The sequence below is a fragment of the Nisaea acidiphila genome, assembly GCF_024662015.1.
In the GTDB taxonomy this organism is placed as follows: Bacteria; Pseudomonadota; Alphaproteobacteria; order Thalassobaculales; family Thalassobaculaceae; genus Nisaea; species Nisaea acidiphila.
On record NZ_CP102480.1, the window covers coordinates 1,591,191 to 1,817,517 of the forward strand.

At 63.1% G+C, this 226,327-nt stretch carries 211 protein-coding genes and 1 tRNA gene (2 of these 212 only partly in view); 101 read left to right on the forward strand and 111 right to left on the reverse strand.

Annotation, left to right across the window (positions count from 1 at the left end; translation table 11 throughout):
• The 6 genes from NUH88_RS07305 to NUH88_RS07330 all read left to right on the forward strand — a co-directional run.
• Positions 1–1,035, forward strand: the 3' portion of a protein-coding gene (locus tag NUH88_RS07305; RefSeq protein ID WP_257771027.1) for an ABC transporter ATP-binding protein. Its footprint begins 54 nt before the window's first position; only the last 1,035 of its 1,089 coding nucleotides appear in the window; the start codon falls outside the window, past its left edge; its stop codon occupies positions 1,033–1,035.
• A 109-nt stretch (positions 1,036–1,144) separates the two neighbouring features.
• Positions 1,145–2,215 (forward strand): polyamine ABC transporter substrate-binding protein, encoded by a 1,071-nt coding sequence (locus tag NUH88_RS07310; RefSeq protein ID WP_257771029.1) that lies wholly within the window; start codon positions 1,145–1,147, stop codon positions 2,213–2,215.
• A gap of 102 nt (positions 2,216–2,317) precedes the next feature.
• A complete protein-coding gene (locus NUH88_RS07315) occupies positions 2,318–3,577 on the forward strand; it encodes an ABC transporter permease (protein ID WP_257771031.1) in 1,260 nt (419 codons plus the stop codon).
• Positions 3,578–3,588: 11 nt separating this feature from the next.
• A complete protein-coding gene (locus NUH88_RS07320) occupies positions 3,589–4,443 on the forward strand; it encodes an ABC transporter permease (protein ID WP_257771033.1) in 855 nt (284 codons plus the stop codon).
• A gap of 76 nt (positions 4,444–4,519) precedes the next feature.
• Entirely contained in the window at positions 4,520–5,059 is a 540-nt protein-coding gene (locus NUH88_RS07325; RefSeq protein ID WP_257771035.1) for a hypothetical protein, read from the forward strand.
• 158 nt (positions 5,060–5,217) lie between these two features.
• Complete coding sequence (locus NUH88_RS07330) at positions 5,218–5,586, forward strand: hypothetical protein (RefSeq protein WP_257771036.1); 369 nt, start codon at positions 5,218–5,220, stop codon at positions 5,584–5,586.
• Between the two features lie 10 nt (positions 5,587–5,596).
• On the opposite strand, the gene NUH88_RS07335 is transcribed toward NUH88_RS07330, so the two are convergent.
• The 5 genes from NUH88_RS07335 to pdxH form a co-directional block, all read right to left on the reverse strand.
• Entirely contained in the window at positions 5,597–6,430 is an 834-nt protein-coding gene (locus NUH88_RS07335; protein ID WP_257771037.1) for a VOC family protein, read from the reverse strand.
• A 43-nt stretch (positions 6,431–6,473) separates the two neighbouring features.
• Entirely contained in the window at positions 6,474–7,214 is a 741-nt protein-coding gene (locus tag NUH88_RS07340) for an SDR family NAD(P)-dependent oxidoreductase (protein WP_257771038.1), read from the reverse strand.
• Positions 7,215–7,294: 80 nt separating this feature from the next.
• Positions 7,295–7,648, reverse strand: a complete 354-nt coding sequence (locus NUH88_RS07345; protein ID WP_257772161.1) for a hypothetical protein — start codon at positions 7,646–7,648, stop codon at positions 7,295–7,297.
• 45 nt (positions 7,649–7,693) lie between these two features.
• On the reverse strand, positions 7,694–8,563 hold the full coding sequence (locus NUH88_RS07350; protein WP_257771039.1) for a universal stress protein: 870 nt from the start codon (positions 8,561–8,563) through the stop codon (positions 7,694–7,696).
• A gap of 107 nt (positions 8,564–8,670) precedes the next feature.
• Positions 8,671–9,267 (reverse strand): pyridoxamine 5'-phosphate oxidase, encoded by a 597-nt coding sequence (gene pdxH / locus NUH88_RS07355; RefSeq protein ID WP_257771040.1) that lies wholly within the window; start codon positions 9,265–9,267, stop codon positions 8,671–8,673.
• A 266-nt stretch (positions 9,268–9,533) separates the two neighbouring features.
• On the opposite strand from pdxH, the gene NUH88_RS07360 reads away from it, so the two are divergent.
• Complete coding sequence (locus NUH88_RS07360; protein ID WP_257771041.1) at positions 9,534–10,007, forward strand: RT0821/Lpp0805 family surface protein; 474 nt, start codon at positions 9,534–9,536, stop codon at positions 10,005–10,007.
• 83 nt (positions 10,008–10,090) lie between these two features.
• Entirely contained in the window at positions 10,091–11,038 is a 948-nt protein-coding gene (locus NUH88_RS07365) for a DnaJ C-terminal domain-containing protein (RefSeq protein WP_257771042.1), read from the forward strand.
• On the opposite strand, the gene NUH88_RS07370 is transcribed toward NUH88_RS07365, so the two are convergent.
• The gene (locus tag NUH88_RS07370) at positions 11,035–11,304 is read right to left on the reverse strand and encodes a hypothetical protein (protein WP_257771043.1); all 270 of its coding nucleotides are present in this window, start codon (positions 11,302–11,304) and stop codon (positions 11,035–11,037) included. The genes NUH88_RS07365 and NUH88_RS07370 overlap by 4 nt on opposite strands.
• A gap of 18 nt (positions 11,305–11,322) precedes the next feature.
• Positions 11,323–12,660 (reverse strand): YihY family inner membrane protein, encoded by a 1,338-nt coding sequence (locus NUH88_RS07375; protein WP_257771045.1) that lies wholly within the window; start codon positions 12,658–12,660, stop codon positions 11,323–11,325.
• Positions 12,661–12,831: 171 nt separating this feature from the next.
• Here NUH88_RS07375 and fabI point away from each other — a divergent pair, with 171 nt between their 5' ends.
• The 4 genes from fabI (at position 12,832) to NUH88_RS07395 (ending at position 17,121) form a co-directional block, all read left to right on the forward strand.
• A complete protein-coding gene (gene fabI, locus NUH88_RS07380; protein ID WP_257771046.1) occupies positions 12,832–13,644 on the forward strand; it encodes an enoyl-ACP reductase FabI in 813 nt (270 codons plus the stop codon).
• An 18-nt stretch (positions 13,645–13,662) separates the two neighbouring features.
• Positions 13,663–14,748: a chorismate synthase gene (aroC, locus tag NUH88_RS07385; RefSeq protein WP_257771047.1), complete on the forward strand. Its 1,086-nt coding sequence runs from the start codon at positions 13,663–13,665 to the stop codon at positions 14,746–14,748.
• A 113-nt stretch (positions 14,749–14,861) separates the two neighbouring features.
• On the forward strand, positions 14,862–16,628 hold the full coding sequence (sppA, locus tag NUH88_RS07390) for a signal peptide peptidase SppA (RefSeq protein WP_257771048.1): 1,767 nt from the start codon (positions 14,862–14,864) through the stop codon (positions 16,626–16,628).
• Positions 16,629–16,638: 10 nt separating this feature from the next.
• On the forward strand, positions 16,639–17,121 hold the full coding sequence (locus tag NUH88_RS07395; RefSeq protein WP_257771049.1) for a hypothetical protein: 483 nt from the start codon (positions 16,639–16,641) through the stop codon (positions 17,119–17,121).
• A gap of 22 nt (positions 17,122–17,143) precedes the next feature.
• Here the strand turns inward: NUH88_RS07395 and NUH88_RS07400 are convergent, their stop codons facing one another.
• Positions 17,144–18,769, reverse strand: a complete 1,626-nt coding sequence (locus tag NUH88_RS07400; RefSeq protein ID WP_257771050.1) for an acyl-CoA synthetase — start codon at positions 18,767–18,769, stop codon at positions 17,144–17,146.
• A gap of 217 nt (positions 18,770–18,986) precedes the next feature.
• Here NUH88_RS07400 and NUH88_RS07405 point away from each other — a divergent pair, with 217 nt between their 5' ends.
• Together NUH88_RS07405 and NUH88_RS07410 are read left to right on the forward strand one after the other, a co-directional pair.
• Positions 18,987–19,277, forward strand: a complete 291-nt coding sequence (locus NUH88_RS07405) for a cupin domain-containing protein (protein ID WP_257771051.1) — start codon at positions 18,987–18,989, stop codon at positions 19,275–19,277.
• Between the two features lies 1 nt (position 19,278).
• The gene (locus NUH88_RS07410; RefSeq protein ID WP_257771052.1) at positions 19,279–20,454 is read left to right on the forward strand and encodes an amidohydrolase; all 1,176 of its coding nucleotides are present in this window, start codon (positions 19,279–19,281) and stop codon (positions 20,452–20,454) included.
• A 148-nt stretch (positions 20,455–20,602) separates the two neighbouring features.
• On the opposite strand, the gene NUH88_RS07415 is transcribed toward NUH88_RS07410, so the two are convergent.
• The 5 genes from NUH88_RS07415 to NUH88_RS07435 all read right to left on the reverse strand — a co-directional run bounded on the left by NUH88_RS07415 (position 20,603) and on the right by NUH88_RS07435 (position 25,143).
• Positions 20,603–21,370, reverse strand: coding sequence for an isocitrate lyase/PEP mutase family protein (locus NUH88_RS07415; protein ID WP_257771053.1), 768 nt, complete (start codon positions 21,368–21,370; stop codon positions 20,603–20,605).
• Complete coding sequence (locus NUH88_RS07420) at positions 21,324–22,439, reverse strand: bifunctional transcriptional activator/DNA repair enzyme AdaA (RefSeq protein WP_257771054.1); 1,116 nt, start codon at positions 22,437–22,439, stop codon at positions 21,324–21,326. The genes NUH88_RS07415 and NUH88_RS07420 overlap by 47 nt, the downstream gene beginning before the upstream one ends.
• A 179-nt stretch (positions 22,440–22,618) precedes the next feature.
• Positions 22,619–23,425, reverse strand: a complete 807-nt coding sequence (locus NUH88_RS07425) for a PhzF family phenazine biosynthesis protein (RefSeq protein WP_257771055.1) — start codon at positions 23,423–23,425, stop codon at positions 22,619–22,621.
• Positions 23,426–23,452: 27 nt separating this feature from the next.
• Positions 23,453–24,157 carry an alanyl-tRNA editing protein gene (locus tag NUH88_RS07430; RefSeq protein ID WP_257771056.1) on the reverse strand — a complete coding sequence of 235 codons (705 nt, stop codon included), beginning with the start codon at positions 24,155–24,157 and terminating at the stop codon, positions 23,453–23,455.
• On the reverse strand, positions 24,154–25,143 hold the full coding sequence (locus NUH88_RS07435; RefSeq protein ID WP_257771058.1) for a threonine dehydratase: 990 nt from the start codon (positions 25,141–25,143) through the stop codon (positions 24,154–24,156). The genes NUH88_RS07430 and NUH88_RS07435 overlap by 4 nt, the downstream gene beginning before the upstream one ends.
• Positions 25,144–25,338: 195 nt before the next feature.
• Here NUH88_RS07435 and ehuR point away from each other — a divergent pair, with 195 nt between their 5' ends.
• The 3 genes from ehuR (at position 25,339) to NUH88_RS07450 (ending at position 29,536) form a co-directional block, all read left to right on the forward strand.
• Positions 25,339–26,739: a MocR-like ectoine utilization transcription factor EhuR gene (gene ehuR, locus NUH88_RS07440; protein ID WP_257771059.1), complete on the forward strand. Its 1,401-nt coding sequence runs from the start codon at positions 25,339–25,341 to the stop codon at positions 26,737–26,739.
• Positions 26,740–26,786: 47 nt separating this feature from the next.
• On the forward strand, positions 26,787–27,368 hold the full coding sequence (locus NUH88_RS07445) for a GNAT family N-acetyltransferase (protein WP_257771060.1): 582 nt from the start codon (positions 26,787–26,789) through the stop codon (positions 27,366–27,368).
• A gap of 170 nt (positions 27,369–27,538) precedes the next feature.
• Positions 27,539–29,536, forward strand: coding sequence for a pentapeptide repeat-containing protein (locus NUH88_RS07450; protein ID WP_257771062.1), 1,998 nt, complete (start codon positions 27,539–27,541; stop codon positions 29,534–29,536).
• A 40-nt stretch (positions 29,537–29,576) separates the two neighbouring features.
• Here the strand turns inward: NUH88_RS07450 and NUH88_RS07455 are convergent, their stop codons facing one another.
• Positions 29,577–30,788: a M20/M25/M40 family metallo-hydrolase gene (locus NUH88_RS07455; RefSeq protein WP_257771064.1), complete on the reverse strand. Its 1,212-nt coding sequence runs from the start codon at positions 30,786–30,788 to the stop codon at positions 29,577–29,579.
• Between the two features lie 251 nt (positions 30,789–31,039).
• Here NUH88_RS07455 and NUH88_RS07460 point away from each other — a divergent pair, with 251 nt between their 5' ends.
• Positions 31,040–32,098 carry an ABC transporter substrate-binding protein gene (locus tag NUH88_RS07460; RefSeq protein WP_257771066.1) on the forward strand — a complete coding sequence of 353 codons (1,059 nt, stop codon included), beginning with the start codon at positions 31,040–31,042 and terminating at the stop codon, positions 32,096–32,098.
• Between the two features lie 35 nt (positions 32,099–32,133).
• Entirely contained in the window at positions 32,134–34,026 is a 1,893-nt protein-coding gene (locus NUH88_RS07465; RefSeq protein WP_257771068.1) for an ATP-binding protein, read from the forward strand.
• A 46-nt stretch (positions 34,027–34,072) separates the two neighbouring features.
• Here the strand turns inward: NUH88_RS07465 and NUH88_RS07470 are convergent, their stop codons facing one another.
• Positions 34,073–34,657 carry a YitT family protein gene (locus NUH88_RS07470; protein WP_257771070.1) on the reverse strand — a complete coding sequence of 195 codons (585 nt, stop codon included), beginning with the start codon at positions 34,655–34,657 and terminating at the stop codon, positions 34,073–34,075.
• A 194-nt stretch (positions 34,658–34,851) separates the two neighbouring features.
• Between NUH88_RS07470 and NUH88_RS07475 the strand changes: the two genes are divergently transcribed.
• Positions 34,852–36,405, forward strand: coding sequence for an adenosine deaminase family protein (locus NUH88_RS07475; protein ID WP_257771072.1), 1,554 nt, complete (start codon positions 34,852–34,854; stop codon positions 36,403–36,405).
• 27 nt (positions 36,406–36,432) lie between these two features.
• Here the strand turns inward: NUH88_RS07475 and lepB are convergent, their stop codons facing one another.
• Positions 36,433–37,140 (reverse strand): signal peptidase I, encoded by a 708-nt coding sequence (gene lepB / locus NUH88_RS07480; protein WP_257771074.1) that lies wholly within the window; start codon positions 37,138–37,140, stop codon positions 36,433–36,435.
• A 104-nt stretch (positions 37,141–37,244) separates the two neighbouring features.
• Between lepB and NUH88_RS07485 the strand changes: the two genes are divergently transcribed.
• Together NUH88_RS07485 and NUH88_RS07490 are read left to right on the forward strand one after the other, a co-directional pair.
• Complete coding sequence (locus NUH88_RS07485) at positions 37,245–38,837, forward strand: acyl-CoA synthetase (RefSeq protein ID WP_257771076.1); 1,593 nt, start codon at positions 37,245–37,247, stop codon at positions 38,835–38,837.
• Positions 38,837–39,682, forward strand: coding sequence for a PPC domain-containing DNA-binding protein (locus tag NUH88_RS07490; RefSeq protein ID WP_257771078.1), 846 nt, complete (start codon positions 38,837–38,839; stop codon positions 39,680–39,682). The genes NUH88_RS07485 and NUH88_RS07490 overlap by 1 nt, the downstream gene beginning before the upstream one ends.
• Positions 39,683–39,693: 11 nt before the next feature.
• On the opposite strand, the gene NUH88_RS07495 is transcribed toward NUH88_RS07490, so the two are convergent.
• Entirely contained in the window at positions 39,694–41,292 is a 1,599-nt protein-coding gene (locus NUH88_RS07495) for an MBL fold metallo-hydrolase RNA specificity domain-containing protein (protein WP_257771079.1), read from the reverse strand.
• Positions 41,293–41,672: 380 nt separating this feature from the next.
• On the opposite strand from NUH88_RS07495, the gene NUH88_RS07500 reads away from it, so the two are divergent.
• Positions 41,673–42,656 (forward strand): sulfurtransferase, encoded by a 984-nt coding sequence (locus NUH88_RS07500; protein ID WP_257771081.1) that lies wholly within the window; start codon positions 41,673–41,675, stop codon positions 42,654–42,656.
• Here the strand turns inward: NUH88_RS07500 and NUH88_RS07505 are convergent.
• From NUH88_RS07505 to NUH88_RS07570, 14 genes are all read right to left on the reverse strand, one after another.
• The gene (locus tag NUH88_RS07505) at positions 42,646–44,214 is read right to left on the reverse strand and encodes a fused MFS/spermidine synthase (RefSeq protein WP_257771083.1); all 1,569 of its coding nucleotides are present in this window, start codon (positions 44,212–44,214) and stop codon (positions 42,646–42,648) included. The genes NUH88_RS07500 and NUH88_RS07505 overlap by 11 nt on opposite strands.
• The gene (locus NUH88_RS07510) at positions 44,211–45,290 is read right to left on the reverse strand and encodes a YeeE/YedE family protein (RefSeq protein ID WP_257771085.1); all 1,080 of its coding nucleotides are present in this window, start codon (positions 45,288–45,290) and stop codon (positions 44,211–44,213) included. The genes NUH88_RS07505 and NUH88_RS07510 overlap by 4 nt, the downstream gene beginning before the upstream one ends.
• A gap of 32 nt (positions 45,291–45,322) precedes the next feature.
• Complete coding sequence (locus tag NUH88_RS07515; RefSeq protein WP_257771087.1) at positions 45,323–45,787, reverse strand: DsrE family protein; 465 nt, start codon at positions 45,785–45,787, stop codon at positions 45,323–45,325.
• Positions 45,788–45,984: 197 nt separating this feature from the next.
• Positions 45,985–47,256, reverse strand: a complete 1,272-nt coding sequence (locus NUH88_RS07520) for an NAD(P)/FAD-dependent oxidoreductase (RefSeq protein WP_257771088.1) — start codon at positions 47,254–47,256, stop codon at positions 45,985–45,987.
• 27 nt (positions 47,257–47,283) lie between these two features.
• Positions 47,284–48,009, reverse strand: coding sequence for a c-type cytochrome (locus tag NUH88_RS07525; protein ID WP_257771090.1), 726 nt, complete (start codon positions 48,007–48,009; stop codon positions 47,284–47,286).
• A gap of 15 nt (positions 48,010–48,024) precedes the next feature.
• Positions 48,025–49,080 (reverse strand): c-type cytochrome, encoded by a 1,056-nt coding sequence (locus NUH88_RS07530; protein ID WP_257771091.1) that lies wholly within the window; start codon positions 49,078–49,080, stop codon positions 48,025–48,027.
• Complete coding sequence (gene soxC, locus NUH88_RS07535; RefSeq protein WP_257771092.1) at positions 49,064–50,320, reverse strand: sulfite dehydrogenase; 1,257 nt, start codon at positions 50,318–50,320, stop codon at positions 49,064–49,066. Before soxC ends, NUH88_RS07530 begins: the two co-directional genes overlap by 17 nt.
• Positions 50,321–50,336: 16 nt before the next feature.
• Positions 50,337–52,028: a thiosulfohydrolase SoxB gene (gene soxB / locus NUH88_RS07540; RefSeq protein WP_257771093.1), complete on the reverse strand. Its 1,692-nt coding sequence runs from the start codon at positions 52,026–52,028 to the stop codon at positions 50,337–50,339.
• Positions 52,029–52,171: 143 nt separating this feature from the next.
• Positions 52,172–53,014, reverse strand: coding sequence for a sulfur oxidation c-type cytochrome SoxA (soxA, locus tag NUH88_RS07545; protein ID WP_257771094.1), 843 nt, complete (start codon positions 53,012–53,014; stop codon positions 52,172–52,174).
• A gap of 27 nt (positions 53,015–53,041) precedes the next feature.
• Positions 53,042–53,371 carry a thiosulfate oxidation carrier complex protein SoxZ gene (gene soxZ / locus NUH88_RS07550; RefSeq protein ID WP_257771095.1) on the reverse strand — a complete coding sequence of 110 codons (330 nt, stop codon included), beginning with the start codon at positions 53,369–53,371 and terminating at the stop codon, positions 53,042–53,044.
• Between the two features lie 20 nt (positions 53,372–53,391).
• Positions 53,392–53,814: a thiosulfate oxidation carrier protein SoxY gene (gene soxY / locus NUH88_RS07555; protein ID WP_257771097.1), complete on the reverse strand. Its 423-nt coding sequence runs from the start codon at positions 53,812–53,814 to the stop codon at positions 53,392–53,394.
• A gap of 59 nt (positions 53,815–53,873) precedes the next feature.
• The gene (gene soxX, locus NUH88_RS07560) at positions 53,874–54,332 is read right to left on the reverse strand and encodes a sulfur oxidation c-type cytochrome SoxX (RefSeq protein ID WP_257771099.1); all 459 of its coding nucleotides are present in this window, start codon (positions 54,330–54,332) and stop codon (positions 53,874–53,876) included.
• A 165-nt stretch (positions 54,333–54,497) separates the two neighbouring features.
• A complete protein-coding gene (locus NUH88_RS07565) occupies positions 54,498–55,064 on the reverse strand; it encodes a thioredoxin family protein (RefSeq protein ID WP_257771101.1) in 567 nt (188 codons plus the stop codon).
• 11 nt (positions 55,065–55,075) lie between these two features.
• Positions 55,076–55,810, reverse strand: coding sequence for a cytochrome c biogenesis CcdA family protein (locus NUH88_RS07570; protein ID WP_257771103.1), 735 nt, complete (start codon positions 55,808–55,810; stop codon positions 55,076–55,078).
• A gap of 117 nt (positions 55,811–55,927) precedes the next feature.
• Between NUH88_RS07570 and NUH88_RS07575 the strand changes: the two genes are divergently transcribed.
• From NUH88_RS07575 to NUH88_RS07595, 5 genes are all read left to right on the forward strand, one after another.
• Positions 55,928–56,311 (forward strand): thioredoxin domain-containing protein, encoded by a 384-nt coding sequence (locus NUH88_RS07575; protein WP_257771105.1) that lies wholly within the window; start codon positions 55,928–55,930, stop codon positions 56,309–56,311.
• A gap of 17 nt (positions 56,312–56,328) precedes the next feature.
• On the forward strand, positions 56,329–56,844 hold the full coding sequence (locus NUH88_RS07580; RefSeq protein ID WP_257771107.1) for a GlcG/HbpS family heme-binding protein: 516 nt from the start codon (positions 56,329–56,331) through the stop codon (positions 56,842–56,844).
• Between the two features lie 23 nt (positions 56,845–56,867).
• Positions 56,868–57,227 carry an ArsR/SmtB family transcription factor gene (locus tag NUH88_RS07585; RefSeq protein ID WP_257771109.1) on the forward strand — a complete coding sequence of 120 codons (360 nt, stop codon included), beginning with the start codon at positions 56,868–56,870 and terminating at the stop codon, positions 57,225–57,227.
• 74 nt (positions 57,228–57,301) lie between these two features.
• Complete coding sequence (locus NUH88_RS07590) at positions 57,302–58,405, forward strand: YeeE/YedE family protein (protein WP_257771110.1); 1,104 nt, start codon at positions 57,302–57,304, stop codon at positions 58,403–58,405.
• A 358-nt stretch (positions 58,406–58,763) separates the two neighbouring features.
• Entirely contained in the window at positions 58,764–60,635 is a 1,872-nt protein-coding gene (locus tag NUH88_RS07595) for an ABC transporter ATP-binding protein (protein WP_257771111.1), read from the forward strand.
• A gap of 128 nt (positions 60,636–60,763) precedes the next feature.
• On the opposite strand, the gene NUH88_RS07600 is transcribed toward NUH88_RS07595, so the two are convergent.
• Both NUH88_RS07600 and aceA read right to left on the reverse strand, forming a co-directional pair.
• On the reverse strand, positions 60,764–60,961 hold the full coding sequence (locus tag NUH88_RS07600) for a DUF4170 domain-containing protein (protein ID WP_257771113.1): 198 nt from the start codon (positions 60,959–60,961) through the stop codon (positions 60,764–60,766).
• A 120-nt stretch (positions 60,962–61,081) separates the two neighbouring features.
• Entirely contained in the window at positions 61,082–62,386 is a 1,305-nt protein-coding gene (aceA, locus tag NUH88_RS07605) for an isocitrate lyase (protein WP_257771115.1), read from the reverse strand.
• Between the two features lie 263 nt (positions 62,387–62,649).
• On the opposite strand from aceA, the gene NUH88_RS07610 reads away from it, so the two are divergent.
• The 3 genes from NUH88_RS07610 (at position 62,650) to NUH88_RS07620 (ending at position 67,535) form a co-directional block, all read left to right on the forward strand.
• Positions 62,650–64,086 carry a helix-turn-helix domain-containing protein gene (locus NUH88_RS07610; RefSeq protein WP_257771117.1) on the forward strand — a complete coding sequence of 479 codons (1,437 nt, stop codon included), beginning with the start codon at positions 62,650–62,652 and terminating at the stop codon, positions 64,084–64,086.
• Between the two features lie 149 nt (positions 64,087–64,235).
• Positions 64,236–65,345, forward strand: coding sequence for a substrate-binding domain-containing protein (locus NUH88_RS07615; RefSeq protein WP_257771118.1), 1,110 nt, complete (start codon positions 64,236–64,238; stop codon positions 65,343–65,345).
• 9 nt (positions 65,346–65,354) lie between these two features.
• Positions 65,355–67,535 carry a PAS domain-containing sensor histidine kinase gene (locus NUH88_RS07620; RefSeq protein ID WP_257771120.1) on the forward strand — a complete coding sequence of 727 codons (2,181 nt, stop codon included), beginning with the start codon at positions 65,355–65,357 and terminating at the stop codon, positions 67,533–67,535.
• Between the two features lie 75 nt (positions 67,536–67,610).
• On the opposite strand, the gene rpoD is transcribed toward NUH88_RS07620, so the two are convergent.
• The 3 genes from rpoD to NUH88_RS07635 all read right to left on the reverse strand — a co-directional run bounded on the left by rpoD (position 67,611) and on the right by NUH88_RS07635 (position 72,062).
• The gene (gene rpoD, locus NUH88_RS07625; protein WP_257771122.1) at positions 67,611–69,605 is read right to left on the reverse strand and encodes an RNA polymerase sigma factor RpoD; all 1,995 of its coding nucleotides are present in this window, start codon (positions 69,603–69,605) and stop codon (positions 67,611–67,613) included.
• Positions 69,606–69,665: 60 nt separating this feature from the next.
• Entirely contained in the window at positions 69,666–71,519 is a 1,854-nt protein-coding gene (gene dnaG / locus NUH88_RS07630; protein ID WP_257771123.1) for a DNA primase, read from the reverse strand.
• 87 nt (positions 71,520–71,606) lie between these two features.
• Complete coding sequence (locus NUH88_RS07635; RefSeq protein WP_257771124.1) at positions 71,607–72,062, reverse strand: GatB/YqeY domain-containing protein; 456 nt, start codon at positions 72,060–72,062, stop codon at positions 71,607–71,609.
• 296 nt (positions 72,063–72,358) lie between these two features.
• Here NUH88_RS07635 and carA point away from each other — a divergent pair, with 296 nt between their 5' ends.
• The 7 genes from carA to NUH88_RS07670 all read left to right on the forward strand — a co-directional run bounded on the left by carA (position 72,359) and on the right by NUH88_RS07670 (position 80,760).
• Positions 72,359–73,576, forward strand: coding sequence for a glutamine-hydrolyzing carbamoyl-phosphate synthase small subunit (gene carA, locus NUH88_RS07640; protein ID WP_372743550.1), 1,218 nt, complete (start codon positions 72,359–72,361; stop codon positions 73,574–73,576).
• Positions 73,577–73,584: 8 nt separating this feature from the next.
• Positions 73,585–76,842: a carbamoyl-phosphate synthase large subunit gene (gene carB, locus NUH88_RS07645; protein ID WP_257771126.1), complete on the forward strand. Its 3,258-nt coding sequence runs from the start codon at positions 73,585–73,587 to the stop codon at positions 76,840–76,842.
• A 96-nt stretch (positions 76,843–76,938) separates the two neighbouring features.
• A complete protein-coding gene (gene greA / locus NUH88_RS07650; RefSeq protein ID WP_257771128.1) occupies positions 76,939–77,412 on the forward strand; it encodes a transcription elongation factor GreA in 474 nt (157 codons plus the stop codon).
• Between the two features lie 115 nt (positions 77,413–77,527).
• Entirely contained in the window at positions 77,528–78,178 is a 651-nt protein-coding gene (locus NUH88_RS07655) for a LysE family translocator (protein ID WP_257771129.1), read from the forward strand.
• 269 nt (positions 78,179–78,447) lie between these two features.
• Positions 78,448–79,656 carry an O-succinylhomoserine sulfhydrylase gene (gene metZ, locus NUH88_RS07660; protein ID WP_257771131.1) on the forward strand — a complete coding sequence of 403 codons (1,209 nt, stop codon included), beginning with the start codon at positions 78,448–78,450 and terminating at the stop codon, positions 79,654–79,656.
• A gap of 100 nt (positions 79,657–79,756) precedes the next feature.
• Entirely contained in the window at positions 79,757–80,281 is a 525-nt protein-coding gene (locus NUH88_RS07665) for a PAS domain-containing protein (protein ID WP_257771132.1), read from the forward strand.
• On the forward strand, positions 80,281–80,760 hold the full coding sequence (locus tag NUH88_RS07670; RefSeq protein WP_257771133.1) for a GNAT family N-acetyltransferase: 480 nt from the start codon (positions 80,281–80,283) through the stop codon (positions 80,758–80,760). Before NUH88_RS07665 ends, NUH88_RS07670 begins: the two co-directional genes overlap by 1 nt.
• Here the strand turns inward: NUH88_RS07670 and NUH88_RS07675 are convergent.
• Positions 80,757–81,725, reverse strand: coding sequence for a mitochondrial fission ELM1 family protein (locus NUH88_RS07675; RefSeq protein ID WP_257771135.1), 969 nt, complete (start codon positions 81,723–81,725; stop codon positions 80,757–80,759). The genes NUH88_RS07670 and NUH88_RS07675 overlap by 4 nt on opposite strands.
• Positions 81,726–81,883: 158 nt before the next feature.
• Between NUH88_RS07675 and NUH88_RS07680 the strand changes: the two genes are divergently transcribed.
• The 8 genes from NUH88_RS07680 to NUH88_RS07715 all read left to right on the forward strand — a co-directional run bounded on the left by NUH88_RS07680 (position 81,884) and on the right by NUH88_RS07715 (position 88,576).
• Entirely contained in the window at positions 81,884–82,393 is a 510-nt protein-coding gene (locus tag NUH88_RS07680; RefSeq protein WP_257771137.1) for an Lrp/AsnC family transcriptional regulator, read from the forward strand.
• Positions 82,394–82,445: 52 nt separating this feature from the next.
• Positions 82,446–82,889 (forward strand): D-aminoacyl-tRNA deacylase, encoded by a 444-nt coding sequence (gene dtd, locus NUH88_RS07685; RefSeq protein WP_257771139.1) that lies wholly within the window; start codon positions 82,446–82,448, stop codon positions 82,887–82,889.
• Positions 82,886–83,563, forward strand: a complete 678-nt coding sequence (locus NUH88_RS07690; RefSeq protein WP_257771141.1) for a hypothetical protein — start codon at positions 82,886–82,888, stop codon at positions 83,561–83,563. The genes dtd and NUH88_RS07690 overlap by 4 nt, the downstream gene beginning before the upstream one ends.
• Before the next feature lie 93 nt (positions 83,564–83,656).
• Entirely contained in the window at positions 83,657–84,955 is a 1,299-nt protein-coding gene (locus NUH88_RS07695; protein WP_257771143.1) for a Re/Si-specific NAD(P)(+) transhydrogenase subunit alpha, read from the forward strand.
• A gap of 3 nt (positions 84,956–84,958) precedes the next feature.
• Complete coding sequence (locus NUH88_RS07700) at positions 84,959–85,375, forward strand: NAD(P) transhydrogenase subunit alpha part 2 (RefSeq protein WP_257771145.1); 417 nt, start codon at positions 84,959–84,961, stop codon at positions 85,373–85,375.
• Positions 85,376–85,392: 17 nt separating this feature from the next.
• On the forward strand, positions 85,393–86,790 hold the full coding sequence (locus NUH88_RS07705) for an NAD(P)(+) transhydrogenase (Re/Si-specific) subunit beta (protein ID WP_257771147.1): 1,398 nt from the start codon (positions 85,393–85,395) through the stop codon (positions 86,788–86,790).
• A gap of 130 nt (positions 86,791–86,920) precedes the next feature.
• Positions 86,921–87,760 (forward strand): hypothetical protein, encoded by an 840-nt coding sequence (locus NUH88_RS07710; RefSeq protein WP_257771149.1) that lies wholly within the window; start codon positions 86,921–86,923, stop codon positions 87,758–87,760.
• Between the two features lie 150 nt (positions 87,761–87,910).
• On the forward strand, positions 87,911–88,576 hold the full coding sequence (locus tag NUH88_RS07715) for a hypothetical protein (RefSeq protein WP_257771151.1): 666 nt from the start codon (positions 87,911–87,913) through the stop codon (positions 88,574–88,576).
• A gap of 27 nt (positions 88,577–88,603) precedes the next feature.
• On the opposite strand, the gene NUH88_RS07720 is transcribed toward NUH88_RS07715, so the two are convergent.
• The 5 genes from NUH88_RS07720 to NUH88_RS07740 form a co-directional block, all read right to left on the reverse strand.
• Complete coding sequence (locus tag NUH88_RS07720) at positions 88,604–88,741, reverse strand: hypothetical protein (protein WP_257771153.1); 138 nt, start codon at positions 88,739–88,741, stop codon at positions 88,604–88,606.
• Positions 88,734–90,005 carry an aspartate aminotransferase family protein gene (locus tag NUH88_RS07725; RefSeq protein WP_257771154.1) on the reverse strand — a complete coding sequence of 424 codons (1,272 nt, stop codon included), beginning with the start codon at positions 90,003–90,005 and terminating at the stop codon, positions 88,734–88,736. Before NUH88_RS07725 ends, NUH88_RS07720 begins: the two co-directional genes overlap by 8 nt.
• Before the next feature lie 84 nt (positions 90,006–90,089).
• Entirely contained in the window at positions 90,090–90,668 is a 579-nt protein-coding gene (locus tag NUH88_RS07730; RefSeq protein ID WP_257771156.1) for a c-type cytochrome, read from the reverse strand.
• Complete coding sequence (locus NUH88_RS07735; protein WP_257771157.1) at positions 90,665–91,921, reverse strand: PQQ-dependent sugar dehydrogenase; 1,257 nt, start codon at positions 91,919–91,921, stop codon at positions 90,665–90,667. The genes NUH88_RS07730 and NUH88_RS07735 overlap by 4 nt, the downstream gene beginning before the upstream one ends.
• A 179-nt stretch (positions 91,922–92,100) precedes the next feature.
• Complete coding sequence (locus tag NUH88_RS07740) at positions 92,101–93,339, reverse strand: MFS transporter (RefSeq protein WP_257771158.1); 1,239 nt, start codon at positions 93,337–93,339, stop codon at positions 92,101–92,103.
• 193 nt (positions 93,340–93,532) lie between these two features.
• On the opposite strand from NUH88_RS07740, the gene NUH88_RS07745 reads away from it, so the two are divergent.
• The 4 genes from NUH88_RS07745 (at position 93,533) to NUH88_RS07760 (ending at position 96,820) form a co-directional block, all read left to right on the forward strand.
• Positions 93,533–94,804: a flavin-containing monooxygenase gene (locus NUH88_RS07745; RefSeq protein ID WP_257771160.1), complete on the forward strand. Its 1,272-nt coding sequence runs from the start codon at positions 93,533–93,535 to the stop codon at positions 94,802–94,804.
• A gap of 44 nt (positions 94,805–94,848) precedes the next feature.
• Complete coding sequence (locus tag NUH88_RS07750; RefSeq protein ID WP_257771162.1) at positions 94,849–95,268, forward strand: RidA family protein; 420 nt, start codon at positions 94,849–94,851, stop codon at positions 95,266–95,268.
• Positions 95,269–95,281: 13 nt separating this feature from the next.
• Complete coding sequence (locus tag NUH88_RS07755; RefSeq protein ID WP_257771164.1) at positions 95,282–95,956, forward strand: DUF1028 domain-containing protein; 675 nt, start codon at positions 95,282–95,284, stop codon at positions 95,954–95,956.
• A gap of 78 nt (positions 95,957–96,034) precedes the next feature.
• Positions 96,035–96,820: a hypothetical protein gene (locus tag NUH88_RS07760; protein ID WP_257771166.1), complete on the forward strand. Its 786-nt coding sequence runs from the start codon at positions 96,035–96,037 to the stop codon at positions 96,818–96,820.
• 6 nt (positions 96,821–96,826) lie between these two features.
• Here the strand turns inward: NUH88_RS07760 and NUH88_RS07765 are convergent, their stop codons facing one another.
• Both NUH88_RS07765 and NUH88_RS07770 read right to left on the reverse strand, forming a co-directional pair.
• The gene (locus tag NUH88_RS07765) at positions 96,827–98,428 is read right to left on the reverse strand and encodes a Rieske (2Fe-2S) protein (RefSeq protein WP_257771168.1); all 1,602 of its coding nucleotides are present in this window, start codon (positions 98,426–98,428) and stop codon (positions 96,827–96,829) included.
• A gap of 104 nt (positions 98,429–98,532) precedes the next feature.
• Entirely contained in the window at positions 98,533–98,859 is a 327-nt protein-coding gene (locus NUH88_RS07770; protein WP_257771170.1) for a hypothetical protein, read from the reverse strand.
• Between the two features lie 241 nt (positions 98,860–99,100).
• Here NUH88_RS07770 and NUH88_RS07775 point away from each other — a divergent pair, with 241 nt between their 5' ends.
• From NUH88_RS07775 to NUH88_RS07790, 4 genes are all read left to right on the forward strand, one after another.
• On the forward strand, positions 99,101–100,567 hold the full coding sequence (locus NUH88_RS07775; RefSeq protein ID WP_257771172.1) for an efflux transporter outer membrane subunit: 1,467 nt from the start codon (positions 99,101–99,103) through the stop codon (positions 100,565–100,567).
• Positions 100,568–100,585: 18 nt separating this feature from the next.
• Positions 100,586–101,815 carry an efflux RND transporter periplasmic adaptor subunit gene (locus NUH88_RS07780; protein WP_257771174.1) on the forward strand — a complete coding sequence of 410 codons (1,230 nt, stop codon included), beginning with the start codon at positions 100,586–100,588 and terminating at the stop codon, positions 101,813–101,815.
• 2 nt (positions 101,816–101,817) lie between these two features.
• The gene (locus NUH88_RS07785) at positions 101,818–103,773 is read left to right on the forward strand and encodes a MacB family efflux pump subunit (RefSeq protein WP_257771175.1); all 1,956 of its coding nucleotides are present in this window, start codon (positions 101,818–101,820) and stop codon (positions 103,771–103,773) included.
• A gap of 162 nt (positions 103,774–103,935) precedes the next feature.
• Positions 103,936–104,025: transfer RNA gene (locus NUH88_RS07790), tRNA-Ser, on the forward strand.
• A gap of 72 nt (positions 104,026–104,097) precedes the next feature.
• On the opposite strand, the gene NUH88_RS07795 is transcribed toward NUH88_RS07790, so the two are convergent.
• Positions 104,098–104,955, reverse strand: a complete 858-nt coding sequence (locus NUH88_RS07795; RefSeq protein ID WP_257771177.1) for a hypothetical protein — start codon at positions 104,953–104,955, stop codon at positions 104,098–104,100.
• A gap of 217 nt (positions 104,956–105,172) precedes the next feature.
• On the opposite strand from NUH88_RS07795, the gene NUH88_RS07800 reads away from it, so the two are divergent.
• On the forward strand, positions 105,173–106,885 hold the full coding sequence (locus NUH88_RS07800) for a S8 family serine peptidase (RefSeq protein WP_257771179.1): 1,713 nt from the start codon (positions 105,173–105,175) through the stop codon (positions 106,883–106,885).
• Between the two features lie 9 nt (positions 106,886–106,894).
• Here NUH88_RS07800 and NUH88_RS07805 read toward each other — a convergent pair whose 3' ends face one another.
• Entirely contained in the window at positions 106,895–108,607 is a 1,713-nt protein-coding gene (locus NUH88_RS07805; protein WP_257771181.1) for an N-acyl-D-amino-acid deacylase family protein, read from the reverse strand.
• A gap of 110 nt (positions 108,608–108,717) precedes the next feature.
• Positions 108,718–109,446 (reverse strand): putative quinol monooxygenase, encoded by a 729-nt coding sequence (locus tag NUH88_RS07810; RefSeq protein WP_257771183.1) that lies wholly within the window; start codon positions 109,444–109,446, stop codon positions 108,718–108,720.
• 162 nt (positions 109,447–109,608) lie between these two features.
• On the opposite strand from NUH88_RS07810, the gene NUH88_RS07815 reads away from it, so the two are divergent.
• From NUH88_RS07815 to NUH88_RS07825, 3 genes are all read left to right on the forward strand, one after another.
• Positions 109,609–110,475 carry a LysR family transcriptional regulator gene (locus NUH88_RS07815; protein WP_257771185.1) on the forward strand — a complete coding sequence of 289 codons (867 nt, stop codon included), beginning with the start codon at positions 109,609–109,611 and terminating at the stop codon, positions 110,473–110,475.
• A gap of 99 nt (positions 110,476–110,574) precedes the next feature.
• The gene (locus tag NUH88_RS07820) at positions 110,575–111,543 is read left to right on the forward strand and encodes a 3-hydroxyacyl-CoA dehydrogenase family protein (RefSeq protein WP_257771187.1); all 969 of its coding nucleotides are present in this window, start codon (positions 110,575–110,577) and stop codon (positions 111,541–111,543) included.
• A 5-nt stretch (positions 111,544–111,548) separates the two neighbouring features.
• On the forward strand, positions 111,549–113,147 hold the full coding sequence (locus tag NUH88_RS07825) for a GMC family oxidoreductase (protein ID WP_257771188.1): 1,599 nt from the start codon (positions 111,549–111,551) through the stop codon (positions 113,145–113,147).
• Positions 113,148–113,182: 35 nt separating this feature from the next.
• Here the strand turns inward: NUH88_RS07825 and NUH88_RS07830 are convergent, their stop codons facing one another.
• Entirely contained in the window at positions 113,183–113,719 is a 537-nt protein-coding gene (locus NUH88_RS07830; protein WP_257771190.1) for a hypothetical protein, read from the reverse strand.
• A gap of 348 nt (positions 113,720–114,067) precedes the next feature.
• Between NUH88_RS07830 and NUH88_RS07835 the strand changes: the two genes are divergently transcribed.
• Positions 114,068–114,409: a GMC oxidoreductase gene (locus tag NUH88_RS07835; protein WP_372743563.1), complete on the forward strand. Its 342-nt coding sequence runs from the start codon at positions 114,068–114,070 to the stop codon at positions 114,407–114,409.
• Positions 114,410–114,729: 320 nt separating this feature from the next.
• On the opposite strand, the gene NUH88_RS07840 is transcribed toward NUH88_RS07835, so the two are convergent.
• The 4 genes from NUH88_RS07840 to glxR form a co-directional block, all read right to left on the reverse strand.
• The gene (locus NUH88_RS07840) at positions 114,730–115,290 is read right to left on the reverse strand and encodes a hypothetical protein (protein WP_257771192.1); all 561 of its coding nucleotides are present in this window, start codon (positions 115,288–115,290) and stop codon (positions 114,730–114,732) included.
• A gap of 215 nt (positions 115,291–115,505) precedes the next feature.
• Positions 115,506–116,429: a hypothetical protein gene (locus tag NUH88_RS07845; RefSeq protein ID WP_257771194.1), complete on the reverse strand. Its 924-nt coding sequence runs from the start codon at positions 116,427–116,429 to the stop codon at positions 115,506–115,508.
• Positions 116,430–116,597: 168 nt separating this feature from the next.
• Positions 116,598–117,092, reverse strand: a complete 495-nt coding sequence (locus NUH88_RS07850) for a CinA family protein (RefSeq protein ID WP_257771196.1) — start codon at positions 117,090–117,092, stop codon at positions 116,598–116,600.
• Positions 117,093–117,106: 14 nt separating this feature from the next.
• Positions 117,107–117,988: a 2-hydroxy-3-oxopropionate reductase gene (glxR, locus tag NUH88_RS07855; RefSeq protein ID WP_257771197.1), complete on the reverse strand. Its 882-nt coding sequence runs from the start codon at positions 117,986–117,988 to the stop codon at positions 117,107–117,109.
• Between the two features lie 309 nt (positions 117,989–118,297).
• Here glxR and NUH88_RS07860 point away from each other — a divergent pair, with 309 nt between their 5' ends.
• From NUH88_RS07860 to NUH88_RS07875, 4 genes are read left to right on the forward strand one after another with little or no spacing between them, the layout of a single operon-like run.
• Positions 118,298–120,433 (forward strand): TonB-dependent siderophore receptor, encoded by a 2,136-nt coding sequence (locus NUH88_RS07860; RefSeq protein ID WP_257771199.1) that lies wholly within the window; start codon positions 118,298–118,300, stop codon positions 120,431–120,433.
• Between the two features lie 9 nt (positions 120,434–120,442).
• Positions 120,443–121,588, forward strand: a complete 1,146-nt coding sequence (locus NUH88_RS07865) for a TroA family protein (RefSeq protein WP_257771201.1) — start codon at positions 120,443–120,445, stop codon at positions 121,586–121,588.
• Positions 121,588–122,655: a FecCD family ABC transporter permease gene (locus tag NUH88_RS07870; protein WP_257771203.1), complete on the forward strand. Its 1,068-nt coding sequence runs from the start codon at positions 121,588–121,590 to the stop codon at positions 122,653–122,655. Before NUH88_RS07865 ends, NUH88_RS07870 begins: the two co-directional genes overlap by 1 nt.
• Positions 122,655–123,464 carry an ABC transporter ATP-binding protein gene (locus tag NUH88_RS07875; RefSeq protein ID WP_257771205.1) on the forward strand — a complete coding sequence of 270 codons (810 nt, stop codon included), beginning with the start codon at positions 122,655–122,657 and terminating at the stop codon, positions 123,462–123,464. The genes NUH88_RS07870 and NUH88_RS07875 overlap by 1 nt, the downstream gene beginning before the upstream one ends.
• Before the next feature lie 9 nt (positions 123,465–123,473).
• Here NUH88_RS07875 and NUH88_RS07880 read toward each other — a convergent pair whose 3' ends face one another.
• On the reverse strand, positions 123,474–124,484 hold the full coding sequence (locus NUH88_RS07880; RefSeq protein WP_257771207.1) for an LLM class flavin-dependent oxidoreductase: 1,011 nt from the start codon (positions 124,482–124,484) through the stop codon (positions 123,474–123,476).
• Positions 124,485–124,704: 220 nt separating this feature from the next.
• Here NUH88_RS07880 and NUH88_RS07885 point away from each other — a divergent pair, with 220 nt between their 5' ends.
• The gene (locus NUH88_RS07885; RefSeq protein ID WP_257771209.1) at positions 124,705–125,823 is read left to right on the forward strand and encodes an HlyD family secretion protein; all 1,119 of its coding nucleotides are present in this window, start codon (positions 124,705–124,707) and stop codon (positions 125,821–125,823) included.
• Here NUH88_RS07885 and NUH88_RS07890 read toward each other — a convergent pair.
• Positions 125,820–126,053, reverse strand: a complete 234-nt coding sequence (locus tag NUH88_RS07890) for a hypothetical protein (RefSeq protein ID WP_257771210.1) — start codon at positions 126,051–126,053, stop codon at positions 125,820–125,822. The two genes, NUH88_RS07885 and NUH88_RS07890, sit on opposite strands and share 4 nt — an antisense overlap.
• A 59-nt stretch (positions 126,054–126,112) precedes the next feature.
• A complete protein-coding gene (locus tag NUH88_RS07895; RefSeq protein ID WP_257771212.1) occupies positions 126,113–127,630 on the reverse strand; it encodes a DHA2 family efflux MFS transporter permease subunit in 1,518 nt (505 codons plus the stop codon).
• 379 nt (positions 127,631–128,009) lie between these two features.
• Between NUH88_RS07895 and NUH88_RS07900 the strand changes: the two genes are divergently transcribed.
• Complete coding sequence (locus NUH88_RS07900) at positions 128,010–128,471, forward strand: response regulator (RefSeq protein ID WP_257771213.1); 462 nt, start codon at positions 128,010–128,012, stop codon at positions 128,469–128,471.
• Positions 128,472–128,532: 61 nt separating this feature from the next.
• Here NUH88_RS07900 and NUH88_RS07905 read toward each other — a convergent pair whose 3' ends face one another.
• The 11 genes from NUH88_RS07905 to NUH88_RS07955 form a co-directional block, all read right to left on the reverse strand.
• Positions 128,533–129,387, reverse strand: a complete 855-nt coding sequence (locus tag NUH88_RS07905) for a D-amino-acid transaminase (protein WP_257771214.1) — start codon at positions 129,385–129,387, stop codon at positions 128,533–128,535.
• A gap of 150 nt (positions 129,388–129,537) precedes the next feature.
• Positions 129,538–129,894: a hypothetical protein gene (locus tag NUH88_RS07910; RefSeq protein WP_257771215.1), complete on the reverse strand. Its 357-nt coding sequence runs from the start codon at positions 129,892–129,894 to the stop codon at positions 129,538–129,540.
• 42 nt (positions 129,895–129,936) lie between these two features.
• On the reverse strand, positions 129,937–130,461 hold the full coding sequence (locus NUH88_RS07915) for a c-type cytochrome (protein WP_257771216.1): 525 nt from the start codon (positions 130,459–130,461) through the stop codon (positions 129,937–129,939).
• 109 nt (positions 130,462–130,570) lie between these two features.
• A complete protein-coding gene (locus NUH88_RS07920; protein ID WP_257771217.1) occupies positions 130,571–132,694 on the reverse strand; it encodes a methyl-accepting chemotaxis protein in 2,124 nt (707 codons plus the stop codon).
• A gap of 144 nt (positions 132,695–132,838) precedes the next feature.
• The gene (locus NUH88_RS07925; protein WP_257771218.1) at positions 132,839–133,204 is read right to left on the reverse strand and encodes a cupin domain-containing protein; all 366 of its coding nucleotides are present in this window, start codon (positions 133,202–133,204) and stop codon (positions 132,839–132,841) included.
• 90 nt (positions 133,205–133,294) lie between these two features.
• Positions 133,295–133,858: a histidine phosphatase family protein gene (locus tag NUH88_RS07930; protein WP_257771220.1), complete on the reverse strand. Its 564-nt coding sequence runs from the start codon at positions 133,856–133,858 to the stop codon at positions 133,295–133,297.
• Positions 133,859–134,006: 148 nt separating this feature from the next.
• Positions 134,007–134,792 (reverse strand): ABC transporter ATP-binding protein, encoded by a 786-nt coding sequence (locus NUH88_RS07935; protein WP_257771222.1) that lies wholly within the window; start codon positions 134,790–134,792, stop codon positions 134,007–134,009.
• Positions 134,789–135,544, reverse strand: a complete 756-nt coding sequence (locus tag NUH88_RS07940) for an ABC transporter ATP-binding protein (protein ID WP_257771224.1) — start codon at positions 135,542–135,544, stop codon at positions 134,789–134,791. The genes NUH88_RS07935 and NUH88_RS07940 overlap by 4 nt, the downstream gene beginning before the upstream one ends.
• 11 nt (positions 135,545–135,555) lie before the next feature.
• Positions 135,556–136,764 (reverse strand): branched-chain amino acid ABC transporter permease, encoded by a 1,209-nt coding sequence (locus tag NUH88_RS07945; protein ID WP_257771226.1) that lies wholly within the window; start codon positions 136,762–136,764, stop codon positions 135,556–135,558.
• A gap of 3 nt (positions 136,765–136,767) precedes the next feature.
• Complete coding sequence (locus tag NUH88_RS07950; protein ID WP_257771228.1) at positions 136,768–137,799, reverse strand: branched-chain amino acid ABC transporter permease; 1,032 nt, start codon at positions 137,797–137,799, stop codon at positions 136,768–136,770.
• 104 nt (positions 137,800–137,903) lie between these two features.
• Positions 137,904–139,253, reverse strand: coding sequence for a substrate-binding protein (locus NUH88_RS07955; protein ID WP_257771230.1), 1,350 nt, complete (start codon positions 139,251–139,253; stop codon positions 137,904–137,906).
• 224 nt (positions 139,254–139,477) lie between these two features.
• Here NUH88_RS07955 and NUH88_RS07960 point away from each other — a divergent pair, with 224 nt between their 5' ends.
• The 5 genes from NUH88_RS07960 to NUH88_RS07980 all read left to right on the forward strand — a co-directional run bounded on the left by NUH88_RS07960 (position 139,478) and on the right by NUH88_RS07980 (position 147,253).
• Positions 139,478–140,989, forward strand: a complete 1,512-nt coding sequence (locus NUH88_RS07960; protein ID WP_257771232.1) for a helix-turn-helix domain-containing protein — start codon at positions 139,478–139,480, stop codon at positions 140,987–140,989.
• A gap of 103 nt (positions 140,990–141,092) precedes the next feature.
• On the forward strand, positions 141,093–141,464 hold the full coding sequence (locus tag NUH88_RS07965) for a response regulator transcription factor (protein WP_257771234.1): 372 nt from the start codon (positions 141,093–141,095) through the stop codon (positions 141,462–141,464).
• Between the two features lie 4 nt (positions 141,465–141,468).
• The gene (locus NUH88_RS07970; RefSeq protein WP_257771236.1) at positions 141,469–141,732 is read left to right on the forward strand and encodes a hypothetical protein; all 264 of its coding nucleotides are present in this window, start codon (positions 141,469–141,471) and stop codon (positions 141,730–141,732) included.
• Positions 141,732–144,455 carry a sensor histidine kinase gene (locus NUH88_RS07975; protein WP_257771238.1) on the forward strand — a complete coding sequence of 908 codons (2,724 nt, stop codon included), beginning with the start codon at positions 141,732–141,734 and terminating at the stop codon, positions 144,453–144,455. Before NUH88_RS07970 ends, NUH88_RS07975 begins: the two co-directional genes overlap by 1 nt.
• A 527-nt stretch (positions 144,456–144,982) precedes the next feature.
• Positions 144,983–147,253 (forward strand): ATP-binding protein, encoded by a 2,271-nt coding sequence (locus NUH88_RS07980; protein ID WP_257771240.1) that lies wholly within the window; start codon positions 144,983–144,985, stop codon positions 147,251–147,253.
• On the opposite strand, the gene NUH88_RS07985 is transcribed toward NUH88_RS07980, so the two are convergent.
• The 7 genes from NUH88_RS07985 to NUH88_RS08015 all read right to left on the reverse strand — a co-directional run bounded on the left by NUH88_RS07985 (position 147,231) and on the right by NUH88_RS08015 (position 153,091).
• Positions 147,231–147,884, reverse strand: coding sequence for a DUF2238 domain-containing protein (locus NUH88_RS07985; protein WP_257771242.1), 654 nt, complete (start codon positions 147,882–147,884; stop codon positions 147,231–147,233). The genes NUH88_RS07980 and NUH88_RS07985 overlap by 23 nt on opposite strands.
• Positions 147,848–149,359, reverse strand: a complete 1,512-nt coding sequence (glpK, locus tag NUH88_RS07990; protein WP_257771244.1) for a glycerol kinase GlpK — start codon at positions 149,357–149,359, stop codon at positions 147,848–147,850. The genes NUH88_RS07985 and glpK overlap by 37 nt, the downstream gene beginning before the upstream one ends.
• Positions 149,360–149,498: 139 nt before the next feature.
• Positions 149,499–150,032 carry an inorganic diphosphatase gene (ppa, locus tag NUH88_RS07995; RefSeq protein WP_257771246.1) on the reverse strand — a complete coding sequence of 178 codons (534 nt, stop codon included), beginning with the start codon at positions 150,030–150,032 and terminating at the stop codon, positions 149,499–149,501.
• 175 nt (positions 150,033–150,207) lie between these two features.
• Positions 150,208–150,405, reverse strand: a complete 198-nt coding sequence (locus NUH88_RS08000; protein ID WP_257771248.1) for a hypothetical protein — start codon at positions 150,403–150,405, stop codon at positions 150,208–150,210.
• 55 nt (positions 150,406–150,460) lie between these two features.
• Positions 150,461–151,315, reverse strand: coding sequence for a metallophosphoesterase family protein (locus NUH88_RS08005; RefSeq protein ID WP_257771250.1), 855 nt, complete (start codon positions 151,313–151,315; stop codon positions 150,461–150,463).
• Complete coding sequence (locus tag NUH88_RS08010) at positions 151,312–152,565, reverse strand: MFS transporter (RefSeq protein WP_257771251.1); 1,254 nt, start codon at positions 152,563–152,565, stop codon at positions 151,312–151,314. The genes NUH88_RS08005 and NUH88_RS08010 overlap by 4 nt, the downstream gene beginning before the upstream one ends.
• A 46-nt stretch (positions 152,566–152,611) precedes the next feature.
• Positions 152,612–153,091, reverse strand: a complete 480-nt coding sequence (locus NUH88_RS08015; protein ID WP_257771252.1) for a hypothetical protein — start codon at positions 153,089–153,091, stop codon at positions 152,612–152,614.
• A gap of 207 nt (positions 153,092–153,298) precedes the next feature.
• On the opposite strand from NUH88_RS08015, the gene NUH88_RS08020 reads away from it, so the two are divergent.
• Together NUH88_RS08020 and NUH88_RS08025 are read left to right on the forward strand one after the other, a co-directional pair.
• Complete coding sequence (locus NUH88_RS08020) at positions 153,299–154,501, forward strand: pyridoxal phosphate-dependent aminotransferase (RefSeq protein ID WP_257771253.1); 1,203 nt, start codon at positions 153,299–153,301, stop codon at positions 154,499–154,501.
• Positions 154,502–154,682: 181 nt separating this feature from the next.
• Complete coding sequence (locus NUH88_RS08025; RefSeq protein ID WP_257771254.1) at positions 154,683–154,967, forward strand: GIY-YIG nuclease family protein; 285 nt, start codon at positions 154,683–154,685, stop codon at positions 154,965–154,967.
• 114 nt (positions 154,968–155,081) lie between these two features.
• Here NUH88_RS08025 and pcaD read toward each other — a convergent pair whose 3' ends face one another.
• Entirely contained in the window at positions 155,082–155,867 is a 786-nt protein-coding gene (gene pcaD, locus NUH88_RS08030; protein ID WP_257771255.1) for a 3-oxoadipate enol-lactonase, read from the reverse strand.
• Positions 155,868–156,086: 219 nt separating this feature from the next.
• On the opposite strand from pcaD, the gene NUH88_RS08035 reads away from it, so the two are divergent.
• The 5 genes from NUH88_RS08035 to NUH88_RS08055 all read left to right on the forward strand — a co-directional run bounded on the left by NUH88_RS08035 (position 156,087) and on the right by NUH88_RS08055 (position 161,421).
• Positions 156,087–157,490, forward strand: a complete 1,404-nt coding sequence (locus tag NUH88_RS08035; protein ID WP_257771256.1) for a sensor histidine kinase — start codon at positions 156,087–156,089, stop codon at positions 157,488–157,490.
• Between the two features lie 68 nt (positions 157,491–157,558).
• Entirely contained in the window at positions 157,559–158,557 is a 999-nt protein-coding gene (locus NUH88_RS08040) for a lipid A deacylase LpxR family protein (RefSeq protein WP_372743553.1), read from the forward strand.
• 91 nt (positions 158,558–158,648) lie between these two features.
• A complete protein-coding gene (gene lepA / locus NUH88_RS08045) occupies positions 158,649–160,451 on the forward strand; it encodes a translation elongation factor 4 (RefSeq protein ID WP_257771258.1) in 1,803 nt (600 codons plus the stop codon).
• A 110-nt stretch (positions 160,452–160,561) separates the two neighbouring features.
• Entirely contained in the window at positions 160,562–160,930 is a 369-nt protein-coding gene (locus NUH88_RS08050) for an ArsR/SmtB family transcription factor (RefSeq protein WP_257771260.1), read from the forward strand.
• The gene (locus NUH88_RS08055; protein ID WP_257771262.1) at positions 160,927–161,421 is read left to right on the forward strand and encodes an SRPBCC family protein; all 495 of its coding nucleotides are present in this window, start codon (positions 160,927–160,929) and stop codon (positions 161,419–161,421) included. Before NUH88_RS08050 ends, NUH88_RS08055 begins: the two co-directional genes overlap by 4 nt.
• Before the next feature lie 22 nt (positions 161,422–161,443).
• Here NUH88_RS08055 and NUH88_RS08060 read toward each other — a convergent pair whose 3' ends face one another.
• From NUH88_RS08060 to NUH88_RS08075, 4 genes are all read right to left on the reverse strand, one after another.
• On the reverse strand, positions 161,444–162,175 hold the full coding sequence (locus NUH88_RS08060) for a response regulator (RefSeq protein ID WP_257771263.1): 732 nt from the start codon (positions 162,173–162,175) through the stop codon (positions 161,444–161,446).
• Between the two features lie 213 nt (positions 162,176–162,388).
• Positions 162,389–163,129, reverse strand: a complete 741-nt coding sequence (locus NUH88_RS08065; protein WP_257771264.1) for a hypothetical protein — start codon at positions 163,127–163,129, stop codon at positions 162,389–162,391.
• A 14-nt stretch (positions 163,130–163,143) separates the two neighbouring features.
• Complete coding sequence (locus NUH88_RS08070; protein WP_257771265.1) at positions 163,144–164,019, reverse strand: beta-keto acid cleavage family enzyme; 876 nt, start codon at positions 164,017–164,019, stop codon at positions 163,144–163,146.
• Positions 164,016–164,465, reverse strand: a complete 450-nt coding sequence (locus NUH88_RS08075; RefSeq protein ID WP_257771266.1) for a cyclic nucleotide-binding domain-containing protein — start codon at positions 164,463–164,465, stop codon at positions 164,016–164,018. Before NUH88_RS08075 ends, NUH88_RS08070 begins: the two co-directional genes overlap by 4 nt.
• A gap of 87 nt (positions 164,466–164,552) precedes the next feature.
• Between NUH88_RS08075 and NUH88_RS08080 the strand changes: the two genes are divergently transcribed.
• Complete coding sequence (locus NUH88_RS08080; RefSeq protein ID WP_257771267.1) at positions 164,553–166,850, forward strand: heavy metal translocating P-type ATPase; 2,298 nt, start codon at positions 164,553–164,555, stop codon at positions 166,848–166,850.
• Here NUH88_RS08080 and NUH88_RS08085 read toward each other — a convergent pair.
• Entirely contained in the window at positions 166,847–167,923 is a 1,077-nt protein-coding gene (locus tag NUH88_RS08085; protein ID WP_257771268.1) for an EAL domain-containing protein, read from the reverse strand. The two genes, NUH88_RS08080 and NUH88_RS08085, sit on opposite strands and share 4 nt — an antisense overlap.
• Before the next feature lie 335 nt (positions 167,924–168,258).
• Here NUH88_RS08085 and NUH88_RS08090 point away from each other — a divergent pair, with 335 nt between their 5' ends.
• On the forward strand, positions 168,259–169,842 hold the full coding sequence (locus tag NUH88_RS08090; RefSeq protein ID WP_257771269.1) for a SulP family inorganic anion transporter: 1,584 nt from the start codon (positions 168,259–168,261) through the stop codon (positions 169,840–169,842).
• A 20-nt stretch (positions 169,843–169,862) separates the two neighbouring features.
• Here the strand turns inward: NUH88_RS08090 and NUH88_RS08095 are convergent, their stop codons facing one another.
• Positions 169,863–171,257 (reverse strand): amidase, encoded by a 1,395-nt coding sequence (locus NUH88_RS08095; RefSeq protein ID WP_257771270.1) that lies wholly within the window; start codon positions 171,255–171,257, stop codon positions 169,863–169,865.
• 206 nt (positions 171,258–171,463) lie between these two features.
• On the opposite strand from NUH88_RS08095, the gene NUH88_RS08100 reads away from it, so the two are divergent.
• From NUH88_RS08100 to NUH88_RS08115, 4 genes are read left to right on the forward strand one after another with little or no spacing between them, the layout of a single operon-like run.
• Entirely contained in the window at positions 171,464–171,868 is a 405-nt protein-coding gene (locus NUH88_RS08100) for a tellurite resistance TerB family protein (RefSeq protein WP_257771271.1), read from the forward strand.
• A 16-nt stretch (positions 171,869–171,884) separates the two neighbouring features.
• Complete coding sequence (locus NUH88_RS08105) at positions 171,885–172,793, forward strand: NAD(P)-dependent oxidoreductase (protein ID WP_257771272.1); 909 nt, start codon at positions 171,885–171,887, stop codon at positions 172,791–172,793.
• On the forward strand, positions 172,790–173,419 hold the full coding sequence (locus NUH88_RS08110; protein WP_257771273.1) for an HAD family hydrolase: 630 nt from the start codon (positions 172,790–172,792) through the stop codon (positions 173,417–173,419). The genes NUH88_RS08105 and NUH88_RS08110 overlap by 4 nt, the downstream gene beginning before the upstream one ends.
• 54 nt (positions 173,420–173,473) lie before the next feature.
• Positions 173,474–174,220, forward strand: a complete 747-nt coding sequence (locus NUH88_RS08115) for a sulfite exporter TauE/SafE family protein (RefSeq protein ID WP_257771274.1) — start codon at positions 173,474–173,476, stop codon at positions 174,218–174,220.
• Positions 174,221–174,282: 62 nt separating this feature from the next.
• On the opposite strand, the gene groL is transcribed toward NUH88_RS08115, so the two are convergent.
• Both groL and groES read right to left on the reverse strand, forming a co-directional pair.
• Complete coding sequence (groL, locus tag NUH88_RS08120; protein WP_257771276.1) at positions 174,283–175,932, reverse strand: chaperonin GroEL; 1,650 nt, start codon at positions 175,930–175,932, stop codon at positions 174,283–174,285.
• 17 nt (positions 175,933–175,949) lie between these two features.
• Entirely contained in the window at positions 175,950–176,240 is a 291-nt protein-coding gene (gene groES, locus NUH88_RS08125; RefSeq protein ID WP_257771278.1) for a co-chaperone GroES, read from the reverse strand.
• 381 nt (positions 176,241–176,621) lie between these two features.
• Here groES and NUH88_RS08130 point away from each other — a divergent pair, with 381 nt between their 5' ends.
• Positions 176,622–176,885, forward strand: a complete 264-nt coding sequence (locus NUH88_RS08130; RefSeq protein WP_257771280.1) for an usg protein — start codon at positions 176,622–176,624, stop codon at positions 176,883–176,885.
• A gap of 91 nt (positions 176,886–176,976) precedes the next feature.
• Complete coding sequence (locus NUH88_RS08135; protein WP_257771282.1) at positions 176,977–178,047, forward strand: COX15/CtaA family protein; 1,071 nt, start codon at positions 176,977–176,979, stop codon at positions 178,045–178,047.
• Between the two features lie 163 nt (positions 178,048–178,210).
• Here the strand turns inward: NUH88_RS08135 and NUH88_RS08140 are convergent, their stop codons facing one another.
• Positions 178,211–180,637 (reverse strand): tetratricopeptide repeat protein, encoded by a 2,427-nt coding sequence (locus tag NUH88_RS08140; RefSeq protein WP_257771284.1) that lies wholly within the window; start codon positions 180,635–180,637, stop codon positions 178,211–178,213.
• A gap of 158 nt (positions 180,638–180,795) precedes the next feature.
• Positions 180,796–183,186, reverse strand: coding sequence for a tetratricopeptide repeat protein (locus tag NUH88_RS08145; protein ID WP_257771286.1), 2,391 nt, complete (start codon positions 183,184–183,186; stop codon positions 180,796–180,798).
• A gap of 286 nt (positions 183,187–183,472) precedes the next feature.
• Between NUH88_RS08145 and NUH88_RS08150 the strand changes: the two genes are divergently transcribed.
• A complete protein-coding gene (locus NUH88_RS08150; RefSeq protein WP_257771288.1) occupies positions 183,473–184,753 on the forward strand; it encodes an ArgE/DapE family deacylase in 1,281 nt (426 codons plus the stop codon).
• On the opposite strand, the gene NUH88_RS08155 is transcribed toward NUH88_RS08150, so the two are convergent.
• From NUH88_RS08155 to NUH88_RS08165, 3 genes are all read right to left on the reverse strand, one after another.
• Positions 184,750–187,107, reverse strand: coding sequence for a tetratricopeptide repeat protein (locus tag NUH88_RS08155; protein ID WP_257771289.1), 2,358 nt, complete (start codon positions 187,105–187,107; stop codon positions 184,750–184,752). The genes NUH88_RS08150 and NUH88_RS08155 overlap by 4 nt on opposite strands.
• Positions 187,108–187,254: 147 nt before the next feature.
• Entirely contained in the window at positions 187,255–187,548 is a 294-nt protein-coding gene (gene rpmB, locus NUH88_RS08160; protein WP_257771291.1) for a 50S ribosomal protein L28, read from the reverse strand.
• 163 nt (positions 187,549–187,711) lie between these two features.
• On the reverse strand, positions 187,712–188,224 hold the full coding sequence (locus NUH88_RS08165) for an Lrp/AsnC family transcriptional regulator (protein WP_257771293.1): 513 nt from the start codon (positions 188,222–188,224) through the stop codon (positions 187,712–187,714).
• Between the two features lie 203 nt (positions 188,225–188,427).
• On the opposite strand from NUH88_RS08165, the gene NUH88_RS08170 reads away from it, so the two are divergent.
• Complete coding sequence (locus NUH88_RS08170) at positions 188,428–188,823, forward strand: ribbon-helix-helix domain-containing protein (RefSeq protein WP_257771294.1); 396 nt, start codon at positions 188,428–188,430, stop codon at positions 188,821–188,823.
• A 9-nt stretch (positions 188,824–188,832) separates the two neighbouring features.
• Here the strand turns inward: NUH88_RS08170 and NUH88_RS08175 are convergent, their stop codons facing one another.
• The 4 genes from NUH88_RS08175 to NUH88_RS08190 are packed head-to-tail and all read right to left on the reverse strand — an operon-like array spanning position 188,833 to position 192,417.
• Positions 188,833–189,690: a TIGR01459 family HAD-type hydrolase gene (locus tag NUH88_RS08175; protein WP_257771295.1), complete on the reverse strand. Its 858-nt coding sequence runs from the start codon at positions 189,688–189,690 to the stop codon at positions 188,833–188,835.
• Positions 189,691–189,746: 56 nt separating this feature from the next.
• On the reverse strand, positions 189,747–190,955 hold the full coding sequence (locus NUH88_RS08180; protein ID WP_257771297.1) for an EAL domain-containing protein: 1,209 nt from the start codon (positions 190,953–190,955) through the stop codon (positions 189,747–189,749).
• 21 nt (positions 190,956–190,976) lie between these two features.
• Positions 190,977–192,044, reverse strand: coding sequence for a quinone-dependent dihydroorotate dehydrogenase (locus NUH88_RS08185; RefSeq protein ID WP_257771299.1), 1,068 nt, complete (start codon positions 192,042–192,044; stop codon positions 190,977–190,979).
• Positions 192,045–192,051: 7 nt separating this feature from the next.
• A complete protein-coding gene (locus NUH88_RS08190; protein WP_257771300.1) occupies positions 192,052–192,417 on the reverse strand; it encodes a DUF952 domain-containing protein in 366 nt (121 codons plus the stop codon).
• Positions 192,418–192,581: 164 nt separating this feature from the next.
• On the opposite strand from NUH88_RS08190, the gene NUH88_RS08195 reads away from it, so the two are divergent.
• Positions 192,582–193,427, forward strand: a complete 846-nt coding sequence (locus NUH88_RS08195) for a branched-chain amino acid aminotransferase (RefSeq protein WP_257771302.1) — start codon at positions 192,582–192,584, stop codon at positions 193,425–193,427.
• 35 nt (positions 193,428–193,462) lie between these two features.
• Here NUH88_RS08195 and NUH88_RS08200 read toward each other — a convergent pair whose 3' ends face one another.
• The 6 genes from NUH88_RS08200 to NUH88_RS08225 form a co-directional block, all read right to left on the reverse strand.
• The gene (locus NUH88_RS08200) at positions 193,463–193,903 is read right to left on the reverse strand and encodes a dihydroneopterin aldolase (protein ID WP_257771303.1); all 441 of its coding nucleotides are present in this window, start codon (positions 193,901–193,903) and stop codon (positions 193,463–193,465) included.
• A 127-nt stretch (positions 193,904–194,030) separates the two neighbouring features.
• Complete coding sequence (locus tag NUH88_RS08205; RefSeq protein ID WP_257771304.1) at positions 194,031–194,354, reverse strand: NIPSNAP family protein; 324 nt, start codon at positions 194,352–194,354, stop codon at positions 194,031–194,033.
• Between the two features lie 121 nt (positions 194,355–194,475).
• Positions 194,476–196,008 carry a bifunctional metallophosphatase/5'-nucleotidase gene (locus NUH88_RS08210; RefSeq protein ID WP_257771305.1) on the reverse strand — a complete coding sequence of 511 codons (1,533 nt, stop codon included), beginning with the start codon at positions 196,006–196,008 and terminating at the stop codon, positions 194,476–194,478.
• A gap of 87 nt (positions 196,009–196,095) precedes the next feature.
• Positions 196,096–197,967 carry a cobaltochelatase subunit CobT gene (cobT, locus tag NUH88_RS08215; protein ID WP_257771307.1) on the reverse strand — a complete coding sequence of 624 codons (1,872 nt, stop codon included), beginning with the start codon at positions 197,965–197,967 and terminating at the stop codon, positions 196,096–196,098.
• 24 nt (positions 197,968–197,991) lie between these two features.
• Positions 197,992–198,993 carry a cobaltochelatase subunit CobS gene (gene cobS, locus NUH88_RS08220; protein ID WP_257771309.1) on the reverse strand — a complete coding sequence of 334 codons (1,002 nt, stop codon included), beginning with the start codon at positions 198,991–198,993 and terminating at the stop codon, positions 197,992–197,994.
• Between the two features lie 70 nt (positions 198,994–199,063).
• Positions 199,064–199,642, reverse strand: coding sequence for a J domain-containing protein (locus tag NUH88_RS08225; RefSeq protein WP_257771310.1), 579 nt, complete (start codon positions 199,640–199,642; stop codon positions 199,064–199,066).
• A gap of 114 nt (positions 199,643–199,756) precedes the next feature.
• On the opposite strand from NUH88_RS08225, the gene NUH88_RS08230 reads away from it, so the two are divergent.
• Both NUH88_RS08230 and NUH88_RS08235 read left to right on the forward strand, forming a co-directional pair.
• A complete protein-coding gene (locus tag NUH88_RS08230; protein WP_257771312.1) occupies positions 199,757–200,023 on the forward strand; it encodes a BolA family protein in 267 nt (88 codons plus the stop codon).
• 144 nt (positions 200,024–200,167) lie between these two features.
• Positions 200,168–200,500 (forward strand): ribbon-helix-helix domain-containing protein, encoded by a 333-nt coding sequence (locus NUH88_RS08235; protein ID WP_257771314.1) that lies wholly within the window; start codon positions 200,168–200,170, stop codon positions 200,498–200,500.
• On the opposite strand, the gene NUH88_RS08240 is transcribed toward NUH88_RS08235, so the two are convergent.
• The 5 genes from NUH88_RS08240 to NUH88_RS08260 form a co-directional block, all read right to left on the reverse strand.
• On the reverse strand, positions 200,482–201,048 hold the full coding sequence (locus tag NUH88_RS08240) for a DUF2889 domain-containing protein (protein WP_257771315.1): 567 nt from the start codon (positions 201,046–201,048) through the stop codon (positions 200,482–200,484). The genes NUH88_RS08235 and NUH88_RS08240 overlap by 19 nt on opposite strands.
• Before the next feature lie 76 nt (positions 201,049–201,124).
• Positions 201,125–201,574, reverse strand: coding sequence for a CBS domain-containing protein (locus tag NUH88_RS08245; protein ID WP_257771316.1), 450 nt, complete (start codon positions 201,572–201,574; stop codon positions 201,125–201,127).
• 47 nt (positions 201,575–201,621) lie between these two features.
• A complete protein-coding gene (locus NUH88_RS08250; protein ID WP_257771318.1) occupies positions 201,622–202,956 on the reverse strand; it encodes an HlyC/CorC family transporter in 1,335 nt (444 codons plus the stop codon).
• Positions 202,957–202,978: 22 nt separating this feature from the next.
• On the reverse strand, positions 202,979–204,109 hold the full coding sequence (aroB, locus tag NUH88_RS08255; RefSeq protein ID WP_257771319.1) for a 3-dehydroquinate synthase: 1,131 nt from the start codon (positions 204,107–204,109) through the stop codon (positions 202,979–202,981).
• Positions 204,110–204,149: 40 nt separating this feature from the next.
• On the reverse strand, positions 204,150–204,731 hold the full coding sequence (locus NUH88_RS08260) for a shikimate kinase (protein WP_257771320.1): 582 nt from the start codon (positions 204,729–204,731) through the stop codon (positions 204,150–204,152).
• A 237-nt stretch (positions 204,732–204,968) separates the two neighbouring features.
• On the opposite strand from NUH88_RS08260, the gene NUH88_RS08265 reads away from it, so the two are divergent.
• The 7 genes from NUH88_RS08265 to NUH88_RS08295 all read left to right on the forward strand — a co-directional run bounded on the left by NUH88_RS08265 (position 204,969) and on the right by NUH88_RS08295 (position 213,919).
• Positions 204,969–205,106 (forward strand): hypothetical protein, encoded by a 138-nt coding sequence (locus tag NUH88_RS08265; protein ID WP_257771321.1) that lies wholly within the window; start codon positions 204,969–204,971, stop codon positions 205,104–205,106.
• Complete coding sequence (locus NUH88_RS08270; protein ID WP_257771323.1) at positions 205,087–206,991, forward strand: hypothetical protein; 1,905 nt, start codon at positions 205,087–205,089, stop codon at positions 206,989–206,991. Before NUH88_RS08265 ends, NUH88_RS08270 begins: the two co-directional genes overlap by 20 nt.
• A gap of 3 nt (positions 206,992–206,994) precedes the next feature.
• Positions 206,995–207,915, forward strand: a complete 921-nt coding sequence (gene xerD, locus NUH88_RS08275; protein WP_257771324.1) for a site-specific tyrosine recombinase XerD — start codon at positions 206,995–206,997, stop codon at positions 207,913–207,915.
• Positions 207,916–207,997: 82 nt separating this feature from the next.
• Positions 207,998–208,954 (forward strand): acetyl-CoA carboxylase carboxyltransferase subunit alpha, encoded by a 957-nt coding sequence (locus NUH88_RS08280; RefSeq protein ID WP_257771325.1) that lies wholly within the window; start codon positions 207,998–208,000, stop codon positions 208,952–208,954.
• Positions 208,955–209,068: 114 nt separating this feature from the next.
• A complete protein-coding gene (locus tag NUH88_RS08285) occupies positions 209,069–210,055 on the forward strand; it encodes an HlyD family secretion protein (protein WP_257771327.1) in 987 nt (328 codons plus the stop codon).
• Entirely contained in the window at positions 210,024–212,792 is a 2,769-nt protein-coding gene (rbbA, locus tag NUH88_RS08290; protein WP_444329692.1) for a ribosome-associated ATPase/putative transporter RbbA, read from the forward strand. Before NUH88_RS08285 ends, rbbA begins: the two co-directional genes overlap by 32 nt.
• A gap of 5 nt (positions 212,793–212,797) precedes the next feature.
• On the forward strand, positions 212,798–213,919 hold the full coding sequence (locus tag NUH88_RS08295; protein WP_257771331.1) for an ABC transporter permease: 1,122 nt from the start codon (positions 212,798–212,800) through the stop codon (positions 213,917–213,919).
• A gap of 12 nt (positions 213,920–213,931) precedes the next feature.
• Here NUH88_RS08295 and NUH88_RS08300 read toward each other — a convergent pair whose 3' ends face one another.
• The 3 genes from NUH88_RS08300 to NUH88_RS08310 are packed head-to-tail and all read right to left on the reverse strand — an operon-like array spanning position 213,932 to position 215,967.
• The gene (locus NUH88_RS08300; protein ID WP_257771332.1) at positions 213,932–214,792 is read right to left on the reverse strand and encodes a carbon-nitrogen hydrolase family protein; all 861 of its coding nucleotides are present in this window, start codon (positions 214,790–214,792) and stop codon (positions 213,932–213,934) included.
• A gap of 31 nt (positions 214,793–214,823) precedes the next feature.
• Entirely contained in the window at positions 214,824–215,147 is a 324-nt protein-coding gene (grxC, locus tag NUH88_RS08305) for a glutaredoxin 3 (protein WP_308220092.1), read from the reverse strand.
• Positions 215,148–215,172: 25 nt separating this feature from the next.
• Positions 215,173–215,967 carry a ComFC family protein gene (locus NUH88_RS08310; protein WP_257771333.1) on the reverse strand — a complete coding sequence of 265 codons (795 nt, stop codon included), beginning with the start codon at positions 215,965–215,967 and terminating at the stop codon, positions 215,173–215,175.
• A gap of 61 nt (positions 215,968–216,028) precedes the next feature.
• Between NUH88_RS08310 and NUH88_RS08315 the strand changes: the two genes are divergently transcribed.
• Positions 216,029–216,973 carry a methyltransferase domain-containing protein gene (locus NUH88_RS08315; RefSeq protein ID WP_257771335.1) on the forward strand — a complete coding sequence of 315 codons (945 nt, stop codon included), beginning with the start codon at positions 216,029–216,031 and terminating at the stop codon, positions 216,971–216,973.
• Here the strand turns inward: NUH88_RS08315 and NUH88_RS08320 are convergent.
• Together NUH88_RS08320 and NUH88_RS08325 are read right to left on the reverse strand one after the other, a co-directional pair.
• Positions 216,970–217,620, reverse strand: coding sequence for a carbonic anhydrase (locus NUH88_RS08320; protein WP_257772167.1), 651 nt, complete (start codon positions 217,618–217,620; stop codon positions 216,970–216,972). The two genes, NUH88_RS08315 and NUH88_RS08320, sit on opposite strands and share 4 nt — an antisense overlap.
• 77 nt (positions 217,621–217,697) lie before the next feature.
• A complete protein-coding gene (locus NUH88_RS08325) occupies positions 217,698–218,531 on the reverse strand; it encodes a sugar phosphate isomerase/epimerase family protein (protein ID WP_257771337.1) in 834 nt (277 codons plus the stop codon).
• 281 nt (positions 218,532–218,812) lie between these two features.
• Between NUH88_RS08325 and NUH88_RS08330 the strand changes: the two genes are divergently transcribed.
• Positions 218,813–219,082, forward strand: coding sequence for a hypothetical protein (locus tag NUH88_RS08330; RefSeq protein ID WP_257771339.1), 270 nt, complete (start codon positions 218,813–218,815; stop codon positions 219,080–219,082).
• Positions 219,083–219,150: 68 nt separating this feature from the next.
• Here NUH88_RS08330 and NUH88_RS08335 read toward each other — a convergent pair whose 3' ends face one another.
• The 4 genes from NUH88_RS08335 to NUH88_RS08350 all read right to left on the reverse strand — a co-directional run bounded on the left by NUH88_RS08335 (position 219,151) and on the right by NUH88_RS08350 (position 224,782).
• Positions 219,151–220,734, reverse strand: a complete 1,584-nt coding sequence (locus NUH88_RS08335) for a DUF3369 domain-containing protein (RefSeq protein WP_257771340.1) — start codon at positions 220,732–220,734, stop codon at positions 219,151–219,153.
• Positions 220,724–223,192 (reverse strand): PAS domain-containing sensor histidine kinase, encoded by a 2,469-nt coding sequence (locus tag NUH88_RS08340; RefSeq protein WP_257771341.1) that lies wholly within the window; start codon positions 223,190–223,192, stop codon positions 220,724–220,726. Before NUH88_RS08340 ends, NUH88_RS08335 begins: the two co-directional genes overlap by 11 nt.
• A 432-nt stretch (positions 223,193–223,624) precedes the next feature.
• Positions 223,625–224,194 carry a YceI family protein gene (locus tag NUH88_RS08345; protein WP_257771343.1) on the reverse strand — a complete coding sequence of 190 codons (570 nt, stop codon included), beginning with the start codon at positions 224,192–224,194 and terminating at the stop codon, positions 223,625–223,627.
• 30 nt (positions 224,195–224,224) lie between these two features.
• Positions 224,225–224,782 (reverse strand): cytochrome b, encoded by a 558-nt coding sequence (locus NUH88_RS08350; protein WP_257771344.1) that lies wholly within the window; start codon positions 224,780–224,782, stop codon positions 224,225–224,227.
• A gap of 218 nt (positions 224,783–225,000) precedes the next feature.
• Here NUH88_RS08350 and NUH88_RS08355 point away from each other — a divergent pair, with 218 nt between their 5' ends.
• Positions 225,001–225,756, forward strand: coding sequence for an SDR family NAD(P)-dependent oxidoreductase (locus NUH88_RS08355; RefSeq protein ID WP_257771346.1), 756 nt, complete (start codon positions 225,001–225,003; stop codon positions 225,754–225,756).
• Positions 225,757–225,787: 31 nt separating this feature from the next.
• On the forward strand, positions 225,788–226,327 hold the 5' portion of the coding sequence (locus tag NUH88_RS08360) for a M20 family metallopeptidase (RefSeq protein WP_257771348.1). It continues 624 nt past the right edge of the window; the window shows 540 of its 1,164 coding nt (coding positions 1–540); the start codon lies at positions 225,788–225,790; the stop codon falls past the right edge of the window.

Here is a 226,327-nt window from a genome sequence, read left to right on the forward strand (position 1 = left end):
GACGGTGAAATCCTCGTCGTCAAAAATCTCAACCTCGACATCGCGAACGGCGAATTCCTGACCATGTTGGGACCGTCCGGTTCGGGCAAGACGACCTGTCTGATGATGCTGGCCGGCTTCGAAACGCCGACCCAGGGACAGATCATGCTCGGCGGAACGGAGCTCAACAACGTGCCGCCGCACAAGCGCGGCATCGGCATGGTGTTCCAGAATTACGCGCTGTTCCCGCATATGAGCGTCGCGGAAAACCTCGCCTTCCCGCTTGAGGTCCGCAAGATGTCGAAAGCGGATACGGAGGCTAAAGTCCGCCGCGCGCTCGACATGGTCGAGCTTGGCGCTTTCGGCGACCGGCGTCCCGGCCAGCTCTCCGGCGGACAGCAGCAGCGCGTCGCCCTCGCCCGCGCGCTGGTGTTCGAGCCCGATCTGGTGCTGATGGACGAGCCGCTCGGCGCGCTCGACAAGAATCTGCGCGAGCAGATGCAGTACGAGATCAAGCACATCCACGACAATCTCGGCATGGCGGTCGTCTATGTGACGCACGATCAGTCGGAAGCGCTGACCATGTCGGACCGGATCGCGGTCTTCAACGACGGCAAGGTGCAGCAGCTCGCCAAGCCGGCGGATCTTTACGAGCGGCCGGAGAACGCGTTCGTCGCCCAGTTTATCGGCGAGAACAACCGGCTGCGCGGCAAGGTAAAATCCAAGAACGGCTCCGGCTGCACGGTCGAGGTCGCCGGCAATGTCGTTCAGGCGCTCACGGTCAATCCCGAAGGCGTCGGCGGGTCCTCGACCCTGTCGATCCGGCCGGAACGGGTGCAGCTCGCGCCGGAACCCGGTTCGCTGCCGAACATCTTCGACGCGGAAGTGCTCGAGCTGATTTATCTCGGCGATCATATCCGCTGCCGGATGTCCTGTTGCGGCGATAGCGAGTTCATCGTGAAAGTGCCGAACACGCATGCGCACGCGACAATCTCTCAGGGAGACAAGGTCAGCGTCGGATGGGAAATCGACGATTGCCGGGCTCTGGACGCCTGATGCGTCCAGCCTAAGGTTTAGGGAAGCCGGCCTCCCCATCCGGTTTCCCGATTGCGGCACCGCCGCGAACGATTCCAGGGGTAAATCCAAAACAGGGAGTTCTTCGCAAATGAAGATAGTGAAACCCTCCAGTCTTCTGATCGCCGGCCTTGCCGCTATCGGACTGACCACCGCGGCCCACGCCGCCGACACCATCACCGTCGTCTCCTGGGGCGGCGCCTACACGAACAGCCAGGTCAAAGCCTATCATGAGCCGTGGATGGCCAAGACCGGCAACAAGATCAACTCGGAAGACTATAACGGCGGTCTCGCCGAAGTCCGTGCGCAGGTGGAAGCCGGCAACGTGACCTGGGATCTGATCGACGTCGAACTGGCGGACGCGGTCCGTGGCTGCGACGAAGGCATTCTCGAAACGTTGCCGCTGGAAGAGCTGCCGGCCGGTGCCGACGGTACTCCGGCGAAGGACGACTTCATCGCCGGCACCCTGCATGAGTGCGCCGTTGGCGAAATCGTCTGGTCGACCGTCTATGCGTACGACAAGACCAAGGTGGCTGCCGCGCCGACCTCGCTCGGCGACTTCTTCGACCTTGCGAAGATCCCGGGCAAGCGCGGCCTGCGCAAGACCCCGAAGGTGAACCTTGAGTGGGCCCTGATGGCCGACGGCGTTCCGGCCGACAAGGTCTACGAAGTGCTGGCGACCCCGGAAGGCGTCGATCGTGCCTTCGCCAAGCTCGACACCATCAAAGGCGATGTCGTCTGGTGGGAAGCCGGCGCGCAGCCGCCGCAGCTCCTGGCCGACGGCGAAGTGGTCATGACCAGCGCCTATAACGGCCGCCTGTTCAACGCGATCGTGAACGAGAAGAAGCCGTTCGACATCGTCTGGGACGGCCAGGTCTGGGACATCGACCTCTGGGTCATGCCGAAAGGCACCAAGAACAAGGCGGCGGCCTGGGATTTCGTGAAATTCTCCACGGACACCCAGCGCCTCGCGGACCAGGCCAAGTACATCTCCTACGGCCCGGTGCGTAAATCCTCCTTCGCCAAGGTCCTGCCGGAAATGCAGCCGCACATGCCGACGGCTCCGGCCAACTTCAAGAACCCGCTGCAGAACGACTTCGGGTTCTGGGCCGACTACGGCGACGAGCTGAACGAGCGTTTCAACGCTTGGCTCGCCGGCTAATCGACTCTTGAGGCTCGGGGGCGGATCTGTCCGCCCCCGGCCGATCTTCAAGCCCGGACCGTCCCGCCCGAGCTTGAAGATCGGTGAAAGAGGATCGGATCTATGGCGGCAGTTACGGAAAATGATGGCGTAATGCGCGCGGCGGACGGAACGCCGCTGAAGCAGGCGCTGGCTCGCGCGACACGCATGAACAAAATGCGGGCTTTCCTGCTGACCACTCCGCTGCTGGCCTTTATCCTGGTCTCCTTCATCCTGCCGATCGGCCTAATGCTGTTCCGCAGCATCAGTGCGCCCGAGGTCGCGGAAGCCTTTCCGAAAACCTTGGAAGTTCTTAAGCAATGGGATGGTGAAGGAGTCCCCGGCGAGGACATCTACGCTACGCTCGCCGCCGAAATGTCGGATCGCGACAACCGCTTCAATCTCGGCAAGGCCGGAACCCGGTTGAACTATATGGAGAGCGGATTCCGCTCCCTTATGAACAAGACCACCCGTCGCATCAAACGCGCCGAGGCGCCTTTCAAGGACGCCTTCATCAAGATCGACAAGCGTTGGGGCGAGGCCGACACCTGGAAGACAATCCGGCAAGCCGGCTCTCCCTACACGATCCGCGCCTATCTGAATGCCATCGACCTGACCCAGGAGCCGAGCGGCGATATCGTAGCGCAGCCCGAGGTCAAACAGATCTACGTGACACTGTTCGAACGCACCATCTGGGTGTCGATCGGAGTGACAGTGGCCTGTATCGCGCTGGCCTATCCGATTTCGTACCTGCTCGCGACGCTCCCGGCGGGAACGGCGAACCTGTTGATGATTTTCGTCCTGCTGCCGTTCTGGACATCGCTTCTCGTGCGCACGACCTCGTGGATCGTGCTGCTTCAGACCAACGGGGTGATCAACGACATACTCGTCTGGATCGGGATCGTCGGCGACGATAACCGGATCCAGATGATCTACAATATGACCGGCACCTTCATCGCCATGACGCACATCCTGCTGCCTTTCATGGTGTTGCCGCTCTATTCCGTGATGAAGACCATCCCGAAGGATCACATGCGCGCCGCCCGGTCGCTCGGCGCCAATCCGGCGATCGCCTTCATGCGGATCTACATGCCGCAAACCGTGCCGGGTGTCGGCGCTGGCTCGATCCTCGTCTTCATTCTCGCCATCGGCTACTACATCACGCCCGCCCTCGTCGGCGGCCAGGATGGTCAGCTGATTTCGAATATCATCGAATATCACATGAAGAAGTCGCTGAACTGGAGCCTTGCGGCGGCGCTCGGCGGCATCCTACTGGCAGGCGTGCTCGCGCTTTACTGGCTCTACAACCGCATTGTCGGCATCAGCAACATGAAGCTCGGCTAAGGAGAAGCACCATGTCAGCCCTTCCCTCCTATGCCGGCCCGCTCGAGCGTTTCTGGTATTACGCCTTCCGCTTCCTCTGCGGCGCGATCTTCGTGTTCCTGATCTCTCCGATCATCGTGATGATCCCGCTTTCCTTCAATGCGGAACCCTACTTCACATTTACGCCGGAAATGCTGGCGCTGAAGTCGGAAGCCTTCTCGCTGCGCTGGTACCAGGACATCCTGGACAACGAGCAATGGCTGCATTCGATGAAGAACAGCTTCATCGTCGGCATCGCGGCGACCCTGCTCGCGACCTCGCTCGGCACCGTCGCCGCGCTCGGCCTCTCACGTGCGGAAATGCCGTACCGGACGCTCATCATGGGCATCCTGCTGTCGCCGATGATCGTTCCGCTGATCATCACCGCGGCAGGCCTGTTCTTCTTCTACTCCTATCTCGGCCTCGCTCAGACCTATACCGGCCTGATCCTCGCCCATACCGCGCTCGGCACGCCGTTCGTCGTGATTACCGTGACGGCGACCCTCTCGGGATTCGACCGCAACCTGATCCGCGCGTCGTCCAGCCTCGGCTCCTCGCCGCAGCGCACCTTCTTCAAAGTCATCCTGCCGCTGATCTCGCCGGGCGTGATCTCGGGCGGCCTCTTCGCCTTTGTCACCTCCTTCGACGAAGTCGTGGTCGCGCTCTTCCTCGCCGGCTTCGAGCAGCGCACGGTGCCTCGCCAGATGTGGGCCGGTATCCGTGAGCAGATCAGCCCGACGATCCTCGCGGTAGCCACGATCCTGGTCTGCATCTCGGTCCTGCTGCTTGCGACCATGGAGATCCTGCGCCGGCGTTCGGAACGGCTGCGCGGCCTCAGCCCGAGTTAAATTTTCGCGTACCCCTTTACATCTGCGGCATTTGACCGCATTTTAAGAACGGTTCGCAAAATCTGCGGGGCAGGATATGTATCGCGATAATTCCCTCATCCCGAAGGAAGCCATCCGGATGGCGGCGCTCGGCGCTCTGTCCGGCGGTCCGCGCGCTTATGCGGAAATTGCGAGCGAGGTCCGGCAGTTCGCCGCCCGCATCGTCGGTCCGTCTCTCGATCTCCTGGGCAGCTCGATCGAACTGCTGAAGTTCGAGGGCCTGATCGCACCGGTTTCCGGCGAAGGCTTCGAGGACAATGCCCAGCTCCAGCTCACCGAAGAGGGCTGGACGGCTCTTCGAGATTACCTGTCGGCTGCGGTCCGTCCCGGCGTCAACGACCTCAACAAACTGGTCGTCGCCCTGAAACTGCGCTTCCTGCATCTCCTTGAGAAAGAAGAGCAGCTTGAACAGATCGAGGCACTCAAGGGCCTTTACGAGGGCGAACTCGCGCGCCTCAGCGACCTTCTCTCACACGAGGAATGGCAGCAAGGTCAGCTCCGCGCCTGGATCGAGATGGAAATCCGCCAGGTAGAAGACCGGATCTCCTGGTGCGACAGCCAGAAAACGTCGCTCTGACGATCTGATATCCGCGCAGTATCCAGCCGACGCGCAGTGGTTCGCCGGGCATCTAGTTCCCGCTCAATTATATTGTATTTTAGATATTTTTGATTTACATTGACTCCAATACGGCGCCAATGTTCTCGTCAGCTCTGCCCCCAGAAAGGAGGTGTACGATGATGATGGCCCTTTTCCGGCCCCGGTCCCGGGCGACTCCGCCGGCGAACGATCTCGCGGCACAACCCACGATCCGCCCGCGCGGCGATTCCTATGTCCGCATCGACGGGCGCGACTATCCCGTCAGATGCTGGTCGCCCTCGGGTTTCACTCTCGCTCCCTATAGCGGCGCCCTGATACGGCGGCAAAAGGCACGCGTTACCCTGATACTGAGCGAGTTCGGCGACCGGTCGGAGCCGCTGGAGGTTTCCGGCGAAATCTTCGTCGATGTAGCGGAGAACGGGATTCTCTCCGCGCGCTGGACCGGGCTGCCGAAATACAAGGTGGCCGCCCTCGCGGAATACTTCGCGGGGAAACTGTCGGCCTGAACCGCCGCGCTCAGGCTGTCGTCCAGGTGATAAAGGCACCGTGTGCGCTGCTGGACGGCACATTTGCCTGCGTCTCTCCAGCGTGCAACTCCAGGCCGGCCATGACCGTGCTTCCGTCCTCCGGCATCCGGAAGGTCCGGTCGTGCGCGGCGATTGCGTCCGGTTGAAGGATCCGCGTTTCCTGCCGCGGGCCGCAGGCCACAGCGAACCCGCCATTCAGCGACCTCACCTCGCCGCCGAACATCCGCCCGATGAATTCGGCATCCCTTTCGGGCGTCCGGGAGCTGAAATAAACCGCCGAGATCGACTCTGCGCCATTGTCATGCTCCTGGAAGTCCGGCTTCCAGAAATACTCCTGCGCCCGGTTCTCACAGACAAAGAACGCGACCCGCGGCATATCCGGACTGGTGACGAAAGCGAGCGTGAAAGCCACCGTCACTTCCGTACCGTCCGGGAGCTTCGACTTGCGCTCGAAATCGAACGGCGCGTAGGTCTGCAGACCGGCGGCTGAAAACCGTTCGATATCCGCGCGCCCGTCATCGCCGGCGAAGACCAGCATGGTCATGCCCTCGCCGAAGCGCCGCATCTCCTTGTTGTGCGCCCCGAAGCCGAAAAACGGCGGCGCGGCGGCGAAATCGTGCGGCTGCAGGAGATCCGGACGGTCGACTTCGAGCAGCTCGATGAAGTTCCGTCCCCGGAACTGGGCAAGCCGGTTCCGCGTTCCCATCCGGTCCTCGTGATAGGCCGTCGGCGTCAGGCGAAATCCGAGCCTCTCGAAGGCCGTTCCCGCCTTGTCGAGGTCCGAGACAAGATGCACCACATGGTCAATCGGGCGTCCACTCATCGCGTTCTCCTGGATGGTCTGATTGCAGAGCGGTCAATACCGCTCAGAACATGTGTTGACCACCGGTCACGAAGATTTCCGTGCCGGTGACATAGGCCGAGTCGTCCGAACAGAGGTAGTGGATCGTCGAGGCGACGTCCCTCGGCGTGCCCAGACGGTTCAGCGGGATGCGCGGGATCAGCATCTCGTATTCCGGTGACAGCATCGCGGTTTCGATCTCTCCCGGCGCGACCGCATTCACGCGCACGCCGAGTTCGGCGAACTCGTTCGCCATTTCCCGGGTGAGAGACGAGAGCGCGGCCTTCGAGGTGCTGTAGGCGGAGCCGGCGAAGGGATGGATGAAATGGCCGGCGATCGACGTGATGTTCACGATCGCGCCGTTGCCCCGGTGCAGAGCCGCCGCGAAACCGCGCGCGAGCCGGAGCGGAGCGAAGAAATTCAGCTCGAAGACCCGGCGCCATTCGTCCAGATCCCCGTTCAGACAGCCGAGCCGTTCCTTGAACGGCGTCTTCGGCGACCAGCCGGCATTGTTCACCAAAGCATGGAGCGGGCGATCCCCCAGCAGCTCGTTCGCCTCCACGATGAAATGGTCGAGGCTGTCCGAATCCGTCAGATCGGCGGTGATGTGATGGCTCCAGTTCGGGTCGCGCCGGCATTCGGCCGGCGGCGCGTCCCTGGAACAGGTGATGATTTCCCAGTCGCGTTCGCTGAAGAACCCGACCGTGGCGTGGCCGATGCCCCGGCTGGCGCCGGTCAGCAGCATGGTTTTTTTCGCTGTGCTCATGGCGCCGGAGTGTAAGCAATTGCGGCGGCCCGAAAAAGGGCCGCCGCAACACTGTCGTCAGAATGTCTTCGAGCTGTCGGCTACTTCACGGAAACGACCTGGAAGGTCCGCTGGACGCCGTCATGTTCCGTAATGGAGACGTACTCCCCTTCGACGAAATGATGCCGGTCGAACTTGAAGATCGGCTCGTCATCCTCTTCGCCTTCCTCATAGCTGAAGACCCAGCGGCGGCCACGGGTATGGATCAGATGACCCTCCTCGTCCGGCTCGCCCTGCCAGAAACGGTGCACGGTGCAATCCGTCTTCACCTTCTGCCAGGCATCCAGATCGAGGCTGCCGTCGCCGGTCAGCGGGGCCTTGAATTCATAGCCGTGATTGATACTGCCTTCCGGAAAATCCGGGTTCCGTGCCAGTTCGAGGCGAATGGTACGCACGCTCAAGGGGCTTGCTCCTTCTTATTTGGAATGCGGTGAACTGGATCAGTGCGCCATCAGAACCGGAATCCGCGTCTCCGTCAAAACATCGTCGGTGACACCGCCGAAAATCGACTCGCGGAAACGGCTGTGGCTGTAGGCGCCGAGGACCAGGAGCTGTGCGCCGGCCTCCCGCGCTTCCGCCTGCAGGCGGCCGGAAATGCTGCCGCTGGACGCATCGAAGGTCTTCGCTTCCGCCTTCACCCCATGCCAGAGCAGGGAATCGACGAAAACGGAGAGTTTCTCTTCGGTCAACTCGCTGTCGATGCCGGACATGACGAGCACCTTGTCCGCGGTCTCGAGCAGCGGCATGGCATGGGCGATGGCTGCCGCGGCTTCCTTTGACGCGTTCCAGCCGACCGCGATGGTCTTGACCGCCGGGAATTCGACATCGTGCGGGACGACCATCGTCGCCTTCCCGCTTTGCAGCATCGCCGCCTCGGCGATCGCCATCGCGTCGCTGCCCTCGCGCTCGGTCGGCGCGATCACACAGATCACGTCGACCATGCGGGAACGCTGCGCCACCATCGTCGTCGGCTCGCCGACAAGGGTCTCGAAAGAGACCGTCACGCCGTCGGAAGCCGTCGGCTTTTCGACCATGACCAGCTTGTTGTCCTCGCGCCATTTGTCGAATGCCGCGAGCGAGGCCGCACGGGCTTCGTTCGCGAAACTCTCCGCCTGGTCGACGAGGGTTTCGATCATGGACGCGCTCATGCCCATACCGACCTGCGGCACCAGGACATCGCGCGGGTCGCGGTGGATATGGGCAACGAAGACATGCGCACCGTGCGGCGTCGCGACGGCAAGGGCCGCATTCAGGATGGCCGCGTCGGCTTCGTTGCCGAGGACTGGCGCGAGGACGGTCTTAAGGGACATGAGAGCACCTCAGGGTAAGAGCCTTGGATGAATTAACCCTAGTCGCCGCGCGGCCTGCGCTACATTGACCTAAATCAAGAAATCGGCCGCCGGAGAATTTTCCCGCCTTACGGAAACAGTCTGTCGACCTTCCACGGTTCGCCCTCGACCGCACGGGTGAAACGGAAGCGGTCATGCAGGCGGAATTCGCCATCCTGCCAGAACTCGATCGCGAGCGGCGTCAGTCTCCAACCGGACCAGTAGGGCGGGCGCGGCACGTTCTCGCCCGGATACTCCTTGTCCGCTTTCTCCACTGCCGCCATCAGGCTGTCCCGGTCGGCCAAAGGCCGGGATTGCTGCGAAGCCCAGGCACCGACACGACTGCCGCGCGGACGGGAGTTGAAATAGGCATCCGCCTCCCCGTCGCCGACCCGGACCACAGGTCCGGACACCCGCACCTGACGGCGTACCGACTTCCAATGGAAGCAAAGCGCGGCAAAAGGATTGATCGTCAGCTCGCGTCCCTTCTGGCTCTCGAAGTTCGAGTAGAAAACGAAACCGTGCTCGTCGAAATCCTTGAGCAGGAGAATCCGCGCGGAGGGACGGCCGTCGGCATCCGCCGTCGCGACGGTCATCGCATTCGGATCGTTCGTCTCGCTTTCGGACGCCTCCCGGTACCAGCGGTCGAAAAGCGCGAAAGGGTTGTCTGTATCGGGTTCGAACATTTTCGTTCCTCTAGGCGGGGCGTGGCGTTTCACACAGGTTGTGAATATGGAGGCCTTTTTATTGCCGTAAAGATCGCCACATTGAAGCCGGAATACGCGTATCACTAGCGAGCACCGGCGCGGCCTGTCCAGCGTTGTAACGTCGCACCGCTCGCGTCCGCGTGCATCGCATGAAGGCCGAAGCTAAAATTTCGGTTGTGCGCGACGGATTCCAGATATCCGGCCGTTACAGTTTCGGGCCATAGCTGTCGCCAGGGAGCAGACCAATGAAAAAACACGCCGCAATCGCCGTTGCCGCCGCGATCACTCTCGGCGCCTGCCAGACCACCGAACTCGGACCGAAACAGACGGCGGGCGGCCTTCTGGGAGCGGTCGGCGGTGCCGTCGTCGGCTCCAATATCGGTGGCGGCAAAGGGACCGTCGCGGCCGTGGCAGCCGGCACCCTGCTCGGCGCCTGGCTCGGCAGCGAGATCGGCCGGTCGCTCGACAACGCGGACAGGGCGGCGATGGCGCAGAGCACCCAGCGCTCGCTCGAAAAGAATCCGGTCGGCGTCTCCACCAGCTGGAACAATCCGGACAGCGGGAATTCCGGTACCGTCACTCCGACCCGGACCTACCAGGCCTCCTCCGGCCAGTATTGCCGCGAATACACTCAGACGGTGAATGTCGGCGGCCAGACCGAGGAAGCCTATGGCACTGCCTGCCGCCAGCCGGACGGCAGCTGGAAAATCCAGAACTAGGCACCGCGCCCCAGCTCTGCGATGATCGGACCGGACGGAAATTTGCCGCCGGTCCGATTGTTTTTTCCATATAATCCCGAGCCATGAGCGATCCATACAAGATACTGGGCGTGAAGTCCGACGCCTCGCAGGACGAGATCAAGAAGGCGTACCGGACTCTCGCGAAAAAGCTGCACCCGGACCTCAATCCCGGCGACAAGAAGGTCGAGCAGGAATTCAAGGACGTGACAGCGGCCTATGATCTCCTCTCGGACGAGAAGAAGCGCGCCAAGTATGATCGCGGCGGCATGGCCGGCGCTGCCGGCGCGGGTCCGTCGGCGAAGAGCGCGAGCGGTTTCTGGAAGGCCTGGACCTCGGCCCGCAAGAAGCAGGGCAGCGGCTTCGGCTTCTCCGACATCTTCGACGATGACGATGCCGACATGTTCGACGACATCCTGCGCAAGCACGATCAGGGCGGCGGCGGTTCCGGACGCGGCGGCGGCGCCTACACGGTCGGCCCGGACGTCAATTACAAGCTGAAAGTCGGTTTCGTCGAAGCGGCGGCAGGCGCGACCAAACGCGTCACGCTCTCGGACGGCAAGACGCTCGACCTGAAGATCCCGCCAGCGACCGAGACCGGCAAGACCCTGCGCCTGAAGGGCCAGGGCCGCAAGGGCTCCAACAACGGGCCCGCCGGCGATGCCTTCGTCGAAATCACAGTCGAACCGCACGACTATTTCCAGCGCGACGGCCAGAATATCCGGGTCGATATCCCGGTGACGCTGTACGAGGCGGTCCTCGGTGGCACGATTACCGTTCCGACGGTCCATGGCAACGTCTCGCTGAAGATCCCGCCGAAATCCAACACCGGTGCCACCTTGCGCCTGAAAGGCAAGGGCATGCCGGCGGTGGGCGGAAAGGCGGCGGGCGACCAGCTCGTCACGCTGAAGATCGTGCTGCCGGAAGGCGAGGATCCCGAGCTGATTAAGCTGATGCAGAAATGGTCAGACGAGAAAGGCTACAATCCGCGCCACAAAATGCGGTTCAGCTAGGCTTCCCCCGCGTTTCGGTATCGGAGGATTGCCAAACCGACGTGTACGGCGATGATGGCCTCTAATACCCAAGAACCGACCTGGTTCTCGTAGATGAGACAACCTATCGGTAGCCATTGGAATGCGATCCCGATCAGTACTGCTTCAATAAGCAGAAACCGAGGCTTGTTGCGGCGCCATGCCACGTAATGTGGCAACACGACTTTGAGAACGATCAGGCCCCCTAAAGCAATCAAACCACCGATGGCGCCGGTTTCGATTTCCACTTGAATCTTCCGGTCCCGCTATTCACCGACCGCTCGGATATCGGATGATCGCATGCTAATTTCGCCGCTGGATTTCAACGTCTCCAGAACTTCGGAAATTCTCTGCGATAGGGCATCCTGTTCCGCGTCCGCCAGACGACGCAACAAGTGGACATGGGGATCGGAAGTGTCCACCTCACCGTCGATCCGGGGCAACTCGGACGCGCAGCCGAGGCCGAGATAGAGTTCATAGACGCTCGCGCTCGAGGGATCGCGCGCAACCAGGAGCCGGTCGTCCTCCGTTCTGGCGACGAAGCCGGCGCCCTGGAGCCGGTCCAGCACCTGCGAGATGGCCTCTGCCGGCGCGACATCTTCCAGCACTATTTCGCGCACCGGTCCGCTTTCCCGGGCCGCGCGCCAGAGCACACCGAGAATCGACAGTGCGACCGAGAGGACCCGCGCGCTTCCGAGTTCCTGCTGGGTCTCCAGATTGCGCGAACGCCACCAGTCCGGGAAGGAGGCGGCGAAGACCGCGCCGAGCAGGATCACCGTCCAAGAGGCATAGACCCAGATCAGGAAGATCGGGATCGCCGCCATCGCGCCATAGATGTTCTGATAGGTCGGGAAGGCCGAGAGATACCAGCCGAAGCCCTGTTTCAGCCCTTCAAAGGCTGCGCCGGACAATACCCCGCCGATCAGCGCGTTCCGCCAGCTGACGGAACGGTTCGGCACCACCATGAACAGCAGCATGAAACTGATGCTCTGGAGCACGATGGCGATCACGTGGTCCCGGGCGCCGCCGCCGAGATCGAGCGAACCCGCATCGAGTCCCGCTTCGGTCCAGGTTTGCCGCAATGTGGCAAAGGCATCGCTGGTGGAGGAGATCGTCAGCCCCGCCAGGATAGGGCCGAGGGTCAGGACGGCCCAGAAGGTCAGAACCCGAATCAGAAAAGGACGCTGCCGTTCCACGCGCCAGATCTGGTTGAAGGTCGATTCGATTGTCGCGAGCAGCAGGATGGCGGAAATCGCGAGGCCGATGGTTCCGGCCGCCCCCAGGTCCGAAGCGTTGCGCATGAAACTGTCGAGATGGGTGCGCACCGGGCCGGCGAGTTCCGGAACGAGATTCTCGAAAATCAGTTCCTCGATCGCCATCCGCGCCGTCTCGAAGGCCGGGAAGGCGCTGAAAATGGCGAACGCGATCGCAAGCAAAGGCACCAGAGCGAGCAGTGTGGTATAGGTCAGCGCCGCCGCCGACTGCATGCCGCCGCCGCGATAGAAGCGCAGCAGCGCGAAACCGATATACTCCGCGACATCGCGCACCACAGCCGCGGCGGCGAGGGTTTTCCAGCGTTCGAGACGGTTGCTCTGGCTACTCATGGCCGGAAGATTAGCATGAAAGCGATTCGGCGGTGTCGCGGGATGCCGAAAGCCCCAGATTCAAGCGCTTTCGCCCCCTCCGGTGCCGGTTTGCCGAACGCCGGCTTTAGTGTAGGATCGCGCGAATCACGCGTTAACACATTCCTGGCAACCTGCGTCGAGAGGCATCGAATGAGTCATCCAAGCCCGATCATGAGCGGCAAAAAGGGGCTTGTCATGGGGGTCGCGAACGACCGCTCCATCGCTTGGGGGATCGCCAAAGCGGTCGCGGCGCAGGGTGCGGATCTCGCCTTCACCTTCCAGGGCGAAGCGCTGCAGAAGCGGGTTGCCCCGCTGGCGGCCGAAGTCGGTTCCGACATGGTGCTGCCCTGCGACGTGACGGACGATGCCGACGTTGCCCGTACCTTCCAGACGATCCGGGAAAAGTGGGGCAGGCTGGACTTCCTGGTCCATGCCATCGCCTATTCGGACAAGGAAGAGCTGAAAGGCAAATACGTCAATACGACTCGCGACAACTTCCTGAAGACGCTGGATATTTCCTGCTACTCCTTCACCCGGATCGCGCGCGAGGCGGCCGACCTGATGACCGACGGCGGCTCGCTCCTGACCCTGAGCTACTACGGCGCCGAGCGGGTCATGCCGCACTATAATGTCATGGGCGTCGCCAAGGCCGCGCTGGAAGCGAGCATCCGCTATCTCGCCGCCGATCTCGGAAGCGACAATATCCGCGTCAACGGCCTCTCGGCCGGCCCGATGAAGACGCTCGCCGCCTCCGGTATCGGCGATTTCCGCTACATCCTGAAATGGAACCAGTACAACTCGCCGCTCCGGCGTAACGTGACGCTGGAAGATGTCGGCGGCGCCGGCATGTACCTGCTGAGCGACCTTTCGAGCGGAGTTTCCGGCGAAGTCCACCATGTCGATTGCGGCTACAACATCGTCGGCATGAAAGCGGTCGACGCGCCCGACATTTCCACGGTCTGAGCCGGAAAGCGGACTTAAATGGCCAGCAATTCCTTCGGTGAAGCCTTTCGCTTCACCACCTGGGGCGAAAGTCACGGCCCCGCCATCGGCTGCGTCGTCGATGGCGTGCCGCCGCGCCTGCCGATCAGCGAGCCGGACATCCAGTTCTTTCTCGACCGGCGCAAGCCCGGACAGTCCCGCTTTACCACACAGCGCCAGGAGCCGGACCGGGTGAAGATCCTGTCCGGCGTCTTCGAAGGCCAGACCACCGGCACGCCGATCGGTCTCGTCATCGAGAATACCGACCAGCGCTCGAAGGATTACGGCGACATCATGAGCCGGTTCCGGCCGGGCCATGCGGATTACACCTACGAGGCGAAGTATGGCATCCGCGACTATCGCGGCGGCGGCCGCTCCTCCGCGCGCGAGACCGCGATGCGGGTCGCCGCCGGTGCGGTCGCACGCAAGGTCCTCGCCGCCCGGCTCGGCAACGCCTTCCATATCCGCGGTGCCCTTGTGCAGGTCGGCCCGCACAAGGTGAACCGCGATAACTGGGACTGGGACGAGGTCGAACGGAACCCGTTCTGGAGCCCCGACAAGGACGCCGCCGAGACCTGGACCGGCTTCCTCGACGACGTGCGCAAATCCGGCTCCTCGGCTGGCGCGGTCGTGGAGATCGTCGCGGAAGGCGTGCCGGCGGGACTCGGCGAGCCGGTCTACGGCAAGCTCGACAGCGATCTCGCGGCCGCGATGATGACCATCAACGCGGTCAAGGGAGTCGAGATCGGCGACGGCTTCGCGGCGGCGGAAATCCCCGGCCACGAGGCGGCGGACGAGATGCGGATGGAGGGCGACCGGCCGGTCTTCCTTTCCAACCACGCGGGCGGCGTGCTCGGCGGGATTTCCTCCGGTCAGCCGGTCGTGGTGCGCTTCGCCGTAAAGCCGACCAGCTCGATCCTGACGCCGCGCCGTTCCGTCGACAAGGACGGCAACGAGGTCGATGTCGTGACCAAGGGGCGGCACGATCCCTGCGTCGGCATCCGCGCGGTTCCGGTCGGCGAAGCGATGATGGCCTGCGTGCTGGCGGACCACCTGATGCGCCATGCGGCCCAGTGCGGATCATGAGCCGCGGGAGCTGACCCGGCATTTCTGAACGACGGCGCCACAGAGCTGCCATCGTTTTCCTTTAGATCGCTCCCCATATAATTCAGGGGAAGCAAGTGGGGAACTTGGCCGCCATGATGAAATTTCTGAAAGGCGTCCTGATCACGTTCGGGATTCTGTTCATCGCGCTGATCGTCGGCGGGGTCGTCGGCCTGCGGTTCGCCGCGCAGCAATGGCAGGAAGAACCCTTGCCGGACCGGTTCACGCTGACACTCTCGCTGAAGTCCGACATGAGCGAGACCGGCGAAACAATCCCCTTCGCGGCCTATTTCGGCAGTGCAGCACCGTCGCTGCTCGATATCGTGAACCTGCTGCGGACCGCGGGCGAGGACGAGCGGGTGCAGGGCCTGTTCCTCGATCTCTCGGAGGCGCGCGTCAGTCCGGCGGCAGCGCAGGAACTGCGCGCCGCGCTCTCGCGTTTCCGGGCAAGCGGCCGCTTCGTTCATGCCTATGCGGACAGCATCGAGGGTAATGGCGGGATCGCGCTCTATCATCTCGCGACCGGCGCCGACACGATCAGCCTGCAACCGTCCGGCCTGCTGGACATTCGCGGGATCGAACTGACGACGCCCTATTTCGGCCAGACGCTCCGGGACCTCGGGATCAACGCGGATTTTCGCGCCCGGCACGAGTACAAAGGCGCCATGTCCCCGCTCACGGACAGCTCGATGCCTTATCCGGTACGGGAAAACTACCGCCGCCTGGTCGACTCGCTCTATGCCGGGATTGCGGCGGATATCGCCACCGCCCGGCGGCTTTCCCCCTCCTCCGTCAATGCCCTGATCGACAGCGCGCCGCTGACGGCGGACGAGGCCAGAAGCAACGGCCTGATCGACGTTGCGCGCTACCGGGACGACGCCCTGGACGGGGCCCGTACCAAGGCCGCTGTCGGCTCTATCGTCTCGGCCTCCCGCTACCTGCGCGACGATCTCGATCTCTACGAGGACGAGGAGGCTGCAAGAATTGCGGTGATCGCGGTCGAGGGCCCGATCGTCCGTGGCCGCTCCGCGCCGTTCTCCCGCAATCGGCAGGCCGCCGCGCGCACCGTCACCGACACGATCGAAGATGCAGCCAAGGACGAGGCGGTCAAGGCGATCATCCTCAGGGTAAACAGCCCCGGCGGCAGCTACACCGCCTCCGACACGATCCTGCACGCACTCTCCAAGGCACGCGCCGGCGGATTACCGGTGATTGTCTCGATGAGCGGAACCGCCGCGTCCGGCGGATACTTCGTCGCACTCGACGCGGACCATGTCGTCGCCCATCCGACCACCATCACGGGCTCGATCGGCGTGGTTTCCGGAAAGCTCGACTTCTCGGGACTGCTGAACGAGTACGGGGTTCGCACGGACGGCGTCAGCGCCGGCCAGAATGCCGGGATGTTCAGTCCGACCCGTCCCTTCAGCGACAGCGAAAGCGCGCGCCTCGACGAGGTTCTGGACGCCATCTACGAGGATTTCACCGGCAAGGTCGCCAAAGCCCGGCGCCTCGGCCCGGCGGAGATCGACGCGGCGGCGCGGGGCCGCGTCTGGAGCGGTCAGGATGCCAAGCGCATCGGCCTGGTGGACGTGCTCGGCGGCTATGCCGAGGCCGAAGGGCTCGCCCGCGACGCCGCCGGCATAGCCCCGGACGTCCGGACCGAGCTGGTGGCCTATCCAACCGAACGCGACAGCCTGTCCGACGTGCTGCGCACCATCGAGGAGAGCGGGGTGAGCGAAACGGCAAGCCGTCTTGAGGCTCTCTTAACGATCTTGCGTTATAGTGACGTCCTAATGTCCATGCTGGGCGATACCGGCGGAGACCACGTCAGGGCGGAAGCGCCCCCGGTAACGGTCCGCTGAGGAGTTTCCGATGTCCCGTCTCTTGCCGATCCTTGCTCTCAGCCTGCTCATGGCCGCAGGTCATGCGTCCGACCTGCACGCACAGAGCGCGGGCGACAAGGCCAACGCGAAGGCCGAGGCCGAACGTGCGCAAAAAGACAAGGCCCAGCGCAAGAAAGACAAGGAATTCAACCGGGACATCAATTATCGCCATGTTGTCGGTCCCGACGTGCTTCCGCTCGGCCCCTTCACCGTCTCGCTCTATGTCGACGGCAAGCTGACCGAGCATCGGGTCAAGGTTGCTCTTCAGGCCGTGGATACGGCCAAGAAGACCCAGCTCGAGAATGCCAAGACCCAGCTCCTCGGCATCGTCTATCCGCTTTGCCTGCGGCTATTCGAAAAGGGCCGTCCATCGGCGAGCGATCTGCTGCTCTTCAAATCCGATGTGCAGAAGCAGGTCTCGACCCGGTTCAAGGACAGTCTGAAGGGCGTCTATATCGAGTCCGTGCTCTAGTCCCTTCAGGCCGAAGCGGCGCCTAGAGCGCCTTCGCCTGATCGCGCAGAACGAATTTCTGGATCTTGCCCGTCGAGGTCTTTGGCAGCTCGCCGAAAACGATCGTCTTCGGCGCCTTGTAGTGGGCGAGATTCTCGCGGCAGAAGGCGATCAAGTCGGCTTCCGTGACCGAGGCACCGTTTTTAAGGGTAACGAAGGCGCAGGGCGTCTCGCCCCATTTCTCGTCCGGCCGTGCGACCACCGCCGCGTCCAGCACCGCCGGGTGCCGGTAAAGCACACCCTCGACTTCGATGGTCGAGATGTTCTCACCGCCCGAAATGATGATGTCCTTCGAACGGTCCTTCAGCTCGACATAACCGTCCTCGTGCCACACACCGAGGTCTCCGGTATGGAACCAGCCGCCGCGGAAGGCGTCGTCGGTCGCCTTCGGGTTCTTCAGGTAGCCCTTCATCACGATATTGCCGCGCATGAAGACCTCGCCCATCGTCTCGCCGTCCTGCGGCACCGGCTCGAGGCTCTCCGCATCCGCCACCATCAGGCCTTCCTGGACCGGATAGCGCACGCCCTGGCGCGACTTGAGCCGCGCCTGCTCCTCGATCGGCAGGCCGTTCCACTCCTCGTGCCATTCGCAGACCACGGCGGGGCCGTAGACCTCGGTCAGGCCATAGACATGGGTCACCTTGATGCCCATCGCCTCCATGCCCTCGATCACCGAGGCGGGCGGCGCGGAGGCGGCGGTCATCATCTCGACCTGATGCTCCCAGCTCCGCTTCTCGCCCTCGGGCGCGTTCAGCAGCATCGACATGACGATCGGCGCGCCGCAGAGATGGGTCACACCATGATCCGCGATGGCGTCGTTGATGTCCTTCGCCACCACCCGGCGGAGGCACACATGGGTTCCGGCAAGCATGGTGATCGTCCAGGGGAAGCACCAGCCGTTGCAATGGAACATCGGCAGGGTCCAGAGATAGATCGGATGATGCGCCATGCCCCAGACCAGCGCGTTTCCGAGCGCGTTCAGGTAGGCGCCACGATGGTGATAGACCACGCCCTTCGGGTTGCCCGTGGTCCCGGAGGTGTAATTGAGCGCAATCGCATCCCACTCGTCCTGCGGCGGGATCGCCTGGAAGTCCGGATCGCCGGTCGCAAGGAAATCCTCGTACTCCATCTCGCCTAGACGATCTCCTCCGGGAGCGGCCGGATCTGCGATGTCGATGACGAGGATCTCGCGCTTCACCTCTTTCAGCGCCTCTCGGATCACGGGGGCGAATTCGGTGTCGGTAATGAGGACGTCCGCCTGGCCATGATCCAGGATGAAGCCGATGGTCGGGGCATCGAGGCGGATATTCATTGCATTCAGAACGCCGCCTGTCATCGGTACGGCGAGGCTGGCCTCGAAGGCGGCGGTGATGTTCGGTGCCATCACGGCGACGGTATTTCCCTTGCCGATCCCGCGTTTAGAGAGTGCGGATGCGAAGCGGTGGCAGCGCTCCCGCGTTTCCGCCCAGGTGAAGCGGCGGGCACCATCGATCACGGATGCGCGTGTCGGGAACACCGCGGCTGTCCGGGCCAGGAAGGAAATCGGCGACATGGGCACGTAATTCGCCGCGTTCCGGTCCAGATTCTCCTCGAACGGATTTCCGCTCATTCCCTGCTTCCTCTCGATTTTTTTTGCCGACGGAGCGGCTGCGTTCCGAGGAGGCTAGCGCCCCGGCGGCACGGCTGCAATGCGTCCGCGCGGGGAATTGAACGATTGCGGCAGGGCCGCCGGGGCGGCATGCTCGGGCTCTCCCCCGCCGTGACCTGAGCCGGGCCGATGCCCGACCGCTCTTCGGTCCGTTACACACCCGAACCGGATAATCGCCATGACCGCAAAGCGACCCGCCGCCACTCCGACTCAGCTTCTCGACGACGAGAAGGTTCGTATCACTCGCTGGGACTTCGCGCCGGGCGCCGAAACGGGTCATCATGTCCACGGCATGGACTATGTCGTCGTCCCGATGACCGACCTCACCCTGCTGCTGGAAGAGCCGGAAGGATCGCGAACGGTCACGACGCCGGCCGGCGCCGCCTATCGCCGGGATGCCGGGGTGGAGCACAATGTTATCAACGGAGGCGATGCGCCGATGTCCTTCATCGAGATCGAATATAAGTGAGATGACGCCCGATACCCGGAACTACGATCATTTCCTGACGCCTGACGAGGAAGAAGCCCTCGTTGCCTTCCGCCACGATCTCCATCGCCATCCGGAGCTTTCGGGCGAGGAGGAGCAGACCGCGGCGCGCGTCGTCGAGTTCGTCGGGGCACGCGGCCCGGACAGGATCCTGACCGGCCTCGGCGGGCACGGCGTCGCCGCGATTTTCGAGGGAACCGAGCCCGGTCCGACCCTGCTCGTGCGCTCCGAACTCGACGCCCTGCCGATCCAGGAACTCTCCGGCCTCGACTACATCTCCGAGGTGCCCGGCAAGGCCCATCTCTGCGGCCATGACGGGCATACAGCGACCGTCGCGGCACTCGCCTACGGCCTGGAGCGGCAGAGGCCGGCAAAGGGCCGCGTCGTCCTGATGTTCCAGCCGGCGGAGGAGACCGGGGCAGGTTCGGCGGCGGTGATCGCCGATCCGCGCTACGGGGAGATCCGCCCGGACATGGCGATCTCGCTGCATAACATGCCGGGCGCCCCGATCGGCCACGCGACGCTCGCTCCCGGCATCGTCTGCTGCGCCTCGCGCGGCATGGAGGTGTGCCTCACCGGCAAGACCGCCCATGCCTCCCAGCCGGAGACGGGCATCTCGCCGATGGCCGCCCTCTCCGCCCTGATGCCGGCGCTGACGGCGCTCGGCGGCGGCAACGTCAAGGGCGAGCGCTTCTCCATGGTGACGGTGACCCATGCCTCTATGGGCGAGCCCGCCTACGGCGTCGCCCCCGGCGCAGGCCGGCTGATGGCGACGCTGCGCACGAAGTCGGACGGCGAGATGGCGGCTTTGATCGCCGCGGCCGAGGAACTGGTGGAGCGGGCCGCGAAGGGCGCGGGCCTGGGGTTCGAGATTTCCTACGATGACATCTTCGATGCCTCGGAGAACCATCCGGACGCGGTCCACCTGCTTGAAGAGGCACTGGACGCACGCGGCGTCACCCACGATGCGGGCGAACTCCCGTTCAGGGGCTCGGAGGATTTCGGGCGTTTCGGGCAAGGCTCGAAAGGCGCGATGTTCTTCCTCGGCGCAGGCGCGGGCCGCCCGCATGTCCATAACCCGGACTATGTCTTCCCGGACGAGTTGATCGGCATCGGCTCCGGCGTCTTCATGCACGCGATCCGGAGCTATCTCGGGTAGGGCGGACTTTCGATCGATTACTCCCAAGTTCGTCATCCCCATGCAAATGGGGACCCAGGGAAGACGGGCGGTGCTTTACGTTCCCTGGGTCCCCGCGTTCGCGGGAATGACGAAGTTGGAGAAAGTCTCGCTGACGACACAAAAAGCGTCAGGCGCCGTAGACCTCGCCCGCGCGCTCGGTCACCCAGGCCATCATCTCGCGCCAGGGGCCGGGACCATAGCTGATGCGCGAAACGCCGAGGGAAGCCAGTTCCTTCGGCTCGGGCACACCCGGCATCATCAGGATGTTGAGCGGCAGCTCGACGGCCTCGACGGCCTGGCGGATCAGATCCGGCGTCTTCAGGCCCGGCATGAAAATGCCGCTCGCGCCCGCCTCGGCATAGGCCCGCGCCCGCGCGATCGCTTCCGCCATCAGGGCCGGGTGATTCTCCGGCTCCCGATCCTTGAGAAAGAGGTCCGTGCGGGCATTGATGAAAAACGGCAGACCCGCGTCCTCGGCGGCGGACCGCGCGGAACTGATCCGCGCCGCCTGCTCGGCGACCGGATAAAGTCCGCTTCCGCCGATTTTCTGGTCCTCGAAGTTCACCCCGACGGCGCCGGCGGCGATCATCCGCGCGATGTTCTTGCCCACACCTGTGGGGCCGGTCGCATAAGCGCCTTCGAAATCGACGCTGAGCGGCAATTCTGTCGTTGCCGCGATCCGCTTCACGATCACCTCCAGCAGATCGAGCGGAAGCGCCTCGCCGTCACCGTAGCCCTGTGCGCCGGCGACGGACCAGCTTCCCGTCGCCAGTGCCTTCGCGCCTGAGTCCGCGACCGCTTTGGCGCTGCCTGCATCCCAGATATTGAAAAGGATGACGGGATCGCCCTTACGATGCAGCTCCGAGAAGGTCCGGGCCTTGGTTTCCTGGGACATGGCGTTTCTCTTTTCCCTTGGTTGCATAGCTTTGTTCGAGATCGATCAGCTTGCGCTTGCGCCAGAGTCCGCCGCCATAGCCGGTGAGCGAGCCGTCCGCGCCGATCACCCGGTGGCAGGGAATGGCGATCGCGATCTGGTTCGCCCCGTTGGCGCGGGCAACGGCGCGGGTCGCGCTCGGTCGCCCGATGGCCTTCGCGAGATCGCCATAGCTCCGCGTCTCGCCCGCCGGGATGCGCTGCAATTCGAGCCAGACTTCCCGGGTGAAGGGCGAGCCGTGATAGGCGAGCGGCGTCTCGAAACGCGCGCCCTCTCCGGCGAAGAAACCCGCAAGTTCCGCCGCGATCTGCTCGGTCGGCGGCAGCCGTCCGATTCCGATCCCGCCGGGGGCCGCCTCCCGAAGTTTCTTCAGCTCTCTTGGCAGCGCCTTGCGGTCGACGAATTCGAGCAGGTGCAGATGGGTCCGATCGCTGACCGCGACAAGCGCGCCGATCGGACTGTCGATCCAGTCCGCTTTCAACAGCTCGCCGCCGGTAAAACTCCGCGGCGACTGGCCGAGCAGGCGGGCGAAGGCGGCGCGGAAGCCGCTCGGAGAGTCGAAGCCGGCATCGAGTTGCGCGTCGATCACCCGCCCGCCGCCGGAAAGGGTGACGAAGCCGTCGCGCAGGCGGCTGAGCCGCGCCATCTCGAGGAAGGTCATGCCGAACTGGCGCTTGAAGCCGCGCCGCACCGTGGACGGGTCGAGCCCGAGGGCGACGATGTCCGCCTCGGTCCAGCGCCGCTCAGGTTCCGCCTCGAAGGCTGCCATCAGTTTCGTCACCCCCGGATCGCCCTCGGCGGCTTTCGCCAGCGGGCGGCAGCGCTTGCAGGGCCGGAAACCGGCCTCGATGCATTCGCCGACCGTCTCGAAGAAGCGGCAATTTTCCGATTTCGGGTTCCGCGCCGGGCAGGTCAGCCGGCAAAAAATCCCGGTCGAGGTGACGGCGACATAGGCCCGCCCCTCGAAGGCCGGGTCCCGGCGCTCGAGGGCGGCATAAAGCGTGTCGTGGTCGTATGTGTCGTACAGCATGACCAACGCCTACCAGATCGCCCGAAACCCGTACGCCGATTTTCGGGCGTTTATGTGTTTTACCCCCTCCCAACGGTCGTCATTCCCGCGAAAGCGGGGACCCAGAGAGCATAGGGCAGTGCCCGTCATCCCTGGGTCCCCATTTACATGGGGATGACAACCTTTGTTAGTTCGGCACACTAAATCTCGATATGGCCCGAAAGATACCGCGCGGCCCTGCCGGCCATCTCCACCCGGTCGCCCTTCAGGCTGCATTTCAACTCGCCGCCGCGGGCCGAGATCTGCCGACCGAGCAGCTCCTTCTTGCCGAGCCGCTCCGCCCAGTAAGGGATCAGCAGGCAATGGTTGGAGCCGGTGACCGGATCCTCCTCGATGCCGTGGTTCGGGGCGAAATAACGGGAGACGAAATCGACCTGCCAACCGGGCGCCGTTACCATGACGGAGACTGTCGGCAGCTTCTTCAGCAGGCCGAAATCGGGGCGGAGCGCGCGCACCTGGTCCTCGTTCTCGAGCACCGCCATCAGTCGGTCGCGCTCGGGTTCCTGCGGCGCGTCAAACAGCGAGACCGGAGTCGTACCGAGCGCCTCGTAGAGGCCCTCAGGGGTCTTGCGCGGCGCCGGCGGATAGCTCGGGAAATTCATCACGCAATAGTCGCCGTCGCGCCGCACGCGCAACACACCGCTCCGGGTTCGGAAACTGACCTCATCCCGCTCCGGCATCAGATCGTCGAAGATCAGCGCCGAACTGGCGAGAGTCGCATGACCGCAAAGATCGACCTCAACCGTCGGAGTGAACCATCGTAGATGAAAATCGGCCTCGCCGGTCTCGTCGGAGACGAAGAACGCGGTTTCCGCCAGATTGTTCTCGGCCGCGATCGATTGCATGGTGAGATCGTTCAGCCATGTATCGAGCGGACAGACCGCCGCCGGATTTCCGGCGAAGACTTTGTCCGTGAAAGCGTCGATCTGGTAAATCGGAACCCGCATTGTCCTTCTTCCTCTGGTTACGGATGTTCACTCAACCAGCGTGATGTTGATCCGCCGGTTCTGCTTGCCCTTGTTTTCGATCTTGCCGACCTGGACGGTGCCGATCTCGGCCGTGGAGCGGACATGCGTGCCGCCGCAGGGCTGGAAGTCGACATCCTCGCCGATGCGGATCATCCGCACCTTGCCGCTGCCCATCGGCGGCTTCACGGACATGGTGCGGACGAGATCCGGATTGGCCTGAAGCTCGTCGTCGGTGATCCAGGAGATCGAGATCGGATGATCGCCCGCGATCACCTCGTTGAGCTGCGCCGTGAGTGCATCTTTTTCCGGCCGCTCGCCCGGAATGTTGAAGTCGAGCCGGCCCTTCAGCGCGCCGATCTGGCCTCCGGTGACGCCGCCATCGACGACGGAGCAGAGAATATGCAAAGCCGTGTGGGTCCGCATGTGCTTGTAGCGGCGGTCCCAGTCGAGGGTGACCTCGACCGCCTCGCCGGCCGGCGGCAGCACGGCGCCCTCCTCCAGCACATGCAGGATGCCGCCCTCGCCTTTCACCGTGTCGACGATCGCGACCTCGCCGGCGGCGGTCTTCATGGTGCCGCTGTCGCCGGGCTGGCCGCCACCGGTCGGATAAAAGACCGTGCGGTCGAGCACCACGCCCTCGGGTCCGGCGGATACCACCTTGGCGGTGCAGGATTTGAGGTAGGAATCTTCGCGGAAGAGTTCTTCGGTCACTGTGCGGCCTCCCTGAGCTTGTCGGCTTCCATCAGGACCTCTTGATAGACTTCCCGGTCGACATTGCCACCCGTCAAGACGACACCGATCTTTTTCCCTTTGTTCGCCGCTGCCTCTTTCAGGCAGCCCGCGAGGGGGACGGCGCCCGCGCCCTCCGCGATATTGTGGGTATCGGTGAAATAGTGCCGCATGGCCGCCCTGATCTCCGCCTCGGAGACAGTGACGATGCGCTCCGCGCCCTTGCAGATCAGTTCGACGGCCGCCGGAACCGGCACCCGGCACGCCACGCCGTCGGCAAAGGTATCGGCGCTGTTGGTCGAGACCGGCTTCTTCTGCTCGAAGGAAAGCGCATAGGCGGCGGCATTCTCGGACACAACGCCGATCACCTCGGTCTTGAGGCCGAGCGCGTCGCGCGCCGAGATCACCCCGGAAATGCCGGAACCGAGCCCGATGGGGACATAGACCCGCTCGAGGTCCGGGCAGGCGGTAAGCAGTTCCAGCCCGTAGCTCGCCACCCCGCGGATCAGGTCCTCGTGGTAGCTCGGCAGCAGGTGAAGCCCTTCTTTCTCCGAGAGCGCGACCGCGTGCTCGAAAGCGTCCTGGAAGTCGCTGCCGTGCTCGATCAGTTCGGCGCCGAGCGCGCGCATCGCAGCGTTCTTCTCCACCGAATTGCCGTGCGGCACGACGATGACCGGACGCAGCCCGGCGCGCGAGGCGGCGAAGGCGACGCTCTGGCCATGATTTCCGCGGGTCGCCGTGATCACACCGGGGCAGTCCGGCATCCGGCGCTTGAGGCCGTCGATATAGACCAGGCCGCCGCGCACCTTGAAGGCGCCGAGCGGCGTGTGGTTCTCGTGCTTGACCCGGATCTCGGCGCCGGCGCGCGCCGAGAGCAGCGGCCAGTGATGCTGCGGCGTCGGCGGAACGACGCTGTGAACCAGATCTGCGGCGTCTTCGAGCTGCTGGCGCGTAAAGGAGATGGCCACGGGTCTTTCCTTTCGAGGTCACTTCCGGGAACGGCATCATGGCAAAGCCTTCCGCCGCATTCCATCCGTGACACGATCACATTGTCATCATTCAGAGAGGCAAAAATCGATACAATCTAACAATTGAACCCCTGCTTCCAGGGAGTAATATCGATTCAATCGTCGTTCAATCGGAACATTGTCACAGAGACAAAGATGCACCGCCCCGCGCTCGAATGGCTTCCCGATCTCTCGGGAATCCCCGGACCGAAATATCTCGCCATCGCCCGCGCGATGGCGGAAGACATCGCGACCGGCCGGCTTGCGCCGGGCACGCAGCTTCCGACCCACCGGGAACTGGCCTACCAGCTCGGCGTCACCGTCGGCACCGTCTCGCGTGCCTATGCCGAGGCCACGCGGCGCGGCCTGATCGACGGCGAGGTCGGGCGCGGCACCTTCGTGCGCCGCCGGATCGGCCGCGACATGGGCGAAATTCCGATCGGCGCGAACCGGGGCGGCATCGATTTCGGCCTGAACTATCCTCCGCTGGGCGCTTCCGAGCGCGAAGCCTTCTCCGCCGCCATGCACGAGATCGCAGACGGGCACGATCTGTTGAATCTGCTTTCCTACGCCCCCCACGGCGGCGCCCCGCGTCACCGCCGGGCGGCGGCCGACTGGATGACGAGCCTTGGCGTGAAGACCGACGCGGAGCGGACGATTGTCACCACGGGCGGGCAAAACGGCATGCTCGCCGCCTTCTCCGCCCTGGTCCAGGCGGGCGATACAATCCTGGTCGAGAAACTGACATATCCCGGCATTGTCCCCCTGGCCGAGATGCTCGGCCTGAAGATACAGGCGGTCGAGCTTGACGAGGAAGGGGTCAATCCGGATGCGCTTGAAGAAGCCTGCCGCAGCTTCGCGCCGCGCGCGATGTATTTCATGCCGACCCTGCAGAACCCGACCAACACGGTGATGAGCATGAAGCGGCGCGAGGAGGTCGCACAGATCGCCGCCCGCTACAACCTGATCCTGGTGGAGGACGATCTTTACCGTTTTCTCGTGGAGGATGCGCCGGAGCCGCTCTCCAACCTGCTTCCGGAGCAGTCGATCTTCATCACCTCGGCGGCAAAGCAGCTCGCACCCGGTCTCCGTATCGGCTGTGTCAGCGCGCCGCGCGCCATGGTGCCGCGGCTCGAGCGTGCGATGCGCGCCTCCACATGGATGGCGGCGCCGGCGATGGCCGAGATCTTCGCCCTCTGGGTTTCCCGAGGCGTCGCACAGAAACTCGCCCACGAGAAGGCGGCGGAAATGCGGAAACGCCAGCAGGCGGCCGCCGAGATCCTCGACGGTTTCGAGTTTGCCCAGCACCCGACCAGCATGCATCTCTGGCTCACGGTCCCCGCACCCTGGACCGACCGGGACGCGGTCGCGGTGCTGGGCGAGCAGGGCGTGTCCGTCTCCTCCGGGCAGGTCTTCGCCACCGCCCCCGGCGCCGGCCGCAACCGGCTGCGTCTCTCGCTCGGCAACCCGAAGGATCTGAAGACCGTGCGCCACGGCCTCACCCTCGTCGCCGACACCCTCGCCGGCGCGCCGCAGCAGGCCGCCTCCATCGTCTGACCCACCGCGGCCTCCGTCCGGACGCCGCACCTCAAGGAACGCGTAGAATGAAAGTCGAACCCGTCACCCTCGCCGGCAAGCATGTCCGCCTGGAGCCCCTCAGCGAGTCCCATATCCCGGCGCTGCAGAAGGCCGCCGAGGATCCGGCGATCTGGAAATGGACCTGGCCTGGCACCGATCCGGACGCGGTCGCGGCCTATGTCCGGCTCGCGCTGGAGAACCAGGAAAAGGGCATCGACTGTCCTTTCGCGACAGTGGACATCGCCAGCGGCGAGGTCGCGGGCTCGACCCGCTACATGACCATCGACACCAAGAACAAGCGGGTCGAGATCGGCAGCACCTGGATCAACCCGCGCTTCCAGCGCACGCCGCTCAACACCGAAGCCAAATACCTGATGCTGCAACACGCCTTCGAGACGCTCGGCTGCATCCGGGTCGAGTTCAAGACCCACCACAGGAACGAGCAGTCCCAGAACGCCCTGAAGCGCATCGGCGGGATCTACGAGGGCACGCTCCGCCAGCACATGATCCACACCGACGGAACCCTGCGCGACTCGGTCTATTTCTCCATCCTCGACAAGGAATGGGAAGGGGTGAAGGAGATGCTGGAGGGGAAGCTGAACCGGTAAACGAAGCCACTGCTTCGCAACCGTTTCGAAATTCGAAAACTTGCATCGAAAACACAACTAGAGGGAGAAATTATTTAATGCGATAATTTAGGCGGTTACTTTTGTCGGTGAAATTGCTCTAGCCCGCATAATTGGGCCAAAAGCGAATAAACGCCGGCCGGATGAGCGAAATGTGGACAGAAGATCAGCTGCGAGAAGCCTGCTCGGACTCTGCGCACGCATGCCGAACTAGTCTTTATACACTAATCGCTGTCTGTCTTTACGTTGCCATTACTGCAGCCTCAATCAGTGACGTCGAATTTCTGACCGGCACGACTATCCAACTGCCAATTCTTGGCGTTTCTGTTCCACTCGTACCGGCGATGTATTTCGCGCCAATCGTCATACTCGTTGTCCATGCCTATACACTTTCGCATTTCATAGAATTTCTTCGACGGCTGCGACTATTTCATGAAAGCCTAGCCAGTCTGGCTAGAGCAGACCAATTAGGCATGGCCATCTCGCCGTTCCTCCCAGGTCAAGCTGCTCTGCGACATTGCAGATCAGGATTGCTGCTGACGGCAGCACATTTCGGATCACTTCTGACCATCTTCTTATTGCCGCTGGCCACGATGGCATTTCATCAAATGCTTCATGTCCGCTATCAGAGCGACCCGCTGACCACCACCCATGCAACAATCACAACCCTCGACTTATTCATTGCCTTACTTACAGCTCACAAATCGTACGAGTTATCCGAAAAAAATCACCTTATAAATAAAACCTGCCTGTTGAGTTTCTATTTATTTATTGCTCTACCCACTATTTATTTTTCTTGGGTTGACATGACCCCGCCGGGAGGATCCATGGAGAAAACCTTCCTCGCAAGCACGGTTCTTTATGTCACAAATAATTTCTCATCACATGAAAAAGAAAAAAAACTATGTCAGACACATTACAACGGCAGTCGCGCGACAAAAGAGGACAAAGAGGAGCTCGATGAAGCTAAAGATAATAATCAATTCGACCCCGGCACTCACTCTGGTTTACGATGCCGCACGATATTGCTCTCGAGAGAAAATATAATCGACCAAATCTACCGGCGATCTCTGATAATTTCGCGCACCGACATCACACCGGATTTAGGCTCGGAAGAGTCAATCGTTACAGCACACGATCTGATCGGTCGACGCATCAACCGAAGCGGCGCGAATCTTCGACTTTTAACATTGGTCCAAGTGGACATGCCTCGTGCCTTTCTCAAAGGCGCGGATCTTCGCTATGCCTATCTCGACAAATCGAACCTCGACGGCTCCGTTATCCGCGACGGAAATTTTACAGATGCAGTTTTGCAGAAGATATCGCTCCGAAACGCAAATCTGAGCGGTGGCGAGTTCAAGAACGCGAACTTAAGGAAAAGCATCCTGACCGGCGCCGAGTTAACAAAAGCCGATTTGACCGACTCTACGATGGCGAAAGCAGATCTTAGGGGCGCGAATCTCACGAAAGCGATTCTTAAAAACACGAATTTCGACCGGGCAAATCTAGATTTCGCACTGCTCGACAAGGCAAAACTCGACGAAACCCGCTTAACTCACACAAGTTTACGTGGGGCCGAATTTACCAGCGTATTGATCAAACCGAGATATAGCGCCCGAACCAATATCCGGTTGTGCGAAACCGACTATTCGGGCGCCCGGCTGAACGCCCGCACACTCGAACGTTTACGCGAAACCCCGCCAGGGTCGACAAAATGCGCGTCATCGACTCTTCCGGACCGCGGAAGCGTCACTGAAACAGAGCGAAAATACACAAGCCTCATGTTTCCACTCATCTTCAAAGAAGCGTGCGATATTCCCGGTTTGCCTGAAGCGATATTCCGGCGCTACACAATGGATAAATACGATCTCGTCCAGTTGGATATGGCGAGATGGTTCAAATACGGAAAATGCCCACGGAATACTCGCGGCGCAGGCAAGACCATGTCCGATCTCATGCCAGATGATTTGATCCTGGAGATCGATTGGGCTGCACGGCGCAACTCAATCGATTACATTGACTTCACGCGCTATGCTTCGGATCCACACAAGAAGGCGCCGCCAACACGGCAAAATATCCCTCTACATTTCACTGAAAAAATCGAAGACCGGCCCCCAAGCGTATTAGAAGGCTTGCCCGAACAATTCTAACTCCACGGCCGCGACTGTCGTATCCCGAATCGTAACGGGATCACGCCTCGACAAATCCCGCTGTCGCCACAAGCGCCAGCAGCCCCGCGCAATGGCCGCGCAGGCTGAGTTCGGGCTCGACATCCACCCACTCCTCGAGCGTGTGCGCCCGTCCCCCAGCCCCGCCATGGCCAAACTTGACGGCGGGCACGCCGAGCGACATCGGGATGTTGGCGTCGGTCGATGAGGCGGAAAATTCCGGCTCGAAACCGTAGGCCTTGATCGCCGCCACGCTCGCTTCGACGATTGTGGTGTTGTGCGGCGTGGTACCGGCGGGGCGGTTGCCGATCCGGGTGAGTTCGCAGGTGATCTCGCCGTTCGACGTATCCCCCCGCGCGTTCTCGCCCTTCACGGCCTCCTCGATCAGCGCTTTGACCTCGCCATCGACCCGGTCCAGCACCTCGGCGGATTCAGAACGCAGGTCGATCTCGGTCCAGACCTCCTCCGGGATCGCGTTGACCGACGTGCCGCCCTGGAAGGTGCTGGCACAGTAGGAACTGCGCGGATCGCCGGGCACCTCGATCTTCGACATACCGACGAGGAAGGCGCCGAGCGCATAGGCCGGGTTCACCGTGCCGAAGGCGCCGAGGCTGTGCCCGCCCGGCCCCTTGAAGGCAACCTTGTAGCGGTAGGAGCCGACGCCCGCAGTCACCAAATCCTGGGTCTCGATACCGTCGAAGGTGAAGAAGGAGGCGATGCGCTCGCGGTAGGGGTTTTCGGTGAAGAGATAGCGGATGCCGCGCAGGTCGCCCTTGCCTTCCTCGCCCACGTCGCCGACGAAGAGGATGTCCTGCTCGGTCTCGATCCCGGCGGCATCCAGCGCACGGATGAAGGCGAGCAGGGTGGCGAGACCGCGCGTGTCGTCGCCAACGCCGGGGGCGAAGAGCTTGGTGCCCTCGCGCCGAACCTTCACATCGGTGCCTTCCGGGAACACCGTGTCGAGATGGGACGACGCGACAACGATCGGGCCGTTGCCGCGCCCGCGCCGCAGCCCTGTGACGTTGCCGATCCCGTCGCGCTCCACCTCCTCAAGGCCGAGCGCACGAAACATCTCCTCGTAGGCCGCCGCCCGCTTCTCCTCCTTGAAGGGCGGAGCCGGGATCTCGGTCAGGGCGATCAGCTCCTCGACGAAGCGGTCATGGCCGGCGCGCAGCGCCTCGGCGGCCTTCTCGAAACGCGGGTGTGACCGGATAAGGCCGGTGTCGTTGGTCATGATCTGCTCGAACAAATGAAGGCGGAAAAGATGAGATAAACAGCCTAGCGGAGCCGAACCGCCCGTTGGAAGGCCTTTCCTATCATAAATCCCAAAACCTGACCGATTCGAGCGAGCCGTCACCCGCAACAGCCGCCAAATCGCGGCGCTCAGCGGCGGCACCGGGCCAGCCTTTGCAACTTTGGCGATTTGCGGTCAAACTTTGCGCGGTACAAGAGAGTTGGACTCTCATACGTATCGGGAGCGTCAGAATGCGTTCAGGTCGGGGCCGGTCGGTTTTTCGCACTGCCGTGCGGCTGGTGCTTTGCCTCTTCCTATGGGGGGCATTCTCCCTCTCCGCCGGGGCGTCGACAAAATCACCCGCGAAACACATCGTTATCCTCTCCACCCTGTCTTCGCCCTTGCTCGACACCTCTATCGTCTGGTTCCGCAAGGAGATGGCCGAGCGCGGCTATGTCGACGGAGACAATGTCAGCTATGAGTTCCTGAATGCCGAAGGCGATATCGTTCAGGCGGTTTCCCTCCTCTCCTCGGCAATCGCGAAACGCCGTCCCGATCTGATCCTGACCGTTGCAACCCTGGCAACCCGAGCCGGGAGAGAACTGCTCGCCGCGACCCGCATCCCGCAGCTCTTCATGATCGTGACCGACCCCGTCGACGAGGGTCTCACGCAAGCGATGGGCACACCGAGCGGGTCCAATGTGACCGGCCAGAGCCATGTGGTCCCGGCAGAATCGCAGCTCGCCGTTGTGTCCGAGGTCCTTCGGACCGCCAAGCGAGAGGCACCGTTCCGCATCGCAATCCTGCGCTCGGATTATCCCTCGGCATTGAGCGTGTCCGCCCAATTGCGCGCGGCGGCGCCGAACTACCCGGCGATAGAACTGGTCGAACTCGGTTTCCCCTATCGTCCGGGTGACTCCGGTAGCCTCGAAATGAAGGCTTCCGCGCTACGACTGATCGAGCAGCATCGTAAGAGCCTCGACGGACTTTGGCTGGTCGCCGGCCCCAATCAGGCCAATCGCGCCTTTGTAGCAGCCGTGCAGGAAACCGGAGTTCCGATCGTCAATAGCGGGAACATCGGCAATGCCCGCAGAGGCGCCATGGTAGCGCTTCAGTCCACGGCCGAGTTCATCGGCAAGGATGCCGCGGAGACGGCCGTTACGATCCTGGCCGGGACCGATCCGGGAGAAATTCCCATTACCCGTCCCCGCCAATTCGTTGCCGGCGTCAACGTGACGACCGCGGGACGTCTCGGAGCGGTCATTCCCTCCGCCATTCTCGAGTTGGCTCAGGGCAATGTATTTCACTGAGAAAGCCATATGATTTGAGCCTATATGCGAAATTCTTGGCAGCCATCGTCCCCATCGTTCTCCTCGGAACGGGGGCGCTTGGATACTGGTCCTTCACCTATTCACGCGACGTGCTCTACGAGACCGAGCAACGGGCGCTCAGCCTCAGGATCGAGGACGCGCACGACCAGTTCCTGGCCCGCCGCTACCGCCTCCTGGAGACGACCGGGCTTAAGGCGCTGAAGTCCTATGTCGATCAATACAAGTCGGAGGCGCTGGACGACTTCGCGCTGCTGAGCGAGAGCACGGGCCGCCGGATCCTGATCTTCAATAGGGACGGCAGGGAATTGCTCTGCGCCGGCTGCAAGGACACCCTGGAACAAGAGGGATGGCGCGAGCTTGCGATGGGCGTCTCGGACGGGTTGACCGGCACGCACGAGGCCGCTCTTGACGATTTTGCGGTATTCGGGGCCAGACGGTTCGAGACGCCGGAATGGAACTGGGTGGTCTTGCTGACCTACCCCGAAGCCGCGATCTCTAAGGAGGTGGAGAATATCCGGCTCGCCACGATCGTCGTCTCCCTCGCCTCGATCCTCGCCATCGGCGGAATGGTCGCCTGGGTCTCGAGGACCCTGCTCGTCGGCCCGATCGTGAAACTCAAACTCGCCGCCGACGCCATCGCACAGCAGGAGCAGGTCTCGAACATCGACGTGCGGTCGGACGACGAATTGGGACAGCTCGCCCGCGACATGGAAACCATGTCCAAATCGATTCATGATTATGTCGAGAGCGCAAACGCCGCGAACCGGGCAAAGTCCGCGTTTCTCGCCACGATGAGCCACGAGATCCGCACGCCGCTGAACGGCGTGCTCGGCATCGCGCAGCTTCTCGAGGATACCGATCTCGACGCGGACCAGCGCAAGAAGGTCTCCAACATCATCGCGTCCGGCAAGACCCTGCTCGCGATCATCAACGACGTTCTGGATATGAGCCGGATCGAATCCGGCGCGATGGAATTGGAAGACACGGTCTTCAGCCTGAAAGACCTGCTGTCGTCGATCATGACCCCGTTCCGCGCCGCCGCGGATCAGAAAGGGGTGGCGATCCGCGGCGAGTACCGGATCGAGGAGCCCGACTATATCAGAGGCGACCCCGTACGCCTGCGGCAGGTCCTGTGGAACCTCCTCAGCAATGCCGTGAAGTTCACCGATGCCGGCAGCGTCGTCCTGAAGGTGTGGGAGGTCACCGGCGACGAAGCCGGTTCCAAGGGCACTCCGGAAGGAACCCGCGGGATACACTTCGCCGTCACCGATACCGGCACGGGTGTCGCACCGGAACGCCAAGCGTCGATTTTCGAGGCCTTCACGCAGGAGGACAGCTCGATCACGCGGAAGTTCGGCGGCACCGGTCTCGGGCTCTCGATCGTCAAACAGATCGTCGAGTTGATGGGTGGACGCATCGGCATTGAGAGCGCGCTCGGCGAAGGTACGACGATGGAAGTCTTCATCCCGTTCGCCATTGCCTCGGAAGGCGCGATCAAGAACGTGCAGTCGGAAACCGCCGGACGAAGCCTCGATAATGCCCTGCCTGCATACCGGGTCCTGGTGGCGGAGGACAACGCCATCAACGCGATGGTCGTCACCGCCGTGCTGGAGAAGCTCGGGCAGAAGGTCGACCAGGTCGAGAACGGCCTGCAGGCGGTCTCGGCAGTCCGCGACGGCGAATACGACGTCGTCTTCATGGATATCCACATGCCCGAAATGGACGGTATCGAGGCGACGCGGGAAATCCGCACTGGCAACAAGAATAGCGGGATTCCGATCATCGGCCTCACGGCGGAAGCCTTCGTCGAACGACATGCCGAATTCAAGGCCGCCGGGATGGACGAGGTCATGACCAAACCGTTCACGGAAGATCAGCTCTATAACGTCCTCAGCCGGCATTGCTGATGCCTCGGGCCTTCAGCCCGCAATATCATTCTCGATCATTCTCGGCTCAGCGCTGCCCGATCCGGAAATTCCAGGCGATCAGCGCATTGAGGATCGCCGCGCCGACGAAGGAATAGAGGATCTGCTCCGGTGCGAGCACGAAGCAGGCAGCGAGAAACACCGCCGCGTCGAAACACATCTGGAACCAGCCGGCCTTGAAGCCGGTCCTTTCCTCCACCACCAGCGCCAGCACGCCGAGCCCGCCGGCCGATGCGTTATGCCGGAACAGCGCGATCAGCCCGACGCCGGCGCAGGCTCCGGCGAGCGCGGCGCCGAACAGCGGATGCACGCGCTCGATCACGATGAAGTCCGAGAGCAACGGCGTACCGAGCGAGATGCAGGCCACCACGAACAGCGTCCGCAGGGTGAAGGCAATCCCGCGCCGCGCGAGGGACAGCACGAGGAACGGCAGGCTGACCGCGAAGAAGACCGTGCCGAAGCCGAAAGGCAGAAGATAGGAAAGCAGGATCGAGAGTCCCGCCGTCTGCCCCGTCACCAGCCCGGCCTGCTCCAGGAATATGACGCTCAGCGACATCATGAAGGCGCCGAACAGGATGCCCTGCGCATCGTAGAAGGAGATCGGTGACTTCATCGGATTCCGGATGGTGTCGGAGGTGTGGCGAGGGGTTCGTCGGGAACCGGGCGACTGGTTAGCCGAACCGCCGGAGGAAGACCAGCGAATTGCGGCTCCCGGACAATACACGGTCTCCATCCCCCGTCGTAATATGCTGCACGGCGTCCAGCCAGCGTGTACCCTGACGAAAACAGCGAATAAGGGAGCCGGCAATGCGCGTCGCACTCATCGTGGGGGTCCTCGCCCTCAGCCTCGGGGCCTGCGCCGGCCTGCCGGACGGCAGCCCTGAAGCCCGCACCGCCGCGCATTTCGAGGCGATCCGGGGCGACCGCACCCTCACCCGCGCCTTCCTGCAGGCGATGCCGAAGGGCGCGGACCTGCACACCCATCTCTCCGGCGCGGTCTATGCCGAGGCCTATATCGACTGGGCCGCCGACCCGGATATCGATCTTTGCTTCGACCCTGCCAAGCGCGCCATCGTCGCCTGCGCTGCTCATGTGCCGCCGGTGGCGAAACCGGACTGCCGCGAGGCGGTGCAGGTCCGGATGAGCGATGCCGCCGCGAGCGACGCCTGCCGTGCCGCCATCACCGACAACCTCTCGATGCGGAATTTCCGGCCCAACCCGCTCTGGGAAGAACGCTCGGGCCACGACCAGTTTTTCGCCACCTTCGCCCGCTTCGGCGCGATCTCCGGCGAGCGCAAGGCGGAAAGTCTCGCCTGGCTCGCCCGCAACGCGGCGCTGCAGAATATCGTCTATGTCGAGCCGATGATGACGCTCGGCTGGGTCAATCCGGCCGCGCTCGGCGTTACGCAGAAGCTGAAGGGCGGCAGCGACGCCGAACTCGCCGCCTTCGAGAAGGCGCTGCTCGATAACGGCTTCGGCAAGCTGGTCGATGCCGGCGCGAAGGTGCTGAACGACGCGATGGCCGGCGCCCGCGCCGAGATGGGCTGCGGCGGCACCGCGCCCGAGCCCGGCTGCGCCGTCACCCTGCGCCAGCTCGGCCAGAGCATCCGCACCCAGCCGCCGGAACACGCCTTCGCCCAGATCATGCTGCATTACATGATCGCCGACCGGGAGAAGCTCAGCGTCGGGGTCAATTTCGTCGCGCCGGAGGATTATCACGTCGCGCTCCGGGACTATTCCCTGCACATGGCGATCTTCGGATACTTCAAGCGGAAGTACGAGCGGGTCGGCCTTTCGCTCCATGCGGGCGAGCTCTGGCTCGGCGTCACCGAGCTTGAGGACATGACCTTCCATATCCGCGAGGCGGTGGAGATCGCCGGCGTCAACCGCATCGGCCACGGTGTCGCCATCGGCTTCGAGCACGGCAGCGAGGACCTGATCGCCCGCATGGCCAAGGACGGCATCGCGGTCGAGATCAACCTTTCCAGCAACGAGCAGATCCTCGGCGTGAAGGGCAAGGACCACCCCTTCCCGACCTATCTCCGCGCCGGCGTGCCGGTGATGCTCTCCACCGACGACGAGGGCGTCGAACGGATCGACCTCTCGAGCCAGTACCAGCTCGCGAGCGAGCGCTACGGGCTGAACTATGCGGAGCTAAAACAGCTCTCCCGGCAGAGCCTGGAGCAGAGTTTCCTCACCGGAGCGTCGCTCTGGTACGCCTTCAACATCGCCCAGCCGGTCGGCCCCTGCTCAAGCGGCTTCGACACGGCGGACTGCAAGGCGTTCATCGCCCGCAGCGACAAGGCGCGGGCGCAGGTGGAGCTGGAGAAGCGGTTCGCGGCGTTCGAGGGGCGGTGGTGAAACCGACTGGCTGCGGCCGCCTCTGCTCTATTCGATGGCCGCGCCAAGCCTCGACAGATCAGTCGATAGATAGATGAACTCGGCGATGCCGATGATGTTGTCGAGAGGGACCAATCCAAGTTCCGCATGACGACTGTCTTTTGCCCGGTCCCGATTGTCCGCCAAAAGGAAAATGTGTCCGCTCGGAACCGTGATTTCATCGAAATTGGCTCCCGCCCCACCGTCTTTCGAGACAAGGATGAGATGGGAGTGACCGCCCGGCAGAGTTTCCCGCATCAAGCGCCGTGCGTCGTCCTTCGCATCCACTTGCGATAGCGCGACCGGACTGCCGTTCACGTGAAGCACGCCATCGACGATCTCGATCCTGTCAAACGGTAGTCCTACAAGCCGCCGGACCCAGTCTTGCTCCGGATTGAGGGGATGACGGACGACCAGCACCGAACCGCGACGTGGGAAAGTACCGGAGAAATTTTCCAATCGGGCCATCATATGCTCGCCCGGATTGAAGTTGGGCTCCATCGCGGGCGTGAAGGCGTGATAGTTCTTACCCCCGGAGATCACCCAAGCCATGCTCGATATGCCTGTTTTGGCAACATGGAAGACGAACAAGGCAATCAATGCCATCGCGAGGATACCCGCTGCGATCGCGCCCCACTTTATCGAACTCTTCAAAAACCCCGAATCTCTTGCCATCAAAAGATCTTCCCCAAACAGCCCCTTGCCCGATCCCTGCATAAGAATCACCTGCACAGCAACCGCTGGTTCGCGATAAGGTCTGGCAAAACAAATCTTGTGTCCTTTGAAGGACACACAATGACAAGAAGACCGGGATGGAAACCATGAGCGGAACACCCGTCACCCCCTTCAGCACGCGCACCATGAACCTCGCGCATCTGGTCGAGCAGCAGGCGCGGCGGTTGCCGGACGCGCCCGCCTTCGTCTGGGGCGAGACCGTCTGGACCTGGCGGGAGTTCGACCGTCGGGTGAAGGCGATGGCGGCCGTGCTCGCGCACGAGGGCGGGGTCGGCAAGGGGGACCGCGTTCTCGTGCAGTCGCAGAACTGCAACCAGCTCTTCGAGAGCATGTTCGCCTGCTTCCGGCTCGGCGCCGTCTGGGTGCCGGCGAATTTCCGCGGCATGCCGGACGATCTCGCCTGGATGGCGGAACTTTCCGGCGCCAGGGCGATGATCTGCAATGCCGCCTTCCCGGAGCATGCCGCCGTCGGAGGTCCGGAGCTGGAAACGCGCTTTGCCATCGGCGCGGCGCAATTCGGACCGGATATCGACGACCTCATGGAGAAATATGCCGACACGGTACCGCCCCTGGCATCCGTCGACCGGGACGATCCGGCCTGGCTCTTCTTCACTTCCGGCACGTCCGGACGGCCGAAGGCCTCGGTCCTGACCCACGGCCAGCTCGGCTTCGTCATCAACAACCATCTTTGCGATCTCGTCCCCGGTGTGACCGAGACGGACGCCTCCCTCGTGGTCGCGCCTCTGTCCCATGGGGCGGGGATGCACCAGTTGATGATGGCGGCGCGCGGGGCGCCGACGATCCTGCCCGCCGCGCCGCGCTTCGACACTGGCGAGATCTGGTCGCTTATCGAGCGCTGGCGGGTCAGCAACATGTTCACGGTGCCGACGATCCTCAAAATGCTGGTCGAAGCGCCGGAAGCGATGACGGCGGACCATTCGAGCCTGCGCTACGTGATCTATGCGGGCGCGCCGATGTACCGCTCCGACCAGATCAAGGCGCTCGAGGTGCTGGGGCCGGTGCTGGTGCAGTATTTCGGCCTCGGCGAGGTGACGGGCGCGATCACCTACCTGCCGCCGCGGGACCATTCCGCCGGCGACGACATGCGCGTCGGCACCTGCGGCTTTCCGCGCACCGGCATGCAGGTGGAGATCCAGGGTGAGGACGGCGCGGCGCTCGCGCCAGGCGAGACCGGGGAGATCTGTGTCACCGGCGGCGCGGTCTTCGCCGGCTACTGGCGGAACTCGGAGGCGAACGCCAAGAGCTTCCGCGACGGCTGGTTCCGCACCGGCGATATCGGCCACATGGACGCGGACGGCTACGTCTACATCACCGGCCGGGCCTCGGACATGTACATCTCCGGCGGCTCCAACATCTATCCGCGCGAGATCGAGGAGAAGATCCTGCTGCACCCGGCGGTGACCGAGACCGCGGTCTTCGGCATGCCGGACCCGAAATGGGGCGAGATCGGCGTCGCGGTCTGCGTGCTGGAGGAAGGGCACAGCCTCGACGCTGTCGCGCTCGACGCGTATCTCCGCGAGAAGATCGCCTCCTACAAGCTGCCGCGGCAGTATTTCTTCTGGGACAGCCTGCCGAAAACCGGCTACGGCAAGCTCTCGAAACGGGTGATCCGGGCGGAGCTGGAAGAACGGCTCGCCGCCGGCGGGAGCGCCGCCTGATGCGCACCGTCACCCATCCGGGCCCGGTCGCCGAGGAGCGGCAGGAGATCCTGCCCGCGGAAGGCCGCCCCGTCGCGCTTACGCTCAAAGCAGGGCTTCCCTTCGAGGACGCGGTCGGCGAGGCGATGGCGGCGGAAGGGCTCGACGGCGCCTGGCTCGAGATCGAGGAAGCGATCGTCTCCTGCCTCGATTACGTGATCCCGGCGCTCTCTCCCGACGCGGACCATGTCGCCTGGTATTCCAATATCCACTCCTTCGGCGGCCCCGGACGGATCGAGCGGCTCGGCATGATGGTCGGACGCGAGAATGGCGCCTCCTTCCTGCACGGTCACGGGCTCTGGGCGCCAACCGGCGGCGAGATCGCGATGGGCCATATCCTGGCGCCGCGGACCATGCTCGCCGCGCCGACCGTCGCCCGCGGCATCGGCCTGACGGGCGCCCGCTTCGAGCGCCGCCCGGACCCGGAGACCAACTTCACACTCTTCCGCCCATCCGGCAACGCGCGCAATGCGGAGGACAGCGAGTACGCCCTCGTCCGCCTCGCTCCGAACCAGGATTTCACGGGCGCGCTCGACACCGCCTGCGCCGGGCTCGGCTGGGACGGCGCGCGGGTGCACGGCCTAGGGAGCCTGATAGGCGCGACATTCGAAGGCGGCAGCGTGCTCGGCAGCCTACCGACGGAGTTCCTGATCCTCGACGCCGAAGCGCGCGCGGAGGGTCAGAGCGGTCCCGGCCCCGAGATCGCCATCGTCGGCACCGAGGGCGGAGACATCCGCGAAGGCGCCCTGAAACGGGGCGAGAACGCGGTCCTGATCACGGCGGAACTGCTGCTGGAGCGCCGCTGAGGCGCTGTGTATCAGCGCCTCTCCGATCCCTCCAGCGCCCGCATCACCCGGCGCATGATCTTCTTCCGCGACCTCTCGTCCGCCGCGGCCTCCAGCTCGGCCCTGAGACGCAGCGAGAACTCCGCCAGCTCGTTGTGCCAGTCCGGCTCGCGCACCGCTTCCGGCGAGAGCCGCCGGGCCGCCTGCTTCTTCCGGAAGACCGCTCGGCCGCCGGAAAGGTCCACCACGTCATCGAGCTTCGGGATCAGGATGCGTTCCGGCTCCACCCCCTTCGCCTCCAGCGCATCGCGCATCGCCGTGAGCGCGTCTTCCTCGCCATGGGTCAGGAAGATTCCGGATTTCACCGGCAGCCGCTCTGTCAGCCAATCGACCAGTTCCTCGCCGTCGGCATGGCCGGAATAAACGTCGATCTGCCGGATCTCCGCCTTCACGCGGAGCTCCTCGCCAAAGATCGTTACCGCTTCGGCGCCGCCCGCGAGGATGGCGCCCAGAGTTCCCGGCGCCTGGTAGCCGACCAGCAGCACCGTCGCATCGGAGCGCCAGAGATTCTGCTTCAGGTGATGGCGGATGCGCCCCGCCTCGCACATGCCGCTGCCGGCGAGGATGATCGCGCCGCCATGGACGCGGGCGATCCGCTTGCTTTCGTCCACCGATTCCGTGAAACGGATATTGGCGCGCCGGAAACCGTCGCCGTTGGCGGGCATGTCCTCCAGCAATTCGGCATTCTTCTCGAACACTTCCGTCGCCCGGATCGCCAGCGGACTATCGAGGAAGACCGGAATCGCGGGGATCGTCCCCCGGTCGAACAATGTCCCGAGATCGAGCAGCAGTTCCTGCGTCCGTTCGACGGCAAAGACCGGGATCAGCAGGTTACCGCCCCGCGCCAGTGCCGCGTTCACCTCCTCGGCGAGCACCGCCCGGCGGCGCTCGGGACCAACATGCTCGCGCTGCCGCCCGCCATAGGTCGCCTCGCAGCAGATCCAGTCCCAGTTCTCCGGCGCATCCGGATCGGGGTGGAGCAATTTGCGGTCCGGCCCGATATCGCCGGAGAACAGAAGGCGGGACATCCTGCCGCCGCGCTCCCCCGTCGCGACCTCGATCTCGATCGAGGCCGAGCCGAGGATATGCCCCGCATTCCAGAATCGCGCACGCACGCCGTCCCCGACCTCGCGCCAGCTGTCATACTCGACGGCGGAGAAACGCTCCATCGCGGCCTGCGCGTCTTCCTTGCCGTAGATCGGCGTCACCGCCGGCCGGCCACGCTGGGCGTTCCGCCGGTTCAGCCGTTCCACCTCCATCTCCTGGATCGAGCCGCTGTCGGCCAGCATGTAGGTCAGAAGATCGATACTGCCCCGCGTGGCGAAGATCGGTCCGGAAAAGCCTTGTTTCACCAGCTTGGGGACGAGGCCCGAATGATCGATATGGGCGTGTGTCAACAGGACGAAGTCGATCTTCGCCGGGTCGAACGGGAAGGCGCCGTAATTCAGCTCCTTCAGGGTCTTGGAGCCCTGGAACATGCCGCAATCGATCAGGAACTGGCATCGCTCCGTCCTGATCCAGTAGCAGGACCCGGTCACGGTTCCGGCCGCGCCGCAGAAGGTCAGGATCATTCGAACTCGCTCCATGGATCATACCGAGAGAGGAACAATTTATCTGTCGACGCGCTTTCCGGTCGCATTATTTCCGCGCGCCAAGTGTCGCAACCCTTCGGCTCCGCGAACGCCCGGCTTCCCGCGCAACATGCCGGATGCTGGCACATCCGGTACCGGCATCCCCGCCCTGCCCGGCAACTATCCATAAATCACACGGCAAAACCTTTTCCCTGCGGATCGAATCTCAGACCGCTTCGTTCCCACAGATAAAAATACAAGAACAAAACCCTCTTTCTTCCGCGTCATACTAGGAATCAAGGAACGATCTTTCTATTTTCCGAGCGAATGGCCCGGCTGTTGTTCCCAATGCCGCCGCCTCAGGTCGATTGGACAGACAGATGAAGAAACTGATCGCTTCCCTCTTCGTAGTGCTCGTCATGACCGGCGCCGTACGCGCCGAGACCGTGACGCCGCTTGTCGATGCAGACTGGGCCGCCCAGCATGTCGGCACCCCAGGCGTCGTTTTCCTCGATGTGCGCGGCAAGCTCTCCGGCGCGAGCAAGGCGGACTACGTGAAAGCGCATATTCCTGGCGCAATCTGGACCAACTATCTGAAAGACGGCTGGCGGACCCAGGACGGCAACGGCACGATCGCCCAACTCTCCACCGTCGAGACCCTGGAAACCACGATCGGCGACCTCGGCATCGAGAACGAAGATCATGTCGTCATCGTCGCCGCCGGCAACAGCGCGCTCGACATGGGCACCGCGACACGGATCTACTGGACCTTCAAGATCGCCGGTCATGACGCCGTTTCGATCCTCGACGGCGGCATGCGCGCCTACACCGCGAAGATCGACGAGAAGACCAAGCAGCCGGTGAACCCGCTGGAGAGCGGAGAGATCAAGCTTGAGCCGACGATCTACACCGTCGAGCTGCGCGAAGAGATGCTGGTCGCCAAGGCCGACATGGCCGCCGCCGCGACCGCCGGCGAGGTCATCGTCGACAACCGCCCGCAGGACCAGTTCCTCGGCATCAACAAGCACGGCAAAGCGAAGCGCGCCGGCACCATTCCCGGCGCCCTGAACCTGCCGGAAAACTGGCTGACGGAAAACGGCGGCAGCTTCCGCGACCGCGACACAATCGCCAAGCTCTACAAGCTGGCCGGCGTTCCGGCGGAGGGCGCGCAGATCAGCTTCTGCAATACCGGCCACTGGGCCAGCCTCGGCTGGTTCGTCTCCCGGGAGATCCTCGGCAACACCGAGGCGAAGATGTATGACGGCTCGATGGTCGAGTGGTCCGCCGACCCGGACCTTCCGGTCGAGTCCGAACTCGACAAACAAATCGGCGCCTCGAAGAAGACGGCTCAGGTCACTCAGTAGAGACGCTCGAAAACAGCACGGGCGAGAGCAACCGGTCGACCGGCGCGTAATCGTCGGTCAGCACCACCGGAGACGGCGCTCCCGCATCCATCAGATCGGCAAGACGGATCCGCTGCCAGGTGCGGCGGATCCCGAAAATCGAGCGGATCGCGCTCACCGGCGCGGCTGAAGATGCCGCGACCACTTCGTAGGTGATGCGCCCGTCAGGACTGAACCCGGTGCTCTCTCCTGCTTCCCGCCAGACCGAGACATCCTCGAAATCCAGCGCCAGCGTATGGGTCAGCGCCGCGAGGAACTGCGGATTGCGCGCGCCGTCCACCACGTTCACGACATAGAACCCGTCCGGTTTCAGCCGCACCGCGACTTCTCTGTGAAACTCGCGGCTGACCAGATGGGTCGGCACCGAGATATCGTGAAAAGCGTCGCCGAAGATCACGTCGAACTGCGGAACGGGCCGCAAGGACTGGAGCAACCCGCGGGCGTCGCGGTGGTGAATCTCCAGCCCTTCGGCGGAGGGATCCAGCCAGAGATGACGCTCGGCTGCTTGCGTCACTGCCGGATCGATCTCCGCGACAAGGAGACGCGCGCCCGGTACGGTCGCCGCCCAGGAGCGCGGCAGGGAATAACCGCCTCCGCCGATAAAGAAAGCCGAGAAGCTCGCGCCGGGCACGTCGAGCGGAAAGCGGCGCCGGGCATATTCGTCGACGAAATGGATATAGGGGCTGTAGAGCAGGCTGGGATCCGCCCGGTCGTTGATGCTGTGCACCAGATTGTCCAGCACCATGAGCTTGCTCGGACGCCCGCTATAGGGCGCGAAATCGTCGATCACGATGCAGAAATAGTCGCTCTCCACCGTACAGCGCGAGGTGAAGGCTTCACGGGCGAGCCCGGTGCCGACGAGCGGCAGCCCGGCGACCAGAAGCGCCGCGACCGCTGCAAGCGCAGCCTTACGCCCCGCGAGCAGCGCGCAGGCGAGCGCGAGAACGGCATAGAGCGCAGTGACCGCGATCAGCGTCCCGCTCGACCCGATCCAGGAAATGAACAGATACCCGGCGCTCAGCGTGCCGCCGATGCTGCCCACCGTGCCGATCGCATACATCCGCCCGAGCACGGCGCCGGTATTGTCCGGTTCCTCGTCAACCGCGAGCTTGGTCACGATCGGCGCGACCATGCCGACAAAGAGGCTCGGCAGCAGGAACAGGGCTGTCGTGAGCAGCACCACGATCGTCACCTGCCCAAGCCCCGAGGCGAGCAGACTGACGGCGAGGTCGTTCAGGAAGACAAGCGCGAGCAGGCTGCCGAGTCCGGCGAGCGCCAGCGCCCCGGCGAGGCGACGGAGACCGCTCTGCCTGTCGACATCCGGTCCCGCCATCCGGCCGCCGATCCAGTGCCCGACCGAAAGCCCTGCGAGCACCACCGCGATGATCGCCGTCCAGGTATAGAGCGACATCCCGACATAGGGCGCGATCAGCCGCCCGGCGACGATCTCGACCACCAGCCCGCCCGCCGAACCCAGGAACAGCACGGCGGCGAGAAAGAGCCGGATCGCGAAACTCACGAGGCCACCCGCCCGTTGCCGTAGACCGGGACACGCCGGTCCAATACCCACTGGCAGGCGCCGGAACCGAGCCACATGGCCAGGAGAGCGAGCCAAGCGGTGAGCGAAAGCACCGAGCCGCCGGTGACGCCCGCGCCGACCGCGCAGCCACCCGCGAGCATCCCGCCGAAGCCCATGAGCAGGGCCCCAACAACATAGCGCACCATGCCGGTGGACTGGTCGAAGACCTGGACATGGAATTCCTTCCGCACCACCGAGGAGGCGAAGGAGCCGAGCGCGACCCCCGGGACCAGCCCGACCCCGAACTCGAGCGGGATCGCCGGCTCGGTGATCAGCGCCATCAGGGTGTCGGCGGACGGCCCCGTGAAGGTGACGCTGAGGACCGAGACCGGCTCGAACGACACCCGCGCGAGGGCGGACGTCAGCAGCCAGCCGAGCGCGATCGAGCCTCCGAGCGCGACCGAGATCACGGTTCGAGACCAGCCGATGGATGTACGCACCGAAAGGATAACCGCGAGCACCAGCAATCCGGCGCCGACGACAGCACCCGACATGGCCGGCAGATGGAGGTTGAGGTTGCGGATCTCGGGGCCGACGGTCCAGAGGGCGGACAGCTCGAGGCGCAACGGCGAGAGCAGACCTGTCAGCGCCGCCTGGGCGACGACGGTGACCATCAGCCCGGTCATCAGGGCACGGAGATTGCCAGTGGCGGAGAGCACCAGCAACCGGCTGGCGCAACCGCGCGCGAGGATCATGCCGACTCCGAACATCGCGCCGCCGATCACCGCGCCGGAGAGGGTTCCGGCCGAGGTGAGCTGGCGCACCTCCGACACCGGCAGATTGTCACTCCAGAGCAGCATCTGGACGAACAGCAGGGCGGAGCCGAAGACCAGGAGCCAGACGGCGAAACTTCCGCCCGCCTCGCCGCGCCAGAATTCGAGCGACGCGCTCCTGAGGCAGAACCGGCTCGCCTGGGCGCAGGCGCCGAAAATCGTTCCCACCAGCAGACCGCAGAGCGCGGCTTTCGCGGGATCGGAGATCAGGTCGCTCGCGAGGAGGGTTTCGAGGAAATCCATGACGCCCTCTCAAATCCCCGCGACAGCGCGGGTCAGGGACGGACGATTGTCCACCCGGCCTCGTTCGCCTCGATCAAGGCGACCACTCCGGTCTGGACGATCTCCGCATGTTCGATGATCGGGATCTTCGCGCCTTCCAGCCGCTCCATCGTGTCGATGGTGTTGCCGCAGGCAACGAAGGCGACGTTCGGCATGCTCATCTCGAAGCCCTGCACGCGTTTGGCGACATCCTCCGGTGCGGTGTCCGTGCGCAGCAGGTGCAGCCCCGCTTCGAAGGCAACGATGCGGATCTCCACTTCCTCGCCAATGCCGGAATAATGCCGGGAGACGTTCGCGGCCACGTTCAGCACCGACATCATCTTGTGCGGATCGTTGTCGCTGATCTGCAGGACCAGCCGGTGAATGCCGTCGTCCTCCTCCGCCCAAAGCTCCGACGGCGTCCCGACAGCCACCGTCACGAAACAAAGCAGGACAAGCGCCCGAAACAGAACCGGCATATCGCGTCTCCCATAACCATAAGCTGTCCCCGGATGGCGGCATGTCCGCGCCGGGAACCTTCATTTCAAGATACGCGATTACCATTTTCAGATCGGACTCTTTCATCAAATCCGCGGCAGCGGCCATGCGGGCCAAATTCCGGCCGACGCGTCGCGGCCCAGAGTAAAGATCCCCCGGGCCGCGGCACTGAGATGGATCAACCGAACATGTCGGCCGTGATACCCGCATACCAGCCAAGGCTCTCCTCGAAGGTCTGCTTGCGCAGGGCCGCATCCTCGCCGGTCTGGCTGATGAAGCCGGAGGTCTTGGCGATCTTCTCCGGCGTCGCCTCGTAAGCCGCGCCGACCTTCACGCCATTGTCGGTGTCGATCAGCGACCAGCAGGTATTGGAGAACTTGGCCGGAAACACCTTGGAGCCGGTGAGCGCGCCGCGGATGGCGTTGGCCGCCACTTTCGCCTGGCTGTTGGCGGAGAAACCGGACTTCGGCATGTCGCCCTGCTGCGACGCATCGCCGAGAATATGGATGTTCTCGTCCATCCGGCTCTGCATCGTCGCAGGCACCACCGGTGCCCAACCCTTGTCATTCGTGACGCCGGCAAGCTCCGCGATACGGCCCGCTTTTTGAGCGGGGATAACATTGACCACGTCGGCTTTCGTCACCTCGCCGCCGACGACCACTTCCATGGTATCCGGCCGCACTTCTTCGAGCGGTCCCGTGAACTCGGCGTCAAGCCAGTCGACCATGCCCGGGTAGCGGGCCTCCCAGCCTTCCTGGAAAAGCCCCTGCTTGGAGAACTTCTTCTTCGGGTCGAAGATCAGGATCTTCGCTTTCGGGTTCTTCGCCTTCAGCACATGCGCCACCATCGAGACCCGCTCATAGGGGCCCGGCGGACAGCGGTAGGGGTTCGGCGGCGCGACCATGGCGAAGACGCCGCCCTCGCGCATGGACTCCACCTGCGCCTTCAGCAACTCCGTCTGCGACCCCGCCTTATAGGCGTGCGGCATGTGATTCTGGGCGGAGATGTCCCAGCCCGGAACCGAGCCGTCGACGAAGTCGATTCCCGGCGACAGCACAAGCCGGTCGTATGGCACGGACGCGCCTCCGGCGAGCGCGACACTCTTCTTGTCCCGGTCGACACCGACCGCCCAGTCATGCACGACGTTGATGCCGTAATCGCCGGCGAGCTTGCCATAACTGTGCGCGATCGACTCAAGCGAGCGGAACCCGCCGAGATACAGATTCGAGAAAAAGCAGGTGTAATAGGTACGCGAGGGCTCCACGAGCGTGACGTCGAGCGCCCCCTTGCTGTCCTTGGCGAGATAGCGGGCAACCGTCGCCCCGCCGGCGCCGCCGCCGACGACGACCACCTTCGGCTTGCCGTGGTTCGCGCCCATAATCATCGGCGCCGCGGTGAGCGCGGCACCCGCTGCCGCTCCCTTCAGGATGGACCTTCTACTCAGAGACATGGCTACTCCTCCCTAATTGGGCCCCGTTCAGTCGAGGCCTTCGAAATAGGCCGCCAAACCGGCGATCTCCTCGTCCGACAAGCGCCCCGCGATCATGCGCATGACCGGGTGCGGACGGATTTCCTTCTTGTAGGCATGCATGGCGACCACGAAATCGTCCCGCGGCCATCCGGTGATCGAGGGTATCCCCTCGTTCGCCCCGCTCTCTTGGTGGCAGGTCAGGCACTCACCGGACAGGTATTCACCATAATCCGGATCGCCGACGATCGCGAGAATCGCGGGGTCCAGGTCATGGTCCGTCGCGGTCGTGGTCGGCGCGGCTTCGGGGATGTCGCTCGGCCTGTCGGAAAAGGCGCGGAGATAGGCGAGCAGATGGGACCGCTCCTCGGCGCTCGGCATTCCGGCGAAATTCATCCGTGTCTTGGAGACGAAGGTCTTCGGATTCTCGATATAGAGATCGAGGGAGTCGGCGTCCCAGACGAGACCGTCCGAGCCCGCGCGCAGCATGCCTTCGGAGTATTTGAAGCCTTCGATGGACCCGGCCGCACGGCCGAAGATTCCGTTCAGATGCGGACCGACCCCGTTCTTCGCGCCGTTGCCGAGACGATGACAGGATTGGCAGACCCGGAAGAGTTTCTCTCCGCTCGCCGCATCGCCGAGTTCGGCGGCGCCCGACGGTTCGGCAGGCGCGAAGACGGTCAGCAAGATCGCGAGGCTCAAAGCCTGGAAATTGCGTACCGTCACCGCGCGCATGCCGAGATCCTTACATTATTCGGGCATCGCCTTCAGGTAGGCGATCACCGCATTCAGGTCGTCTTCCTTCTTCAGGCCCGCGAAGGCCATCTTGGTCCGCTTGATCATAGCTTTCGGCTTTGCCAGGAAAGCAGCCATGGTTTCCTCGGTCCAGACAAGGCCTTCTTCGCCCGCTTTCACCATGTCCTTCGAGTATTTCTTGAACCCGTCGGCGGTGCCGGCGGTGCGGCCGAAGACATCGTTCAGGTGCGGGCCGATCTTGTGCTTCGCGCCCTCGCCGACGGCATGGCAGGCCTTGCACTTCTTGAAGACCTTCTCGCCCTTCTCGACCAGAGCCGGGTCGACGGCAGGTGCCGACGCGACCTCGGTCGCCGCTTCCGTCGCGGGTTCCGCCGTCTCGGCTTTCGTCTCCGTGCCTTCCCCCGTCGGATGCGCCGCGGTCGGATCGTCCGGCGTCACATCGATGACGGCCGCCCGCGCGGTGATCTTCACCTCAGGCTTGCAGTTCGTCATGCAGGGCGTGCGGTTTTTCCAGACCGCGCTCTCTAGTCTGTCGTCGGGATAGAAGTTCTCTTCGTTCGGCAGACGAATTTCCGTGAAGTTTTCCTTCGTCAGCTCGAAATCCTCGTCGACGAGGTCGTTCAGGTACATCAGGTAGGCCGTCAGCGCGTAGGTCTCGTCATTGCTGAGCGACTGTGCATCGCCGAACGGCATAGCCCGATGGACATAGTCCCAGACCGTCGAGAGATAAGGCCAATAGGAGCCGATCGTCTTCACCGGACGGGCGCTGGTCAGCGTGTCTTGACCGCCGGCCAGGACTGGCCAGCGACCGACCGCTTCGCCGAAATCGCCGTGGCAGACGGCGCAGCGTTCCATGTAAATCTCTTCGCCGTCCGAGACGGTGCCACTGCCCTCAGGAAGGCCGAGCCCGTCCGGACGCACGTCGATATCCCAGGCGGCGACCTCATCGGGCGTCGCCTCGCGTCCAAGGCCATAGGACTCGGCCAAAACCGGAGCGGAGGCGAGGCCGAAGACCAGGGTAAAGGCCGCAAGATTAGGAAATCTCGACATTTTCGGCCTCCCCTTTCTCATTGATGTGCCAGGTCTGGATACCGTTGTTGTGGTAAATCGAGTTCTCGCCCCGGACCGCCCGGAGCTCGTTCTTGGTCGGTTGCACGTAACCGGTGCTGTCGACTGCGCGCGACTGCAGCAGCAACGGGCTGCCGTCCCAGTCGAACTCGTAATAGAAGCGGTGCATGGACTTGTCCCAGGACGGTCCGTCGATCCGCGCCTGATGCCAGTTGCGGCCGCCGTCGGTCGTAACATGCACCTCCTTGATCGTGCCGCGCCCGGACCATGCGACACCGGTGATGATGGTGTGCCCCTTGCCGTGGGTGATCGGTGCCTGCGGGCTCGGATTGGTGATGACCGATTTCGCATCCATCTCCCAGGTGAAACGGCGCGCTTTGCCGTTCGCCATGAGGTCGGTGTATTTCGAGGTCTCCTCGCGGTGATGCCAGGGCATGTCGCCGACTTCGATCCGGCGCAGCCACTTGACCCACATATTGCCTTCCCAGCCTGGCACCACGAGCCGGACCGGATAGCCCTGCTCGGGGCGCAGCGCCTCGCCGTTCATGGCGAAGGCGACGAGGCAGTCATCGAGGGCCTTCTCGATCGGGATCGAGCGGGTCATCGCAGAAGCATCGGCACCTTCCGGCATAACCCACTTGCCATTGGTCTTGACCCCGGCCTGCTCGAGGATGGTCCTGAGCGAAACGCCGGTATAGATCACGTTGTGAATCATGCCGTGGGTGAACTGGCAGCCATTGAGCTGCGCGCCGCGCCATTCCATGCCGCTGTTGGCCGCGCATTCGAGGAAGTAGGCGCGGTTCTGCCGCGGGAACCGTTTCAGATCCTGCAGCGTGAAGACCAGCTCCTTCTCGACGAGGCCGTTGATCATCAGCCGGTATTTCGCCGGATCGATGTCAGCGGTGCCACCGTGATGGCGCTCAAAGCAGAGACCGTTCGGCGTGATCACGCCGTCGAGCTCGTGCAGCGGCGTGAAGTTCACCGAACTGACCGGGTCGGCGGTCAGCCACGGCACGTCGCGGCGGCGGACATGCGCCTCGTACTTCGACGGCATGCCGTAGGGGGCGACATCGACACCCTCACCGAGCTGGTTCGCCCAGGGCTGAACCTCGGTGATGGCGGGATCGCCCGCCGCAAGCGCCGGCGTCGCTGCCAGCGCACCGCCGGCGGCGATGCTTCCCTTCAGAAAGTTTCTGCGTGAAGTGGGGGTTTTGTCGGTCATCTTTCCGGCCTCCGGTCTATCCGGCGATTGTCTTAACGGCGGTGTTCGGGGTGATCTCGATGGAACCCTTACGCTGAATGTATTGCTCCACGAGGTCGTAGATTGGCGGGCCTTCGGTGCCCTCGTTGACCGACGCCCAGCCCGAGACGACATAGGTCTTGGCCGGATCGATCGGCTCCCCGGTTTTCAGCAGGGTCATGTCGGTGATGCGGCTGCCGATCGGCTTGGTGACGTCGATCGTGTAGCCCATGCCCCCGACGCGGACCATGTCGCCGCCCTGCTGGTAATAGGGATCCGGGTTGAAAAGGTTGTCGGCGACATCCTCGAGAATGGTGTGGATGAATTCGCCGGTCATTTCGCTGCGATAAGCGTTCGGATAGGACATCGAGGTCGCGGAATAGATGTCCTCGCGGGTGATCGGATCTCCCGGCAGCAGGCTGGCGCCCCAGCGGAAGCCGGGCGAGAGCGCGATATCGGCCTCGCGCTCTTCAAGAAGTGCCTGGCAGATCAGGTCGTCCCAGGTGCCGTTGAAATTGCCGCGGCGATAGAGCAGCGACTGCGTCGTGCCGATCACCTCCTCCAGCTCCGCCTTGAACGGCGCGCGTTCGGCGTCGACCAGCGCGGTCATTTCCGGGTCCGGCGCGATTACGTCGGAGAAGATCGGGATCAGGCGGTACTTGTAGCCTTTCACTCCGCCGTCGCGGACATCGAGATCGATGCGGGACACGAACTTGCCATGCGAACCCGAGGCGATGATCAGGGTCTTGTCGACCTGCACCGGCTCCGGCAGTGCGTCATGGGTGTGGCCCGAGAGGATGACATCGATCCCCTCGACCTGCGCGGCCATCTTGCGGTCCACGTCGAAGCCGTTATGCGAGAGCAGCACGACCAGCTCGGCGCCGTCCGCCCGGACTTCCTCGACCACTTCCCGCATCCGTTCCTCACGGATGCCGAAGGAGAGGTTCGGGAACATCCAGCGCGGGTTGGCGATCGGCAGATAGGGGAAGGCCTGGCCGATTACGGCGACTTTCACGCCGCCGCGCTCGAACATGGCGTGGGATTCGTAGGCCGGCTCATCCCACTCGTTGTCAAAGATGTTCGCGCCGAGGAACGGGAACGGCAGGTCGTCGACAATCTCCGTCACCCGTTCGATGCCGTATGTGAATTCCCAATGCGATGTCATCGCGTCCGGCTTCAGGGCGTTCATGATATTGACCATGTCCTGCCCGCCGGTCTTGAGCGCTGTGTAGGACCCGTGCCAGGTATCGCCGCCGTCGAGGAAGAGCGCATCCGGGCGGTCGGCGCGGATGGATTTCAGCACTGTCGAAATCCGGTCGAAGCCGCCGACACGGCCATACTCGCGTGCCATCGCGACGAAGTCTTCGGAGGTCAGCGCGTAGGCCTCAGGCGATCCGGCTTCCAGCCCGTAAGTGTCGAGGAATCTCTTGCCGGAAATATGCGGCGGCTTGCCCTTAGCCTCCCCGACGCCGAGATTGATCGACGGCTCGCGGAACCAGACCGGCTTCAAATGCGCATGGCAATCTGTCAGATGCACCAGGGTCACATTGCCGGTGGTCTCGAAATCGAGCAGCTGATCCTGGGTCAGCCGCTGCTGAGCGGCGAGCCTTGCCCAGCTGCCGAAACCGCTCGCGCCGACAATGGCGGATGCGGCGAACGAGGCCTGGAGGAAATCGCGGCGCGACAACATGGCATGTGGCTCCTTCAAACCGTCCCATGCGCGGGACACAACTCTCCCGTCCGCGGCATTTCCCAGCCTCGGCGAACCGGAGTAACGAGTAAAACAGGCACCGGGCGGACCCGGGCCGGAATAGGCCCGGGCTCAGCGGCGGGTTAGTTACGCAGCGACGGCGTTTCGACCGAGAGACCCTGGCCGCGCGATGCGAGATACAATTCCAGAGCAGTGAACTCGTCCGAACCGCGCTTGTAAGGTGTCGCCCGGATGTTATCCATGCAGCCTTTGAAGCGGCGATGGATCGAGCCCATGCCCTGCCACTTCAAGCGGTAGACCGGAAATCCGTTGATCTGGCCCTGGCTCAGATGGTCGGCCCGGATCATGTTCCCGTAGTTGTTTTCGTGGCAATGCGCGCAGGCCATGTCGAGCTGACCGACGCGGGTGTAGTAGAGCTCCTTGCCCTTTTCCCACCATTCCTTGGCCGGGCCGTCGGTTTTCACATTGACCGGCATGCCTCGGGACTGCAGGCCGATGAAGGAGGTCATCGCCAGCATCTCCTGGCTTTCCCACTTCCACGGCTTGGCTTTCTGATGCTCCTCGCGGGACCAGTTGATGTGGTCCTCGAGCGCGAACAGGGTCTTCTTGCCTTCATGCCATTTCGGCATGGAGGCACGAACGCCCTTCATGCTTTCGGCCGCATCGCCGTGACAATCCGCGCAGGACTTGCCCGCCTCACCGTCAGCGGTTTCCCAAAGTTCCGAGCCGTACTCGGCAAAGATCATCGCCGGGTTCTCGAAATCGTCGGTCTGCAAAGCCTGGGTTTCGTCGTTACGGAACCGCCAGCCCGACAGAATCTCGCTCAGCGGCGAGTCGGCCGGCGCCTCAAGCTTGGTGACGAACTTCTGGCCGTCGATTTCAAGCTCGGCATTCTCGTCGGCCACTGCCGTCTGGGCAGTGGCGGCGAAGAGGCCGATCACCCCCAGTGCCACGAGTTTTCGCATGTCGTTCCTCCCACTATCCCCGTTCGTTCAAGCGACGGTGATTTTCTTTTCGATGTCGTAGACGGAGCCGTCGTCGTCGGTCCATTCGAACCGTATCGTGCCGGACTCCGAAAGCTTCACCGAAAACTCGACATAGGGGTTCGCGGCGATGGCCGGTTCCATGTCCATCCAGAACACGTCCGTGCCGTTATATTTGGCGACGAACTTGTTGATGATCTTCCGCGGGATCAGCTCACCGGTCTTGCGATCCTTGCGCTGCCCGGACTCCATCGGGTGGCTGATCAGGGTCTTGATCGTCACCGCCTCTCCGGCCTTGGCTTTCTTCGGAACTTTTACGCGGGGTTTGATTTTAGCCATTTCTTGATCTCCTCAGAGCCTCAGCCGCCGCAGCCGCCGATCGTCACCTTCACTTCGCGCCGGGCCATCTTGGTAGACCCGTCAGCCATTTTCGCGACCGCCACGATATCCTGCGTGCCCGCAAGACGGATCCGCGTGGAGGCGCGGCTCTCGGCGCTCATCTCGGTGAAATGGAAGGTTCCGACACCCGGATTCGGGTTGCCGGCGGCCAGGATCATGATTTCGGTCGCGCCATCGGCGGAGACTTCGATCGGAACGGTGTTCCCGTTCTCGGCGATTTCCGGTGCGCCGATCTCGACGCCACCGGTCTCCGGCATGCCACCGGCGTATTCCTTGACCGCCGCCATCGTCGCTTCCTCGGACGCGTGGGCCGGCATGCGAATCAGGCCAACGGCGGCCAGACCGGCTGCCAGCGCGAACAAGTCACGCCTTGTCATCTGCATGGAATTATCCTCCGTTTCGGATTTTCTGTGGCCGGGCATTCATGCGTGTAAGCCCGCACCTATTCGTCCTTGAGCGTCATCAGATAAGCGACCACATCCTCGACCTGCTGGGCGCTGAGGATGGTCTTGCCCTGGAACTTTTCGGCGACACGGTGATAACCGCTGTCCCGATAAAATGCCGGCATGATGGTTTCCGGCGATAACGCTTCCTTGGAATTCACCACGATCGCTCGCAGCTCCTCGGCCGACCACCGGCCGGCAACACCGTCGAGCGGCGGCCCCACTTCGCCATGATACGGCTGATCCGCGAGATCTGCATTGACGTGGCACGCAAGACAGTTGCCCAGCTTGCGCCCCATGAACCACTGGCGCCCTTTAGCCGGGTCGCCCGCCTTGTCGGTCAGGGGCTTGGCAAGCGCCCCGTCGACGATCTTGACCTCGCCGGGTTTGACGGTTTCCGCAGAGACGCCCGAGATGCCGATCAGCAACGCCAGCGCGGTGGTGACAACAATTCTCATCACCGAATCTCCTCCCACTTTCTTTTTAACCGGCCCGGTGCACCCACCGGCCGTTGTTTTCAGCAGACCGGAAAATCTGCAAGAACGCAACAACAAATTCAAAAATATGAATTTGTTGTTGCGTTACAGCCGCGTGACCATTCCGGATATTTTAAGAGCCTTCGACTACTGGCTCTTCTGCCGCTCCTGAATGCGACGTGCATGATATTTCTGGAAATGCTCGTCGCTCTCATATCCCTTTTCCTTCACCCAGGTGAACATGTCGAGGGTCGTCCCCTTGCCGAAAGCGCCCGGCATCGTCGCCACCGAGGCCCGGCCGGCATTGTCACCCTCGGGCACCTTTTCCGGCATAAACAGGATGGTTGGCGTGAACACAACGCCCCAGCGTTTCGCCATCTCTTTTTCCGGCAGGGCCGTACCGTCGAAATCGGTGACTTCCTCGTCTCCAAACAGGTTGTACTGGATCACCACGAAGTTCGACTTGATGAATTCCGCCACCTCCGGGTCGGAAAGCGGGCCTTCATGCAACTGGCGGCAATAGATACAGCCGCGCTGCTCGAAGATCATCGCGAGCCTTTTTCCCTGGCTCTTCGCGTCCTGAATGTCTTCGGCCACGTCCTTGAACGTAACCGTGAACCACTCCTTCTTATGCAGTCCGTCCTCACCCACTTCGGCGAGCGCGGTCTGGCCGAACAGCAAGACGGCGAACAGTCCGACGAACATACGCATCATGAGCTGTCTCCTTATCCGATGGTCCCGAAAGCCGGGAACGTATCAAGCATCCACTGGGCGATGACACCGACGGTATTGGTTCCGATCAGGATCGCGAACAACAAGAGCGTCGCACCGATCCCCTTCTCGACCGCGCCGAGATAGCGGCGTACCGATTTCATCCAGTTCATAAAGGGCCCGAAGAAGGCTGCTGCGACGATGAAGGGCAATGTCATCCCGACCCCGTACCCAAGCAGCAGGATCACCCCGTCGCCGACGGTCTCCGTCGCACTCGCACTGAACAGGATCATCGCCAGTACCGGGCCGACGCAAGGAGTCCAGCCGAAGGCGAAGGCGAGGCCGACGAGATAGGGGCCTATCAATCCGGCGGGCGCCGCCACGTCCATCCGGGCCTGGCGGTAGAGCAGCGGGATCTTCAGAACGCCGAGGAAGTGTAGCCCCATCAGCCCGATCACAACTGCCGCAGCGTAACGCAGGATGTCGAAATACTCGCGCAGCTGCTGGCCGAAGACCGAAGCGCTGGCGCCGAGGCCGACGAAGACGGTGATAACGCCCGCGGAGAACAGGATCGCCGAAAGGACGACCTTGCGCCGCGCCGCGGCGTCGCCATCGACCTCGGAGATTTCGTTCATCGAAACCCCTGCCATATAACAAAGGTAGAACGGAACGATCGGCAGGATGCAGGGGGTCAGGAAAGAGGCCAGCCCTGCGGCAAAAGCGCCGCCGACGCCTATATCGAATCCCATGTGACGCCCATTCTTGTATACTCCGGTCCGCGTTTCCCCAACCGCACTTGCGGCCAACATATTCTAACATTAGAATTTGTAATTATGTTCTACGCGACGATCGGACAACGCAAGAGAATGTTTGCCAAGGCTCTGGCGAAAACAATCCTCTTTGCGGTCTTGCTCGTTTCGGTCTGCTCCGGCGGACAGGCCCGGGCCGGAACGGAACTGCTTATGGTCGAACAGGCCGGATGCGAGTGGTGCGCCGCCTGGAACGCGGAAATCGGCGAGATCTATCACCTGACACCTGAAGGCAAGCGGGCGCCGCTGCGGCGGCAGGATCTTTTCGACAAATGGCCGGCCGATATCACCATCAAGGGTCAGGTTCATTTCACGCCGACCTTCATCCTGCTGGTGGACGGTAAGGAAGCCGGGCGGATCGAAGGATATCCCGGCGAGCATTTCTTCTGGCCGCTGCTCGCCCAAATGCTCAACCGGACCCCACGCGGGCCGGACAACTAAACGGGAGGAAACGACTCATGAAATTCAATCTGCTTGCCGCCGCCGCAATGGCCGGCCTGATCGCGCTCTCATTTCCGCGCGCCTCAACGGCCCAGAACGCCGAGGCCATCTTCAGCACCGACTCGATGAAACCGGAAATCGCCCTCGATCTTGCAAAGTCGGCGCTCGATATCTGCCGGGCCGCCGGATACCAGGTCGCCATCGCCGTGGTCGACCGTTCCGGCCTGACGCAAGTTGTGCTGCGGGACCGCTTCGCCGGCGCACATACCGTCGATACAGCGACGCGAAAGGCCTGGACGGCGGTCAGCTTCCGGACTGCAACCCTCGATCTCGGTACACTCGTCAAGGAATCTCCCGTGATGGCCGGTCTGCCCGACATCACGAACGCGCTCGTGCTCGGTGGGGGTATCCCGGTCCAGGCGGCCGGCAATATTGTTGGCGGAATCGGCATTTCCGGGGCTCCGGGTGCCGACCTCGATCATGAGTGTGCAGAAAAAGCGATTGAAAAATTTCAGGATTTACTGGATTTCTAGGCGCCTCGTTCTGGAGTTACGACATGCCGCTTCCCGTTCTTGATGAATCCGTCACCGACGCCGAGTTCGACACGATGGTCGAAAACGCCACCCGTGCCACGGAGTTCATGAAGGCGCTCGCCCACGAGGGGCGGCTGTTGATCCTGTGCCAGCTGGCGACCGGGGAGAAATCCGTTACCGAGCTGGAGGAATTGCTCTCCTCGCGTCAGGCCGCCGTCTCGCAACAATTGGCGCGGCTGCGCCTGGAAGGTCTGGTCAACCACCGGCGCGACGGCAAGGCGATCTATTACAGCCTGAAAGACGACCGGGCGGTGCGTATCCTCGAACTGCTCTACGACATGTTCTGCAAGGACGAGAGCGGGGTCGCGCTGGAAACCGCCTGAGCAGTGAGTTGGTTCGGGAAAAGCACATGAAACCGCAGGTCGACAGGCCTGCGGAACTGCGCCACTATCGCTGAATGTTCGGCCTGACTGATACCGCTGCGGTGACCCTGGTTGGCTTCGCCAGCGGCCTCGTATTGGGTCTGGCATCCCGCATTCCCCGGTTCTGCACCCTCGGCGCGATCGAAGATGCGCTCTATGGGGGCAATCGCGACCGCATCATGATGTGGCCGATGGCGATCGGTACGGCGGTCGCGGTAACCGCCCTGCTCTCAGCCTTCGGGCTGGCGGCCGTGGAGGGATCTGTCTATCTGCGCTTCGAGTTCAGCCTCTCCGCATCGCTTGCCGGCGGGCTGATGTTCGGTGTCGGCATGGCACTCGCCGGCAATTGCGGCTTCGGCGCACTCGCCCGGATCGGGGGCGGCGATATCCGCTCGGCGCTGATCGTTTTGACGATCGGGATCGCGGCCTATTCGACCGCCGTCGGGCCGCTCGCGGAAATGAGAAACGCGCTGTTTCCCCGTGAACATGCGGCAAGTCTCTCCGACAGCTCGCTCGCCGTGCTGCTGGAAGAGGTCACAAGCATTCCGGAGCTCTATATCTCCCTCGCGGTCGCGCTTCTTCTCGTGGCGCCCGCGTTGACCGACCCACACTTCGTCCGCAACCGTTCCGCCGTCCTTTGGTCCGTTCTTATCGGCCTCTCCTGCACGGCCGCCTGGTTCGGCACGACCTATGTCGCGCAGACGGGTTTCGACCCCATCCCTGTCGAGTCCCATAGCTTTACAATGCCTCTCGGAGAAATCTTGCTACAGGCCATGGGAGTGAACAGTCTTGGCGGTTTCTCCGTCGGATCTGTCCTCGGGGTCGTCGCCGGAGCCTGGTTAGGCGCGCGTATCCGCCATCAGTTCCGCTGGGAGGCCTGCGACGATCCGGGGGAATTGCGCCGGCAGATTTTCGGCGCGGCCCTGATGGGGGTCGGCGGCGTGATCGCTCTCGGATGTTCCGTCGGGCAGGGTCTCTCGGCCTTCTCCGCTCTTGCGATCAGCGCCCCTGTGACCATTTTGGCCATCCTCGTCGGCGCGGTGCTGGGTCTGCGATATCTTGTCGAGGGTCGCAATCCGTTCGAGAGCCTTTCCGCCATACTGCCCCGCCTCTTCGGCAAGCGCCCGCGATCGCATTGAGCGAACGCGCCCCCGGCCAGAGCGGCGCCGGGACAGCCTTCAGGGATGCAATCGGAGAAAACAATCATGTGGCGGAAAAAGCACAGGCCGCAGCTTTCGCAGCAGAAGCGTGATTTCCGACTCGCCCATCATGTCATGAGCTGGCATGGTTAACGCGCTCCGGCAATTCGGCCGGAGCCAGCTGCCACGAGCAGGGAGATTTCTATGCGCATGATGAGCAATCCATCGGCCCTTATGGCCTGATCGTCGACGCGCGTAGCTTTCCAGCCTTCGGAATACCTTCTTCCACATTTCGGCTCTTACGCGTGATCGGCGCCGTCCCCGCGACGTCCCGACCCGATGCGTTTGGAGCTGAACCGTGTACCACCATATCCCCAGTCTGATCGATCCCTGCGCCTCGGATCGCCTGGAACAACCTCCCAAGGGATTGTTCGCCTTCTACCGCCATTTCCTGCGGCAGGTCTGGCCGCTCTTCACCTGCGTGGCAATCACCATCGGTGTCCTTGCCCTGATCAACGCGGCCCTATTCCTCGTTGTCGGCCTGCTGATCGACGGCATGCAGGGCGCGGAGACGCCTGCGGCCTTTTTCGCCGAGTACGGTTGGCTATTGGCGCTTGTCGCCATCGCCACGCTGGTTCTGGAACCCCTGCTGCTGGGCGTGCATCTAGCGATCTTCAACCAGTCGATCGTGCCGGCCTTCACGAACCTCGTTCGCTGGCAAAGCCACCGTCACATGCTGCGTCAGAGCATGAGCTATTTCAGCAACGACTTCGCCGGGCGGTTGAGTCAAAAGGTCATGCAGACGGGCCTCTCGCTCCGCCGCTCCGTAGGCCAGCTGATCGATGCCGTCTGGTACGTGACAGTCTTCTGGATCTCGGGAATTGGCATTCTCGCCGGTTTCGACGTTCGCCTGATGCCGCCGCTCCTCGTCTGGCTGGTCGCCTACGGTATTGCGCTCTGGGTCATCGTCCCGCGCATCAAGGTGCGTGCTGCGGCCGCCTCCGAGGCGCATTCCCAGCTGACCGGCAGGATCGTCGACAGCTACACGAACATCCAGACGGTCAAGCTGTTCGGCCACACCGCCCGCGAGGACGACTACGCCCGCACGGGCATGGAGAACCAGCGCGAAGCGAGCTTCCGGGTGATGGCGGAGGTTTCCAACATGGAACTTCTGATCACGGTGATGAATGGCGGTCTTCTGCTCGGCCACGGAGCTCTCGCGCTCTGGCTCTGGAGCCTCGGGGAGGTCAGCGTCGGCGCGGCGGCGGCCTCGCTTGCCCTGGTGATGCGGGTCATCACGATGTCGCACTGGGTGATGTTCGTCGCTTCCGAGATTGCGGAAAACGTAGGCCAGGTACGGGACGGCGCCGACAGCATCGCGGTCCCGCACGCCGTGACCGACGATCCGGGCGCCCCGCCGCTCTCCGTGACCAAGGGTGAGATCCGCTTCGAGCAGGTGGCGTTCAACTACGACCGCCAAGAGACGGCGGCCGGTCCGGTTGTGCACGATCTCAACCTGACCATCGCACCTGGAGAGAAGGTCGGACTGGTCGGCCGCTCCGGAGCCGGAAAGTCGACTCTGGTCAACCTGTTGCTTCGGTTCCACGACGTGTCCGCCGGCCGGATCCTGATCGACGGACAGGATATTTCCGGCGTGCAGCAGGAGAGCCTGCGCTCGGCGATCGGCATGGTGACGCAGGACACCTCTCTGCTGCATCGCTCCGTGCTGGACAATATCCGCTACGGGCGGCCTGAGGCCGATCTCGAACAAGTGGAGGAGGCTGCGCGCCGCGCGCATGCGGACGAGTTCATCCGCGATCTCGAGGATCCGGAAGGCCGGCGCGGTTACAAGGCCCATGTCGGCGAGCGGGGCGTCAAGCTCAGCGGCGGCCAGCGCCAGAGAATCGCGATCGCGCGCGTGCTGCTGAAGAACGCGCCGATCCTGATCCTCGACGAGGCGACCTCGGCGCTGGACAGCACCGTGGAGGCGGCGATCCAGGAGCAGCTCTTCAACCTGATGGCCGGCAAGACGGTAATCGCCATCGCCCACCGACTCTCGACCATCGCCGCGATGGACCGGCTGGTGATCCTCGATCGCGGCCGGATCGTCGAGCAGGGCAGCCATACCGAACTGCTGGAGCAGGGCGGGATCTATGCCGAGCTTTGGGCCCGGCAATCCTCCGGCTTCATCGCCGAGGATCTGGAGACGGCGCCGGCGAATACGGGGTGAACTGCGCTCGCGCCCGACAAAAAAGAGCCCGGCCGCAAGGCCGGGCAGTCAGGCTTACGTCGGACCGGAGATCAAGAAACGGTCCGAACCGCCAGGGATTGAAGTCTGGTCCCGCGGGAACCGCCGCCTCAGCCGGCGGCGCCCTCCTGCACGATGGTGTAGCGGGCCGTGCAGATGCTGCGCGTTTCGCTGGCGACCCGGTCCCAGACCGCCCGCGCCTCTCTCTGGTCTCCGAACGGGCCGAAGAGACGCTCGGTTCCGTCGATCAGCTGGCTGAAGCGGGTGTCGGTATATTCCCCGCCGATGACCCAAAATCGTTTGCTCATGACACTCTCTCCTCGTCTTGCCGGAGGCCTCCGGGATGTCCGGGAGCCGGCGGGCGTCGATGGTGTGGTGGCCGCCCGCCGGTCCCCTTTGCTCCCGGACCCCGTCCTCCCTTGGACTTCTTATTCCGCCGCGGTGCGCGCGGCTTCCTCCTCGCCGTAGAACTGGGCTTCCTCGGTCGAGCCGGTCAGCGCCGTGGTCGAGGAGGCGTCGCCCTTGATCGCGGTCGCGACCGCGTCGAAGTAGCCGGTGCCGACCTCGCGCTGGTGCTTGGTCGCGCTGTAACCACGGCTCTCGGCGGCGAATTCGGCATCCTGCAGCTCGGAATAGGCCGCCATGCCGCGGTCCCGGTAGCCCGAGGCGAGCTCGAACATGCCGTAGTTGAGCGAGTGGAAACCGGCCAGGGTGACGAACTGGTACTTGTAGCCCATGGCGCCGATCTCGCGCTGGAAGCGGGCGATATCGTCCTTGTCGAGATTGGCCGCCCAGTTAAAGGAGGGCGAGCAGTTATAGGCCAGCATCTGGTCCGGGAATTCCTTGCGGATCGCCTCGGCGAACTGCTTGCACTGCTCGAGATCCGGCGTGGAGGTCTCCATCCAGAGCAGGTCGGAATAGGGCGCGTAGGCCAGCGAACGGGCAACGCAACGCTCGAAGCTGGTGCCTTCCTTCAGGCGGAAGAAGCCCTCGGCGGTACGCTCGCCGGTCAGGAACGGGCGGTCGCGCTCGTCGACGTCGCTGGTGACCAGCTTGGCGCTTTCCGCGTCGGTGCGGCAGATGACCAGCGTCGGCACGCCTTCGACGTCGGCGGCGAGGCGCGCGGCGTTCAGGGTGTTGATGTGCTGCTGGGTCGGAACCAGCACCTTGCCGCCCATATGGCCGCACTTCTTCTCGGAGGCCAGCTGATCCTCAAAATGCACTGCCGCGGCGCCAGCATCGATATAGGCGCGGGTCAGCTCGTAGGCATTCAGCGCGCCGCCGAATCCGGCTTCGCAGTCGGCCACGATGGGCAGCATCCAGTCGGTGCTGTCGTCACCTTCGAGATGGTGGATCTGGTCGGTACGGAGCAGGGAATTGTTGATCTTCCGCGCCAGTTCCGGGCCGCTGTTGGCCGGGTAGAGGCTCTGGTCCGGATACATCGCGCCGGCGACGTTGGCATCGGCCGCGACCTGCCAGCCGGAGAGATAGATCGCCTTCAGGCCGGCCTTGGCCATCTGCACCGCCTGGCCGCCGGTGACAGCGCCGAGAGAATGCACGAAATCTTCCTCGTGGATCGATTTCCAGAGACGCTCCGCGCCTTTGCGAGCGAGGCTGTGCTCGATCCGAACGGTACCGCGCAGGCGCTCGACATCGGCCCGGCTGTAATCACGCTTCACATTGTCGAAGCGACCCTCTGACGTGGCTGCCAGTTTCTCGAATTCACCGGACATGTCTTCCTCCTCGATGGCGCGAGCCCGTCGCGCGGTTGTCGGTGTCTGTCGCGGCACCTTTACTCGAAATGTGCACCGCAAAACTGAAACGACCCTGCAAGAGAAAGACGACGCCGTCCATAACCCGTTGAAAGTAAAAAAGTAAATCTGTCAAACTTGTAAAATTAAATCACCGGTATTTGAAAATCGTGAAAATGATTGTGCAACAGCGAAAGAGCCATAAGGTGAGGCGACATCCTTTGCGGATGCGGGAGGAAAAGGCGATGGAAACGCTTGACCGCAAAGCGATGCTGGGGCCGAAGATCCGCCGTTTCCGGACCGACCTCGGCATGAGCCAGACGGAAATGGCGGGCGAGATCGGCATTTCGCCGAGCTATCTCAATCTGATCGAACACAACCAACGGCCGGTCACGGTGCCGCTGCTGTTCAAGCTCGGGCAGGCCTTTGATCTCGATCTGAAACAGTTCGCCGAGGATGACGACGCCAAAATCGTCGCCGAACTCGCGGAGGTTTTCAGCGACCCGCTGTTCCGGGACCAGCCGGTGCGTCCGGCCGAGCTGCAGGAATTCGCAGTCCGCTCCCCGAACGCGGCACAAGCCATGCTGCGGCTCTATCACGCCTACCGGCAGGTCTGGGAGAACGCACGGCACGGCGCCGGCGGCGACGGACGCGATCCCCTGCCCGACCCGGATCATCCGCTTTCCCCGGTCGAGGCCGTGCGCGACATGCACCAGCGCGAGGCCAATCACTTTCCGGAACTTGAGGAAGCCGCCGAGGCTCTTTGGCGTGACGCAGGCCTCGACCGCAACGACCTGTTCCGAGGTCTGACGGCGTATCTCGCCGACCGGCATGCCGTCTCGGTCAAGGTGATGCCGGTCCACGTGATGACCGACACGCTGCGCCGTTACGATCCGCATGGCCGCCGCATCCTTCTGTCCGAGGCGTTGCTGGCTTCCGGTCGCTGTTTTCAGATCGCCGCGCAGATCGCGGTGCTGGCCCATCACGAGCTGATCGAAAGCGTCATCGAGCGGCTGCAACCGGCGGACGGGGAGACCCGCAATCTCCTCATCGTCGCGCTCAGCAATTACTTCGCCGGCGCCGTTCTGATGCCTTACGAGGCCTTCCGGACATCGGCACAAGAACTCCGGCACGACCTGGAGCTGCTCCGCCGCCGGTTCGGCGCCAGCTTCGAACAGGTGAGCCACCGCCTGACCACGCTGCAGCGCCCTGGCGCCCGCGGGATTCCGTTTTTCTTCATTCGCGTCGATGCCGCCGGCAATGTCTCAAAGCGCCTCAACGGAGGCGGTTTCCAGTTCGCGCGTTACGGTGGCACCTGCCCGCGCTGGGTCGTGCACGAGGCGTTCCGCACGCCGGGCCAGGTTCACACCCAGGTCGCCCGGATGCCCGACGAGACCACCTTCTTCACCATCGCCCGCACGCTCGACAGTGCCGGCGGCTGGCACGAGCAATTGCAGCCGCAATTCGCCGTCGGGCTCGGCTGCGAGATCAAGGATGCGAAACATCTGGTTTATGCCGACGGGCTCGACCTGCCGAAGGCGAGCGGAGCCACCCCGGTCGGGGTCTCCTGCCGACTGTGCGAACGGCTCGATTGCAGCCAGCGCGCCCATCCGCCGCTGAACCGCACGATCCGCGCGGACCAGCACATGAAAAAAGCGTCCGCATTTTCGTTTGAAGAATGAACCGTTACAACGGAATCAAGACATATCTCAATCATTAACACTTATTATAAATATGCATTTATCCCGTAATAGGTGCACTGAGCATTACTCTTATGTAAACTGAAAGGAAAAACTATCCCACTGGGACCGCAAACAGTTGGGAGAGAGATTTGTTGAAGTTCGCAAAAGCGATTTCGCTAGCGCTGGGAACCTTAGCGATAACGTGCGGCTTGGCTTTAGCGCAGAAAGACGCCCGGTTCGTCGGGCTCGGTGCGTATTTTGAGTTGCACCCGCTCGAAAAGGCGAAATTCGAAGCCTTTGACCGAATGGTGCAGGCACCCGCGCAAGCGCTCGAACGGCCGATAGACAAGCCGGTGGAGATCCATGTGATTTACCCCGGCCTGCAGGTGTCCGACTATTGGCGGCGCAGTGTAAAATCTTTCGTCGCGCGGCTTGACGAGGTTGGCATACCGCATCGAATTACTTCGCTCTTCACCAAGAGCGCCGAAGACTTGCGCCTGCAGGAGAAAGCCATCGGGCAGGTATTGCGGGAAAAGCCGGATTACCTGATCTTTACTTTGGACGCCTTGCGGCACAAAGGGATGATCGCGCGGGTGCTCGCCGCGGGAGACACGAAAGTGATCCTGCAGAACATCACCACGCCCCTCACCGAGATTGGGCCACCCTCTCCCCTTCTTTACGTCGGGTTCGACCACGAAATCGGCTCCCATATCCTTGCCGAGGAGTTTATCCGGCGCGCGCGCAATGGTGCGAGATACGCGATCTTCTATGGACCGCCCGGCTATGTCAGCCAGATGCGGGGCGGCACTTTCCGCCACGTGATGGAGGAACAAACGGACTTCGAACTGGTGGCCGAATATTATGTCGGTTTCGACCGCGAACTGGCCCGTCAGGCCGCGCTCGATCTTTTCAAGGCCAAGGACGACGTTTCCTTCATATACGCGGCGTCGACGGACATTGCCCACGGAATAACCGATGCCCTGTCGGAAATCGGAAAGCTGGGTGACGTGACCGTGAACGGCTGGGGCGGCGGCAGCAGCGAACTGGATGCCATCCGGAAACGCGAGCTCGATTTTACCGTCATGCGCATGAACGACGATAACGGCGTCGCGATGGCGGAAGCCATCCGACTTATTCAGGAAGGCAGGGTTGGCGACGTGCCCCTGGTCTATTCGGGATCTTTCACGCTGGTCGACCAGAAGACATCCGACGAGACATTGGAGAGTCTGGTGGATCGCGCGTTCAGGTACTCGAGATAGGATCGGTACTTGCCGTTCGGTAACTTCAGATACGCAACGATCGTCGCGGCGGCGTCCTTTGGCGCATTGCTGGCAATCACGACCGCCATCGTCTGGTTTGGCTATCTGTTCGCGGAAAAATCCTTCGACGCCGAGTTCGAACGGCAGGACCAGCATTACAAAAGTATCGCCGAGCTGCATTTCGCCACGGAATTGGGGGAGCTCAGGACTTTCCTGAGGGCCTTGTCCCATAATGGCGAGCTTCTCGGCGCGCTGAAAGAAGACACCCACCAGAGAGTCGAGCGGATCCTGAGCTGGGCGTATTTCGATCGCGACAATGGACAGCTCGATATTCTTTTCATCGTTCCGGAAGGATCGGACACGATCATCGACGTAAGTTCGGCCCTCCACGAAACCGGGCCTATGGTTGCCACCCTGGCGACCGAGCCGGTGCCTACCGTCCCGCAGCTGCGTTATTCCGAGACAGGCGGACAAACAGGGATTTACGCTTTACTGGACGGATTTCGGATCATCGATCCGGGAACCGGAGCGGTGATCGCGAACCTGTATGGCGGGCTCGTCCTGAACGACAACCCGTATGTTTTTCGAGGTCTTCTAGGCGATACGGAACTTCATGCCGCCGCTCTCTCGATCGATGGCGACATCGTCATCGAGGTCTCGAATGACGGTAAACGTCACTTCGAACCGGGAGGCGCGGAACCCGAACGCGGAAGGGAAATAGTTCTTCCAATATCCATTGCCGAGACGAGGCATCCGATAACGCTGAGAGCCTTGCGTGAGTCGAACCCGGTCCAGGAATTGAGAGGGACGTTTTTTCAGCTACTTCCCGTCCTTATCGGTCTGATCCTCGTCCTTTCGCTGGCGCTCAGCCTATTCATCAAACAGGTCACCAAGCGCTCGCTCTCCCAACTGACCGACTATGCCGACGCGATCGGTGCCGCCTTGGAGGGCAAGAGCAATATTCCGCAATTCAAACCAGGCCGAATACGCGATTTCAATTCGCTGGGAGAGGCCATAGAACGCGTTTTCGACGCCTTTCGGGCGAGCGAGCACAGAGCGACGGAAGTGATCGACAGGGCCCCGTCGGCAATCATCGCCAAGGATCTGGACGGACGATATCTCATCGCGAACAAAGAGTTCCTGTCCATGTTCAGCCTGGAAAGAGACCAGGTGATCGGCGCGAAGGACGGTGATCTGTTCGATCCGGCGTTCGTCACAGAGATTCAGGCGTTCGAGGCGTCCTTCGGAAAGGGCCGCACCGGCCGGTCCCGCGAGGTCCTGGTCCCGACGCCGTACGGGGAACGCGCCTGTCTGGCCGCCATGTTTCCGCTCAGGAGCGAGGCCGGCGAGACGTACGCGCACTGCACCATCCTCGCCGATATCACCGACCGCAAGAAGGCGGAGATCGCCCTGCGCCATGCGAAAGAGGAGGCGGAGTTCGCCAACTCGGCGAAAACCAGCTTCCTGGCAGGGGTCAGTCACGAGTTGCGGACACCGTTGAACGCGATCATCGGGTTTTCCGAAATGATCGGCGGCGAGGTCCTCGGCAAGATCGAGAACCGGAACTATGTGGATTACGCAAAGCACATCCAGTCCAGCGGAACCCACCTGCTCAGCCTCATCGGCGACGTCCTGGACCTTTCGGTCATCGAGTCCCGCAAGGAAACCGTGCATGAAGAAGCCCTGGACATCGAGGATCTCGGCGAGTCCTGCATACGCATGATCCGCGATCAGGCGACCGATGCGGGTATCGAGTTGAGTTCCGATATCGACATGCGCGGCCGAGCCCTGAAAGCGGATGCCCGGCGCATCCGTCAGATCCTGATCAACCTGCTGACAAACGCGGTCAAGTTCACGTCTGCGGGCGGCCATGTCTCCCTGACCGGTCAGGTTCAGGACGACGGGCGCATTCGATTTATCGTGACGGATGACGGTATCGGCATGGATGAGGTGACGCTGGCCCACGCGTTCGAGCCGTTCATGCAGGGCAACTCCAGCATGGTCCGAAAAGCGGAGGGTGCAGGGCTCGGTCTCGCGCTCGTCAAACGGCTGGTGGAACTGCATGGCGCGGACCTGGAATGCAACAGCGCCCCCGGGGCAGGCACGACCATTTCCATCCTGTTTCCTGCCTCCCGCTCGGTTACGGCCCCGCCACAGGCCGCGGAAGCGGAACAGGCACCCGCAAAATGAAGAAGGCGGCTGTCCCCGAGGACGCCGCCTTCGTCCGATACCCGATAAGATATCGTGTCCGGTTCCGGTTTCGGATCAGTAGTCGAGGAAGCTCCGGAGTTTCCGCGAACGGCTCGGATGCTTCAGTTTCCGGAGCGCCTTCGCCTCGATCTGGCGGATGCGCTCGCGGGTGACACTGAACTGCTGACCGACCTCTTCCAGAGTGTGGTCGGTGTTCATGCCGATGCCGAAACGCATGCGCAGCACGCGTTCCTCGCGCGGGGTCAGGCTGGCGAGCACGCGGGTCGTGGTCTCGCGCAGGTTCGCCTGGATCGCCGCGTCGAGCGGCTGCACCGCGTTCTTGTCCTCGATGAAGTCGCCGAGATGGCTGTCTTCCTCGTCGCCGATCGGCGTTTCGAGGCTGATCGGCTCCTTGGCGATCTTCAGGACCTTGCGGACCTTCTCCAGCGGCATGACCAGCTTCTCGGCGAGCTCTTCCGGGGTCGGCTCTCGGCCAATCTCGTGCAGCATCTGGCGCGAGGTGCGGACCAGCTTGTTGATCGTCTCGATCATGTGCACCGGGATGCGGATGGTCCGGGCCTGGTCGGCGATCGAACGAGTGATCGCCTGCCGGATCCACCAGGTGGCATAGGTCGAGAACTTGTAACCGCGGCGGTATTCGAACTTATCGACCGCCTTCATCAGGCCGATATTGCCTTCCTGGATCAGGTCGAGGAACTGCAGGCCGCGGTTGGTGTATTTCTTGGCGATGGAGATCACGAGACGCAGGTTCGCCTCGACCATTTCCTTCTTCGCCCGGCTCGCCTCGCGCTCGCCCTTCTGCACCGTCTGCACGATGCGGCGGAACTCGTTGATCGGCAGACCGGCATCCTCGGAAATCGCCGCCATGCCGTCGCGCAGCTTCGCGATCTCGGCCGCGTTCTTCTCGACGAACTTGCCCCAGCCCTTGCCGGAAAGCCCGCCGACGCGATCGCTCCAGTCCGGATCGAGCTCGTTGCCGAAATGCTCTTTCAGGAAGGCGGCCCGGTCCACACCGGCCTTCTCCGCCATCTTGAGCATCCGCATATCCATGCCGGTCAGGTGCCGGTTCAGGTTGTAGAGCTGCTCGACAAGCGCTTCGATACGGCCGTTATTGAGGCGGACGCCTTCCATGAGGTCGACCAGCTCGTCCCGCAGCTTCTCGTAGCGACGCTCGCTCTGGGCGGTCAGCTCCTCGCCCTTCTGCAGGCGCTGCAGACGCTTGTCCTGGACCTTCTTCAGCTTACCGTAGGTGTCGGCGATCTGGTCGAAGGTCTCAAGCACCTGGGGCGTGAGAGCCGCTTCCATGGCGGAGAGAGACATGTTGTTCTCTTCGCCGTCATCCTCATCGTCGTCGTCGGAAGACTCGGCGGACTCGTCCGAGGATTTCTCCTCGTCGCCGTCCTCGGTCTTTTCCTCTTCGTCCTTGGTCTCGCCGGCTTCGGCGTCGCTGTCCTCGCCGTTCTCGTCATCGTCGTTGGCGCCGTCCGGCGAGCCGCCGTAGGTGGCGTCAAGGTCGATAACGTCGCGCAGCAGGACCTTCTGTTCCTTCAGCGCATCGCGCCACTGGATCAGGGCCTTGATGGTGAGCGGGCTCTCGCAGATGCCGCCGATCATCATCTCGCGGCCGGCCTCGATACGCTTGGCGATGGCGATTTCGCCCTCGCGGGAAAGCAGCTCGACGCTGCCCATCTCGCGGAGATACATCCGGACCGGGTCGTCGGTGCGGCCGACATCGTCGTCCGCGACATTGCCGGTCGGGCTCTTTTCGTCCTCGTCCTTGGACTCGGTGCCGCTGTCTTCCTGCTCTTCGTTCTCGACGACGTTGACGCCCATCTCGCTCAGTGCGGACATCACATCCTCGATCTGCTCGGAGGACATCTCCTCCTGGGGCAGTGCCGCGTTCACCTCGTCATAGGTGAGGTAGCCGCGCTCCTTGCCCTTCTTGATCAAGTTCTTGACGGTCTGATTGACATTGTCGATCAGCGGACCGTCGGAGTTTTCCTCGCGGTCCCGGTTCTCGTCTTCGTTCGCCAGCGACTGTTTCGCCATTCGCTCGTCGACCTCTCCAATGTGGCCTCCGCTCCCACCCCGGAGCGGCATGCCGTTATATCACGTCCGACCGAGGTCGGTTTCCTCAAGCGCCGCGCTGGAATTCAGAGACGCCAGCGCCGATCTCAATGACGCCAGCCGGTTCCAACTCGCTTCGCTAAATTCCTCCGCCACCGCCCGTTCGGCATCGGCCAACTGTGCCTCAAGTTGAGACTTTCCGATACGAGCCAGCAGTTCCGTCAGTCCCGCGCGCGCCTTGGAAAGCGGCGCTTCCCGCCGCGCAAAGGCCGCGTGACCTAATGTTTCCCCACTAAGAAGCCCATTGCAGGCATCCGACAACCCCAACCGCGTCAAATGGGCGATTAACCCGTCCGAGTCAAGGCCTGGATCGGCGAGCGCAATCTCTATGATTTGCTGCCGGAGCTTGTCAAGGAAGGGATCGTCGAAGGCCAGCACGCCGATCGTCTCCCCGAGCTCGTCGATCAGGGCCGGATGGTTAAGCAGCGCAGACAGCACGATCTGCTGCTGACGGCGCGCCATGACCGACGGCACGTTGGTCCGGTGCCCCTGCGAGATCTGCGCGCCCTGATAGGCATCGGCGAACCCGCCGCGCCGGGGGCCGCGCCCCGGGCCGCCGCTCTGCCTGCCCGCCCGCCGCATCTCCCGGATCCGGTTCTCGATATGGTCGGAGTAGCTTTCCTGAACGGTGCGCTCTGCAATCTCGCGCACCCGGGCCCGCATCCGGCGCTGGAAATCCGCGACCCGTTCCGGTGTGGTCACCGGCTGGGCCGCGAGTTCCTGACGCCAGATGAAATCGGAGAGCGGCACGGCCCCATCCAGCAACTCCCGCATTGCCTTGGTGCCGTGATTCTTGATCACGTCGTCCGGATCCTCTCCCTGCGGCAGGGTGACGAAACGCAGAGAATGGCCCGGCTTCAGCATCGGCAGCACCCGGTCGGCAGCGCGGCCCGCCGCGCGCATGCCGGCGGTATCGCCGTCGAAGCAGACGACGGGTTCGGAGGCGAGCTTCCAGAGCTCGGCGATCTGGTCTTCGGTCAGCGCGGTGCCGAGCGGCGCCACGGCTTGCGGAAACCCGCCCTGCGAAAGCGCGATCACGTCCATATAGCCTTCGGCGACGATGATCTCGTCGGCCTTTCGGGCGGCTTCGCGGGCCTGCGCGAGACCGTAGAGCACACGCCCCTTATGGAAGACCGGGGTGTCGGGCGAATTCAGGTATTTCGGCTGCCCGTCCCCGAGGATGCGCCCACCGAAGGCGATCACCCTGCCGCGCCGGTCGGTGATCGGGAACATGATCCGGCCGCGGAAGTAATCGTAAACCGCTCCGTCGTCCTCGCGCTTGCGCAGCAGCCCCGCTTCCAGCAGCAGCGCCTCGTTCACGCCTTCCGCTTTCATCGACTGGGCGAAGAGCGTCCGCCCGTCCGGCGCCCAGCCGAGACGGAAACGCGCGATGGTCTCCTTGGTAAGTCCGCGCGAGCGCAGATAATCCAGCGCCTCGGCGCCTCCGGGCCCGACCAGCTTCTGCTCGAACCACTTGCAGGCATGTTCCAGCACGTCGTGCAGCGTGTCCCGCCGCTTTGCCCGCTCGCGGTCCTGCGGGCTTTCCTTCGGCACCTCGAGCCCGGCGAGATCGGCGAGTTTCTCCACCGCTTCCGGAAAGGCGAGCCCTTCCGTCTCCATCACGAACTTGATGATGTCGCCATGCGCTCCGCAGGCGAAGCAGTGATAAAAGTTCTTGTCGTCGACCACGTTCATCGACGGCTTGCTGTCCGAATGGAACGGGCAGAGGCCAAGAAACTCCCGGCCGCGCCGTTGCAGCGTGACGCGTTTTCCGACGATTTCCGAAACCGGAAGCCGGGTCCTCAATTCGTCAAGGAATTGCGGCGGAAAGCTCATGGAATACGTCGGTCAATCCTTGCCCAAGGGGCAAGGATTGTGAACCCGAGGGTCTGAACGGTCAAAGGAATCCGGGAGACGATCCGGTTACGCCAGCATCTGCCGGACGAGGCCGCTCGCCTTGGAGAAATCCATGCGGCCGGCATACTGCTCTTTCAAAGCGGCCATGGTCCGGCCCATGTCCTTGAGCTCCTTGGCGCCGATTTCCTTCACGACGGATTCGACCGCGGCATTCATCTCGGCCTCGTCAAGCTGCTGCGGCATGAAACGCCGGATGACATCCATCTCGGCCTTTTCCTGCTCTGCCAGTTCCAGGCGGCCGCCCTGCTCGTACATGCGGATCGACTCGTTCCGCTGTTTGAGCATGGTCTGCAGCATTCCGAGGATCTCGTCCTCGCCGATCCCTTCCGTCTTGCCATTGCCGCGCGCGGCAATGTCACGGTCTTTCAGGGCCGCCAGAATCAGACGGATCGTGCTGACGGCACATTGATCCTTCTCTTTCAGAGCCTCTTTCAAGGCATCGTTGAACGCGGCACGCATCATTTGAATCTTACCCCTAGCCATTTCGCGGCGGGTTTCTCGTCAGACCTGCTCGCGAATTCGGCTACACCATCTCCATCGCGGCATAAAACGCAAGGCTCAATTATTAACACATTGAAATTGCTTAATTATATCAAAAATAACGCCCTTGACCTCGCGTCCGGCATTCTTTATCAAGTCGCCTTCGAAGCGTCCGGCCCGACCCGAAGACAAAGAATCTGTCTGCCAAGCGGATATCCATGCGATCCTCCGCGGTTCACGTGTGCCGGAACCGCAGCGATTTGCCGAGGATGACAGCGATGGCGCAGCCTTCGAACGCCGACCAAGCCAAACCCGACTTCTCCTCCGTGACAGTTCCGGACGGCGCCACCGCCGTTCTGATGCTGTCGGACGGGACCCTTTTCTGGGGCCGAGGATTGGGAGCGGCGACGATGCGCGTCGGCGAGGTCTGCTTCAATACCTCGCTCACCGGTTACCAGGAAATCATGACCGACCCGTCCTATGCCGGTCAGATCATCACCTTCACTTTCCCCCATATCGGCAATGTCGGCGCCAATTCAATGGATGTGGAGACAACCACGCCGGCAGCTCTCGGCCTGGTGCTGCGCGCCGACATGACGGAGCCTTCGAACTACCGCGCCGAACGGCATTTCGACGACTGGCTGAAGAGCTTCGACCTCCCGGGCATCAGCGGTGTCGACACGCGCCGACTGACCCGGCGGATCCGCGACGGCGGCGCCCCGACCGGCTGTCTCGCCCATGTGCCCGACGGCACGTTCGATCTCGACGCGCTCTGGCGAAAGACGCAAGACTGGCCCGGCCTCGAGGGCATGGATCTCGCGATCCAGGTCTCCTGCCGGCAGACCTACAGCTGGCGCGAGGGCACCTGGGAATTCGCCCGGACCGGCGTCGACGGCGAGGACGGTTTCGAGGCCGAGCCGGCGATCAAGCGCCATGTCGTGGCGATGGATTTCGGCGCCAAGCGGAACATCCTGCGCAACCTCGCCTCGCTCGGCTGCAAGGTGACGGTGGTTCCGGCCGACACCAAGGCGGCGGACGTGCTGGCGCACGAGCCGGACGGGATCTTTCTTGCCAACGGGCCGGGCGACCCGGCCGCGACGGGCGAGTACGCTGTGCCGGAGATCAAGACGCTGGTCGAGAGCGGCAAGCCGGTCTTCGGCATCTGCCTCGGCCACCAGATGCTCGCCCTCTCGCTCGGCGCCAAGACCGAGAAGATGCATCAGGGCCACCGCGGCGCGAACCATCCGGTGAAGGACCTGACCACCGGCAAGGTCGAGATCACCTCGCAGAACCACGGTTTCATGATCAGCGAGGGCAGCCTGCCGGAGGGCGTCGAGATCACCCATCGCTCGCTCTTCGACGGCTCCATCGAGGGCATCCGCCTCTCCGGCCGCCCGGTCTTCTCCGTCCAGTACCACCCCGAAGCCTCGCCGGGGCCGAAGGACAGCCACTATCTCTTCCAACGCTTCGTCGATTTCATCGACGACAAGAACTGAGCGGTCCGATGCCCAAACGTACAGATATCAAATCGATCCTGATCATCGGCGCCGGCCCGATCGTCATCGGCCAGGCCTGCGAGTTCGACTATTCCGGCGCGCAGGCCTGCAAGGCCCTTAAGGAAGAAGGCTACCGGGTCATCCTGGTGAACTCGAACCCGGCGACGATCATGACCGACCCGGGCCTCGCGGACGCCACCTATGTGGAGCCTATCACCCCGGAAATGGTCGCCCGCGTGATCGAGAAGGAAAAGCCGGACGCCCTCCTGCCCACCATGGGCGGGCAGACCGCGCTCAACACCGCGATCGCCCTCTCCAAGGACGGCACCCTGGATAAGTACGGCGTAGAGCTGATTGGCGCCAAGCTCGAAGCCATCGAGAAGGCCGAGGACCGGCTGCTGTTCCGCGACGCGATGGACAAGATCGGCCTCAACTCGCCCCGCTCCAGCCTCGTCCACTCGGTCGAGGAGGCGATGGACGCACTGAAGCATGTCGGCCTGCCGGCCATCATGCGACCGTCCTTCACTCTCGGCGGAGAGGGCGGCGGCGTCGCCTACAATGTCGAGGAATACGAACAGATCATCCGCAACGGCCTGCGCGCCTCGCCGGTCAATTCCGTGCTGGTCGAGGAAAGCGTTCTCGGCTGGAAGGAGTACGAGATGGAGGTCGTCCGCGACAAGGCGGACAACTGCATCATCATCTGCTCGATCGAGAACGTGGACCCGATGGGCGTGCATACCGGCGACAGCATCACCGTCGCCCCGGCCCTGACGCTGACCGACAAGGAATATCAGCGGATGCGCGATGCCTCGATCGCCGTGCTGCGCGAGATCGGGGTTGAGACCGGCGGCTCCAACGTGCAGTTCGCGGTCAATCCGGAAAACGGCCGGCTCATCGTCATCGAGATGAACCCGCGCGTCTCCCGTTCCTCCGCGCTCGCCTCCAAGGCGACCGGATTCCCGATCGCCAAGATCGCGGCCAAGCTCGCGGTCGGCTACCTGCTCGACGAGCTGAAGAACGACATCACCGGCGGCCTGACCCCGGCGAGCTTCGAGCCGACCATCGATTACGTGGTCACGAAGATCCCGCGCTTCACCTTCGAGAAGTTCCCGAACACCACGCCGCTGCTCAGCACGGCGATGAAATCGGTCGGCGAAGCGATGTCGATCGGCCGGAGCTTCCCGGAGAGCCTGCAGAAGGCCCTGCGCTCCATGGAGACCGGCCTCACCGGTCTCAACGAGGTCGAGATTCCCGGCATCAACGGCGAGGATGTCGACAAGGAACGGGTGCTGGCGGCCCTCAGCGAGCAGGCGCCGGACCGGCTGCTGCGTATCGCGCAGGCCTTCCGCCTCGGTCTCTCGCTCGAGGAGATCCGCAACGCGAGCCATTTCGACCCATGGTTCCTGCGCCATATCCAGGAAATCGTCGCGGCCGAGGCAGATGTGCGCGAGACCGGCCTGCCCGCCGCAGCGAAGGATTTCGCGCGGCTGAAGAAGATGGGCTTCTCCGATACCCGCCTCGGCGAACTGACCGGCAAGGAAGAAGGAGACGTCACCGCGGCCCGGCACGCGCTGGACATCCGTCCGGTCTACAAGCGCATCGATACCTGCGCTGCAGAGTTCCCCTCGGACACGCCTTACATGTACTCCTGCTACGAGAGTGACGGCTACGAGGCGCCGGAATGCGAATCCGAGCCGACCGATGCCGAGAAGGTCATTATCCTCGGTGGCGGCCCGAACCGGATCGGCCAGGGCATCGAGTTCGACTATTGCTGCGTCCACGCCGCCTACGCCCTCTCCGAGGCCGGCTACGAGACCATCATGGTCAATTGCAACCCGGAGACGGTCTCGACCGACTACGACACCTCCGACCGGCTCTATTTCGAGCCGCTGACCGCCGAGGACGTGATCGAACTGGTCCGCAAGGAACAAACCAACGGCAAAGTGAAGGGTGTCATTGTCCAACTTGGCGGGCAGACGCCGCTGAAGCTTTCCCATGCGCTCGAGGCCGCGGACATCCCGATTCTCGGCACCTCGCCGGACGCGATCGACCTTGCCGAGGACCGCAAGCGCTTCCAGGCGCTGCTGAACGATCTCGGCCTGCGCCAACCGGCGAACGGCACCGCCTTCTCGCTTGAGGACGCGGAGAAGGTGGCGCACGAGATCGGCTACCCGGTCGTCATCCGCCCGTCCTACGTGCTCGGCGGCCGCGCGATGGAAATCGTGCACGAACAGGCGCAGCTGAAGCGCTATATGGAGCAGGCGGTCAAGGTCTCGGGCAAGAACCCGGTGCTGATCGACAGCTTCCTGCGGAGCGCCGTCGAGGTCGACGTGGATTGCCTCTCCGACGGCAGCGAGGTCTATATCGCGGGCATCATGGAGCATATCGAGGAAGCCGGGATCCATTCCGGGGACAGCGCCTGCTCCCTTCCGCCGCAAAGCCTGCCCGAAACCGTTATCCAGGAGATCCGCCGCCAGGCCACCCTGCTGGCGGAAGGACTGAAGGTGGTCGGACTGATGAACACCCAGTTCGCGGTCAAGGACGGCGCCGTCTTCATCCTCGAGGTGAATCCGCGTGCCAGCCGGACCGTTCCCTTCGTCGCCAAGGCAACCGGCGTGCCGATCGCCAAGATCGCCAGCCGGGTCATGGCGGGCGAGAAGCTGGCCGATTTCAACCTGCCGAACGAGATGCCGAAACATGTCGCGGTGAAGGAAGCCGTCTTCCCGTTCAACCGCTTCCCCGGCGTCGACATCATTCTCGGCCCGGAAATGAAATCGACCGGCGAAGTGATGGGGATCGACACCGATTTCGGCCGCGCCTTCGCCAAGAGCCAGATGGCGGCGAGCACGCATCTTCCGACAGCAGGCACTGTCTTCGTCTCGGTGCGCGACGAGGACAAGGACCAGGTCGTCGAGGTCTGCAAGGAACTCGCCGATATGGGTTATCTGCTGCTCGCGACCGAAGGCACGGCGAACACGCTCAAGGCCGCCGGCCTCAGGGTCGACCGCACCAAGAAGGTGCTCGAAGGCCGGCCGCACATCGTCGACAACATGCTCTCCGGGCATGTCGATCTGGTGTTCAATACGACCGGGGGAGCGCAGGCCATCGCGGACAGTTTCAGCTTGCGTCAGACTGCGCTGACCCACAATATTCCCTATTACACGACGGTCGAAGGGGCCAAAGCGGCGGTTCATGCCATGAAAGCGCTGCGTGCCGGCCGCCTTGAAGTCGCACCGTTGCAATCCTATCTCAGCGGATCGTTCTGACGACCGGCGGTAGGACCGGGCGCCACCGGCGACTCTTCTTCGGAAGGGCGGTAGCGCATTATTGAGCGAATTGAGTGAATAACCGAGGTCGGTTAAATGGAAAAAGTTCCGATGACCGCGCAGGGGCTGGAAAAGCTCCAGGCTGAGCTGAAGCAGCTCAAGTCGGTGGAACGGCCGGAAATCATCAAGGCCATCTCCGAAGCGCGTGAACATGGCGATCTGTCAGAGAACGCCGAATATCATTCCGCGCGCGAGCGCCAGAGCTTCATCGAAGGGCGGATTCTCGAACTTGAGGATGTCACCAGCCGCGCGGAGGTGATCGACACCTCCAAGCTGGGCGGCGACACCGTCACCTTCGGCACCGTGATCGAGGTCGCCGACGAGGATACGGACGAAGAACAGACCTTCACCATCGTCGGCCCCTACGAGGCCGATATCTCGAAAGGCTATATTTCGACTTCCTCCCCAATCGCACGCGCGATGATCGGCAAGAAAGTCGGCGAAAGCGTCGAAGTCACGACCCCGCGCGGCTCGAAGAGCTACGAGATCCTCAGCATCGCGATCATGTAGCCCGGCCTCGGATCTTAAACGCTTGGCGGGGGAACCGGTTCGGTTCCCCCGCTTTGTTTTGCACTGGCACTTGCATCTCCCGCAGCCTGATTCATACTACGTCACGCATCGAATTATGAATGAAGGCTCTGTGATGTCCGACGCCTATCTCTCCGGGATGTTCCTCGCCTATCTGGCCTCACTGCTCGGCATGCTGAGTCCCGGGCCAAACATCCTGGCCGTGATCGGCACCTCGATGTCGACGAGCCGCGCTGCCGGAAAGGCGCTGGCGCTCGGCATAGCGGCCGGGTCGCTCGCCTGGGGACTGCTGACGCTCCTGGGACTGACGGCATTGATCGCGCTTTATGCCTCGGCGCTGACAGCGATCAAGATCGCCGGAGCGCTTTACCTGCTCGTACTCGCCTTCAAGTCGTTCCGGTCCGCTCTGTCGGTGACGGCGGCGCCTGCTGCCTCCCTTGGCGAGTCGGCCGGTCGATGGGGATACTTCCGCCGCGGCCTGCTGATCCAGCTCACCAATCCCAAAGCGGCTCTCACCTGGATCGCCATCATGTCCCTCGCGATGGGCCCCGGTACGCCGCTCTGGGTCGGCGCCGTCGTCGTCCTGGCCGCGTTCGCCAATTCGGCGATCGGCCATCTCGCCTATGCCATCGCATTCTCGACGGAGCCCGCGGTCAGAATTTACCGCCGCATGCGGCGCTGGATCGACGGTGCACTCGGCTGCTTCTTCTGCTTTGCCAGCTACAAGATACTGACCAGCAAGAGCTGATCGCCGCGCTCCCGCTTGACAGGGCAACGCTCCCTCGTCTATTTCAAGGCCCAGCGCCGATTTGATCTCAGATTGCGGGCGCTTAACAAATGCGGCTAAAGAGGGATTTCGATCCGTCCGGCGCCGCCGCGACGGATTTTTTGCTTTTTGGCCTGGTCCGGCCCTTCGGACCCGCGGGATTTGAGGGCAGCTTGCATCCGCGTCACCAAGTGCTAAAGCGCCACGGGGAAACGCTCCCGTGGGCCCGACCGAGACCTGGGAGTTAGACCATGACCGACAAAACCAATCCCGCCTTCACGGAAGCCGCAGACTGGGACCTTGAAACCCGCCTGGTGCGCGGCGGAACCCAGCGTTCCGAATTCGGTGAAACCGCCGAGGCCCTGTTCCTTACCTCCGGCTATGTCTACGAGAGCGCCGATTCCGCCGAAGCCCGCTTCAACGGCGAGGAAGACGGCTACATGTATTCCCGCTACGGCAACCCGACGGTCCAGATGTTCGAGGATCGGATGGCGCTGCTGGAGGATGCGGAGACCTGTTTCGCGACGGCCAGCGGCATGGCGGCGGTCTGGGCGGCGCTGATCTGCCAGCTGAAAACCGGAGATCATGTGGTCGCGGCACGCGCCCTCTTCGGCTCCTGTCATCACATCCTGACCAAGATCTTCCCCAAGTTCGGCATCGAGGCGACGTTGATCGACGGCACCGACATCGGGCAATGGAGCGCGGCGATCAAGCCGAACACCAAGGTCTTCTTCTTCGAGACCCCATCCAATCCGACGCTGGAAATCATCGACATTCCGGCCGTGGTGGAGATCGCCCACAAAGCGGGCGCGCGCGTCGTGATCGACAATGTATTCTCGACCCCAATCCTTCAGCAGCCGATCCGGCTCGGCGCCGACGTCTCGGTCTATTCCGGCACCAAGCATATCGACGGCCAGGGCCGCACCCTCGGTGGGGCGGTGCTCTGCTCCAACGAATTCCGGAAAGACTATCTCGAACCCTTCATGCGCCACACCGGCGGCTGCCTCAGCCCGTTCAATGCCTGGGTCCTGCTGAAAGGGCTGGAGACCCTCGATCTCCGGGTCCAGCGCCAGTGCGAGAACGCGCGGAAGATCGCCGAGTTTCTGGAAGCTCACGATAAGATCGAGAAGGTGATCTATCCGGGGCTCCCCTCTCATCCGCAGCACGCGATCGCGGCGAGGCAGATGAGCAATTTCGGCACGCTCGTCTCGTTTGACGTCAAAGGCGGCAAGGAAGCCGCCTTCACGCTGCTGAACAATCTCGAGATCGTCGACATCTCCAACAATCTCGGCGACACCAAGAGCCTGATCACCCATCCCTACACCACGACCCACCGGGCGATGGAAGAAGCCGACCGGGCCGCGCTCGGGATCGGTCAGGGGCTGGTCCGGATCTCGGCAGGCATCGAAAGCGCATCGGATCTGATCGGCGACCTCGACCGGGCACTCGGCAGCATTTAGCTTCGCCGAAACTGCGTACACCTTAAAATGTGGACTCCGGAAGTCATTCGACTAATATTTGCATTAAATACGATTGAAGTGCGGCTAGGCAGGAGGGCAGATGGCCCGTCCGGAGCAATACGACTTCAATAGGTCCACATTTCTCTATTCGGAGCGGATATCTCTGGAGGACTTGCCGGAGGATTCGCGCGTGCGGGACACCCACAAGTTCTGGAGGGATCTGTCCCCGGCGCCGACCCTGCCGGCACGGTCCGACTTCGGTCCGGCCGATATCCCCCGGGACATCCTGCCTTGGATCTTCCTGATGGAGGTTCTGCGCGAAGCCGACGGGAAATTCGATTTCCGCTACAAGCTCGCCGGTACGAGCAACGTCTCTCTGGTCCAGCGCGACCCGACCGGCAAGCGCGCGTCGGAGATCTTCCGGAACGGCGACCGCAATTTCATGCTGGAAAGCTTCGACATTACCGTGTTACTCGCCGAGCCCACATTCTGGGATGCCGCCGTTCCGCATGACCGCATCGAACAGATCGAAATCTGGCGCGGTCTTTTCCCCCTTGCCGAGGATCGAAAGACCGTCGATACACTTCTCGGGATCGCCGTTCCGAAAAACTACCGGCCCGGATAATGACCGCAGAATCTCCGGACGTATTCGTCCGGCCCGTCTCCGAAGACGATGCCGCTGAAATCGTACTTCTTCTCAACAGGATCATAGACGCCAAGACCTATACGGCGATGAACGAGCTTATGAGCGTCGCGGATCAGCGGCACTTCATCCGGACATTGCCGGAACGCGCCGTGTATCTCGCCGCGCTGGACGGGCAGTCCGGAAAATTGCTCGGCGTGCAGGATTGTCTGCCGGACAAAGAGAACGGCGCACATTGCGATATCAGCACCTTCGTCTCTCTCGACGTGTTCCGCAAAGGCGTCGGCAGTGCGCTGTTCGAGCGTATGATCGCCTACACATCGCAATTCGGCTATCGGCAGATCCGGGCGGTCATCCGCAGCACGAACATGCAGGCACTCGCGTTCTATCGCGCGGCGGGATTCCGGCTCGGCAGGCCGAGCAACGGCAAGACAGAGGCCGTCTATCTCCTGACAGACTAACGCCCGGCGGCCGCAAACAGCCGCCGAACGCCATCTGCCGCCAGCTCGGCATCCCGCAACGGGTCGTATGCGAACGGCGCGGCCTCTCCGGAAAACGGCCGAGTGAGTCCGCGCGCAGGGAGAGTCCGCTGGAAGATCCCGATCCTGCCAGAGGGGCGAAGGAGATCCGCGACATAGACTCCTTTACCGGTCGAACAGGCTTCCGAGGTCATATTCACCGAATCCGAAGTGACGACGATCGTGTCGGCGGCCCCCAGAAAGCCCAAATAGGGGTTCTCCCCCTCGCCGTTCCAGAGCAGAGCCGACTCTGAGTCATCGGCGAGTTCCCGAAGAGCCCGGACGAGGTGGTCCGGCGTGCGCCTGGACGTCGTCATCATCAGGCCGCCCCCGCTGTCCATCAATCTCTTGAGATTCTCCGCAAAACGATCCGCGAGCGCAGGATCCACTCGGCTGCGCCGTGTCGGGCCGCCGACCGAGACGAGGACCCGCGGTGTGGGCAGCTTTCCGATCAGATCCTCGAAGCGCTTCGCCTCATTCTTGAGATCCAGCGCGAATATCCCGTTCAGGGAACCGGTGGTCAGAACCACATTTGCCCCGCGCACCGGATCATGCTCGGGCACCACCAACGCGTCGAACAGCGCTGGGTCGAGGCGGGGGTCCTGGATCTGGACCGCGAAACTCCGGCCGCGCGAGCGCGCCTTGATCGAAAGCACCGCCCCGGCATTGCGTCGCCCGCAGCCGATCACCAGATCCGGCCAGGGCGGCGCGAGCGTGTCGCCGCCGGCCGATGACGGAACCGCGCGGCAGCACCCGAGCGACGGAAAGGCCCGGAGCCAGGGAGCGGGACGGATCCGTTTCACCACCGGATCGAGTCCCAGTGCGCGTGCAAGCGCGAGGGACTGAACCTCCATCCCCCGGGTCCCGTCACTGACGATCCAGGCCGTTGCCCCCGCCGGAAGGCTCATAGGCCGCTCCATACATTAGATTTGCGCACGATAATGACAAAGAGATGTAATAATCTTGCGCGAGCCATGCAATCTGATCTATCCTGCACTGCAATATCCGGCAAGGGAATTTCCCGATCCGCCGGGCCTGAAATTCCGACCCCAGGGAGTCTTCCAACATGCGGCGCGTGAAGCTCGACCGTATCGACCGGCGCATTCTACGAGACTTGCAGGACAACGGGCGCATGACCAACGTGGATCTTGCGAACCGGGCCGGCATATCGGCGCCGCCCTGTCTGCGCCGGGTCCGCGCTCTCGAGGAGGCAGGTTTTATCCGGGGCTACCACGCCGACGTGAATCCAGAGGCGCTGGGCTACAAGGTCACGATCTTCGCCTTCGTCGGCCTCACGAGCCAGGCGGAAGACGATCTGGTCGCCTTCGAGGAAATGGTCGAGGATTGGCCCGAGGTGCGGGAGTGCCACATGCTGTCCGGCGAGACCGATTTCCTGCTGAAGGTCGTCGCCAAGGATTGGGACGCGTTCCAGAAATTCCTGACCACCCGGCTCACGCCGGCGCCGAACGTCTCGCATGTGAAGACCGCCCTCGCCTTCCGGACCCGCAAGCAGGTTCCGGGTGTGCCGGTCGAGATCGATGTCGAGGACGACGAGGACGAGGGCGAAGAGGGCTGATCCGCAAACGCCCTGACGGGCGGACCGGACATCATCCGGGGAGCCGATAATCATGCGCGTATTGCTGCAGCGAGTGAGCGAAGCCGCTGTCCGGGTCGACGGAGAAATCGTCGGCGAGATCGGGCACGGTCTGCTCGCGCTGGTCTGCGCGGTCGACGGAGACGGAGAAGCCGAGGCGGAAAAGCTCGCGGCGAAAACGGCAAAGCTCAGGATCTTCGAGGACGAGGCGGGAAAGATGAACCGCTCGGTCGCGGATGTCGGCGGCGGCGTGCTCGTGGTCTCTCAATTCACGCTGGCGGCGGATACCCGAAAAGGCAACCGGCCGAGTTTCATCGCCGCTGCCGCGCCCGAAATCGCCAACCCGCTGGTCGAGCATTTCGGCCGGACACTCGAAGCAGTCGGCCTGCCGGTCGCAAAGGGACGGTTCGCGGCGGATATGAAAGTCTCCCTGATCAATGACGGTCCGATCACGATCTGGCTGGACAGCGCGGCATGATGGGCGCGCGGACCCTGGGCATCGCCTTCGCCGCCGTCCTCGCTCTGACCGCTTGCAGCAGCGAGCCGCCACCGAGCGGAAAGTTCCCGCCCAATCCGGAACGCAAGGCCGGAGCCGCCCAATCCCTGATCGACACGGATCCGAGCGGCAAACGCTGCGTCGTCTCTGGCGGCACAGCCGCACCGCTGAGCTTGACCACACCGCGTCTCGTCGCCCTTTCGCGTTTCGGCACCGATCCGGTCGTTGACTGCTTCGCCGATGGTTATTTCCGGGTACGCAAGGCAGTCCCCGCGATCGCCGAACCGCTCTACTCTCTGCGCATCGCGATACCGGGAGCGGTCGATCCGGCCTTCGGCCCGGACCAGAAACCCGATCAGGGCACCCGCGGAAAACTGTTTCCGCAATGGGTCCGCATCCGTTTGCAGGAGAACGTATTCGCGACCGAGGCAGAGCGCGACCGCTACTATGCGGCGGAGGCAGTGCGCATCCAGCAGGCCTGGGGAGAGGTCGAACGCATCCTCGGGCGGGAATGCCGGAACCAGACCAAGACCGAGGCAAAAGGTCTCATCCTGCTTACCCCGGAATGCCGCAAAGCCCGCAGAATACTTGGAGAAAGGCGGGATTCGGATCTCGCCGCATCCGAGATCAACCGGCGACAATCCACCATCCGATAAGCCCGGCACTTGCCATGGTTGCCGACGCGCGGCACTCTCGCCGACGTCTGCGCATGCATTAATCAGATCGCGCAACGCACGGGAGAAGCACGAATGAAAATCGGCATCGCTAAAGAAAGGCGGCCATACGAGGCGCGGGTTGCCGCATCTCCGGACACGGTCAAGAAGTTCGTCTCCATGGGGTTCGACGTCGCGATCGAGAGCGGGGCGGGCATGACGGCAGCCGTGACGGACGCCGCCTATGAAGCCGCCGGCGCAAAGATCGTGAAGACCGCGAAGGACGCGCTGGGCAGTGCCGACATCGTGCTCAAGGTACGCAAGCCCATCGGCCCCGGCGCCGAGGTCGAGAAGGAGGCCGACGAGGTCGCCCTGATGAAAAGCGGCGCGACGCTGGTCTCCCTCATGGAGCCTTACAAGGACCGCGCGCTGATCGATGCGCTGGCAGCCAAGAAAATTACAACCTTTGCGCTTGAGCTCGTGCCGCGGATCACCCGTGCGCAGTCCATGGATGTCCTATCCAGCCAGGCCAACCTCGCCGGCTACAAGTCCGTTCTGGATGCCTGCAACGAGTTCGGCCGCGCCTTTCCGATGATGATGACCGCAGCCGGCACCGTGCCGCCGGCCCGGGTCCTCGTGATGGGCGCCGGTGTCGCCGGTCTGCAGGCCATCGCGACCGCCAAACGTCTCGGCGCCGTCGTCTCGGCAACCGACGTGCGCCCGGCCGCGAAGGAACAGGTCGAGAGCCTCGGTGGCAGCTTCGTCGCGGTCGAGGACGAGGAGTTCAAGGAAGCCGAGACCGCCGGCGGCTACGCCAAGGAGATGAGCGACGCCTACAAGAAGAAGCAGGCCGATCTGATCGCCGAGACCATCAAGAAGCAGGACATCATCATCTGTACCGCACTGATTCCGGGCCGTCCGGCGCCGGTTCTGGTGACCGAGGAGATGGTGAAGACCATGAAGCCGGGTTCGGTGATCGTCGATCTCGCGGTCGAACAGGGCGGCAACTGCCCGCTCTCGGAATTCGGCAAGGTGGTGCGCAAGCACGATGTCTCCATCGTCGGCCACGCCAACGTACCGAGCCGGATCGCTGTCGATGCCAGCGCACTCTATGCGAAGAACGTGCTCAATTTCCTCACTCCGCTCTACGACGCGGAGGCCGAGAGCATGAAAATCGATCTTGAGGACGAGATCGTGAAAGGATCTCTGATCACCAGGGACGGCAAGGTCGTACACCCGTCCGTCCTGGCGGTGGAAGCCGGAACGTCGACGGCGAAACCGAAAGCGGCCGCCAAGCCGCGCGCGCCGCGCAAGACCGCCGCGAAGCCGAAGACGGCGGCAAAGCCTGCCACCGAAGCGCCGGCCGAAAAAACCGACAAAGAGGGGGATGCCTGATCCATGGATGCGATCCAGATTGAACAGAAGGCGAAGGCGCTCGCCGAGCAGGCTGCCAGCCTCGCCGGAGAGATCACGCAGTTCGCCGCCGAGGCGGGCAGCGTCGCAAGCGATGCCGCGGCCGCGAGCCATTCGGGCCCCTACAGCTTCATCTCGCTCTTCACTGTCTTCATCCTGGCCTGTTTTGTCGGCTATTACGTGGTCTGGAAGGTCACGCCGGCACTGCACTCGCCGCTGATGGGCGTGACCAACGCCATCTCGTCCGTGATCATCGTCGGCGCCCTGATCGCTGCCGGTCCGGCGGAGATGAACTTCTCGCAGATCATGGGCTTCTGCGCCGTGGTGCTGGCCTCCGTGAATATCTTCGGCGGCTTCATCGTCACGCAGCGCATGCTGTCCATGTTCAAGAAAAAGCGCTGAGCCGGGGAGCATAAGACATGACCGAGAATCTCTCCGCAGTCCTCTACCTGATCTCCAGCGTCTGCTTCATCATGGCGTTGAAGGGGCTGAGTTCCCCTGAAAGCGCCCGCCAGGGCAACATGTTCGGCATTGCCGGCATGGCGATCGCCATTTTGACGACGCTCGCCCTGCCGGAAGTGATGAGCTACGGCACCATCCTCGCCGGCATCGTCATCGGCGGCGCGATCGGTACCTTCATCGCCCGCAAGATCGAGATGACGGCGCTGCCGCAGCTCGTCGCGGCCTTCCACAGCCTGGTCGGTCTTGCCGCCTGTTTCGTCGCCGCGGCGGCGTTCTTCCGGCCGGAAGCCTACGGCATCGGTACGCCGGGCAATATCGCCGTCGGCTCGCTGGTGGAAATGGCCCTCGGCCTCGCCATCGGCGCGGTGACCTTCACCGGCTCGATCATCGCCTTCGGCAAGCTGCAGGGCATCCTCTCCGGCGCGCCGGTCACCTTCTCCGGCCAGCACCCGCTGAACGCGGCTCTCGGCCTGCTGCTGGTGGCCTTCGTCGTCTGGCTTTGCATCAGCCAGGACGCGGCGGCGTTCTGGGCGATCTTCCTGCTCGCGCTCGCGCTCGGCATCCTGATCATCATCCCGATCGGCGGCGCGGACATGCCGGTCGTCATCTCGATGCTCAACTCCTATTCCGGCTGGGCCGCCTGCGGCATCGGCTTCACCCTCGGCAACTCGCTGCTGATCATCACCGGGGCGCTCGTGGGCTCCTCCGGCGCGATCCTCAGCTACATCATGTGCAAGGGGATGAACCGGTCCTTCTTCAGCGTCATTCTCGGCGGCTTCGGCGCCGACGGAGACGCGGCCGCCGCCATGGGCGGGCCGGGCGGCGACCGTTCGGTGAAGTCCGGCAGTGCCGACGACGCGGCCTTCATCATGGAGAACGCCTCCTCCGTCATCATCGTGCCCGGTTACGGCATGGCGGTGGCGCAGGCGCAGCACGCGCTGCGCGAGATGGCCGATCTGCTGAAAGCGAAGGGCGTGACCGTCCGCTACGCCATCCACCCCGTCGCGGGGCGGATGCCGGGGCACATGAACGTGCTGCTGGCGGAAGCCAACGTGCCTTACGACGACGTGCTAGAACTGGAAGAGATCAACCGCGATTTCGCCCAGACCGACGTCGCCTTCGTCATCGGGGCGAACGACGTCACCAACCCGGCGGCGAAGACCGACCCGGCGAGCCCGATCTACGGCATGCCGATCCTCGACGTGGAGAATGCCAAGACCGTGCTCTTCGTCAAACGCGGCATGTCGTCAGGCTATGCCGGCGTCGAGAACGAGCTCTTCTTCCGGGACAACACGATGATGCTGTTCTCGGACGCGAAGAAGATGTGCGAGGAAATCGTGCAGGCGCTCGACTAGAGAGCAATGCAACTAGGCTTCCGGAAAAAGGCGCTTCGGCGCCTTTTTCTTTTTTCGGCTGCCGGCATGAACCGTCTGGCGACGCTCGTCGCACTCTGCTAGGCAGGACATTCAAGAATTGGGGACCGGAATGATAACCAGAGTTTTCTTTGGCGGGCTGCTCCTGCTGCTCGCCGGTTGTGTCACCACGCCTGAAAAACCCGAACCGCCAGTTCAGCTCGCTGACGGGATGGGCGGCTTTGCGATGGATCTCACCATCGAGCCGGCAGCGATCAAGAACCTATACTTCTATTCGATCGCGCAGTACGACCCGGATACCCGAAAACTCGTCAAGCTGGGCGACAAGCCCGTTGCGGGATCGAAGGTCCGGCACAATTATCACATCCGGAAAGGCGGAGACTTCCTGTGGCTGACGCAGCTTCCCCCCGGGCACTACGCGATCACTGAGATGGAAGCAAAGCTCTCGCCGGGCCCGTCCGAAAGCGAAGTCGTCTATGTCGGCGACCCGATCGGGTTCGCAATCGGCGGCCTGCTCTTCCTCGCCATCGCGGAAGGCACCACCGACATTCTCCCCTTCGTGGATGACGATGACGTCCTCCTGCCGGACGCCCCTACTTTCGAAATCCAGGCGGGCCGGATGACATATGCCGGTCATCTGACCGTCGTGACGGATCCCAAGGTTTCGCGATTTCCGGAATACGATAGAGACGGGCACTGGGACGGCGAGTCCATGATCACCAAGACCGTCCATCGTTACATGGCGGATTACCGCTACGACGAGAAGGATCTGACCCCGAATATCGAGAGGCTCAATCTCTCGCGCTACCCGCTGCTTCCACAGCCCCTTTCGGTTTTCGAGGACCGCCGCTTCGTCCTCGAGGATTATGACGATGCGGAAACCGTCCGGCGATCCATTCCGCGCAGCGAACACGACACGTCCGACAAGGCTGCTGCCGCAGCCGCCAGCTGATCATCAGGGTTGCCCCAAATGAACCGAATAATTGCCGCGCTTTGCTGCCTCCTCCTGTCCGCATGCCAAACTACGAACAGAACCTACGAATCCCGGACCCTGACGCAAGGAAACGGGGCCGCTGTCATCATCCTTTGCGCGGATCGGACCGTGGCAGATCACGGTTTTTCGGTCACGCTGAGCGAACTCGATCCTACGACGCGGCTGCAGCGGGAGCCGGCGGAGGAACTGAAGAAACATCTTTCGCAAAGTGTCAGCCTGTTCGACCGCTATCTGTTACGCGATCACCCGGCGCGGAGCGACTGGCGCTGCCGGCAATGGGTTCCTGAACTCGCGCCCGGGACGTATGCAGTTACCAGCCTCAACGAACGCCTGCTGATCGGTAATCCGCGCCCCGGAGTCAGCCCTCTGGTCAGCCTGATCACAACGGTCGGCATGGCCGCTATTTCCCAGGCACAGAAGGATCAGATCGCCTTTGCCGACGAAGACGGCAAGATCCAGCCCTCCGCGCCTGAATTTACGATTTCATCGGGCGAGGTCGTCTATCTCGGCACCATCGCTTTCGAGGCCGATTTGCGTCAGCGGCAGAAGCCTGTCCGTGACAATGCCGGCTATTGGGACGGGCAGCAGACCGAGTCTGTCATCGACCGGCGGTTTTACGTCACTTATGCACCGCCAGGCGCCGAGATGGCCGAGGTAAATTCCCATATAACCGAAGCGCTCAAGGCGAATACGAGCCGCTCTCTGGCAGCCCTCGAAGGCCGCCAGCTGCTTCTCGAAGACTTTCCCGAGATCAAGCCGGAAGACCGCATGTAGCGGTCTTCCGCTCTGCCGGGCCCGGACTCAGGAACCCGGGAAAAGCCAGCGCCAGAGCGTCGAGATCATCCGCCCGAGCCGCTGCCAGCGTCCGACCTCGCCGCTCAAGATGAACTCACCGCGCCGCCGCACCGGCGGCGCCTCGTTCTCGCGCTCCTCAGACAAGGGCCTTTGCCGCGGCCGCGATGGCGGCTTCGGTCCTTTCGAGATCCGCTTCGGTCAGAGCAAGCGAGATGTAGAACTTGCTGTCGGGCTTCAGGATCCCGTGCTTGCGCAGGACAGCATTGAAAGTTTTCGCCTGTTCGGCGTTGCCGTCCGTGGTGTCGCGATAGTTCTTCACGTCGCGGCCGGTGAAGACCACGTCGAACAGCACCGGATCGCCCACCACGCGGTGCGCGATTGCTGCAGCGCCGAGTTCGCGGGAGATTGCGTCCATCACGCGCTGGCCGCTGGCCCGCAGCGTCTCGTAAGCGCCCGGACGCTTCAACACCTCCATGGTTTTCAACCCGGCGACGCTCGCCACCGGATTTCCGCTGAGCGTGCCGATCTGGAAGGTGAAGCCGTCGCCCGCCTTGGCCTTGTCGAAATGCGCCATGATCTCCTCGCGCCCGGCGATCGCGGCGAGCGGGAAGCCGCCGCCGATCACCTTGCCGAGCGTACAGAGATCGGGCGTCACGCCGTATTTCTCCTGCCCGCCGCCATAGGCGAGCCGGAAACCGGTCACCACCTCGTCGAAGATCAGCACGATGCCGCGTTTCGCCGTCTCCTCCCGCAGCATAGCGAGGAAGCCCGGCTCCGGCGGGATCAGGCGCTGCAGCGGCTCGACGATCACGCCGGCGATCTCGTCTCCGTGCTCGTCCAGCAAGCCGCGCACGAAATCCGGATCGTTGAACGGCGCGATCAGCATCGCCTCGCGCACCGCTTCCGGAATGCCGGCACTGTCCGGAACCGCCTGCGGAAAGTTCACCCGCTTCGACGGCGCGAGGCTCATCAGCGCCTCGCCGGACATGCCGTGATAGCCGCCCTCGAATTTCAGGATCTTCTCGCGGCCGGTATGGGCGCGGGCGAGCCGCATCGCATACATATCCGCCTCGCTGCCGGTAGAGACGAAGCGCACCTGCCCGGCGCAGGCCATGGCAACGGCGATCTCCTCGGCGAGCTCGATGCCGTGGGCATTGTTGGCGAAGAAGGTGAAGCCTTGCGCCACCTGCTCCTGCACCGCCGCCAGCACTTCGGGGTGGCCGTGGCCGAGCATCATCGGGCCGGAGCCGATCAGGTAGTCGACATATTCGTTGCCGTCGGCGTCCCAGACCCGTGCGCCCTCGCCGCGCGCGATGACGACGCTCGGATCGAAATTGCCGAACCCGGCCGCCGGCAGCACCTTCGCCGCCCGGTCGCGCCAGTCCTGAAGGCTCGGAGTACCGCCCATCGAAATGCTCCCGTGCAAGATCAAGGGAGCATTCAGGCACAGGCGCCGGAAGCAATGCAACGCGAAGAATGTATCGAGACAGGATTACTTCGCCGGCTTCACCGTCAGCTTAACCGCCGCATACCAGTCCGCCGCGGCCCGGATATCGCCGTCCGACACCTCGGCGGCGATCGCACTCATGATCTCGTGTTTGCGCCTGCCGCGTTTGAATGCCTTCAGCTGGGTGTCGATATAGATGTTGGTCTCGCCCGCGAGATTGGGCGCGTCCTCAAGGAGCGCGAGCCCGTCCGCCCCGTGACAGGAGACGCAGGCCTGAGGCGCATTCGCCGGATCGGCTCCCGCCGGAAGTTCCGCTGTCACCTCGTGCGCCGCATACCAGCTCGCCACGTCGGCGATCTGCTGCGCGGAGAGCCCGCCTGCGACCACGGACATCATCTCGTGGCTCCGCGCCCCGGTCTTGAAAGCCATGAGCTGGGCCTCGAGATAGGCCTTCGGCTCGCCGCCGATATGCGGCGCGATGGGAATCTTCGCATAGCCGTTGAGCCCGTGGCAGGTGCGGCACATGTTGGCGATCTTACGTCCCGCCACCGGATCGTCGGCCCGAGCGGGTCCGGCCCCGGCGAGCAACAGCCCGCCGAGGCCGATGATCAGGGCTACCCTCACTTCGCGTAGCTGATCCGGTAGAGCGCACCCGCGAGATCATCCGAGACCAGGATCGAGCCGTCGGGCAGTTGTGCGACGTCGACCGGGCGGCCGAGATACTCGCCCGTCTCCTCGTCCAGCCAGCCTTCCGCGAAAGGCAACATCGAGGCATTGCCATCACCGTCGACGAAGGTGACCATCACCCGCGCGCCGACCGGCGTGGTACGGTTCCAGGAACCGTGCTGGGCGGAGAAGATCGCGTTTTTGTACCTCTCCGGGAACATCCGGCCCGTATAGAAGGTCATGCCGAGATCGGCCGCATGGGCGACCGCCTCGACCGCCGGCATCACGATGCCGTCGGGCGGCGTCTCGTCCTTGTACTCGTTAGTGCGGGTATCGCCGCCGCCATACCACGGGTGGCCGAAATTCTGCCCCATGGCGGTCTGCCGGTTCAGCTCGCCCGGCGGGATATCGTCGCCCATGCCGTCGACCTGGTTGTCGGTAAACCAGAGCTCGCCGGTTTCCGGATGGAAGTCGTGCCCGACCGAATTGCGGATGCCGTAGGTATAGACCTCGCGTCCCGAGCCATCGAGATTAAGGCGTATCATCCCGCCGATGCCGACCTTGTTGTAGAGCTCGAGCTTCTCCTGCGGCGCCACGTTGAAGGGCTGGCCGAGGGAGATGTAGATCTTGTTGTCCGGCCCGATCCGGCAGACCCGGGCGGTGTGGTTGTAGCTCTCCTCCTCGGGCGGAATCAGGTCGCCCTGTTTGATCAGATTGAAGGCGGCCACGTCCGGGCTCTCGTAGAAGAACTCGGCGGCCGGGAACAGCAGCACCCGGTTCTGTTCGGCGATATAGAGAAAGCCATCCTTTGAGAAGCACGGCCCGTTCGGGATGGCGAAACGGAGCGACGGGGCGAAATCCTTCACCTCGTCCGCGACCCTGTCCTTGTTGCGGTCGGTGACCGACCAGACCTTGTCCTTGCGGGTGCCGACAAAGGTGACGATACCCTGCGGGCCGACCGCCATGTGCCGCGCATCCGGCACGACGGCATAGAGCTCGATCTTGAACCCGTCCGGCAGCCTGATCCGTTCCAGCGTCTTCCGGATTCCGGCGGCGTAGTCCCCGCCCTGCTCGATGAAGGTGAACTCAGTCACGCCGGTTGTCTTGAAGCTGGAGAGCTTCTCCAGATTGTCCGGCACCTGACCCGACTGCGCGAGCGCCCCGCCCGAGATGACAGAAGACGCCAGTATCGCTGCGATAATCCGCTTCATTACATTCCTCCCTGCGGCTCGTTTTCAGCCTTGTTATGCAACCATGATTTGCGTCGCCACAAGGTACGTCAAGCCGATTCACATGGCGAAACCAGCCAAAATTAGGGAAGCATTACTGTCAGAAATGAGGCCAAATCTCTCTTTTTGCGCGTAATTTCCGCGTCACCGGAGCCTGTCATTCAGGACGGCGCGGCAATCAGAGCCCGAAGCCGCGCCGCCACCGGCACGTAGATCGCCGAGAGCCCGACGCACCAGAGCATCATCACGATACCCTGCGCCTCGAGCGCAATGCCGCGATCGATCAGGATCCCGGTAATGGCCGGCCCGATGGCGGTGGAGAAAACCATGGCCGAGACCGCGAGCGCCCGGATCGCGCCGAGATTGCGGGTACCGTAGATCTCCGCCCAGACCGCTCCGTTGAGCGCGCTCGAGAAACCGGCCCCGAAGCCGATGCAGCCGAGCGTCACGCCCCAGATCCAGACCTGATCGCTCGCCTGCAGCAGCACGATACCGAGCCCGATAGGCAGCAGGAAGAGCGGCAGCAATGCGAGCGCGCCGAACCGGTCGATGATCCGTCCGGCGATGAACAAGGCCGCGATGGCGGAAAACGCATAGGCGGGATATCCGGCCGCCATCTCCGCGAGGCTCCAGCCCTTCACGCCGGAGACATGCGCCTGGTGGAAAAAGATCACGGTGCCGATGAAAGCGGGTGTCAGGATGCCCGGGAAAAGCGCCCAGTAGGACCAGTGCCTGAGCGCCTCGGGGCGGGTCCAGTGACGGCCGAGCGCGCCCGGCGCCGGGCCGCTCGTCTCGCCTCCCCGGGGCGTGCGGTCGAGCGCGAACAGAACCCAGAGCGCGCCGCCGAATACGATCAGCACCGTCGCCGCCGCGAGCCACCAGGCTCCGCGCCAGCCGACCAGCGCGACGGCGAGCACCGCGACCGCGGGAAGTACCGCTTCACCGATCCCGTACCCGAGCGAGGTGATGGCGATCGCCCGGCCGCGGCGCGCCTGGAACCAGCGGGCCGTCGCCGTCATGCCGACATGGCTGATCATGCCCTGTCCGAAGAAACGCAGCCCGAGCACCATCAGGAACAGCATGACGACGGAGTCGTGGATCGCCATGCCCGCGCAGACCAGGGCGAAAGCGCCGACAACGATGATCGCCAGCGTGCGCAGCCGCATCGTATCGGCAAGCTGCCCGCTCTTGATCAGAAGGGCCGCCGAAGTCAGTGTCGCGCCCGCATAGAGGCTGCCCCAGGTCCCGTCGGTCAGGCCGTGCAGCGCCATAAACTGGGCAGCGAAGAGAGAGATGAAGAAGGTCTGGCCGAAGGAGGAACAGAGCGTGCAAAGCAGTCCGGCCGCCAGCCAGCGGGCATTCGCGAGATAGAAATTCGTCGGGGACGAGGCCGGAGACATATGCCTGCTTCGCTTGGAACGCGAGGCGTGTCAAGCGCGTGCACGGGGCGGCCATGCGGCCAATTGCGCCTTGCCTCGAAGCACCCGCTCACCCCAGACTGCGGGTGCCCTCTCCGGTTGACCGGCACTCCATCGAAGCGCCTCGAATGCCATTTCTTGATCAGTTCCACTCCGCATACTTAAGGTCACCCTCATGTCCGTTGAGAAAATCGACACGCTTGTCATCGGCGCCGGTCAGGCCGGGATCGCGATGAGCGAGCATCTCGGCAAGGCCGGCATTCCCCACCTCGTGCTGGAGCGCGGCCGGATCGCCGAGCGCTGGCGCTCCGGGCGCTGGGACTCGCTGGTCGCCAACGGCCCGGCATGGCACGACCGCTTTCCCGGATTGGAGTTCGCCGGCGCGGACCCGGACAGCTTCATCCCGAAGGAAAAGGTCGCGGACTACTTTGCCGACTATGCGGAGATGGTCGGAGCCCCGGTCCGGTCCGGCGTGGAAGTGACCTCGGTCAGCCGCAACGACGGCCGGCGGGGGTTCCGCGTCGAGACATCGGAAGGACCGGTCGAGGCCGACAATGTCGTGGTTGCCACCGGCCCGTTCCAGATCCCGGTGATCCCGCCGGTCGTCCCCGAAACCGAAGGGATCGCCCAGCTTCATTCCAGCGCCTACCGCAATCCGGACCAGCTCGTGGACGGCGGCGTGCTCGTGGTCGGCGCCGGCTCCTCGGGCGTGCAGATCGCGGACGAACTGAACCGCTCCGGCAGGAAGGTCACCCTCTCGGTCGGCCCGCACCACCGTCCGCCCCGCGCCTATCGCGGACGGGACTATTGCTGGTGGCTCGGCGTGCTCGGCCTCTGGGACATCGCGGCGCCGACACCGGGCACGGAGCATATCGCCATCGCCGTCAGCGGCGCGCGCGGCGGCGAGACGGTCGATTTCCGCAATCTCGCGGACCAGGGAATCACGCTCGCCGGTCTGACCGAAGGGTACGAGGACGGCGTCATGCGCTTCGCGGGCGATCTCGCGCGCAACATCGCCGAGGGCGACGAGAACTATCTCTCCGTCCTGCGCCAGGCGGACGCGTTCGCCGCACGGAACGGGCTCGACCTGCCGGAGGAACCGGAAGCCCACGTCATCGGCTCCGATCCGGACTGCGTCGCCAATCCGGTCCGGGAGCTGGACCTGAAGACGGCCGGCATCGGGACGATCCTCTGGGCGACCGGCTTCCGCACCGACTATGACTGGCTCAAGGTCGATGCCTTCGACGAAGACGGAAAGCCCCGGCACCAGCGCGGCGTCTCGAGCGAGCCCGGGATCTATTTCCTCGGCCTGCCCTGGCTCTCGCGCCGCGGATCGAGCTTCATCTGGGGCGTCTGGCACGACGCCATGCATATCGCCGACCAGATCGCGATCCAGCGCAGCTATCTCGACTACGACGCCGCGGCGCGGTCGCGCGGCGGGGCATAGCAACGGCCCGCGACGCCGACACCCATCCCCCACGGAGACCCGACATGGCCCATGAGCGCCTCAGGACATTCAACACCCGGGACACCTACCCGGAACAGAAGCTCGACAACGATCTCGCCCAGGCCGTGATCACGCGCGGCGGGCGCACGGTCTGGCTGCGCGGCCAGTGCCCGCAGGATCTCGACACGGCGAAGAACATCGAGAGCCACGATCCGGCGGAGCAGACCCACAAGGTGATGCAGAATATCCGCCAGCTCCTCGAGGAAGCCGGCGGCGAGATGCATCATCTTGTAAAACTTGTCGTCTATATCACCGATGTGCGCCACCGCGAGGCTGTCTACCGGACCATGGGCGAGTACATCAAGGGGGTGCATCCGGTCTGCACCGGGCTCGTGGTCCAGGCGCTGGCCCGGCCCGAATGGCTGGTCGAAATCGACGGCACCGCCGTCATTCCCGACGAATGATCCGGAGTTCCCGATGACCTTCTCCCTTGTCGCCCGCTGCGCCGAGACCGGCATGTTCGGGATCGCGATCTCCTCCTCCTCGCCCGCCGTCGCGGCGCGCTGTGCCTATACCCGGGCGGGCGTCGGCGCGGTCGCCAGCCAGAACGTGACCGACCCGAGGCTCGGCCCGCTGGTGCTGGACCGCATGGAGGTCGGCCTCTCCGCGCCCGATGCCATCGAGGCCATGCGGCGGGAAGCCGAGCATCTCGACTACCGTCAGGTGCTTGCCGTGGACAAGCACGGCACCACCGCGATCCATTCCGGCGGCAATGCGCTCGGCATCTGGGCGGAGGCGAAGGCAGAGAATGTCGCCTCGGGCGGCAACCTGCTCGCCAACAAGGACGTCCCCGCCGCCATTGTCGACGCCTTCGGCGCCTCCGGCGGCCATCTCGGCGACCGGCTGATCGCGGCGATGCGCGCCGGGCTTGCCGCCGGCGGCGAAGCCGGTCCGGTGCATTCGGCGGGCATGCAGCTCGCGGACAAATACGCTTGGCCAGTCGCGGACCTGCGCTGCGACTGGACCGAGAACTGCCCGATCGAGGCCATCGCGACGGCCTGGGAAATCTACAAGCCCCAGCTCGACGCCTACGTCACCCGCGCGCTCGATCCGCGCGAAGCGCCGTCCTACGGCGTGCCGGGGGACGAATAGGCTCCACAATCTGGGCGTGTTGTTCTAGAACCGGTCACGACCGAGCTTTGACCCGCACCGATCGAGTTGGGGAAATTAATGCGCGTCTCTTTGGCGGCGATTGCCATCGCCTTCCTCCTGTCTGCCTGCCAGACTACATCCGGCCAAAATCGTAACCTCGTGGTCCAGAAAGGGAATGGCGGCGCGACGCTCAATGTCTGCGTCGGCGACTTCGCCTTCGACCATATCTTTACATTGACCATTGAGAGAGTTGCCGACGCCTCCAATGAGCGCGATCTCGACCCGAGCGGAGCTTGGACCCAGACTTTTGTTGTTTCTTCCGTGACGGCTCCCAACAAGCATCCCGGTTCCATGTTTGAGCCGGGAATGTCATGCAAGTTCTGGGATTTCGAAGCCGCTCCGGGAACCTACGCGATCACCCGCCTGCGGGAGCGATACTATGATCCATATCCACGAGGCGGCCTGTTGTATGTCGTGTTGAAGGCAGCCGCCGCCGCGGTTCGGGACGATGATGAGATTGTATTTCTCAATGAGCATAACAGCCTGAAAAGCGACGCTCCCGTCTTCGATATCCGCAATGGCGAAGTGAGCGATCTCGGGACACTGATCTTTGTCGGCGAACGGACCTTCCGGGAACATCCCGTCAAAGACCCGAACGGATACTGGGATGGCCAGACGACCGAACAAGTGGAGGACCGCCGGGTACTGGTCCGCTACGAGATGCCGGGAGCAACTGCTTCGGATTCCGTCTTTCGCGATCCGAACGGCAAGACCCATCCGCTGACACCCCAGAGCCTTACAGTTCTTGAGAACATAACTCTCATACTGGAAGACTTCCCCGAGGTTGGCAGCGCCGTGCAGTAACCCCCCTCACCCCTCCGCCGCGACGAAGGCGAGCGACTGTTTCGCCGTGCGCATTACGTGCTTGCGTTTGATCCTGGAGTGGAAGAACCGGTTCACTGCCGCCGCCAGAACCGGTGCCCAGGGCGCGTCCGGGCGGAGGCGGATCTCTTCGCGCGCGGCGACGGGCAACTTCACCATGTGGGCGGAGACGATGTATTCCGGCTCCGCATGGTCGAAGAGGCCGGGCAACAGGTCCTCGAAATAGGCCTCCGGATCCTCCACCCGCCATTGTTCGCTGTCCTGCTGCGCATCGGTGTAGGCGGCGTTGCGGCCGGTGAAACAGGCCATCTGCAGGAGCGCGTCCGGCCAGAGATCCGCGTGCCGTGAACATTGCGCCCGGACGGCATTGGCGAAGGTGATGCCGTGGGTGAAATCGAGCCAGTTCACATTGTCCGGCACCGGCCGGTCGTGGCGCGTGCCCCAGGACATGTCGAAATGCAGCATCTGCCACGCCGCGGCCTCGAAAAGCGCGTCGAACAGGGCTGACCGGTCCCCGCTCGAACGGTTCACCCGCTCCAGTGCACGGGGCACGTTGAGCGCATGGAACTCCTCCGCCGAGACTGGATCGCCACCGGCGCCGTCCCAGGCTTTTCGGGCCGGGCCGTAGGCGCGGAATTCCGGGATCAGGTCCTCGCGGCTGGCATTCACCAGAGCGCGGGCAAGCGCGAGATAGAGCGGTTCCGCCACCTCGCCGCCGAGCCGCTCGACCAGCTGGCGGGTCTTGTAGCAATAGATCAGCGAATGGCCGAAATCCTGATAATGGGCGAGCGCGGCGCGTGTCAGCGGCGCGTCCAGCGCCCGCCAGCCGGGCCCGGCGACGGCGCCGCGCACCTGTGCGAGCGCTTCCGCCTCGTCCTCCGTCTCGATCGCATCGACCAGCCGGTCGGCGTCGAATTCCGCAACACCTTCGGCGAAGGGGAAACGCTCCCAGCGCAGGCTGTCCCAGGCGAGATGAGCCACCACCTCGACGAAGGGGATCAGCGCCGAGGCCGCGTCGCGCCCGCCGTAATCTTCCCCGAGCTCCAGCCAGTCCGGCGCGGCGGCAATGGCATGGGTCGTGCCCCACTCGAAGCGGTCATGGGTCCAGAGCACGGCCCGGCGCACCGCCTCCAGCGGATCGCCGCCCGCCGCCTGCAGCCGGGCGATCTCGCGGGCCATGCGGGTGTAGTTGTGGTCGCGGAAGCTCTCCCGGAGATTGCCGAGCGCGGCCTCGACGCGCTCCGCCGCCGGTGGGTCCGCGATATCGATAAGGACGGCGCCGTCGCGGATTTGGGTGGGATATATCCGCAGACGGTCGCCGCCGACCTGGTTGTCGCCACTCGCCAGGTCGAATTTCCAGTTGTGCCAGTTGCAGGTGAGCCGGCAGGCGCCGGCCTCGCTCTTGTCGAGGGTGCCTTCCAGCAGGGGATATCCCTCGTGCGGACACCGGTTGTTGCAGGCATGGACCGCACCGTCCGCCAGGAAGAGCGCGATCTGCTTGCCGTCCGTCTTGAAGATTTTCCGCCCGGCCGCTTCCAGCGCGGTGAGCGGCATCGCCTCGACCCATCGCGGTTCCGGTTTCTGTGTCATGGCGTCTCTCCCTTACCGGCGAGCGCCTTCATGCTCGGCCCCCGTCCTATGAACGGGTCCATTCTGCGCGCATGGATTTTTATATCAAGAAATTTCTTTTTTAATTAATGCCGCATGAAAAGGTCCCGCGATGCCGGCCGGGCCCGGAGCCGGGTCAGGAGCCAGAGCCCGATCCCGAGCACGCCGAAAACCAGCCAGGCCGGCATGAGCAGGATCGTGACCGTCACCGGGTGCCAGAGATAGGGATGCAGGTAGCGGGTGATCGCCGGTTCGGCGAGCTGCAGGCTGTCGCGATGCAGCCCGGCCCAGAGCGTTCCGGCATCCATGATGTTCAGCCTGCCCGTCTGCCAGCTCACATAGCCGTCGCGCGCCGCCAGCGCCAGAGCGAGCAGAATCAGGATCAGTGCGAGAAAGCGAAAGAACCGCCGCATACATCCCCCGGCGCGCCCTGGCCGGTCATCCGGCGGTCCTGCGCGCTGCGTCTCGTTGAGCCCCCTAAGCCGCTGGAAAGCCTACACCAAATCGGGAGGGGAGCGAAACCTGTGGTTCATCTTGAGTTTCTACCCGCCGCCGCGACGGATTGACGGTGGCCGACCGTTCTAAAAAGATGAACAATTGGAAAAGAGCCCGCCACCGCTCCGCGCGGAAGCCAGCCCCCTGATACAGAGCGATATGATGAAGAGATTGCCGAAGGGCGCGGCTCAACGCGGCCCTCAGGAGAGATATGCCGCCGGTCGCAGGGCGGGGCTGGTCCTTGCCGTCCTCATGCTCGGGGGCTGCACCGTCGGCCCGGAATACCGGGTGCCCGCGCTGTCGCTGCCGACGGACTGGGGGACGGAGAGCGCCGCCGCGCGCGAGACGGCCGTGCCGGAACTGTCCCGCTGGTGGACCGAACTCGACGATCCCACCCTTAACGGGCTGATCGAGCGCGCCTCGGGTCAGAATCTCGACCTCGCGGCGGCGCGGGCGCGGATCCGGGAAGCCCGCGCCAGCTACCGGCAGGCGGGCGGCGCATTGCAGCCGAGCCTCGACGGGTCCGGCTCCACCGGTCTCGCCGGATCCGACAACAGCATCGACGGGCAGTTCCAGGCGGGATTCGACGCGAGCTGGGAGCTCGACATCTTCGGCGGCCGAAAACGCCGTGTCGAAGCGGCCGCCTACGGTGTCGGCGCGGCCGAAGAGGATCTGCGCGACACGATGCTGACCCTGATCGGCGATATCGCGTCGAACTACGTCTCCGCCCGCTCCTTCCGGGCGCGGATCGACCTCGCCCGGCGCACGGCGATCTCGATGCGGGAGACCGAGTCACTGACCCGGGCGCGCTTCCGGGCCGGTGCCACTGCCGCCTCCGACATGGCCAATGCCGCCGGACAGGCGAGCAGCACCGAGGCCAATATCCCGGCGCTGGAAGTCTCCTTCGCGGAAGCCGTGCATCGACTCGGCGTGTTGACCGGCCAGGCGCCGGGCGCCCTCGCCGCCATGCTGCGGAACGGTGCGCCGATCCCGCGGCCGACCCGGCCGATCCCGACCGGCGTTCCGGCAGACATCCTGCTGACCCGCCCGGACGTCCGCGGTGCGGAACGGGAACTGGCACGCTACACCGCGCTGATCGGCGAGGCCGAGGCGGCGCGCTATCCGAGCGTCAGCCTGACCGGCAGCATCGCGACCTCCGGCACCAGCATCGGCGACCTCGCGAAAGGCTCCTCCATCGGCTGGGCGATCGGCCCGTCGCTGACCGTGCCGATCTTCAACGGTGGCCAGCTCGAGGCCGCCGTCGATCTGGCCCGGGCCCAGCGCGACCAGTTCGAGGCCGCTTTCCGCTCCACCGTCCTGACCGCGCTGGAAGATGTCGAAAACGCCATCGTCGCGCTCGCCCAGGAACGGATCCGCAACCGCAGTCTGGCGGAAGCCTCCGAATCCTATCGCGAGGCGGCCCGGCTCGCCCGCTCGCTCTACGGCGCGGGCAGCATCAGCTTCCTCGATGTGCTCGACGCCGAGCGCTCGCTCTATTCCGCCGAGGACGCGCTGCTGCAAAGCACCGCCCGGATCGCGACCGGCTACGTCACCCTCAACAAGGCCCTCGGCGGCGGCTGGGACGGCGTCCTCGAAACCGCCGCCGCAGCGCCGGCATCCGGCTAACGATACCCCCGGAGAGATATGTCCTTTTCCTCCCCCAAAGCGCGGCGCTGGCGCCGCCTCCTGGTCTCGCTCCTCCTGCTCGGCACGCTCGGCGCCGGCGGCACTTACGGCTGGCGCGAGCTCTATCCGTCCGAAAAGACGACTTACATGACGCGCCCGGTCACGCTCGGAAGCATCGAGGAAACGGTGCTCGCGAACGGCATCCTGAAACCGGTGAACCTTGTCGCGGTCGGTGCCCAAGTCTCCGGCCAGATCGTCGCCCTGCATGTCGATCTCGGCGACGAGGTGAAGGAAGGCGACCTGATCGCCGAGATCGATTCCGTCACCCAGCTGAACGCGCTCAGGACGGCCGAGGCGGCGCTGGCCAATGTGCGCGCCCAGCTCGCGGAGAAACAGGCGACCCTGACCCGCAACAGGCTGACGCTAAAACGCAGCAGGGCGATGATCGCGGAACGCGCGGTCTCCCAGGCCGATCTCGAATCCGCCGAGGCGGACGTCCGTACCACCGAAGCCCAGATCGAGGCGCTGAAAGCGCAGATCGTCGAGGCCGAGGTCGCGGTGGAAACCGCCGACGCCAATCTCGGCTATACCAGCATCCTCGCACCGAGCAACGGCACTGTGCTGGCGATCGTCAGCAAGGCGGGCCAGACGGTGAACGCGGCACAGTCCGCGCCGACCATCGTCATCCTCGGACAGCTCGACCGGATGGACGTGCGGGCGGAGATTTCCGAGGCCGACATCCTGCATGTCGAACCGGGCCAGAAGGTCTATTTCACCGTTCTCGGCGATCCCGACCGGCGCTACGACGCGGTGCTGGAAAGCATCGAGCCCGCGCCCGAGAGCATCCGCTCCGACAGCAGCCTCAGCACCTCGAGCAGCACCAGCTCTTCCTCCAGCTCAAGCACCAGCTCCAGCGCGATCTACTATATCGGCAGCTTCCGCGTGCCCAATCCGGAGCGCAAGCTGCGCACCTACATGACCGCGGAGGTGCATATACAGCTTAATTCCGTAGAGAACGTCCTCACCGTCCCGGCGGCGGCGCTCGGCCGCAAGGGCCGCGACGGGAAATTCGAGGTCCGGGTACTCGGCGCGGGCGACGCCGTGGAGACCCGGCAGGTCAACATCGGCCTCAACAACAAGGTGCGGGCCGAGGTGATCGAAGGGCTGGCCGAGGGCGAGAAAGTCGTGGTCGGACAGTCCGGCGGCGCGGCGGCGAGCTCGCAGCGGCGCTTCCGGATGAGGTTCTAGCCATGTCGTCCCCGCTGATCCGGCTGGAGAGCGTGCGCCGGGAATTCCCCTCCGGCGAGGGCACCATCGCCGCGCTGAAGAGTGTCGACCTCAGCATCGAGCGCGGCGAGATGGTGGCGATCATCGGCGCTTCCGGGTCCGGCAAATCGACGCTGATGAACATTCTCGGCTGCCTCGACCGGCCGACATCCGGCACGTACCGGATTTCCGGCACCGCCACCGGCGCGCTCGGCCCGGACGATCTGGCGGCGCTCCGGCGCACGCATTTCGGCTTCATCTTCCAGCGCTATAACCTGCTGGCCGAGCTGACCGCAGCGGGCAATGTCGAGATGCCGGCGATCTATGCGGGTCAAAGCAACGCCGAGAGACGCGAGAAGGCCGCGGCCCTGCTCACCCGTCTCGGCATGGCGGACCGCGCCGGGCACCGGCCGGGCCAGCTTTCCGGCGGCCAGCAGCAACGGGTTTCCATCGCCCGCGCGTTGATCAACGATGCCGACGTGATCCTGGCCGACGAACCGACCGGCGCGCTGGACAGCAAGAGCAGCGCCGAGGTGCTCTCCATCCTCCACGAGCTGCATCGCGAGGGCCGCACCGTCATCATCGTCACCCACGACCCGGAGGTCGCGGCTCAGGCGGAGCGGATCGTCGAGCTCAGCGACGGCGAGATCGTCAGCGACCGGCAGACCGTGGAGACATCGGAGTCCGTCGCGGCGCCCGACTTCGCGCCCTCCTTCTCCCAGCCCGGCTGGCGCGCCGGGATCGACCGCTTCTTCGAGGCCTTCGCTATGGCCTTGCTGGCGATGCGCGCGCACAAGCTCCGCACCCTGCTGACCATGCTCGGCATCGTCATCGGCATCGCCTCGGTGGTCTGCGTGCTCGCGCTCGGCCAGGGCTCGAGCGAAAGGGTGCTCTCCGATATCCGCAGGCTCGGCACCAACACGCTGGAGATCTTTCCGGGCAAGAGTTTCGGCGACGTGCGCTCCGGGCGCATCGAGACCCTGGTCGCGGCCGACGCCGACGCGCTCGCGCGCCGCGACTTCGTCGCCGCGGTGACGCCGACGGTCGCGACCTCGAAGACGACACGTCATGGCGCGATCGAAGCGACGTCGCAGGTGAACGGTGTCGGTGCCCAGTATTTCGCGGCCAAGGCGACGGAACTCGCCGAGGGAAGCCTGTTCGGGCTCGAGAGCATCCGGCGCATGGAACAGGTCGTGGTGATCGACGTGAATACACGGGCGACTCTCTTCCCGGACGACCCGGGCGCCGCCATCGGGTCGGTCATCTTCGTCGGCCAGGTGCCGTGCCGGGTGATCGGCGTGGTCGAGGCCCGCCAGAGCGGCTTCGGCGGCAGCCAGAACCTGACGCTCTACCTGCCCTATACCACCGTGCAGGCGCGCATCCTCGGCAGCCCGACGCTGCGCAGCATCATCCTGCGGGTGACCGACGAAACCGATATGGAAATCGCCAAACAGGCGGTGACAGACCTGCTGAAAGCACGGCACGGCACCGAGGATTTCTTCATCCTGAACACCGACGAGATCCGCAAGACCATCACCAGCACGACCCGGACCATGACTCTGCTGATCTCCGCCATCGCGCTGATCTCGCTCGCGGTCGGCGGCATCGGGGTGATGAACATCATGCTGGTCTCGGTCTCGGAGCGGATCGGCGAAATCGGCGTGCGCATGGCGGTCGGCGCCCGGCGCGGCGACATCCTGCAACAATTCCTGATCGAGGCGGTGCTGGTCTGCCTGCTGAGCGGCGTGCTCGGCATCCTCGCCGCGCTCGCCTTCGGCCTGATCTTCAGCCTGCTCAATTCCTCCTTCCCGCTGATCTATTCGGTCTCGGCGATGGGGGCGGCGGTACTCTGCGCCAGCATGATCGGCATCGTCTTCGGCTACCTGCCGGCGCGCAACGCCTCCCGGCTGGACCCGTCCGTAGTCCTCTCGGGGAACTGACGAACCTTCGGGCAACCTCGGCAAGTGCCTGAAAAGGCGGACGGAACCGTCCGACAGGCGCCCGCCCGCCCGCGATTTGCCACGCGCAGCGTTTTTTCCGGTTTTTCGCGTTTCAAACCGTTGCAAAGCCGGAAGGCCTTTTGTATGGTCCGCGCCTCTTCAGGAGGGATGGCCGAGCGGTTTAAGGCGCACGCCTGGAAAGCGTGTTGGGGTGGAAGCCCCTCAGGGGTTCGAATCCCCTTCCCTCCGCCAGAGCCTTTTCCCGGAAATTCCGATCCGCGGGTCTTTTCCTCAGCCGTAAACGCCGCCGGCGAAAACCCGCACCTATTCCGTCAATTTCTTCACTTCCTGCTCCAGCGCTTTGAAGAAGCGTTTGTGGAAGCCGTATCGGTTCCCGGTCCGGGTCAAGGCCGGGAGATACTTGATGTCGTCCTGGCGGCCGGCGAAATGCAGGAACCAGGAATTGTTGACCGCATTGATCAGGTTCGGGAGATGGCCCGAGACGAAGGGATATTTCTTGCAGACACTGTCGGACTGCTGGTTCTGCAGGAAACGGAAAACGAGCCAGAGCGCGTTGAACCGCTCGTCGAGGAGCTGCCCCTTTCCGTCGGCCTCACAGTAATGAGTGAAAGGGACCTGGTCGAAGAACGCGCCGCCCGCATAGTCCCCGAAGAGTCTCGGAAAGGCGGCGACCCAATCGGCCAGTTGTTCCGGATAGAAGCAGAACACGCCGGTATTGAACATGTGCGTTGCCGTGCTCGCCGGGTCGATGGCGCGATGGAGCGCATTGTAGTTCCCGTATTCGATCCCGTTCCTGGCGACTATCCCCGCCACCTTGTTCCGGGCCTTTCGGAAAAGCGGCGAATCCGGGATATGCCCCTCAAGGCAGATCGCGAGCCGGTCCGGCGCGCAATGTTCCTGAATGTCCGGCGCGTCCAGCAGATTGATGAAGATGTCCGCGTCGAGCCAACAGACGAAATCGAAGGCCCGGGCGCGCTGGCTCGCCATCGCCTCGTACTTCGTCAGATAGATCGACTCGGTCTCGAACGCATGGCGCTCGTCAAAGACCAGGATCTCGTAACCGTACTGCTCCGCCCAGGCTTCCCAGTTGGTCTTCAGAAAATCGTTCCAGACCCTTTTGTGCATATCGCCCAGAAGGACGGTGACTAACGCTTTCTTCAACTCGGGTTCCTAAGTCAGCATTGTCTCTTGCGGAGGGAGTGGAGCGCCGCGACGCTATCGAAGCCGCCCGGTCGCTCGCGTCCGTTCCGAAGACGAGTCTATTGCAGCCGGGCGCGCATGTTCCAGTCTTACAATTGGCTGGCCGGTATTCACTTGACCCGCCCGGTTGAAACTTTCTATCCCTGCAAACTACACGTTGGGGGCGCGGATAAAATCCATGGGTGTATGGTCGGTTGCAATCGTCGATTCAGGAGTAACGGACGAGACAGAAGCCCGCTTCGGCCCCAACCTTTTCGAGTACGACTACTACTACAGAAACGGCAATACCGACGGCGCGCGCTCGACATCTCACGGCTCCATCGTTGCGGAGTCGGTCGAACATACCAATGGAGCGCTCGAGCGGGTCGATTTCCAGGTCAGCAGCAACAGCGAGTATTTCATCTCGTCTTATGCGATCCGCAACGCGCTGGCCCAGATCGGGGACATGCACGATTCCGGCTGGCACATCGGAAGTTACAACCTGAGCATCGCCAGCTCCTATTCTTCCTTCACTTCCCCCTTCAGAGCGCAGATTGACGCCCTTGCGGACCGGGGCATCTTCGGGGTCGCCGCTTCCGGCAACGGCGGAACGTCCGGCGCGCTCGAAGCGGCCGCCTATCCGGCGCGCCTTTCCAACGTGATTTCCGTCGGCAGCCATGACGGCGCCGGAAATCCGAGCACCTTTTCGCAAAACCATCCGTCCACCGTTCACATCCTCGCCGACGGCGAGGATTTCCCGGGCGCGGGTTATTCCGGCACGAGTTTCGCGGCGCCGCAGGTGGCCGCCACCGTCACAACCGTCCAAGCGCTGGTCGAAGGCGTCAAGGGCGACCGGCTGTCCTTCGGTCAGATCATCGACACGCTGCAGCTCGGCGGCGCCGGGCCGCGCTCGGCCGTCGACCCGGCCGATGGCGCGACGACCTATTTCCTGCACACCCATTCCGGCTCCGTCGATTACGCCATCGCGACCCATATCGACCCGAGTTTCAGCGGGCTCGAATACATCGCCTCCTTCAGCGACCTCGAGGCGGCGTTCGGCCGGGATGCGGGCGCTGCGCGCACGCACTATCTCTCGACCGGCGTCTATGAAGGCCGGACAGTGGAGTTCGACGGGCTGGAATATGTCGCGAGCCATCCCGATCTGATCGGCGCCTTCGGCACGGACCGGGAGGCGGCGGCTTTCCACTATCTCGAAGCCGGCAGATGGGAAGGCCGCCTGACCAATTTCGACGCCGACAACTACATGAGCGCAAACCCGGACCTCGCCGCCGCCTTCGGTGGGGACGACGACCTTGCGACACAACACTACATCACCAACGGATTTTTCGAAGGCCGTTCGACCGGCGAGCTGACCGGTCCCTCGATGGGGCCGGCGCAGTTTCGGGCAGGTATTTCCGAGGGCGCAACAGATTTGCCTTATGCCACCAATTCGCCCGGTTACGTTGGCATCGGGGAAGCCGTTGTCGGCACAATCAGTTTTTTTCAAGACGCCGATGTGTTTCGTACCGAATTGACCGCCGGTGAAACGATCACCATTGCCGCCCGCGGTAGCTCATCCGGCGGCGGAACATTGCACGATATTCGGTTATTTCTGTTTGACCCCGACATTAATCAGGTGGGGAGTGACTATGACAGCGGTCAAGGCCTGGACGCCTTGCTGGTCTACACACCGACCACCAGTGGCACGCATTACATCGGGATCGACGGGAAGCTCATTTATCAGGGTACCTACACGATCGAGGTGTCGCGCGGAGCCAGTGCGGTGCTCACGGGGCTGACGGAGGAAACGGTTCCTGTCGATGCCGTCGAGGACGCCCCGTCCCCGACTTCCGACGACGTCCAGCTGACGACGCTCGGCCCGGAGCCGCTCTATACCGACTGGATCGTCTGAGCCGCGCTTCTACCTCTGCCCACGCACCACCGTGCCCGGCAGCGCCTCCGTCGCTTCGCCGCAGCGATAGGTCACCCTCCCCGAGACGATGGTCGCCTCGTAGCCGGTTGATTTCTGCATCAGCCGCTTGCCGTTCGCCGGCAGGTCGTAGGTCACGTACGGATCGGAGAAGCCGACCCCGTCCCAGTCGATGATATTGACGTCCGCCTTCTTGCCCGGCGCCAGCACGCCGCGGTCGGAGAGGCCGGCGGCGCGTGCCGTGTCCGAGGTCAGGCGCCGGATCACGTCGGTCATCGGGAAGCGGGCGCGGTCCCGGCCCCAGTAGCTCATCAGCCAGGTCGGGTAGCCGGCATCGAGGATGAAGCCGACATGGGCGCCGCCGTCGCCGAGCCCCATGATCGCGTTCCGGTCCGCCAGCATCTCCTCCGGCGCGCTCATGTCGTAATTCGCGTAATTCACCAGCGGCGTGTAGATGAAGCCGCGTCCCTCGCGCTCCAGCAGGATGTCGTAGGCGACCTCCGGCGCCGTCCTTCCCTCGCGCTCGGCGATGGCGGCGATGGACTGGTCCTTCGCCGGCTCGTAGTTCGCCGGCGAGCCGAGGCGGAACATCTTGGAGAAGGAGATCCGGTGGATCAGCGGGAAGGTGCTGCTCTTCACCGGGTCCTCTGAAAGGATCTTCGCCCGCACCGCCGGGTCGCGCATCGCGGCCACGCGCTCGGGAAGCGGCAGGTCCTGGATCGAACGGTAGGTGGCGGTGCCGGAGAACGGGTTCTGGCTGCCCTCGAGGCCGAGCAGGATACCGATCGGGCGCGGCGCCACCACCGGGCGGATCGAGAGCCCGTCATTGGCCGCCTCGCCCGCGAGCCTCAAGAGATCGCGCCAGAAATGCGGCCGGTCGTGGCGCTGGTTGAGGGTGAAGACGGCGGTCCGCCCGCTCGCCTCGATGACGCGGCGGAGCATGGCAAACTCGGTTTCCGGGTCCGGCTGGTCCCAGTCCGACACCATCTCGAGGAAACCGGAGCCCGCATCCGCCATTCCCATGGCGATCCCTGTCAGCTCCTCCTCCTGCGCGCGCAGGGTCGGGGTATAGTCGCCGGCGAGGCTCTTGTGGCTGATGGTGCGCGAGGTGGAGAAACCGAAGGCGCCGGCACGCACCGCGTCGGCGGCGATCGCCCGCATCCTCGCAATATCCTCTTCCGTCGCGTTCTCGAGGCTCAACGCCCGCTCGCCCATGACATAGACGCGGACCGCGGCATGGGGCAGCAGCACGCCGAGATCCATGTCCCGCGGCAGCTTCTCCAGCACGTCGAGATACTCGGCGAAACTCTCCCACTGCCATTTCAGGCCCTGGTGCAGCACCGGGCCCGGAATATCCTCGACGCCTTCCATCAGCTCGACCAGCTTGTCCCGGTCCGCCGGCTTGCAGGGTGCGAAACCGACCCCGCAATTGCCCATGATCGCCGTGGTGACGCCATGCCAGGCCGAGGGTGCGAGGTGATTGTCCCAGACCGCCTGGCCGTCGTAATGGGTGTGGATGTCGACGAAGCCGGGCGTCACCAGCTTGCCGCGCGCGTCGATCTCCTCGACCCCGCGCCGCGCCGCGACCTCGCCGATCTGGACGATTTGATCCCCGGCGATGGCGAGATCCGCCTCCACCGGGTCCGCCCCGGTGCCGTCGACGATGGTGCCGTTACGGATGATCAGACTAGGCTCAGCGGACATGGCGCATTCTCCCTTATATTATTCTCTTTTTCCGGGAGTGTGAGCCTCCCCGCGCGCGCCGTAAAGCCGCGCGCGGGCACGAGTGTGTTGATCGGACGCGCGCGGTCCGCTTACTTGATGGCGAGGATGTCGAAATTGCCGACATTGGCGACGACGCCGTCCTCCCAGCCGCCCGCGACCAGTTCCGGCGCCTTCTCCTTCAGCAATCCCGCGACCTTGCCCGCGAAATGCGCATCGCGGCCGGCCTCGCCGGCGAAGACATCGAAGATGGCGAAATGGGTCCCGTCGATCCGGAGCGCCGTCCAGAACAGCGTCTCCGGCTCCGTTTCCGCCACGACCGGCCCGGCCGCGCTCAGCAGGGCCGCAAGCTCGTCGCTCCGGCCCGAGGCCGCCTCGAGCCTGATATAGGTGGCGGTCGTCGCGCTGTAGAGATCGAAAGGCGGTTTCGCGGAAAGGACGTTCGCGTTGCTGATCCCGGCAACGACACCGCCGTCCCAGCCCCCCTCGACCAGAGTCGCGGCCTTCCCGTTCAGGGCCCCCGCGACGGCGCCGGAGAAATGCGCATCGCGCGCCGCGTCATCGGCGAAGATGTCGAAGATGACCAGCGTGTCGTCCGCCTTCAGCGCGAACCACAATTCGGTGCCGGGCTCGGTTTCCCTCACGATCGCCGCGGCGCCGGTCAGGAAGTCGGCGAAGACCTCCGTCTGGCCCTGTGCGGCCCGCATTTCGATATAGCTCGCGGTCTTGGTTGTCATCGCAGTCTCCTCGGCAGTCGCGGTCGTCGCCGCGGTGATCAGGGCCAGTGCTGAAAGCGTTTGAAGGAACTGGCGGGTTTTCATGGATCGCCTCCTCGTTCGGGCCGCATCGGGCCCGCTTGTTTCGATGCGCTCTTGTCGCATGCCGCGCGGCCCCGCCTCCAATTCCGAGATCCTATTTATCGATAGATTTTTACTATCGACGCCCTCCGGATAGACTGCCGGCATGAACCCCGGGAGGGTCCGATGGAGATGAACCAGGTCCGCTATTTCCTCGCCGTCTGCGAGCATCGCAACTTCACGCATGCGGCCAGGGCCTCCAACGTCTCGCAACCCTCGCTGACGGTCGCGATCAGGAAGCTGGAAGAGGAACTGGGCGAGGCCCTGTTCCTGCGCGACCGGGCTGGATGCCGGCTGACACCGCTCGGAAAGCTCATGCGCCCTAGGCTCGAACGGGTGCACGGGGAGATGCTGGAGGCGAAGGCCGAGGCCGTCCGGCACACGAATCTCGAGCGCGTGCCGATCGGCATCGGGATCGGCGAGACCATCGGGCAGAGCAGGATCGCGGCGGCGGTCGAGCGCTTCCGGACGCGGGTTCCGCAGGCCGAGATCGAACTGATCGTCGCACCGGCTGAAGACCTGCTGGCAGGGCTGAGGGACGGGGAGTTCGATCTCGCCCTCACCTCCCGGGAGGCCAGCCCCGACCTCTACCGCATAGACCGGCTCTATCGCGAGACCTACCGGGTCGTGGTCGCGAAAGGGCATGCCCTCGCCGCCTCGGAGACGGTCTCGCTCGAAGCGCTCGCCGGCACGCTCCTGCTCGACCGGCCGAATTGCGAGATGCGCGACGCCCTGCACCGGACCTGCGCGGATCACGGCCAGAGGCTCTATGCCGCCTACCGCTCCAACCGCGTGGACTGGCTGCTCGAGCTCGCCCGGCAGGGCTCCGGGGCGGCGATCCTGCCGGAGACGGCGATCCCGCAGGATCCCGGCCTCGTGTCACTGCCGATCGCGGACGTCGAGATCGCGCGCGAGGTTTCGGCGCTGCGCTACCGCCAGCAGGCCTCTCGGCCCGAGACCGACGCCCTGATCCGGGAGCTTGCCTCCGGCTAGCGCCCGCCCTGCTGCCAAATCGTCATCAATCCCGCCCGCCCGGCTTTGCTAGCCTCCTTGCCAACAAAGCAATGACGGGCTCCGGGGAGGACCAGAGACATGGACAGCAACGCCAAGGTCGCCATCATCGGCGCGGGACTGATGGGACACGGGCTCGCCCTCGTGCATGCGATCGCGGGGCATGCCGTGAAGATGACCGACATCAGCGAAAGCCAGCTCGCGACCGGCATGGAGCTGATCGGCAGCGCGCTCGACACCCTGGTCGCCGGCGGTTCCGTCGCCAAGCCGGAGACCGCCGCGATCCTCGCCCGCATCACGCCGGTCGGAACCCTCGCCGAAGCCGTCGCGGATGCCGATTTCATCGTCGAGGCGGTGGTCGAGAACCGCGAGGTGAAGACAGAAGTCTATGCCGAGCTCGAGAGCGCCGCCCCGGCGACGGCGATCATCGCCAGCAACACCTCCTATCTCGACGCCTTCCCGCTCGCGCCGGCCTCCCTGCAGAGCCGCTTCATCATCACCCACTGGTACACCCCGCCCTACATCATCGACCTGGTCGACATCGCCGGCGGGCCGGAGACCGATCCGAAGTACCTCGCGGCCGTGCGCGACCATTACGCGGCGATCGGCAAGAAGCCGGTGCTGTTCGAACGTTTCGTGCCCGGCTATGTCGCCAACCGCCTGCAGGCGGCGATGACGCTGGAGATCACCCGCCTGCTCGACGAGGGCTATGCCGACGCCGAGGCGATCGACACCTCGATCAAGTACGGCCTCGCGCTCCGCATGGCGACCATGGGCGCGCTGATGAAGGCGGACTTCACCGGCCTCGACATGAGCCGCCGGGCGCTCGCCAACAAGATGTACATCCCGCCCGAGGTGAAGGGGAAAAGCGAGACGCTGGAGAAGCTGATCGCAGACGGCAAGCAGGGCGTGATGAACGGGTCCGGCTATTTCGACTATGGCTCGATGAAGCCGGAGGAACTGTTCCACAACCGCGATGTCGGGCTGCTGAAGCTGAAGGCGGCGGTGGAGAAGGTCGAGGAGGAACAGCCGCTCCGGCCGCAAGGGTGATGCCCGTGGAGACGCTGGAAACGGACTATGTCGTGGTCGGCGCCGGTTCCGCCGGCTGCGTCGTCGCGAGCCGCCTCAGCGAGACCGGCGCCAGGGTCCTGCTGCTGGAGGCCGGGCCGCCGGACCGCCATCCGCTGATCCACATTCCGGCCGGCGTGAAGAGCCTGCTCTACAACGCCAGCGTCAACTGGAACTATGCGAGCGAGCCGGAGGACGGCACCGCGGGGCGGGCGATCCACTGGCCGCGCGGCCGCGTGCTCGGCGGCTCGCACTCGATCAACGGCATGCTCTATGTGCGCGGCAACCCGGCCGACTATGACGGCTGGGCGCAGCTTGGCTGCCGGGGCTGGAGTTTCGACGAAATCCTGCCCCTCTTCCGGCGCTCCGAGCGCTACGAAAAGGGCGAGGACGAAATCCGCGGGCGGGGCGGCCCGATGCCGGTCGAGGATTACCGCACCATCCTGCCACTGACCCATGCCTTCGTGCAGGCGGCCGAGGAGGCCGGCTTCGCCTTCAACCCGGATTACAACGGCTCTGGCCAGGAGGGCGTCGCCTATTCGCAGATGACCCGGCGCGGTCGCTGGCGCGCCTCGACCGCCCGCACCTTCCTCGCCGAGGCGCGCAAACGCCGCAACCTCCGGGTCGAGACCGACGCCCTGGTGCAGAAGCTGAGTTTCGAGGGACGCCGCTGCACCGGGCTGGTGTTCCGCCGCCACGGGCAGGAGGTCGCGGTCAAAGCCGCCCGCGAGGTGGTGCTCTCGGGCGGCGCCGTCAATTCGCCGCAGCTCCTGCAGCTCTCCGGCATCGGCCCCGCCCGCCATCTGGCGAGCCTCGGCCTGCCGATGGTCCACGACCTGCCGGGCGTCGGCGCCAATCTCTCCGATCACTATGTCACGCGCATCACCCACCGGGTCAGGGACGCGATCTCGATGAACCAGCTCTCGCGCGGCTGGCGGGTGCTGCGCGAGATCGGCCGCTTCGCCCTCTTCGGCAACGGCGCGCTGACCTTCGGCGTGACCAGCGCGATGGTGTTCTGCCGCAGCCGCGAGGGCCTGGAGAGCCCGGACCTGCAGCTCCTCTTCACGCCGGCCAGCTACGATCCGGACAAGCCGCTCGCCCTGGAGCGCGCGCCCGGCATGGCGACGGTGATCTGCCCGACCCGCCCGTCCAGCCGCGGCACGGTGATGGCCACGAGCCCGGACCCGTCAGCGCCGCCGCGCATCAAACCGAACTACCTCTCGGACCGCGACGATCTGCGGGTGATGCTCGCCGGCATGGCCCATGTCCGCCGGATCTTCGCCGCGCCGTCACTGGCGCGCCACAGCGCCGCCGAACTCTGGCCCGGAGCCGACGCGGCGGACGAGGAAGCGCTGACGCAGTTCGCCCGGGAACGCGGCACCACGCTCTATCACCCGGTCGGCACCTGCAAGATGGGGATCGACTCGATGGCGGTCGTCGACCCGGAGCTCCGGGTCCGCGGCGTCGAGGGGCTCAGGGTCGCAGATGCGTCGGTTATGCCGTTTCTGACGACGGGGAACACGAACGCGCCGACGATCATGATCGCGGAGAAGGCGGCGGAGTTGATTAGGGCCGCGGCGGGGTGAGTGGCGGGTGGCACAGGTCGGGCCGCGAGCCCCCCTCAGGCGCAGAGCGTCTCTTCGTATTCCGTCGCCCGCTGCCGCAGCATCGGCCCGATGCGGACCTCGCCGCCCGCGACGGCGAGATTGGCTTGCCGGATCAGCTCCGCCTCGACCGCGACCGAGGGCGCGAGCTTGCCGTTGCAGGCGAGCCAGCGGGCGACCGTCGCCCATTCCCAGAGCGGACTGTCCGAGGTGACGCGCGCCACAGGCGCCGGAAAACCCTCGCCCCGGCAGCCCCGGTAATAGTTGGAAATCGCGGCCCGCGTCATCTCGGCCCGTTTCGCGATGTCAGAGAGGCTGACTAGCGGGTCCGGCTCCAGCCGGTCGATCCGCGCGCCGGTCGCGGCGACATTCTCCAGCGCCGAGGCGACGGCATCGCCGAAGCTCTCCGCCTCGCGCGCGAAATCGACGATGACATGGCCTTTCTGGAACGAGACCAGCGCGTCGTCGCAGCCGTGATCGTAGAACCGCGCCTCGAAATCCTCCGCCACCGGGTCCAGCCCGGAGGCGATTACGCTGAACTCAAACGTTTCCATCGTCATTCTCCCCGGCCCCGTGCGGACACCGGTTGATCGCCCGCAGGATCTGCCGCGCGTGATTTCCCGCGTTCCTGGGCGTCCCATTGACTCCGATCTGGCAGCCTTCGCGGTCATTCTGGGGACAATAAAGCCGCCCCCAATGCCCCTGCGGCCGACAAATCCAGCCCAGCGCCTCAGCCTGCCGGACCGCCTCCTCAACCTCTTTGTCCGGATGGCGGGGGCGAGTCATTGCATGCTCCGAATATGGATTGCGTGTTTACAAATGTCAACATTCTGACTTGCACGACTTTTGCTTGTGCGACTCACATCAACAGCAAGCATGGGAAGCCGTCAACCAGTCGCGTGATGCTCTCCGGCATGGCGCATGTCCGCCGGATCTACCCTGCGTTGCCCCTCGCACGCCACAGCGCGGCGGAACTCTGGCCCGGAGCCGAGACGGCGGACGAGGCCGCGCTCGCGCAGTTCGCCCGGGAGCGCGGCACCACGCTCTATCACCCGGTCGGCACCTGCAAGATGGGGATAGACCCGATGGCGGTCACCGACCCGGAGCTCCGGGTCCGCGGCGTCGAGGGACTCAGGGTCGCGGATGCGTCGGTGATGCCTTACCTGACGACGGGGAACACGAACGCCCCGACGATCATGATCGCCGAGAAGGCGGCGGATCTGATCAGGGCAGAGGCGGGGTGAGTGGTGGACGGCACTGGCCAGGATGGGCGTCCGGAGGAGAAGCAGGGCGTGACGAACGGATCCGGATGTTTTGACTGTGGCGCCATGACGTCGGAAGGGACTGCCGCCGCGGTCGGATTGAAGAAGGGAAATGGCGAGATGCACTACGGGATTTTCATGCACGACTCCATGCAGTCATCCGAGTGATTCGAGGCAAGAAGGTACCCTTAGAATACGAATGTTTTCTTGTTCAAAAACTGAAAATACATCAAGAGCCTTTTCCATTATCAAGAAAACGACACCGACAAGACTTTTAACTGAGGAGTCAATTTTTCAAAACATTATAAGTCATCTAGGCCGTTCATCTTGCTGTAACTGCTGATCTCACTCGGATGCGTACCTAGCTCGTAACGTTCTTTGTCCCAAACAGCGTACAAAATCTCCGCGCCACCGTTCTCGTTATCGTTTAAAGCAAAATTGTACGTATCCAAAAATAATTGTTCGTAATATTTGGCGATCCTGTTCTCACATTCGTGAAAAGTGAAAAACAGCGTCGCCTCCTTCGGCCATTTACTCTTTATGTGACTGGCCACTCTGATGCTTGGGGGACCTTTACCAACATATTGACACTTCATTATATAAGTCTGGTGTTCATCACATTCATCATAGTCTGTCCATAAGTGATAGATTCCCATTCTCCCGTGCATAGGTTTTAAATATTTCGAAGAATTTAGATCGCCAATTTGATACTTCTCATCCGTCGGTATAATACTACAAAACCAACTATGATTGACAATATCGCTTGCAGAATCAGGACTATTAAGTTCATTCGTCGCAACTGTATCAAAAATTGAATAGTCAGGATTTTGGCACGGAAAATTTTGATCGATACAGTCTGACATTATCGCATTCCTCACCACACCACAGTGACGTAGAGATTATTTTCGCTTTAACCGATGACGCGATGCATATGCACAATACCGGAAACCCATTCTGCTCGCGCCAAGAGACGAAAACCAACGTGGCATGGAAACCTCGTCTCCAGACAATCAGCGCCCCTCCCAACCCCGTCGCATTCGAAGCGACCAGCCCTCAAATGTAGAATTAGATATCCTCGCTAATCTTTTGCAGGCAACAAGGCGAGGGCAGGGTTTTCCTCCAGCATCTGCATCTCTTCGTAAGTAAATCGCCCGAACCGATACGGTATACATCCCCGTGCAATCTCCACCTCCGTCCACGCATCTTTTATGCCGACAGCGCCGAACCCCTCACGCACGATTACGGTAGCCATTTCGCCTGGATTGCCCGAGAATCTAGGATCGCAAGGGATGATGACGGGGCCGGCATAACTTTCGATGTTTGCCGTCCTCAGAATTGTTATCGCTTCGTGACAGGCCATTGCCCTGTTGACGAGCGTCATGGCCTCATCGTGGGAGTAGACATGCACAGGCCGAATGGTTCGGACCTCCGAACCATGAAGGCTATAGTCGGCATGAAAGATCGCATTGCGGAAATCGCGGTTCCAAGCTTCCTGCATCGGCACCACGACATCGGGTAGGCCGGCTTCAGTCGCCTGTTCGGCTAACCGCTCGATCTTAATACTTGGCGACAACGGCGCGCCGTTAGGTCGAGGCGGAAACCGCTCCGACTCAAATCGGCCGCCGCAGGTTACGGCAATCAGATTTGCGAGAAACTCGTAAGGCTCAGACGCTTCCACAATGTGACCGTAGAGCCAGAGGGTTAAGTGCCGACCTACTTCCCCTTCCATTTTGCCATTGCGGAGAGACCTGATCGCCGCAATAGCCCCCTGTGTCGTTTCGTAAGGATCCCAACCAGCGTCCTGCATCCTTCGAACCGCAAAGATTGAAGAAAGGAAATTGAATTCACTTACTTCACGCGCGCGAACAAAAACAGGATCAATCGCGGTCAGGTACCTAGGCAACGCCTCTAAATATGAGGGATGAGAACTCTCGAAGATTACCTGTTCTCCGTCGATAATCTCGAGAGTCCAAATACCTGTCTCCGCACGCTTCAATGGCATGGCGTACTCCTGCGCGAAGCGGAAGGCTAAATCTTTTAGTCAAACATTTACGCTGATTCAACTTGTGAACAGTGTTTCATTTGGAACAAAATAAAAATAACTTGGCGGCGCCCTATGACGACTCCTCACCGAAGGGGTGCGAGGGTTTAAGACGAGAAGCGCCGCACCTCACCCCGTCACCGGCTCCTCAAGCGCCACCACCAACGCCTCCAGCGCCGCTCCCGTAAACCGCCACATATTGGCTTCCCGATCACCGTCCCCCGTCTCCAGCGTGAAGACCCGCGTCACCGGGCCCGAGAGCGCGATGCAGGTGTGGCCGGCGGCGTCGCCGTAGCGGTTGCCGCTCGGGCCGGAGGCGCCGGTCTCAGCGAGGCCCCAGGTCGTGTCCAAGCGCCGGCGCATGGTCTCGGCGAGGAGGGCGGCGTAGGGCTCGGAGGCGGAGCGCATGCCCGGATGTTGCTCGAAGTCGATCTCCGCCAGGATCTCGCGCGCCGTCTGGGTGTAGATCACGCCGCCGGCGACGAAATAGGCCGACGCCCCCGGGACCGCGAGGAGGGAGGCGGAGATCAGGCCGCCGGCGGAGGATTCGGCGACGGCGATGGTCTCGCCGCGCGCCTTCAGCAATTTTCCGGCGGCGTCCCCGAGCCTCCCGAGCGCGATCATCCCGGCGTCTCCCCTCACGCCACCTCGTGCCCGGCCAGCATCTCAAGCGCCTTGACCATCGCCGAATGATCCCAGGCCTTGCCGCCATGTGCCGCGCAGGCATTGAAGAGTTCCTGCGCCGTCGCCGTGTTCGGCAGGCTGAGGCCCATCTCGCGCGCGTTGGAGAGGGCGAGGTTCAGGTCCTTCTGGTGCAGCTCGATGCGGAAGCCCGGATCGAAGGTGCGCTTCACCATGCGCTCGCCGTGGATCTCGAGGATCTTGGAGGAGGCGAAGCCGCCCATCAGGGCCTCGCGCACCTTGGCCGGATCGGCGCCGGCCTTGGAGGCGAAGAGCAGGGCCTCGCCGACCGCCTCGATGTTCAGCGCGACGATGATCTGGTTGGCGACCTTGCAGGTCTGGCCGTCGCCGTTGCCGCCGACCAGCGTGATGTTCTTTCCCATCAGCTCGAACAGCGGCTTCACCCGCTTGAAGGCCTTCTCGGAGCCGCCGCACATGATGGTCAGGCTCGCCGCCTTGGCGCCGACCTCGCCGCCGGAGACCGGGGCGTCGATATAGTCGCAGCCGAGCTCGTTGATCTTGGTCGCGAATTCCTTGGTCGCGAGCGGCGAGATCGAGCTCATATCGACCACGGTCTTGCCGTCCGAGAGCGCCTCGGCGACGCCGTCCGCGCCGAACAGAACCTCTTCCACCTCGGGCGTATCCGGCACCATGATGAAGATGATGTCGGCTTGCTTCGCCACCGCGGCCGCGCTCGGGCAGGCGGTACCGCCGGCATCGACGAGGCTGCGCGGCACCTGGTTCCTGGTGTTGAGATAGACCTCGTGCCCCGCCGCGATCAGGTGTCCCGCCATTGGCGTGCCCATGATGCCGAGACCGATAAATCCGAGCTTGCTCATCTTCCTGCTTCCTCCCGTTGAGATCCTGCTTCCAGATTTTGGCCCATCCTGCCGCGCCTTGCCGGGCGCCGTCACCCAGAATTCCACCGACCGCCGACGTCGCCTCGACTCCAGCCGATCAAGCAGTGGCGACGGGCAGGGGCAAAATCATTCTTGAATTTGCGAATGACTTGCATTACGGGACCTCTCCTAAGTTTGTGCTCATGCCTCCGGCCGACGAGGAATTTCCCGGGCCGCTCTTGGCGGATGGCAGGGCACGGATCATTCCGGTGCGGGGGACGGCACCATTTCCGGCTGTTGGGGGACTACATGAAGAAAACACTCGCCGCAGGGCTGCTTGGGCTTCAGGCGATGGCATCTCCGGTGCTGGCTCAAAGTACTGAGACGAAGACCGCTGCGGCGGAAACCACAGCCGCGGAGACAAGCGCGCTGGAGACGATCACCGTCTTCGCCGAGGTCGAGCCTTATTTCGAGAAGGAGACCAGCACGGCGCTCAAGGCCGATGTGAACGAGGACAAGGTTCCGTTCACGACCAACGTGCTGAACAGCCAGGTGATCGAGGATCTGAAGGCGGACCGGCTGGAGAAGGTCTTCGAATATATTCCCGGCTTTTCGCGCAGCGGCACCAACGCCAACAGCTTTACCATCCGCGGCCAGTCCGCCGACCTGCAGAACCTCCAAGTCGACGGCCTCCCCGGCCTGACCAGCCGCTTCGGTTCGCCCACCACGGCGAATATCGAACGCGTCGAGGTGCAGAAGGGCCCGGCGTCCGTGCTCTACGGATGGATGGATCCGGGCGGGATGGTGAACATGATCACCAAGAAACCGCTGGAGGAGGAGATCCGCGAAGTCAGCGTTTCCGGGCAGGTCTTCCCGGAATATGGCGCGACCGGATATACCGGATCCGTCGACGTCACGGGCCGCGCCAACCAGTCCGGCACGGTGCTCTACCGCATGATCGCGGGCTACGAGAGCGAGGATTCCTTCCGCGACCATGTCGATGACGACCGGGCGATGTATCTGTTTCCGAGCCTCTCCTGGGTTCCGGACGACACCCGACGGCTCGACATCCAGTACGAATACACGAAGGAGGACCGCTCGGCCGATGACGGGCTGTTCGTGCTCAACAACGACATCAACCAGCGCGCCGATATCAGCACCTATTATCAGGAGCCGGGCGACACCGACAAGGACGAGGGACACGCCGTAAATGTCGCTTACAGCCAAGGCCTTAGCGACACGGTCGACCTCAATCTGAAATGGCGCAGCGTCTGGCACACGGACGAACGCGATCTCTACGAGAACAACTCCGTGCGCTCCGACGACACGCTCCGGCGGCGCAACCGCCACCAGTACAACGAGCGCGAATATCATTTCGCGGACGCCAACCTGAATATCGATCTCGACGCGGTCGCCAGGCAGCAGCTCGTCGTCGGCGTCAATGGCGGCTACGAGTACCGCCAGTACGACCGGCTGGCCTTCGGCGCCACCGGCGCGAACGTGGGCCTGATCGACCCGGTCTATACCGGCCAGGTCCTGGATTCCAATGCCGGCACCTTCCGCAAGTGGGATCTCTACAATATCGGCGCCTACGCCCAGGACCTGGTTTCGGTCACCGACAAGCTGAGCCTGCTGTTCGGCGCCCGGTACGATACCCAGACCGGGGATTACAATCTGCGCGACGCGGACGGTACCAGCACGCAGGACGAGTCGGCGACCGTGCACAATACCTCCTTCAACGGCGGCATCACCTACCAGGTCCACCCGGTGGCGGCGGTCTATGCAAGCGTGGCGCAATCCTTCAATCCGCAGGCGATCCCGACATTCGATGCCAGCGGCCAGCAGCTCGATCCGGAAGAAGGCATCCAGTACGAGGCCGGTGTGAAATTCAGCTTCCTCGACGACAGGCTGAACGCCAACCTGGCGGTCTACGACCTGACCAAGGAGAACATCTCGGAGACCGTCGACGGCGCCCGTGCCCTCGTCGGAACCATCGAGAGCCAGGGGGCCGAGGTCTCGCTGCAATACCAGCCGTCCTTCAACTGGCAGTTCCAGGCCGCCTACGCCTATACCGAGGCGGAGGTCGCCGAGACCACCAACGACGACGCGCTCGGCAACGTGCCGGGCTTCGTGCCGCGCCATTCCGCCTCTCTGCTCGCCCGCTACAACCATCCCGATGAAGTGCTCGGCGGTCTCGTCGGAATGGGCCTCGGTTGGCGCTTCCAGTCCTCGCGCTATACCGATGAGGAAACCTCGAAGCGGGTGAAGCTGCCGAGCTATCACGTGGCGGATGTCAATTTCTACTACGAGCTGGACAGCCTGAAGCTCTCCCTCGCCCTGGAGAACATCTTCGACGAGACCTATTTCATCGGCGGGACGAACGACACGGAGATCTATGCCGGCGACCCTCGGAAAATCTCCCTGAAGGCGAAATACGTCTTCTAGGCGGCGGAGATGAGAGGCTTTCTTCCTGCGCTCATCCCGCTCCTCGCGAGCCTTCTGATCAGCGGCCCCGTGCGGGCCGCTGATTCCTATCCGGTTACCGTCACCGACCTAATGGACCGGCAGGTGACCATCCGGAACACGCCCGAACGAGTCATCCTTGGGTCCGGGCGCACCATTTACGCGCTGGACGTTCTTTTCGACGATGACCTCTTCGACCGGATCATCGCCTGGCGCCAGGATCTTATCCGCAACGACGACGATACCTATCGCTCCTATCTGGAACATTTCCCGGAGGTCGCCGATCTGCCGGAGGTCGGACTGATCACCCGCGGCGAGTTCGATGTCGAGAATGCGATCCAGCTCGGCGGCGACCTACTGATCCTCGACACCGACCATTTTTCGGTCGCCCAACAGAGCGGCCTGCTGGAGACGCTGGCGGCAGCCGGCACAGAGACGATCTTCATCGACTTTCGGAACGATCCCCTGGCGCACACCCCGCGGTCGCTCGCGCTTCTCGGCAAGGTGTTCGACCGTCCGGAACCGGCGGGCGCGTTCAATGTCTTCTACCAGAAGAACCACGATATGATCCGCGAGGTCACGGCAGGCCTCGCAACGCGCAAGACCGTTTTCATCGAGCGCGCCGCCGGCATACGCGGCCTGGACGAATGCTGCCGAACCTGGGGGCGGACAAATCTAGGCCTGATGGCGGAGGCTGCCGGCCTCGTCAATATCGGCAGCCGGTTGCTGCCCGGCGCCAGTGGGATCGTCAACATGGAGAAGGTCCTGATCGAGGACCCCGACCTCTATGTCTTCAGCGCCGCCAACTGGGGCGCGCACCGTCCCAACGCGATGAACGTCCCGCTCGGCTACGGCATTACCGAGGAGGATGCCCAGAAGGCCTTCCCGCCGTTGCTCTCACGACCAGGCTTCGCCGTCCTCAACGCGACGCGGAATGGAGAGATCTACGCGCTCTTTCACCAATTGATGTATTCGCCCTTCAACATCATCGCAGCGCTCTATCTCGCCAAATGGGCCTATCCGGACGCCTATCCCTCGCTCGATCCGGCACAAGAGTTCGCCTATTTGCACGAGCACTTTCTGACTGCCGAATTCAGCGGTAGCTTCGGGCTCCGCTTCCGGCCTTCGGAGGAGTAATGACAGACACCGTGCTCCCGGAAGCGGAGAGCCTCAGATCCGCCTATTTCAAGAGCAGACGGCGCAAACTTCTGTGCCTCGCCCTGCTTTCCGTTCTTATGTCTCTCTGCTTCGTCGCCGATATTCTCATCGGCTCGCAGGGCCTCGGACTGGACGCGTTCCTTAAAGGGTTGCTCGGCACGGAAATATCACGCGAGAGCGTCATCGTGTGGCAAATCCGCATGCCGGGCGCGGTGATGGCGTTGCTGATCGGCATGGCGCTTGCCATGTCGGGCGTGCAGATGCAGACGGTTCTGAACAACCCGCTTGCCGACCCCTTCACGCTGGGGCTCTCCTCCGCCGCCGGGTTCGGCGCGGCGATGGCGATCGTGCTGGACAAGAGCATCGTCAGTATTCTGCCGGTCCCCTCCGAATGGTTCGTCGCGGCCAACGCCTTTCTCTTCTCGCTCGCCACAGTGTTCCTGATCAGCACCGCCAGCCGTGTGCGAGACCTGACCCCGGAGACCGTCACCCTGCTCGGCATCGCCGTCATGTTCGCCTTCAACGCCTTGCTGACGCTCATGCAATACATGGCATCGGCGGACCAACTGCAGGAGCTCATCTTCTGGATGATGGGTTCGCTCGCGAAAGCCTCCTGGAACACGATCCTGATCCTTGCCGTGATCCTGCTACTCATCGCCCCTCTGCTGCTCCGCAATGCCTGGCAGCTGACGGCGATCCAGGCACATGAGCAGATGGCACAGGTACGCGGGGTCTCGACCGAGCGGTTGCGCCTCTCGATCCTGATCCTCGTTTCCTTCCTGACCGCCATCTCGGTCGCCTTCGTCGGCACGATCGGCTTCATCGGCCTCGTCGCGCCACATACCGCTCGGCTGCTGATCGGCGAGGAGCAGCGTTGGCTGATGCCGGCCACCCTGCTGGTCGGCGCGATCTTCATGAGCGCGACCTCGCTGATCTCCAAGGCGGCAATCCCCGGCGTCATCCTGCCGATCGGAGTCATCACCGCCCTGATCGGGATTCCGTTCTTCCTGGCGCTGGTCATGGCGCGCCAGCCGCGACGGTCCTGATGCAGGCGGTCACGTCAATCTCCAGCGTCGGCGCCGAGAACCTGAGCCTCTCGATCGGCCGACGCACGATCTTGCACGGTATCGATCTGCCACCCGTGCATCGCGGCGAGGTGCTCGCCATCGTCGGCCCGAACGGTGCCGGCAAGAGCAGTCTGATGCATTGTCTCTGTGGTCTGGCCAAGTTCGACGGTCGCCTGTTGTTCGACGGCGTCCCGGTTCCGGCACCGGCCCGCGAGCGCCGTGCCTGGGCGCCCCATATCGGCTATGTCCCGCAAAATACAGGCATCCGCGCCAAGATCAGTGTGATGGAGCTGCTGCTTTCCGCCCAGAAGAGCCACACCCGCTCGGTTGCGGTCCACAAGAAGGAACTGGAGCGGGCGGAACGAGTCCTGGAACGGCTCGACATCATGCATCTCGGGCAGCGCCTGTGCCCGACCCTCTCGGGCGGGCAGATGCAGATGGTCGCTCTCGCGCAGGCTCTGGTGTTGTCACCCACACTCCTACTGCTCGACGAACCCACGTCGGCCCTCGACCTTCGTCATCAGTCGCAATCCTTGAAGCTGATCCGGAACTATGTCCGCAAAATCGACGAGGGCGGCACCCCCCGGGCGATGGCCCTGGTCATCCTACACGACCTAAATCTCGCGCTCCGCTATGCTGACAGAGTCCTGGTGATCGATGATGGGCGCGTCTCGGCACATGGCGCTTTGCCGGAAACACTGTCGCTGGACGTGGTGCAACGGACCTTCGGCGTCGAGGGCGAGTTCGTGCAGGATAGCCGAGGCGAGCAGGTTCTGGTGGCTTACTAGCAAGCCACCTCACTCCGTCATCCCGAATTCCGAGGCGATGAGTTCGTAGCTCCTGCGCCGCGCCTCTTCGTCATAGGCCCAGGTCACCACCGCGACCTCCTCGATCCGCAGCCTTTCGGCGAGCGCGCGGATCTTCTCCGCGACCTGCGCCCCGGTCCCGACCATCGCCTTCGCCCGCAACTCGTCCATCCGCACGATCTCGGTCTCGGAATAACTCGCGCCCTCAGCCCTCTCGGGGCTTTCCAGCGGGGTGAAACGGCCGCGGTCGCGGTAGAGCTGCCAGCGGGCGCGGGAGCTGTAATGGTGCTGCGCCTCCTCTTCCGTTTCCGCAGCGAGGGCCCAGACGCAGATCCCCGCGTTCGGCTCCGGGAAACGTTCGGACGGCTGGTAGCGGTCGCGGTAAATCTGGATCGCCTCCGGTCCACCCTGCCCGTCGGTGAAGAACCAGGCGAAGCTGTAGGGCAGGCCGAAATGGGCCGCGACCTGCGCGCCGTAGAGCGAGCTGCCGAGCATCCAGACCTCCGGCGAGGTCTCGCCGCGGGGCCTGGCGGTGACAGGGGCGAAGGGATGGTCCTCTGGCAGCGGGGTGCCGGAGACCCAGGCCATCAGCTCCTGCACGTCGTTCGGAAACTGGGCAGGGCGTTCGGCCGCCATCGGGTTGAGCGCGAGCGAGGTCCGGCCGTCGGAGCCTGGGGCGCGTCCAAGGCCGAGATCGATGCGGCCGGGCGCCAGCGCCTCCAGGATGCGAAACTGCTCGGCGACCTTGAGCGGCGCGTAATGCGGCAGCATCACCCCGGCCGAGCCGATGCGGATCCGCTCCGTCTTCATCGCGATGGCGGCAAGCAGCATTTCCGGCGCGGAGCCGACGATGGTCGGGTGGGAATGATGCTCGGAAACCCAGAAGCGGTGATAGCCGAGCCGTTCGCAATGCTCCGCCATGGCGACGGTCTTCAGGATCGCCTCGCCTTCCGGCTGGCCGGCGCAGGCGACGGACTGGTCGAGAACGGAGAGGCGCAGCATGGGGTTCCTCCTCGGGGACGGCGACATTTTTGCGGATCAGCATAGAGGAAACCGCGCCCGCGCGATCTGTGCCGATCCGCCATGACTCTCTTTTCCTCGGCGGGAGTCCGCGCATTCCTCTGGCAACCGGACGTTTGCCCGCCTAGGCTTTCCGGAACCGGCTCTCCCCCGCACTGCGGGGGCGGACCCAAACAAGGCGGGATCACCCGCGACAAGGACTATGAGCGAAACGCCAGAGACCGAAATCGTCACGCCGAAGGCGCGCAAACGCTGGGGCCGTGCGCTGCTCCGCATCGCGCTGCTTGCCGCGATCGCCTGGGGGGCTTGGGAAGCCGGGTCCTGGTGGTATGCGAAGACCGGGCGGTACGTCACCACCGAGAACGCCTATGTGAAGGCGCCGATTATTGCGGTCAGCCCGCCGATCGACGGCCGCGCGGTCGAGGTTCTGGTCGGCGACAACCAGCCCGTCACGCAAGGCGAGTTGCTGTTCCGCATCGATCCCGCGCCCTACCAGGCCCAGCTCCGGATGGCGGAGGCAAGGCGCGCGACGGTGATCAACGAACTGCTCGCGACCAAGGCCGAGCTCGGCCAGCTCAGCGCCGAGATGGCGGAGATCGGCCCCCGGGTGAAATTCTTCGCCAAGGAGGTCGAGCGCCAGCAACGGCTGGTGAAGAGCTATGCCGGGACCGAGGCGAAGCTCGACGAGATGCAGATGGAGCGGGACATGGCCGAGCAACGCCTCCGCTCTCTCCGGGAAAAGCGCCAGGTGGTGATCGCCAAGCTCGGCGGCCTGCCGGACCGGCGGCTGGAAACCCACCCGCGGGTGCTTGAAGTGGATGCGGAGATCGAGCGGGTGAAGCTCGATCTCGCCTATACCGAGATCCACGCGCCGGTCAGCGGCATCGTCACACGGATGAAGCTGCAGGCGGGCGAATGGGTCGAGGCGGACAGCCCGACCTTCGGCATCATCGGCACCGGCCTCGTCTGGATCGAGGCGAACCTGAAGGAAACCCAGCTCGGCGCGATCACCCTCGGCCAGCCGGTCGAGGTCCGGGTCGACGCCTACCCGGATGCGGTCTGGGAGGGAAAAATCGAGAGCCTCAGCCCGGCGACCGGCGCCGAATTCTCCGCCCTGCCGCCGCAGAACGCCTCCGGCAACTGGGTGAAGGTGGTGCAGCGTCTGCCGGTGCGCATCGCCGTCGAGCAACCGGAAGGCAAGCCGCAACTCCGGGCCGGCATGAGCGCCGTCATCTCGGTCGATACCGGCCGGGTACGCGATCTCGGCAATACGTTGTCGGAGCTGACCGGCAAATGGATCGGCAAGGCCCGGGCGGATTAGGCGCCGTAGTGCCGGCGCGTCCTGCCGCGGCGGATGGTGACGAAAAGTGCAACGGCGGCACCGACGAGCGCATAGACCGCCAGCGCCCGGATCCCGAACTGCACCACTCCGTCGGATGCCGCGCCCTGCCAGATCGAGAGCATGGCGGTGAAGAAAGTGACCAGGGCCAGCATCGCGCCCACCGCAAGCAGGACCATGCCGGGAACATCCGTTTTTCTCGCCTGTCGCATTGCAGCCTCTTCGTTAACCAATTCACATTCGCACGGCGGGCACGAGGCCACAACGCGGTTCAGTCGGATTTGCGGATTTTCACGAAGACGAGCACCGGCAGGGTCGCGAAGCAGGTGAGCGCGTAGAACCAGAAGCAGTTGGTGAAACCGGTCAGGGCCGATTGCCGCCAGGCCTCGTTCGCGATCAGGCCCAGACTGTCGAGCCACTGCACCGCGCCGCCGCCGATCACCTCGGGGAATTTCAGCCGCTCGTCGAACGGGCTCACATGCTCCACCATCTCGGCGTAGCGGACCTTGGTCATCCTCACCAGGAGAAAGACGCTGGCGGCGACATAGAGGCTGGTCCCCATATTGCGGATCAGGTGGAAGAGCGAGGAGGCCTCGGGCAGCAGAGCGCGGTCCAGCGTCGAGAAGCTCACCATGGAGAGCGGCACCCACATCAGCCCGCAGCCGATCCCTTGAAGGATACTCGGCCAGGAGAGGTCCCAGAAATCCATGTTGAGGTCGTAGAGACTCATCATCCAGCCGCTGGTCCCGATCGCCACGGTGCCGAGCACCAGACCGATGCGCGGATCCAGCTTCCCCATGCGCGCCGCCGCGTAGAAACCGATGATCATGCCGACGCCGCGCATGGCCAGCACGAGCCCGATCAGCGTGTCCGGATAACCGCGATAGGCCTGCAGCAGTTGCGGCAGCAGCACCAGCGGCGTGAAATTCACCGAGCCGTAGACGAAGACGAGAAACAGCCCGACGACGTAGTTCCGGTTCTTCAGCAGCGAGGGCCGGATGAAGGGCCGCTCGACGCAGGCGCTGTTGGCGATGAACATGGCGAAGGCGGCGCACATCACGATCACCAGGGTGACGATGGTGCCGGATTGTAGCCAGTCCTCCCGCTCGCCCCGGTCGAGCACCAGCTGCAGCGCAACGATGGCGACGGAGAAGAGCAGGAAGCCGAGATAGTCGAAACGCGGCAGCGCCGCCTTGCCGCCCTCGCGGATCCACCGCATCACGCCGGCCAGCGCGAGAAGGCTGAAGGGCACGATCATCAGAAAGACGAAGCGCCAGCCGAACTCCTCCGCAAGCCAGCCGCCGATCGACGGACCCACGGCCGGGCCGATGACCACGGACATGCCGAGATAGCCATTCGCCTTGCCGTATTCCTCCTTCGGCCAGACCTGCAGCACGATCGCCTGGCTGAGCGGCACCACCGGTGCGCCGAATCCGCCCTGCAGGATGCGGAAGAACAGCACTGCCTCCAAGGAGGTCGCCATGGCGCAGGCGAGCGAGGCAAGCGTGAAGCCCAAAAGGCAGATGACCAGCAAGCGGCGCTGGCCAACCCAGGCGACCAGCGAGCCGGTCAGCGGTGTCACCACCGCCGTCGCCACCACGTTCAGCGTCACCACCCAGGAGATCTCTTCGGTGGTCGCCGAGAAGGCCCCCTGCATCTGCGGCAGGGCGACATTCACGATGGTCAGGGTCAGGGCATAGAGCATGCAGGCGCAGGCCATGGTGACCAGCACCAGCATCTTGTAGGCGCCGTCTGCCTGCGTTTCCTCCGTCGCCGTGATGGCGGACATGGAATGCTCCTCCCCGTGCCGCTCTATGAGGCGGCTTCGTGCCAGGTACCAGCCTAGACGAAATGAGCCATGCGAAGCGAGACGATCTGTCCCCGCATGCGTGGGGCCGGCCGGCTCCGTCCGTGCGGTTCTGTATCGCGAGCGCGTTCCGGCAGAAGAGCAGCGCCGCACGTCCGAGCCGGAAACCTGAAGTTCAGTTCAGAAAACACTTTCAGAGTATTCCGGATTTGATAGTTTAGGATGTGGACTCCGGCAGTGAAGAGCGCTTGGGGGATCGTGAACCGGCAAACAGAGACAGCCTTCTGTTTTTCCAATGCCCCGATTTCACGGTCATGCGCTTCAAAGTTTCGTATCCGATTGGATACGGGAGGAGGCTGATTTGGAGCAGAGCCAAAGCAACGTCCACCACAGAAACGATACTGTTGAGCAGGTCATTCTGGTTGTCGACGACGAGCCGGAAATCTGCGACTACGTGGAAACCGTTGCCGAGGAGATGGGTATCGCGGCTGTCACCTCGGTAACCGCGAAACAGTTCATGCAACTCTACGGGACAACCCGGCCCGCCGGGATCGTCATGGATATCGTCATGCCGGACATGGACGGTATCGAACTTGTGCAATGGCTCGGCGAGCAGGGGCACGGCATTCCGGTTCTCCTGATGAGCGGATACACCCCGACCTATGCCGATTCCCTGGTGGATATCGCGAAAGGCTGCGGCGTCAGAATTTCCGGACGGCTGACGAAGCCGTTCGCTATCGACGACCTCGAAGCAGCTCTGACCGCGCTCGTGCGGCCTCAGGTATCCGACGCGCAACCGGGAACCGGCGCTTCGGACACGTAACCCTAGATTTCCCGGTCGCGGCGCGGATTGTCACGACCGCGCCGACGGTTGGGAAGTACCGTCAGATGCCCGCGGCCTTGCTGCTCGCGATATAGACCTCGCGCAGGCGCCGGGCGACCGGGCCGGGCGTGCCCTCTCCGATTTTCGCGCCGTCGATTTCGATCACCGGGTTCACGAAGCTGGTGGCCGACGTCGAGAAGGCTTCCTTCGCGGCCTTTGCCTCGGCCACGGTGAAGGGCCGCTCCTCGATTTTGAGCTGCAGCTCCCCGGCGCATTTCAGCACCGCCTTGCGGGTTATGCCGTGCAGGATGTCGGACGAGAGGTCGCGGGTGACGATGGTGCCGTCTTCCGTGACGATATACGCGTTGTTGGAGGAGCCCTCGGTGATCTCGCCGTCCAGCACCATCCAGGCATCGTCCGCGCCGGAATCGTGCGCCTGGTTCTTCACCAGGGAGGCGTAGAGCAGCTGCACGGTCTTGATATCGCAGCGGCGCCAGCGCAGGTCGTCGACGAGGATGATCTTCTGGCCGCGCTCGGCGAGCGCGCTGTTGATGAGCGACTTCTTCTGGGTGAACAGCAGCAAGGTCGGCTTCACGTCCGGGCCCGGGAACAGGAAATCCCTGTCGGCGGCACCGCGGGAGATCTGCAGATAGATCAGCCCCTCCTCGATCCCGTTCAGTTCGACCAGCTTGCGGTGGATCTCAAGCAGTTCCTCGTCGCTCGCCGGCGACGGCATCTTCAGCTCGTCCAGCGAGCGGCGCAGGCGCGTCATGTGACCGTCGTAATCGATCAGCTTGCCGTCGAGCACGGAGGTCACCTCGTAGACGGCATCGCCGAACAGGGAGCCGCGGTCGAAGATCGAGATCGAAGCCTCGTTTTCGAGGACGTAGCTGCCGTTGACAAAGACTGTGCGCATTCTTTCAGACTCGCGAAACTGGGTGGCTGGCCGAACGGCCGTTTTCGGATGGCGCCGGCCGCGTCATGGTGCCGACGAGCCGATCATAGGCGCGGGTCCGCCCCTGATGCCAGCCCCCATTTTGCGGCGCAACGGGCTCGGCGCACGAACTCAGTCGAGCGTGCGGCGAATTCCGGAGATGCAGGCCTCAAGCCGCTCCGACAGACGGTTGGCGAGATCACGCCGCGCGGGGCCGAGGGCGAGAAAGATCTGCTGCTGGTTCGCGACGACCCGGCTCTGCATGAGGGTAAGCCTGGTCTCGCGTTTTTTCCGGCGTTGTTCGGGGGAACCGGCCGCATTTTCGTCCGCGGCGAGCAGACGGGTTCGTGTTTCCTCTGCCGTACCGACGGCACTCTGCCACGCTCTGGCCACGTCCGCTTCCTGCTCTTCGGTAAGAGCCGCGCCGGCAATCTCCAGCCGGCAGTTGGCAGGGAGCGGCATCCCGGCATCTGCGACCGCCGCGTTCATGACAAACAGCGCCGCTAGAAAGAGGCCACGGGCGCTCATCGGTCAGCGGTTGGCCCGGAACGCACGATGGCAATCCTTGCAGGTTTGCGCGAGATGGCCGAAAGCCGCTTCAGGTGGCATCGCAGCGAGCATTTCAGCGCTCGGTCCGGTGCCGGACATCATGCCAGTCCGGCCCATCATATGTCCGGCCCGCTCGTTCTCCGCCGCAGCGCCCAGAGCATCCGCATATTCGGAGAGCCTCCGCGCCAGGATCGAAAAACGCTCCCAATCGTCCCAGATTGCGGGCGTCGCCTCGGAAGGTCCGTCGATGCTGTCTTTGGGGAAGAGCCCGGTGAGCTTTTCACCGCCATGCGCCGAGATTTTCGCTGCCGCATTGCGCACCGCATCCGCATCGTAGCCCGTCGCGCCACGCAACATGCCCGCAAGCGATTTCATCGCGGCTCCTATGGCCTCCATCGCCTCCATCCGCTCTTTCACCACGCCGCTCGCTCCGCTATGCGCGGCGGCGAGGCCAGCAGCGAGTGAAAGAACCAGCGCGAAAATCCACGCACCGACCAAGAGTTTCATGCTGTCCGCTCTCCCGCCTGTCTCAAACAGACGAACAGCCTAAACCTTCCGGTTACCGGAAGCTCAACGCCGAATGGGTATACCCCCCCAACTCCGGCGCATGCGCGCGTCAGCCTTTGCGCCGGTCCACGGCGACCGGAACATTCTCCTTGCGGAGGTCCACTTCCGGCGTCGAGGTGCGGATGATCCGCTTGATGGCGGAATTGAGACCGCCCAGCTCTTCCTGCAGGGACGAGGAGAGTTCGGCGAGGTTCTTCGAGAAGTTGTCGAGCTGGTCGATACTCTGGGTGACATCCACCATACGCCGCGTCACCTCCTGCGAACCGGCACTGGACTGCGCCGCGCCCTCCGCGATCTCGTTGACCGCCGCCGCCTGTTCGTCCACCGCGCTCTCGATTGCTCCGGCGGATGCGGAGATCTTCTCGATCGCCCCCGCAATCTCGCCGATCGCCGCGACGGCATCGGTTGCGATGCCCTGAATCCCGGCGATCTGATCGGTGATATTCGCCGCCGAGCTCTGGGTCTGGTTGGCGAGATTCTTCACTTCGGAAGCCACCACCGCGAATCCCTTGCCGGCATCGCCGGCACGGGCCGCCTCGATCGTGGCGTTCAGGGCCAGCAGGTTCGTCTGCTCCGCGATATCACTGATCAACGTGCTGACCGTGCCGACCTCGGACGCGGCCTCCTGCAGGCGGGTCACGACGGCGTTGGTCTTCTCGGCGACTTCCTGCGCCCCCTGAGCCGCGCGTTTCGCATCCTCGACCTGCGCCACCACATCTGCCAGCGAGGCATTTATCTGGCTGGCGAACTCGGAGACCGAAGCGGCATTGCTGGTCGCTTCCTCGGCCGCGCTGGCGACGGCCTGCGCGTTCTCGGAGACATTGGAGCTGATCCCGGACAGCGCGCCGGCATCGCTCGACAGACGCTCGCCCTCAGATGCGATGCCGTCGACCCGGTCCTGCAATTCCCCCTCGACCGCGTCCGCCATCCGGCGCAGCGACTGGGTCCGCTCTTCCGTCGCCTTGAGTTCGGCGTCGCGTTGCTCCGCCTCGAGCCTGGCCCTGTCCTCCATCTGCTTTTTGAAGACCACGAGCGCCCGCGCCATATCGCCGAGATCGTCCTGACGCTTGTCTTCCGGCAGACTGACACTCTCGTCGCCTTTTGAAAGACGGGACAGCGCATCGACGATCTTGCTGATGCGCGACGAGATCGGAAGCGCGCGCCAGAGACCGAAGCTGATGAAGATCAGCACGATGACCCCGTTCACCAGAACGATCCTGTAGATTTCCCGCTCGGCGAGGGCCAGTTGGTGCTGTGTCTCGGCCCGGATCTCTTCGGCGATATGATCCTCGACCTGTTTGAAAAGATTGAGGCGCTTGGTCGCGGTCGCGAACCAGTCGGACCCCGCGAGCCCCTTCGGGTCGACCGTATCGGGAAGCTGCGCGATGATCGCCCGGCCGTCCGCGACGGCCGCTTCCGCCGCCGGTGTCATCGTCGATGCGAAGACCTCGCGGAGCGCGGGCGATGCCGACTGCCTGAAATGCGCGAGCGCGTTCCTCTCGCCGACCAGACGGCCGAAATAGATCTCATATTGCTTTCGGTCGAACTCGCCCTGAGCGGCCCGGTTGAGCAGCGCGGCCCCGATCGCCCGCTCGAGGCCGCCATTCTCCTTCGCCTCGATCATCGCGACATAGGGGAGCATCAGCGCCGTGATCTCCTGCGACGGGCTGTGCTCCGTGCTCAGAACCGTCAGCGTGATCAGGTCGTCGATAATGCCGGTGTAATACCCGACATTCTCCGGCACTTTGAGCGCTGCGCCGTCGGCTCGGCTGCGATGATCCTCAAGCCGCGCGAGCGCGGTATCGACATCCTTCAGCAACCGTGCGGTATCGTCGTAAGACGCGTCGACGGCGATCACGTCTGCCTTGAATTCGGCCTCGCGCTCGCGGAATTGCTCCAAGGCTGGATCTGTCAGCTGCCGCTGCGCCGCGACGGCCTTGGCGTTCTTTTCGGCGAACCCGCTGGTGATCAGACCGACCGTCAGTCCGCGCTCTTTCTGCAACTCGTGGATCAGTCCGCTGGCGGCGATCGAAAGCTCGGTAAGAGGGGCCAGTCTTTCCAGTTTTGCAGTGCGGTCCAGCTGCGTGATGATCGCGCTCGCTGCGAGGGAGAGAATTGCAAAATGTGGCAATACCACAAGAAAAATCAGCTCTTTACGCAACGAGATCCGCATAACCCTACCTTTTGGAGCGCCGCACAAAACAAATGCAGGTTATGGGAGTTTATATGCAACTACTAGGTTATTTTTTTTCGCCATATGGCATTTAAGGTTTTAGAAAATCCAAAACATCGACCGCGGCAGCACCTACCGCCAATGTCAGGTTCCATACCCGCTGCCGGCCTTCTTGTAGTCCCCGCGCGGCGGGCTGAAGACGTCGATCACGAAGCATCCATCGGGACCGGCCTTGAGGCCATGCTCGACATTGCCAGGCGTGCACCAGAAATCGCCCGCCTTCACATGATGTTCGACGCCGTCCTGGGTCCGCACGCCGCTGCCTTCGAGCATGATGCCCCACTGCTCTTCCGGATGGCTGTGGATCGAACCTTCCGCGTTCGGCTCGATCCGGACCACGGAGAACATCAGATTCTCGCCCGGAAAGATCCGCGCAGTCAGGCCTTCCGCCAGGGTGCGCTGAATGCCCTGGCCGAAGTCGTGGAGATTGAAGAAATTGCCGCCGCTCATGGATCTGTCCTCCGCAATGAACCGGTTCGGAGCGAGGTTCGATCATTGGACAACCGTCGGCAAGGTCTCTTCCCGTCTCGCGGCAAAGTCTCAGGGCTGGACGAGAATCCGCTCAAGGACGGACGTGACACCATCCGCTCCCACCCTGAGAAGGAGAACCTCTCCGGAGGACGGAATTACGTCGGTGAGTGCCGTGATGTTCACCTGGTGGGTCACCAGGAACAGCGTTTCGTTTTCGGGGACCCCGCGCAAAAAGGCTCGGGTTGCGGCGGTTTGACCGGGGCCTGAGGAACGGTCCTCGAAAAAGGAGTTCAGAGCCGGCAGTTCCTCGACAGTACCGAGCCCCAGCAATTCCGCCGTTTCCAGGCAGCGACACCATTGGCTGGATAGCACCCGGTCGATCCGCACTCCCGAGGCACGGACTGACTCCCCGATCCGGCGGGCCTGTTCACGACCACGCGCGTCGAGATTTCGCTGGGTCGAACAGTCGCCGAGGCGAAACCCTTCCGGGTCCCCGCCGCCCGGGGCTATGGCATGGCGCATGATCGCGACGGTCCGAGGTCCTTCCAGCAGCGACCATCCGCTCTCGTTCGCTTCGGCCGCATTCCCGGCCAAGAACAGCAGCAGCCAAAAACTGGCGAACGGGATGCGCATATCTCACCTCGTCATTCCGGTTCCAACGTTCCCGGCGGTGAGATAGCGCATGGCAGGCGGCCGGCAACCGGTCTCCGAAATAAAGAAGGCCCCGCAAACCAGCGGGGCCAGTAGGTGACGATGACAGGAGTTTCAAACGACACCAAAGTCAGATTGCGAGGTACTCCTGACGGAGCGCCTCGTTATCGAGCACTTCTTGAGCGGTGCCATCAAAGACGACTTGCCCCATATCGAGGATCAGGGCGCGATCGGCGAGATGAAGCGCCGCAATCGCGTTCTGTTCGACGATAATGGTGGTGAGGCCGAGCGTCTTGATCTCTTCGAGGATCTTCTCGATCTCGCGCACGATGACCGGCGCGAGGCCCTCGTAAGGCTCATCCAGCAGCAGGAGTTTCACATCGCGGGCGAGCGCGCGGGCGACGGCAAGCATTTGCTGTTCGCCGCCGGACATGGTGACGCCTTCCTGATTGCGGCGTTCGGCGAGGCGCGGGAAATGCTCGTAGAGCCGTTCGATCTCCCAGCCGCGCGGGCCGTGAATCTGCGCCAGCTGCAGGTTTTCCTCGACGGTCAGCCCCGGAATGATCCGGCGGTCCTCCGGCACCAGGCCGACCCCGTTCTGCGCCGCCTCGAAATCCTTCATCCGATGCAGCGGCTTGTGGTCGAGCCAGATTTCGCCGTGATGCAGTTCCGGATCGGCCATGCGGGCGATGGTGCGCAGCGTCGAGGTTTTTCCGGCACCGTTGCGACCGAGCAGAGCAATGATCTCGCCTTCGTGGATATTAAAGCTGACATCCTGAACGATGTAGCTCTCGCCGTAATAGGCCTGCAGTCCCCAGCAGGAAAAATAGGCCGGCGGCGTGCCGACATTCCGGACCGGGTTCTCCGGCTTGACCAGCCGTTCTTTCGACGAATCGAGGAGGGTTTCCTGGCTCATAGATGGGCTCCCCCGAGGTAGGCTTCCTGGACCCGCGGATCGCCCTTGATATCTTCCGGCTTGCCTTCGGCAATGACGGTTCCCTGGGCCATGACGGAGATCTTGCTGGCGAGCGAAAACACCACATGCATATCGTGCTCGATCACGATCTTGGTGATGCCGCGCTCGCCGATCTTCTTCAGCAGGTCGATGGTCTTGTTGGTATCGGCGCGGGACATGCCGGCAGTCGGCTCGTCCAGCAGGAGGAGCTTCGGATCCTGCACCAGGCACATCGCCAACTCCAGACGCCTCTTGTCACCGCGGCTCAGCTCATTTGCGGTCACGTCCGCCTTGCTGCCGAGATCGACATCCTCGAGCATCGCCATCGCGCGATCCACGATGTCCTTTTCGGCCGCCACCGCCGACCAGGCATTGATCGAGAAGGCCCCATCCCGCTTGGCGAGCGCCGGGATCATAACGTTCTCCACCAACGTCAGATCGCCGAAGATCTCCGGCGTCTGGAACACCCGGCTGACGCCGAGCTGATTGATCTCGTGCGGCTGCCGGTTCAGCAGCGATGCGCCATCGAAATCGACGGTGCCCGTATCCGGCTCAAGGCGGCCGACGAAACAGTTGAGCAATGTCGATTTGCCGGCGCCGTTCGGCCCGATGATCGCGTGCACGGTTCCGGCTTCGACGTCGATATTGACGTCATTCAGCGCCTTCAAGCCTCCGAAGCGCTTGTTGACCCCTTTAACTGAGAGAATTCCCATCGATCCGCTCCTTATTCCGCCGGGTGTGCGTTGGGGGTCGTCGCACCGCCGGTGCTATCGGAACTGTTCCGGCGGCGGAAGAGCCTGCCGAGACGCTGCCCGCCCTCGACGACACCGCCCGGCAGGAAAATCACGACAAGCATGAACATGATCCCGAGGGTGAGATGCCAGCCTTTGCCGATGAACGGGTGGATCATGAAGACGAAGACATCCTGAGCGCTCTCGGGAAGGAAGGAGAACCAGTTGTAGAGCACGTTGTCGTTGATCTTCGAGAAGATGTTCTCGAAGTATTTGATGACGCCTGCCCCGAGAACCGGCCCAAGAAGTGTTCCCGCACCGCCGAGGATCGTCATCAGCACGACCTCGCCGCTAGCAGTCCATTGCATGCGCTCTGCTCCGGCCAGCGGATCCATGGCAACCATCAGTCCGCCGGCAAGCCCGGCATACATGCCGGAGATGACGAACGCAGCGAGCGTATAGGGCTTCGGATTCTTTCCTGTGTAGCGCAAACGGTGCTGGTTCGTCTTGACCGCGCGCAGCATCATGCCAAACGGCGACCGGAAGATCCGGAGCGAGATGTAAAACGCGACCAGCATCACGATGGCGCAGAGATAATAGCCGAAATTGAACGTGAACACCCACGGACCGAGCGCGAGATCGAACCCGTCACGCATCTCGATGCCGAAGAAATTTGTCGCAGGGATCGAACCGTCCATCCGGCTGACGTCCAAGATACGGGGATCGTCGAGCGCCAGTTGCAGGCCTGTCTCGCCGTTCGTGATCGGCGTCAGCACCGAGTACGCGAGCGCGAAGGACATCTGCGCGAAAGCAAGCGTGAGGATCGAGAAGTAGATCCCGGAGCGCCGCAGCGAGATGTATCCGACCACGGCCGAAAACAGACCGGCGAATATCACCGAAACGATGATCGCCGGCACGACGTTCATGGTCAGCAGTTTCAGCATCCAGACACCTGCATAGGAGCCGACACCGAGGAAGGCCGCGTGTCCGAAACTGAGATACCCGGTCAGTCCGAAGAGGATATTGAAGCCGATCGCGAAGATCCCAAAGATGACGAACCGCTGCATCAGGTCCGGATAACCGGCATTGAACTGCGCCAGCTCGGATCCTTCGGGGAACGGATTGAGCACGAAGGGGGCAAGCAGCGTTAGCGCGATGACGACCAGGAACAGCGTTTGGTCTTTGCTGTTAAGTCCCAGCATCTATCACTCCTCCATCACGCCCTTGCGGCCCATGAGGCCACGCGGACGCGTTAACAGAATTATAATTGCAACCAGGTAGATGATGATCTGGTTGATACCCGGCAGCAGCGCGACGATCTCGCCCATGGACGCGAAGGACTCCAGCACGCCCAGCAGAAAACCTGCGGCGACCGCCCCTCCGAGCGACCCCATGCCGCCGACCACGACCACGACGAAGGACAGAACCAGGAAGTCCATCCCCATGTGATAGTTCGGCGAGTTGATCGGGGTGTACATCACGCCCGCGAGGCCGGCCACGCAGGCCGCGATTGCGAACATGATCGTGAACCGCTTGTCGATATTGATTCCGAGGAGACCGACGGTCTCTCGGTCCGCCATGCCGGCGCGCACGACCATGCCAAAGGTCGTGTATCTGAGAAAAGCGAATACGCCCCCGATGATCACCGTCGCGAACAGGAAATAGACCAGACGCCAATACGGATAGATGATCGAGCCTGCGTCGAACCCGATCGCGGCACCGATATCGGCGCTACCGGTCAATGCCTGCGGCGCGGGTGTCGGAATCGGGTTGGCGCCGTAGAAATACTTGATGATTTCCTGCAGCACGATCGCCAGTCCAAAAGTCACGAGGATCTGATCGGCGTGCGGGCGCTTGTAGAAGTATTTGATCAGGCCGCGTTCCATCGTCAGACCGATCAGGATCATGACCGGTATGGCAAACAGGATCGACAATGGCACCGACCATTCGATCATGGCCGCGCCGGCATCGGCGCCGAACCAGTCATAGACATACGGCGTTTCGACCTTGAGGGGATTGCCGAGGAAGTCTTTGCGGACCGGGTCGATGGTCTCGTAGGAAAACTGGAAGATCTTGTTCAGCGTGACCGCACAAAATGCGCCAAGCATGAACAGCGCCCCGTGCGCAAAATTGACCACGCCCAAGGTGCCGAAGATCAAGGTGAGACCGAGCGCGATCAGCGCATAGGCGCTGCCTTTGTCCAGTCCGTTCAGAATTTGAAGTAAAATCGCGTCCATGACGCCATCCCCTGTGGGTCCGACAGGTTGCTCGAGTCGCGCCCCTCGCGACTCGAGCAGCCGACCGTGCCATCAGGCACGGTCGGCATGATGGGTGTTCTAGACTAGGCGCCCGGGTTACAGGTGCCGAGGCTACCGCCCGCGAACTGCGGGTGATCCGGCGCGTAGGTGACCTGAGAGACCGGCGTAACCTCGACGATCTCAAGCAAATCGAACTCCGAAGTCGGGTTCTCTTTACCCTTCACGACCAGCACGTCTTTGAAGCACTGGTGATCGTCCGCACGGTACAGCGTCTTGCCGTTGCCCATACCATCGAACTCGAAGCCTTCGAGAGCTTCGGCAACGGCGCACGGGTTGAAGCTGCCGGCCCGCTCGACGGCATCGGCATAGAGCAGAGCCTGGACGTAGCAGGTGTGTGCGGCCTGGCTCGGCGGGAAACCATACTTGGTGCCGAAGGACTTAACGAAGGCCTTGGAGCCCTCGTCCTGCAGCGACCAATGCCAGTTCGTCGAACCGAAGATGCCCTTAACGTTCTCGCCCGCGCCCTTGGCCATCAGACGCGAGTAGAGCGGAACCACGATCTCGAAGTTCTTGCCGTTGACGCTGCGCTCGCGCAGGCCGAACTGAACGGCGTTGGTGAGAGAGTTCACCATGTTGCCGCCATAGTGGTTCAGCACGAGCACGTCGGCGTCGGACTGCAGGACCGGCGTGATGTAGGACGAGAAGTCGGTCTGAGCCAGCGGAGTCTTGACCGCAGCGACGGTCTCCCAACCCATTGCTTCGGTCGAGCTGCGGACGGCTTCTTCCGTCGTGTAGCCCCAGTTGTAATCGGCCGTCAGGTGGTAGGCTTTACGGTCGTTGCCGTAGGCTTTGCCGAGCACCGGCGCAAGCGCCGCACCGGACATGTAGCTGTTGAAGAAGTGCCGGAAACCGTTGGCCTTTTTGTCCTTACCCGTGGTGTCGTTGGAGTGGGTCAGGCCAGCCATGAAGATCACGCCGGCTTCCTGACACAGAGCCTGCACGGCCACGGCGACACCGGAGGAAGACCCGCCGGTGATCATGATCGCGCCGTCTTTCTCGATCATCGACTTCGCCGATGCTCGGGCCGCGTCCGACTTGGTCTGCGTGTCGCCGGTGACATACTCGACCTTCTTGCCGAGGATACCGGCACCCTTGAGGGCCTTGGACGAGAACGTGTTCAGCATCCCGCCGTCGCCGCCACCATTGAGGTGCTCGACCGCGAGCTCGTAGGCGCGGAGCTCATCCGCACCCTCGTCCGCATAAGGGCCTGTCTGCGGGACGTTGAAACCGAGGGTGACGCTGCCGCCCTTCGGTTCGTTCGTAAAGGCATTCGCGGTACGAGTGAAGATCGTCGGAGCCGCAAGGCTGACGCCGACCAGGGCCGAGCCTTTCAGCAGGCCACGGCGAGTGACGTCCGTAGTGAACTTTGCCATGTATTCCTCCCTTTATTTTTCGGAGCGACATCTGATCCCAACGCGCCACTCCGGTTTTGAGCATAATGGTCGCTCGGTCAACGAGACTACGCACAAGCAGTTAACTTGCGAATAAGTATTTGAAATAAGCGCGTTTTTTTGTAAATATCCACTTGCAACGAATGAGAGATTTGTAAATAATTTACGCTGCGTCGCAGCAAGACGAGATAAAACAAGAGGTTGGAATGGCCCGGACACCGATCGGAATGCGGCTGCGCGAACGACGCAAGAGCCTCGGGCGCACACAGGCGGAACTCGCCAACCTCGTCGGCATCTCCCCCTCCTATCTCAACCTGATCGAACACAACAAAAGGCAGGTCGGCGGTGCGCTGCTGCGCCGCCTCGCCGAAACGCTCGAGGTCGGGATAGACTATCTGGACGGCGCCGCCGAAAGGCGCCTGATCCAGGATCTGGACGAGATCGCCGCCGATCCGCTGCACGCGGATCTCGGGATCGACCCCGAGAGCGCGGCCGATCTTGTCGCCCGGCACCGCCCCTGGGCGAGCCTCATGGTCAAGCAGCACCGCGAGACCCTCGACCAGATGGAAACGGTTCGGGCGCTTTCCGACCGGTTGAGCCAGGACCCTTTCCTGTCAGACGCGGTCCACGGAATGCTCTCCAACATCGCCGCGATCCGCTCGACCTCGGAGATTCTTGCCAGCGTCGCGGACATCCCCGAGGACCAGCAATTGCGGTTTCACCGGAACCTCGCCGAGGAGAGCGCCCGGCTTTCGGACATTGCGCAGGCCATGGCCGGGTATTTTGACCGGGCCCCATCCCGCCTCGGATCCGTCACGCCGGCGGAGGAAGTGGACGACTTCCTGCTGGAGCACCAGAACTACTTCGCCGCCATCGAAGAGGCCGTGGAGGGTTTCTCAGAGAGTCTCGGATGCGATCCCGTCGCACCGGAATTCGAGAGCGTGGCGCACCGCGTACTGGCCGAACGCAGCCCGGAGCTGGTCGCGGCCCTGGAAACCGCGACGGCAGAGCTTCCGGCAGCGAGCCGGCGTTTCGCTTTTGCCCGAGCGCTTGCGGTGTCCGCACTTCGCGAGGAGATCGAGGACATCGCGGCCTCGGCGGAATTGCTCACAAGCGACGCAGCCCTGGTTCGGGCGCGGCGCGCCCTGCAATCCTATGCCGCAGCGGCGCTGCTCATGCCCTACGACCGGTTCCGCGACGCGGCCATCGCCTGCCGCTACGACATCGATACGCTGCAATACCGGTTCGGGGTCAGCCTGGAGCAGACCTGCCACCGCCTCGCCTCGCTCCGGCGGCCGGGCGCCGAAGGCGTGCCTTTCGCCTTCATGCGCTCCGACCCGGCGGGCTACATCACCAAACGCCTGCCCCTGCGGGACCTGCCGCTGCCGCGCTACGGCGGCGCCTGTCCGCTCTGGGCGATTTATCGCGCCTTCCAGACGCCCGACCGGGTTTCCAGGCACCTGGTGGAGTTTCCTGACCGCAGCCGCTTCGTCTTCATCGCCAGAACGGTGGCAAAACACGCCACCGGATTCGACCGCCCCAGGCACCTCGTTTCCATCATGCTCGGCTGCGATGCGCTCTACGCTCCCGATATCGTCTACGGAGACGGACTGGACCTTTCGGCGAAATCGGCCGCGGAACCGGTCGGCTCCGCCTGCCGTGTCTGCCCGCGCGAGGACTGCCGGCACCGCCAGGAACACCCGATTACCGGGAGCTGATCTTCGTGAGCCTACTTGCGTCGCCATCAACCTCAGTTAAACTCCGGGAAAACCGGCATCCATGGAACGACCGGGAAAACAAGGAGGCATTGGGGGAAACAGCGTGACGACACGCGTCTTTATCGCCGAGGACGAGCCGAACATCCTTGAATCTCTGAGCTTTCTGCTCGGACGCGAGGGATGGGAGGTGACAAGCGCGCTGGACGGCAACGCCGCACTGGAACAACTCAACAATGAAGCGCTGCCGGATGTGGTGATCCTCGACATCATGCTGCCGCACCGGAACGGCTTCGAGATCCTGCGCCAGCTGCGCGCATCGCCACGTACCAATAAACTTCCGGTCATCGTCCTTACCGCCAAGGGCCAGGAAAAGGATCGCAAGACCGCGGAGGAGATCGGCGCCGACGCATTCGTCACCAAGCCGTTCTCGAACCGCGACGTCGTCGACCAGGTCCGCAGGCTGGCCGGGCTCTAGAGACATGCGCCCCACATCGCCCAGCATTGCCGCGAAGTTTCGTGACGCGGCCTTTCTGCTGCCGCTGTCGGGGCTCTTTCTCCTCATGCCGCCCCTGATCGATCTCTTTACCGGCTCCGAGAAGCTGTTCGGCATCCCGCTTATCGTCGCCTTTATCTTCGGACTCTGGACCGCGTTGATCCTGATTGCCTTCTGGTTCTCGCACCGGCTGAGCGATCCGGAGCACCACGCGCCGCCGCCGCCGGACAGCGTTTCGCCGGGGCGCTGATGCTGTCCGCCAACCTGATCTTCACAATCTCGCTCGCCTACGTGGCGCTGCTCTTCGTCGTGGCCTTCCTCGGCGACCGCCAGGCCCGCACAGGAAAGGTGAGCTGGATCCAGTCGCCGATCGTCTACACGCTTTCGATCTCAGTCTATTGCACCTCCTGGACCTTCTACGGCGCGGTCGGCTCGGCGGCGCGCAGCGGGCTCGAATTTGCGACCATCTATCTCGGCCCGACCCTGGTCTTCGTCGGATGGTGGTTCCTGCTGCGCAAGCTGGTCCGGATCGGTCACGTGCACCGCATCACCTCGATCGCCGACCTGATCTCCTCGCGCTATGGCAAGAGCACCAGCCTCGCGGTACTGGTCACCCTGATCGCGGTGATCGGCACGACCCCTTACATCGCATTGCAGCTGAAAGCCGTGACGACGAGCATCCAGGTCATCGTCGCATCGGACTCGGGCAATCTCACAGGACTGCCGGAAAACGATCCGGCATCAGAGATCGCGTTCTGGATCGCCGCCGGGATGGCGCTCTTCACCATCATCTTCGGCACCCGCACCATCGACGCCAACGAGCGGCATCACGGCGTGGTCGCCGCAATCGCGCTGGAAGCGCTGGTCAAACTTTTCGCGCTCGTCGCCGTCGGCCTTTTCGTAGTCTTCGCACTGGCCGACGGACCGGCCGATATCTTCAGCCGGGACGCCGCGAAAATCCTCCAGTCCGAAGACATGTTCGACGCGCGCTGGATCGCCCTCACCTTCCTATCCGGCGTCGCCATCGTCTGCCTACCGCGCCAGTTCCAGGTGACCGTGGTCGAGAATACCGGCGAAGAGCAGCTCCGGATGGCCTCCTGGCTCTTCCCGCTTTACCTGATGCTGATGAGCCTCTTCGTGCTGCCGATCGCCATCGGCGGCCTCAGCATGCTCCCGGACGGCTCGAACCCGGACATGTTCGTCCTGACCGTGCCGATGGCGGTCGATCAGGACCTCCTGGTCATGCTCGCCTTTCTCGGCGGTTTCTCCTCCGCGACCTCCATGGTCATCGTCGCCTCGATCGCGCTTTCGACCATGATCTCGAACCATATCGTGATGCCGGTCATGCTGCGCACGCCCTGGACGTCGATCGAACGCAGCGGCGACGTCCGCCGGCTTCTTCTAATCAGCCGCCGCATCAGCATCGGCGTCATCCTGCTGCTCGGCTATGTCTATTTCCGTCTTAGCGGGAAGTCAGATGCGCTGGCCGCAATCGGCCTTATCGCTTTTGTCGGTGTCGCACAGTTTCTGCCGCCGCTGCTCGGCGGCATTTACTGGAAGCGCGCGACCGCCAGCGGCGCAAAGATCGGTTTAACGGCCGGATTCCTGCTCTGGAGCTATACGCTCTTCCTGCCGAGCTTCGAAGGCGACCTGCTGCTCTCGGCGAACACCATCGAACACGGCCCCTGGGGCGTCGAACTTCTCAGACCACAGGCCCTCTTCGGCCTCGTCGGCCAGGACCCGCTCGTCCATGCGCTGTTCTGGAGTCTCAGCGCCAATGTCGCTCTGTTCATCCTCGGCTCGCTGGTCTTCGAGCCCAAGCCGCTGGAACGGCTGCAGGGCACGCTCTTCGTCGACGTCTTCCGCACGCCCGCCGGAGACGAGCACCGCTTCATCCGCCGCTCGGCGTCGGCGGAGGATCTTTTCATCCTGGCTCAGCGAATTCTCGGCGCCGAAGAGGCGCTCCGGCTGTTCCGCGAGTTTGCCGCCGGGCAGGGACTGGACGGCGATTTTCCGCAACCTACCGACGCCTTCATCGCGCACCTTGAGCGCCGCCTGGCAGGCTCCATCGGCGCCGCCTCCGCGCGGGCGATGATCTCGCAAATCGCGGCGGGCGAGACGATCAGCCTGGACGAGCTGATGAAGATCGCGGACGAGACCGCCCAGCTCATGGAATACAGTCAGGAGGTCGAGAAGAAGTCGGTCCAGCTCGAAGCGACAGCGCGCGAGCTCCGCCGGGCGAACCAGCGCCTCACCCTGCTCGACGCGCAGAAGGACGATTTCCTGAGCCAGGTGAGCCACGAAGTGCGCACGCCGATGACCTCGATACGCTCCTTCTCGGAGATCCTGCTGGAGACAAGGGATCTCGCCAGCCCCCAGGCGCAGCGTTTCCTTTCCATCATCCACGAGGAAAGCCTGCGACTGACGAGATTGCTGGACGAGATCCTCGACATGAACCTGATGGATCGCGGCGAGGCCTCGTGGAACCTGCACGAACTGGATGCATCCGTACCTCTCAGCCGCGCGGTGGAGACCTGCCGCGGTCTCGGAAGCTCCGCCGGTGCCGAGATCCATTTCGAGGATCCGGATAGCGGCATCGTCATGGCCGATCCCGACCGGCTTCAACAGGTGGTGATCAATATCCTGACGAACGCCATAAAGCATAATACGTCCGGCAAACCGGAAGTCCGGATCGGCGGCAGGCTGAGCGGCTCCAACTACGAGATCGACGTTTCCGACAACGGCCCTGGCATTCCACTCACGGTGCGTCCGTTCATTTTCGAGAAATTTCAGCGGGGGGCCGCGCAATCTTCCAGCGGCGGCATCGGACTCGGACTTGCGATCAGCAAGGAGATTATGGCGCGCCTCGGCGGCACCTTGACCCTCGTCGATAACGACGGCCCCGGAACTCTGTTCCGCATCTCAATTCCGACCCGGATCGCCATTCCGACGAATGCCGGCGAGAATATCTGACGCTTTATCGACAGACGGTCAGACACCGCACACCAAAAACGTAATTCGATTTATTTATCTAAAATGCCCTGCGCATTAACGAAATTGTGACGTTTATTTCGAAATAATAGCTCCGAACCAATAGAAACCCGAGGCAAAAGCGCTGTTCGAATTAGCTTCGCCAGTTTGCGGCAAGAAAGAGAAAGACGTCTGTTCCCGCACTATTTTACTTCTTGAACAGACACTTCGTGCGTTCTACCCGCACCCTCGGAAAATCGAACACCGCAACGCAACCCTTTGAGCAAGTGTAGAGGGGTTCCATGGCATTGACGATCGCCATACCACGCATAAACCTCCATCCCGGGATGCGGGCCTGGTTCTTTTTCACGCCCCTCCTCACGATCGCGATCTTTACCGCATTGTTCATAGCGGTTCTGCAAAGCACCAAGGGGGAACGGGAGTCTCTCAGGGAAAGACAATCGTCCGCGCTCTTATGGACACGCCAGATCTCATCGATCGGAGAACAGATTACCGAAGCGCATCTTCGAATGCTGGAAGCATTGGGCGACGCCCAAGCCGACCATAAATCCGAACTCTACAACCGCGCCCGCCCGACAATGCGGCGCTTGTTGGACATCAAGGACGATATTGCGGTTACGCGCGAGACAATCATATCGAGCCTCGAAATAACCGCATCGGCGGAAGCTCTGGAAGCAACGTTCGAGAAACTAAGAAAACAATATGTATCGGCGGTCGTGTCCATATCCGTCGACTTCTCCCGTTTCGACAACGAGATGCGCACCGTGAACAGACGCTATCTCGCGGTGGCCCGCAGACTGGATGACGTTTCCCGCCATATCCTGCGGATCAGCGAAGACGCTTCAATTGCGTCCGATGAACATAGCCGGAAGGTCATGCGGTCACTCATTGCCGGGCTCGGGTTGTCGGTGCTGATTTCTATCGTCATGTCCTGGGTGGTCTCGACACGGGTTTCCGAAGATATGACGAACGCAATCGGAGCCTTGTCCAACCTCGCGAACGGGAAGCCGTCCAACATCGGGATCGACAAGTCCCGCAAGGACGAGCTCGGTGCACTGGCCCGCGCCATTGCCTTTTTCGAAGGCATTCTCGATCTGCTCACCTCGGAAATTTCCGCGCGGGAGAGGAAGGAAGTCCAGCTCCGAAATCTTTTCGACAGTGCCGGCGACGCCATCCTCCTTATGGAGGACGGAAAATATGTCGGCGCCAACAAGAAGGCCGAACAGATGTTCGGCATCAAGGCGAAGGAAATAAGCAAATATAAGCTGGGTGCTTTCGCGGACCCCGAAGCCTACAGCCACGAAGACCTCACACGCGTATACAAGGAGCGAATGCAACTGGCGCTCGCCGGAGAGCCTCAAACCTTCGAATGGAGCAATCGCAGACTGGACGGTTCGACCTTCCCGACGGAATGCACCATCGCCGCTTTCGCGGAGCCGAACGGTAAAACAACCGTGCAGATGATCATCCGGGACATCACCGGCCGCAAGGAGGCCGAGCGTCTCAAGGAGACTATGACCGTCGAATTGGAGCGGATGGTTTCCGAGAGAACCGATGAACTACAGAGGGAAATCGCCGCAAGGCGCGAGACGGAAGAAGCACTCGACGCCGAACGACGCACCTTGGAGGCAACGGTCGAGTACGCTCCCCTCGGAATGGCCCTCCTTGATACCGATGCGCGGATCATCCGGATGAATTCTTGGGTCAAGAGGATACACAATCTCCCGGATTCGATTTCGGCAGCTGGCACGCCGTACCAAGAAGTGCTGCGCCACATCTTCAGGGCAAAGTCGGAAGGCACGTTCAGCGCCGGCGGCAATGAAGAGATGCTCCGCAACAGAATTGCCAGTCTGGAATCAAGGGAGTCCAGCGTATTCGAGGACAGCCTCCCCGATGGCACCTTCCACAAAGTGGATCGCCGCTTCATCGACAATGTCGGCTACATCATCACTTTCACCGACATCACGGACCTCAAGACAGCTCAGAACGATTTGGTCCGGCAGGAGAAAATGGCCGCGCTCGGCGGGCTTGTCGCCGGGGTCGCGCACGAGGTCAACACACCGCTCGGGATCTGCGTGACGGCATCGTCACACGTCTCTGCGATCGTCAATGAGTTCAGCGCGCAGGTGCAAAGTCCGACAGGCGGCCTCACCCGCGCCCTGGCCGTCGAAAAACTGGCCAAGACCAGGGAAGGTCTCGTGATCATCGAGCAGAACCTGGCCCGCGCCGCCGACCTGATCAAGAGCTTCAAGCTTGTCGCCGTGGATCAGACCGCAAACGACCAGCGGGACATCGAACTCGGAGAATATCTCCATGACACACTGCAGAGCCTCAGCGCCGAAACCAAGCGGAAGTACCTCAATGTCCAACTCGTGCGGCCGGAGGAAAAACTCTTCCGCCATACCTATCCGGGTGCGCTGGTCCAGATTGTCACCAACCTCGTCATGAATGCCGGCATCCACGCCTATGAGAACCGGGGTGGCGACATCCGGCTGGAGGTGGAGCGCTTGAGCAGCGGCGCGGACCGGATCCGCGTTCAGGATTTCGGCAAAGGAATGGACGAGGAAACCAAGTCACAGATCTTCGACCCGTTCTTCACGACAAAACGGGCCAATGGCGGTACCGGACTCGGCATGCATATCGTCTTTAACCTCGTCACCCAAAAGCTGGGAGGCCGGATCGAGTGCAAAAGCGCTCCGGGCGAGGGAACGACCTTCGAGATCGTCCTGCCGAAAGGCGCCAAAGCGCTGTCGTCCGCTACGTCTGATGCCTCCGCATGACCGACAGCTGACGGTCATGCAACCGCCCAAGGATGAGCTGGGCGAAAAGCGCACCCGTTCCTGCCAGAGCCATATCCGCCTGCGTATCCCAGGGATCGCCCTGGGTCGCGAGGAAAGCGTCGGCATCGGCCCCAACCAGCACCGCTGCGAGCCATTCGATAAGCTCGTAGCTCGCGCTGACCCCGAGAATTGAGAACAGCACGATCGCGAACAGCCACCGGCCCGCCCGCAGTGGCGATGTCCGGATCAACAGCTCACGGACAGCGATCGCCGGTATGAATCCCTGGGCGAGATGGCCGACCCGGTCATAATGGTTCCGCGAGAGATCGAACGCGTCGCGAATCCAGTGAAACAGCGGGACCTCGGCATAGGTGTAATGCGCGCCGACGAGCAGGATAATCGCATGCACCGCGATCAGGAAATTGAGCAAGGACGTCAGGGGAAACCGTGCCCGCACCGCCCAGAGCAGCGGATAGACGATCAGCACCGGCACCGCCTCCATCCACCAGATGAGAGAGTCTTTCGCCCCGACGAACGACCAGAGGCAGGTCGCTGCGACGGCGACCGTCGCGACGAGCAAGTGACGGTGCGCGTTCACCCGGAGACCGTCCGCCGGATGGCGTCCCGCCATCCCGCATAGAGCCGGTCGCGGAAATCCGGTTCCATCCGAGGCTCGAAACGGCGTTCCAGGGCCCATTGCGCCGCCATCTCCACCGGCTCCGGATAATAGTCGTGACGGAGGCCGGCGAGGTATGCCGCCCCGAGAGCGGTGGTTTCCGCGACGACCGGACGGTCGACCGGCGCCCCCAGAATGTCGGCGAGGAACTGCATCGCCCAGTCGGACGCGACCATGCCGCCATCGACCCGCAGCACGGTTTCCTTTCCGCCGGCGCTCCAGTCGCTATGCATGGCCTCCAGCAGATCGCGGGTCTGGTAGCCAACGCTCTCCAGCGCCGCACGTGCGAAGTCGGCGGGGCCGGACGCACGGGTGAGCCCGTACATCGCCCCGCGCGCGTCCGCATCCCAATAGGGCGCGCCAAGACCGGTGAAGGCCGGCACCAGATAAACCCGGTGCGCATCGTCGGCCTGCGCCGCCAACGCGCTGCTCTCCGCCGCCTGCCCGATCATTCCGAGCCCGTCACGCAGCCACTGCACCGCCGCACCGGCGACGAAGATGGAGCCCTCCAGGGCATAGGCCGGCTTCCCGTTCAGCTTGTAGGCGATGGTGGTCAGCAGGCGGTTCGTCGAGCGCACCGGGGCCGTGCCCGTATTCAGCAGCGCGAAGCAGCCGGTCCCGTAAGTCGATTTCAGCATCCCGGCCTCGAAACAGGCCTGACCGACCGTGGCCGCCTGCTGGTCGCCCGCGACGCCGGATATCGGGATCGGAGCACCGAAGATTTCCGTGTCCGAGGCCCCGAAATCGTCTGCGGAGTTTTTGACCTCCGGCAACATGGAGCGCGGGATAGCGAGAATGCCGAGCAGGTCGTCGTCCCAGTCGCCTTTGTGGATATCGTAGACCAGCGTCCGCGAGGCATTGGTCGCGTCGGTCGCATGTACCCTGCCGCCGGTCAGCCGCCAGATCAGCCAGCTGTCGACCGTTCCGAAAGCGAGATGCCCCGCCTCCGCCTTCTCCCGGGCGCCCTCCACATTATCGAGGATCCAGGCGATCTTGGTGCCGCTGAAATAGGGGTCGAGCAACAGGCCGGTGCGGCTGGTGAAGAGCTCCTCGTGCCCCTCTTCCTTGAGGCGGGAGCAGAGGGCGGAGGTGCGCCGGTCCTGCCAGACGATCGCGTTCGCCACGGCCTCGCCGGTGCGCCGGTCCCAGACCAGGGTGGTCTCGCGCTGGTTGGTAATGCCGATGGCGGCGATACGCCCGGCACCGCCGACCTTCGCGACCGCTTCGCGCGCGGTCTCCAGAGAGCTTTGCCAAAGGTCTTCCGGATCGTGCTCCACCCAGCCCGATTGCGGAAAATGCTGGGGAAACTCTTTCTGCGCCAGCGCGGCGACGCGGGTATTGGCGTCGAAGATAATGGCGCGGCTCGAGGTGGTGCCCTGGTCGAGCGCGAGAATGAGCCGGTTGTCGCCAGCCTTGGCGGCTGCGTTCATCTTTTCCTCCCTCGGGCGGTGTTTCCGCTTCCTTGCCGTTCAATAGCGTGGCGCGAGGGAAGGTTTCCAGCACAAACGAAAACCGCGCCACCCGGTCGGGGCGGCGCGGTCACAACGGATCGCACAGAGGCGGAAGCGCTTACTTCGCGGTCTTCGCCCGCTCGATCGCTTCCACGATCACCTTGCGGGCCGATTCCTCATCGCCCATCTCGATGAACTTCACCCACTTGTCCTGCTCGAGATCCTTGTAGTGCTCGAAGAAGTGGACAATCTGCTGGATCAGGATTTCCGGCAGGTCGCGGTAGCTTTTCACGTTCGCGTAATAGGGATGCAGCTTCTCGACCGGAACCGCGAGGATCTTTTCGTCCATGCCGGCCTCGTCCTCGAGATGGACGACACCGATCGGACGGCAGGGGATCACCGCACCCGGAACCACGCCGGAGCCGGTAACGACCAGGATGTCGGCCGGATCACCGTCGTCGGACAGCGTGTTGGGGACGAAACCGTAGTTCGCCGGATAGAACATCGCGGTGTGCAGGAACCGGTCGACCATCATGGCCCCGGAATCCTTGTCCAGTTCGTATTTGACCGGCACCCCGCCCTGCGGAATCTCGATAACGGCATGCACCTCGTAGGGCGGGTTCGGGCCGGTCGTGATCTTGGTAACGTCCAAAGGTCTTGCTCCATTCGGACGGAGGATCGGCCGGCGCGGGCCGGCAAGCAGATTCCCCGCCTTGTATCGGATTGACGACAGAAAAGTTTTGCGGCGCAGCATTTGCGGCAATGCGGCGCCGAGGTCAAGTCCGGAATGGAGTCTTTACCGGGGGGAAGCGCGGACCCGCGGCGTCCTAGACGTCATCCTCGCCATGTTCTCCGACATATCGGGGAGCGGATTCCCCCCCTTCCGGAGCGGCCGCCTCCCGAATCGCGTTCTCCAGAGCTCGGGCGAGATAATCCCGCATTTCCTCGGGAATCTTCGCTCCCCGGACAACCTCGAGGAGGCTTTCCGCAGCTTCGAATTTCAGATTGACGTCTACCGTCCGCATGAATGTTCTCCCTCCGAAAGCGTGAACCCGTATCCTCTCATTCCGGGATACGATTTCAACCCCCGCGCGTTTGCGGGGTCACGTCCTTGAGATAGGCCGCGATACCTTTGTCCTGATCCCATTGCCGCGGATAGCCGAGGGAAACTTCGTGAAACCGGGTGCCGTCGATGAAATCGGTCCGGCGCGTGTGAAGGTGGCCCGTAACGACCTCAAGCGCCCGATAGCGCCGGTGCCAGTCATGCGTGCGCCTTGTGCCGCACCAAGGCAGGAAACGAGGGACGCGAGGGATCCGGATCAGGTCCTCGCGCATCGGCCAGTGATTGATCAGAACGGTCTTCGCATCGGGCGGCAGACACGAAAGTCTCGCTTCTGCCTGCGCGCAGCGCGCGGCACACCACTCCGCACGGCTCGCAAAGGGCGCCGGATCGAGAAGCAACTCATCGACCGGCACCGCGTGCTTTTGCCGCACCCAGTCTTTCATCTCGTCAAGCGGCAAACCGTCGGGACGGAAGCTGTAGTCGTAGAGCAGGAAGAGCGGCACGACATAAACAGGCGCGCCTTTCAGATCGGCCGGCCAGCGGGGAAAGGGATCTTCCGGGGTGACCGCGCCCGCGGCCCGCGCGAGCTCCACCAGATGACTGTAACGGGCGTCCCCCCGGCGCGCGACGGCGCCGGGACGCCTGTCGGTCCAGAGATCGTGGTTGCCGGGCACCCAGATCAGTGTCCCGAAACGACGTCCCAGCACATCCAGCGCATCGACCAGCACTTCCTCGCGTTCGGCGATATCGCCACCGAGGATCAGCCAGTCGTCGCCGTGATCCGGTATGTCCGCAAGCGCCGTCCGGTTGACTTCGGAGGCGAGATGCAGATCCGAGATCGCCCAGAGCCGCGGGCGCGACGTAGCGCTCATGGCGATATGCCGCCCCGCGCCTCCAGGGCATCGCGGATCGCATTGCGGCGAAGCACCATCCAGCCGAGCGCAATTACCGTAAGCCCGCAGCCGACGATCAATGGCAAGCGCAATCCGGCCCAGTCGGAGACCCATCCCATCGTGAGCGAGCCGATCGCCGGACCGCCCCGGAACATCATGCCGTAGAGCGCGATCACCCGGCCGCGCATATGCTCGTCCACCGCCGACTGGATCAGGGTCTGAGAGCCGGCGCCATGGGTCACCATGGCCCCGCCCGCAACGGAGAGCGCGGCCAGACCAACCCAGAAATTCGAGGTCAGGCTGAAGACCAGCAATGCCGCGATCATCGCCGCGACGCTGACCAGCGAGAGCTGAACCAGCCCCTCCAGACCAGCGCGCTGGCCGAGATAGATGCCGCCGACCACCGCGCCGATCCCGGTCACCGTCGCCATCATCGACAGCCCTTCGGCCCCACGTTCGAAAATCTCCGCCGCGTAGCCCGGCAGCAGTTCGAAAACAGGCCGCAGGCAGATGCAGGCGACCATCATCAGAACCAGCGTCGGTCCGATACCGGGGTGCTTCAGCGAGTAACTGTAACCCTCGACCATCTGCACGAAGATGCCGCCCCTCGACTTGCGTGGGGCGAGATCGGCGCGCGGCCGGATCATGAAGAGCGCCGCGATGAACGGCAGATAGCTGACCGCATTCGCAAGGAATGCGTATCCGGCTCCATAGCCGACGATCACAAGTCCGGCGAGCGCCGGCCCGACGAACCGGGCCGCGTTGAAGATCACCGAATTGATCGCGACCGCCGAGGCGAGATCCTCGCGTCGCACCAGATTGGGAATCATCGCCATACGCGCCGGCTGCCAGAAGGACACAACGACCCCCGTCCAGAGGGCGAGCGCCAGCAGCAGCCAGATATTGAGCGTGCCGGTCAGCGTCAGGATCGTCAGGATCGTCGCCTGCGCCATGTTAAGGCACTGCGCCACACGCGCGATCGTCAGCCGGTCGGCGCGGTCCGCGAGAGCGCCTGCGAAAGGACTGAGGATCACCACCGGAAACAGTTCGGCGAACGAAATGATCCCGAGCCATGTCGGGCTCTCGGTAAGCTGCCAGGTCACCCAGCCGATCGCAATCCGCTGCATCCACAGACCGATGACGGTTAGGGAGCTGCCGATGCAATAGATCGAGTAATCGCGGTTGCGGAACGCCTGACAAAAGCGTGCCGCCGAAGTGGCGAGGGACATGAGGAATTATCTAGGCCAAAGCGGCGGCCTTGGGAATCCCGCAACGTCAGTCGGAGGTGATTTTGTGCCCGAGGGAGATCAGCACGACGCAGGACGCGTTGTGCAGCATGTTCTCCAGTTGCGTGTTCTCCAGCCGCGCCAGCAACCGGAAGGCCTTCACGCAGACCGGATTGTATTTCGAGCTATCGGCCTCGCGAAACATCTCGTTCAGCCAGTCGCGCACCGGCTCCTGACCCGCGCCGCGGGCCTGCGCGCGGCAGCGGTCCATCATCCCGCCCATCAGCGGCAGCAGCCCGTGCTTGCCGCGCCAGACCGCCTCCTCGCGCCGGAACTCGATCCGGTCGTGCACCTTGCCGAGGAGGTAGTGCATCAGGCCGCAGAGAAACTGTTCCAGGCGGCGCATTTCCACCTCGTCGATATCGATCACCGCATCGCACATGGAGCGGACGATCTCGCGCACCCAGACGTCTCGGTCGAGCGTGCCGATACGGGGGATGGCGTGTTCTGTGCGGCGGAGCGGATCCATGGATGAGTTCTTACGGCCTGATACTTAATCTCTGGTGAATGACCAGACGGATTTACAGTGAATTTCGAACAATCGCCAGCCCGGGATATGCAATCCTGCGACTTTCCGCAGGATTGGCGCCTTCCGGTTCTTGAACCCGCGCGGGTGCGGGCGTAGGCTCAGCCGCACAATTCGAATGCCAGCCCTTTCCAGCCTTCCGAGGAAAAAATGAGCTTCATCGCTGACCGTCTCGGACGCATCAAGCCGTCCCCCACCATTGCCATCAGCACCAAGGCGCGCGAGCTGAAAGCCGCGGGCGGCGACGTGATCGGCCTTTCCGCCGGCGAGCCGGATTTCGACACCCCGGCGCATATCGTCGAGGCCGCGGTCCAGGCGATGAAGAACGGCGAGACCCGCTACACCGATCCGGACGGCACGCCGGAGCTGAAGGACGCGATCTGCCGCAAGTTCAAGCGCGACAACAATCTCGACTACCAGCGCAACCAGGTCACCATCGGCACCGGCGGTAAGCAGGTGCTCTACAACGCGCTGATGGCGACGCTGAACCCCGGCGACGAGGTGATCATTCCGGCGCCCTACTGGGTCTCCTATCCGGACATGGTACTGCTCGCCGAGGGCGAGCCGGTCATCGTCCCCTGCCCGCAGGAAAGGGACTTCAAGCTGCAGCCGGAGGATCTGGAGAAGGCGATCACGCCGAAGACCAAGTGGATCATCCTGAACAGCCCGTCCAATCCGTCCGGCGCCGGCTACACCTGGGACGACATGAAGAAAGTCACCGACGTGCTGATGAAGCATCCGCATGTCTATGTGATGACCGACGACATGTACGAGCACCTCGTCTATGACGATTTCAAATTCTGCACCCCGGCGGAAGTGGAGCCCGGCCTCTACGACCGCACCCTGACCGTGAACGGCATGTCGAAGGCCTATTGCATGACCGGCTGGCGCATCGGCTACGCGGCCGGCCCGGTGGAACTGATCACGGCGATCCGCAAGATCCAGTCGCAGTCGACCTCGAACCCGTCCTCGATCAGTCAGGCGGCCTCGGTCGCGGCGCTCGACGGGCCGCACGATTTCATCGCCAAGCACAACGAGTCCTTCAAGGGCCGCCGCGACCTCGTGGTCTCCATGCTGAACCAGGCGAGCGGCATCAACTGCCCGACGCCGGACGGCGCGTTCTACGTCTATCCGTCCTGCGCCGGCACGATCGGCAAGACCACGCCGGACGGCAAGGTGATCGAGAACGACGAGGATTTCTGCACCTACCTGCTGGAAGCCGAAGGCGTGGCGGCGGTGCATGGCGAGGCCTTCGGCCTCAGCCCGCATTTCCGCATCTCCTACGCGACCTCCGAGTCCGTGCTGGAAGACGCCTGCGCCCGCATCCAGAGGGCCTGCGCGGCGCTCAGCTGACCGGACGCGACAAAAAGCGCCGCCCTAAACTCAGGGCGGCGCTTTTTTATCCCCAAACTCAACCGTCATTCCGGCGGAGGCCGGAACCCAGGGACCGAAGAGCGAGTTCTATGTTCCTCTGGGTCCCGGCCTGCGCCGGGATGACGGGGAAATTGGGCCGTGTTCCTCACATGTTTTCGGCATGCAGCCGCATGTCTACATCTTAGCCAGCAAGCGCAACGGAACGCTCTATATCGGCGTGACCAGCAATCTTCTGAAACGCGTTTCGGAGCACAGATCAGGTGCGGTACCCGGTTTCACCAAACGCTACGACGTCAAGCTGCTAGTCTATTTCGAGGCCCATCCTTCGATGGACAGCGCCATCCTCCGCGAGAAGCAGATGAAGGAATGGCACCGGCGCTGGAAGCTACGGCGGATCGAGGAACGCAATCCGCAATGGCGAGACCTGTTCATCGAACTGATCTGAACCCGCTCCACGGTCGTCACCCCGGCGTAGGCCGGGGCCTAGGGGATCATAGAACTCAGCCCTCAATCCCTGGGTTCCGGCCTGCGCCGGAATGACGACTGAGTGTGAGGGCGGCTAACCGTTCAGAAAACCGAGCATCGCCTTCGTGAACAGTTGCGGCTGTTCGAAATTGGCGAAATGCGCCGCCTCCGGGATCTCGAGATATTGCGAGCCTCCGATTAGACCGTGGATTTCCTTCGCGTGGTCCGGAGTCGTGGCCGGGTCCTCGGCGCCGACGATCACGAGGGTCGGTGCCGTGATCCCGCCAATGGTGCCGCGCTGGTCCATCGCCTGGATCGCACGGCTGCAGCCGATGAACCCCTGCGGCGGCGTGCCGAGGATCATTGCGTGGATCTTCTCGATGTCGCCGGGGCGGTTCAACCGGCTCGCCGGGGTGAACCAGCGCTCGATGGTGGCGTCGGCCACGGCCTCCATGCCGCCCTTCTCCACCGTCTTGATGCGGCCGTCCCACATTTCCTTCGTCGGCATGTAGGCCCCGGTATCGGCGAGGATCAGCTTGCCGACCCGGTCCGCGTGCCTGACCCCGAGCATCTGGCCCACCATGCCGCCTTTGGAGAGGCCGCAGAAATCAGCCTTGGCCAAACCGAGTCCGTCGAGCAGGGCAACGGCATCCTCCGCCAGCATCTCGATGGAGTAGGGACCTTCCGGCGCATCGGAGCCGCCATGGCCACGGCTGTCGTAGCGGATCACCCTGTAGCCTGCTGATGTCAGGTCGCCGATCTGCGGATCCCACATCTCCAAATTGGAGGCGAGCGAGTTCGAGAGCAGTAGCTGGCGCCCTCGCTCCGGCCCGTCGATGCGGTAATGCAGTTTGATCCCGTTGGCGTCAATAAGTGGCACGCGCTCCTCCCCAGTTGTGATTGCCGCTTTCGGCAGACGGCCCGTTGGAAACTACACCGTAACGCCCCTGCCTGCGAAACGACACCGCAGCGAACAGAGGACACCCGCAAGTTATCGAAAATGATTGATTTATTTGCATCAAGGCCGATCATGCTCGATGGGACCTTGATGAATCTGCCGCCACTTTGGGATTCGGCGCGGGTAAGAATGAGGCCGTCAATGCTGATCACCCCTGAAATCCAGCTTGTCGGTTACTCTGCGCTGACGACCTTGGTGGTTGCGGTTGCGTTCTTGCTGATGTGGGAACGCCTGCGATGGTCCAGGCTCCTCAGCTTCGGCGCGTCATTCGCCTGCATCGGCTTTGTCTTGAGCTACGTCGCGATTGGGATGTATCTCGGCGAATACCCATTCCGCCAGCAAATTGCCGCCGCCGGTGTGATCGCGGCATCAGCATTCCTGATCGCGGGCTGCCTCGCACATAACAACGTGCCAATCCCCAGATTCTGGCTGATCAGTGTCGCAATCTCTTTGTGGCTTGTTGCCCAAATCGTTCATGCGACTACAGGAATTCTCAGCGTCGTCTATCTTCCAATGTTGGTTGGGTTGGGTCATCTTTTTTGCGCAATTCTGTTCTACCGGACTAGGCAGAGCCGAGGTGATCTGATCCTGGCGGCACTCTTCACGATACGCGGCGCCATTCACCTGCCATGGCCATTCTTGGTATTCACGCCGACTGCAGGCATCATTCGCACGACCGATCAGGCCCTCGTCCTTGCGACCGGACTTGCCCTCATCATTGTGGAGCTTCTCAGAGCTCGCGCCGATCTCGCGCGTGCAAACATCACCTTGAGCGATCAGGCGCTGGCATTGAAAGCTGCAAACGAGAAGCTCTTCGCCGAGCGCGAGCTGGCAGTCAGCGCCAGCAATGCGAAATCAGCCTTTCTCGCGAACATGAGTCATGAGTTCCGAACACCATTGAATGCCATAATGGGCTTCTCGGAGGTTCTCTCCCGGCAACCGGGAGGAAAACTGTCCGAGCGGTCGGCCGACTATGGCCGTGACATCCACAGGGCAGCGACGGTGTTGCTCGATTTTGTCGATCAAATTCTGGAGCTCTCTCGCTTCGAAGCGAACCGAACCAACTTCAGACCAGAGACACTGGATGTGGAAGACCTGGTCGATCGAGCCATTACGGCAGCCCGGCTTAAGCACAGCAAAAGCCCCGCTGAGATCGTCAAATTCTTCGAGGAAGGCACCGGCTCCGTGGAGGGAGATGAGGAATTGCTCAAACAGGCATTGGTTGGCATTCTAAACCGAGCGATGCGGATCTCCTCGGCCGGAGCGTCAATTCAAGTACTCGCCGGGCCGGAGCCACAGGATAGCGTAAGGATCGAGATCACGGACCGGGGACCTCTCCTTGACCCCGGCGAGCTTGCCGAAGCTTTCAATCCTTTTAGCGTGAGCGACGCGGTAATCGTGCCAAAAGGCGGCGGGATCGACCTCAGCCTGCCTCTCGCGAAACGCTTCGTCGAAGTGCACGGCGGCGCAATCTCCATAGATAGCAGCGAAGAGAGCGGAACCACTGTGTCCATCGACCTTCCGCGACGGCCGCACCTTCACTGAAGGCCTCAGAATAGGATATGAGTTTCCTATCAGATGGCTCTCGCCATCAGAAGCCGGTGGTTTTTCGTATGTTCTTTGCACGTACCCGTCTCGTGACCGCTCTCTCTGCGCTGCTGGTCATTGCTTCATCTCCAATAACGCATTCAGCAGAAACAGCGAAACGCGGCGCCCTGAACGTGACCATCGAAAACGATCTGGTGAACGGCACCGACCGCGACTACACGCACGGCACCGCGATTCAGTGGACCTCCCCGCCCAACAGGGACCCGCTGAATATCGGATTTTTTGCCTCTCCGTTCGTCAGCAGGAACGCGGATATCCGGATCACCTACCAGCTTGGGCAAAACCTCTATACCCCCCAGGACATCGAGCGGAAGCCGCCCGACCCGGACGACCGGCCATATGGCGCCTGGCTCTACGGCGCGGTCGGGGTCGTGGCCGACGACGAGGACAGCCTGACCTCCCTGCAACTGAGCCTCGGTGTTGTCGGCCCTGCGGCACTGGGCGAGCAGGTCCAGAGTTTCGTGCATAGCGTCATCGACTCGCGAGAGCCGCGTGGCTGGGACAGCCAGATCAAGAACGAGCCCGCGCTGCTCCTGACCTTCGAGAAGAAATGGGCGGAGAGTCTGCTCGGCGCGCCGTACGGATACGACATCGACGCATCGCCCTATATCGGAGGCGCGCTCGGGAATGTCTTCACCCATATCAACGGCGGCATGATGCTGCGTTTCGGCAAGGATCTCCCGACAAAGGAATACGGCCCGCCCCGCATCCAGCCGAGCACCCCCGGCTCCGGCTATTTCGAACCGACCGAGAATTTCAACTGGTACCTCTTCGCCGGGATCGAGGGCCGAATGGTCGCGCGCAACATCTTTCTAGACGGCAATACCTTCAGCGACAGCGCGTCGGTCGACAAGGAACTGCTGGTCGGCGACTTCACCTACGGGGTCGTGTTCAATTTCGGCCGGACCCGGGTCTCCCTGACCCAGGTCGTCCGCACGCCGGAATTCGACAGCGACAAGGACTTGTCCGCGTTCGGCTCGCTCGGCCTGACCTATGCGTTCTAGGCGGGGGCGCCCCCAGCGTTTCCCGATTGCCAGAGGGGCCTTGCGGCCCTATTTTCCCCGGCCAGCAACAATGTGACAGCGATCGGCCCACATGACCGACCTCAGCCATATCCGTAATTTCGCGATCATCGCCCATATCGACCACGGCAAGTCCACGCTGGCCGACCGCCTGATTCAGATCTGCGGCGGGCTCACCGACCGCGAGATGAAGGAACAGGTGCTCGACAACATGGATATCGAGCGCGAGCGCGGCATCACCATCAAGGCGCAGACCGTTCGGCTGATGTACAAGGCGGAGGACGGCGAGACCTACCAGATCAACCTGATGGACACGCCGGGCCACGTCGACTTCGCCTACGAGGTGAGCCGCTCGCTCGCGGCCTGCGAAGGATCGATCCTGGTGGTCGATGCCAGCCAGGGCGTCGAGGCGCAAACGCTCGCCAACGTCTACCAGGCCATCGACCAGAACCACGAAATCATCCCGGTCCTGAACAAGGTCGACCTTCCCGCCGCCGATGTGCCGCGGGTGAAGGAACAGATCGAGGACGTGATCGGCATCGACGCCTCCGACGCGATCGAGGTGTCGGCAAAGACCGGCCTCAATGTCGCCGCCGTGCTGGAAGCCCTCGTGCAGCGGCTGCCCGCGCCCACAGGCGAGCGCGAGAAACCGCTGCAGGCGATGCTGGTGGACAGCTGGTACGACCCCTATCTCGGCGTCATGGCGCTGGTCCGGGTACGCCAGGGCGTGCTGAAGAAGGGCCAGAAGGTCAAGCTGATGCAGACCGGCGCGGTCCATCTGGTCGAAAAGGTCGGCGCCTTCACGCCGAAACTGACCGAACTGGCCGAGATCGGACCGGGCGAAATCGGCTTCATGAGCGCCTCGATCAAGACCGTGGCCGACTGCCAGGTCGGCGACACGATCACCGAGGAAAAGCGTCCCTGCGACGCGCCACTGCCGGGCTTCAAGCCCAGCATCCCGGTGGTGTTCTGCGGCCTCTTCCCGGTCGATGCCAACGATTATCCGGACCTGCGCGACAGTCTCGAGAAACTGCGCCTGAACGATGCCAGCTTCAGCTTCGAGCCGGAGACCTCGGCCGCGCTCGGCTTCGGCTTCCGCTGCGGCTTCCTCGGGCTGCTGCACCTGGAGATCATCCAGGAGCGGCTGGAACGCGAGTTCGACCTCGACCTGATCACCACCGCGCCGAGCGTCGTCTATCACATCAACCTGACCAACGGCACGCAGATGGACCTGCACAATCCGGCCGACATGCCGGACGTGATGAAGATCGAGTCCATCGAGGAGCCCTGGATCAAGGCGACCATCATGGTGCCGGACGAATATCTCGGCCCGGTGCTCTCGCTCTGCACCGAGCGGCGCGGCGAACAGCTCGAGCTGACCTATGTCGGCAGCCGGGCGATGGCGGTCTACCGCCTGCCGCTGAACGAGGTGGTGTTCGACTTCTACGACCGGCTGAAGTCCATCTCCCGCGGCTATGCCAGCTTCGACTACGCGCTCGACAGCTATATCGAGGGCGACCTGGTGAAGCTCTCCATGCTGGTCAATGCCGAGCCGATGGACGCGCTCTCGATGATCGTCCACCGCAGCCAGGCCGATCTCCGCGGCCGCGCCATGTGCGCCCGCCTGAAGGACCTGATCCCGCGCCAGCTCTTCAAGATCGCCATCCAGGCGGCGATCGGCGGCAAGGTGATCGCCCGCGAGACCGTCAGCGCCATGCGCAAGGACGTGACCGCGAAGTGTTACGGCGGCGACATCACCCGGAAGAAGAAGCTGCTGGAGAAGCAGAAGGAAGGCAAAAAGAAGATGCGGCAGTTCGGCAATGTCGACATCCCGCAGAGCGCCTTCATCGAAGCCCTCAAGATGGGCGACGGCTAGCACTCCCAGAGATTGTTCGTCATCCCGGACCCCGGTCCGGGATCCACTGCCGGTCTGTACTCATTCCCCAGCCGTTGCATTTCGGCGCGACTTAATATAACCTTTTTGTTATGGAACAAATCGGTTATGTAAATACCGACCCGTCGCTCGACGCCGTCTTCGCGGCGCTCTCGGATCCGACGCGCCGCGCCATCCTGACTCGGCTCTCCAAGGGCGAGGCGTCGGTGAAGGATCTGGCCGCGCCTTTTTCGATGAGCCAGCCGGCGATCTCGAAGCACCTGAAAGTGCTGGAGAAGGCCGGGCTGGTCGAGCGGGATGTGGATCGTCAGAAACGCCCGGCACGCCTGAAGGCCGCGCCGATGGCCGAAGCCGTCGGCTGGCTCGAGTCCTTCCGGGAGTCCTGGAGCGCCAGTTTCGACCGGCTCGACCTGTTGCTCGAAGACCTCAAGAACACCGCCCCCGGAAAGGACGGAACATGACCGAACTGCCCACCTATATCCTGGAGCGCAGTTTCGACGCGCCGCGCGAGCTGGTCTGGCGCACCTGGACGGACCCGGACCTGGTGCACCGGTGGTACGGCCCGGGGGTCGAGACGGTGATCCACAGGATGGACGTGGCGCCCGGCGGGCTCTGGCTGACCGAAATGAAGATGGGCGGCGGTTCGGGCTATCAGCGCGTCGAATATCTCGAGGTCGAGGTTCCCGAAAAGCTGGTCTGGCTGCACTCAACCGCGGATGCGGAGTGGAATGTCGCCGCCAATCCGATGATGCCGGACTGGCCGAAGACCCTGCTGACGACCGTCACCTTCGCGGTGAACGGCCCGCGCACGGATCTGCGCCTGACCTGGGTCCCGCACGAAGCGAGCGATATCGAGATCGCCTGCTTTGCGGGCGCGATCGAGGGTCTCGACAGGGGCTGGGGCAGCGGCATGGAGAAACTGGCGGAGCTGCTTCGCGAGCTTCAGGGCTGAAAAGCAGTGGGTTACCGAACGGTCAGAGCACGCTGGTCAGCCCCAGCATCCTTTGCAGGTTCTCGGGGCTGACCGGTTTCACGAGGAAGCCATCGGCCCCGGCCGCCATGCAGGCTTTGGCGGTCTGCTGATCGCTGAAGCTTGTCACGATATAGATTTTCGACTCGGGATTTTCGGCTTTCAGCATCGGCAATGCCGTCAACCCGCCGATCCCCGGCATGGTGAGATCGAGCAGAACCGTGTCGAACACACCCGTGCGCATCATCCGAACCGCGGTTTCGCCGTCTTCCGCCTCTTCCACCTCATAGGATTGCCCGAGTTGGTGGAGCATCCGGACGAGAAATTTCCGCACCGTCGCCGAATCGTCGACCACGAGAACACTGGGCGAGGAGAGCAGCGCCCTTGCCGTCTCCAGGAGCTCCTGGATCTGTTTCGCGCTGAAGGGCTTCACGAGATAGTCGTAGGCTCCCAGCTCTTGCGCCGCCGTGCGCAGCGCGTAGCCGTCGGCCGACGACATGATCACCGATACGATTTTGCTGCCGCCACGCCTGGCATAGGCGAGCGCCTCGAGCCCGGTCATGCCCGGCATGTTGATATCGAGGAAGGCGAGCCCCTCATCCAGCTTGGACAGGACCTCACGGGCCTGCTCGCCATCCTCGGCATGATGAAGCTTAATGTCCCAGGACTGACCGTTGCACACGTCCTGAATGATCTTGCGAACCACACGGGAATCGTCGGCAATGACGACATCCATCGGTGCGACCTCATCCGTGATTGAAGGTCGCGCATTATCCGGAGGCGGGACTGAAATTTCCGTTAATCGACGATAACGCGCCGCTTAGCTTAAGGGGGCGTTCGCTTTCTCGTGGAGATGGCACCGAGGCCTCACGCAAGGTTGCGAACTCGATCCGCCGCCGCCAGCGCGTCGCCGGTTGCCGGGTTCAGCGCCGGAAGATTTTCCCAATTCTCAATGGAGAAAGCCCTCTACATTGAATCGCACTTTTTCGATGGCCGCCAAAAGCCCGGCCCGCCTCAGACCTTGTCTGCCGATCCCGGGAGCGCAGTCAGCAAGCGCAATCGTCAACGTCTCATCACGGCCATCGAAGACACGCTGGAACTCTTCATAAATCAGAACGCAATCGTCCCGCCCGCCGCGAGTCTCGACATGTGCAACACCAAGGGTCAGGCCGTCAGCCTCGATTTTCAGGTAATCAATTGGATCGTCCTTCATTCGGCGCAGTCTGCGCCTGATATATTCGCCTACGGGATCACGCGTCCTGCATGCGCCGGCAGCCGGCTCGGAAGCGATGAGACCGCTCCTTATCGCAACATAAGCGCGCGCATTATGCCAAGAGACACGATCGATAGCTCGTTGAGGTTCCCGAGCACCAACAACGCTGACCTGTTTTTCGTCCCGAGCGCTCAGGTCGACAGAGAACAGTCGCACGTCTTTCTTGATCCAGCCGACCCGGTCCGGATTTGCTGCCCGCCTACAAGCGAAGGCCTTATCCATGATCCGAAATGCAGCCGCTTTCTCTTTGGCCGTTTTCGCGCCCGCCGAACGCCATCCCGCATCAATTTTCTTGGAAGATGAGGCACAAGATGCCGTACTGACGCAAATCACGACGACTGAGAGAATACTCAGTACTTTCAACATAATGCCACCAATCTGTCCGCCCCTCCCGGACGCAGGAATGACGAGAGACATTCAATCCGGTTCTACTAAACCAACCCCGCCCGGACCTCGTCCGGCGTCGCCAGCGTGCCGCCCGAGGCCTCGATCAGTTTCACCGCCTCCTCGACCAGCGCGCCATTCGTCGTGTCCACGCCGAACGGCTGGTCTTCCAGCCCCACGCGGACATGGCCGCCGCGCTCGACCGCCGGTGCGATCAGCGGGCGGATATCGACGGCGAGGCCTGCGACCATCCAGGGCGCCCCGGGATGCTCCTCCTCGCAGAGCGTCCTGTAGGCCTCGAGCGCATAGAGTTCGGGCGGAAAGCTGAAAGTCAGGCGGTCGGAGAACATGAAGCGGTAGACCGGCATCGGGCAGCCCTCGTAGACGCGGTGCAATGCCGCGCCCTGGCGGATGAAGCCGGGCTCGTAGATCGCATAGCTCGGATGGATGCCCTTTTCGGCGCAGAGCCCGAGGCCATAGCGGATATGGCTTTCCGGATTGTAGTAGGTGAAGCCCTCGCGCCCTTCCGCGGCCCAGGCGTCGAGGGTGATGTTGGTGCTGCCCGGATCGACGACGCTCCACTCGATCAGCCCGCGCTCCGCCAGCCCCTTCACATGCGCGAAACGCTCGGCGGGTTTCATGGTGTCGGAGACGTTCGGCAGCCCTGCCATCGGCAATGTGCCGTAGAGGATGACATCTTCGTTCACCTCGCGCACACGGTCGATCACCTCGGCATAGGCCTCGGTCGTATCGACCTGAAGGCCGGTCGCGGTATCGTAGGGATGGAAATGCAGAATAGCGGCGCCCGCCTTCGCGCAGGCGATGCAATCGGCCGCGATATCCTCGGCGGAGACCGGAATGGCGGGCTGCCGCGACCGCGTCCAGGGACCGTTGACGGCTGCTTCCAGCCAGACCTTCGTCATGCCTTCCCCCCTTCGCTATCCGTGCCGGAAATCTCAACAACCTCTCCCGGTCGTTCCTCGGACAAGCGGCTTGGCACCCCGGCGCGGTCCGGACGGACGCCGTGCGAGGTCCGGATCAGCCGCGAGATCAGCGATTCCATGAGGTAGCGGATATAGGGATCCATATCCCTGACCTTCGTCTCGATAAGCCCCCGGTCGACGACGACCAGTTCCGTATCCTCAAGGCACCGTCCGGTCGCGGTGCGGGGGATATCGGCGATCACGCCCATCTCGCCGAACATCTGGTTCTCGGTAATGACGTCCAGCACCTTGCGGCCCGCCCCCTTGCCGATGGAGATCTCGACGGAACCGAGCAGCACGATATAGGCCTCGAAAGCGTCGTCACCCTCGACGAAGACGAACTGGCCCTTTTTGTAGCGCCTTGTATTGGCTTCCTTGTACTGCATGTTCCGGACGTCTCCAGGATCGCTTCCCGCCGGGACTCAGTTTTGCGATAAGCTCGGGGCAAGCGCAACGATGCGCCAAGGAGTATCATGATTTCCGAACGCCTGCTTGGCCGTCTCCTGATTGCCTTCGCCGCTCTCGGCCTCGCTGCCGGACTGATCGCCTGGCAGGCCGGCCGGGAAGACTTGTCGACATGGATCTGGGGCCTCGCCACCGTTCCGGTGGTCGTCTCCCTCGCCGTCTCTATGACCCGTGACCTGCTCGCCGGCAGGATGGGCGTCGATGCCGTCGCCCTGCTCTCCATGTCTGCCGCCCTCGCCCTCGTGGAAACCCTTGCGGGCGTCGTGGTGGCGGTGATGTATGCCGGCGGCAACGTGCTGGAAGATTTCGCCGTCTCCCGCGCCGAGCGCAATCTAAAGAGCCTGACCGACCGGGCGCCGCGCACGGCGCACCGCTATGTCGAAGGGGCGCTGGAGGATATCGACGTGGATCTGGTCGCCGAACGCGACCGTCTCCTCGTCCGCACCGGCGAGGTCATCCCGGTCGACGGCGTCATCCTGGAGACCGGCGCGGACAGCACCGCAACGATCGACGAATCCGCTCTGACGGGCGAACCGATCCCGGTCGAACGCCATGCGGGCGAGCCGGTCAGAAGCGGTGCGGTCAATTCCGGCGACCCCTTCGACCTGCAGGCCACGGCGACGGCGAAGGACAGTACCTATGCCGGGATCGTCGCGATGGTCGCCGCCGCGCAGACGGCGCAGGCGCCGTTCATCCGCATGGCCGACCGTTTCGCCCTTCTCCTGCTGCCGCTTGCCGTCGTCGTCGCGGGCGGCGCCTGGCTTCTTTCCGGCGACCCGGTGCGTGGCCTCGCCGTGCTGGTCGTGGCAACGCCCTGCCCGCTGATCCTCGCCGCACCTGTCGCCTTTATCTCCGGCGTCTCTCTCGCCGCCCGCCGGGGTGTCCTGGTCAAAGGCGGAACGGCACTGGAAGCGCTGGCGCGGGCGCACACGATCCTCTTCGACAAGACGGGTACGCTGACCGTCGGAGGCGCCCGGCTGGTCGCGGTCGAAACCGCGCCCGGCGCGAGCCCCGACGACGTTCTCCGTCTCGCCGCCTGCCTGGAACAGGCCTCGCACCATGTCATCGCCCAGGCCATCGTCACCGCAGCCGAGTCCCGCGGCATGAAGCTGGTACCGCCGACCGACGTACGCGAGGAGCTCGGCTCCGGCCTCGCCGGCACGGTCGAGGGCAAACGGGTCGCGGCGGGAAGCCTGACCATGACCACCGGCGGCAACCAGCGCGCCGCCTGGGTGGATCGGGCACAACGGCGGGCCTCCTGGCGCTCCGCCCTCTCTGTCTTCGTCACCGTGGACGGGACGCTCGTCGGCGCCCTGCTGCTCGGCGACTCCCTCCGCCGCGAGGCGCCTCGCGCCGTTCGGGCCCTGCGCGAGGCGGGGATCGGACGGATCGTCATGGTCACAGGCGATCACGCGGACGCGGCCGAGACCATCGGCGCCGCGCTCGATCTCGATGCCGTGCTCGCCAACCGGGTGCCCGCCGACAAGGTCGACGCGGTCGAGTTCGAGAAGAAGCGCTATCCGACCTTGATGGTCGGCGACGGAATCAACGACGCGCCGGCATTGGCTGCGGCCGACATGGGCATTGCGATGGGCGCGCGCGGCGCCAGCGCAAGCTCGGAGGCCGCCGACGCGGTGGTCCTGATCGACCGTCTCGACAGGGTTGCCGACGCGCTCGCCATCGCCAAGCGCTCCCGCCGGATCGCGATGCAAAGCATTGTCGCCGGCATGATCATGTCCCTGGTGGCGATGGGCTTCGCCGCCGCCGGATACCTCACCCCCGTCGCCGGGGCGATTCTGCAGGAAGGGATCGATGTCGCGGTGATCCTGAATGCATTGCGGGCGCTGGTTCCGCCCGGGCTCGGAATGAAGCCGAGCCTGCCCGAAGAAGCGGCGCGCAAGCTACGCGAGGAGCACGAAGAAGTCGAAAGCTGGCTCGACCAGCTCCGGGCCCATGCCGACGCGCTGGACGACGCCGAAGGCGCCGAGGCGCTGGCCCATATCGCCGACGCCAACCGGATCATCAACGAGGATATCGTGCCGCACGAACGCGAGGACGAGGACAATGTCTATCCGCAGCTCGTGCCGCATCTCGGCAACGCCCACGGCCTCGCCGCGATGAGCCGGGCGCACCGGGAAATTCAGCATCTCGGGCGCCTGCTCGACCGGCTGGTAAGCGGCGTCGGCGAGGAGGACGCAGACCGCTACCTGATCCGCGACGCCCAGCGCATCATAGAGTCGGTCGACGCCCTGGTGCGCATCCACAATGCGCAGGAAGAGGATATCTTCGACTTCGCGGCGGGCTAGGCCGCCGCAGGAGACCCGAGGAAGGTATCGATCGGCGCCGGCTTGGCGAAGAGATAGCCCTGCAGGTAGTCGGCCCCAGCATCGCGCAGCAGGCCCGCTTCGGCTTCAGTTTCGACGCCCTCCGCGATCACCTCGATACTGTGTTCCTTCGCTATCGAGATCAGATGGCCGACGATCGACTGCTTCAGCGGGTCGCGATCGATGTTACGCACCAGGTCCATGTCGATTTTCACGAAATCGGGCCGCATCTCGTGGAGCAGGTTCAAGCCCGACCAGCCGGAGCCGATATCGTCGAGCGCGACCTTGAACCCCGCCTGCCGGTAAAATGCGAGAATACCCTTCAGATGATCCTTGTCCTGGATCCGGTGGGTCTCGGTTAGTTCGAAGGTAATGTCCGCCGGCTTCAGCCCGAGTTCCGCTACCGCCGAGGCCGTAGTGCGCAGACAATACGCGGGATCGTAGATGCTCGAGGGATTGAAATTCACGAAAATCCGACCGCGATAGCCGCTTTCCGCCGCCCGACGCACCGCGCAGGCCCGCGCCACGATATCCAACGAGAAAAGCAATCCCGCATGCTCGGCCAGGCTGAAGACATATCCGGGCGAAATACTGTTTCCGTCCTTGTCCCGCATACGGAACAGGCCCTCAAGGGCGAACGGGTTTTCCGACGAAGGCGACCGGGCGTCCACGATCGGCTGGTACCAGGTGTCGTAGAGCTCTTCCTCGATTGCCTCGACCAGCCACTGGCCCTTGACCCGGTTTACGAACACGTCGGCGCTCATCACCCGCATCATATCGAGCGGAGTTGGATCGGCGCCCGCGGTCGAGAGCACACGGGTCTCCTTCAATTCCTTCTTGTTGAGTTCCCCGAACAGCGCCGTCAGCACACCATCGACATCGTCACGTTCCACCGTCGCCTCGATGCAGTTGCCTCCGAGGTCGCTCGAGCCGATCTCACGGCGCCCAAACACAGAGGCGACGCGTGCATGCGACTCCGAGGTCGGCATGTAGAACCAGAACCGGGTCCGGCCGAAAATAATCTCATCGACATGTTCGCATTCTTGGCAGCGCATTGGGCAGCTCCTTTCCGGGAAGGAGTACGCAACGGCTCGGCACGTGGATCACCGGGAACCGGATCTGCCAGGGCACGCAACGGGTCGAACCGCATTATGTTTGCGATTTCAATATTTTATTAACCCGCTTCCCGCCTCGCGCGGGTCTCGCATGCAATGCTGCGGTGCACAAATTCATTGAGGTAGGTCAGCATTTCTGTATCATATGCGGTTACATATCGCCTTTTCCTGCGTCCCCGGACAAACATCCCGGAGGCGGAAGAGTGGGCGGGGGACATTTCCCGACATCAATCGAAATTTCAGAGAGATGCGCACCCATGCTGCAAGCGATGAAAATGCGTTTGTTTCCCGCGGATGATCACGGCGCCGATGGCAAGAAACTGTCCCCCGGCCAGATCAAGACGGACATCCTCTCCGGTCTCACCGTCGCCCTCGCGCTGGTGCCGGAAGCGGTCGCTTTCGCCTTCGTCGCCCACGTGCATCCGCTGGTCGGCCTCTATGCCGCCTTCATCGTCGGCCTGATCACCGCCGTGTTCGGCGGCCGGCCGGGCATGATCTCCGGCGCGACCGGCGCGCTCGCCGTCGTCATGGTCGATCTCGTGACCCGGCACGGCGTCGAGTACCTCTTCGCCACGGTGGTGCTGATGGGACTGCTGCAGCTCTTCGCCGGCGCGATGCGCTGGGGCAAATTCATCCGCATGGTGCCGCACCCGGTGATGCTCGGCTTCGTGAACGGGCTTGCGATCGTGATCTTCCTGGCCCAGCTCGGCCAGTTCAAGGTGAAGACGCCAGAAGGCGGAACCGCCTGGATGAGCGGCGAGCCGCTCTATCTGATGCTCGGTTTCACCGCCGTGACGATGGCGCTGATCTATGTCGTGCCGCGGATCACCAAGTTCATTCCGGCGCCGCTCGCCGCCGTGGGCATCGTCTCGCTGATCGTCATCGGCTTCGATCTCGACCTGCCGCGCGTCGGCGACCTCGCGAGCATCGAGGGTGGCCTGCCGCTCTTCCACATCCCGACGGTGCCGCTAACGCTCGAGACTTTCGAAATCATCCTGCCCTACTCGCTGATCCTCGCCGCCATCGGCCTGATCGAGAGCCTGCTGACCCTGAACGTCGTCGCCGACATGACCGAGACCAAGGGCGGCGCCTCCAGGGAGTGTCTCGCCCAGGGCATGGCCAACACCGTGACCGGATTCTTCGGCGGCATGGGCGGCTGCGCCATGATCGGGCAGAGCGTGATCAACGTGAAATCCGGCGGCCGCACCCGGCTCTCCGGCATTTCCGCCGCGCTCTTCCTCTTGAGCTTCATCCTCTTCGCCTCCAGCCTGATCGAGCAGATCCCGCTCGCGGCCCTGGTCGGCGTGATGTTCATGGTGGTGATCGGCACCTTCGCCTGGCGCAGCCTGACCATTATGCGCCGGATCCCGCGCAAGGATGCGCTGCTGATCGTGCTCGTCACCATCGTCACGGTCTTCACCGACCTCGCCATCGCGGTCGTCGTCGGTGTGATCCTGGCGGCCCTGTTCTACGCCTGGAACGCCGCCACCCGGATGCATGCCGTTTCCGGCATCGACGTCTCGGGCGCAAAGATCTACAGCCTCGACGGGCCTCTCTTCTTCGGCTCGACCGAGAGCTTCCTCGCCCAGTTCACGCCGAAGGACGATCCGGACCGAGTGGTGATCGATTTCATGAACTCACGGGTGGTCGACCATTCCGGCCTGCAGGCGATCGAGAGCCTGGCCAAACGTTATGACGAGCTCGGCAAGCGGCTGCAGCTCCGGCATCTGAGCCGCGACTGCAAGGCGCTGCTCGGCAAGGCGGGCCAGCTCGTGGAAGAGCGCGACGACGAGGATCCGGTCTACGGTGTCGCGAGCGACTACGATCTTCGCGTCGGTCAGGTCGGCACGGGGCACTAGGCCCCGCACACCATCCTGGATCAGCCGGTTCCGGATATCCGCGGCATCCGGGGACGCCCGACGATCTCCTCGATCGCACGTCCGATAGACAACGCATGCGCGTCCATACCTCGGCGGCAGAGTACCTGGAGGCCGACGGGAAGGTCCGAGCCGAACTGCTGGATCGGCACCGAGATGCCGCACATGCCCCAGAGATTGCCCGGCTGCGTGTTGCGGGAGGCGGCCATGCCCCTCGCCCCGCCTTCTTTGTCCTTCAAAGACTCCGCCGGCAGCGCCACCATCGGGGTGGCCGGCGAGATCAGTCCGTCGAACGGCTTCACGGCCTCGTCGGCAAGCCGCTTCAACGTCTCGTGCCGGCGCAGGGCCAATGCATAATCCACCCCCGAAACGTCGAGCCCCACCGAGGCACGGGCGGCGGTGACACTGTCCATGCCGCCGCGCCCGGCCATGAAACGATCGACGCCCAGGCTCGCGAGGATCTCCGTACCGACGATCGGCGGAAAGATCGTCTCCCGCTCTTTCGGATCCGGCAGGTCGCCCGAATTGAGCTCGACAATCGTGACGCCCGCTTCCGAGAGCGCGCGCAGCGCCAGATCCATGCATTTCTCGACCTCAGGATCGAGATCCTCGAAGAAGAAGTCCCGCAACAGCCCCAGCCGAAGCGAGCCGGGAGAAACGGTATCGGGCACGGGTGTTTCCATGGTCACGGCGTGCACGATCGCCGCATCCGTTGCCGACCGGCAGAGCGGCCCGACAGTGTCGAGCGTCGGCGAGAGCGGGAAGACACCGTCGGTCGGGATCAGTCCGATGCTGGTCTTGAGCCCGAAAAGACCGCATAGCGCGGCCGGGATTCGGATCGATCCCCCCGTATCGGAGCCGAGCGCGAATGCGCACATGCCGGCAGCCGTCGCCGCGGCCGAGCCGCTGGAGGAGCCGCCCGGAATGCGCTGCGTTTCCAGATCCCACGGGTTCCACGGCGTGCCCCGCGCTTCGTTCTGCCCGGTCGCGCCGAGCGCGAATTCCACGGTTTTGGTCTTGCCGAGAATGACGGCGCCCGCTTTCTTCAGGCGCTGGACATAGGTGCCTTCGGAGCCGGTGATCTCCGCAGACTCGATCAGCGAGCCGTTGGTGGTCGGCATGCCGTCCACCGCGTAGATATCCTTGACCCCGAACGGAACCCCCATCAGTGGCCCGAGATCGGTTCCGGCGCGCAGCAGGCCGTCCATCGCCTGCGCGGTCTGCAATGCGGTTTCCGGCGCGACATGCTGGAAGGCGCCGATCTTGCCGTCGAGCGCGTCGATCCTCTCGAGACAGGCCAGCGTCACCGCCTCGCTGCTCGTCCGCCCCGCCCGAAGGTCCTCCGCGAAAGCCGCGATGCCTCCGGCCTCGAACGGATCGTCCGGTATTCTCGCCATGATCCTGATCCCCTGCCTGCCACATTCCTGTTCGATTTACCCGACAGACTAGCGCTCATTCGCGGCTCCACAATAGCGCCGTCATGGCACGACCACCCTGCATGCCGCAGCGGTTTTGCCGTCGCTCTCCCAATCCGTGCTATCGCTGGGGCATGTGAGCCGCTATATCCTTCACAGTTCATGCAATTGGAAAGCCTGGGCGAACAATGATCACCACACATTCCGCACTGATTTACGCCATGGTCCTCAGCGCAGCCGCCGACGGCAGCGTCGATGACGAGGAACTGGAGACGATCAGCGAAATCATCAACGTGCTGCCGATCTTCCAGGATTTCGAGATCGGCAATTTCGGCCAGATCGCCGGCTCCGCGATCGACCTGCTGAGCGAGGCGGACGGGCTCGACGCCGCGGTCGACCAGATCAAGCGGACGCTGCCGGAGAATCTCGGACCGACGGCCTATGCCCTGGCCTGCGACGTGGTCGCGGCCGACGGTACCGCCACGCAGGAAGAGTTACGCTTTCTTGAGATCCTGCGCCACGAGCTGAATGTCGACCGGCTGACGGCCGCCGCCATCGAACGCGGCTCCGCCGCACGCTACGCGCGCCCCTGAGCCGGAGGGCCGAGCAATGTCGGCCCAGAAGCCGCTCGACGGTCGCCGTATCGGTCTTGTCGGACTCGGGCGCCGCGGTCTCGCGGTTGCCCGCAAGCTGACCGAGAGCGGTGCGCGCCTGCATGTCTGGACGCAGAACACCGCCAAGGCTGTCGGACTGGCGGAAGCGCATCCCCTCATCGAGGTCGAACCCTGCCCGCGGGACGTCGCCCGCTATACCGAAGCAACCCTCGTCGCCGTCAATAACGACAGCGCGCTGGAGCGGGTGGTGTTCGATCCAGACGAGGATCGCTACGGTGCCCTGCACGGCACCCCTCCCGAGGGCCTGATCGTCGATATCGGCGAAACGACTCCGCAATCCACGCGGAATTTTGCCGACAGGGTGCGGCAGAGCGGGCGAATCTGGATCGATGCGCCGATCACCGAAGCGGCGCTCGGCGGCACGCTCTCAGCCGGCGGCACCGACATGGCCTTCGCGCGGATCTGGCCGGTCCTGCGTGTTCTCGCGGCAAAGGCACTGCATGCCGGTCCGGTCGGCGCCGGACAGGCGATCCGAACCTGCAGCGCGGCGATCCACGGACAGATGGTCCAGGCCCTCGCGGAAGGCCTCGCGCTCGCCGCCGCCTCCGGCGTCGAGGCCGAAGCCCTTCTTGCCGCTCTCGCCGACAGCGCCGTCGGCGGCGCGGTGCTGAACGAGACCGGCAGGCGGATGGCGGACAGGGAATTTCGCGCCGGCCGGACGGTCCGGATGCAGGCCGCGCTGACCGACCAGGCCGAGGCCCTCGCCGGAGCGGCAGGCTTGTCCCTCGGCGGTCTTAAGAGCAACGCCGCTCACTGGAACGCACTGGTCGAGAACGGACAGGGCGACCTCGATATTTCCTCGCTGATCCTCGAAATCGCTGAAAATCCAAAGGACCCGGAATGAGCACGATCGACGCCGTCCTGTTCGATGTCGGCAACGTCCTTCTAGAGTGGAACCCGCGCCATCTCTACAGGCAGGTCTTTCGCACTTCCGACGGCGCACCGGACGAGGAGCGTATCGAGTGGTTCCTCGCGAACATCTGCACCACGCCGTGGCATGTCCGGCACGATCTCGGCCGCTCGCCGGAGGATCAGACCGCCGAACTGGTGGCCCGGCACCCGGAGCACAAGGCTGAGATCGAAGCCTTCTATGGCCGGTTCCAGGAAATGATCCCCGGTCCGCTGGAAGATATCGTCGCGGCCAAGGCGGCGATGAAAGCGGCCGGACGGCGGATCTACGGCCTCACCAATTTCGGCGCCGAGACCTTCCGCGACACCCGCGAGCGCTTCCCCTTCCTGAAGGCATTCGACGATGTCGTGGTGTCCGGCGAGGAAGGCGTGATCAAACCCGATCCGCGGATCTTCGAACTCTGCGTCGAGCGCTTCGGGCTTGCGCCGGAGCGCACTCTCTTCATCGACGATTCCGAACGCAATATCGAAGCCGCAAGAGCCCTCGGCTTCGAGGTTCATCACTTCGAGGGTCCCGACGGTTGCCTGGACCGCCTGAAACGGGATGGCCTGATCAGGTAGGCACGTGGCTCGTGCGGGTATTCCAATCCGAATTGTCCGGCTAGAGTAGCAGCCATGCCATTTGATCCTGAGACCCTTGTCGCCATTGCCGCGACCTTCTTCCTGGCGGGCACGGTCAAGGGCGTGATCGGCCTCGGGCTTCCGACAGTGTCACTCGGCGTGCTGACCGTACTCATCGACCTGCCGAGCGCCATGGCGCTGATCATCGTTCCCGGCTTCGTCACCAATGTCTGGCAGGCGACCGTCGGCGGACATGGCCGCGCGCTTATCCGCCGGATCTGGCCGTTCCTGCTCACGGCCACGGTCGGAATTTGGCCCGGAGCCATGGTCATCGGTCTTGTCGATGTCAATTTATTGTCCGGGTTGCTGGGCCTCCTCCTGATTGCCTATGCCGCGACCGCGCTATTCGGGCTGAGCCTGACCCTTACCGAACGGCAGTCCCGCACTGCGGGGCCCCTCTTCGGCATTCCCAATGGCATCCTGACCGGTATGACAGGGTCCTTCATGGTGCCGGGCGTTCTTTACCTGCAGGGACTCGGCCTCGGACGGGACGCCTTGGTTCAGGCCATGGGCATGCTGTTCATGCTTTCGAATGTCGGGCTCGCAGTGTCGCTTGGAGGCAGCGGCCTGCTGACAGCGGACCTCGGCACCGCGTCGGCCCTCGGCCTTATCCCGGCACTGCTCGGCATGGCGGCGGGACAGCGGCTGCGGCGCGGGCTTTCAGAAAAGCGCTTCCGACAACTCTTCTATGCCGGTGTTTCCCTGCTAGGCCTTTTCATTCTGCTGGAGGCAATCCGCTGAAAAGAAAAAACCCTCCAGAGAGGCCCTGGAGGGTTCTTTGCAGAAGTGTCTGAGCGCTTGGCTTAGAAGCCCATGCCGCCCATGTCCGGCATGCCGCCGCCCGGCATACCGCCCGGGGCCGCACCCTTCGGTTCCGGCTTCTCGGCGACCATCGCTTCGGTCGTGATCAGCAGACCGGCAACGGAACCGGCGTTCTGAAGCGCGGAGCGGACAACCTTGGCCGGATCGATGATGCCAGCCTTCACCAGGTTACCGAACTCACCCTTCTGAGCGTCGAAGCCCCAATCGCTGTCCTTGGACTCGAGCATCTTGCCGACGATGACCGCGCCGTCTTCACCGGCATTCTCGGCGATCTGACGGGCCGGAGCCTGAATCGCCTTGCGCACGATGTTGACGCCGATTTTCTGGTCTTCGTTCTCCGGCTTGATCTTGTCCAGAGCCTTGACGGAGTAGAGCAGAGCGGTACCGCCACCCGGGACGATGCCTTCCTCGACCGCGGCGCGGGTCGCATGCATCGCGTCGTCGACACGATCCTTGCGCTCCTTCACCTCGACTTCGGTGGCCCCGCCGACGCGGATCACCGCGACGCCGCCGGCCAGCTTCGCGAGACGCTCCTGGAGCTTCTCACGGTCGTAGTCGGAGGAGGTTTCCTCGATCTGCGCCCGAATCTGACCGCAACGCGCTTCGATGTCGGCCTTTTCGCCAGCACCGTCGACAACGGTGGTCTCGTCCTTGGTGATCTGCACGCGCTTGGCGGTGCCGAGCATCTCGAGGGTAACGTTCTCAAGCTGGATGCCGAGGTCTTCGCTGACGACGGTACCACCGGTGAGGATGGCGATGTCTTCCAGCATGGCCTTACGGCGATCGCCGAAGCCCGGAGCCTTGACGGCAGCAACCTTCAGGCCGCCACGCAGCTTGTTGACGACGAGGGTCGCCAGCGCTTCGCCTTCGACGTCCTCAGCGATGATGAGGAGCGGCTTGCCGGACTGCACGACCTGCTCGAGAACCGGCAGCATAGCCTGCAGGTTGGAGAGCTTCTTCTCGTGCAGCAGGATGAACGGGCTTTCCAGCTCGCAGGTCATCTTGTCGGCGTTGGTGACGAAATACGGGGAGAGATAGCCGCGATCGAACTGCATGCCCTCGACGACGTCGAGCTCGGTGTGCAGGGACTTGGCTTCCTCGACCGTGATGACGCCCTCGTTGCCGACCTTCTCCATCGCCTTGGCGATCATTTCGCCGATTTCGGCTTCGCCGTTGGCAGAGATGGTACCGACCTGCGCGACCTCGTCGGAGGTGGAGATCTTCTTCGCGCGCTTCTCGATGTCGGCGACGACAGCTTCGATCGCCGTATCGATGCCGCGCTTCAGGTCCATCGGGTTCATGCCGGCGGCAACGGCCTTGGAGCCTTCACGCACGATGGCCTGAGCCAGAACGGTAGCAGTGGTGGTGCCGTCGCCGGCGATGTCATTCGCCTTGGAAGCAACCTCGCGCACCATCTGGGCGCCCATGTTTTCGAACTTGTCGGAAAGCTCGATTTCCTTGGCAACGGTCACGCCGTCCTTGGAGATGCGCGGGGCACCGAAGGACTTGTCGAGAACAACGTTGCGGCCTTTCGGGCCAAGGGTAACCTTGACGGCGTCCGCGAGCACGTCGACGCCGTGCAGCAGGCGGGTACGCGCGTCGGTACCGAATTTAACGTCTTTAGCAGCCATGATGGATCAGTCCTTTCTTAGCCTTCCAGAACGCCCATGATGTCGGACTCTTTCATGATCAGCAGCTCTTCGCCGTCGATCTTGACTTCCGTGCCCGACCATTTACCGAACAGAACCTTGTCGCCGGCCTTGACGTCGAGCGGCTGAACCTTGCCGGTCTCGTCGCGTGCGCCGGAACCGGCAGCGACGATTTCGCCCTGCATCGGCTTTTCCTTGGCGGAATCGGGAATAATGATGCCCCCGGCCGTCTTTTCCTCGCCTTCAGTGCGACGGACAACAACCCGGTCATGCAATGGCCTGAACTTCATGCCATAACCTCCGAAAAAATCGTCTGAGTGACGTTCTCTTTACTGAGTGCTCGCCTTGGCGAACCTACGTGTTAGCACTCACCAGCGGCGAGTGCTGACGATGTAGGGAAGCGCGGAACGGCTGTCAAGAAGTTGGCGGGCGAGTCGGGAAAAAATCTTGGCGGATCGCCGCGGCCGGGAGTCGGCTCTTTCCGGCTGCCTAGATGGGAATGCGGGGCGCGAACCGCAATTGGATTTCCCGGGAAACGACCGGAAAGCAGGGGACGAAAACTGGCAGCAATCGCACCATATTGCTGCTAATCATTTGATTTTATTTATTTATTGCGATTTCGCAGCGTTCTACAGCAGAATTCCGGAAGCCACAACCTACGGAGTTCATGCATGTCGATTGAGCCTGTCGTCCTTTTCGAACGCCGCGTCACCACCGCCGAGATCCTCTACCGCATGCCGGACCATCCGGATCTCCTGCAAAGCTTCATCTGGCAGACTCACGACGTCATTCCGAAATTCCCGAGGCTGAGGCGTTTCCTCGACCATTGGCGGGACCATATCGAGGCGCCGATCCATTCGATCCAGATCAGCGCCGGCTCGCTGACCGGAACGGCGAATTTCAATGCGGCCGAGGTCGAGTTCCGCTTTCACTGACCCCGCCCACGGGTGCGGCATCGCATCCATTTGACCTTCGCCGCGCCCGACGCCACATTCCGCCGGTTCAAAGATGCAAGCGGAGTGTGGCGTGACCGCGTCCAGTCAGCCCTATAGCCCGGCCCTGCCGGAACATGCAGCAACCGACCGCCCGGTCGCCATCTGGCTATCCGGCGTCGCCGTCATGGTGTTTCTGATGATCGTCATTGGCGGCATCACCCGACTGACGGAATCCGGTCTTTCCATGGCCGAATGGCGTCCCTTCATCGGCTGGATCCCGCCCCTCAGCGAAAAGGAATGGTACCGGGTGTTCTCGATCTACCAGGACACACCCGAGTTCCAGAAGGTCAATTCCTGGATGACCATCGAGGATTTCAAAGAGATCTTCTTCTGGGAGTATCTGCACCGGGTCTGGGGCCGTCTGATCGGCATCGCCTTCGCGTTGCCTTTTCTCGTGCTCGCACTGACCGGAAAGATCCGCCGCGCGCTCTATCCCCGTCTCGGATTCCTCTTCCTGTTGGGTGCCCTGCAAGGGGTCATCGGCTGGTGGATGGTCAAAAGCGGATTGGTCGACAACCCGGCGGTCAGCCAATACCGGCTTGCGATCCATCTGAGCGTCGCTTTCATCATTCTCGGCGCCTTGATCTGGACCGTGCTCCAGCTGCAGCGGATTTCCGACGAACCGGACCGACGGTTACGCAGACATGCGATGGCCGCTCTGCATCTGATTGCGCTTACGGTGGTCGCCGGGGCCTTCGTCGCGGGTCTCGACGCCGGCCTCATCTACAACACCTTTCCCCTGATGGACGGCCATATCGTCCCGCCCGACTATGCCTATGCCGAGCCGTTCTGGATCAACATCTTCGAGAACCCGGCGACGGTACAGTTCCATCATCGGGTCGTCGCCATCGTCACTTACGCGGTCATCGTCTGGCTACTCGTACGGGCGATACGCTCCGAGACGATCCGCCCACGCACGCGGCTGTCGGTTCACACTCTTGCCGGGATGGCTTCGATACAGGTTGCCCTGGGGATTTCGACTTTGCTGGCGCAGGTCCCGGTTTCGCTAGGAGCGGCACACCAAGGTGGCGCCGCCCTGACGTTTGCAGCTGCATTTTGGGTATTGTTCGAGACCAGCGGCGCGCGCACTCGATCAAGCTGAGCTGCACAGAGCAGACTTGGCCGCCCTCTCGCAGCGACCCGACGCGGACAATCAGGTCACCAGGCCTTCGGAGCATTCAATCGCAGCCCGAAGGCCTCGGCTCCCCGCACATAGTCGCCTCAAAGACTGGCCGGCCCGCAGGCACTGGCAGAACGGTCGTCGGTCACTCCCGCTCCGCCGCCTCTCTTTGGGTCCAGAAACGGGCAAACTCTTCGCGGCCAAGTTCGTGAACCATTGCAAGATTGCCTGACAGTCTCGGGACCGGTAGCCGCGTTCTAACCGCTGCCATGAACCGGTCGGCTTCCGTCCGGTCCGGCGGTTCACCATCGAACGATACATAGAGAGGGTTTTCGAGCGCCCAACGCCGCCCCGGGCTCCAAAGGCTGCTGCGCAAAATCTGATCTGCAAGGTCCGCTTCCGGATCCACGCTCTGCAACCGCTCGGGATAATGCCCCGTCGCCGCCCTTTCTTCCTCGTCAAAATCAAGAACCACGCACCCGAAACGATGCGGGTCGACGAGTATCCGGCACCGTTCCGATTTGTCTTCGCCGGTGAAGACGAGGTCGACAAGACCATTATCCGTCATCGGCAGGCCCAGAAGCCAAACATCGCGCAGGAACTCCGGCGTGGCGAAGAACAATTGCGGCTGCAGATTGTCGATGCGAAGCCCATTCGGAAGGCGGTTGTAGATACGAGAGGGGTCCGATGGAATTGAACCCAGCCCCCTGCCCGCTTCGTTGAAATGAATACGCGCGGAGCTGTTCTCGCTGAAAACCTGCATCATGCGTTGCGCGGAAATGCTCAATGTACCGTCGTCGGAGAGAAGGCTGTCGAAAACCGGCGTCGCGGCCTCGCCCGCAACCCAAAAATCGACAGTGAAAGCGGCTTGCATATCGGCCTCTTGCACCTGATCGGCGATGAAGCTCATAGAGCCGTCAGAGAAGATATAATCCGCGACCAATCCGACGAATTCCGCATTCTCGTCGCGCGCTATGGAAATCGAAGCCCAATGGGCAAGAGTGAGAGCCTGATAAGAACCGGCCTGGAGGCCCGATTTCAGGATCGGCGTAACGTCCAAGAATTTGGGACTATGCCGCTTGCAAAACCGCTCAAAAAGCGGATCAGCGTTCAAACGCGACCAATCCTCGGGCGTCGTCGCGACATGGAATACGGTTTCCCCCTCGTCCCAGAATTTTCGGTTCTCCTCACCGAACAAAGAGGGAAGTCCGTATTTCAGCCACATAGTGACATATTTCGCTCCCCAGACCGGGAGCGATACGACCCTCCGTCTCTCCGAGGACCAAATGTGCGGACGGGTCCGATAGCCCGTCACGAGACCGAGCAGAAGCTTGAGCTTGTTGAAATGTATCTGGGTGTTTGAGTTTCCGCCAAAATCGCTGTGAAGACGGTCCGCGAAACGGGCGCACTCCTCGACGGCTCCGGAAAACAACAGGAAGTAAAGAAATACGATACAACCGAAATCGTGTTTCACCTCCTGGCGAGCGTCTTCGAGCCCGGCCGAAACTTCGCTGAAGAAGAGCTGAAGTTGGCGTCGAGCCTCTTCCTTGTCGCCGTTGACAAACGTCATCTCGGCTAACGAAAAGCGTATGGACGGAGACGATCGCGCCTCCAGATTGACCCTTCGCATGGCTTCGGCTGCGCGCTTCGCGAGATGAACCATATCGTGCTTGCTGGCGAGGCTCAGCAATACCTGCATCCAGACAGCCGGAATGGGGCTTCCGCTCATCGCCGCGGCAGTCGCCGCGAAACTGGGATCCGGGTGTGACCAATCGGCGCCAGACATGCGGCTCCAAAACGCCGGCTCAGCGGGACTCAGAATCAATGCGCGCTTCAGGAACGCCGTCCCTTCCTTTCGGCGGCGCCGACTACTCAATAGATCGTATAGGGCTCCCCAGCCCCTGGCATCCAACGGCCCCATGACCTTGCAGAATTTGCGATAGAGTTTCTCTGCTCGGTTCGTGTCGCTTGTTTTCTCCAGGATTTGCGCCAAGGGATACATATCCGCTCCGTTCGCCGGCGCGATGATCAGTGAACGCATCAAGTCATCGCGCACCGTACCGGGGTCTCCCGCCCCGAACTGGAGTTTGGCTCTTATCGAAAATGCCAGACTGGACAGGTCCCCCACGATGATGTTTCGCGAGGCGTGCTTTCGCGCAGATGCACCACGCCCATGCGCCGCATGAAAGCTCAGCAGCCTTAGTTGGACCGCACTCGAATTCGGCTCTGCGATTTCAGCCCGGCGATATGCGTCCGCGGCGCAATTCTCATGGCGAATTCGTTCCGCCGCCTCCGCCAATCGAAACTGGCTGATCACATCCAACGGTTTTGCCTGCGTCACCAGTTTCAGCATTTGAAAGGACGCGGCGAACTCGCCCTTGGAGAGCAGTATGACGCCCGTGAGTTCCTGCGCTTCGACATGTCCCGGGTGGGAGGACAAGATTTCTCGCAATTTTCCAATAGCTTCCGCGACGTCTCCACGCTGGTAAGCAGCCACGGCACCAATAAAGTCGCTGCGAAGCGACTGTTCCGGAGTTTCCGCTCCATCAGTCAGAGAATAGTCGGTCGCCAAAAGCTTCTTCTTTCGAAAACTGGAGTGCAGAACCCAACGAGCTGAATAACTCGACCGTCTCGTCCCTCAACTTTCTACCGCAAACGCTGGCATGACTCTATCCTCCGGACTTTCCGGAACCTTTACGCTTGGGAGCATAGTTCCCCATTCACATTCCTTCATGGGAGCGGACCGGGCTCGCACCATTCCAGGTATCGCTCGAAACTCGGCAGGCCGACTTGCCTTGCGAAATTCTGCCCGAGTTCGAATCCGGCCGGTATGGATTGGATCAAATCCTCGATCCAATCCCGTTGCTCTGTGTCGATACCGGATTCTCCGGAACTGATCGCGTCCAAGCCGTGCTCCAAGCCCCATATCCGGGCAGGCGAAGCGAAACCGCTTCGCCGGATCTGAGCAACGAGTTCTGCAATCGGATCTGCGGTCTCGTGGCGCACCGCAAAATACCCCTTCTCAAGACGGCCTTCGTCTCCAGCTTCGACGACGGAGCAACAGAATTGATCCGGATCTGTCAGGATGCGCATTTTCTCGGGAGATCCGAGCGCGGCGAAACACGCATCGGCGACTCCATTGTCTGTTGCCGGAAGATTCGAAACCCACACTTCCGCCGACAAGGAAGCACGCAAATAAAACAGCTGAGGCTGCATGGTATAAATTCGCCATCCATCGGCGAGCCGCAAATTGAGCCGCGAGGGGTCTGAGAGCGCGGAATCTATTCCCGGTCCCACTTCATATGCCGACACGCGGGACGACGGATGATTGAGGAAAACATCCACCATTGCGCGGCTCGGGATCTCGAGCGCGCCACCGCTTTGCCGATATAGTGCGAAATCTTCCAGCGCTGAGTCCTGTACAGGCAAGTCGATGGTGAAAGCAGCATCGAACCTGCCAGCGGCGATCGCATCTGCGACATACCCGAGCGAGCCGTCCGAGAACACATAATCAGCCACCAGGCCAATGAAGTCGGCCTTTTCAGATCTGGCTATGTTGATCGACGCCCAGTGACCCAGGCTCATTGCGATATAGGAGCCGAAGGTAAGACCGTTTCGAATGACCGGCGAAAGGTCCAGAAAGATTACAGTCGCCCGTGCCTGAAGCTCGCCAAAAACGTCAGACCGCTTCATTCGCTCCCAGTCCTCGGGAGTCGTCAGAATATGAACGGCCGTTTCGCCGCCCTGCCAGTATTTCTCGTTTCCACCAGCGAGAAGAGACGGCAGCCCCCACTTGAGCCACATATCGACATGACTCGAGCCCCATATCGGCAGACTTATAATGCGCCGTTCGTCACAGCTCCAATCGTGAGGAGCCTTGCAGTAATCGGCATCAAGTCCTGCGAGCAGTCCGATTTTCCTCAGTCCAACATCGGCAACACTGTCGAACTTAATTGTGCTGTCGATATGAGCAAGAAACGGCACACAAGCCGCCGGCCGTTGTCGCAACAGTATGTAATTCAAAAACTCGACTGCTGCTTGCCCCGAGTCGGCATCCAATTCGCCGTTTAGTGTTTTATGGTGCATGTCCCTGAAAAAATGGAACATGTACTCAGCGGCTTCGGCGCGATTCCCGAGCTCATAAAAAAACATTGCAAGTTTGAAACGAACATAAGGAGCCGCCACGGCACATTTCGCGGCCATTGCGACGGCACAACCCGCGCGATCCGATACACTTAATCGGTCTGCAAATTGCCGCGCTACGTCGATCCAGAACATTCCGTTGTAGGGAGCGCAGTGAGCGGCCGCCAGAACGGAAAGGTCGGCGGCGCATTTGGGCACCGCGCTCTCATTGCAGAAAGCGAGCTTGCTCCAGGCCTCCGCATTTGCGGGCTCCAGACAAAGCTGATGACGCAATGCCCCAATGGCGCGGTCCGCCTGTCGCCGCTCGATCAGCCAATAGGCCAGATTACGCCAGGACTCCGGATCGCCGGGAGCGCCAAACTTGCACTGCCGCCGATAGAGCCGCTCTGCCATGCTTGGCCAATTGGCCGCACGGAATGTGTCGGCGAAAAGGATATTGTTCGCGCCGGTCTCCGGCGCGAGAACGGCCTCCCGCATAAGGCAGCGCTGAACTTCCTGCTTTCGTCCGCGTTGGAAAAGCATCTGTGCGCGGGCGCCCAGGGCCTGGCGATTGTCCGGCTGAAGCGTCAGAACATGGGAGAGCAGATCAAACGCTCTCTCCTCCTTTCCTGATCTCCAATAAGTTCCCGACGCCTGCAGGTATATCGGCGGCTCGCCCGGAGCGAGAAGGATCGCGCGCTGGATGGCAATGGATGCGCTTTCTACGTCGCCCGCGGCATCCGCGGCGAATGCCAGCCTGAGCTGGTTGACCGGGTTTTGCGGCGATGCTGACGCAACCTGCCGGAAGGAGGCATAAGCCTCGGCACCACGACCGGCATTAAGCAGCATGATGCCGAGCATTTCATGAACGCTCGCGCTGACCGGGGGCATTCTCAGGAGCTTCTGCGTTCTGTCCCAGCATGTCGCGAAATCGCCTGCCGAGAATGCTGCCACGGCTTCACGTTGCAGCACTTCCTTTTCAGGGTTCTGCAGGCTCATCCGAGGAACAACACCGCACTCTTGAAGCAGACCCGCCCGACGGACTGCCGGACGAGTGTGAGCGTATGGCTAGCGTACGAAACGTTGCCGAGCCGGTCAGGAGCAAAGGTCATAGCCGGTCACCTATCGGCGAAACAGTTACATCTTTCACCAGTCTATAAGCGCGCCGCGACCAGAGGAAGTCTCTTGGGTTCCGGATTGAGCACCGCCCGAATCTGCAATACTCTTGGTTTTCCCACCACGCCTCCGTTCGACGAGGCTCACATCGCAGAGAGAAGGATCGACCGTGCCGACCCAAGAGGTTGCAAGAGAGATCATGCGTGCCGTCGATGTTAATTTCGACGAGCAGCTCCAGCTGAGCCAAGAGCTCGTGCAATGCCCTTCCACCCGTTGCCAGGAAGCAACCGCCCAGGATCTGATGGCCCGGACCGCCCGCGAGTTCGGCTATGCCGTGGACATGTGGCGGATCGATCCCGACGAGATATCGAAACACCCCGGTTTCTCGCCGGTCGATGTCTCCTACGAGAACGCCTATACGGTTGTCGCCTCCTGGCGGCCGGAAAACCCGAAAGGCCGGTCGCTGATCCTGAACGGACATGTCGACGTAGTGCCGATCGGCCCGGAGAGGATGTGGACGCGGGCCCCGTTCGGCGGCGAAATCGACGGCGACTGGATGTATGGCCGCGGAGCCGGCGACATGAAGACCGGCACCGTGAGTGCGCTCTATGCGCTTGAGGCCCTGAAGCGGGCGGGATACCGGCCAGCCGCCCCCGTTCACTTCGAATCCGTGATCGAGGAGGAATGTACCGGCAACGGAGCGCTTTCGACCCTGGTGCGCGGCTACAAGGCAGACGCTGTCCTGATCCCGGAACCGACCGGGGAAGTGCTGACCAGCGCCCAGGTCGGTGTCGTCTGGATGCGGGTGAAGGTCGCCGGCATTCCGGTGCATGTCGCTCGCGCCGGCAGCGGACAGAACGCGATCGAGGCCTGCGTGCCGCTCTGGAACGCACTGCATGCGCTTGAGGAAGAGTTCAATCTGCCGGAAAACAAACACCCGGCCTTCGCGGAAAACCCGCACCCGGTAAACGTGGTGATCTCGCAGATCGAAGGCGGCGACTGGACCTCCAGCGTGCCGGCGTGGTGCACGTTCGAGGTCCGCGTCGGGCTCTATCCTGGCGTCGATCCGGCGGCGATCCAGAAGCGCCTGACGGAAACCATCGCTTCGGCCTCCAAGTCGCATACCTTCCTCGCCAACAATCCGCCCGAGATCGAGTGGCAAGGCTTCCTCTCGCCGGGATACGAACTCCCTGCGGGAACGCCGGGCGAGGACCTGCTCGACCGGTGTCACGCAACCGTGTTCGGAGAAAAGCCCGGACGCCGTGCCTCAACCGCGCTCACGGATTCACGCTTTCACGGCCTCTACAACAACACGCCAAGCTATGTGTATGGCGCCATAGCGGAAAACGTTCACGGTTTCGACGAGCGGGTGAACCTGCCGTCGGTCCGGCGCGTCACCGCCGCGATCGCGCTGTTCATCGCCGACTGGTGCGGGCTGGAAAAGATCTAGCCTTCGCCATTTGCGTCCAGGCGCGACAGAAAGCGCCTGAACGCGGACTGCCCCAACTGGCTCATCATCCGGGTGAGCCCGTTGGCGGGCTCGGTCCGCACCTGCCCTGCGACGCTGTCCAGAAGTCTGGTGGCCTCGCTCTCGTTTGCGCCGGAACCGGCGACCGTAACCGGCCGGCCGAGTGCCCAGCGGCGCCCCTCCGTAAAGTAGCCTTGCCGCGAGAGAATGGCGCGCAGCCTGTCCGCAACCGGTTCGGCAAAACCTTCACGTTCGGAGAAATATCCGCTCTCGGCCCGCTCGACATCGTCGAACTCCAGCACGCCGCAAACGAATTTCTCCAAGTCCGTAAGCATCGCCACACGCTCACGCGCGACACCGCTCTCCAGCGCCCAATCGACCGCGCCATTGTCCGTCGCCCCCATGAAGGGGACCCATAACACCTCGAGCGCTGACGCGACGATGTAGGCCAGTTGCGGCTGCGTGCTGCGAAGCTGCACGCCCCCTTCCAAACGCGCGTTCAGACGCGAGGGGTCGGCGGGCAGGCTCTTTTCTTGCGGATCGACCATGTAGTGCGAGACGCGCGCGGATATGTGATCCAGGAAAATCCGCACGAGGGCGTCTTCGGGGATATCCAGCCCCCCCTCCTCCAGCCGGAACCGTTCCAGCAACCCCTGCGCCGAAATGGAAACCGGAAGATCAACCGTACAAAAAAGATCGATCTCGCCGCGATCCAGAAGATCCGCAATGTGCCCGAGGCTCTGGCCCGCAAAGATGTGGTCCGCGCATATCTGGAAACAGTCCGCCCGCTCCTGCATCGCTATCAGAAGCGCCAGCCATTGCGAGCACATCAGCCCGACATAGTTCGCCTCCATCACCCATTCCTCGAGCACCGGGGATATATCGAGGAAGACATGAGCGTGATCGCTCATCAGATCCCGGAATACCGGGTCCCGTTCGAATTTCCGCCGGGTTTCCGGAGTGGTCGTAATCAGGAAGAGCGTTTCCCCCCGGTCCCAGAGCTTGCGATTTCCGGGTGCCATCATGGCCGGCAACGCATTTTCGAGCCATAGCTGCCCGATGCTCTCCCCCCAGACCGGCACCGAGACCACGAGGCGTTTGCCGCCACTCCAGCGGTGCCTGCACTCCCGGTATTCCTGAAGGGCGCGGCGCATGTAGCGCATCTTGACGAACTCGGCCGAGGGAATGCCCGTCCCCGCAAATCCATCGCCCGCACATTCCAGATAGGTCTGCAAGAGGTCCAGCCGCCCCTCGAAGAGCGTCATGCGAAGGAAGGCCGCGAGCCCGTCCGCGAATTTGAGATGCGGGTCGCGGGTCCGCAGAAGACGATCGCAATTACTGAAATACGCCTCCAGCATCCCGCCCGCTTCGTTGGCCCGTCCCTCCTCGAATGCCGCCAGCGCATGCGCAAGCTGCGTGTCAGGGTCATAAGCCGCGATTTCCGAGACCCTGGCCCGTGCGATTTCCGCAAGGCCGGAATTTCCGTCCGCATGTTCGCGTCTCGCCCGGTCCTCCCAAGCGGCAACGTCATAGGGCGCGCAGACCGACATCGCCCGGGCGGTGCGGAGTTTGCTCGAACTCGAAGAAAGCTTGGCCCGCCAGCCGTCGGTATCGGCTGGGTTAAGCACGAGGGCGCGTCTGATATCGCGTGCGGCGCCTTTTGTTCCGCCGGCACCTGATAAGCCTGCGCGAGCGAGCCAGTGAGACGGATCGAGAGGGGCGATCTGGCAAAGACGCGCGCAGGTCCTGATCTGCTCGTCCAAGGACAGGAAATCGCTTAGTTCGCGTACGGCGCGCTGATGTCCCGGCTGGAGCAGAACAGCGCGTTTTAGAGCATCCCGGCGCCCGGAGGCCTGGTCCCGAGACGCGAGAGACTGGGAATAGAGGAATTGGAGATCGGCATCGCCCGGCGCAAGAACGACCCCCGCCCTCGCCGCGCGCCCGAAAGCGGCTCCGGCGCCGATGGCCGAAAAGCCGACGGCGCGCGCTCCCCACGCACGGGCAATACCCGGTTCCGCAAGGACGGCGCGCTGCACCTCGATCCGGGCCGCCGCCGGGTCGGCAGGCCGCCCCGCATCAGCAAGCGCAAGCCGGATCGAGCCGTCGAACGGCTTCACCGAAGCGGCGAGCCCCAGAACGTTTCGGGCGTTCGCGTTATCACCGGCACGCGTCAGTATCAATCCGAGCAGGTGCGCGGCATCGCTCTGACGGATATCCGCCTGCAGGATCTCTTGGCAGATCGACGCAGCGTCGGCGAGACGCCCCTGCCCGAAAGCCTCAAGCGCGTTCTGGAAAGTTCCGGCCGGCACTTCGTTCCCAGGTTCGGTAATGATCAAGACCCCAACCCTAAGAGCAGGGGATTCTCAATCTCTAGAAAAATCTCTATCCGGGCCGGGCGAATTCGAAAACCGCAGGCATTGTCCAAAAAGAAAAACGCCCGCTTGAAGCGGGCGTTTTCCGGAACCAGGCTTGCGGAGACTGCCTTAGGCGGCCTTCGCGGAAATCGCTTTCTCGATCCGCCGCTTCAGCGCGCGAGCCTCAAGGCCGAGCTGCGCGTTCTTGGCTTTCAGCAGATAGGCATCGAGACCGCCGTTGTGCTCGATGGAGCGGATCGCATGCGTGGTCAGACGCAGGCGGACCATCTTGCCGAGCGCATCGCTCATAAGCGAGGTCTGCTGCAGGTTCGGCAGGAAACGGCGGCGCGACCTGTTGTTCGCGTGGCTCACATTGTTGCCGGTCTGGACACCCTTACCGGTGATTTCGCAACGACGCGCCATGTGTCTAATCCTTGGTCAACTCGATAGAATTGGTTTTCGTGCAGCCGTGGCCGCACGAGGAAGCAGGGCATATACGCGAGCCCCCATTTCCCGTCAAGCGGATTCCGGGAAAATTCGCCGCCCTCCGGGGAGCTTTCCAGCGCCCGTGACGCGACCGGAAAAACTACTCGTTCTCGACCAGGAACATCGGCGGCGTCGCCGGTCCCACGCGCACGCTCGGGCCGGCGGCGATCATCTTTCCCTTCACCGGCGAGGAGAGAACGATCGAGGTCGTGGTCTCGCCGTACTTCCGCATCTGGGAAATGACATGCTCAAGATGCACCATCGAGGACACGATCACCTTGATCATGTAGCTGTCCTGACCGGTCACGTGATGGCATTCGAGGACCTCGCTCAGAGTATGGGCGACAGTCGCGATCTTGTTGTAATGCTCGCCGGAGGTCTTCAGGTGGATGAAGGCCGTGGTCGGGTAGCCGAGCTTGTCCGGATTCACGATCGTCCGATAACCGGTGATGATCCCGAGATCCTCCATCCGGCGTACCCGCTCCGCGACAGCCGGCGACGACAGGCCGACCCTGCGGCCAAGCTCGCTGAAGGACAGGCGCGCATCTTCCTGAAGCACGCGCAGGAGCTGCCAGCCGACTTTGTCCAGTTGTCCTTCGCCGTTACCACTCATCGGCTTGTCCCCCATACTGCAAGACAAACGCATGATAATGCCCCCGGCCGCGTCTGCAAAGCGCTGCGGCACTGCCTGCCGGCGGAGGACGATCCTCGGCTCAAACGCCTCACGCGCGAAGTTCGCCTTGCCGATTGCACTACCAGTAGAAATGCGGCACGTTAACCATACAGTTGTGTGCTTGGGTTAGAGGAGCATCAAGAGTGGCACGGGTTATCGGTAGCGACCGTATCAGAAAGAACGTCACGATCGGCAATCGGCGTACAAGCGTAAGCTTGGAAGCGCAAGTGTGGAACGGTCTGTCCGACATTTGTCAGCGAGAGGATATCGGCATCGACGCGCTCTGCACGTCTGTCGCGGAACGGCGTAAGGAATCCAGCATGGCATCCGCCCTCAGGGTGTTCCTGCTGACCTATTTCCAGCTCGTGGTCGAGAATATCGAAGACAGCCTCAGCGCTGCGCCGCATGGCGGTATGGCGGAAGACCGGCAGGCACCGATCCCCGGATATCTCGAAACGGCCCTGCAGCGCTTTGCGTCGGAGCAGGAGCGCTACGCGACGGCTGACGACGGCAGTTTCGAAGCCCACCCGGCACATTAGCCCCGGTTCCTACCAGGCGAGCGAGCCGGCGAAATAAGTCGGCCGGGCACCATGCTCCGCCATGAGCTCATCAAGTCGCGGTGCCGGATCGGCGGCACCGCCGAGATCTCCCGCATGAATTCCACCGCCGAGCAGCAGGCTGTCGATCCCCGACCGGTTCGATCCGAGAATGTCGGTCTCCAGATTGTCGCCGACGACCAGCACCCTTCCGGCCGGCAGCGCCAGCCGCTCGAGGCAGCGGTCGAAAATCTCGGGAAACGGCTTGCCGAAATAGCGCACCTGCCCGCCCAGCGCCTCGTAGCGCTCCGCCATCGCACCGGCGCAGATCTGCCGCGCACCGCGGTGGAAAACCGATTTGTCCGGGTTGGCGCAAACCATCGGCAGGTCCCTCTCCGCTCCAGCGGTCAACACGCCCTCGAAATCCTCGATCTGTGAATCTGGATTTTCAGGACCGGCATTCAGGATCCAGTCGGCCTCGGCCGCGTCTTCGACCTCGGCGAACGCCCCTTCGGGAAGCGCGTCCGGGAACCTTCCGCGGCCAAGCCAGAGCACCCGCTCGCCCAATGCACGCGTAGCCTCGTCCCGGCGCCCGCCGACAATATCCGCGACCATGCCTCCGGAGGTGACGATCCCGGAGAACCAGCTGAGATCGAAACCGATGCCGGTCAGCCGTTCCGCGACCACGTCCGGGACACGCGGCGAGTTGGACAGCACCAGCAGCTTCTTACCCTCGCCCGCGAGGCGCTCGACCGTCGCGAGGGCATCCGGAAAGGCCGACCCGCCGTCATAGAGGGTCCCCCAGACGTCGAAGATGAAACCGTCATAGCGCTCGGCGATGCCGGAAAAGGCGGACAGGGTGGTGGGCATTCCAGATTTCCGTTCGGAGTATCGGTTGCGAGTGACGGGGCGGCGCCGACGCCGCTCTATTTGGCGGGCTGGGTCGTCGGCCGCGGTTCTCCGAAGAGATAACCCTGGCCGAAGTCGATTTTAAGGTCGAGCAGGTCGAGCAGCATGTCCTCGGTCTCGATCTTCTCGACGATGAGATCCATGGCACAGCGGTCGAGCGCGCCTTTAAAGCGCCGCATGTCGAGCATCGGATCGTCGCCGCGCGCCATCTCGTGCAGCATATGGGCGCCGACCTTGATGTATTTGAAGCCGAGATCCGCCAGATGCGGCAGGTCGATATCCAGCGTCCGCACCTGATCCAGAGAGAAGTGGAAACCAAGATCCTGCAGGCGCTGGAGATTGACCTGGGTCTCGTAGCTCGGATCGGTGATCGCGTCCTGCTCGAATTCGAAATAGAGGTTCGGGATCAGCTTCTGATTATCACTGAGAAACTCGATGAAGTCGGTGAAGAAATCGACATCGGTCAGCGATCCGTTCGAGATATTGCAAAAGAACGCCAGTTCCGGATGCCCCCGGACGGCGCGCCGGACGAGCTGGATACAGCGGAACAGCAGCATATTGTCGATGACCGCGACCAGCCCGGCCTCTTCGGCCAGCGGAATATACTGCTCCGGCGTGATCACCCGGCCGCGATCGTCGACGATGCGCGAGAAACACTCGTAGAACTGCCGTTTCCGCGATGGCAGCGATACGATGGGCTGCAGATAGAGATCGACCCGGTCCTCCCGCAGCGCCTGTTCGACGATGGTTAGCACTTCCGCGTCGTCTATCAACAGCAGCGGCTCTCCATGCCCCTCCGCCGCAGCCACAGCGGGAAGGCCGATATCGTCCACCGGTTTCTTCTCTGCCGACGGCTTGGCTTTCGGCTTGTCAGGAGTTTTCGCCGAGAGCTGTCCGAGCAGCCCTTGCAAGACCTTAAGCTCCGCCACCACATGGCCGCTATCCGGCATCTCGTCGATCTGCTCTCGGATCCGGGACACCTCCTCGCGGGCCGCGTCGAGATCCTGCCGTGTCACCGCCAGTTCGTGCGCCAGCACCTCGAGCTGCCGCTCGGAGGAAGCGCGCACCGTCCGAAGCGCGAGACCGCTCTGCACGAGTCCGCCCACGATGAGGAGAAACAAACCGGCCCCCCATCCGGGCAGCCCCAGAAGCGGAACAACCGGAAGCAGGACGGCGACTGCGATTGCCGGAAAAACATAGAAGCTCGCGATCAGGACATTACGCAACGTCGCGGTCCCCTTCCAAAATCAGGGCGCGGCCCCAGTCTCCGCGCCGACAGCCTCCGCGAGGGAGGAACACCCGTCTCGTTCAAGCAACGTGCCAAGTTCCTCGGCGATACGTCTGACGAGACCGGGTCCTTTATATATCAAAGCGGTGTAGAGCTGAACGAGCGACGCACCGGCCTTGATCTTGGCATAGGCCGTCGCCCCCGAATCGACCCCCCCGACCCCGATGAGCGGGATCCGCCCACCGGTCAGCCGGTAGGTCTTACGCAGGATTTCCGTCGAGGGCCCGAAAAGCGGGGCGCCGCTGAGACCGCCGGTCTCCGACCGGTTTGCGTTCTTCAGGCCGTCCGGCCTGGCGATCGTGGTGTTGGAGACGATCATGCCGTCCAGCGCCTCTTCGAGCACGACGGCAACGATTCCGTCGAGCTGCGCGTCTTCCAGATCCGGCGCGATCTTCAGCAGGATCGCTGGACCGTCTTCGCCGCAGACCTCCCTCCGCGCCGCCTTGGCGGCCCGCAGGAGCTCCCGCAGCGGGCCCGGCGCCTGCAAGTCCCTCAGGCCCGGCGTATTCGGGGAGGAGACGTTGATGGTGATGTAATCCGCGATCGGCGCCATCGCGGCGACGCCAGCCGCATAGTCGCTCTCCGGGGTTTCGACGCCCTTGTTGGCGCCGACATTCGCGCCAACGATGCCCTCTTCGCGCACCCGCCCTGTCAGCCGTGCGGCACCCGAGGCGAGCCCCTGATTGTTGAAACCGTTGCGATTGACGACAGCGAGGTCCTCGGGCAGGCGGAACAGGCGCGGGCGCGGGTTTCCGGGCTGCGCACGCGGCGTCATGGTCCCGACCTCGACGAAAGCCGCACCGAGACGGAGCGCGCCCGCATAGGCCTCCGCGTCCTTGTCGAACCCGGCGGCAATGCCGACCGGATGCGGGAAATGCAATCCCAGCAGGTCTTGACCAAGCTTCGGATCCGGCCTCCAGCCAGAGGCCGAAGGGCCAAGCCCGAGCGAGAGCGCCCGAATTGTCAGGCGATGCGCCGTCTCCGGATCGAGGCAACGCAGCAGAGGAAGCGCGAGGTCGGCGAGCATGGTCGGGCTATTCCGCCTTCATGTCGGGAAACTGGTGCAGCCCGTCGGGTCCGAGCGGCAGATCGAACTCGGCGACGACCGCCGCCACCGGAAGAGGACCGTAAAGATGGGGAAAGAGTTCCCCGCCGCGGGCCGGCTCCCATTTCAGGGCATCGCCGAGTTTCTCCGCGTCCACTTCCAGCAGCACCAGACCGGTCTCGCCCGCCCTGTGCTTTGCAGCGCTCTCCGCGACCTGCAAAGCGGTCGAGAAATGAAGAAATCCGTCGGCGGTGTCCTCGCGTGAGCCGGCATAACTGCCGTCCGTCTTCGCGCGCTCCCAATCGGAGTGCCGGGAAAGGTGGTAGATCCACCGCAATGGCGTGTTGTTTGTCATGGCGGCGAGACTAGCCCCGCGCCCCTCCGATCTCAAATTGTTCCGCGCCGAAGGGTGACAATTGGCCCATTGGCATTGCCGGAAGCGCCGGGCTAAGCTGCGCCCATATCCGGGGAGCGTCCGCAGACCCCCGCGAAATCCAATGAAAAGCTTGGAGCATTCCGATGAAGTCGCTGACCTATCTCGATGGCGAATGGCATGAGGGAAATCCGTCCGTACTTGGCCCGGCAACCCTGGCGACCTGGCTCGGCGCGGTGATCTTCGACGGGGCACGCGCCTTCGAGGGCGTCGCCCCCGATCTTGACCTGCATTGCCAGCGGGCCGTCGTATCGGCCGAGAAGATGGGGATGAAGTCCCCGATCTCCGCGGCCGAGATCGAGAAGCTGGCGCTCGAGGGGATCAAGAAGTTCCCGGCCGATACCGCGCTCTATATCAAGCCCCTCATGTGGGCCGAGGACGGCTGGATCTACCCGGACCCGGAAACCACGCGCTTCATGCTGCACATTTTCGACGCGCCGCTGCCGGAGCCGAAAGGCTTTTCCGCCCATATCTCCTCGCGCCGCCGCCCGGCCCCCGACCAGGCGCCGACCGATGCCAAGGCGGCCTGCCTCTATCCGAATGCGGGCCGTGCCCTGCGCGAGGCGGCGGAAGCCGGGTTCGACAATGCGGTCATGCTGGACCCGGTCGGCAATGTCGCGGAATTCGCCACCGCGAATATCTTCATGGCCAAGGACGGCGTCGTAAAAACGCCGGTACCGAACGGCACCTTCCTCAACGGCATTACCCGCCAGCGGGTCATCAAGCTGCTGCGCGAGGATGGCGTGACCGTAGAGGAAACCAGCGTGACGCCGGCCGACCTGCGCGCGGCGGATGAGATCTGGTCTACCGGCAACCATGCCAAGGTGATGCCGGTGACCCGATTCGAGGACCGGGAAATGCAGCCGGGCCCCATCGCCACCAAGTCCCGCGAGCTTTACTGGGCCTATGCCAAGAGCGGCGTGCCGGTCTAAGACGCTTCAAACTGAGACCGGCCTACCTGCCGGTCTCAGTCCTGCGGACGGAATTTCTCGATCAGGGTGCCGACGCCCGCGGCGTCGCTGAAAATGTCGAGCTTCTCGACCTCGACCTTGACCGCACGGATCCGTCGATCGTCGAAGGCGAGATCGCAGATCCGCTCCGCGAATCCTTCCACGAGCAGCACGTGTCCCGCTTCCGCGATCATGCGGATGCGGCCGATAAAGGTCTCGTAACAGAAGACCCGGCTGTAATGGTTACCGATCCCCTCTTCCGGATAGTCGAGGGTGAGTTCGACCGAGACCTTGACCCGCTGCGGCTTCGCCTTCTCGAACTCATGCACGCCGATGAACATGTTGAGCACGAGGTCGCGAATCTTGACCGTGTAGGACGGCTGGCGCTCCGGATTCGCGGCGCTCTCGCGCACGACGTCCAGCGACGTCACGTTATCGCCGATACGGTCTCTGGCCACGGGGCAACTCCTTCAGTCTCCAACGGGTCCGAGCGCCATGGGTAGCGCATCGGGAAGCGACAGAACATCCGAAAAACGTCACATACCGGCCGCAGCCGGCCGGCGCGCGGACCCGGGACGGGAGCGATCAGGTCTTGATGTCGAAGAAATCGACCGGCTTCATCAGGCAGTTCTGCTGCTCGACCAGCCCGCCGAACTCGGCGCTTTTCTTCGTGTATTCGAGCCAGTCCGGATCGGCCCACATGGCAGCCCGCTTGGCCTCGCGGTCGCCGGCATTCTCGTAGACCCAGATATGAATGTAACTGTTCGGGTTGCCGGTCTCGGTCACCATGTAGGCAAGCGGCTGGCCAAGATGCTTGGTCTGCGGTGCCTTGCCGTATTTCTCGTAGATCTCGAGATGTTTTTTGATCGCGCCGGGACGGCAGGTATAGGTGCGCACGTCGAGCAGCATTTTTTCTCCTCCCATGAGACTATTGACGGAGCCAGCATAGGCGGAGCACGGAGCGTCCTAAAGCGCCGAATGAGAATAAGATGGCGGGCGAAGTCGGAACAGTCTCCCGTCCCGGATGTCGTCAGTCGAGACGCCGTACCCTACCCTCGACGACCGTCTTCACGCCGCCCTCGCTCTGAATGAACTCGATCACCTGGCTCGCCATCAGACGGGCCGAACTTGCATCGACCACGGGCTTGCCGTTCTTGAGAGAGGCGTATCCGTCGCCGCCGCGCGCCACGAAATCGTTGGTGGCGAGCACATAGACCTTGCCGAGATCGAGCGGCAGATCGCCGATCTTCACATCCGTGACGCGCGCACCGGCGGGTTTGCCGCCCGCATAGGCGAAGCTGATTCCGGACACATGGGGAAAACGGCCGGCGCCTTCCTCGACCTTGGAGACGCCATTCTCCAGCGCCGCCTTCAGGTCTGAGCCCTTGAGCCGCATGGTGACGGTGCGATTGCCGAAAGGCAGTTCCGTCAAGATGTCCTTGCGGGTCAACACCCGGCCCGGAATGTAGGTGGTGTCGCCACGAATTCCGCCGCCATTGGTCAGCGCCGCGTCCGCGCCGGTCGCCACACGCATCGCGTCCGCGACCAGGTTACCGAATGCGTTCTCGCCGGTGCGCACGGAGGCGCGGCGCGTATCGAGCGCCACCTCGGTCAGGCCGATATCGACCGCGAGTTCCTTGTCCAGCTCGGACTTGTAGCCGGCGACCCGCTGCGCCACTTCCGGGTCTTCCTCGACATCGATCGTATTCACCATGGAGAAGCTCGGCTGCCAAACAAGCTGTGGTCCGCTCCGGCCCTCGACCCGGTCGATCAGGATATCCATGATCCCGACGAAATTTCCCTGGCTGCCCGACTTCAGGATCGCCTGCTTGCCGTCATAGAGCACGAGGACCAGATGGTCATGGCCGCCGAGGACGATGTCGATGCCGGCGACCTGTCGCAGGGTTTCCAGATCGTTCTGATAGACCGCGTGCGTAAGCGCAATGACCAGATCGGCCCCCTGCGCGCGCAGCGCCTCCGTGATCTCCGCCGCCGCTTCCGCCAGCGGCGCGAACGCGACGTCGGGCCCGGAACTCGAAAGGCTCGGCGTATCCGTCGTGGTCAGGCCGAGCAGGCCCACCTTGTATTCGCCGGCCTCGACCAGAAGCGAACGCTCCGCCCCGGGGAAACCCGGCTCGCCCTTGTAGGAAATATTGCTCCCGAGAACCGGGTACTTCGCTTCCTTCAGGCGCTCGATCAGCACCTCGGGTCCGAAATCGAATTCGTGATTGCCGAGCACCGCGGCGTTGAAGCCGATGACGTTCGCGAGCGCGATCATATGAGCGCCCTTGTCGAAGCCCGAAAGCAGCGAGGGGGAAATCATGTCGCCGCCGAAAGTCAGCAGCACCTGCCCGCCTTCGGCCTCGACCCGATCCCGTTCGTAGCGGGCGATACTCGCTATTTTCGCGGCACCACCGGCGCGATCCTTGGCGTCGAGACGATCCCAGTCATTCACATGAACGATGGAGAGTCGCAGGGGTTCGGCAACCGCCGGAACCTCCACGAAGGCGGCAATGGCGACGACAAGCAGAAACGGAAAAACCCTACGGAGTGGAAAGGGCATGAAATTTCTCCGAATACGAACCGGGCAAGCCTAGCCGTTTTCGCGATTGATTTCACCTATACCCGTATTACCGCACGATTCTTCCGCCTAGCCGGCGCGGCGCATCCCCGCACGTCTCGCCTGCGGCGTGTCCTCGTCGAAGAGGTTGGTCAGCTGATCCATCATCGTGCCGCCGAGCTGCTCGGCATCCACGATCGTCACGGCGCGGCGATAATACCGGGTCACGTCATGCCCGATGCCGATAGCGATCAGCTCCACCGGGGAACGGTTCTCGATATAGTGGATCACCTCGCGCAGATGGCGCTCCAGATAGTTCCCCGGATTGACCGAGAGGGTCGAATCGTCGACCGGCGCGCCGTCCGAGATCACCATCAGGATGCGGCGTTCTTCCGGGCGGGCGAGCAGACGCTGGTGCGCCCAGAGCAAGGCCTCACCGTCGATATTCTCTTTCAGGATGCCTTCGCGCAGCATCAGACCGAGCGACTTCCGGGCGTGGCGCCAGGGAGCGTCCGCCGGCTTGTAGATGATGTGGCGGAGATCGTTCAGGCGCCCCGGATTAACCGGCTTGCCGCCCTGGATCCAGTTCTCCCGCGACATCCCGCCCTTCCAGGCACGCGTGGTGAAGCCGAGCACCTCGACCTTCACGCCGCAACGCTCCAGCGTCCGGGCGAGAATGTCCGCGCTCATCGCCGCAATCGAGATCGGCCGGCCACGCATGGAGCCGGAATTGTCGATCAGCAGGGTAACAACCGTGTCCCGGAAATCGGTGTCCTTCTCCATCTTGTAGGAGAGCGGGCTTTCCGGCATCACCACCACGCGGGCGAGGCGCGCGGCATCGAGGATGCCTTCCTCAAGGTCGAAATCCCAGGAACGGTTCTGCTTCGCCAGCAGCTTGCGCTGCATCCGGTTGGCGAGCCGTCCGATCATACCCTGAAGGTGGCTGAGCTGCTGGTCGAGAAGCGCGCGGAGCCGTGCCAGTTCCTCGGCATCGCAGAGCTCATCGGCCATGACGATCTCGTCATATTCGGTCGTGTAGGCGTGATACGCCTTTTGCATCCGGTTGGCGTCGTCCGCATTCTGCATTTGCGGCGGGGTGCCCGGATTGGCCGGCTGTTCGTCGCCCTCGCCGGGCTCGAAGTCGCCGTCCTCGCTGTCCTCGCCCTCGCCGGCCTCGTCGCCCGCTTCCATATCGGACGGGACCATTTCCGAGGTCGTGCTGTCATCGGCGGTACCGCGGGTGCCGCTATCGTTCAGCTCCTCGCCTTCGCCGCCGTCGTCCTCGGCCTCGCTGTCGGACTCGGATTCCTCCATCATGCCTTCGTCGCCGACCTCCAGATCGAGATCGCTGATCAACTGCCGGGACAGCTCGGCATAGGCTTCCTGATCGTCGACATGGCGAGAAAGTTCGTCCAGCGTATCGCCGATCTTCGAATTCACCCAGGGACGCCAGAGATCGACCGCATTGCGGGCGGATTCCGGCGGCGCCTCTCCAGTGATCGCCTCGCGGGCCATGAGCCGGACAACCTCGGAGAGCGCAACGTCTTCCTTTTCCGTCACGTTCTCGAGGCCCTGCTTCTGGTAGCGCTGCTCCATCACTGCTTCGAGATTACGCGCGACGCCTGACATACGCATGGAACCCAGTGCCTCGACCCGGGCCTGCTCGGCGGCATCGAAGATTTCCATGGCCGCCTGACCGCTCGGCTGCCGCCGGGCATGGGTCGCAGCGTCGTGGAAGCGCATTTTCAGTGCGAGACCGTCGGCCTCACCGCGTACCCGGGCGACATCCTCGGCGGCCAGCCCGCGCGGCGGGGAGGGCAGACGCACACGCTCGCCTGACGCACTCGCCGTGTCCGCCCCATAGGTGACCTCCAGCTCCTTCTCGTGCGCCATCGCACGCACGCAGGAAGCTGTCGCACGCTTGAAATCCTCAAGCTGATCGTCGTCCGCCGCTGATGCCATTTTCGCTCTTCCGCGCTTCCCGGCCTATTCCGCCGCGCGGATGCTGGTTTCCGGCAGATCGTCGCCGAAACAGCGCTGGTAGAACTCGGAAACCGTGCTGCGCTCGACCTCATCGCACTTGTTGAGGAAGGTCAGGCGGAAGGCGGTCGCGACATCGCCGAAGATGTTCGCGTTCTCTGCCCAGGTGATCACGGTCCGCGGCGACATGACCGTGGAAATGTCACCCGCCATGAAACCGGCCCGTGTCAGGTCCGCGAGGGAAACCATGTTGGACACCGTTTCGCGCCCTTCGGCCGTGTTGTAATCCGGCAGCTTGGCAAGAATGATGTCGACCTCGCGGTCATGCGGCAGATAGTTCAGTGTCGTGACGATGCTCCAGCGGTCCATCTGACCCTGGTTGATCTGCTGGGTGCCGTGATAGAGACCCGTGGTATCGCCGAGGCCGACCGTGTTGGCGGTCGCAAAGAGCCGGAAAAACTTGTTCGGATGGATCACCTTGTTGGTGTCCAGCAGGGTCATCTTGCCGTCTGTCTCAAGCACGCGCTGGATCACGAACATGACGTCGGCGCGGCCGGCATCGTATTCGTCGAAGACGAGGGCGACGGAATTCTGCAGCGCCCAGGGCAGGATGCCTTCGCGGAACTCGGTGACCTGCTTGCCGTCGCGCAGGACGATGGCGTCCTTGCCGATCAGGTCGATACGGCTGATATGGCTGTCGAGATTGACGCGCACGCAGGGCCAGTTGAGCCGGGCTGCAACCTGTTCGATATGGGTCGACTTGCCGGTGCCGTGATAGCCTTGGATCATGACCCGTCGGTTGTGGGCGAAACCGGCAAGAATGGCGAGCGTGGTCTGCTTGTCGAACAGATAGGTCGGATCCAGCGTCGGGACGTAGTCGCTCGGCTCGCTGAATGCCGGAACCTTCATATCGATATCGATGCCGAACGTCTCGCGGACCGAGACCTCCGTATCCGGCGCTTCGATATGGTGCGCAGGCTTGCGCTCGTAAACATGTGCTGCCGCCATGGCCTTCAATCCCAGTTGGATGCGGGGTGCTTTCCGGCGCCGGAACGTCGTCAGCGAGGTTCCCACGCGTTCAAGATAGAAACTTCTTCAAAGTCGTATAGGCCTCGTTGATGATTTTCAACCGTTCTTCAGCCTGCTTGTCGCCGCCATTCGCGTCCGGATGATGCTTTTTCACGAGCTGCTTATAACGGGCTTTCAACTCCACTTCGCTAACCGGCGGCTCCAACCCCATGATCGCGAATGCTTTTCCTTCGACAGTCTCGGCTCCGGGACGCGAAGGGCCGTTTCCCGAGGCCGGCCCCATCTCCTCGTCACCGTTGAGCGCTCCGAACGGGTCTTTGTAGTCTCCGGCAACAAACTTTCGATAGGCCGCCGCAGTTCCGAGCGGCCAGGTCGGCCGGTCCCAGGTCGTCGAGCGTCGGATTTCACGTTCCAACTCGTCCGCCGTCACACCCTCGTAGTAGTTCCACTGCTTGTTATAGGCGCGCACATGGTCAAGGCAGAACCAGTAATAGTCGTCCAGCCGGTTGCGCGATTTCGGCGCTCGGTGTTCGCCCGGCGCACGGCAGCCCGGAGCATCGCACTGGCGAACGCCGGGTTTGCCTGCGTAGCTGTCGATCTTCAGCGAGTCGCTCTGCGCCTTTCGCATACCGTGGTTTCCAAATTTCCTCTGGCCCCGCTCTTGCAAGGCGTTCGAAACTAGGGCTCGGAACCCCGCACAAATACCGGAGAGGCCGCACAGGCGACCAAAGGAGCTAAATTAATGTCCGTCACCGAGACGATCAAAGCGAAATTGACTTCCGCCTTTGCCCCGGAGCATCTCGCGGTGATCGACGATTCCCAAAGTCACCGCGGTCACGGCGGGTGGCGCGAGGGCGGCGAGACCCATTTCAACGTGGAGATCGTCTCCGATGCTTTCTCGGGCAAGTCGCGCGTAGACCGCCAGCGTATGGTGCACGAGGTGCTCGCAGAGGAACTGGCTGGCCGTGTCCACGCTTTGTCGATCAAAGCGAAAAGCCCGGCGGAGTAGATTTTCGACAATCTATGCGATGCAATCAAAGAGGGATTTCTTGAACTGCCATCGTTTTTTAGTTGCGCATAATTTGCATGCGCTGATACATCGAAGCACGTGCTCCAGAACGGAGGCACGGTTGGAATTGATTCGGATATCGGTTTGTCAACGCTCATAAGCAAGAATGTTCTGGTCGACGGTCGCCGGACCAGCATGCGGCTCGAACCGGCCATGTGGGACGCCCTCGGCCAGATCGCGGCCCGCGAGAACCTTACCATTCACCAGATTTGCGGGATCGTGAACGGACACAGGGTCGATACGTCCCTAACCTCAGCGACTCGCGTCTTCATTCTCGGTTACTTCCGGGTCCTGGCGGAAAATCTTGAGCGGGAACCGTCGGGCGGCCAGGACAACTCGATCATTCACCGGGTTTTCCGGCAGACCGCGGAATTCCGAAGCGCACCGCAACAGGGCCGCTACGCCGGTTCCTTGTAAAAATCCGGCCAGATTTCCTTTACGACCGGACTGGTCTCCCCGAACGCGTGGCAGGAATTGAGCAGCGGGGGCGTCCCCTTGTGCTCCGGCTCCTCTTCCCCGCGCTCCCGTCTGAGACGCGACCTTTCGCCATACAGGGTCTGATAAGCCGTCGTCGCCATCGGCCAGAGCAGCTCGACAAGATGCGTGCAGCCTTCGGCCCCGCCGAGCGCCGCGAGAACCTTCTTGCGCCAGCCCGGCCCGATGCGCACGCCTTTCAGGCGCTGGAAATTTCCGGTGATGGCAGGGCAAATACCGAATGGTCCGGCGTCCGTCACCGCCTCGACCCTGTGGATCGTCAAATCCTCGTCTACCGTGAGGCGGATCGACATGTCGTGGATCGGCTCGCCCGGTTTGATGCCGCCCCGGAACTTGTTCGGAACCTCGTAGGTTTTCACGTCCGTGATGTGGCCTTCGATATCGAGCAGGCCGTCATCCCGACGGAAACCCTCACAGGTCACGCGTCGCGTGTGAACTTTCCGGCGCGCGGCCGGATCAGACAGGGGCATGGAACTCTCCGGAACGATATTGCTTTGCAGCAAAAATCTTCCCGGGCCGCCCGCAAGTCAATTCCCTGCTGACCGATCAGGGAAGGCCGGCCATCCCGGACCCGGAAATGAACGCCTCGCGTTCCAGCACCGCCTCCTCGAGATCCTCGCGTACAGCGGCGTAGATATCGCGTATGGACACCATGCCAATGATCTTGCCGTTCTCTTCGACGGGTAGATGCCGAAATCCGCCCTCCTGCATGCGCTGCAACGCGTCCATCACCGAGGCCTTGGGGCCGATGGTTTCCGGATTGGCGGTCATGATCTGTGAAATTTTCGTGCCGGCTGCCGGGAGTTCCTCCGCCACCAGACGGCCCGCGATATCGCGTTCGGAGAGAATGCCGACCAACTTTCCGTCATCCAGAATGAGCAGCGCGCCGATCCGGCGGCTTGTCATCAGTTTTGAGGCCGCAAGTACCGTATCGCCCGGGCCGAGCGAGGAGAGATCCTGCTTGTCGACCACGTCGGGCACGATGTGTCTGGACATGGCATTCTCCCTGATAGGTTATTTTTTTCTATCGGGATCATACCAAATCAAGAGCCGTCTGGTAGCTGCGACGTTTCAGCCTTCTCTTTTTCCTCCTCCGCGCGGGTTTCTGGGGAGACCCGCAGGAGAGTGATCTGATTCCGGTGACGACGCAGAATCTTGAAACGGAAACCGTGGAAGACGAATTCCTGCGATACGTTCGGAATCGTTCTCGCCTCGTGCAGCACCAGGCCGGCAACCGTGGAAGCCTCTTCGTCCGGAAGGTTCCAGTCGAACTCGCGGTTCAGGTCCCGCAGGGTGACCGTACCGTCGATAACGTAGGATCCGTCCGGCTGCGGGCGTACGCCGGCCACTGCCACGTCATGCTCGTCGCTGATGTCGCCGACGATCTCCTCGATGATGTCCTCGAGGGTCACGATCCCCTGGAACGCGCCATACTCGTCGATCACCAGGGCGAAATGCTCCCGGCGCGCGCGGAACGCCTGCAATTGATCGAGCAGCGTGGTCGATGAGGGAATGAACCAGGGATCGGAGGCGATCTCGCGGATATCGAGCGTCTCAAGCGCCTCGCCGTCGAGGCCCTTGACCGCGCGCAGCACCGCCTTCGCGTGAACGACGCCCACGATCTCCTCGTGGTCGCCCTTGAAAAGCGGCAGGCGGGTATACGGGCTCTTCATGATCTGCGAGATGAGGTCGTCCAGCGAGTCGTCCGCATCCAGCATCTCGACCCGGCGGCGGTGGGTCATGATTTCCTCGACCCAGACCTCGCTCAGATCGAGGATCGAGCGCAGCATGGCCCGCTCCTCGCGGACCTCTTCTTCGTCGAGCTCCACCATATGACCATGCAGCTCGATCAGGCCGCGCAGCTCCTCCTCCTGCTCCGAATGACCGAACTCCTCGGAAATCCGGACGCCGAAGAGCGAAAGGATCGCGCGGACGATCGCGCGGACGACCTTGGCGATCGGGCTGAAAACGAATACGACCAGCGATACCGCCGGCGCGACCGCAAGCGCCACCCGGTCCGAGTTATTGAGCGCGTAGGTCTTCGGCAAGACTTCGGCGAAAACCACAACGACCACAGTCATCACCAGCGTGGCGTAAGCGACTCCTGTCTCCCCGAAGAAATGCAGGAAGACCGTGGTCGCGAGCACGGAGCTCAGGATGTTGGTGATATTGTTGCCGATCAGGATCGCCCCGATCATGGTCTCGCTATGTTCCCGCAATGCGAGAACGCGACCGGCCCGGCTCTCCCCTTTGCGGTCGAGCTGGTGCATCCGGGCGTAGGAAGCCCCGGTCAGCGCCGTCTCGGAGCCGGAAAAAAAGGCCGAGAACACGATCAGCAACAGGATACTGCCAACCGTCAGCAGCAATTCGGCGTCCATCGTCCGCGTCTACTCCCTGACCTCAAGCGCCGGCCGTCGCCGACAGGTCTTCCTCAAGCATGGACCGGACTATGTCCGGCGCGACTTCGTCGCTGGTGAAGGCGTCGCCGATCGCGCGCGCCAGCACGAAACGGATGTTCCCGTCCCGCGCTTTCTTGTCCCGCCGCATGGACGCGAGAAGCTCGTCCGCCTGCCATTTCGAAGCGCCCGGAATATCCGCGACCCGGGCCATCAGCCCCATGGCGGACAGATGGCTTCGCGCACGCTCTGCCTCCTGCCCCATGCAGAACCCGAGACGGCGCGAGAGTTCCAACGCCTGTACCATTCCGACGGACACCGCCTCACCATGCAGCAACGTGCCGTCATAACCCGCCGCCGCCTCCAGCGCATGGCCGAAGGTATGGCCGAAATTGAGCAACTCGCGGAGACCCGCCTCCCGCTCGTCGGCAGCGACCACCGCGGCCTTCGCCTTGCAGCTCTCGACGACCGCGGTGATGCGTGCGGCCTCGTCGCCGGCAATCAGGTCCGCTCCGTGCCGCTCAAGCCACTCGAAGAAGCCGGCGTCTCGGATCAGGCCGTATTTGACGACCTCCGCATATCCCGCCAAAACCTCGCGCCTCGGTAAAGTATCGAGGGTTCCCGTGTCGGCCAGGACCAGACGCGGCTGATGGAATGCGCCAACCAGATTCTTCCCCTGCGCCGTGTTGATCCCGGTCTTGCCGCCGACGGAGCTGTCGACCTGCGCCAGAAGCGTCGTCGGGATCTGGATGAAATCGAGGCCGCGCAGAACCGACGCCGCACAGAAACCGGCAAGATCTCCCACCACGCCGCCGCCGAGCGCAACGACAGCGGTGCGCCGGTCGACGCCCTCTTCCAGCATCCGGGTCACGACATGTTCGTAGTCGGCGAAACTCTTCGAACCTTCGCCCGGCGGCACCGCGATCACCGTTGCCGCGATCCCGGAGGCGCGGAGTGAAAGGGTCAGCGGATCGAGCCAATGGCCCGAAACGGTCGAGTCGGTAATCACGAATACCTTGTTACCGCGGAGAACCGGCCCGATTTCGGCGCCCGCATTCTCGATCAGGTGCGGTCCGACACGGATGTCGTAGCTGCGTTCGCCGAGCGCTACCGGGACCGTCTGGGTCGTCGTCATCGTTCTATCCTGTTCCAGGGAAAGGCGCGCGGCCGCATTCTCATTCGGCGGGAACGGCCTCGGACGCACCGTCGAGATACGCCATCAGCACCTCGTAAGCCTTGTCCACCGTCATCTCGATAGGTCCGCGCCGGGATTCGACTTCCAGATCCGCGAGCGCATAGACCGGATAGCGCTCTTCCATCAGCTTCTCAAGTACCGCACGCGGGTTCTGCTTCGCCAGCAACGGCCTGCCTTGACGCCGGCTCACACGTTCAAAGAGCACGTCGAGATCTGCCTTGAGCCAGAGTGAAACCGCATGAGCGGCGATGGCCTCGCGGGTATCTTCCGCCATGAAGGCGCCACCGCCGGTCGCCAGCACGACGGGCGGGCCGTCCAGGATACGCTGGATCACCCGGCGTTCGCCGCGGCGGAACTCCTCTTCGCCGAATCGCTCGAAAAACTCGGGAATCGTGCAGCCGGCGGCGTTCTCGATCTCCCTGTCCGCGTCGACGAACGGCAGCTCGAGTTTCTGAGCGAGACGCCGCCCGACGCTGCTCTTGCCCGCGCCCATCAGACCGACGAGCACGATGCTTTTCGCATGTATTTCCGGGGAATGCGCCAGATCGGATTGGATCACCATGGGAAGCAGGCCGCGGCACCGGACGGCAAGCGGAATTCGCTTACGAACATCTCCGGTACCCCTCTACACCTCTCCCTCGTTGAACTCGCTCAATGCGGCCGGTATGCTGCCGCAAACGCGTCATAATCCGCCGGTAGCATAACTTTCCAGATATGGCGTTGCAAACGCCTTGGGAAAGGCGCGCGCGGGCCGGCCGGACCGGTGTCGCGTGAAACCGGTAATTCATGGGTCCGCGGCATGAAATTGACGCTCTGGGTCGTTGTCGTCATCGCACTGTTTTTTGGTGGTGGCTTCGCTTTCCTTTCCACTTGGGACATTCCGGCTCCAACCAGCCAGATCGAACAGGTTATCCCGAATGATCAGTTCCCGCGCTGACCGCTCCGAACGGAGGTCATGCGCGGCCCGTCTGTCGGCGGCGCTCCTCCTGGTCTCAGTCTTCGCGGGCGGGGAGGCGCACGCGCAAGGCGCACCGAAGCCCCTGCTTCCGGCACTTGGCGCCCCGAATCCGCTATTGGCGCCGGCCGAGCCTGCCACACCCACCGAAACGCCTACCGGCCAACCGGCTGCGACGGCAGATGGGGTATCCGGCACGGAAGACCTCAAGCAGGGAATTACGGTCGACTCGCTCGAAGCAGTCTCCGTCGAGACTGTCGGCACGATCGGCGCGGAGGATGCCGCCCTTCCGGCGAGCATGTGGAACGGCACGCCGCGCTCCGCGATCCGCCGCATGTTGACCCTGACCGGGGAGACACCGGCGAACGCGACCCTGCGCGAACTGCTGTTACGCATCCTCCTCAGTCCGGCTGCGGTCCCCGAGGCGGACGACCCCGCCGACAAAGGCACGATCGTCAAAGCACGCATCGACGCGCTTGAGCGGATCGGAGCATGGGACGATTACACGCGGCTGATCGATCTCGCCCCTGCCGCTGATACGCCGACTGCGGTATCGGTCCTGCCGCCCGCGCTCAGGGCGCGTCTTAAGACCGATGCCGGTTTTCTGACAGGCGATACCGAAACCAGCTGTCTCATCGCCGGCGAAGCGATGCTTGCGCTACCGGAAGACCGCTACTGGCAGAAGGCCGGCACCTTCTGCCAGGCGTTAGCGGATGAGTGGGAGAGTGTGGAGTTCAATCTCCGACTGATGCTTGAGTTGGGCGAGGAGGATACCCGCTTCGTCGAACTGATGCGGGCCGTCAGCGGAACCGCCTCTCAGCTGCCGCAGATGCCGGAAGCGGCTCAGCTTCGTCCGCTCGACATCGCCATGATGCGGGTCGCCGGCGTCGCTCCCGCGATGCCAGATGCGGATGGCGTGCCCCCCGCCCTGATTCCGGTGCTGATCGGATTCGAGAGCATCAGCTTCGAGGACCGCCTCCGCCTTGCGGAGCGGGGCGAGCGACTCGGCCTTGTGGACCGCAGCCAGCTCGTCTCCCTCTATGAGCTGGTGGAGGTAGACGCCTCGCAGATGGACAACGCGCTCACCGTGGCCGCTGCAGATCCAAGCGCAAACGGACGTGCCTTGCTCTATCGCGCGACGGCGGCCCAGACACTTCCGCTCGCGCGGGCGCAGGCGATCCAGCAGGCCCTCAAGCTCGCCAGACGTGACCGACTCTACGCCCAGACCGCGCGGCTCTACGCCCCCCTGATCCAGGACATTCCGACAACGTCACCGCATTCATGGTTCGCCGCGGACGCGGCCGCCGCCTACATCGCGGCGGGCATGACGGACGCCGCCGACCCCTGGCTGGCGCTCGCCGAACGGGAAGCCCGACTCGGCCCGGAACATGCCGAGGCCTGGCGCGATGCTGTCATCATGGCGCGCCTTGCTGTCGGCGAGAATGTGCCGCTCGACGACGGGTTCCTGAAGGACTGGTGGCAAGGCACACGCAACGGCGCGCCGGAAGACGCTCCGGCCAGGGCGACCCTTCTGTTCGGCCTCCTGGAGGCCACCGGCGCGGAGACGCCGGGCACGGTCTGGCGCGGCCTCGTCGACCGGGCACGGCCTGAGGACCGGAAATCACCTCCGGCAGCACTGGCGCTGGCACAGCAAGCCGCCGCTAGCGCCGGCCGCCTCGGCGAGGGTGCGCTGCTGACCGTGCTTTCGCTTTCCGGCGCGGAACTGTCCGAGTTCGCCCCGGCTCACTTGACTGCCAGCGTGCGCGCACTTTGGGATCTCGGACTGGAGCAGGACGCCAACCGTCTCGCTCTCGATATCTACCTGGCCTCGGCTCCTGCTTCCGCGGCCAAATCCGCGGGCGAATGACACATGAGCGGTGACGCCGCGCTCGTCGAGCGTTTCCTTGAGATGCTGCTTGCCGAGCGCGGCGCTTCGGTCAATACGATCGAGGCCTATCGCCGCGATCTCACGGACTTTGCGACATCTCTCCGGGCCCGAAAGCGCAGCCTCGAGAGTGCCGGCAGCGACGATATCCGGACCTATCTTTCCGAGCTTGAGGCCGCCGGGATGGCCCCCCGCACCGCGGCGCGCCGGCTCTCGGCAATCCGGCAGCTCTACCGTTTCCTCTTCAGCGAAGGCGATCGCACAGACGATCCGTCGACCGTGATCGACAGCCCCCGGCAGGGCCGGCCCCTGCCGAAAATCCTGAGCGAGGACGATGTCGATCTTCTGCTCGCCTCCGCCCGCGGCAAAGGGGAGCCGGAGGGACTCCGCCTTACCTGCCTGCTCGAAATTCTCTATGCGAGCGGCCTCCGCGTCTCCGAGCTCGTCGCCCTGCCGCTCGCCGCAGTGGCCCGCGATCCACGGGTCCTGATCGTGCGGGGCAAGGGCGGCAAGGAGCGGATGGTGCCGCTGACCGAGGCGGCACGGGAAGCGATCATCGCCTACAAGAATGTCCGCCAGAGCTTTCTTCCGGAGGGCGCGACCTCGCCTTTTCTCTTTCCCTCACGCAGCAGCGAGGGTCATCTGACCCGGCGCCGCATGGGGCAATTGCTCAAAGAGCTGGCAATCGAGTGCGGATTGCGTCCGGGCTCCGTTTCGCCCCACGTCCTGCGCCATGCCTTCGCAACCCACCTGCTCGATCATGGCGCCGATCTGCGCAGCGTGCAGCAGATGCTCGGGCACGCCGACATCTCCACCACGCAGATCTACACCCACGTCCTTGCCGAGCGGCTGAAGACCCTCGTAACCGAACACCACCCCCTGGCAAAAGGCATGGCAAAGGCCTGACCGGGAACGGCAATCCAGCCGTTGTATCGTATGGCGCGGGCGAGTATGGTTCCGCGCTTCCCAACTCAGTGATCCGACCGATATGCGCGTCTTTCTGGATTTCGAAAAGCCGATCGCCGACCTTGAAGGCAAGATCGAGGAACTGCGGCACCTCTCTTCCGAGGGCGATATCAATATTGCCGAAGAGGTCAGCAAGCTGCAGGGCAAGGTCGAGCGGCAGCTCCGGCAGTCCTACCAGAAACTGACGCCCTGGCAGAAAGTCCAGGTCGCGCGCCATCCGGACCGCCCTCATTTCAAGCAGGTCCTGGCCCACCTGGTGGAGGATTTCACCCCGCTCGCCGGCGACCGCTCGTTCGGCGAGGACGAAGCCATCATCGGCGGCATCGGCCGGTTCCGCGGATATTCCGCCGTCATCATCGGCAACGAGAAGGGCGGCACCACCGAAGAACGCATCAAGCATAACTTCGGCATGGCGAAACCCGAGGGCTACCGCAAGGCGCGCCGCCTGATGGAAATGGCCGACCGCTTCAAACTTCCGGTCCTCACCTTCGTCGACACGGCGGGCGCCTATCCCGGCGTCGGCGCGGAAGAGCGCGGTCAGGCGGAAGCGATCGCGAAATCCATCGAGGCCTGCCTCTCGCTGCAGGTGCCGATCATCGCCTCCATCGTCGGCGAAGGGGGGTCCGGCGGCGCCGTGGCGCTGGCGGCGGCCGACCGGGTGCTGATGTTCGAGCATGCGATCTATTCCGTCATCTCGCCGGAAGGCTGCGCCTCGATCCTCTGGCGCAGCGGCGAGCACGCCCAGGATGCCGCCGAGGCCCTGAAGCTCACTGCACAAGACCTGAAAAAACTTGGTGTGATCGACGAGATCGTCCCGGAACCGCTCGGCGCCGCGCACCGGGATTCGGACACCGCACTCTCCTCTCTCGGCGATGCGGTCGAGGCTTCGTTGCGTGGCCTTATCGGAACCGAGGGTGGAAAGCTGAAGGCCGACCGGCGGCGTAAATTCCTCGAAATCGGCAAGAAAGGCCTTGCCTGAGGCACCTTGCCGCGCCGCGCAAAAGTTGATGTGACGCCTGTCCTTTTTCGCGCTAGGTGAGTGCGGACCTCGTCCGGCACAGAACGGTCGAGAGCAGATCCGAGGGACCTCAGAATGCTCGGCTACCGCACGTTCTTCATCGCAATTCTTCTCGCCGCGCTCGCCGGCGGCGGTTACTGGTATACCCATCAGGAGAACGGTCTGCCCGACGGGTTCGCACGCGGCAATGGCCGCCTGGAGACCGAACGGGTCGACATCGCGAGCAAGTTCTCCGGCCGGATCAGCGAGCTGCTGGTTACCGAGGGCGAGATGGTCGCGGCCGGTCAGGTCGTCGCGCGGCTGGACGCAACCGAGATCACAGCCCAACTCCGCGAGGCGGAGGCGGCGGTGGTCCAAGCGCAGGAAGCATTGAACGAAGCGCTTGCGCTGCAGTCCCAGCGCGAGAGCGAACTGGTCCTCGCGGATCAGGAAATGCACCGCGCGGAAACCCTCGGAGAGAAGGGTTTCGCCAGCGGCGAGACTTTGGACCGGCGGCGCAGCGAGCGCGCGACGGCAGCCGCCGCCCTCGCGTCAGCGAAAGCCGGGATCGCCCGCGCCCGTGCCGCGATCGAAGCGCGCAAGGCCACGGTCGAGCGCATCAAAGCCGACCTCACGGAATTCGAGATCGCCGCGCCGATCGCAGGCCGGGTCCAGTACCGGCTCGCCGAACCCGGCGAAATCGTGAGTGCCGGCGGCAAGATCGTGACCATGCTGGATCTGAAGCGGGTCTATATGACGATCTACCTGCCGACCCGGGATGCGGGCCGAATCGCCTATGGCGCCGAAGCCCGGCTCATCTTCGATGCGGCGCCGCAATATGTCATTCCGGCCCGGGTCACCTTCGTTGCCGCCGAGGCCCAGTTCACGCCGCGCTACGTCGAGACGGAAAGCGAGCGCGACAAGCTGATGTTCCGGGTGAAGGTCTCGATCCCAGCGGAGATCCTCGATGGCTACGAGCGTATCGTGAAGGGTGGACTACCTGGCATCGCCGTCGTCAGGACCGTGGAGGATCTGCCCTGGCCCGATGAATATGCCGTCAACCTGCCGCCCCGCGATGCCTGATCGGGCCATGCCCGATGGCGGCACGGCCATCCGCCTTGCCGGCATCGGCCACCGCTATGGGCGGACCGACGCGCTTCGCAATATCGACCTCACAATCGTGCCCGGCAGCGCCGTTGCCGTCATCGGCCCGGACGGGGTTGGCAAATCAACCTTGCTCGCGTTGATCTCCGGCACCAAACGGATCCAGTCCGGCACGGTTGAGGCTTTCGACGGCGATCTCCGCCGGAGCGACCACCGGCGCCGAATTTGCGGACGCATCGCCTACATGCCGCAAGGCCTCGGCAAGAACCTCTATCCCACCCTTTCGGTCGCCGAGAACCTGGATTTTTTCGCCCGGCTCTACGACCAGGGAGCGCTTGAGCGGCGCTTACGTGCGGACGAACTCCTCCACGCGACCGGACTGGCGCCGTTCCGCGACCGGCCGGCGGAGAAGCTTTCGGGCGGCATGAAACAGAAACTCGCGCTGTGCTGCGCCCTCGTGCACGATCCCGATCTGCTGATCCTCGACGAGCCGACCACCGGCGTCGACCCGCTATCCCGGCGCCAGTTCTGGGAACTGATCGATCGCATCCGCGCCCGCCGTCCCTGGATGACGGTTATCACCGCGACGGCTTACATGTCCGAGGCCGAGCGCTTCGAACGGCTGATCGCCATGCATGATGGAGAGATCCTGGCGGACGGCACGGCAAGCGAAATAAAAAGGCGCACCGGCACGGAAGATCTGGAAGACGCTTTTCTGGCGCTGCTCCCGGATGCCGTCGGAAAGGCGCGGTTTCACCCCCGGACGAAGCCAGAGCGAGGTGCGGCCTCGGACAGCCCCGCCATCGAGGCCGAAGGTCTTGTCATGCGTTTCGGTGATTTCATCGCCGTCGATCATGTCGATTTCCGCATCGAGCAGGGGGAGATCTTCGGTTTCCTCGGCTCTAACGGCTGCGGCAAGACGACAACGATGAAGATGCTGACCGGCTTGCTGACACCGACCGAGGGGGAGGCCCGGATCTTCGGCAAGCGGATGAATGGCGGCGGTATGGAGATGCGCCGCCGGGTCGGGTACATGTCCCAATCCTTCTCGCTCTATTCCGAACTGAGCGTCGGGCAAAACCTGGACCTCCATGCCGGCCTGTTCCGGATCGAAGGCGCCGAAAAACGCGCGCGCCTCCGGGAACTGACCGAGCGCTTCGAGCTCGCCGACGTGATGGACATGCGTCCGGACGATCTGCCTCTCGGCATCCGCCAGCGCTTGCAGCTCGCGGTCGCGGTTCTGCACAAACCGGAAATGCTGATCCTCGACGAGCCGACCAGCGGCGTCGACCCGGTCGCCCGGGACGGTTTCTGGAACCTGCTGACGGAGCTTTCCCGGGACGAGGGCGTCACGATCTTCATCTCCACCCATTTTATGAACGAGGCCGAGCGTTGCGACCGGATCTCGCTCATGCATGCGGGCCGCGTGCTGGCAATGGGCGAGCCCGATGCGCTGGTGGCGGAGTCAGGTCGCCGGAACCTCGAGGAAACCTTCATCGCGCACCTTGAGACGGCCGGTGAGGACGAGCCCGCCCCCGTCGCCTCTCCGGCGCTCGACGGCAAGGCGGCTCCCGTCGGCGCACCCGCCTGGTTCTCGCCTGCGCGGCTTTGGGCCGTCGCCCGGCGCGAGAGCTTCGAGCTGGTGCGCGATCCGATCCGCCTCGCCTTTGCCCTGCTCGGTCCGATCATCCTGATGCTGGCCATGGGCTACGGCATCACCTTCGACGTCGAGAACATGCGCTATGCCGCGTTCGACCAGGACCGCAGCCGGGAAAGCCGGATGCTGCTGCGTCAGTTCGAAGGCTCACTCTATTTCTCGACCGCGCCGGAGCTGACGAGCATGACGGCGCTGGAGCGGCGCATGCAGCGCGGCGAAATCGGCCTTGCGCTGGTCATTCCGCCCGGGTTCGGACGCGACCTCGCCGCCGGGCACCGGCCGGAGCTCTCCGCTTGGCTCGACGGCGCCAATACCAGCCGCGCGGAGACGACGCGGGGCTATGTGGAAGGCGCCTTTCAGTCCTTCCTCGCCGAACTTTCCAGAGAAGACGGAGCGACGAAGACAGATTCGGCGCTAGCCGGGATCGAGACCCGCTTCCGCTACAACCAGGGCTTCACCTCTCTTGAAGCGATTCCGCCGGGCATCCTCATGATGATCATGATCATGATCCCCTCGATGCTGACCGCGCTCGGCGTCGTGCGGGAGAAGGAGCTCGGTTCGATCACGAATCTGCACGCGGCACCAGCCACGCGCTTCGAGTTCCTGGCAGGCAAGCAACTGCCCTATGTCGCAATCGCGCTCGTCAGCTTCCTGACCATGCTGGCCATCATGATCCTGCTGTTCGGCCTCTCGCCGAAGGCCAGTTTTCCGCTCCTGTTTCTCGGTGCGGCGCTCTATGCAACAGCGGCGACGGGCTTCGGTCTTCTGGTCTCGACCGTCGTGACATCCCAGGTTGCCGCGATCTTCGCCACCGCAATCATCGTTCTGATCCCGACGATCAATTTCTCCGGCATGCTGCACCCCGTCGCCACCCTCGACGAGACCGGGCGGACGATCGGGCGCTCCTTTCCCGGCGCCTATTTCCAGGAAATCAGCGCGGGGGTCTTCAGCAAGGGCCTACCGGTCGCCGATCTCGCACCGAATCTCGGCGCGCTCGCCCTCTTCTGCCTCGTCTATTGGGCGCTGTCCTCGGCCGCCCTGCCGAAACAGGCGCGGTAGGGCCCATGCGCGCGCTGCTCATCATCCTCAGGCTCGGGATCAAGGAGATCTATAGTCTCGCCCGCGACCCGGTGCTGATGGGGCTGATCGTCTATACCTTCAGTGTCAGCGTCTACATGGTCGCGGACGGGGTCGAGACGGAGCTTCGAAATGCCGCCGTGGCGATCGTGGATGAGGACGACTCGGCGCTTTCCCACCGCCTGCGCGACGCTTTCCTGCCGCCCTACTTCAAGCCGCCGGCCACCCTTGGCATAGGCGAGGTCGACCGTGCCCTCGACCGCGGGCTCTACACCTTCGTGGTCGACATTCCGGCCGATTTCGAGGCCGACATACAGCGCGGGCGGGAGCCCGTCATTCAGCTCAACGTCGACGCCACCGCGATGTCCATCGCCGGCAACGGCGCCGGATACATTTCCGAGATCCTGACCGCCGAGATCTCAAAGTTCATGTCCCGCGCCGAACCGGAGGCGGCATTGCCCGCCAGTCTCAAGGTCCGAGTGAAATACAATCCGAACCTCGAGGCCGTGCGGTTCAACGCGGTGATGGAGGTGGTCAACAATATCGTCATCATGGCGATCATCCTGACCGGCGCGGCGGTGATCCGGGAGCGCGAGCACGGCACCATAGAGCACCTGCTGGTCATGCCGGTGAGCGCCGCGGAGATCATGATCTCGAAGATCTGGGCAAACGGCCTCGTAATCCTCGCGGCCGTCCTTCTGTCGCTTGAATTCGTCGTCCGGCGCGGGCTCGGTGTGCCGCTCTATGGCTCAATGGAACTGTTTGCCCTCGGGGCCTGCATGTTCCTCTTCTCGGTGACGGCGCTCGGCATCATGCTCGCGACCTTCACCCATTCGATGCCGCAATTCGCCCTGCTCTGCATTCCGGTTTTCGTGGTGATGAACCTTCTCTCCGGGGGCCAGACACCGCTCGAGAGCATGCCGGAGTTCCTGCAGACGGTGATGCAGGTCTCGCCGTCGGCGCACTTCATCCGGTTTTCGCAAGCCGTAATCTACCGGGATGCGTCGCTGGACATCGTCTGGCCCGAACTGGCGCTGATGTTGCTGATCGGCACGGTGTTTTTCGTTTTTGCTTTCCTGCGCTTCCGGGCTTCCATGGCGGCTCGCTAGACCGCAGGGCGTTTACTCCCCGGCCTCACGCATGGCCGCGCCATAAAGGTTCGGGCCCGCGAAGTCGCGGTCGTGGGTCAGCGACGGCACCTTTCCGCGGGCCTCGTCCACCAGCGCCAGATCGATCTCGGCGGTGATCACGCCCGGCTCCTCGCCCGCGTCCGCCAATACCTCGCCCCAGGGCGCGACGATGATGGAGTGACCGTAGGTCTGGCGGCCCTTGGCATGGGTACCGCACTGCGCGGCGGAGATCACGAAGGCGCCATTCTCGATCGCCCGGGCGCGCTGCAGCACATGCCAGTGCGCCTCGCCCGTCACCTTGGTGAACGCGGCCGGCGCGAACAGCACCTTGGCACCCGCCTTCGCGAGCGCGCGGTAGAGATAGGGGAAGCGGATATCGTAACAGATCGTCAGCCCGAAGGTGCCCCACGGCGTCTCGGCGAGCACGCCTTCCTCGCCAGGCTTGTAGGAGGCCGACTCGCGGTAGGTCTGGCCGTCGCCGACCTGCACGTCGAACATGTGGATCTTGGTATAGCGCGCGGCGATGGACCCGTCCGGCGCGATCAGGAAGCTGCGGTTCGCCAGCCGCTCGTCGTCCGTCAGCTTGACCGAAAGCGAGCCGGCATGTAGCCAGACGCCGAGTTCCGCGGCGAGGCCGCGGAAGGCGATCAGCACCTCGTGCTCCTCCTCCACCTTCGCCTTGGCGCGGGCGGCCGGCTTGTCCGGCTCGAACATGCCGACGATTTCCGGGGTGGTGATGAAGTCGGCGCCGCGCGCCTTCGCCTCGCGGATCATCGGCGAGACCTCGGCGATATTCACCTCCGGATCCGGCTTCGAATTGGTCTGCACGCAGGCAACGGTGAATTTGGTCATCGGTCTGTCCCCGGTCGGCGTTTCGGCAGGCTTATGCGGCGAGCATTTCGTCGAGCTTACCACTCGCGTCCAGCGCCGCCAATTCGTCAGAGCCGCCGATCCCGACACCGTCGATGAAGATCTGCGGCACCGTGTGACGACCCTCGGCGCGCTCCTGCATGGCCGCGCGCTTGGAGCTGCTCATGGTGACGTCGATCTCTGTAAAGGCGACGTCCTTGCTCTCCAGCAGCTTCTTCGCGCGCACGCAGAAGGGGCAGAACATGGTGGTGTAGATCTCGACCTCGGCCATTGAGGCAACTCCCTTGGATTCCTTACTGCCCGTCAGATGGGTGCGGTACGCCCGCGAATCCAGCATGTCGTCCCTCGCAGCGCAAGAGCCCCTAAAGAACGCGTGCAAGGGTCAGAAGATCGACGCGCGCCGCGCCGGCCTTCCGGCACGCCCGGATACAGGCATCGGCGGTCGCGCCGGAGGTCCAGACATCGTCGACCAGAAGCAGGTTGCGTCCCGCCAGCCGCTGCCGCCGGGAGTGGCGGACCGCGAAGGCCGCGCGAACATTCTCGCGCCGGGCCAATCTGCCCAGCCCGCCCTGGCTGGGCGTCGAGCGGACACGCTCAAGCGAAAGAGCGTCCCAGCGGAGCCCGGTAATCCGCGCGAGAGCGGCTGCGAGCCCGGCCGACTGGTTGAAACCCCGGCGGATCCGGCGCCAGGGATGCAACGGCACCGGCAGGATGACCGGTGCGTCATGTAACAGCTCGCCTCCGGCAGCTGCCATCCAGCACGCGAAGAGCCGGGCCAGACTCTCATCTCCACCATGCTTGAAACTGAGGACCAGTTCCCGGCTTGCATCGTCATATGCCAGCGCAGCACGCGCGCTCCCGAAGAGTGGCCGGCTGGCGATGCAGGCGCCGCAGAGCGCGTCCGCGCCGACATCGTATTCGAACGGCAGACCGCAGCAGGCGCACCAGGGCGGGCCGAGGAAGGTCAGGGAGGACCAGCAGGCGGCACAGAGCGCATCGTCCGCAACCACCAGCGCACCGCATTTCTTGCAGCGCGGCGGCAGAACGAGATCGAACAATCTTCGTCCGGTCTGCAAGGATAGGGATCCGATCGAACCGATCACGCCGCCGCCGCGCCTTTCGAAGTCCGGCCGCTCGCGCGTCCGGTCACCAGTCAAGCCGGGTCCGGCCCGGCTTTGGAGCCATGCGCGGGACAGAGACATTTCCCGGAACCGCGCGATGGCCTATATCAGCGCCATGATGGATCAGATGCTCGTCTTCGACCGCCGCCAGGTCCGGCGCAACCGGGATCGCGCCGCGGCGGATTTCCCAGCGCACGATTTCCTCAAGCGGGAAGTCACCGAGCGCGTCGTCGACCGGATGCGCGACATTCAGCGGCGCTTTCCCCGCCTGCTCGACCTCGGCAGCCATGACGGATCGTTGCGGCAAAGCCTCGATCCCGAGCTCGGCGCCGAATGGGTCGTCAGCCTCGACCCGTCGGAACGGTTCGCCACCCTGGCCTCCGCTTCGGGACCATCGGTCGCCGCAGAGGAAGAGTTCCTGCCATTCGCGCCGGCGAGTTTCGATGCCGTTATCAGCTGTCTCTCGCTTCACTGGGTCAACGATCTGCCGGGCGCTCTGCTCCAGGCGCGCCAGTGCCTGAAGCCGGACGGACTGTTCCTCGGCGCGATGCTCGGCGGCGAAACCCTGCACGAACTTCGCGCGGTGCTGACGGAGGCGGAGACCGAGGTGCTCGGCGGCGCCGGCCCCCGGGTCTCTCCCTTCGCGGAGCTGCAGGACGCGGCCGGACTGATGCAGCGGGCGGGTTTCGCCCTGCCCGTTGCCGACAGCGACCTGCTGACGGTCACCTACGCGAACGCTTTCCTGCTGATGCATGAGCTTCGGGGCATGGGCGAGGGCAACGCGATCACCGCGCGGCGCAAAGGCACGACGCCGAAAGCCGTTTTCATGCGCGCGGCCGAAATCTACCATGAGCGCCATGCAGGCCCGGACGGACGGATTCCTGCGAGTTTCCAGGTGCTCTATCTCACCGGCTGGGCGCCGCATGCCTCGCAGCAGCAGCCGCTCCGCCCCGGCAGTGCCGCACATCGGCTGGCCGACGCGCTGGGCGGAACGGAACAGCCCGCGGGCGATCCCGCCGCGCCCGGGCGCAAGCCACACTAAAAGCCGATATCGGTCCCCGGCAGCGCGATCTGGCGGGAAGTCAGTCCGTCGGTACCGCTGATGGAGCAATCGAGGTCGCGGATCCGGCCGTCCTCGAGGCCGTAAGCCCAGCCGTGCAGTTGCAGCGATTTTCCGGCCGCCCAGGTTGCCTGCACGATCGGCGTCCGTCCGAGAGTCTGAACCTGCGAGCGGACATTCAGTTCGCAGAGTTTCTTGTGTCGCTCTTCCGGATCCGCGCAGCCCTCTAGTTCACTCGCGTAGCGCTCCGCAACATCCCGGATCGGCTGCAGCCAGTGATCTACGATGCCATGCATCTTGCCGTCGACCGCCGCGTAGACACCGCCGCAGCCGTAATGGCCGCAGACGATGACATGCTTCACACCGAGCACCTCGATGGCGAATTCCAAGACCGAGAGCATGTTGAGGTCGCCCGGATGCACCAGGTTCGCGACATTGCGGTGCACGAAGACCTCGCCCGGCGCCAGGCCGGTGATGACGTTCGCCGGCACCCGGCTGTCGGAACAGCCGATCCAGAGATATTCCGGCGCCTGCAGGCCGGAAAGCTTCTCGAAATAGGCGGGGTCCTCGCGCAGCTTTCCCTCGGCCCACGCGACATTGTGTTGCAGCAGACTGGACAAATCCGGCACCGACACCCCCACTCCATTCCGACCAAGTCCGGATGGGTATAGGGCGTCGGCAAAAAAACCGAAAGAGAAAGCGCGGCCTACCGAGCGAGACCAGCTTCCGTCAGGTAAGCGGCCGCCTCCAGAATGCGGCTATGGTCACGGATTTCGATGATCAGACGCGGGTTCGAGGTCAGCGCGGAGAGCGCGCGGAACACCGACGGCCAGCGGATCGTACCCTCGCCCATCACCCAGTGCCTGTCGGCATAGCCGTCGGCATCCTGCAGATGGATATGCTCAAGCATGTCGCCGGCGGCAGCGACGTAGTAATCCACCGGCGGCGCGCCGGTGGAACCGTGAGCGTAGTGTGCGTGGCCGGTATCGATCGAAACCCGCACCCTTTCGCTGTTGAAAGACTCCGCCAGGCGCACGCGCCAGCTCGGATCGACATCCTCGATGTTCTCGATCACCAGGGTAACCCCGACCTTCTCCGCTCGCGCGACGACATTGTCCAGCGTGGCATGAACCCGGGCGAACGCCTCGTCCAGATACCCGGCCTTGTTGCCGACATTGTTGTAATCCCAGGTGGTGAAAGGACTGTGCACGACCATCTGCGTGGCGCCTATTTCCTCGCAGACATCGAGCCCCTGCATCATCCGCTTCCGCACCACCTGGCGCACATCGGGATCCTCGGTGCCGATGGTGAAGCCCCAGAACGGCCCGTGAATGCCGAGCCGCCCTTTGTGCCCAACGAGCTGTTTGCCGATCTCGGCGGCGACCGGCTTCCAGTTCCCGTTCAGCAGGTCGGCCTTGAAAAAGTCCTGGATCTCCAGGTCGCGCTGTCCGTCGATCAGCCAGTCCCGGTATGTTGCCAGCATGCGGGTGGGCATCGCGGCGCCCAGAGTTGGCAGGGACGTTGAGGCGGTATCGTTCATGGGATCGGCTCCGGGTCGCAAAAGAGGCTGGACTGTGACGGTCGGGAGTTTGCCGCCGGTGCGGCCGCCGGAACAAAGAAATTTTAGAGACAGCACATCAAGCAACTTCTACGATACTTTCGAGGGAACGGCGCCATGCATCGGAGAATGCGATGCCGATAGAAATCAACTACACGCGTTCAGGCATTTACCGGAAGTTCTCGGGTCATATCGATTTCGTCGACATCTTTCAGGCGAATGGAAAGGTATGGAGCCATCCTGAATGGGGCGGCTTCGAATACATGATCGACGATCTGCGTGATATCTCGACGACAAGCTTCTCCAGAAACGACGCCGATGTCACCGGCCGCATGCATATCCCGGCCGGGGCCACCAATCCGGGCCTCAAGGTCGCGGCGATATGTACTGACGCCCGAATTCTTTCCCTTCTGGAAGTCTTCGAGACACTTTTGGAGAAAGCCGGTTGGGAATTCAAAGTATGCGCAACGCCTGAAGAGGCTTTCGGATGGGCCGGATCCGAGCACCGAGAAAATAACGCGACCGGCCGGTAGCTCTTGCAGAAAAGCCGGTAAACCGAAGGCGGGCAGCCACCTGAACTCTGATCATCAGCACAACCCGTTTAGGCGCGGGCCGCCGGCTGATCCATGAACCGGTCTCTGACCGATGCGATATCGTCCAGACGGTCCATCAGAAGTTCGACACAGCGGGGATCGAAGTGACGGCCGCTCTCCGACTGCATCAGATCGACAATGCGTTCCAGTGGCCAGGCCTGCTTGTAGGCGCGCTCGCTGCCTAGCGCGTCGAAAACATCGGCAATCGCGGTAAGACGCCCGAAGATATGGATATCTTCGCCCTTCTTTCCGTTGGGATAGCCGGAGCCGTCCCACTTCTCGTGATGTTCGTGCGCGATTATGGCGGCTGCCTTGAAAATCTTCCGGTTCGACCCCGAAAGCATCTTATGGCCAAGCTCCGCATGCGCCTTCATGATCGCCCATTCGTCCGGATCCAGCTTGCCCGGTTTGTTCAGAACGGCGTCGGGAACGCCGATCTTCCCGATATCATGCAGCGGCGAGGCAAGCTTGATCAGCTCCACATTGTCCTCATCGAGACCGTAAGCTTCAGCGAGTATGCGGCTGATTTCGGCCACGCGTTTAACATGGTTGCCGGTCTCCTCGGACCTCGTTTCCACGGCCTCGCCAAGCATGTAGACGATCTCGCGCTGGGTATCGGCGACGTCCTCGTGCAGTTGGACATTCTCGAACGCGATCGAAACGTTCTGGATAAACATCTCAAGCAAACTGCGGTCGACCGGGTCGACAGTGCCAACGCCGGACATATAGGTGAGGTTGGTCGTTCCGTGGCGATCCTCGAAGAACCCGACGAAGTCACCATCCTCATAGAGACTCTGACGCGCCGCGACCGCTTTTTCGAGGCGCTCGACAATTGCCGGTGACAGATGATCCCTGACATTGTCCCCGCTCAAATCTTTGAAAGCACCAGTGGCAGCCAGAACGCGGAGCGTCTCACCGGCATAGGTAGCCGCCAGCCCTCCTTGTTGGACGTCGTCTCTCAGGTAGACGGCGCTCGGGTCGAAATGTAGCAGGGCGGTCAGTTGCTCAAGGGTTCCCGTCGCGAACTCGTTCATCGATTTGAGCTCGAAAATATTGGCCGAGGCCTTGATCACCTGCTCCAAGCCGCGCCGGTTCTGATCGATCGTGACAATATCCCTGTAAGAGCGCAGCGAACTGCAGAGCAGAGTGTAAAGCTTCGTCGCCGTGAGGTCGGTCTTCTCTTTGTAATCGTTGATGTCGTATTCGGTAATGACCTTACGTTCCGGTGCCTGTCCCGGCTGGCCGGTCCGAAGCACGATCCGGGATTGCCAGTTGTCGAGCGTGTGACGGATATATTGCGCGACATCGAGGCCGGCATGCTCATTCTCCATGACGACGTCGAGCAGAATCAGCGCGGAGTCCGGATGCTCGGCCAGGACCTCCCGGGCCTCGGCGCCGGAATAGCAACTGATGAAACTCAACCCGCGCCCGGAAAATTCGAAATCCGCAAGGGTCAGCTTGGTGACATCGTGGATGCCGGGGTCGTCATCGACGATGACGATCTTCCATTTGGCTTCCGTCTCCTCATGGCGATCGCCGTCTGCGGAGTCGGCCTCTTCGTCGGAAAACAGCAGATCGTCATTATTTGTCATGGCAAATCTCCGGTTCCAAGGGGAGCGTGATATCGAAGCGCGTTCCTTCTCCGGGATTGCTGAAACAGCGGATCGTTCCGGAAAGTTGCGTCGTCACGAGGTTGTAGACGATGTGCATTCCGAGACCGCTGCCGCCGGATCCGCGCTTGGTCGTGAAAAATGGCTCGAAAATATGCATCCGTGTATCGGCATCCATGCCTTGTCCGTCGTCCTCGAAAGTCAACCGGACCTGATCATCCAGGCGGATTGTCCGGATCGAGATAGTCCCGCTCCCATCGCTGTCAAATCCGTGAGCGAGGGCATTGACAAAGAGGTTCGAGAGCACCTGGGCGAACGCCCCGGGGAAGCTGTTGATGCGGACGTCCGCATCGGTTTCAAGATCCAAACCGACTTTCGGGTAGTTCGTGAGCTGCGGCCTGAGACTGTCGACCGTTTCTCGCAGATAGGAATCGACGTTAAAGGCCCGCCGCTCCTCGCTTGATTGATCGACGGCGACCTGCTTGAAGCTTCGGATCAGTTGCGCCGCGCGATGAAGATTGCTCTCGATAATCCGGGTTCCTTCGTCGGCGACGGACAGGTAACCATCGAACTGCGCGCGCCCGACGGCGTTGTTCGCGAGTGCGGCCCGAATCTTCATCGTTTCTTCGCGCACATGGGTGGCCGCAGTCACGGCGGTACCCACAGGCGTGTTGATCTCGTGAGCCACACCGGCGACCAGACCGCCGAGCGACGCCATTTTTTCAGATTGGACAAGCTCATCTTGGGCAAGCTCCAGATCCCAAAGCGCCTGCCTCAATCGCTCCTCGCTCTCCTTCTGTTCGGTTACGTCGACGGCGACTGTCACCACACTGCCTTCACCGGCCGGGTGGCGGCGGACCCCAAATATTTTCCCAGAAACGGAATTGTATTCATGGATGCGCGCCGTCAGATTGCGCAGTCCGCCAAGGGCGCGCTGATACTTCTCCTCGGTATTTCCGGCCCCGAAATCCCCGCGCTCCACTAGGTAACGAAGCACGTCGCCATAGCATCTTCCGGGTTCGACCAGCTCCGCTGGCACATCGAGAATTTCGCGCATCCGGTCGTTCATCAGGACGATTTTCTCCGCCCTGTCCGTGAGCACGAACCCCGCGGGCGCGTTGTCGATGGTCGACCGGAGTTGCTGTTCCTTCTCGGACAGCTCCGCTTCGATGCGCTTCCGGTTCGAGATATCGAGATGCCAGACAATGGCGGCATGAGTGCCTGCAAAAACAATCGGGCGGGAATAATGCAGACACCACCAGGTCGATCCGTCGCGCCGCGTGCGGAGCAGTTCCAGATCGGAGATCGGGTTCTCGGTGAAATTCGCCTGACGGACGATCTCGAGATCCTTCGGGTCTGCGAAGGTCTCGACCGCACCCCATTCCGAGAGCGGCGTACCCTCCGGGATCATGAACATCTTTGCCATCGCCTCGTTCGCATAGAGGCGCTTGTGGGCATGCGGTTCGACGATCGTTATGCCGACGGGGCTGAGATCCAGGAGCTTACGCAGGTTGCTTTCGCTCTCCTTCAACCGCTCCGCGCTCTCCCTGAGTTCCAGTTCGGCAGAGCGCCGCTCGCTGATATCCCGGATAATCGCGCAGAAGAATATCCGCCCCGAAGCCTTGACCTCGTTTACCGACAACTCGACAGGGAACACCTCTCCGCATGCGCGACGAGCCGACACCTCCGCAGTGCGGCCCATGATCCGGCTTTGTCCGGAACGCAGATAATTGTCGATGAAACCCTGGTGCTTTGCCGCCACCCCGCTTTCCACCAGGGTTTCGGCCCGTTGACCGACCAAGGAATCCGGATCGTACCCGAACGTGTCCTTCACGGCCCTGTTGGCCGAGAGGATGCATCCACCGACATCGATCGTGACGATGGCGTCGGCCGCGCTATCGACAATATTGCGATGCATGGCTTCGCTCAGCGCGAGTTCGGCCTGCATCGCTTCGCGCTTGGCTATTTCATCCTGAAGTTCTGAGGTCCGGCGGATGACGAGCTCTTCCTGGCGGGCGTTTAGCGCTTGGATCTCGGCCATGCGCTCGACCCGTTCGGTGACGTCTCTGATGGTGCCGAAAATCGCGGTCTTTTTGCCGCCTTCAAAAACCGGACCTTCTCGTGCCTCGACCCAGCGGACACTCCCATCCGCACGCTGAATACGGCACTCGGTGGCATTCTCACGGTCCGTTTTCCAGGCTTTCCGGAACCAGATATCCACTTCTTCTCTATCGTCGGGATGAACGATTTTCAGGAATTCGGCCCAGCGAGGCGTCGCGTCCGTCCCTGTCAGACCAAGCAGCCGAAAAGCCTCCTCCGACCAGACGATTTCGTCGGTTTCGAGAATCCAGTACCAAGATCCAATTCGGCCGATCCGTTCGGCGTTGCGCTGCGCGATTGCGTCTGCGAGCCGGTTGCCTCCCAGATCTTTGGCGGACACGCGCCCGGACCTTCGACGGGCAAGACCGATATAAAGAAAAAATGCGGCCGTAATCCCAGCCGCCGGAATCGCCGCCCAAGCTTCCGGCGCGGCGCCGGCGGTGCCCGGACCGGATATATCCAACGCTGTCCAGAATAGGAACAGATTAGCCGCGGCGAGCAAACCGGCTCCAACCGCAAGTCCAAATACCAGTCCCCAACCTAGTCTAACGTCGGTCGCTATCTGCATCCGTTGATCTGGCCCTGGAAATCATCAGGGCGGAACGGTAGCGCCGTGGTTGTTAAAAACCGGTAAAAGGCGACCGGTTGGAGAAGACAGCGCGTTAGGTCCTCGGATGGCCGGGGACGTCGTCCCGCCTCCACGAATAGAGACGGGACGAGCAGAGGATGCTTGCACGCGAGACGCGGAAGCGCGCGCCTCGGGGAAAACCGGTTACTGACGAATCCCTTCGACCTCGAGAACCAGTTCGACGGGGGTCTTCGCGATCGGATTGGGCATGCCGAAATCTGCGGGGACAATCGTCGCCGTGCCGGAGAAGCCCTGACGGAAACCGCCCCAAGGATCCTTGCCGCCGCCAACGTGGCTGGCCTCTATATCTACCGTCTTGGTGACGCCGCGGATCGTGAGATCGCCGGTGATCACGGCCGTCTTGTCCCCGGTCAGCTTGATCGTTTTGCTGACAAAGGTCGCCTTCGGATGGCTCGCCGCGTCGAAGAAATCGTCGCTGCGCAGGTGATTGTCCCGCTCGGCGTGGTTGGAATTCAGGCTGTTCACGTCGATCTCCACCGACACCGTGGCGGCATCCGGATTGGCTTCGTCGAACTCGAACTGGCCGGTGAAGCTGTCGAACCGGCCTGTCAGCCAGGAGAAGCCGAGATGGCTCGCGCGGAAAGTGATCGAGGCATGCGCGCCTTTGGTATCGATCACATAGGTTTCCGCCGTAGCGGGGACCGCCGTGAGGGCGAGCACAGCCAGAGCAAACGCGGTGAGAATCCGTTTCATTCAGGAACTCCTTAATTACGGGAAAAGGGATCAGGACAGAGAGGTGGGGCCGGAGCGGAGCATCCTGAGAAGCGTCCGGTCGCGGTCGATCAGGTGATGTTTCAGGGCCGCGAGCGCATGCAGCGCGGCGAGCGCCATCGTGAGATAGGCGAGCACTTCGTGAATCGCCCCCGCGGCCTGCTCCATGCCGGGGCTCTTGATCATTGCCGGCACCGAGAACAGACCGAAGACATCGATCGGGCGCCCGTCCGCCGTCGAAATGAAATAGCCGCTCCCCATCAGGGCCAGCAGCAAGGGGTAAAAGCCCCAATGCGCCAGCTCGGCGCCGCGCCGTTCGATCCGTGTCAGTTGATTGCGATCCGGGTCTACATTGAAGAGACGCCATACAAAACGCAGTGTCAGAAGGCCGAGCAGCAGGATACCGGTGCCCCGGTGAATGTCCGGCGCCAGCCGATAGTAGGGGCTGTAGTAATCGAGCGTGACCATCCAGACACCCAGCGCGAACATCGCGACGATCGCGACCGCCATCCCCCAATGCAGGGCGCGGCTCGGAAGGCCATAGGTCTCGGAATTGTTCTTCACTTGCATTGCGGCGTCCGAAGGTCGGTTAAGCCGAAGATCTGAGCATTGCTGCACTGCATTCAACTTCGAGGCGCCGAACAGTTTGTCCGTCTGGTCGAACAATCGACCGCATTGGCCGGGCACCGCTCTCCTGCCGCAGCGGATATTGTGCTTTTTGCGCAAGGCCATCAGAGTGTTGCCGTCTTCTGCAGAAAACTCAGATGTACAGGGGGAGCGAAATGGGAATGTTCGACCTCGGGGGCCGGGTTGCGGCCGTCACGGGTGGCAATGGCGGGATCGGCCTCGCCATGGCGGAGGGACTCGCACGATGCGGCGCGTCCATCCTTGTCATCGGCCGCAATGCGGAGAAGAACGCCAAAGCCGAAGGCATCCTCAAGAAACACGGCGTGGAGGCCGCCTCGGTCACCGCGGACGTTACCAACGAGGACGACTGCGCCGCCGCCGTGGACGCGGCGAAGGAGAAATTCGGCCGCCTCGACATCCTGGTAAACAATGCCGGCACCAATATCCGCAACGTGCCGCACAAACTCTCCCTCGCCGACTGGCAAACGGTGATCAGCACCAATCTGACAAGCGCCTTCATCTGCAGCAACGCGGCCTATCCGCTGCTCTCGGAAAACGGTGGGAAGATCATCAATATCGGCTCGATGCTCTCGATTTTCGGCTCGAGCTACGGCGCCGCCTATGCCGCCAGCAAGGGCGGGATCGTGCAGCTCACCAAGTCGCAGGCCGTCGCCTGGGCCCCGGACAATATCCAGGCCAACGCAATCCTGCCGGGCTGGATCAATACCGACCTGACGCGCCAGGCCCGCATCGACGTGGACGGGCTGCACGAGCGCATCGAGAGCCGCACGCCGGCGGGACGCTGGGGCGACCCCGACGACCTTTCCGGTATCGCCGCCTTCCTTGCGAGCCCCGCCTCCGATTTCGTTACCGGCACGGCCATTCCGGTCGATGGCGGCTTCTCGGTCAACATCTGACCCGACACAGTAATTTCGAGGAAATGAAACTATGGCGTCCAAGCCTATCGACGACGTCCTGAACTGGCTCGACGGCCAGCGCGAGGCGATGACAGATCTGCTGGAAGAGCTCGTGAACACGGAGTCCGGCTCCTACAACAAGGCCGGCGTCGACGCCGTTGGGGCGAAGATCGAGGCGCATCTGAACGCCGCCGGCATCAAGACCGAACGCACCGGCGCCGACGAGTTCGGCGATTGCATCCGGGCGGAGATCTCCGCCGCGCCGGGAGGCGCCAACCGGCACATCGTTCTGATGGGGCACCGCGACACCGTCTTTCCGGACGGCACCGTCTCCGAGCGTCCCTTCACCCGCGACGGCGACATTGCCTACGGACCCGGGGTCGCCGACATGAAGTCGGGCCTGGTGATGAACACCTTCATCATCGAGGCCTTCCACAAGTTCGGCGGCGCGCCTTTTCCCCTCGTCGCTCTTTATACCGGTGATGAAGAAATCGCCTCGCCCTCCGGCCGCCCGGTGATCGAGGCGACAGCACGGGGTGCGCGGGCAGTCTTCAACGCCGAACCGGGCCGC

Excerpts from the sequence above, each read along its gene's own strand:
- NUH88_RS07310 (WP_257771029.1), top strand. The coding sequence starts at position 1,145 with ATGAAGATAGTGAAACCCTCCAGTCTTCTGATCGCCGGCCTTGCCGCT.
- NUH88_RS07315 (WP_257771031.1), top strand. The coding sequence starts at position 2,318 with ATGGCGGCAGTTACGGAAAATGATGGCGTAATGCGCGCGGCGGACGGA.
- NUH88_RS07320 (WP_257771033.1), top strand. The coding sequence starts at position 3,589 with ATGTCAGCCCTTCCCTCCTATGCCGGCCCGCTCGAGCGTTTCTGGTAT.
- NUH88_RS07325 (WP_257771035.1), top strand. The coding sequence starts at position 4,520 with ATGTATCGCGATAATTCCCTCATCCCGAAGGAAGCCATCCGGATGGCG.
- NUH88_RS07330 (WP_257771036.1), top strand. The coding sequence starts at position 5,218 with ATGATGATGGCCCTTTTCCGGCCCCGGTCCCGGGCGACTCCGCCGGCG.
- NUH88_RS07335 (WP_257771037.1), bottom strand. The coding sequence starts at position 6,430 with ATGAGTGGACGCCCGATTGACCATGTGGTGCATCTTGTCTCGGACCTC.
- NUH88_RS07340 (WP_257771038.1), bottom strand. The coding sequence starts at position 7,214 with ATGAGCACAGCGAAAAAAACCATGCTGCTGACCGGCGCCAGCCGGGGC.
- NUH88_RS07350 (WP_257771039.1), bottom strand. The coding sequence starts at position 8,563 with ATGTCCCTTAAGACCGTCCTCGCGCCAGTCCTCGGCAACGAAGCCGAC.
- pdxH (WP_257771040.1), bottom strand. The coding sequence starts at position 9,267 with ATGTTCGAACCCGATACAGACAACCCTTTCGCGCTTTTCGACCGCTGG.
- NUH88_RS07360 (WP_257771041.1), top strand. The coding sequence starts at position 9,534 with ATGAAAAAACACGCCGCAATCGCCGTTGCCGCCGCGATCACTCTCGGC.
- NUH88_RS07365 (WP_257771042.1), top strand. The coding sequence starts at position 10,091 with ATGAGCGATCCATACAAGATACTGGGCGTGAAGTCCGACGCCTCGCAG.
- NUH88_RS07375 (WP_257771045.1), bottom strand. The coding sequence starts at position 12,660 with ATGAGTAGCCAGAGCAACCGTCTCGAACGCTGGAAAACCCTCGCCGCC.
- fabI (WP_257771046.1), top strand. The coding sequence starts at position 12,832 with ATGAGTCATCCAAGCCCGATCATGAGCGGCAAAAAGGGGCTTGTCATG.
- aroC (WP_257771047.1), top strand. The coding sequence starts at position 13,663 with ATGGCCAGCAATTCCTTCGGTGAAGCCTTTCGCTTCACCACCTGGGGC.
- sppA (WP_257771048.1), top strand. The coding sequence starts at position 14,862 with ATGATGAAATTTCTGAAAGGCGTCCTGATCACGTTCGGGATTCTGTTC.
- NUH88_RS07395 (WP_257771049.1), top strand. The coding sequence starts at position 16,639 with ATGTCCCGTCTCTTGCCGATCCTTGCTCTCAGCCTGCTCATGGCCGCA.
- NUH88_RS07400 (WP_257771050.1), bottom strand. The coding sequence starts at position 18,769 with ATGAGCGGAAATCCGTTCGAGGAGAATCTGGACCGGAACGCGGCGAAT.
- NUH88_RS07405 (WP_257771051.1), top strand. The coding sequence starts at position 18,987 with ATGACCGCAAAGCGACCCGCCGCCACTCCGACTCAGCTTCTCGACGAC.
- NUH88_RS07410 (WP_257771052.1), top strand. The coding sequence starts at position 19,279 with ATGACGCCCGATACCCGGAACTACGATCATTTCCTGACGCCTGACGAG.
- NUH88_RS07415 (WP_257771053.1), bottom strand. The coding sequence starts at position 21,370 with ATGTCCCAGGAAACCAAGGCCCGGACCTTCTCGGAGCTGCATCGTAAG.
- NUH88_RS07420 (WP_257771054.1), bottom strand. The coding sequence starts at position 22,439 with ATGCTGTACGACACATACGACCACGACACGCTTTATGCCGCCCTCGAG.
- NUH88_RS07425 (WP_257771055.1), bottom strand. The coding sequence starts at position 23,425 with ATGCGGGTTCCGATTTACCAGATCGACGCTTTCACGGACAAAGTCTTC.
- ehuR (WP_257771059.1), top strand. The coding sequence starts at position 25,339 with ATGCACCGCCCCGCGCTCGAATGGCTTCCCGATCTCTCGGGAATCCCC.
- NUH88_RS07445 (WP_257771060.1), top strand. The coding sequence starts at position 26,787 with ATGAAAGTCGAACCCGTCACCCTCGCCGGCAAGCATGTCCGCCTGGAG.
- NUH88_RS07450 (WP_257771062.1), top strand. The coding sequence starts at position 27,539 with ATGTGGACAGAAGATCAGCTGCGAGAAGCCTGCTCGGACTCTGCGCAC.
- NUH88_RS07455 (WP_257771064.1), bottom strand. The coding sequence starts at position 30,788 with ATGACCAACGACACCGGCCTTATCCGGTCACACCCGCGTTTCGAGAAG.
- NUH88_RS07460 (WP_257771066.1), top strand. The coding sequence starts at position 31,040 with ATGCGTTCAGGTCGGGGCCGGTCGGTTTTTCGCACTGCCGTGCGGCTG.
- NUH88_RS07470 (WP_257771070.1), bottom strand. The coding sequence starts at position 34,657 with ATGAAGTCACCGATCTCCTTCTACGATGCGCAGGGCATCCTGTTCGGC.
- NUH88_RS07475 (WP_257771072.1), top strand. The coding sequence starts at position 34,852 with ATGCGCGTCGCACTCATCGTGGGGGTCCTCGCCCTCAGCCTCGGGGCC.
- lepB (WP_257771074.1), bottom strand. The coding sequence starts at position 37,140 with ATGCAGGGATCGGGCAAGGGGCTGTTTGGGGAAGATCTTTTGATGGCA.
- NUH88_RS07485 (WP_257771076.1), top strand. The coding sequence starts at position 37,245 with ATGAGCGGAACACCCGTCACCCCCTTCAGCACGCGCACCATGAACCTC.
- NUH88_RS07490 (WP_257771078.1), top strand. The coding sequence starts at position 38,837 with ATGCGCACCGTCACCCATCCGGGCCCGGTCGCCGAGGAGCGGCAGGAG.
- NUH88_RS07495 (WP_257771079.1), bottom strand. The coding sequence starts at position 41,292 with ATGATCCTGACCTTCTGCGGCGCGGCCGGAACCGTGACCGGGTCCTGC.
- NUH88_RS07500 (WP_257771081.1), top strand. The coding sequence starts at position 41,673 with ATGAAGAAACTGATCGCTTCCCTCTTCGTAGTGCTCGTCATGACCGGC.
- NUH88_RS07510 (WP_257771085.1), bottom strand. The coding sequence starts at position 45,290 with ATGGATTTCCTCGAAACCCTCCTCGCGAGCGACCTGATCTCCGATCCC.
- NUH88_RS07515 (WP_257771087.1), bottom strand. The coding sequence starts at position 45,787 with ATGCCGGTTCTGTTTCGGGCGCTTGTCCTGCTTTGTTTCGTGACGGTG.
- NUH88_RS07520 (WP_257771088.1), bottom strand. The coding sequence starts at position 47,256 with ATGTCTCTGAGTAGAAGGTCCATCCTGAAGGGAGCGGCAGCGGGTGCC.
- NUH88_RS07525 (WP_257771090.1), bottom strand. The coding sequence starts at position 48,009 with ATGCGCGCGGTGACGGTACGCAATTTCCAGGCTTTGAGCCTCGCGATC.
- NUH88_RS07530 (WP_257771091.1), bottom strand. The coding sequence starts at position 49,080 with ATGTCGAGATTTCCTAATCTTGCGGCCTTTACCCTGGTCTTCGGCCTC.
- soxC (WP_257771092.1), bottom strand. The coding sequence starts at position 50,320 with ATGACCGACAAAACCCCCACTTCACGCAGAAACTTTCTGAAGGGAAGC.
- soxB (WP_257771093.1), bottom strand. The coding sequence starts at position 52,028 with ATGTTGTCGCGCCGCGATTTCCTCCAGGCCTCGTTCGCCGCATCCGCC.
- soxA (WP_257771094.1), bottom strand. The coding sequence starts at position 53,014 with ATGCGAAAACTCGTGGCACTGGGGGTGATCGGCCTCTTCGCCGCCACT.
- soxZ (WP_257771095.1), bottom strand. The coding sequence starts at position 53,371 with ATGGCTAAAATCAAACCCCGCGTAAAAGTTCCGAAGAAAGCCAAGGCC.
- soxY (WP_257771097.1), bottom strand. The coding sequence starts at position 53,814 with ATGCAGATGACAAGGCGTGACTTGTTCGCGCTGGCAGCCGGTCTGGCC.
- soxX (WP_257771099.1), bottom strand. The coding sequence starts at position 54,332 with ATGAGAATTGTTGTCACCACCGCGCTGGCGTTGCTGATCGGCATCTCG.
- NUH88_RS07565 (WP_257771101.1), bottom strand. The coding sequence starts at position 55,064 with ATGATGCGTATGTTCGTCGGACTGTTCGCCGTCTTGCTGTTCGGCCAG.
- NUH88_RS07570 (WP_257771103.1), bottom strand. The coding sequence starts at position 55,810 with ATGGGATTCGATATAGGCGTCGGCGGCGCTTTTGCCGCAGGGCTGGCC.
- NUH88_RS07575 (WP_257771105.1), top strand. The coding sequence starts at position 55,928 with ATGTTTGCCAAGGCTCTGGCGAAAACAATCCTCTTTGCGGTCTTGCTC.
- NUH88_RS07580 (WP_257771107.1), top strand. The coding sequence starts at position 56,329 with ATGAAATTCAATCTGCTTGCCGCCGCCGCAATGGCCGGCCTGATCGCG.
- NUH88_RS07585 (WP_257771109.1), top strand. The coding sequence starts at position 56,868 with ATGCCGCTTCCCGTTCTTGATGAATCCGTCACCGACGCCGAGTTCGAC.
- NUH88_RS07590 (WP_257771110.1), top strand. The coding sequence starts at position 57,302 with ATGTTCGGCCTGACTGATACCGCTGCGGTGACCCTGGTTGGCTTCGCC.
- NUH88_RS07600 (WP_257771113.1), bottom strand. The coding sequence starts at position 60,961 with ATGAGCAAACGATTTTGGGTCATCGGCGGGGAATATACCGACACCCGC.
- aceA (WP_257771115.1), bottom strand. The coding sequence starts at position 62,386 with ATGTCCGGTGAATTCGAGAAACTGGCAGCCACGTCAGAGGGTCGCTTC.
- NUH88_RS07610 (WP_257771117.1), top strand. The coding sequence starts at position 62,650 with ATGGAAACGCTTGACCGCAAAGCGATGCTGGGGCCGAAGATCCGCCGT.
- rpoD (WP_257771122.1), bottom strand. The coding sequence starts at position 69,605 with ATGGCGAAACAGTCGCTGGCGAACGAAGACGAGAACCGGGACCGCGAG.
- dnaG (WP_257771123.1), bottom strand. The coding sequence starts at position 71,519 with ATGAGCTTTCCGCCGCAATTCCTTGACGAATTGAGGACCCGGCTTCCG.
- NUH88_RS07635 (WP_257771124.1), bottom strand. The coding sequence starts at position 72,062 with ATGATGCGTGCCGCGTTCAACGATGCCTTGAAAGAGGCTCTGAAAGAG.
- carA (WP_372743550.1), top strand. The coding sequence starts at position 72,359 with ATGGCGCAGCCTTCGAACGCCGACCAAGCCAAACCCGACTTCTCCTCC.
- carB (WP_257771126.1), top strand. The coding sequence starts at position 73,585 with ATGCCCAAACGTACAGATATCAAATCGATCCTGATCATCGGCGCCGGC.
- greA (WP_257771128.1), top strand. The coding sequence starts at position 76,939 with ATGGAAAAAGTTCCGATGACCGCGCAGGGGCTGGAAAAGCTCCAGGCT.
- NUH88_RS07655 (WP_257771129.1), top strand. The coding sequence starts at position 77,528 with ATGAATGAAGGCTCTGTGATGTCCGACGCCTATCTCTCCGGGATGTTC.
- metZ (WP_257771131.1), top strand. The coding sequence starts at position 78,448 with ATGACCGACAAAACCAATCCCGCCTTCACGGAAGCCGCAGACTGGGAC.
- NUH88_RS07665 (WP_257771132.1), top strand. The coding sequence starts at position 79,757 with ATGGCCCGTCCGGAGCAATACGACTTCAATAGGTCCACATTTCTCTAT.
- NUH88_RS07670 (WP_257771133.1), top strand. The coding sequence starts at position 80,281 with ATGACCGCAGAATCTCCGGACGTATTCGTCCGGCCCGTCTCCGAAGAC.
- NUH88_RS07675 (WP_257771135.1), bottom strand. The coding sequence starts at position 81,725 with ATGAGCCTTCCGGCGGGGGCAACGGCCTGGATCGTCAGTGACGGGACC.
- NUH88_RS07680 (WP_257771137.1), top strand. The coding sequence starts at position 81,884 with ATGCGGCGCGTGAAGCTCGACCGTATCGACCGGCGCATTCTACGAGAC.
- dtd (WP_257771139.1), top strand. The coding sequence starts at position 82,446 with ATGCGCGTATTGCTGCAGCGAGTGAGCGAAGCCGCTGTCCGGGTCGAC.
- NUH88_RS07690 (WP_257771141.1), top strand. The coding sequence starts at position 82,886 with ATGATGGGCGCGCGGACCCTGGGCATCGCCTTCGCCGCCGTCCTCGCT.
- NUH88_RS07695 (WP_257771143.1), top strand. The coding sequence starts at position 83,657 with ATGAAAATCGGCATCGCTAAAGAAAGGCGGCCATACGAGGCGCGGGTT.
- NUH88_RS07700 (WP_257771145.1), top strand. The coding sequence starts at position 84,959 with ATGGATGCGATCCAGATTGAACAGAAGGCGAAGGCGCTCGCCGAGCAG.
- NUH88_RS07705 (WP_257771147.1), top strand. The coding sequence starts at position 85,393 with ATGACCGAGAATCTCTCCGCAGTCCTCTACCTGATCTCCAGCGTCTGC.
- NUH88_RS07710 (WP_257771149.1), top strand. The coding sequence starts at position 86,921 with ATGATAACCAGAGTTTTCTTTGGCGGGCTGCTCCTGCTGCTCGCCGGT.
- NUH88_RS07725 (WP_257771154.1), bottom strand. The coding sequence starts at position 90,005 with ATGGGCGGTACTCCGAGCCTTCAGGACTGGCGCGACCGGGCGGCGAAG.
- NUH88_RS07735 (WP_257771157.1), bottom strand. The coding sequence starts at position 91,921 with ATGAAGCGGATTATCGCAGCGATACTGGCGTCTTCTGTCATCTCGGGC.
- NUH88_RS07740 (WP_257771158.1), bottom strand. The coding sequence starts at position 93,339 with ATGTCTCCGGCCTCGTCCCCGACGAATTTCTATCTCGCGAATGCCCGC.
- NUH88_RS07745 (WP_257771160.1), top strand. The coding sequence starts at position 93,533 with ATGTCCGTTGAGAAAATCGACACGCTTGTCATCGGCGCCGGTCAGGCC.
- NUH88_RS07750 (WP_257771162.1), top strand. The coding sequence starts at position 94,849 with ATGGCCCATGAGCGCCTCAGGACATTCAACACCCGGGACACCTACCCG.
- NUH88_RS07755 (WP_257771164.1), top strand. The coding sequence starts at position 95,282 with ATGACCTTCTCCCTTGTCGCCCGCTGCGCCGAGACCGGCATGTTCGGG.
- NUH88_RS07760 (WP_257771166.1), top strand. The coding sequence starts at position 96,035 with ATGCGCGTCTCTTTGGCGGCGATTGCCATCGCCTTCCTCCTGTCTGCC.
- NUH88_RS07765 (WP_257771168.1), bottom strand. The coding sequence starts at position 98,428 with ATGACACAGAAACCGGAACCGCGATGGGTCGAGGCGATGCCGCTCACC.
- NUH88_RS07770 (WP_257771170.1), bottom strand. The coding sequence starts at position 98,859 with ATGCGGCGGTTCTTTCGCTTTCTCGCACTGATCCTGATTCTGCTCGCT.
- NUH88_RS07775 (WP_257771172.1), top strand. The coding sequence starts at position 99,101 with ATGATGAAGAGATTGCCGAAGGGCGCGGCTCAACGCGGCCCTCAGGAG.
- NUH88_RS07780 (WP_257771174.1), top strand. The coding sequence starts at position 100,586 with ATGTCCTTTTCCTCCCCCAAAGCGCGGCGCTGGCGCCGCCTCCTGGTC.
- NUH88_RS07785 (WP_257771175.1), top strand. The coding sequence starts at position 101,818 with ATGTCGTCCCCGCTGATCCGGCTGGAGAGCGTGCGCCGGGAATTCCCC.
- NUH88_RS07800 (WP_257771179.1), top strand. The coding sequence starts at position 105,173 with ATGGGTGTATGGTCGGTTGCAATCGTCGATTCAGGAGTAACGGACGAG.
- NUH88_RS07805 (WP_257771181.1), bottom strand. The coding sequence starts at position 108,607 with ATGTCCGCTGAGCCTAGTCTGATCATCCGTAACGGCACCATCGTCGAC.
- NUH88_RS07810 (WP_257771183.1), bottom strand. The coding sequence starts at position 109,446 with ATGAAAACCCGCCAGTTCCTTCAAACGCTTTCAGCACTGGCCCTGATC.
- NUH88_RS07815 (WP_257771185.1), top strand. The coding sequence starts at position 109,609 with ATGGAGATGAACCAGGTCCGCTATTTCCTCGCCGTCTGCGAGCATCGC.
- NUH88_RS07820 (WP_257771187.1), top strand. The coding sequence starts at position 110,575 with ATGGACAGCAACGCCAAGGTCGCCATCATCGGCGCGGGACTGATGGGA.
- NUH88_RS07830 (WP_257771190.1), bottom strand. The coding sequence starts at position 113,719 with ATGGAAACGTTTGAGTTCAGCGTAATCGCCTCCGGGCTGGACCCGGTG.
- NUH88_RS07835 (WP_372743563.1), top strand. The coding sequence starts at position 114,068 with ATGCTCTCCGGCATGGCGCATGTCCGCCGGATCTACCCTGCGTTGCCC.
- NUH88_RS07840 (WP_257771192.1), bottom strand. The coding sequence starts at position 115,290 with ATGTCAGACTGTATCGATCAAAATTTTCCGTGCCAAAATCCTGACTAT.
- NUH88_RS07845 (WP_257771194.1), bottom strand. The coding sequence starts at position 116,429 with ATGCCATTGAAGCGTGCGGAGACAGGTATTTGGACTCTCGAGATTATC.
- NUH88_RS07850 (WP_257771196.1), bottom strand. The coding sequence starts at position 117,092 with ATGATCGCGCTCGGGAGGCTCGGGGACGCCGCCGGAAAATTGCTGAAG.
- glxR (WP_257771197.1), bottom strand. The coding sequence starts at position 117,988 with ATGAGCAAGCTCGGATTTATCGGTCTCGGCATCATGGGCACGCCAATG.
- NUH88_RS07860 (WP_257771199.1), top strand. The coding sequence starts at position 118,298 with ATGAAGAAAACACTCGCCGCAGGGCTGCTTGGGCTTCAGGCGATGGCA.
- NUH88_RS07865 (WP_257771201.1), top strand. The coding sequence starts at position 120,443 with ATGAGAGGCTTTCTTCCTGCGCTCATCCCGCTCCTCGCGAGCCTTCTG.
- NUH88_RS07870 (WP_257771203.1), top strand. The coding sequence starts at position 121,588 with ATGACAGACACCGTGCTCCCGGAAGCGGAGAGCCTCAGATCCGCCTAT.
- NUH88_RS07875 (WP_257771205.1), top strand. The coding sequence starts at position 122,655 with ATGCAGGCGGTCACGTCAATCTCCAGCGTCGGCGCCGAGAACCTGAGC.
- NUH88_RS07880 (WP_257771207.1), bottom strand. The coding sequence starts at position 124,484 with ATGCTGCGCCTCTCCGTTCTCGACCAGTCCGTCGCCTGCGCCGGCCAG.
- NUH88_RS07885 (WP_257771209.1), top strand. The coding sequence starts at position 124,705 with ATGAGCGAAACGCCAGAGACCGAAATCGTCACGCCGAAGGCGCGCAAA.
- NUH88_RS07890 (WP_257771210.1), bottom strand. The coding sequence starts at position 126,053 with ATGCGACAGGCGAGAAAAACGGATGTTCCCGGCATGGTCCTGCTTGCG.
- NUH88_RS07895 (WP_257771212.1), bottom strand. The coding sequence starts at position 127,630 with ATGTCCGCCATCACGGCGACGGAGGAAACGCAGGCAGACGGCGCCTAC.
- NUH88_RS07905 (WP_257771214.1), bottom strand. The coding sequence starts at position 129,387 with ATGCGCACAGTCTTTGTCAACGGCAGCTACGTCCTCGAAAACGAGGCT.
- NUH88_RS07910 (WP_257771215.1), bottom strand. The coding sequence starts at position 129,894 with ATGAACGCGGCGGTCGCAGATGCCGGGATGCCGCTCCCTGCCAACTGC.
- NUH88_RS07915 (WP_257771216.1), bottom strand. The coding sequence starts at position 130,461 with ATGAAACTCTTGGTCGGTGCGTGGATTTTCGCGCTGGTTCTTTCACTC.
- NUH88_RS07920 (WP_257771217.1), bottom strand. The coding sequence starts at position 132,694 with ATGCGGATCTCGTTGCGTAAAGAGCTGATTTTTCTTGTGGTATTGCCA.
- NUH88_RS07925 (WP_257771218.1), bottom strand. The coding sequence starts at position 133,204 with ATGAGCGGCGGCAATTTCTTCAATCTCCACGACTTCGGCCAGGGCATT.
- NUH88_RS07930 (WP_257771220.1), bottom strand. The coding sequence starts at position 133,858 with ATGCGCATCCCGTTCGCCAGTTTTTGGCTGCTGCTGTTCTTGGCCGGG.
- NUH88_RS07935 (WP_257771222.1), bottom strand. The coding sequence starts at position 134,792 with ATGAGCCAGGAAACCCTCCTCGATTCGTCGAAAGAACGGCTGGTCAAG.
- NUH88_RS07940 (WP_257771224.1), bottom strand. The coding sequence starts at position 135,544 with ATGGGAATTCTCTCAGTTAAAGGGGTCAACAAGCGCTTCGGAGGCTTG.
- NUH88_RS07945 (WP_257771226.1), bottom strand. The coding sequence starts at position 136,764 with ATGCTGGGACTTAACAGCAAAGACCAAACGCTGTTCCTGGTCGTCATC.
- NUH88_RS07950 (WP_257771228.1), bottom strand. The coding sequence starts at position 137,799 with ATGGACGCGATTTTACTTCAAATTCTGAACGGACTGGACAAAGGCAGC.
- NUH88_RS07955 (WP_257771230.1), bottom strand. The coding sequence starts at position 139,253 with ATGGCAAAGTTCACTACGGACGTCACTCGCCGTGGCCTGCTGAAAGGC.
- NUH88_RS07960 (WP_257771232.1), top strand. The coding sequence starts at position 139,478 with ATGGCCCGGACACCGATCGGAATGCGGCTGCGCGAACGACGCAAGAGC.
- NUH88_RS07970 (WP_257771236.1), top strand. The coding sequence starts at position 141,469 with ATGCGCCCCACATCGCCCAGCATTGCCGCGAAGTTTCGTGACGCGGCC.
- NUH88_RS07975 (WP_257771238.1), top strand. The coding sequence starts at position 141,732 with ATGCTGTCCGCCAACCTGATCTTCACAATCTCGCTCGCCTACGTGGCG.
- NUH88_RS07980 (WP_257771240.1), top strand. The coding sequence starts at position 144,983 with ATGCTGGAAGCATTGGGCGACGCCCAAGCCGACCATAAATCCGAACTC.
- NUH88_RS07985 (WP_257771242.1), bottom strand. The coding sequence starts at position 147,884 with ATGGCGGGACGCCATCCGGCGGACGGTCTCCGGGTGAACGCGCACCGT.
- glpK (WP_257771244.1), bottom strand. The coding sequence starts at position 149,359 with ATGAACGCAGCCGCCAAGGCTGGCGACAACCGGCTCATTCTCGCGCTC.
- NUH88_RS08000 (WP_257771248.1), bottom strand. The coding sequence starts at position 150,405 with ATGCGGACGGTAGACGTCAATCTGAAATTCGAAGCTGCGGAAAGCCTC.
- NUH88_RS08005 (WP_257771250.1), bottom strand. The coding sequence starts at position 151,315 with ATGAGCGCTACGTCGCGCCCGCGGCTCTGGGCGATCTCGGATCTGCAT.
- NUH88_RS08010 (WP_257771251.1), bottom strand. The coding sequence starts at position 152,565 with ATGTCCCTCGCCACTTCGGCGGCACGCTTTTGTCAGGCGTTCCGCAAC.
- NUH88_RS08015 (WP_257771252.1), bottom strand. The coding sequence starts at position 153,091 with ATGGATCCGCTCCGCCGCACAGAACACGCCATCCCCCGTATCGGCACG.
- NUH88_RS08020 (WP_257771253.1), top strand. The coding sequence starts at position 153,299 with ATGAGCTTCATCGCTGACCGTCTCGGACGCATCAAGCCGTCCCCCACC.
- NUH88_RS08025 (WP_257771254.1), top strand. The coding sequence starts at position 154,683 with ATGCAGCCGCATGTCTACATCTTAGCCAGCAAGCGCAACGGAACGCTC.
- NUH88_RS08035 (WP_257771256.1), top strand. The coding sequence starts at position 156,087 with ATGCTGATCACCCCTGAAATCCAGCTTGTCGGTTACTCTGCGCTGACG.
- NUH88_RS08040 (WP_372743553.1), top strand. The coding sequence starts at position 157,559 with ATGTTCTTTGCACGTACCCGTCTCGTGACCGCTCTCTCTGCGCTGCTG.
- lepA (WP_257771258.1), top strand. The coding sequence starts at position 158,649 with ATGACCGACCTCAGCCATATCCGTAATTTCGCGATCATCGCCCATATC.
- NUH88_RS08050 (WP_257771260.1), top strand. The coding sequence starts at position 160,562 with ATGGAACAAATCGGTTATGTAAATACCGACCCGTCGCTCGACGCCGTC.
- NUH88_RS08055 (WP_257771262.1), top strand. The coding sequence starts at position 160,927 with ATGACCGAACTGCCCACCTATATCCTGGAGCGCAGTTTCGACGCGCCG.
- NUH88_RS08060 (WP_257771263.1), bottom strand. The coding sequence starts at position 162,175 with ATGGATGTCGTCATTGCCGACGATTCCCGTGTGGTTCGCAAGATCATT.
- NUH88_RS08065 (WP_257771264.1), bottom strand. The coding sequence starts at position 163,129 with ATGTCTCTCGTCATTCCTGCGTCCGGGAGGGGCGGACAGATTGGTGGC.
- NUH88_RS08070 (WP_257771265.1), bottom strand. The coding sequence starts at position 164,019 with ATGACGAAGGTCTGGCTGGAAGCAGCCGTCAACGGTCCCTGGACGCGG.
- NUH88_RS08075 (WP_257771266.1), bottom strand. The coding sequence starts at position 164,465 with ATGCAGTACAAGGAAGCCAATACAAGGCGCTACAAAAAGGGCCAGTTC.
- NUH88_RS08080 (WP_257771267.1), top strand. The coding sequence starts at position 164,553 with ATGATTTCCGAACGCCTGCTTGGCCGTCTCCTGATTGCCTTCGCCGCT.
- NUH88_RS08085 (WP_257771268.1), bottom strand. The coding sequence starts at position 167,923 with ATGCGCTGCCAAGAATGCGAACATGTCGATGAGATTATTTTCGGCCGG.
- NUH88_RS08090 (WP_257771269.1), top strand. The coding sequence starts at position 168,259 with ATGCGTTTGTTTCCCGCGGATGATCACGGCGCCGATGGCAAGAAACTG.
- NUH88_RS08095 (WP_257771270.1), bottom strand. The coding sequence starts at position 171,257 with ATGGCGAGAATACCGGACGATCCGTTCGAGGCCGGAGGCATCGCGGCT.
- NUH88_RS08100 (WP_257771271.1), top strand. The coding sequence starts at position 171,464 with ATGATCACCACACATTCCGCACTGATTTACGCCATGGTCCTCAGCGCA.
- NUH88_RS08105 (WP_257771272.1), top strand. The coding sequence starts at position 171,885 with ATGTCGGCCCAGAAGCCGCTCGACGGTCGCCGTATCGGTCTTGTCGGA.
- NUH88_RS08110 (WP_257771273.1), top strand. The coding sequence starts at position 172,790 with ATGAGCACGATCGACGCCGTCCTGTTCGATGTCGGCAACGTCCTTCTA.
- NUH88_RS08115 (WP_257771274.1), top strand. The coding sequence starts at position 173,474 with ATGCCATTTGATCCTGAGACCCTTGTCGCCATTGCCGCGACCTTCTTC.
- groL (WP_257771276.1), bottom strand. The coding sequence starts at position 175,932 with ATGGCTGCTAAAGACGTTAAATTCGGTACCGACGCGCGTACCCGCCTG.
- groES (WP_257771278.1), bottom strand. The coding sequence starts at position 176,240 with ATGAAGTTCAGGCCATTGCATGACCGGGTTGTTGTCCGTCGCACTGAA.
- NUH88_RS08130 (WP_257771280.1), top strand. The coding sequence starts at position 176,622 with ATGTCGATTGAGCCTGTCGTCCTTTTCGAACGCCGCGTCACCACCGCC.
- NUH88_RS08145 (WP_257771286.1), bottom strand. The coding sequence starts at position 183,186 with ATGAGCCTGCAGAACCCTGAAAAGGAAGTGCTGCAACGTGAAGCCGTG.
- rpmB (WP_257771291.1), bottom strand. The coding sequence starts at position 187,548 with ATGGCGCGTCGTTGCGAAATCACCGGTAAGGGTGTCCAGACCGGCAAC.
- NUH88_RS08165 (WP_257771293.1), bottom strand. The coding sequence starts at position 188,224 with ATGAGTGGTAACGGCGAAGGACAACTGGACAAAGTCGGCTGGCAGCTC.
- NUH88_RS08175 (WP_257771295.1), bottom strand. The coding sequence starts at position 189,690 with ATGCCCACCACCCTGTCCGCCTTTTCCGGCATCGCCGAGCGCTATGAC.
- NUH88_RS08185 (WP_257771299.1), bottom strand. The coding sequence starts at position 192,044 with ATGCTCGCCGACCTCGCGCTTCCTCTGCTGCGTTGCCTCGATCCGGAG.
- NUH88_RS08190 (WP_257771300.1), bottom strand. The coding sequence starts at position 192,417 with ATGACAAACAACACGCCATTGCGGTGGATCTACCACCTTTCCCGGCAC.
- NUH88_RS08195 (WP_257771302.1), top strand. The coding sequence starts at position 192,582 with ATGAAGTCGCTGACCTATCTCGATGGCGAATGGCATGAGGGAAATCCG.
- NUH88_RS08205 (WP_257771304.1), bottom strand. The coding sequence starts at position 194,354 with ATGCTGCTCGACGTGCGCACCTATACCTGCCGTCCCGGCGCGATCAAA.
- NUH88_RS08210 (WP_257771305.1), bottom strand. The coding sequence starts at position 196,008 with ATGCCCTTTCCACTCCGTAGGGTTTTTCCGTTTCTGCTTGTCGTCGCC.
- cobT (WP_257771307.1), bottom strand. The coding sequence starts at position 197,967 with ATGGCATCAGCGGCGGACGACGATCAGCTTGAGGATTTCAAGCGTGCG.
- cobS (WP_257771309.1), bottom strand. The coding sequence starts at position 198,993 with ATGGCGGCAGCACATGTTTACGAGCGCAAGCCTGCGCACCATATCGAA.
- NUH88_RS08225 (WP_257771310.1), bottom strand. The coding sequence starts at position 199,642 with ATGCGAAAGGCGCAGAGCGACTCGCTGAAGATCGACAGCTACGCAGGC.
- NUH88_RS08230 (WP_257771312.1), top strand. The coding sequence starts at position 199,757 with ATGTCCGTCACCGAGACGATCAAAGCGAAATTGACTTCCGCCTTTGCC.
- NUH88_RS08240 (WP_257771315.1), bottom strand. The coding sequence starts at position 201,048 with ATGCCCCTGTCTGATCCGGCCGCGCGCCGGAAAGTTCACACGCGACGC.
- NUH88_RS08245 (WP_257771316.1), bottom strand. The coding sequence starts at position 201,574 with ATGTCCAGACACATCGTGCCCGACGTGGTCGACAAGCAGGATCTCTCC.
- NUH88_RS08250 (WP_257771318.1), bottom strand. The coding sequence starts at position 202,956 with ATGGACGCCGAATTGCTGCTGACGGTTGGCAGTATCCTGTTGCTGATC.
- aroB (WP_257771319.1), bottom strand. The coding sequence starts at position 204,109 with ATGACGACGACCCAGACGGTCCCGGTAGCGCTCGGCGAACGCAGCTAC.
- NUH88_RS08260 (WP_257771320.1), bottom strand. The coding sequence starts at position 204,731 with ATGGTGATCCAATCCGATCTGGCGCATTCCCCGGAAATACATGCGAAA.
- NUH88_RS08265 (WP_257771321.1), top strand. The coding sequence starts at position 204,969 with ATGAAATTGACGCTCTGGGTCGTTGTCGTCATCGCACTGTTTTTTGGT.
- NUH88_RS08270 (WP_257771323.1), top strand. The coding sequence starts at position 205,087 with ATGATCAGTTCCCGCGCTGACCGCTCCGAACGGAGGTCATGCGCGGCC.
- xerD (WP_257771324.1), top strand. The coding sequence starts at position 206,995 with ATGAGCGGTGACGCCGCGCTCGTCGAGCGTTTCCTTGAGATGCTGCTT.
- NUH88_RS08280 (WP_257771325.1), top strand. The coding sequence starts at position 207,998 with ATGCGCGTCTTTCTGGATTTCGAAAAGCCGATCGCCGACCTTGAAGGC.
- NUH88_RS08285 (WP_257771327.1), top strand. The coding sequence starts at position 209,069 with ATGCTCGGCTACCGCACGTTCTTCATCGCAATTCTTCTCGCCGCGCTC.
- rbbA (WP_444329692.1), top strand. The coding sequence starts at position 210,024 with ATGCCGTCAACCTGCCGCCCCGCGATGCCTGATCGGGCCATGCCCGAT.
- NUH88_RS08295 (WP_257771331.1), top strand. The coding sequence starts at position 212,798 with ATGCGCGCGCTGCTCATCATCCTCAGGCTCGGGATCAAGGAGATCTAT.
- NUH88_RS08300 (WP_257771332.1), bottom strand. The coding sequence starts at position 214,792 with ATGACCAAATTCACCGTTGCCTGCGTGCAGACCAATTCGAAGCCGGAT.
- grxC (WP_308220092.1), bottom strand. The coding sequence starts at position 215,147 with ATGCTGGATTCGCGGGCGTACCGCACCCATCTGACGGGCAGTAAGGAA.
- NUH88_RS08315 (WP_257771335.1), top strand. The coding sequence starts at position 216,029 with ATGGCCTATATCAGCGCCATGATGGATCAGATGCTCGTCTTCGACCGC.
- NUH88_RS08325 (WP_257771337.1), bottom strand. The coding sequence starts at position 218,531 with ATGAACGATACCGCCTCAACGTCCCTGCCAACTCTGGGCGCCGCGATG.
- NUH88_RS08330 (WP_257771339.1), top strand. The coding sequence starts at position 218,813 with ATGATCGACGATCTGCGTGATATCTCGACGACAAGCTTCTCCAGAAAC.
- NUH88_RS08335 (WP_257771340.1), bottom strand. The coding sequence starts at position 220,734 with ATGACAAATAATGACGATCTGCTGTTTTCCGACGAAGAGGCCGACTCC.
- NUH88_RS08345 (WP_257771343.1), bottom strand. The coding sequence starts at position 224,194 with ATGAAACGGATTCTCACCGCGTTTGCTCTGGCTGTGCTCGCCCTCACG.
- NUH88_RS08350 (WP_257771344.1), bottom strand. The coding sequence starts at position 224,782 with ATGCAAGTGAAGAACAATTCCGAGACCTATGGCCTTCCGAGCCGCGCC.
- NUH88_RS08355 (WP_257771346.1), top strand. The coding sequence starts at position 225,001 with ATGTTCGACCTCGGGGGCCGGGTTGCGGCCGTCACGGGTGGCAATGGC.